The sequence below is a fragment of the Candidatus Nebulibacter yamunensis genome (genome assembly GCF_024208055.1).
Lineage (GTDB): Bacteria > Pseudomonadota > Gammaproteobacteria > Francisellales > Francisellaceae > Caedibacter > Caedibacter lacustris.
Genome location: NZ_JAMBMW010000001.1, coordinates 57,672 through 222,531, shown reverse-complemented (window position 1 = coordinate 222,531; position 164,860 = coordinate 57,672). Strand labels below are relative to the sequence as shown.

Annotated in this window: 151 protein-coding genes and 2 tRNA genes (1 of these 153 running past the window's edge); 61 read left to right on the top strand and 92 right to left on the bottom strand. The window is 36.3% G+C overall.

The window, feature by feature from the left end; translation table 11 throughout:
* Positions 1-127 precede the first annotated feature (127 nt).
* Together M1V25_RS01010 and plsY are read left to right on the top strand one after the other, a co-directional pair.
* Positions 128-781, top strand: coding sequence for a hypothetical protein (locus M1V25_RS01010; protein ID WP_498842173.1), 654 nt, complete (start codon positions 128-130; stop codon positions 779-781).
* Positions 782-891: 110 nt separating this feature from the next.
* Positions 892-1,482, top strand: a complete 591-nt coding sequence (gene plsY / locus M1V25_RS01005; RefSeq protein WP_116963650.1) for a glycerol-3-phosphate 1-O-acyltransferase PlsY — start codon at positions 892-894, stop codon at positions 1,480-1,482.
* Positions 1,483-1,639: 157 nt separating this feature from the next.
* Here plsY and nadB read toward each other — a convergent pair whose 3' ends face one another.
* Positions 1,640-3,214, bottom strand: a complete 1,575-nt coding sequence (gene nadB / locus M1V25_RS01000; RefSeq protein ID WP_116963649.1) for an L-aspartate oxidase — start codon at positions 3,212-3,214, stop codon at positions 1,640-1,642.
* A gap of 163 nt (positions 3,215-3,377) precedes the next feature.
* On the opposite strand from nadB, the gene M1V25_RS00995 reads away from it, so the two are divergent.
* Together M1V25_RS00995 and M1V25_RS00990 are read left to right on the top strand one after the other, a co-directional pair.
* Positions 3,378-3,899 (top strand): outer membrane beta-barrel protein, encoded by a 522-nt coding sequence (locus M1V25_RS00995; RefSeq protein WP_498842172.1) that lies wholly within the window; start codon positions 3,378-3,380, stop codon positions 3,897-3,899.
* A gap of 130 nt (positions 3,900-4,029) precedes the next feature.
* Positions 4,030-5,433, top strand: coding sequence for a leucyl aminopeptidase (locus M1V25_RS00990; RefSeq protein ID WP_498842171.1), 1,404 nt, complete (start codon positions 4,030-4,032; stop codon positions 5,431-5,433).
* Here M1V25_RS00990 and M1V25_RS00985 read toward each other — a convergent pair.
* The 13 genes from M1V25_RS00985 to cas3 all read right to left on the bottom strand — a co-directional run bounded on the left by M1V25_RS00985 (position 5,417) and on the right by cas3 (position 21,640).
* Positions 5,417-8,500, bottom strand: coding sequence for an efflux RND transporter permease subunit (locus M1V25_RS00985; protein WP_116963646.1), 3,084 nt, complete (start codon positions 8,498-8,500; stop codon positions 5,417-5,419). The genes M1V25_RS00990 and M1V25_RS00985 overlap by 17 nt on opposite strands.
* Before the next feature lie 3 nt (positions 8,501-8,503).
* Positions 8,504-9,637, bottom strand: coding sequence for an efflux RND transporter periplasmic adaptor subunit (locus M1V25_RS00980; RefSeq protein WP_498842170.1), 1,134 nt, complete (start codon positions 9,635-9,637; stop codon positions 8,504-8,506).
* 125 nt (positions 9,638-9,762) lie between these two features.
* Positions 9,763-10,704: an alpha-L-glutamate ligase-like protein gene (locus M1V25_RS00975; RefSeq protein ID WP_498842169.1), complete on the bottom strand. Its 942-nt coding sequence runs from the start codon at positions 10,702-10,704 to the stop codon at positions 9,763-9,765.
* The gene (locus tag M1V25_RS00970) at positions 10,705-11,841 is read right to left on the bottom strand and encodes a 7TM domain-containing protein (protein ID WP_498842168.1); all 1,137 of its coding nucleotides are present in this window, start codon (positions 11,839-11,841) and stop codon (positions 10,705-10,707) included.
* A 35-nt stretch (positions 11,842-11,876) separates the two neighbouring features.
* Positions 11,877-12,293, bottom strand: a complete 417-nt coding sequence (locus M1V25_RS00965) for a UUP1 family membrane protein (protein ID WP_498842167.1) — start codon at positions 12,291-12,293, stop codon at positions 11,877-11,879.
* A 41-nt stretch (positions 12,294-12,334) separates the two neighbouring features.
* Complete coding sequence (locus M1V25_RS00960) at positions 12,335-12,985, bottom strand: ATP-dependent zinc protease family protein (protein ID WP_116963642.1); 651 nt, start codon at positions 12,983-12,985, stop codon at positions 12,335-12,337.
* A gap of 699 nt (positions 12,986-13,684) precedes the next feature.
* Positions 13,685-13,978, bottom strand: coding sequence for a CRISPR-associated endonuclease Cas2 (cas2, locus tag M1V25_RS00955; RefSeq protein ID WP_498842166.1), 294 nt, complete (start codon positions 13,976-13,978; stop codon positions 13,685-13,687).
* Positions 13,979-13,988: 10 nt separating this feature from the next.
* A complete protein-coding gene (gene cas1c / locus M1V25_RS00950; RefSeq protein WP_498842165.1) occupies positions 13,989-15,008 on the bottom strand; it encodes a type I-C CRISPR-associated endonuclease Cas1c in 1,020 nt (339 codons plus the stop codon).
* Positions 15,009-15,011: 3 nt separating this feature from the next.
* Positions 15,012-15,626 (bottom strand): CRISPR-associated protein Cas4, encoded by a 615-nt coding sequence (cas4, locus tag M1V25_RS00945; RefSeq protein WP_498842164.1) that lies wholly within the window; start codon positions 15,624-15,626, stop codon positions 15,012-15,014.
* 7 nt (positions 15,627-15,633) lie between these two features.
* Positions 15,634-16,503: a type I-C CRISPR-associated protein Cas7/Csd2 gene (gene cas7c, locus M1V25_RS00940; RefSeq protein ID WP_116963182.1), complete on the bottom strand. Its 870-nt coding sequence runs from the start codon at positions 16,501-16,503 to the stop codon at positions 15,634-15,636.
* A complete protein-coding gene (gene cas8c / locus M1V25_RS00935; protein ID WP_116963181.1) occupies positions 16,504-18,330 on the bottom strand; it encodes a type I-C CRISPR-associated protein Cas8c/Csd1 in 1,827 nt (608 codons plus the stop codon).
* A complete protein-coding gene (cas5c, locus tag M1V25_RS00930; RefSeq protein WP_116963180.1) occupies positions 18,327-19,007 on the bottom strand; it encodes a type I-C CRISPR-associated protein Cas5c in 681 nt (226 codons plus the stop codon). Before cas5c ends, cas8c begins: the two co-directional genes overlap by 4 nt.
* Before the next feature lie 356 nt (positions 19,008-19,363).
* Positions 19,364-21,640: a CRISPR-associated helicase Cas3' gene (gene cas3 / locus M1V25_RS00925; protein WP_498842163.1), complete on the bottom strand. Its 2,277-nt coding sequence runs from the start codon at positions 21,638-21,640 to the stop codon at positions 19,364-19,366.
* Positions 21,641-21,865: 225 nt separating this feature from the next.
* On the opposite strand from cas3, the gene M1V25_RS00920 reads away from it, so the two are divergent.
* The 3 genes from M1V25_RS00920 (at position 21,866) to M1V25_RS00910 (ending at position 25,289) form a co-directional block, all read left to right on the top strand.
* Positions 21,866-22,492, top strand: a complete 627-nt coding sequence (locus tag M1V25_RS00920) for an IMPACT family protein (RefSeq protein ID WP_116963179.1) — start codon at positions 21,866-21,868, stop codon at positions 22,490-22,492.
* Between the two features lie 202 nt (positions 22,493-22,694).
* Positions 22,695-22,994, top strand: coding sequence for an ArsR/SmtB family transcription factor (locus M1V25_RS00915; RefSeq protein WP_116963178.1), 300 nt, complete (start codon positions 22,695-22,697; stop codon positions 22,992-22,994).
* A 21-nt stretch (positions 22,995-23,015) separates the two neighbouring features.
* Positions 23,016-25,289, top strand: coding sequence for a heavy metal translocating P-type ATPase (locus tag M1V25_RS00910; RefSeq protein ID WP_498842162.1), 2,274 nt, complete (start codon positions 23,016-23,018; stop codon positions 25,287-25,289).
* Positions 25,290-25,291: 2 nt separating this feature from the next.
* Here the strand turns inward: M1V25_RS00910 and M1V25_RS00905 are convergent, their stop codons facing one another.
* The 7 genes from M1V25_RS00905 to M1V25_RS00875 all read right to left on the bottom strand — a co-directional run bounded on the left by M1V25_RS00905 (position 25,292) and on the right by M1V25_RS00875 (position 34,189).
* Positions 25,292-26,239 carry an acetyl-CoA carboxylase carboxyltransferase subunit alpha gene (locus M1V25_RS00905; RefSeq protein WP_116963177.1) on the bottom strand — a complete coding sequence of 316 codons (948 nt, stop codon included), beginning with the start codon at positions 26,237-26,239 and terminating at the stop codon, positions 25,292-25,294.
* 13 nt (positions 26,240-26,252) lie between these two features.
* Positions 26,253-27,545: an MFS transporter gene (locus M1V25_RS00900; RefSeq protein WP_498842161.1), complete on the bottom strand. Its 1,293-nt coding sequence runs from the start codon at positions 27,543-27,545 to the stop codon at positions 26,253-26,255.
* An 86-nt stretch (positions 27,546-27,631) separates the two neighbouring features.
* Positions 27,632-28,288 (bottom strand): Holliday junction branch migration protein RuvA, encoded by a 657-nt coding sequence (gene ruvA / locus M1V25_RS00895; RefSeq protein ID WP_116963175.1) that lies wholly within the window; start codon positions 28,286-28,288, stop codon positions 27,632-27,634.
* Positions 28,285-28,800, bottom strand: a complete 516-nt coding sequence (gene ruvC / locus M1V25_RS00890) for a crossover junction endodeoxyribonuclease RuvC (protein WP_116963174.1) — start codon at positions 28,798-28,800, stop codon at positions 28,285-28,287. Before ruvC ends, ruvA begins: the two co-directional genes overlap by 4 nt.
* Entirely contained in the window at positions 28,797-29,549 is a 753-nt protein-coding gene (locus tag M1V25_RS00885; RefSeq protein WP_116963173.1) for a YebC/PmpR family DNA-binding transcriptional regulator, read from the bottom strand. The genes ruvC and M1V25_RS00885 overlap by 4 nt, the downstream gene beginning before the upstream one ends.
* Before the next feature lie 69 nt (positions 29,550-29,618).
* On the bottom strand, positions 29,619-33,101 hold the full coding sequence (gene dnaE / locus M1V25_RS00880) for a DNA polymerase III subunit alpha (protein WP_498842160.1): 3,483 nt from the start codon (positions 33,099-33,101) through the stop codon (positions 29,619-29,621).
* 23 nt (positions 33,102-33,124) lie between these two features.
* Positions 33,125-34,189, bottom strand: coding sequence for an aminoglycoside phosphotransferase family protein (locus M1V25_RS00875; RefSeq protein ID WP_498842159.1), 1,065 nt, complete (start codon positions 34,187-34,189; stop codon positions 33,125-33,127).
* A gap of 105 nt (positions 34,190-34,294) precedes the next feature.
* On the opposite strand from M1V25_RS00875, the gene M1V25_RS00870 reads away from it, so the two are divergent.
* The 10 genes from M1V25_RS00870 (at position 34,295) to M1V25_RS00825 (ending at position 46,103) form a co-directional block, all read left to right on the top strand.
* Complete coding sequence (locus M1V25_RS00870) at positions 34,295-36,916, top strand: LPS-assembly protein LptD (protein WP_498842158.1); 2,622 nt, start codon at positions 34,295-34,297, stop codon at positions 36,914-36,916.
* Positions 36,917-36,992: 76 nt separating this feature from the next.
* On the top strand, positions 36,993-38,381 hold the full coding sequence (locus M1V25_RS00865; RefSeq protein ID WP_116963169.1) for a peptidylprolyl isomerase: 1,389 nt from the start codon (positions 36,993-36,995) through the stop codon (positions 38,379-38,381).
* 2 nt (positions 38,382-38,383) lie between these two features.
* Positions 38,384-39,175, top strand: a complete 792-nt coding sequence (rsmA, locus tag M1V25_RS00860; protein WP_116963168.1) for a 16S rRNA (adenine(1518)-N(6)/adenine(1519)-N(6))-dimethyltransferase RsmA — start codon at positions 38,384-38,386, stop codon at positions 39,173-39,175.
* Positions 39,160-39,990, top strand: a complete 831-nt coding sequence (locus M1V25_RS00855; RefSeq protein ID WP_498842157.1) for a symmetrical bis(5'-nucleosyl)-tetraphosphatase — start codon at positions 39,160-39,162, stop codon at positions 39,988-39,990. Before rsmA ends, M1V25_RS00855 begins: the two co-directional genes overlap by 16 nt.
* A gap of 1 nt (position 39,991) precedes the next feature.
* On the top strand, positions 39,992-40,438 hold the full coding sequence (gene aroQ / locus M1V25_RS00850; protein WP_498842156.1) for a type II 3-dehydroquinate dehydratase: 447 nt from the start codon (positions 39,992-39,994) through the stop codon (positions 40,436-40,438).
* Positions 40,439-40,582: 144 nt separating this feature from the next.
* Positions 40,583-41,059 carry an acetyl-CoA carboxylase biotin carboxyl carrier protein gene (accB, locus tag M1V25_RS00845; protein WP_116963165.1) on the top strand — a complete coding sequence of 159 codons (477 nt, stop codon included), beginning with the start codon at positions 40,583-40,585 and terminating at the stop codon, positions 41,057-41,059.
* 110 nt (positions 41,060-41,169) lie between these two features.
* Positions 41,170-42,519 carry an acetyl-CoA carboxylase biotin carboxylase subunit gene (gene accC, locus M1V25_RS00840; protein ID WP_116963164.1) on the top strand — a complete coding sequence of 450 codons (1,350 nt, stop codon included), beginning with the start codon at positions 41,170-41,172 and terminating at the stop codon, positions 42,517-42,519.
* 5 nt (positions 42,520-42,524) lie between these two features.
* Positions 42,525-43,415, top strand: coding sequence for a 50S ribosomal protein L11 methyltransferase (gene prmA, locus M1V25_RS00835; RefSeq protein ID WP_116963163.1), 891 nt, complete (start codon positions 42,525-42,527; stop codon positions 43,413-43,415).
* 258 nt (positions 43,416-43,673) lie between these two features.
* On the top strand, positions 43,674-45,155 hold the full coding sequence (locus M1V25_RS00830) for an oligopeptide:H+ symporter (protein ID WP_420810598.1): 1,482 nt from the start codon (positions 43,674-43,676) through the stop codon (positions 45,153-45,155).
* 90 nt (positions 45,156-45,245) lie between these two features.
* Entirely contained in the window at positions 45,246-46,103 is an 858-nt protein-coding gene (locus tag M1V25_RS00825) for a mechanosensitive ion channel family protein (protein WP_116963161.1), read from the top strand.
* 32 nt (positions 46,104-46,135) lie between these two features.
* On the opposite strand, the gene M1V25_RS00820 is transcribed toward M1V25_RS00825, so the two are convergent.
* Positions 46,136-46,576 (bottom strand): ferritin-like domain-containing protein, encoded by a 441-nt coding sequence (locus tag M1V25_RS00820; RefSeq protein WP_116963160.1) that lies wholly within the window; start codon positions 46,574-46,576, stop codon positions 46,136-46,138.
* A gap of 802 nt (positions 46,577-47,378) precedes the next feature.
* Here M1V25_RS00820 and M1V25_RS00815 point away from each other — a divergent pair.
* Complete coding sequence (locus M1V25_RS00815; protein WP_116963159.1) at positions 47,379-48,254, top strand: LysR family transcriptional regulator; 876 nt, start codon at positions 47,379-47,381, stop codon at positions 48,252-48,254.
* A 90-nt stretch (positions 48,255-48,344) separates the two neighbouring features.
* Here M1V25_RS00815 and mutT read toward each other — a convergent pair whose 3' ends face one another.
* Positions 48,345-48,758, bottom strand: coding sequence for an 8-oxo-dGTP diphosphatase MutT (mutT, locus tag M1V25_RS00810; protein ID WP_116963158.1), 414 nt, complete (start codon positions 48,756-48,758; stop codon positions 48,345-48,347).
* 31 nt (positions 48,759-48,789) lie between these two features.
* On the opposite strand from mutT, the gene M1V25_RS00805 reads away from it, so the two are divergent.
* The 5 genes from M1V25_RS00805 (at position 48,790) to hslR (ending at position 54,238) form a co-directional block, all read left to right on the top strand.
* Positions 48,790-49,362: a YqgE/AlgH family protein gene (locus tag M1V25_RS00805; protein WP_498842155.1), complete on the top strand. Its 573-nt coding sequence runs from the start codon at positions 48,790-48,792 to the stop codon at positions 49,360-49,362.
* A complete protein-coding gene (ruvX, locus tag M1V25_RS00800; RefSeq protein WP_239986705.1) occupies positions 49,355-49,762 on the top strand; it encodes a Holliday junction resolvase RuvX in 408 nt (135 codons plus the stop codon). The genes M1V25_RS00805 and ruvX overlap by 8 nt, the downstream gene beginning before the upstream one ends.
* A 619-nt stretch (positions 49,763-50,381) precedes the next feature.
* Complete coding sequence (gene purH / locus M1V25_RS00795; RefSeq protein WP_498842154.1) at positions 50,382-51,953, top strand: bifunctional phosphoribosylaminoimidazolecarboxamide formyltransferase/IMP cyclohydrolase; 1,572 nt, start codon at positions 50,382-50,384, stop codon at positions 51,951-51,953.
* Positions 51,954-52,392: 439 nt separating this feature from the next.
* Positions 52,393-53,751: a glutathione-disulfide reductase gene (gene gorA, locus M1V25_RS00790; RefSeq protein ID WP_498842153.1), complete on the top strand. Its 1,359-nt coding sequence runs from the start codon at positions 52,393-52,395 to the stop codon at positions 53,749-53,751.
* Between the two features lie 103 nt (positions 53,752-53,854).
* Positions 53,855-54,238, top strand: a complete 384-nt coding sequence (hslR, locus tag M1V25_RS00785; RefSeq protein WP_116963152.1) for a ribosome-associated heat shock protein Hsp15 — start codon at positions 53,855-53,857, stop codon at positions 54,236-54,238.
* 60 nt (positions 54,239-54,298) lie between these two features.
* Here hslR and M1V25_RS00780 read toward each other — a convergent pair whose 3' ends face one another.
* From M1V25_RS00780 to tyrS, 8 genes are all read right to left on the bottom strand, one after another.
* The gene (locus tag M1V25_RS00780; protein ID WP_498842152.1) at positions 54,299-55,987 is read right to left on the bottom strand and encodes a peptidoglycan D,D-transpeptidase FtsI family protein; all 1,689 of its coding nucleotides are present in this window, start codon (positions 55,985-55,987) and stop codon (positions 54,299-54,301) included.
* Positions 55,980-56,306 carry a cell division protein FtsL gene (gene ftsL, locus M1V25_RS00775; RefSeq protein ID WP_498842151.1) on the bottom strand — a complete coding sequence of 109 codons (327 nt, stop codon included), beginning with the start codon at positions 56,304-56,306 and terminating at the stop codon, positions 55,980-55,982. Before ftsL ends, M1V25_RS00780 begins: the two co-directional genes overlap by 8 nt.
* A gap of 1 nt (position 56,307) precedes the next feature.
* On the bottom strand, positions 56,308-57,243 hold the full coding sequence (rsmH, locus tag M1V25_RS00770) for a 16S rRNA (cytosine(1402)-N(4))-methyltransferase RsmH (protein WP_498842150.1): 936 nt from the start codon (positions 57,241-57,243) through the stop codon (positions 56,308-56,310).
* Positions 57,221-58,024: a tryptophan synthase subunit alpha gene (gene trpA, locus M1V25_RS00765; RefSeq protein ID WP_116963149.1), complete on the bottom strand. Its 804-nt coding sequence runs from the start codon at positions 58,022-58,024 to the stop codon at positions 57,221-57,223. Before trpA ends, rsmH begins: the two co-directional genes overlap by 23 nt.
* Positions 58,017-59,198, bottom strand: a complete 1,182-nt coding sequence (gene trpB, locus M1V25_RS00760; protein WP_498842149.1) for a tryptophan synthase subunit beta — start codon at positions 59,196-59,198, stop codon at positions 58,017-58,019. Before trpB ends, trpA begins: the two co-directional genes overlap by 8 nt.
* Before the next feature lie 123 nt (positions 59,199-59,321).
* On the bottom strand, positions 59,322-59,894 hold the full coding sequence (locus M1V25_RS00755) for a hypothetical protein (RefSeq protein ID WP_157966533.1): 573 nt from the start codon (positions 59,892-59,894) through the stop codon (positions 59,322-59,324).
* 78 nt (positions 59,895-59,972) lie between these two features.
* Entirely contained in the window at positions 59,973-60,170 is a 198-nt protein-coding gene (locus M1V25_RS00750) for a hypothetical protein (protein ID WP_116963146.1), read from the bottom strand.
* Between the two features lie 19 nt (positions 60,171-60,189).
* Positions 60,190-61,392 carry a tyrosine--tRNA ligase gene (gene tyrS, locus M1V25_RS00745; protein ID WP_498842177.1) on the bottom strand — a complete coding sequence of 401 codons (1,203 nt, stop codon included), beginning with the start codon at positions 61,390-61,392 and terminating at the stop codon, positions 60,190-60,192.
* A gap of 208 nt (positions 61,393-61,600) precedes the next feature.
* Here tyrS and M1V25_RS00740 point away from each other — a divergent pair, with 208 nt between their 5' ends.
* Both M1V25_RS00740 and mutS read left to right on the top strand, forming a co-directional pair.
* Positions 61,601-61,861, top strand: coding sequence for a hypothetical protein (locus tag M1V25_RS00740; RefSeq protein ID WP_116963145.1), 261 nt, complete (start codon positions 61,601-61,603; stop codon positions 61,859-61,861).
* A gap of 131 nt (positions 61,862-61,992) precedes the next feature.
* A complete protein-coding gene (gene mutS, locus M1V25_RS00735; RefSeq protein ID WP_498842148.1) occupies positions 61,993-64,605 on the top strand; it encodes a DNA mismatch repair protein MutS in 2,613 nt (870 codons plus the stop codon).
* Between the two features lie 85 nt (positions 64,606-64,690).
* On the opposite strand, the gene mdh is transcribed toward mutS, so the two are convergent.
* Complete coding sequence (mdh, locus tag M1V25_RS00730) at positions 64,691-65,644, bottom strand: malate dehydrogenase (protein WP_116963143.1); 954 nt, start codon at positions 65,642-65,644, stop codon at positions 64,691-64,693.
* 648 nt (positions 65,645-66,292) lie between these two features.
* On the opposite strand from mdh, the gene M1V25_RS00725 reads away from it, so the two are divergent.
* From M1V25_RS00725 to M1V25_RS00715, 3 genes are all read left to right on the top strand, one after another.
* Positions 66,293-66,586, top strand: coding sequence for a helix-turn-helix domain-containing protein (locus M1V25_RS00725; RefSeq protein WP_498842147.1), 294 nt, complete (start codon positions 66,293-66,295; stop codon positions 66,584-66,586).
* 281 nt (positions 66,587-66,867) lie between these two features.
* A complete protein-coding gene (locus M1V25_RS00720) occupies positions 66,868-67,458 on the top strand; it encodes a TetR/AcrR family transcriptional regulator (protein ID WP_116963141.1) in 591 nt (196 codons plus the stop codon).
* A gap of 228 nt (positions 67,459-67,686) precedes the next feature.
* The gene (locus M1V25_RS00715; RefSeq protein WP_157966532.1) at positions 67,687-68,622 is read left to right on the top strand and encodes an NmrA family NAD(P)-binding protein; all 936 of its coding nucleotides are present in this window, start codon (positions 67,687-67,689) and stop codon (positions 68,620-68,622) included.
* 386 nt (positions 68,623-69,008) lie between these two features.
* On the opposite strand, the gene ppa is transcribed toward M1V25_RS00715, so the two are convergent.
* On the bottom strand, positions 69,009-69,536 hold the full coding sequence (gene ppa, locus M1V25_RS00710; protein WP_116963139.1) for an inorganic diphosphatase: 528 nt from the start codon (positions 69,534-69,536) through the stop codon (positions 69,009-69,011).
* A gap of 91 nt (positions 69,537-69,627) precedes the next feature.
* Here ppa and M1V25_RS00705 point away from each other — a divergent pair, with 91 nt between their 5' ends.
* The 3 genes from M1V25_RS00705 to M1V25_RS00695 all read left to right on the top strand — a co-directional run bounded on the left by M1V25_RS00705 (position 69,628) and on the right by M1V25_RS00695 (position 71,773).
* A complete protein-coding gene (locus M1V25_RS00705) occupies positions 69,628-70,440 on the top strand; it encodes a sulfite exporter TauE/SafE family protein (RefSeq protein WP_498842146.1) in 813 nt (270 codons plus the stop codon).
* Between the two features lie 124 nt (positions 70,441-70,564).
* Complete coding sequence (locus M1V25_RS00700; RefSeq protein ID WP_498842145.1) at positions 70,565-70,930, top strand: phosphomannose isomerase type II C-terminal cupin domain; 366 nt, start codon at positions 70,565-70,567, stop codon at positions 70,928-70,930.
* Between the two features lie 87 nt (positions 70,931-71,017).
* Positions 71,018-71,773, top strand: coding sequence for a CDP-alcohol phosphatidyltransferase family protein (locus M1V25_RS00695; RefSeq protein ID WP_498842144.1), 756 nt, complete (start codon positions 71,018-71,020; stop codon positions 71,771-71,773).
* A gap of 57 nt (positions 71,774-71,830) precedes the next feature.
* On the opposite strand, the gene argS is transcribed toward M1V25_RS00695, so the two are convergent.
* Positions 71,831-73,576, bottom strand: a complete 1,746-nt coding sequence (gene argS / locus M1V25_RS00690) for an arginine--tRNA ligase (RefSeq protein ID WP_498842176.1) — start codon at positions 73,574-73,576, stop codon at positions 71,831-71,833.
* A 246-nt stretch (positions 73,577-73,822) separates the two neighbouring features.
* Here argS and M1V25_RS00685 point away from each other — a divergent pair, with 246 nt between their 5' ends.
* Positions 73,823-74,554 carry a tRNA threonylcarbamoyladenosine dehydratase gene (locus M1V25_RS00685; protein WP_116963134.1) on the top strand — a complete coding sequence of 244 codons (732 nt, stop codon included), beginning with the start codon at positions 73,823-73,825 and terminating at the stop codon, positions 74,552-74,554.
* 50 nt (positions 74,555-74,604) lie between these two features.
* On the opposite strand, the gene M1V25_RS00680 is transcribed toward M1V25_RS00685, so the two are convergent.
* Positions 74,605-76,080: a peptide MFS transporter gene (locus M1V25_RS00680; RefSeq protein ID WP_498842143.1), complete on the bottom strand. Its 1,476-nt coding sequence runs from the start codon at positions 76,078-76,080 to the stop codon at positions 74,605-74,607.
* Between the two features lie 236 nt (positions 76,081-76,316).
* Between M1V25_RS00680 and M1V25_RS00675 the strand changes: the two genes are divergently transcribed.
* Positions 76,317-76,490, top strand: coding sequence for a hypothetical protein (locus M1V25_RS00675; protein ID WP_157966531.1), 174 nt, complete (start codon positions 76,317-76,319; stop codon positions 76,488-76,490).
* A 637-nt stretch (positions 76,491-77,127) separates the two neighbouring features.
* The gene (locus M1V25_RS00670) at positions 77,128-81,513 is read left to right on the top strand and encodes a ligand-binding sensor domain-containing protein (RefSeq protein ID WP_498842142.1); all 4,386 of its coding nucleotides are present in this window, start codon (positions 77,128-77,130) and stop codon (positions 81,511-81,513) included.
* Positions 81,514-81,584: 71 nt separating this feature from the next.
* Here the strand turns inward: M1V25_RS00670 and orn are convergent, their stop codons facing one another.
* Both orn and efp read right to left on the bottom strand, forming a co-directional pair.
* A complete protein-coding gene (gene orn / locus M1V25_RS00665; RefSeq protein ID WP_275667738.1) occupies positions 81,585-82,154 on the bottom strand; it encodes an oligoribonuclease in 570 nt (189 codons plus the stop codon).
* A 2-nt stretch (positions 82,155-82,156) separates the two neighbouring features.
* Positions 82,157-82,726 (bottom strand): elongation factor P, encoded by a 570-nt coding sequence (gene efp, locus M1V25_RS00660; RefSeq protein WP_498842141.1) that lies wholly within the window; start codon positions 82,724-82,726, stop codon positions 82,157-82,159.
* 50 nt (positions 82,727-82,776) lie between these two features.
* Here efp and epmB point away from each other — a divergent pair, with 50 nt between their 5' ends.
* On the top strand, positions 82,777-83,799 hold the full coding sequence (gene epmB / locus M1V25_RS00655; RefSeq protein ID WP_239986702.1) for an EF-P beta-lysylation protein EpmB: 1,023 nt from the start codon (positions 82,777-82,779) through the stop codon (positions 83,797-83,799).
* A gap of 92 nt (positions 83,800-83,891) precedes the next feature.
* Entirely contained in the window at positions 83,892-84,431 is a 540-nt protein-coding gene (locus tag M1V25_RS00650) for a chorismate mutase (RefSeq protein WP_498842140.1), read from the top strand.
* Here the strand turns inward: M1V25_RS00650 and waaF are convergent.
* From waaF to rfaD, 5 genes are all read right to left on the bottom strand, one after another.
* Positions 84,388-85,419 (bottom strand): lipopolysaccharide heptosyltransferase II, encoded by a 1,032-nt coding sequence (waaF, locus tag M1V25_RS00645; RefSeq protein ID WP_498842139.1) that lies wholly within the window; start codon positions 85,417-85,419, stop codon positions 84,388-84,390. The genes M1V25_RS00650 and waaF overlap by 44 nt on opposite strands.
* Positions 85,412-85,606, bottom strand: coding sequence for a zinc-finger domain-containing protein (locus tag M1V25_RS00640; protein WP_498842138.1), 195 nt, complete (start codon positions 85,604-85,606; stop codon positions 85,412-85,414). Before M1V25_RS00640 ends, waaF begins: the two co-directional genes overlap by 8 nt.
* Positions 85,607-85,704: 98 nt before the next feature.
* Positions 85,705-86,589: a polyprenyl synthetase family protein gene (locus tag M1V25_RS00635; protein WP_498842137.1), complete on the bottom strand. Its 885-nt coding sequence runs from the start codon at positions 86,587-86,589 to the stop codon at positions 85,705-85,707.
* Entirely contained in the window at positions 86,583-87,860 is a 1,278-nt protein-coding gene (gene waaA / locus M1V25_RS00630) for a lipid IV(A) 3-deoxy-D-manno-octulosonic acid transferase (protein WP_116963125.1), read from the bottom strand. The genes M1V25_RS00635 and waaA overlap by 7 nt, the downstream gene beginning before the upstream one ends.
* Complete coding sequence (gene rfaD / locus M1V25_RS00625; RefSeq protein ID WP_498842136.1) at positions 87,857-88,843, bottom strand: ADP-glyceromanno-heptose 6-epimerase; 987 nt, start codon at positions 88,841-88,843, stop codon at positions 87,857-87,859. The genes waaA and rfaD overlap by 4 nt, the downstream gene beginning before the upstream one ends.
* A gap of 180 nt (positions 88,844-89,023) precedes the next feature.
* Between rfaD and ppk2 the strand changes: the two genes are divergently transcribed.
* Positions 89,024-89,842, top strand: a complete 819-nt coding sequence (gene ppk2 / locus M1V25_RS00620; RefSeq protein WP_116963192.1) for a polyphosphate kinase 2 — start codon at positions 89,024-89,026, stop codon at positions 89,840-89,842.
* Positions 89,843-89,898: 56 nt separating this feature from the next.
* Positions 89,899-89,975: transfer RNA gene (locus M1V25_RS00615), tRNA-Ile, on the top strand.
* 141 nt (positions 89,976-90,116) lie between these two features.
* On the opposite strand, the gene hemB is transcribed toward M1V25_RS00615, so the two are convergent.
* Genes hemB through M1V25_RS00590 form a run of 5 tightly spaced genes read right to left on the bottom strand, consistent with a single transcriptional unit; the run spans position 90,117 to position 93,951 of the window.
* Entirely contained in the window at positions 90,117-91,085 is a 969-nt protein-coding gene (gene hemB / locus M1V25_RS00610; RefSeq protein WP_498842135.1) for a porphobilinogen synthase, read from the bottom strand.
* 12 nt (positions 91,086-91,097) lie between these two features.
* Positions 91,098-91,376: a ribosome assembly RNA-binding protein YhbY gene (yhbY, locus tag M1V25_RS00605; RefSeq protein WP_498842134.1), complete on the bottom strand. Its 279-nt coding sequence runs from the start codon at positions 91,374-91,376 to the stop codon at positions 91,098-91,100.
* Positions 91,377-91,397: 21 nt separating this feature from the next.
* Positions 91,398-92,324, bottom strand: coding sequence for a DNA polymerase III delta subunit-related protein (locus M1V25_RS00600; protein WP_498842133.1), 927 nt, complete (start codon positions 92,322-92,324; stop codon positions 91,398-91,400).
* A 6-nt stretch (positions 92,325-92,330) separates the two neighbouring features.
* Positions 92,331-93,329 carry a protease SohB gene (gene sohB, locus M1V25_RS00595; protein WP_498842132.1) on the bottom strand — a complete coding sequence of 333 codons (999 nt, stop codon included), beginning with the start codon at positions 93,327-93,329 and terminating at the stop codon, positions 92,331-92,333.
* 10 nt (positions 93,330-93,339) lie between these two features.
* Positions 93,340-93,951, bottom strand: a complete 612-nt coding sequence (locus M1V25_RS00590) for a glutathione S-transferase N-terminal domain-containing protein (RefSeq protein WP_116963119.1) — start codon at positions 93,949-93,951, stop codon at positions 93,340-93,342.
* Positions 93,952-94,129: 178 nt separating this feature from the next.
* On the opposite strand from M1V25_RS00590, the gene M1V25_RS00585 reads away from it, so the two are divergent.
* The 3 genes from M1V25_RS00585 (at position 94,130) to topA (ending at position 101,301) form a co-directional block, all read left to right on the top strand.
* The gene (locus tag M1V25_RS00585; RefSeq protein ID WP_116963118.1) at positions 94,130-95,320 is read left to right on the top strand and encodes a NupC/NupG family nucleoside CNT transporter; all 1,191 of its coding nucleotides are present in this window, start codon (positions 94,130-94,132) and stop codon (positions 95,318-95,320) included.
* A gap of 172 nt (positions 95,321-95,492) precedes the next feature.
* Positions 95,493-98,828: a beta-ketoacyl-ACP synthase 3 gene (locus tag M1V25_RS00580; RefSeq protein WP_498842131.1), complete on the top strand. Its 3,336-nt coding sequence runs from the start codon at positions 95,493-95,495 to the stop codon at positions 98,826-98,828.
* Between the two features lie 154 nt (positions 98,829-98,982).
* Positions 98,983-101,301: a type I DNA topoisomerase gene (gene topA, locus M1V25_RS00575; protein ID WP_498842130.1), complete on the top strand. Its 2,319-nt coding sequence runs from the start codon at positions 98,983-98,985 to the stop codon at positions 101,299-101,301.
* Here topA and M1V25_RS00570 read toward each other — a convergent pair.
* Positions 101,264-101,419: a DNA cytosine methyltransferase gene (locus M1V25_RS00570; RefSeq protein WP_116963115.1), complete on the bottom strand. Its 156-nt coding sequence runs from the start codon at positions 101,417-101,419 to the stop codon at positions 101,264-101,266. The two genes, topA and M1V25_RS00570, sit on opposite strands and share 38 nt — an antisense overlap.
* Entirely contained in the window at positions 101,406-101,543 is a 138-nt protein-coding gene (locus M1V25_RS00565; protein WP_204723350.1) for a HaeIII family restriction endonuclease, read from the bottom strand. The genes M1V25_RS00570 and M1V25_RS00565 overlap by 14 nt, the downstream gene beginning before the upstream one ends.
* 314 nt (positions 101,544-101,857) lie before the next feature.
* Here M1V25_RS00565 and trxA point away from each other — a divergent pair, with 314 nt between their 5' ends.
* The 6 genes from trxA to M1V25_RS00535 all read left to right on the top strand — a co-directional run bounded on the left by trxA (position 101,858) and on the right by M1V25_RS00535 (position 107,318).
* Positions 101,858-102,181 carry a thioredoxin gene (gene trxA / locus M1V25_RS00560; protein WP_116963114.1) on the top strand — a complete coding sequence of 108 codons (324 nt, stop codon included), beginning with the start codon at positions 101,858-101,860 and terminating at the stop codon, positions 102,179-102,181.
* A gap of 64 nt (positions 102,182-102,245) precedes the next feature.
* Positions 102,246-103,505 (top strand): transcription termination factor Rho, encoded by a 1,260-nt coding sequence (gene rho, locus M1V25_RS00555; protein WP_116963113.1) that lies wholly within the window; start codon positions 102,246-102,248, stop codon positions 103,503-103,505.
* A gap of 151 nt (positions 103,506-103,656) precedes the next feature.
* On the top strand, positions 103,657-105,528 hold the full coding sequence (locus M1V25_RS00550) for an APC family permease (protein ID WP_498842129.1): 1,872 nt from the start codon (positions 103,657-103,659) through the stop codon (positions 105,526-105,528).
* Between the two features lie 86 nt (positions 105,529-105,614).
* Entirely contained in the window at positions 105,615-106,238 is a 624-nt protein-coding gene (locus tag M1V25_RS00545; protein ID WP_116963111.1) for an RnfABCDGE type electron transport complex subunit B, read from the top strand.
* A gap of 10 nt (positions 106,239-106,248) precedes the next feature.
* Entirely contained in the window at positions 106,249-106,887 is a 639-nt protein-coding gene (nth, locus tag M1V25_RS00540; RefSeq protein ID WP_498842128.1) for an endonuclease III, read from the top strand.
* Positions 106,884-107,318: a DUF1841 family protein gene (locus M1V25_RS00535; protein ID WP_498842127.1), complete on the top strand. Its 435-nt coding sequence runs from the start codon at positions 106,884-106,886 to the stop codon at positions 107,316-107,318. Before nth ends, M1V25_RS00535 begins: the two co-directional genes overlap by 4 nt.
* Positions 107,319-107,328: 10 nt before the next feature.
* Here the strand turns inward: M1V25_RS00535 and M1V25_RS00530 are convergent.
* The 4 genes from M1V25_RS00530 to grpE all read right to left on the bottom strand — a co-directional run bounded on the left by M1V25_RS00530 (position 107,329) and on the right by grpE (position 111,311).
* A tRNA-Arg gene (locus M1V25_RS00530) sits at positions 107,329-107,405 on the bottom strand.
* 93 nt (positions 107,406-107,498) lie between these two features.
* Positions 107,499-108,614, bottom strand: coding sequence for a molecular chaperone DnaJ (gene dnaJ, locus M1V25_RS00525; protein ID WP_116963052.1), 1,116 nt, complete (start codon positions 108,612-108,614; stop codon positions 107,499-107,501).
* An 89-nt stretch (positions 108,615-108,703) separates the two neighbouring features.
* On the bottom strand, positions 108,704-110,647 hold the full coding sequence (dnaK, locus tag M1V25_RS00520) for a molecular chaperone DnaK (RefSeq protein ID WP_116963051.1): 1,944 nt from the start codon (positions 110,645-110,647) through the stop codon (positions 108,704-108,706).
* 85 nt (positions 110,648-110,732) lie between these two features.
* Entirely contained in the window at positions 110,733-111,311 is a 579-nt protein-coding gene (gene grpE, locus M1V25_RS00515) for a nucleotide exchange factor GrpE (protein WP_498842126.1), read from the bottom strand.
* A gap of 325 nt (positions 111,312-111,636) precedes the next feature.
* Here grpE and mltA point away from each other — a divergent pair, with 325 nt between their 5' ends.
* Positions 111,637-112,677: a murein transglycosylase A gene (gene mltA / locus M1V25_RS00510; RefSeq protein ID WP_239986701.1), complete on the top strand. Its 1,041-nt coding sequence runs from the start codon at positions 111,637-111,639 to the stop codon at positions 112,675-112,677.
* Positions 112,678-112,731: 54 nt separating this feature from the next.
* On the opposite strand, the gene M1V25_RS00505 is transcribed toward mltA, so the two are convergent.
* Together M1V25_RS00505 and M1V25_RS00500 are read right to left on the bottom strand one after the other, a co-directional pair.
* Entirely contained in the window at positions 112,732-113,025 is a 294-nt protein-coding gene (locus M1V25_RS00505) for a hypothetical protein (protein WP_116963048.1), read from the bottom strand.
* Positions 113,026-113,186: 161 nt separating this feature from the next.
* Entirely contained in the window at positions 113,187-113,930 is a 744-nt protein-coding gene (locus tag M1V25_RS00500; RefSeq protein ID WP_498842125.1) for a helix-turn-helix transcriptional regulator, read from the bottom strand.
* A 246-nt stretch (positions 113,931-114,176) separates the two neighbouring features.
* Between M1V25_RS00500 and M1V25_RS00495 the strand changes: the two genes are divergently transcribed.
* Together M1V25_RS00495 and M1V25_RS00490 are read left to right on the top strand one after the other, a co-directional pair.
* A complete protein-coding gene (locus tag M1V25_RS00495) occupies positions 114,177-115,445 on the top strand; it encodes an ATP-grasp domain-containing protein (RefSeq protein ID WP_498842124.1) in 1,269 nt (422 codons plus the stop codon).
* On the top strand, positions 115,435-116,307 hold the full coding sequence (locus tag M1V25_RS00490) for an EamA family transporter (RefSeq protein ID WP_498842123.1): 873 nt from the start codon (positions 115,435-115,437) through the stop codon (positions 116,305-116,307). The genes M1V25_RS00495 and M1V25_RS00490 overlap by 11 nt, the downstream gene beginning before the upstream one ends.
* 3 nt (positions 116,308-116,310) lie before the next feature.
* On the opposite strand, the gene M1V25_RS00485 is transcribed toward M1V25_RS00490, so the two are convergent.
* Positions 116,311-116,439, bottom strand: a complete 129-nt coding sequence (locus M1V25_RS00485) for a hypothetical protein (RefSeq protein WP_275667736.1) — start codon at positions 116,437-116,439, stop codon at positions 116,311-116,313.
* 115 nt (positions 116,440-116,554) lie between these two features.
* On the opposite strand from M1V25_RS00485, the gene gcvT reads away from it, so the two are divergent.
* From gcvT to gcvPB, 4 genes are all read left to right on the top strand, one after another.
* Positions 116,555-117,661, top strand: coding sequence for a glycine cleavage system aminomethyltransferase GcvT (gcvT, locus tag M1V25_RS00480; RefSeq protein WP_116963043.1), 1,107 nt, complete (start codon positions 116,555-116,557; stop codon positions 117,659-117,661).
* A gap of 24 nt (positions 117,662-117,685) precedes the next feature.
* Positions 117,686-118,069, top strand: a complete 384-nt coding sequence (gene gcvH / locus M1V25_RS00475; RefSeq protein ID WP_116963042.1) for a glycine cleavage system protein GcvH — start codon at positions 117,686-117,688, stop codon at positions 118,067-118,069.
* Between the two features lie 86 nt (positions 118,070-118,155).
* Complete coding sequence (gene gcvPA, locus M1V25_RS00470; protein WP_498842122.1) at positions 118,156-119,514, top strand: aminomethyl-transferring glycine dehydrogenase subunit GcvPA; 1,359 nt, start codon at positions 118,156-118,158, stop codon at positions 119,512-119,514.
* A 19-nt stretch (positions 119,515-119,533) separates the two neighbouring features.
* Positions 119,534-120,988 (top strand): aminomethyl-transferring glycine dehydrogenase subunit GcvPB, encoded by a 1,455-nt coding sequence (gcvPB, locus tag M1V25_RS00465; RefSeq protein WP_498842121.1) that lies wholly within the window; start codon positions 119,534-119,536, stop codon positions 120,986-120,988.
* On the opposite strand, the gene M1V25_RS00460 is transcribed toward gcvPB, so the two are convergent.
* Complete coding sequence (locus tag M1V25_RS00460; RefSeq protein ID WP_116963039.1) at positions 120,985-121,872, bottom strand: NAD(+) kinase; 888 nt, start codon at positions 121,870-121,872, stop codon at positions 120,985-120,987. The two genes, gcvPB and M1V25_RS00460, sit on opposite strands and share 4 nt — an antisense overlap.
* A 241-nt stretch (positions 121,873-122,113) precedes the next feature.
* On the opposite strand from M1V25_RS00460, the gene glmU reads away from it, so the two are divergent.
* From glmU to M1V25_RS00440, 4 genes are all read left to right on the top strand, one after another.
* Positions 122,114-123,481 (top strand): bifunctional UDP-N-acetylglucosamine diphosphorylase/glucosamine-1-phosphate N-acetyltransferase GlmU, encoded by a 1,368-nt coding sequence (gene glmU / locus M1V25_RS00455; RefSeq protein WP_498842120.1) that lies wholly within the window; start codon positions 122,114-122,116, stop codon positions 123,479-123,481.
* A 32-nt stretch (positions 123,482-123,513) separates the two neighbouring features.
* Positions 123,514-125,361 (top strand): glutamine--fructose-6-phosphate transaminase (isomerizing), encoded by a 1,848-nt coding sequence (gene glmS / locus M1V25_RS00450; protein WP_116963037.1) that lies wholly within the window; start codon positions 123,514-123,516, stop codon positions 125,359-125,361.
* Positions 125,361-126,029, top strand: coding sequence for a tRNA (adenosine(37)-N6)-threonylcarbamoyltransferase complex dimerization subunit type 1 TsaB (gene tsaB / locus M1V25_RS00445; protein WP_116963036.1), 669 nt, complete (start codon positions 125,361-125,363; stop codon positions 126,027-126,029). The genes glmS and tsaB overlap by 1 nt, the downstream gene beginning before the upstream one ends.
* Before the next feature lie 65 nt (positions 126,030-126,094).
* Positions 126,095-127,513: an exonuclease domain-containing protein gene (locus tag M1V25_RS00440; RefSeq protein WP_498842119.1), complete on the top strand. Its 1,419-nt coding sequence runs from the start codon at positions 126,095-126,097 to the stop codon at positions 127,511-127,513.
* 345 nt (positions 127,514-127,858) lie between these two features.
* Here the strand turns inward: M1V25_RS00440 and M1V25_RS00435 are convergent, their stop codons facing one another.
* The 5 genes from M1V25_RS00435 to grxD all read right to left on the bottom strand — a co-directional run bounded on the left by M1V25_RS00435 (position 127,859) and on the right by grxD (position 132,427).
* On the bottom strand, positions 127,859-129,130 hold the full coding sequence (locus M1V25_RS00435) for a cation:dicarboxylate symporter family transporter (protein WP_498842118.1): 1,272 nt from the start codon (positions 129,128-129,130) through the stop codon (positions 127,859-127,861).
* Positions 129,131-129,312: 182 nt separating this feature from the next.
* Positions 129,313-129,603: a 50S ribosomal protein L25 gene (gene rplY, locus M1V25_RS00430; RefSeq protein WP_116963033.1), complete on the bottom strand. Its 291-nt coding sequence runs from the start codon at positions 129,601-129,603 to the stop codon at positions 129,313-129,315.
* 113 nt (positions 129,604-129,716) lie between these two features.
* Positions 129,717-130,667 carry a ribose-phosphate pyrophosphokinase gene (locus M1V25_RS00425; RefSeq protein ID WP_116963032.1) on the bottom strand — a complete coding sequence of 317 codons (951 nt, stop codon included), beginning with the start codon at positions 130,665-130,667 and terminating at the stop codon, positions 129,717-129,719.
* A gap of 349 nt (positions 130,668-131,016) precedes the next feature.
* Positions 131,017-131,985, bottom strand: a complete 969-nt coding sequence (locus tag M1V25_RS00420) for a lipoyl protein ligase domain-containing protein (protein WP_498842117.1) — start codon at positions 131,983-131,985, stop codon at positions 131,017-131,019.
* Positions 131,986-132,088: 103 nt separating this feature from the next.
* A complete protein-coding gene (gene grxD, locus M1V25_RS00415) occupies positions 132,089-132,427 on the bottom strand; it encodes a Grx4 family monothiol glutaredoxin (RefSeq protein WP_116963030.1) in 339 nt (112 codons plus the stop codon).
* A 109-nt stretch (positions 132,428-132,536) separates the two neighbouring features.
* Between grxD and M1V25_RS00410 the strand changes: the two genes are divergently transcribed.
* Positions 132,537-133,133, top strand: a complete 597-nt coding sequence (locus M1V25_RS00410) for a superoxide dismutase (protein WP_116963029.1) — start codon at positions 132,537-132,539, stop codon at positions 133,131-133,133.
* Here M1V25_RS00410 and M1V25_RS00405 read toward each other — a convergent pair.
* The 4 genes from M1V25_RS00405 to betA all read right to left on the bottom strand — a co-directional run bounded on the left by M1V25_RS00405 (position 133,126) and on the right by betA (position 137,911).
* Positions 133,126-134,355 carry a linear amide C-N hydrolase gene (locus tag M1V25_RS00405; protein ID WP_498842116.1) on the bottom strand — a complete coding sequence of 410 codons (1,230 nt, stop codon included), beginning with the start codon at positions 134,353-134,355 and terminating at the stop codon, positions 133,126-133,128. The genes M1V25_RS00410 and M1V25_RS00405 overlap by 8 nt on opposite strands.
* Positions 134,356-134,452: 97 nt before the next feature.
* On the bottom strand, positions 134,453-135,286 hold the full coding sequence (ubiA, locus tag M1V25_RS00400; protein ID WP_498842115.1) for a 4-hydroxybenzoate octaprenyltransferase: 834 nt from the start codon (positions 135,284-135,286) through the stop codon (positions 134,453-134,455).
* A 9-nt stretch (positions 135,287-135,295) separates the two neighbouring features.
* Positions 135,296-135,823 carry a chorismate--pyruvate lyase family protein gene (locus M1V25_RS00395; protein WP_116963026.1) on the bottom strand — a complete coding sequence of 176 codons (528 nt, stop codon included), beginning with the start codon at positions 135,821-135,823 and terminating at the stop codon, positions 135,296-135,298.
* 384 nt (positions 135,824-136,207) lie between these two features.
* Positions 136,208-137,911, bottom strand: a complete 1,704-nt coding sequence (gene betA, locus M1V25_RS00390) for a choline dehydrogenase (protein ID WP_498842114.1) — start codon at positions 137,909-137,911, stop codon at positions 136,208-136,210.
* Between the two features lie 356 nt (positions 137,912-138,267).
* Here betA and dtd point away from each other — a divergent pair, with 356 nt between their 5' ends.
* Both dtd and tyrA read left to right on the top strand, forming a co-directional pair.
* Positions 138,268-138,705, top strand: coding sequence for a D-aminoacyl-tRNA deacylase (dtd, locus tag M1V25_RS00385; protein WP_116963024.1), 438 nt, complete (start codon positions 138,268-138,270; stop codon positions 138,703-138,705).
* Between the two features lie 20 nt (positions 138,706-138,725).
* Positions 138,726-139,583 (top strand): bifunctional chorismate mutase/prephenate dehydrogenase, encoded by an 858-nt coding sequence (tyrA, locus tag M1V25_RS00380; RefSeq protein WP_498842113.1) that lies wholly within the window; start codon positions 138,726-138,728, stop codon positions 139,581-139,583.
* Between the two features lie 88 nt (positions 139,584-139,671).
* Here the strand turns inward: tyrA and lptB are convergent, their stop codons facing one another.
* The 26 genes from lptB to rfbA form a co-directional block, all read right to left on the bottom strand.
* Entirely contained in the window at positions 139,672-140,412 is a 741-nt protein-coding gene (gene lptB, locus M1V25_RS00375) for an LPS export ABC transporter ATP-binding protein (RefSeq protein WP_116963023.1), read from the bottom strand.
* A gap of 9 nt (positions 140,413-140,421) precedes the next feature.
* Positions 140,422-141,159, bottom strand: a complete 738-nt coding sequence (locus M1V25_RS00370) for an LptA/OstA family protein (RefSeq protein WP_157966525.1) — start codon at positions 141,157-141,159, stop codon at positions 140,422-140,424.
* Positions 141,146-141,739, bottom strand: coding sequence for an LPS export ABC transporter periplasmic protein LptC (lptC, locus tag M1V25_RS00365; protein ID WP_116963021.1), 594 nt, complete (start codon positions 141,737-141,739; stop codon positions 141,146-141,148). Before lptC ends, M1V25_RS00370 begins: the two co-directional genes overlap by 14 nt.
* Positions 141,739-142,287 carry a KdsC family phosphatase gene (locus M1V25_RS00360; protein WP_498842112.1) on the bottom strand — a complete coding sequence of 183 codons (549 nt, stop codon included), beginning with the start codon at positions 142,285-142,287 and terminating at the stop codon, positions 141,739-141,741. The genes lptC and M1V25_RS00360 overlap by 1 nt, the downstream gene beginning before the upstream one ends.
* A 107-nt stretch (positions 142,288-142,394) precedes the next feature.
* On the bottom strand, positions 142,395-143,813 hold the full coding sequence (locus M1V25_RS00355; protein ID WP_498842111.1) for a coniferyl aldehyde dehydrogenase: 1,419 nt from the start codon (positions 143,811-143,813) through the stop codon (positions 142,395-142,397).
* A gap of 221 nt (positions 143,814-144,034) precedes the next feature.
* Positions 144,035-145,861, bottom strand: coding sequence for a polysaccharide biosynthesis protein (locus tag M1V25_RS00350; RefSeq protein WP_116963018.1), 1,827 nt, complete (start codon positions 145,859-145,861; stop codon positions 144,035-144,037).
* A gap of 184 nt (positions 145,862-146,045) precedes the next feature.
* The gene (locus M1V25_RS00345) at positions 146,046-146,603 is read right to left on the bottom strand and encodes a sugar transferase (RefSeq protein WP_498842110.1); all 558 of its coding nucleotides are present in this window, start codon (positions 146,601-146,603) and stop codon (positions 146,046-146,048) included.
* On the bottom strand, positions 146,590-147,519 hold the full coding sequence (locus M1V25_RS00340; RefSeq protein WP_498842109.1) for an NAD-dependent epimerase/dehydratase family protein: 930 nt from the start codon (positions 147,517-147,519) through the stop codon (positions 146,590-146,592). Before M1V25_RS00340 ends, M1V25_RS00345 begins: the two co-directional genes overlap by 14 nt.
* 25 nt (positions 147,520-147,544) lie before the next feature.
* A complete protein-coding gene (locus M1V25_RS00335) occupies positions 147,545-147,691 on the bottom strand; it encodes a hypothetical protein (RefSeq protein ID WP_498842108.1) in 147 nt (48 codons plus the stop codon).
* 69 nt (positions 147,692-147,760) lie between these two features.
* Positions 147,761-148,294, bottom strand: a complete 534-nt coding sequence (locus M1V25_RS00330; protein WP_498842107.1) for a hypothetical protein — start codon at positions 148,292-148,294, stop codon at positions 147,761-147,763.
* A 111-nt stretch (positions 148,295-148,405) separates the two neighbouring features.
* Positions 148,406-148,663: a hypothetical protein gene (locus M1V25_RS00325; protein WP_498842106.1), complete on the bottom strand. Its 258-nt coding sequence runs from the start codon at positions 148,661-148,663 to the stop codon at positions 148,406-148,408.
* 9 nt (positions 148,664-148,672) lie between these two features.
* Positions 148,673-150,235 (bottom strand): ATP-binding protein, encoded by a 1,563-nt coding sequence (locus M1V25_RS00320; RefSeq protein WP_498842105.1) that lies wholly within the window; start codon positions 150,233-150,235, stop codon positions 148,673-148,675.
* A 59-nt stretch (positions 150,236-150,294) separates the two neighbouring features.
* Entirely contained in the window at positions 150,295-150,510 is a 216-nt protein-coding gene (locus M1V25_RS00315) for a DUF4143 domain-containing protein (protein ID WP_498842175.1), read from the bottom strand.
* 95 nt (positions 150,511-150,605) lie between these two features.
* The gene (locus tag M1V25_RS00310) at positions 150,606-150,836 is read right to left on the bottom strand and encodes a nucleotidyltransferase domain-containing protein (RefSeq protein ID WP_498842104.1); all 231 of its coding nucleotides are present in this window, start codon (positions 150,834-150,836) and stop codon (positions 150,606-150,608) included.
* 80 nt (positions 150,837-150,916) lie between these two features.
* A complete protein-coding gene (locus M1V25_RS00305; protein WP_498842103.1) occupies positions 150,917-152,245 on the bottom strand; it encodes an ATP-binding protein in 1,329 nt (442 codons plus the stop codon).
* Between the two features lie 111 nt (positions 152,246-152,356).
* Complete coding sequence (locus M1V25_RS00300; RefSeq protein WP_498842102.1) at positions 152,357-153,496, bottom strand: glycosyltransferase family 4 protein; 1,140 nt, start codon at positions 153,494-153,496, stop codon at positions 152,357-152,359.
* A 1-nt stretch (position 153,497) separates the two neighbouring features.
* Positions 153,498-155,399, bottom strand: coding sequence for an asparagine synthase (glutamine-hydrolyzing) (asnB, locus tag M1V25_RS00295; RefSeq protein WP_498842174.1), 1,902 nt, complete (start codon positions 155,397-155,399; stop codon positions 153,498-153,500).
* Positions 155,400-155,417: 18 nt separating this feature from the next.
* Entirely contained in the window at positions 155,418-156,539 is a 1,122-nt protein-coding gene (locus M1V25_RS00290) for a glycosyltransferase (protein ID WP_498842101.1), read from the bottom strand.
* Positions 156,532-157,719, bottom strand: a complete 1,188-nt coding sequence (locus M1V25_RS00285) for a hypothetical protein (protein ID WP_498842100.1) — start codon at positions 157,717-157,719, stop codon at positions 156,532-156,534. The genes M1V25_RS00290 and M1V25_RS00285 overlap by 8 nt, the downstream gene beginning before the upstream one ends.
* 237 nt (positions 157,720-157,956) lie before the next feature.
* Positions 157,957-158,862: a glycosyltransferase family A protein gene (locus M1V25_RS00280; protein ID WP_498842099.1), complete on the bottom strand. Its 906-nt coding sequence runs from the start codon at positions 158,860-158,862 to the stop codon at positions 157,957-157,959.
* Positions 158,863-158,876: 14 nt separating this feature from the next.
* Positions 158,877-159,779: a glycosyltransferase family 2 protein gene (locus tag M1V25_RS00275; RefSeq protein ID WP_498842098.1), complete on the bottom strand. Its 903-nt coding sequence runs from the start codon at positions 159,777-159,779 to the stop codon at positions 158,877-158,879.
* Positions 159,780-159,782: 3 nt separating this feature from the next.
* The gene (locus M1V25_RS00270) at positions 159,783-161,267 is read right to left on the bottom strand and encodes a lipopolysaccharide biosynthesis protein (protein ID WP_498842097.1); all 1,485 of its coding nucleotides are present in this window, start codon (positions 161,265-161,267) and stop codon (positions 159,783-159,785) included.
* Between the two features lie 3 nt (positions 161,268-161,270).
* On the bottom strand, positions 161,271-161,996 hold the full coding sequence (locus M1V25_RS00265) for a dTDP-4-amino-4,6-dideoxyglucose formyltransferase (RefSeq protein ID WP_498842096.1): 726 nt from the start codon (positions 161,994-161,996) through the stop codon (positions 161,271-161,273).
* Positions 161,989-163,062 carry a DegT/DnrJ/EryC1/StrS family aminotransferase gene (locus M1V25_RS00260; RefSeq protein WP_498842095.1) on the bottom strand — a complete coding sequence of 358 codons (1,074 nt, stop codon included), beginning with the start codon at positions 163,060-163,062 and terminating at the stop codon, positions 161,989-161,991. The genes M1V25_RS00265 and M1V25_RS00260 overlap by 8 nt, the downstream gene beginning before the upstream one ends.
* Entirely contained in the window at positions 163,052-164,059 is a 1,008-nt protein-coding gene (gene rfbB, locus M1V25_RS00255) for a dTDP-glucose 4,6-dehydratase (RefSeq protein ID WP_498842094.1), read from the bottom strand. The genes M1V25_RS00260 and rfbB overlap by 11 nt, the downstream gene beginning before the upstream one ends.
* Positions 164,059-164,860 carry the 3' portion of a glucose-1-phosphate thymidylyltransferase RfbA gene (rfbA, locus tag M1V25_RS00250; RefSeq protein ID WP_498842093.1) on the bottom strand. 74 nt of this gene lie beyond the right edge of the window, so 802 of the gene's 876 nt are visible here — the last part of the coding sequence; its start codon lies off the right edge, out of view — the gene reads right to left on this strand; its stop codon occupies positions 164,059-164,061. The genes rfbB and rfbA overlap by 1 nt, the downstream gene beginning before the upstream one ends.

Below are 164,860 nucleotides of genomic sequence, written 5' to 3'. Positions count from 1 at the left end.
CACCTGTTAAACGACGAAACTCATCTGCTGCTAACTTGTTTATCGTTTCCCATCTCATTGATCATATCCACCTTTAATTTTTAAATAGCTATTTTGCTAGATTAAATACGGTTTGGAAGGAACTCTATTGCAACCAGATATTCGAGGGCAGATAAAGGAAGCATTAACGACATATGTTAAGGGTGGTTCTGCGCAAGAATTTGCTCTTGCAATACATAAGATTAATGATCAATGTAATGCGTATAATGCAGGAATGATTCCTTCGTGTATGGATACAGGAACTCCAAAATGTAATACTGCTCCAGGACAAGGTTTGGCTGTTGGAGGTATTAACACTAATTACTTCGTTGCGAACGAATATCATAACATCTCGCAATCTAAGGCAAGTGCAGTTCAGGCTCATAGTGGTAAAATAGCGAGTCGTTTAGATAAATTGCAAACAATAACTGAAGAAAGGTTAGCACGTTATAAGCGAAATTATACTCAATTAAACCCTGCTAAACTTGCACAAGCAGTGATAGGTGATTATGTAACAGGTTCTTGGCGTTGGGGTTCTCATTTTAAGCAAACTGGACGAGATTTTTTGCAAAATACCAACAATAATTTTCTTAATAAAAATGAACTGACGAATGAGGATAAAAAGGATCTTTTAAACGCAATACGAGATTTGCAAACACAAATCCAAATGTCGAGTGATTTTGGTAAAACTAGCTCATTTAACACGAGACTGATCTTTCTAGAAAGTAAAATAAATGAACCGTATATTGAGCCCACGCTTTAGGGTTTGGAGCTAGTTAAGTTTTAATAAGACAACCCTGATTTAAACTTGACTTCATTATAAAAAGCTTAGACACTCCCTATACTTAAAACTCTCTGATATTGGCTTAAATTATGTTTATCGTCATGCTTATTATTGGCTATCTTCTTGGTTCTATAAATAGTGCCATTCTCACCTGCAAACTATTAGGTCTTCCGTCCCCTAGAACAATTGGTTCTGGTAATCCAGGAACGACAAATGTTTTGCGTTTAGGCGGTAAGAAAGCGGCAATAATTACCCTTTTAGGAGATGCAATTAAAGGCTTTGTTCCAGTTATAATTGCCCATGTTATTGTGTTAAGCAACACTGAAATTGGATACGTTGCCTTAGCCTCTGTAATCGGTCATATATTCCCGATTTTCTTTAGCTTTAAAGGTGGCAAAGGTGTTGCCACTTTAATCGGTGTAATGCTTGGTTTTTATTGGATAATTGGGATAATTTTCTTAGCTGCTTGGCTATTATGTGCGCTTATTACCAAATACTCCTCACTTTCTGCTTTACTTGCCACAATCATCTCATCGATTTGCATCATCTTTATGATGAACTTTAACAGTGCATTACCTTTTTTAATGATTACGATTATCGTATTTGTGCGCCATCATGAAAATATTAAACGTCTGATAGATGGTACAGAAAGTAAAATAGGTCAAACGAAAAAGCAATAATGTTTTTGTTGTCATGTCTAACTTTATTTGACTCTTAACTCTTTGTTTTTCTCATACTAAATGCGTACAAATAACACATGTAACACGCAATAAAAAACGCCAAATAGTGAGGCATGGCACTTGATTCAAAAGCACAATTTTGAAATAAATTTCTATCCTAACTTTTGGCGGGATGCAAAATAGTTGGCTTTAAGAACCTTGGGTCTTTTTGTTTATAATCTAAGGTGTAGTGTAGACCTCTACTTTCTTTTCTACGCATTGCTGACTCAATCATAAGCTCAGCAACCAGCACAAGATTTCTAAGCTCTAACAAATCAGCAGTAACCGTAAAGTCTGAGTAATAATCGTAGACTTCCTGACGTAATAGCTTAATCCGGTTCATTGCTCGCTGTAGGCGCTTATTACTACGCACAATTCCAACATAGTCCCACATACAACGACGCACTTCTTTCCAATTGTGACGAATAAAGATTGCTTCATCTGAATCTTGAACAAGTGCATCATCCCAAGCAGGTAAGTTAATGATTTTATCAAATTCTAAAAGCTTACGTTTAATATCTTTTGCTGCTGCAAAGGCATACACTAAGCATTCAAGAAGTGAATTACTCGCCATGCGATTAGCACCATGAAGCCCAGTATAAGTCACCTCACCTGCTGCATATAGACCTACAATGTCAGTTCGCGCCTTACTATCAACCATTATCCCACCACAAGTATAGTGTGCTGCAGGTACAACAGGAATTTGATCTTTAGTTAAATCAAAACCATATTTTAAAAGCTCTTCATAAATCATTGGGAAGTGAGTCTGGATAAACTCTGGTGATTTATGTGTAATGTCTAAATAAACACATTCTAAACCATATTTTTTCATCTGTAAGTCTATTGCTCTAGCAACAATATCTCTTGGTGCAAGCTCAGCCCGCTCATCGATTTGAGGCATAAATCGTTTACCATTAGGTAAGCGTAAATATGCCCCCTCACCTCTTAATGCCTCACTTAATAAAAAAGATCCTGCTTTGGGATGATAAAGACAAGTGGGGTGGAATTGGTTGAACTCTAAATTAGCAACTCTACATCCTGCTCGATAAGCAATTGCAATACCATCACCACTTGATACCACAGGATTAGTGGAATATTGATAAACGCGTGAAGCACCACCTGAGGCAAGCACAATCGCGCGCGCTGAAAAAGTTTCTATTTTATTTGTCTTTAAATTAAGTGCATAGGCACCAACACAACGCTGCTGCTGTAATATCAAATCAACAACATTATAGTATTCAAAGACTTGGATATTTTTATTGTTTTTGATCAAAGTTGTTAGGGTTGTTTGCACTTCTTTTCCAGTTGCATCTGCTGCATGTAAAATGCGTCGATAAGAATGCCCCCCCTCCATTGTTAAATGGTAATAATTCTCATGTTTACTATCTAAGGTAAAGTTAACCCCTTGATTAATTAACCACTCAACACAGCTTTTGGCATTTTCAACCGTAAAACGTACAGCTTCTTTATCGCACAAACTATCACCTGCAATAAGCGTATCTTGAATATGAGACTCTAGCGAATCACCTTTGTCCATTACAGCTGCAATTCCACCTTGCGCGTATAGGCTTGAACCATCACCTAGTGCGGATTTACACAAAATAGCGACTTTACAGCTATCTGCCAAATTAAGAGCAGCAGTAAGTCCAGCAGTTCCAGCGCCTATCACTATTACATCTATTTCATCAAGCATCTTTATTTAATTTTATTAAACTCATGGAGTGAGGAGATTATACTTTAATTTCATGTTTGTGAGTTAGTATCTCTTTATTTTTAGGTTTCACACACTATTTTTACACCTAAAACCACTTTATAATACAAAAATACTCCTTCCTAATTGTTTAAAAGAGCTAAAAATGTTTAAAAAAATAATACTAATAAGTGCGATTTCTGGAGTTTTACTCACAAGCGCACATGCGGGGCTTTATGTTGGAGCGCAAGTTGGTATAAGTCATTCATCTAGTGAACTTAAGGCAGATAATAATGCTACAACAGGTGTTTTATTGGGTTATCAATTTCCTATTTTCCCATTGTTAAAATTAGGAATTGAAACCGAATTTAACTACCTCAACAGCATGGTTAAACAAAACGGTCAAACCGGCAATTTAATGACAATCCCATTTTATGCAACTGCTAACCTAAACCTACCACTAGGACTAAACTTGACTGCTAAATTAGGTTATGCATATAACCGCATTAATGGTGTTAATGAAAGCGCCTTTCCTAATACATTATGGCGCCCTGCTGTTGCTATTGGTATCGGATACCAAATACTTGGATTTAATGTCTTCTTTCAAAGCAGTCGCTATTTTCTTTACAATCGCGGAGAACAACCTTTTGCTGATGCCTATACCTTTGGTGTAACTTATGAATTTTAATGATTTTAGTGCATCTGTGTGAATTTGAAAACTTTGCATAAAATATGCGAAACTTATACCACTTGAACAACTTAGAGTTTGCCTAAAATCACTTTAACAAAATTTAAAACAAATCAATTAAGGGAAATCTATGCACATTTATGCAGTTACTAGCAGCAACTTAACAACAGAAGCTGTATTTATATTTGAAGATACACAAAGCAACATTGATGCTATTCAAAAAGCACAAGAGAAGGGGCTTTTCAAGGCAAAAAATGCAAGCAGTTATTTTGTGTTAAGTAATGGAAAAGCTTACATTGCGATTGGTTTAGGCAAAAAAGACAAGCTCAATATAAGCACGATTCGCAAAGCTATCGGTGCGCTTTACACTCAACTTAAATCGCTGAATATTGATTCCTTTTCTATTGATAGTACACTTTTGGGAGATCATCATAGTCGCCTATTTGTTGAGTCATTTTTAAATACAGCTTATGTTTTTGATCAGTTAAAGTCGGAAAAAGAAACTTTTAAACTGAAACAAATTGATATTACAACTTATGCGATTGAAGAAACCAAACATGATATTAAAATTGCGCAAGCCATTGCCAATGGTCAAAACTATGCCAAAGACTTAAAAAACTTGCCTGCTAATATCTGCACCACAGACTACTTACTCAATGAGGCAAAAAAACTCACCGATGCACACAACAAATGTAGCCTTCATTACATTGGTGAAGATCAAATGCTTAAGCTTGGCATGGGCTGTATTACCGCAGTAGGTCAAGGCTCAAAGATGCCAACTTATATTGCTTGTATGGAGTATTATGGTGGTAATAAAGATGATAAGCCCATTGTACTTGTTGGTAAAGGACTAGTCTTTGACACAGGTGGGATATGTCTTAAGCCATGGCAAGGCATGGGTAGTATGAAAATGGACATGGGTGGAGCGGCCTCTGTATTTGGCACAATGAAAACCATTACTGAGCTAAATCTACCAATTAATGTTATTGGTGTTGTGGCATTAGTTGAAAATTCAATTGATGGTAAATCATATCGTCCAGGTGATGTCTTAACCAGTATGAAAGGCATTACAATTGAAATTGGTAACACTGATGCTGAAGGTCGTTTAGCGCTATGTGACGCTTTGACTTATATTGAACGTTACAATCCAAAAGTCGTCATTGACATTGCTACTTTAACTGGAGCGATGATTGTATCATTAGGCGGTGATTTAACAGGCTTATTTGGTAATAATGATGCTTTAGTCAATGATCTTAAAATTGCTTCACAAGAAAGCTATGATCCAGCTTGGCATTTACCCTTGTATGAACCTTACCATGAACATTTGAAAAGTGATGTGGCAGATATGAATAATATTGGGGGAGCAGCCGCTGGCAGTATTACTGCTGCCTTATTCTTGTCTCGCTTTACCGAAAATTATACATGGGCACATTTAGATGTCGCCGGCAGTGCGATGAAAGGTTTTGAAAAAGCAACTGCAACTGGTCGTCCAGTACCATTATTAACACAATACATTATCAATCAAACAAAATAGCATTTTTTCTATTCGCTAATAATATCTTTTTCTTCTTGTGATCTAGTGGAGATAAAATCACATAGGCAACAGGAACGATTAACAACGAAAAAACCGTTCCAAAACAAAGCCCACCAACGATCACCCAACCAATCATATTGTTCGAAATATTTCCTGCTCCTGTTGCTAGTGCTAATGGAAGAGAACCTAACACCATTGCAGATGTTGTCATTAAAATAGGACGCAAGCGTGTAATGGCCCCGACTTTAACTGCTTCAACAAGACTGACTCCCTCTTTGAAGTTTTCGTTTGCAAACTGAGTAATTAAAATTCCATGTTTACTAATCAAGCCAACCAGCGTAATTAAACCAATATTTGTAAAGAGGTTCAAATTTCCACCTGTTAATAATGTTGTAATCAAAGCGCCAACTGTAGATAAAGGCACAGTCAACAAAATAATAAAAGGATCGACGAAACTCTCAAACTGGGCAGCCAATACCAAATAAATAAAGATCAATGCCAAAGCAAATAATCCGAACATAGTTCCATTTGAAGATAAAAATGCAGCCATACGTCCACCATAGTCAATACTCGCCCCATTGAGTTGAGTTTGACTAGCAATTTTATTCACCGCATTATAAACCTCACTCATGCTATAACCATCGTTAATATTGGCCGTAATCTGAGCCGTGTTAACCCGATTATATCTAAAAAAACTACTTTGTCTGACTTCTGGTTTGATCTTGATTAAATTTGATAATGGAATCATTAGACCTGATTTACTTGGTACATAGATTTTATCTAAACTACCAAAACTTGAAAGGTCTTGTAAATTCATTTGCACTAATACTTGATAGCTTTTTTCATCAGTCTTGACATCGGTAATATGTTTCCCACTCATTAAAATACTAAAAGTATCTGCAATATTCTGTGGATCCACCCCAACACTTGCAGCCAAATTGCGTTGAAACGTTACATTATAAGCAACGTTATCAAACTTAAGACCATTATTAACGTTATTTAAACCTAGATACTGCATAAGTTTACTAGTAAGCACATCTGCTGCCTTGACTAAATTCTCAACAGGTCCGACATTATGAAGATAAATAATTAAATCTGAACTATCTGCATCTGGTCCAAAGCTCACAGGATCGGGAATATTCATACTCACCTTTATACCTGGAATTTGTTGAGCTTCTTTGAGAAGATTTGGAATGATTTCTTGTGTTGGCACCTTCCGCTTCTCTCCCCAAGGTTGCATCGTCACAAAATTATTACCTGAGCCTGAAAAAATATATTCGGCATTGTTTAAAATGTAGGGACTATCAGCATAAACACGCTTGCTCAATATGTTCATGTAGTAGTTTGTATAATCAAGTGCAGCACTTGGCGGTGAATTAATATTGGCCTCAAAATAACCAATATCCTCTTTTGGAATAAAGGATTGTGGCATAATTCTAAATAATAGATAACATAATCCAGCTAATAAAATTAGTAATCCTACCACCCAATATTTTGCTTTTAATACAATATTAAGTACTTCTCCATAACCAGCATTGAGCTTATCAAATGCATGGTTGAGCCAAATTTCAATTCTTGTTTCTTTTTCTCGTGCTCTAAGAATATAAGCACACATCATCGGTGAAAGAGTAAGTGCCACAAACCCAGAAATAAGTACGGAACCTGCCAATGTAAAAGCAAATTCTCTAAAAATAGTTGCACTAAATCCAGATAAAAAGCCAATTGGTGCATAAACAGCTGCTAAGGTTAAAGTCATTGCAATCACTGAGAAGCCAATCTCAGCTGAGCCTTCTATAGCTGCATTAAATGGTTTTTTGCCCATTTCGATATGTCTATGGATATTTTCTAGTACAACAATTGCATCATCAACGACAAGACCAATTGCAAGAATAATCGCCAATAATGTGACAACGTTGATGCTAAATCCACACAACAGCATGACACCAAAAGCACCAATCACGCATACAGGAATAGTTAAAATAGGGATAAGTGACGCACGAATACTGCCTAAGAAAATAAAGACAACAATCATCACCAAAATAATTGCTTCAATTAAAGTATCATACCCATCTGTTATAGATTTTTGTAAAAAAGTAGATTGATCATATACAATTTTAACTTCCATACCGTGTGGCAGATTGCCTTCAACTTTTTTTAGCTCTTTTTTAGCAAGAGCTGCTACCATAATTGGATTAGCATTATCTGTCGGTCTTAGCTGCACACTAATCGCATTTTGACCATTAATGAGCATTGGAGAATCGCTTAAGCTTGCATTGCCTAAGTCAATTTTTGCAATGTCTTTCAAATAAACAGGGGCATTAGGATCGTCTCTTACTACCAGATTTCTAAATTGCTGAGCAGTTTTTAAATCAGTATCTGAACTAATTGAAAAGTTACGATATTTTCCTCTAATACTACCCCCTGAAAAACTAATATTATTACTATTTAGTGTCTTTTGAACATCACTTATCGTAATGCCTAAAGCAGCCATTTTTTGCGGATTTAGCCAAATACGCATTGCATAATCACTAGCACCATATACCCAAACAGCGCCCATACCAGGGACAGATTGAAAAATAGGCATGATATTTCTTTGTACATAATCTCGAATTTGAGCTGAAGTCAAATCTTTATCCATCACACCTAAATTCAGTACGGGTCGCTCAACCCCGCCTTGGCTAATATTAGGGGAATTAATATCAGCAGGAAGCCTTTGTGACATAATACTAGAAATGTTGTCGCGTACTTGCCCCATCATATCAGTCATATCAGCGTCATCAGCAAAGGTTAAATTAATTGTGCTACTACCATATGAGCTTGTTGATGTAATTTTTACAAGTCCATCAATATTATATAGGGCATCTTCAACAGGAATAGTAACGTCATTTTTAATAAGTGTTGGCGAAGCACCTGAATAGGAAATAGATACCGTAGCAGTTTTTTGCTGAATTTTAGGAAAGTAGCGTATTTCCAAATAGCTAAAACCCACAATCCCTAACACGATGATCATAAGATTTAGTACAACCGCAAATACGGGTCTTTGAATACAAATTTTTGATAGTTTCATGCTTTAATTCACTGTTTTAGTAGTTGAAATATTAGCATTTTCAAATGACGGAACTGGAACATCTGAAAAGGTTATTTTTGCACCATTTATCAATTTATTACCGCCAATGGTAACCACCTCTTGCCCTTCTGCTAAACCCTTTGTAATCTGCGTCCACCCTTTGCGAATAAGCCCTGTTTCAATCTGAGTTGCCCTGACAGTATGGTCAGGATTAACAACATAAACAAAACTCCCTTGCTGATTTATTTGTATAGCCATATCTGGCAAAACTAGCATAGGTCGTTTTTCTTGTAAAACTTGTAATACAGACATAAACATACCTGGCGATAATAAATAATCATCATTCTTTACCTCGGCTTCTATTTCAAGCGTACCAGTATTGGTGTTAACTGTAGGAGAAATATAATTCACTATTCCCTTAAAGGTTTTTTCTGGATAAGTTTCTGTTGTTAGCTCAACTTCATTCCCAATTGCAATCTTTGGTTTCATTTCTGATGGAATGGCAAATCGAATTTTAAGTGGGCTTTCTTGCGTTAACTGCACAACGACAGTTCCTGCTGCAATATAAGCCCCTACGTCAAACTGATAGGTTCCTAATACACCTGTAAAAGGGGCTTGTAATTTATCCTGATTGACTACAACTTTTTGTTGATCAACATCTGCTTGTGCCTGTTGTAAACCTGCATATTTCTGGTCGATATCCTCTTTTGAAATTGCACCTGATTGCTCTAATAATTTGACCCTAGAGTAAGTTTGTTTTGCTAAATTAAGCTTTGCCTGTAAAGCCTGTAGATTCGCCACATTTTGTTGATCGTCAAGAGACGCCACCGTTTCACCTTTAAGTACTCGATCACCATTTTTAAAGTACTTATCTTCTAACTTACCACTATTATCAAAGCTTAAATTGACTTGTTTCACTGCAAGCATATGTCCTACTGCTGTAATTGTTTCAGGCACATTGATTTTCTCTACCTTTCCAACGTTCACTGCGACCGTTGGAACACTTTGTGCTTTATCTTGGGCATAAGATAAATTGAGTAAGAAACTTATTACGCTCACCAGCATTAGGTTCAGAAATACTTTTCTTAGACTTCTTACCATTAATTCATATTTATTTTTTAATACAATAGCGTTCATTGCTTTATACTTCATTGTTTTAATATAGATTACATTTCTTTATAAGTTAATTTGATTATAGCTTTTACGTTACAATAATGTCTAATAAACGATAGCTTGTAGTTCTAAATTTCCAAACGTTTGTTTTATAAACGATCAAGCACATATTTAATTCGCTCTTCTTTTGTCATATCTCCATTTATCACAGGCTTAATCAATTTATAACGCTCGATCAATCCAACTTGGTTTGCAATTTGGATATTAAGTCCAGGACGAGCATTTAATTCCAACATAAGTGGTCCATAAACCTTATCCAGTACCAAGTCTACCCCCAAATAACCAAGCTTAGTCATATCATAGCAAGCACTTGCAATATCTAAGCATTTCTGCCAATAAGGTATGGTAATACCTTCCACCTCATGCAAAGTATCTGAATGGTGAGTAACGATCTCATTGTGCCAAACACCATGCAAAGTTATACCTGTTTTTAAATCAACACCCGCTCCAATTGCACCTTGGTGTAAGTTTGCTTTACCATTGGATACTTGAGTAGGTAAGCGCACCATTGCCATCACCGGGAAGCCTTTGACTAAGATAATCCGAATATCAGGCACACCCTGAAAAGCAACTTTAGCAAAAATTGGATCAAATTGAATAAGATATTCAATCATTGCCTTATCTGGCCGACCACCTAGCGAATACGCACCACTTAATGTTGTTGAAGTATGATATTTTAACTGGTCCAAAGTCATAAGCCTACCATTGGATAATCTATAACGATTATTGATAAAATGAGTAATAACCAAAATGCCTTCACCACCTGCTCCTTGAGCAGGTTTAATTACAAATTGACTTCTACCTGTAAGCATCTTGTCTAAATTTTTATTATCGTGCTCTGAATGAATCACGCCATATAATTCAGGCACATTAATACCATGCTCTAATGCAAGTTTTTTACTCTTTAATTTATCATCAACAAGCGGATAAAATTTGCGATTATTAAATTTTTTAATATAAGATAGGTTACGCTCATTAATACCTAAAACACCAGACTTGCGTAATGCTAGCCATTTGCTTATCCACCACATTTAGACCCCTTTTCCTTTTTCTTTGCTACTTGCTTTTAATGCTAGCGCTTCAAAACGATATAGCTCAGTCAAACGATACCCTCGATAACGCCCTATTAACAACATAACAGCCATCACAAGAAGCAATAAGCCCGGGAAAGTAAAAAACCAATACTCCAGGTAGTTATTAAAAATGAAAACATAACAAACCGTTGCTGCAAGCAAACTACCAAGCGCAATTTTAATTGTTTCTGTGCTACCACGCTCATCCCAAGTTATTGACAAACGTTCAATTGACATTGTCAGAATCACCATTGGAAAGAGTGTAATTGATAAGCCTTGAGATAGTTCCATTTTATGCATCACAATACTAATCAAAGCCATCGTTAATACTACAACTGTCAAGATCATTCCAAGTCTTGGCACTACAAGAAGTTGTAGTTTTTCAAAATATGTTCTAAAACTTAATCCCAAAATAACAACCAAAGAAAAAAGCACAATTCCCCAAATTAAAGTTGTATCTTTAAATGCCAAAGCAATTAGTACAGGCATAAATGTCCCTAAGGTTGGCACGCCAATAATAATACGCAAAACTAAAAGTATTAACACACCAAAGGGTACCACTAATATGATTTTATAAATCTCTTGTGTCTGCGCAGGAAGGTTTAGCAACGAAAATTCATAGACATTTTGCTTCATTACATTATTTCTTAAATCTAAATAACGCTCCATTGGAATACTTTGCTTTGTTGCAGTAAATGAGACAATTTTTACCGTACCACCTTCAACATCCACAAAATTGCCATTGCCCATCCACCATACCATTGCTTGCATATTTGGATCATCAATGGGGGCACCTGATTTTACGTCAAATACATGCCATGCATTGTCATAATAAACATTGACCCATACTGGCAAGTTTTTTAAGTTCAACTTACCTTCATATTGATAAGGTACAACGTGTAATAACACGTTAGGTAAATGCAGCTGTGTTAACAGGTAATTGAGCAATTGCGCTCGACCTTTTGCTGTTGGTTTACCATTAGTCATTTCCTGCCAAAAATATAAATTACCATCATCGTTAACAAAATTAATGGTTTGAGTAACTAAAGTTGTCGAATCAGCCGATTTTTCTGCAATGTCTTTTGCTGTTGTCAAAAGCGTAATAAGCTTTTTAGGTTCAAGAGCGTTCTTTATTTTTTTTTCTCCTTTCCTAAATCAGGAATAGGGGGCTCAATAAAGCTTGAATTACTTGCAACAGTTACATCATAAATAATTGTCTGCTTTGAACTAACTTCACTTTTTGACAAAACTGCCACTCTATTATTCTTATTTTCTGAACGTAAAATAATCTTACCAAAACCAGAGGCATTAATATTTTCATCTAATACATCTGATTTTTGCAAATTTGGTACAACCAGGTTCACCTTTAAAGATGAATTTGTCGTATCAGGTAAGATTTGTAATTCAGTATTAAATTTCCAAGTCATATTTTCATCATTTGGCCACCAGGATAACCCCAGCTTATAATGCTGATATAAAGTAAAACCAATCCCTGCTAGCAATAAAATAATTAATAGGGTAAAAAATTGTTTATTAACTTTACTCATAATATATCTATCCAAGTATCAATTGATTTGCTTACTTTATACTAATTTGTTTCTTCTTCTTTTAATTTTTCACTATCAATCGTCGTTTCTATCTTTTGCACTTTATTTGTTGATGCGTCTTTAGATTTTTGCTTTATTTTTTCGTTCTCTTTTTCCAAAAGCTTAATACAATCATCTAGATTTATCGTGAATTTTTGACCAGGATCAACTACAGCATTTAATTTAATTAACGCCTTTCGACCTAATAACACAGGATATTTAAACCTTGATCTATCCGTTAGATTCATCTCAATATTATAAATTTTTCCATCAAAACAAATAGGCATGTCAACAACAGGTCGCTCATCATATCGTTCTTCTATATTCTCACTTAGACGATTTTTAATTTTCATGTCACGCTTTAATGGTAAATCATAGGATTTTTTTCTAGACTTATCCGTTTTTTCATCATCTTTAATCATCTCGTGCATTACATCAAAGCGGATATAATTTTGACCATCTTTATCATAAATATAAATATTAGTTACTGAAATAGATGATATACCTGCACCCGTGTCAAGTTTTGCCTCAAGGATAGTCTGACTTGGTAAAAGCAAAATCTGTTCAACATAACCATAACCTGTTTTAATATTTGCCATCACACTTCCTGCTGCTAAAATGATACCCATTGCAGTTAAACATTTTTTTATCATATTATCCTATCTTAAACTTAATTCTTTTGGTTCTTTTACTGTTTATTCAACCTAACCATTCCAATGCAGGCTAGTATAATTATAAAGTCTTTATCGTGCTAGTCGAAGTACTAGCAAACCAAGCGTTTAATAAAAACATAGATTTATTAGAAATTAAGGAGTAATTCAATTAAATTTCATAGAAACAATCAGCAACACTTAGTAAAAAACAATTTATCACCCAATATCGGAGTTGAGTTATGATGTCTTAATCCACGCACCCATGCGGGGTGCGACTCACAAAAGCCACAAAAGATTTGTGGTCGCGTCTAGTTTCAATCCACGCACCCATGCGGGGTGCGACTGCTCGACCTATGTAAAAAAAGCGAGATGACATTGGTTTCAATCCACGCACCCATGCGGGGTGCGACCCAAGAGATCCGTGGTTTAATGCACTTTTAACAAGTTTCAATCCACGCACCCATGCGGGGTGCGACTGCATAGATAATCAACCTTGATTTTATTAGCTGTACACAAGCTTATTCGCTAACCTCTAAAACCAAACTATCTACACAAGTATTAATGTAACATATAAACGCTTAAGGGCAAGCAGAAACTTAATCGCTAAAGGTATAGAAAAATTATGAGTACAGCACATTAGCGAATGATATATTTTTCAATTGTTAAACATCAAATTACAGCTTAGGAAGCTAAGCATTTTTATAGTATCAAGACAGATTTAAATACATCTGGCGCTTTTTTAGCACCGAAATGCTCAACCTTATTATGCCCATTTTTACCAAGCTTATAAAAACGTAAACTGTCTACATCTGCATCATAGATATCCAAAAGCTTTGCTTTTAATATACACCATTGATCTGAACTGACATCACACTCAAATACCGAATTCTGTACTCTTATACCATAGTCCAAACAGACTTCAGCAATTTTTCTTAATCGTTTACTACCTGTCTCATCTTTTAACGATACATCATAGGTTATTAGAATAAGCATGTTTATTTCCTTAGCGTGGCACAAATGGTGGATATTCTTGCAAGTCCCCCCTTAAATGCCTTGCTAAAAGCAGAGCTTGAATATGTGGTAAAAGACCAATTTGTACTTCTTCACCTAAAAACGGATGCTGAATTTTTTCCTGCTTACGAGTCTGTAACGTAGTCAGTAAAAGCTTTCTGGTATCGTCTTTTAGCTTTACTGCTCCACTTACTTCTACTTCAAAATCCTGTGGTTTAATCTGACGACGATTAATTAAACTTAATACCATACGATCAATAAACCAAGACCGAAATTCTTCTAGAATATCCTGAGCCAAACTATCTCTACCTGAACGCACTTGATGTAAAAACCCCATTTGTGGATCAAGTCCTACACCCTGCAAAGCTGCACTAATATCATTTCCAACGACACTATATAAAAATGATAGCATAGCATTAACAGGATCCAACGGAGGTCTGCGACTACGTATATCGAAAGTAAAATCAGGTTGTACAGCAGATAAAATCAATTCATTAAAAACACTAAAATACACGGAGGCAGCCTCACCTTCTAAACCTAAAATTGCCTCCAAAGTTTCTGTCTTTTGCAAGCGCCTGATAGTATAACTTATTTGCTCAACTGCATTTTCAACCGCTTTATTTTCCCCATGATTGCGTAACCTGCGATATAATACCGCTCGTGAAGAATTAAGCTTTGCCGCAATTATATTTCTGGCAATAGGTACAGGATCAGTTTCTGCAATTTTATATTGTGCTTTCCTTAACAAGATATTACCACTTTGTGTGCCATGTAAACGCCCAAGAAAACGACCATATTCAGTAAAAAATGCCAAATGGACATTATTCTCACCACAAAATCCCAGCAAAAAAGGTGATACCATAACATTACCAAAGCAATAAATCGCCTGAATTGCATGAATAGGCAACTGCATTGCTGTTTCCTTTTCAACTTCAATGACCAGTGTCTCACGTTCCTTGTGCAAATAAGCGCCTTGTTTGGTGATATAGAGTGTGTTTTGTAATTTTTTCAATGCCTATCCCTCCTGAAAAAGCATGTTCACATATACTTTGCTTTTGTCTTTAAACATAAGTTTTGGGTTACACAAATCGTATAATGAACAGGCATCACACTTTTTCTCATATTTGGCTTTAGGAGTCATCCCACTTTCCAGTAACATCCTTGTTTTTTCAATTATAGTCAGCGTTTCATCACGCAAGCTTTGCGTTAATACAACCTCAATGCGATGCTTTGTCTGCCAATACCACATTGCAGCATGATTAATGCTCAGTTTAAGCATCTCCTCAAGGCACAATACTTGCGCACATAACTGAATAAGATCGATATGATCTTGTTTTGGCTTGCCACGTTTATATTCCACTGGAAAACAAATACCTGTTTTAATATCCACTTCAATAAGATCAAGCTTACCAACTAAGCCCAGTTTAGGTGCTGAAACACGCACAGCTCGCTCATAACGAATCCCTTTGCGTGTTTCAGGCACGCCACTATCAACACGCTGATGTAATTGCTGCCCTTGAGCGGTCAACCAATTCTCTGACCACACTTGCTCATTGTGAATAAGCGCACATTGCCTAGGACAAAAGGCATAGTGCTGGAGGGCGGAAAGGGAGATTAATATATCCGACATAACACAGTTAAAAAAGCTCTCTCGCTTCAACTCCTAAAGTCTCTAAGCCTGACGTATCCAAATGAATTACATAATCATCAAATGCACTGGCTGGCGTACCTAATTCACCTTTCACACGCTCAACAGTAACACGATTAAATAACTTGTACGCTGGAGCATTCCCTAGCATATCCTGATGTTTAAATACAATCAACTTACGTGCTGACATCTCACCACGAGCAGCAGAATGATCGTGTTCAAACATCATTTCTAAGGCTTTCCACAATTTACTTAAATCACTTTCAGAAAACCCTGTTTTTTCTGCTAGTTTTGCTGAAATAAAACCATGTACACGATATAAACCATAAGGCACAATATGTTTGCGTCCAATCGTACGTTCTTTTTCTAAATCTTTCTCATTCGTCACCGCCATTCGCGTAATAGAGATCTCCAAAGGAATAATTGGATCAATTGATTTTGCAAATGCTAACTGAAATGGTCCGCGCACCTGACCTGAATTCACTTCCGTTGTCATGACTGCACCAAAAGCGCGAACGTCAAAGAAATTAGCACACATCCAATCAGTAATAGCTTTAGCTTTTTCCTGATCTTTTGGTAACTTTTTAGGTTCTGCTTTAATTTCTAAAGCATCATAAGCTTTCTGATTCTGCTGATTTAATATACTTTTTTCTTGCACATAAATGTCATAGCCAGGCTTATTTTCATTACTAAACTGAATGTAGTTACGGATTTTACGTTTTAAACTGACATCCGTCACTAATCCTTTGCTAGATTCAGGATCAAGACGAGGCATATTTCCTGCATCAGGATCGCCATTTGGATTACCATTAGTGACATCAAAAAAATAAACAAATTCATAACGATGTTGGATAGTCATTTATTCTACTCCTTGTGTTTCATCAATAGACTTAGTTGGATCTTCTTTGTCTTTTGGATCTTCTTTTTCTTTAGAGGGGGTGAACTTTTGCTGATAATAGCCAATCGAAAAACGCCCTTGATTTTCGATAGAAAAATGGCGTGGGAATTCTGTTGGTAATTGTGTCATAATTTGACCAAGCCTATTTTCCAAATAGACTGCTAACTTTGGTTTATCTTTGCGAACTTTAGACAAGTGATGTTTGCTTCCTGATAGTAATCGCGGATAAACTGAATATGGCACAGTTGAGGCTGAAGCATAGTATTTATCAGCAATCGTAGCATTCAACTTATCACCCAAAGCTCTTTCCTGTATATTCTCTAACACGGCAAAAAGCCTGCCAAGCAAATACGCTTGATTGGTATTTGACTCATCTAAACTCATAGGGATCTCCTCTGTTATCAAATTTTTCCTAAATTCTCTTTGCAAAACAGCTTTTACCATAGCAATTCTTAAACCCCCAATATCTCCATCAGCTCTAAATCTAGATAAAATTTGTGCAATAATAGATCTTGGATAACGCTGCCCCGTCAAAATAGAACGCATTAACTCTCCAGCCAAATGTACTGGGACATCATCTATCTTACTTTTCTGCCCTTCACGATGAGGACTTAGCTGTAATAAAAGACGCCAAATAGATGGTGGTGTTTTCCAAGGTAAAGGAGCTAAGGCTAAATCTTGAAAATGCTCAGCAAGTCTTTGCTGAATCTGACCAAAACTAGTTTGTAACCAAAAACGAATCGAAAGACGCGCTGCATTAGGCGTCAATCCCAAAATAAAGAACTGGGTGTCAGGATCAAGCTCAGGATCAATCTCTGCCAAGGGTCGACCTTTAGTAAACTTCTCTAACTCAGCATTCAATTGAACTGTTTCACTGTCATCGGTAGGTGATGGCGGATTAAACCCCATCATAAAGAAAGATTCTACTTTTTTTGCCTGTTCTTCTTTTTTAGCTAATGCCCAGAAAACAACGCTAGTATCACCCAAGCTGATAACTTGATTATTTTCGTCGCGTAATAGGTAGTTTAAGGCAGTCGTATAGGCAAAAGCAGCTTGTACAGAAACTGGTGCATTATCACCTTGTTTCTTGCCAAAAGATTCAAATGATTCTTTATTAAAGGAAACAATCGACACTCCGGAGCTTTGTCCACCAGAGACACCTTTAATTGCTGGGTGCAATCTTGAAATAGGCGTTTGAGTACCTGTTATCAGACACATAGCATCATCAGATGCATCATCTGATTTCAGTTGATTCGCCCAAATTGCCTTAGCCAATTGGGACTCGTGAATGTATTGCCTAACACCATCCAATTGAAATATCACGTTGGCATCCAAAATTTCAGGTGTACACAATGAACTTTCAAATTCTTCTGGTTGCCAATTTTGTAAAAAATTGGACAATGCCTTTAGACCTTTCTCTTCTTGATTTTTTAATAATTTGAGATGATAGCTCTTAAAAGCCTCGAAATTAGGTAGCGATAGCTCAAACGTTGATTCACTTTTTTTGTCTTTTGGCAGTGAGACACCTAAAACATATGCCGTTTTATCCCACAAAAAGTTAGGCTTAATACCTGATGTTCTTTTTTCTGGGCATGGTACGCTCATTAATTTTGCTTTGGGCTTTTTTTCATCGGTGAAATTAGGCACAACATCCACTAACTCCCCTGACTCAGACAGCACTAAAATATAGCCGATTTTTTCTTCACTAAATCCATAAGCAGGTACTTTTGCACCTTTTTCCGTATTCGCCAGTCGATTATAATATTGGGTTAAAGCGGTTAGAATCATTGCACCACCCCCAAAGTTCTAAAAGGCGGAACATCAATCACTCCATTTATTAATTTGGCGCGAAAGAATTTTGGGGTCGCGGCATTGGCAAAATCAATATCATGCAACATCCAACCTAAATCTTTAGTCTCTTGACTTAACTCAGAAAGAGGAAAATCCTCATCCGACTCAATCAACGAAAAATAAGCAGGGAATTCACGATTTCCCAAGCAAGGCTGATGAAAATATTGTCCTTTGCGCGCTCTGCGATTAAATATATCAAGATGCTTGCCAACTGAATCTTCATTACCTACTTTATTAGTTAACTCAAAATGTGCTTCAACCACATAACCAACATCACGCAAAAGTGTCGTTGCTCTTTGTTGACGATTATCTCCATCATCAATCAAAAAATATAAATCTTGAGTACTTTTACGCTTCATTGCACCACTGACTTTAGAGGTAGAAATTTTGCAATTCCCTAACTCGTTTCGCCTAATCGTTTCAAAACGCACAGGTTTTAACACATGAATGCGATCAATCACCCAACAAATCGCGGGTTTCCAGTGAATTGCCTCCAAAATCCCTCTGGCCGCAGATGGCGTAATTACATCATAAGATACGCGCTCCACCTTCATTTCGGGTCTGGTAAAACAAGCATACTCTCCCCACACATGCAGCTTAATACCATAAGCCATCTCTGCCTCCTTATCCACGCACCCGCATGGGGTGCGATCTCATCATTTGATAACAAACAAAAGTTTCAATCCACGCATCCACATGAGATGCGACTACAATCGCAATGAATAGGTGAAAATTCAAAAAAAGAACTTTCCCACCACTACAACTAAAAGTGCAGCAAAACTCCATCCTACAGTTTTTACTGGAAAATGCAGCTGTCCACCAAATTTTAATATCAGCTTCCCACTCTCATTTTTTTCAATATGGATCGCCCAACAATTTTTCATGTTTCACTTCCAGCTGCTTAAACTCCTTAAGAAGGATTCTAAATTCAAACATAAGTTAAGTCAAATATTTTTTCTTTTGATTGTTCTCAAAAGATAGAACTCTCAGCCTTCATAAAAGTTGGATTATCCCAACTGATACCACATTCATCATCATATATATCACGATTGATCAGCACCCAAAACTGTTCTTGAAATCGATAAGGCGCCACCGTTTGTACGGCATTAGTAGCTACCAAACTATCAAACCCTTGCTTTGGAATCTGCACTATATAAGGTTGTAGTTTACGTAATATGCGGCTTACATCATCCGTTACCTCCAACTCTTTCAATAAATGCTCCGCTTCATTATCAAACTGGATAAATACTGGCTGCATACAACTTTCAATCATAAGAAAATCTCTTGCAATATTTTGAAATGGAAAACTCAGTTTTTTTGCATGATTGCTACAGTCTTTTAAAAGCTGTTTTTGATCTAACTCAGCACCTTTGCGCCAGTAGACTTCCGAAAAATAAGTCTTAATTGCTTCCTGCCCCAGCAGATTGTCAAAATTTTGACGCAAAGTTGATCGCATACCAGCCGCTAAACTTTTTAGCTCTGGTGGAACTTGCCAATCTGGTGATTTAAAAATCCAAACGTGGCTGTCTTCTTTTGCCCTTTTACGTTCACGATTACAGCGTCCTGCAGCTTGAGCTATGGAGTCTAAACCTGCCTCAGCACGCATTACATAAGGAAAATCAACATCGACCCCTGCTTCAATTAATGAACTTGAGACAACGCGACAGGTTTTTTTCTCTTTAAGTCTTTTACGAATGATTTCTAACTTTTTTGTGCGATGTATCGCGCACATGAGTGTAGTCAAATGAAAAATACCTTCTACTTGACGCTCTTTCAATGATTGGAACAACGATTGAGCATGACGACGATTATTGACGATTGTTAAAATTTGCTCATTATCTATCATACGAGCTAAAATTTCATCGTCTGTCAATTCACCTAAATGGCTTATACTAACCAAGCTTAAATCGTCAAATAACTTACTTGGATTAGGGGCAATTTCTCTGACATTAACAAATCCCTTGTCAAAATCTGGTTGACATAAAGCAGGTTGTGTTGCCGTACAAAGAACAACTGAACAATGATAATTTCGAGCTAACTCATCAATTACCGCCATCACAGGGCGCAAAAATTTTAGTGGTAGCGTTTGTGCTTCATCCAAGATAATCACACTTCCTGTAATATTATGCAATTTTCGGCAGCGTGAAGGACGATCCGCAAACAGCGATTCAAAAAATTGAACCGCAGTTGTTACTATCACAGGCATATCCCAATTTTCCATCGCCAATTTAAGCTTATCTTGAGTTTCTTCATTTTTAATTGTGCGATCATTAAAATTGCTATGGTGTTCCAAAACGGCAGACTCTCCCAAATCACCAAAAACTTCTCTAAAAACTTTTGCATTCTGTTCGATAATACTGGTAAAAGGAATAACATAGATCACTCGGCGCATGTTATGTGCCAAAGCATGGTCTAAAGCAAACGCCATCGATGTCAGTGTTTTACCACCACCTGTTGGCACGGTTAGACTAAATAATCCTGGAGATAATTGTGCTTTTTTTCTAGCGTTTAAAAGAATTTCATGACGCAATTGATTAACAAAAGTATCTTCACACCCCTCCTGTTTTCTTACCAAATAATCATCCAGTTGAATTTTAAGTTCGTTTAAGTGTGGATATTCACCTCTTAACCAAGGTTTATTTTTAAGTTTTTTGTAAAATCTATCTGTATCGATAAAATCAGCATCGACCAAACAAGAAAAAATCATGCGAATCAAAAAAGCATATTGAAAGCCATGAAAGTCAGTATCTGGATGTAGTTTAATCTTTAGTGTAAGAGATTCTCTTGATGGTAGTTGCAATGCACTTTTCCATGCTAACTCATCCAATACACATAATTCTTTGCCAAAGTTTTGACTTAAGCGATCCTTTAAACAGCTTCTACCATCACCCTCATCTATGCCATTAGCAAGCCCTGCATGGTGTCCCGCGATTGCATAGGCAATTAACTTAAAGAAAGGGAAACCGTTCAACAACTTATCTGGCAAAATTTCTGCTGCAATTTTTGCTCCCGCAGTTGCATGATCAACTTTTCTGCTTGAACCTTCCAAACGTGCTTGAAACTCTTTGGTATATTTTCCTAAGTCATGGAGCAAACCAGCCAAAGCAGCAAGTCCTTCGCAACCAGTATAGCGTGCATTATGCCAAGCTATATCAGCCACCGTTTGCAAATGATCAGATAATAGCTGCCAATCTGATTTGTCCATCAAGTTTCCTGAGTGAGCATAATAATTTCTAATATTTTCCATAATAATCGTTCTACCTATCCTTCTTTAATAAATTGTGACAAATAAACCTTTTCATCACAAATACTTATAAATTTTCCCAATTCAGAAAATACCCTATCTCAAAAAAAATGTAAACTTAATTACAAATAACAACATGAAAAAACAAAATAAAATATTTAGGAATACTTTTAAATTAAGCTAAGATAACCCCTAAAATAACCTACCTTAAATCTTAAAGAAAAAACGTTGGCTTACTCCACCATAGCAGAACCCTTTCAATACGAGATTGAACCAATTAAAAAATCGCGATTTATCGCTTCTTTGCATCCGCTTGACAAAACTCATAAATTGCAGGCTTATTTACAACAAGCACAACAACAGTATCCAAATGCCAATCATCACTGTTGGGCTTATCAGATATTGGATAATAATCTTACTCGTTTTAGTGACGATGGCGAACCTTCTGGTTCTGCTGGCAAACCAATCTTAAATCATATTCAAGGCAAAGCTTTATTTAATGTCGTTATTATTGTTAGTCGTATTTTTGGTGGCACAAAGTTAGGCGTTGGGGGCTTGGTACGAGCTTATGGTCAAGCGGCAAGTGAAGTAATTGCTCATGCACAACTCATTCCGCTTATCGTTACAAAAATCTTTAGTATTAACTATCAATATCACGATACGGCAATGATACAACAAGCACTACATACACTTAAACTCACCCCCATAAAAGAATTTTTCAGCGATAGGGTTAGTGCTGTTTTTGAAGTTGCCGTTGATCAATATAAAATCACATGCCAAACACTAACTAAATTGTGTCACAATCGGATTGACATCGTGACAATTGACAATAAGCCTGATAACAACGCACCATAGTAGTTAAGAATACTTAAACATAATAACAAACAAGCTTTACCACTAAAAAAAATAATTATCATATCAACGATAATTGAATAATTGCTGCTAATACAATTTCGATACTGCCAAATGTCATCTTAATTAAACTCTTCTTTACATCACCTAGTTTTTAACTTAAATTATATAAAAAAAATTTTATATAAAAAATAATGGATTGATCATGTCAGCGATAAAAGATAATGTTTTAACTAAAATTTCTGCTGTTTGCCAACTAATGGGAGATGGCAATAGAATGCGCATTTTATTTATGTGTGCTCAAGAACCAACTGCTGTGAAAACATTTGTAGAAATACTTAACTTATCACAACCTTTAATAAGTCATCATTTACGCTTATTAAAAGAGCAACGTTTAATCAAAGGTGAACGCCAAGGGAAGCAAATATTCTACTCGTTATATGACGATCATGTGCACTGTATTTTAAAAGACATGTATCAACATTGGGCAGAGGAAAATCATTAAAGCAGGGGCAAGGTAATTAAAATGAAGGTCAATAAAATGTTTGAATATAAAATTTATGGTATGGACTGTGCAGATGAAATTGCTGTTATTAAGCGTGAGCTTTTACCATACGTACAAGATGAGTCCCTGCTACAATTTAACCTATTAAAAGGTAAGCTTATCATTTATAACCAAGACAACCGCTTTACTAAAAGCGACATAGAAAAAAAACTCAAAGCTACTGGTTATCGTTTTTCGTGCTGGCTGCAATATCAACAAAGTCACAAAAATAACCACCAAGGGTTTTGGCAAAAACAGCAAAAGACAATATTAACCCTCATATGCGCGATATTTCTAGCAATAGGCTATATCATTCATGGCAGTGAACATGGTTTTTTACACGCGCTTCTAGACAACCATTCTTCTCGTTTTGGGCAACCTATTAGCGCTTTAATATTTTATGCCTTAGCACTTATCATTGGTGGGGTTTATATTTACCCCAAAGCTCTTACCTCCTTAAAACGCATGCGTCCTGACATTAACCTATTAATGACTATCGCAGTCATTGGTGCAATTTTATTAGGACAATGGCTGGAAGCTACAATGATTGTATTTTTATTTTCTATTGCAACTTTACTTGAGTCATGGAGTGTTGATAAAGCGCGTAAAGCTATTCAAGCATTATTAGAAATTAGCCCTGATATCGCCAATGTTTATTGCTCACATCATAAAGACATCGACATTAAACCAGTAGAAGAAGTCAATATTGGTGCCACAATCGTTATTAAACCAGGTGAGCGGATCCCCTTAGATGGGATCATCAAAGAAGGGCAAAGCTTTATTAATCAAGCACCTGTTACAGGAGAGTCACTCCTTGTTTTAAAAAAACCAGGAGATTCGGTATTTGCAGGTAGTTTAAATGAAGACGGTGTACTTTATGTCAAAGTCACCAAGCTTGCTACAGATTCAATGCTTGCCAATATCATTCGCCAAGTTGAATTGGCTCAAGTCAACAAGGCGAAATCTGAAATGTGGGTAGAACGATTTGCCAAATATTACACCCCCATTATGATGCTCTTTGCGGTATTAGTTGCATTTGTTCCACCTTTGTTCTTTTCTGGTAGCTGGTATAACTGGATTTACGAGGCTCTAGTGATTCTCGTCATTGCGTGCCCTTGTGCTTTGGTTATCTCAACTCCAGTTACTATTGTTTCTGGTTTAAGTGCTGCTGCAAGTCACGGTATTTTAGTAAAAGGAGGAAGTTTTTTAGAAATCCCAGCAAAACTCAAAGCTATTGCCTTTGATAAAACAGGGACCATCACAAAAGGTAAACCTGTTATTCAGTCTATTATTAATATTTCCAAAGAGCATTCAGATAATGAACTTTTACAATTAGCCGCAGCTTTAGAAAAAGGGAATAATCACCCATTAGCACATGCAATCTTTACTAAACTTGATGTACTTAAACTTAATCAACCATATACAGCCAACAATGTTCAAATCGTAAAAGGCAAAGCTATTTGTGGAAATATTAACGGACATCAATACTGGATTGGAAGCCATCAGTATTTACACGAAAAAACAGAAATCACCGAAGATCTAAATGACTTTCATGATCAGATTTTACAACTTGAAAAATCTGGTCATTCACTTTTGGTTTTTGCCAATAAGAATCATATTTTGGGTTTATTTGCGGTTGCTGACAGCCTCAAAGAAAATGCTAAATCAACTTTAGCTGAACTTAACCAACTAGGAATTAAAACCGTGCTTTTAACAGGTGATAATAAGGGAGCTGCCGCATTTATTGCCCAAAAAGTACAACTAGATGAGGTATATGCTGAGCTGTTACCACAAGATAAGGTCGATAAAATCAAAGTTTTAAAAGCAAAATATCAAACCGTAGCCATGGTTGGAGATGGTATTAATGATGCTCCAGCATTAGCAAGTGCTGATTTAAGTCTGGCAATGGGTAAAGCAGGAAGTGACGTTGCTATTGAAACCGCCGATATTGCACTTATGTCGGATGATTTAGCAAAGCTACCGTGGCTTATCAAGCATGCCAAAGGCGTTAAAAGCATTATTCAACAAAACATCATTTTCTCCCTAGGACTTAAAGTGATGTTTATGATATTAGCCTTGCTAGAATTAGCTAATATTTGGATGGCAATTGGCGCCGATATGGGGGCATCTTTATTGGTTGTCTTTAACAGTCTAAGATTGTTAAAGTCTAAAAACGATAAACAAGAAGATCAAGGCTATCCTGATTATCTGTATTTATCTACTCAACAACAGAATAAGAGATATTTATGGAAATAAAATTAGCCTTCAAATGCACCAAAAGACATAAGTTTTTGATAACGTCTTTGATAACGCTCTTCATTACTTAAAGCAGTAAGCTCAAATAATAGACGCTGTAAAGTTTCTTTGATTTCACTTGCAGCTGCATCAATATTGCGATGCGCACCACCTAACGGTTCTTTAATGACTTCATCGACAATATTGTGCTCTTTTAAGCGCTTAGCGGTAATACCCATAATCTCAGCAGCATCGGCTGCTTTGTCAGCTGTTTTCCATAAAATCGAAGCACATCCTTCTGGTGAAATCGTTGCAAAATAACTGTATTCAAGCATGACAAGCTTATCACCAACGCCAATTCCTAATGCACCACCCGAACAGCCTTCACCAATTACAACGCAGATAATAGGCACATTGAGTTTAGACATCTCAAGTAAATTACGAGCAATGGCTTCACTTTGACCACGCTCTTCTGCTTTAACACCAGGGTAAGCACCAGGCGTATCAATAAAGGTCACTACCGGCATATTAAACTTTTCAGCAAGTTTCATTAGGCGCAAAGCCTTACGGTATCCCTCAGGGTGCATCATTCCAAAGTTATGTCTAAGTTTATCCTTAGTTTTACGCCCTTTTTCTTGACCGATAACCATAACAGGTCTATCTCCAAGCTTAGCCATACCACCAATCACTGCTTTATCATCAGCAAAAGCACGATCTCCATGCAGCTCTTGAAAGTCGGTAAAAATTTTAGCTAACAAATCTAAAAAATAAGGACGTTCAGGATGGCGTGCCAATTGAATAATTTGCCAATCGGTTAATCCACTATAAATTTTTTTCATTAAGTCTGAAGTTTTGGATTGAAGCTTCTCAATCTCCTGCTGAACATCTTGATTATGTGCACTGGATTTTGCTAAAGCCTCAATTTTTGCTTCAAGCTCTGCAATTGGTTTTTCAAATTCAAGAAACTGCATATTTTCCCTTCTTCTAATCGACTTGACGCTTACAATACGTCTCTTTCACTAACAATGCAAATATAATACTAATGATAAAGCCAATTAGCAAAATCCCCATACCAAAATTAAGTCCAGGGGCTGCCATCGCGTCTAAACCTTTTATTGTATTGAAGTGTGTAGTAAGCATACCAAACAATGGCATGGCAATTACCCCACCCCAAAGCAATGAATTGATCGATACTATGCTTGTCGCAATTGCGTTATTTTTCATTGGGTTTGTCTCACCTACCACAGGATAGGCAACCATTTGTGCACTGGTAACAAAACCAAGTAAGAAAAACAATATAGACAACTGGGTTACGCTTACTGTACAAAACATAATAATGAGAATAATCACCACAGAAAGCATACCTCCTATGATAAGGGGTTGTTTACGACGATTCATACTCTCAGTTAACCATCCCCAAAATGGGTAAGCAAAAATCATGCCTAAGAAGATATAGCCAGTAATAGAACGCGCCTCACTCATATCTACACCATGCGTTTTTATTAAATATTCATTCGACCACATTCCACCCAACATCCAAGTGCCAACGTTGATTGAGCCAACATAAAGCCCACAATACCAATTTTGTGGCTTTGCCAGCACTGTTTTGAGTGTATGCACAATAGATTCGGTTTTGACTGCTATTGTTTGTGCATAACGTTCTGATTGTAATGAAGCTGGTGCATCACGCACAATAGTAAAGATCAATACTGCCAAAAACAATCCAAAAAAACCAATAATGTACAAAGTACCATTTAACCCAAAAGCATCTAATAAATAACCAATTGGCGCTTGTGCTGTATAACCACCTAACATCCCAATTGCAATGATAATACCAATCACAAAACCAAGTCGATTTGCTGGAAACCAATTCGTTGCAATACGCACACATCCAATTAGGCAAAAGCTCGCACCTGCTCCTATCAATAACCGTGAGGCACCCATTACATAAACATTATTAGTCAAAGTCATTATAAAAATACTCATTGCACAAACCAATAAAGCAATAGTAATGGCCAGGCGAGGTGAAAAACGATCTAATACATAAGCTGCGGGGATAAGACCAATAATATTGGTATAAAAATATAAACTTGCAATAAAACTCACACTCACTGGTGTCAACTCAGGATAAGCATCTAGAATTGCCGGTGTTAGAGTATTAAAAGCATTACCTAAACCAAACTCAAAAAAGAAAAAGAACGAAATAATAATCACCTCAAACCAAGATCGTGTTAGTGGTAATTGTGAAAGTTTATCTTGATAAGATAAAGCACCCATAGACCCTCCCGATTGAATCAATCTCTATTACTATTACTGAGGGCGACAAATATATCAAAAAAATAGAGTTTTTACTGCCAGTATTTTTATTTTTGAGTTGCCTGTAATGCCAAACGAATAAGTGCCTCTACCGTATCTGCTTGAGATTTTACTTTATGCACATATTTTTCTGCTTCTTTGCGCTTATAACCTAATGCTTCTAGTGCATCTAGCGCTTGATGAATAATTGCACTTTGTTGGTACATCGTTTCGGTTTGGTTACTGACTCCACTTTGCTGCACATTTACCTTCTTATTTAAGTTTAAGTTTCCTGTTGTTAAAGCATCTAATTCCAAGGCAAGTTTATTAATTTTATCTTTTATTTCAATTATTATGCGCTCTGCGGTTTTTTTGCCTATACCTGGAACAGTACATAATAAGTCGTGATCTTGCGATTCTATACATTTTACTAAAGTCGAACCATCCATTCCTGATAAAATAGCCAATGCCATTTTTGCACCAATTCCATTGACCTTTATTAATTCCTGAAAGAGTCTTCGATCTGATTTTGTTGCAAAACCATAAAGTTGTTGTATATCTTCTCTTACCACAAAATGGGTATATAAAATGACTTCTTGACCTATATCACTCAATTGATAAATTGAGCTCATCGGCACCCATACTTCATAACCCACACCACAAGCTTCAACCAGAACCATAGGTGGTTGCTTTTCTAACAACTCGCCTCTTATGCGACCAATCACCTTAAGCGTCCTCTTACAATTTTTGTGGCACCAGGAATATAGGTAAGACTGTTGTAACTATGAAAATGACAAATCGCAATAGCTAAAGCATCTGCTGCATCTGCTTGCGGTTTGCTACTTAGCTGCAAAAACGTTTGCACCATATGCTGTACTTGATATTTTGAAGCATTGCCATTTCCCACAACTGCTTGCTTGACTTGCTTTGCGGAATACTCATTGATCGGCAAATTATTATTTGCTAATGTGCACATTGCCACCCCTCGAGCTTGTCCAAGCTTTAAGGCTGCACCTGGATTCTGAAACATAAAAATCTGCTCAATTGCCGCTTCTGTTGGTCGATATGCACTAATGATCTCATGAATGCTGTCTTGAATTTGTTTTAAACGCTCACCTGTATTTTCCTTAGTGATCCGAATACAACCACTGGTAAGGTATAAGCAATCTTTTGCCTGTATTTTTAAAACACCAAAGCCTGTGATCCTTGATCCAGGATCAATACCTAAAATAATCACGAACCCAAGACATCCATAACACTATCAGCAAACTCAGCATTCGTATAAACGCTTTGTACATCATCTAAATCTTCTAAACGATCAATCATGCTTAAAACCTTTTGAGCAATTTCTAGGTCATCTATATTTGACTTCATATCAGCATCCATAGTCACTTCTGCTGAAACTGCTTTTAATCCTTTAACCTGTAATGCCTCGTTAACTTCGAAAAAATCATTTGGATCAGTAATAACATCGATTGAGCCATCATCATAAGTAATGATGTCCAGTGCGCCAGACTCCAATGCCACTTCCATAACGAGATCTTCATTGTAATCTGATTCAAAACTGATGATACCTTTTTTATTAAACATATATGATACTGAACCGTCTGTACCTAAATTCCCCCCTGATTTGCTAAACGCATGACGCACTTCTGCAACCGTTCGATTTCGATTGTCTGTCATACAATCTACAATAACAGCAACTCCAGCAGGTCCATAGCCTTCATAACGAATTTCCTCTAGATTTCCACCCTCTTCCCCACCAGCACCTTTTTTAATTGCGCGATCAATAGTGTCTTTAGTCATGTTATTGCTAAACGCTGTTGCCATAGCTGCACGCAAACGTGGATTGGAGTCTTTATCAGCCCCCCCCATGCGTGCCGCAACTGTAATTTCGCGAATGAGTTTAGTGAAAATTTTGCCACGTTTAGCATCCTCTTTTGCTTTTCTATGCTTTATGTTTGCCCATTTACTATGACCAGCCATATCAACCTCTATATTTTATTACTTAGCTTATTTTGTTGTAAAACTTTTGTATTGTAACACAAAGCTCATTTAAGCGAACAGCGTTAGCTCAATTTGATGTTGTGATAACATGTTTATTTTACCTGTTAGAACATAGGCACTGATTGCTAACTTATCTACCATAGTCATAAGCTGATAATCACTACCTGTAATTGTCAATTTTACTTTTTTCGTCGCTAAGTTTGATTCGCCTTTACCATTACTTGCCAACAACAATATATCATATAGCACTTTTAGCTTATCTATTGGCAGATTGAAATTTAATGTATTGATAGTCAAATCGACATATTGTTCAATCGGTTGAATATCAAGAGCATTAATCCTTAACTGATCATTGTAACCATCAATACTCACTTCTCCCTCAACAATAACTGTTTGATCGACGCTAATCATGTGTTTCACACTATCGTAAAGGTCACTAAATATGACTAACTCTAAACGCTCATAACCATCATCAATCTGCAACGCTCCCATAAGTTTACCTGACTTTGTTTTACGTTGTGCTATCGAAACAACTACACCAGCAAGTAAAATAGATTCTTTACGTGTTGTTGGAGTAATCCTATTTAATGGTGTCACTTTAAAGTAGTTAAGCCAAAAGCGATCTTCATCGATTAAGTGTCCTGACAAAAACATACCAAGCACAGATTTCTCATAGATAAGCTTATCTTTTATCGTCCAATTAGGAATTTCAACCTTACTTAGATCTTTATTAGATTGAAGATCCTCTATCCCAACCTCATCAAAACCAAATAGATCCAACTGTCCACTACTTTGCATTTGCATTTTTTGGTCAGCTGATTTCATTGCATCTTCTAGAGTTGCAATAAGCGTTTGCCTATTATTCGCAAATCCATCCATTGCGCCAGCATAAATAAGTGCTTCACATACGCGCTTATTAAGCTTACGTAAGTCTACTCTCAAACACAAGTCATATAAATTTTTATATACACCATTTTTAACACGCTCTGTTAAAATCCCGTCAATGGCAGCAAAACCAACACCTTTAACCGCACCTAGCCCATATACCAACTGCTCCTTGTTATCTACGGTGAAGTAATAATCGCTAATATTGATATGAGGTAAGACAAGACTTAATTTCATCTTCTGACATTCATTAATAAAGTTGACCACCTTTTCGGTATTATCCATATCAGATGACAAAACTGCCGCCATAAACGCCTGCGGATAATGTGCTTTTAAATATGCCGTTTGATATGATACAAGCGCGTAAGCTGCAGAATGGGACTTGTTAAAACCATATTTAGCAAACTCTTCCATTAAATCAAAAATGGAACTAGCGAGCTTGCGATCAATACCATTTTCAAAGGCCCCTTTTTCAAAAGTTTCACGCTGCTTTGCCATTTCCTCTGGATTTTTTTTACCCATTGCTCGACGCAATAAATCCGCTCCACCTAAAGAATAATTTGCCAAAATTTGCGCAATTTGCATGACCTGTTCTTGGTATAAAATCGTTCCATAAGTCTCTTTTAAAACCTCTTCCAAAGCTGGATGTGGGTAACTTACTCGTTGGCGACCATGCTTACGATTAACAAAGTCATCTACCATCCCAGAACCAAGTGGACCGGGTCGATATAAAGCAACCAATGCAATAATATCTTCAAAACAATCTGGTTTAAGACGCTTAATTAGCTCTTTCATTCCTCGAGATTCAAGCTGGAACACACCCGTTGTTTCGCCATTTTGCAATAATTGAAACGTCTTTTTATCGTTCATTGGAATAAGTACGATGTTTAAATCAGCTTCACCTTGCAAACGTCTTTGTTTATTAGCAATTTTTAACGCATTATCAATAATAGTTAAATTTCTAAGTCCTAAAAAATCGAACTTCACGAGTCCGACATCTTCTACATCTTTTTTATCAAACTGAGTTACAAGCTGTTTTGAACCTTCTTCACAGTAAATCGGTGAAAAATCCGTTACCTTTGATGGGGAGATTACAACTCCTGCTGCATGCTTCCCCACACTTCTGGTAAGCCCTTCTAGTTTAAGTGCAATTTTGATAATTTCATCTGCGGTTTCATCTTGCTGACATAGCTCATATAATGGCGTATCTGGCGCACAAGCATCTTTAAGCTTAATCCCTAAATCATTTGGAATAAGCTTCGCGATTTTATCCACAAAACCATAAGGCTGCGCTAATACACGTCCTACATCACGCACTACTGCTTTTGCTGCCATTGAGCCATAAGTAATAATTTGGGACACGCTCTCACTTCCATACTTTTGTGCTACATATTCAATGACGCTATCGCGACCATCCATACAAAAATCAATATCAAAATCTGGCATTGACACACGTTCAGGGTTTAAAAAACGCTCAAACAGCAACCCATATGGAATAGGGTCAATATCAGTAATTTTAAGTGCATAAGCAACTAGCGATCCTGCACCTGATCCTCGTCCTGGTCCCACAGGGATACCATTATCTTTGGACCATTGAATAAAATCAGCAACAATTAAAAAATAACCTGGAAAACCCATCTGACAAATAACATCAACCTCTAATTGCAAACGTGCTTGATACTTTTTTTTAAGCATTTGTTTTTGTTGTTCACTTTTATCGTGCAAAATAAAATCAAAACGCTCTTCTAATCCTTCATAAGAAACTTTGGCAAAATATTCTGCCTCGGTCATGTTTTGTGGGATTTCAAAACGTGGTAAAACCGCACCACCCAATTTAAACGTCACATTTGCATTCTCAGCAATATAAACAGTATTGGATAAACTCTGTGGAATGTCAGCAAAAAGCTCACACATCTCATCGCTAGAGCGCAAATATTGCTTAGTCGTATATTGGCTCTTACGGTTTTGATCCAAGAGTGTATAACCCTGGTAAATCCCCACACGTATCTCATGATCAGAATAATTCTCTTCATCTAAGAAGCGTACATCATTAGTTGCGACAACTGCAATATGTTGGTCTTTTGCCAACTCAATTACACTTTGGATATATCGCTCTTCACCGTCAACTCCTAAGCGTTGCAGTTCAATAAAGAAATTATTTCTAGGGAAGATTTGCATATAAGTATCAAGCAAAGCTAGGACTTCTTTATAATCTTGAGTCATAAGTGCATAACCTAGCTCACCTTTTTGTCCACCGCTTAATACAAAAACTTGAGAGAAATTAAAGCTTGCTAGCTCATTTTTGGGTAATATTGGAATGCCATCTTTACGTGTAGCATTTAAATAAGCATATGAAATAAGTTCAACAATCGTTTGATACCCTGCATTGTCTTTTGCGATGAGAGTTAATGGATGAATCCGTTCATCCACCTGAATATAAATCTCACTACCAAATATTGGTTTAATGCCTTGATCTAATGCTGCTTTATAGAATTTTACAGCAGCGAACAGGTTACACATATCTGTTAATGCAATTGCTGGAAGCTTACGCTGCACGCATTCTGACAACATCGGCTTAATGCGAATGATGCTATCCATAAGCGAATATTCGCTGTGCACTTTTAAATGAACAAAACGCACTGACATAATTATATACTCTACCTTTTAACTTAATATGTTAATATGCTATTTGTATCATCAAATTTAATCGGGTTTATTACTCTATTACTGAGTGCCACAACTTTTTCATAATACACAGGTAAAACGTAACGCTGCCAATCTTCATAAAAAAAGTTAAGCTCTGGGTATTTTACTAAAACCTCATTCACATAAAGTATTACTCGCGGCAGATAAATCAGATAATTTTCCCTCTTATGCTGCAAATCTTGACGTGTAAAAATGCCCAAGCACTTCAAATGCCTCTGCAACCCCATCCAATCAAACCACTTAATAAATGTTGCATAAGAAACTTCCTCTGCTAATCTTTTATCACGCTTTGCTTGATAATAAAAACTCGCTAGCGCTTCATCAATAAAACTCTGTGGCAAACTAACGTAGCAGTCTTTTAATATTGAAACCAAATCATAGGTTATCGGACCATTTACGGCATCTTGAAAATCAATCAAACCTAATTTTTTATCCATATACATAATATTTTTACTGTGAAAATCACGATAAACAAAGACTGTTGGTTGTATTATGGCATAATCAACTAACATTTTTTGTAATTTTTCATAAGGACGTTCTAGTTGCTTTAGCGTTTGCTCATCCAAAGCCAGCCACTGCCAAAACCAAATTTTCATGACATCTAACTCGCTCTTGAATTTCGTTTTCTCATAGTTAGGAAACAAGCTTTTCTCGATTTGCCAGAATTTAGGAATAAGCGTCAATACATCTTGGTAAAATGACAGTGAATGTGAAGGCACTTTGTAAAGTACATCATAAAACTGAATATCTCCAAAATCGTCTAATAGTAAAAAACCACCTTCTTGATGATAGGCATAACATTGCGGTGCATTCAAATTGAAATATCTTAAAAGACGTGCCACTCGAAAAAAAGCATCCGGTTTTTCTCGATCAAGAGGGGCATCCATGACAACATAGCTTTTAGCTTGAATCTCAACCCGATAATACTGGCGAAAGCTTGCGTCACCAATAATAGGAATTAAAGTTGGTTCCTCTTTTGGGAAAAGTACTTCTAACCACTCTTTGATCTGTAAAAATCTCGATTGCACGACTTTTTCCTAGAAAAATATCAACAACGCGATAGAATAGCAGTAGTTTTGGCTCAAAGAAACCTAGAAATCCTGACAAATGAGCAAAAGGATAATATTTAATCAATGAAAAAAACAATAAAGTTACATAAAAAGGTTTTACCCTTAGCGATAATTTGCACGCTCCCTACTATGGGTAGCAGCAAGATCACCATTGAAAACCCACTACAAAAATCATGGCAATGTACAGCAAATGGAGATACTTGGAAATGTGTCCAAACCAACAATAACAATGCTGATTTATTTAAAAAAAATATCTTACCTAAAGAAAAAAAGCAGATTATTGCTGATGCTTTAGGCTGGTTACCGTCAACGGACCTAAATAATATTTGTGGGGGTTATTATTATCAAGATCCGATTATCAAAGGTCCTTCTAATGAAGCAAAGATCAACGCTCAACAATATCAATATGCCCAAAGTGGTACGATTACTGCTGAAGGCGCGGTTGAAGTTAGAAAAGGAAACCAATATCTTTCAGCAGATAAAGCCGTTTTAACACAAAATGAAGATAAAAAAATCAGTAATGTCAGCCTTACTGGTAATGTTAATTTAAGTCAACCTGGACAGCTTGCCATCGGCTCTCAAGGTAATGCAAATATTACCAATAACACAGCAACCTTAGATGATACTTATTACCTTATTCGTGTACGCCAAAAACCAAGTGGCTCAATGGCAAATTTAGCTTCTGATGAGGTAATAGAAAAAGAAAATAACTTCACAGGTTTTGCTCACGGTCATGCTGATAAGATCATTCAAAATAGCAAAACAAATTATACTTTAAAAAATGCTACTTATACCACTGATAGCCCTTATGGCAATGATTGGATACTCAGTGCAACAACACTTGATTTAGACCGAGAATCAGGACTAGGGACTGCATATAACACTTTATTTTACGCCAAAGACATACCAATTTTATACTGGCCTTATATGACCTTTCCAATTGATAATCGCCGACGCAGCGGATTTTTATATCCTACTGCTGGCTATAACAGCAACTCAGGTTATTACCTTTCTACGCCCTTTTACTGGAACACGGCACCTAATTATGATCTGTTATTAACACCCACCATCTATAATCATAGAGGCGTTTTAATCGGTAGCAACTTTCGTTATTTAACTCAAACGCACAATGGTAGTTTAGATATGCAATACATGCCACATGATCGCATTGCTAACACTGATCGTAAAGCGCTTTCTATTACAGATAATGGTCAGTATGGTAGGAATTGGTCAAGCTATTTTAATTATCAATATGTGGGTGATAAAGATTTTTATAATGATTTTGATAGTGACAATATGGGTTTATCAACACAAACTTTATTGAATAGACAAGCACAACTAAACTATAACAATGAAAACTGGAATATCAATGCAATCGTTCAATCTTATGATGTGATTGATGATACCATATATCTTGCCAACCGACCTTATTGGATGATGCCGCAAATCAATGTTAATGTGAATTACCCAAGCTTATTACCTCATATGAACTTTGAGTGGAATAACCAATTTACTTATTTTTATAAACCGGGTTTAAATAATGTATCCCAAGTTCAAGGACAACGTTACTATAGTGCACCAAAACTCAGCTTTCCTTTTCAAAAAAACTGGGGATTTTTTATCCCATCTATAACCCTATCTGAAACTGCTTATAGCTTACACAGCAGAAATGCTGCAACTGCGCCTAATTTTAGCCAAAACCAATATCCTGATCAAAACATCATTCGCAGCCTTCCGATTATTAATATTGATACAGGATTATACTTTGATCGTAATTTTAGTTTTAATCAGCACAACTACACTCAAACCTTAGAGCCTAGACTCTTTTACACCTATATCCCCTATCAAAACCAAAGTAACATTCCACTGTTTGACACTTCTTTAAATAACTTCTCTTATACTTCATTGTTTCAGACAAATGTTTTTACTGGTATTGACCGAATTAATAATGCTAACCAACTCGCATACGCTTTAGAAACATCTGTCAATCACCAAGAAACTGGTGTAAATGTTTTAAGAGCTGGAATTGGACAAATTATTTATTTTGCGAATCGTGAAGTATCATTATGCTCAGGTACAAATGCTAATTGTGCCAACCCAAGCTTAAAAATCCCATTTTATAACACAAACACCTCTGATATAGCTGCATTTTTTAATTATCGGTTTCTGCCACATTGGCAACTCATGACCAATGCAACTTATAATCCACAAAACAACAATATAGACTTACAAACCTATCAAATACAATATATACCAAACGAAAGTCATATTTTTAACATTGGTTACCAAAATATTAAAAATAACTATGCAGCACTCACACCAGAGCAAATTCAAGCCGGTAGTTTACCTGACTCACTATCACAAATTACTTTTTCCACTATCTGGAAACTCAATCCTCATTGGTCAATCACAGGATTGTGGAGTTATGCGTTTAATTCACGTCATACGACTAACATGTTTGCTGGCATTCAATATGATGCCTGCAGTTGGGCAATTCGCTTCTTAGCACAAAGATATGTCAATTCATCTAGTGATCCAAACAATCCCTCTCAAATTACAGGACCTTTAACCAATGCTTTCATTATTCAATTTGAGCTAAAAGGGTTAGGTGGTAATAGCGAAAGTTCACTTGATCAAAGGCTCACTATGATTCCAGGCTATACACCAAAAGCTGGATTTAACTAAAGGCTAGAAAAGCTATTCAATACCTTAGTGAGTAGTATATAATGCCCTCACTAATTAACTTGAGCTAATCTATTTCATGCACTTACGTTCCACATTAAAGTTAGTTTTATGTACAAGTAGCTTAGTTTTAAGCACGTACACATTTGCAGACACACCACCTACTTTATTACAAAAAACTAATTTACAAACAGACCCAGCTACAAAACACCCCATAAAAGGCAAGCATTTAATCAACAAAATCGTTGCGATTGTTAATGATCAAGCAATCACACTTGACCAACTAAACATCGAAGTTGCAAAAACGAAGGCACAATTAGAGGGCAACCCAAATGTGCAGATCCCAGATCAATTAAACTTACAAAGGCAGGTTCTGCAACAGCTTATTAACCAAACCATTGCCTTACAAATGGCAAAAAGGCAAGGCATTATGGTAACGGACGATGAAGTTAACACATCAATTGCCGAAGTTACGATGCAAAATGGCATTACAATGGAACAATTAAAACAAAAGTTAAAAGATGCACACCTTGCCTTTAGCGACTATTATCAAACCGTAAAAGATCAATTGATCATTAATAAACTCCAACAACGAGCTATTGCAAACAAGCTCTACATTTCACCAACTGAAATAGATAAATATATCAAAAAGCATTTTAATAACCACCAAACAGAATATGACGTGCAAAATATTGTCTTGTCCTCGCTTGATAATCGAACCTCACAAGATGAAGATCATATTATTATTCAAGCCAACAAAATCGTTCAATCTATTATTGAAGGGAAAATGAGCTTTAGTGAAGCAGCTAAAAAATATTCACAAGCAGGGAATGCAAACAGCGGTGGTGAACTTGGCTGGAAAACGCTAAACGAATTACCTGTGATTTATAGAGATAAAGTAGAAACACTTCAAAAGGGAGAAATTAGTCAACCATTTATTGCCAATGGTAGTGTGCAAATTATAAAGCTTATTGACAGTAGAGTACCTGACAATGCTAAGCATTTTATCGAAAAATATCACGTCAAACAAATCGTGATCAATCTATCACCTGTTGTCAATGACAATGAGGCCAAAGCAAAGCTTATACGTATACTAAATGCTATAGACAATGGTCAATCTTTTGCTGATCTAGCAAAAGCAAACTCAGATGCAACTAATAATATAGAACAAGGCGGTGATATGGGCTGGATAAGCTTAAGTACTCAAGCACCTGCTTTTGCACAAGCCGTCAAAAATGCCACAGTCAATAAAGTATCCCAGCCTTTTAAGGTCAATAATAGCTGGCAAATTATTGAAGTTTTAGGTGAACGTAAAGAGGATGACACTGAAGCCTATCGAAAAGAACAAGCCATGATGGCGCTTTTTAACGAAAATGCACAACAAGCGCTTAAAACTTGGATACTGTCCTTGCGCGATAGTGCTTATGTTGAAATCGTAGAGCATAATCTAAATCTCCCTGAGGAGTAAGCATGCACAAGGCAAAAAAATCATTGGGTCAAAATTTCTTACAGGATGAACAGATTATTGCCAACATTATTCACCAAGCACATATTACAGAAAAGGATCAAGTTATTGAAATTGGTCCGGGTCTTGGTGCACTAACAAGACATATTTTAGCTATTACCAAAGAAATTCAAGTCATAGAGTTTGATACGGATGTAGTATTACCATTAAAAGCAGCGTGTGCAGCCTATGGTAAATTAAACATTCGCCAACAAGATGTTTTAACCGTTAACTTTAATGATTTTTACCAAGGACAAAAAATCAAACTCATTGGCAACTTGCCTTACAACATCTCCTCCCCACTCCTTTTTCACTTGATTGATTATGCGCAATTTTTCAAAGATATGCACTTTATGCTACAAAAAGAAGTTGTTGATCGTATCGTTGCCTATCCATCTGAAAAAAACTACGGTCGCTTGAGCGTCATGCTACAGTACCATTTTAAATGTGAAGGATTATTTGATGTACCTGCACACGCATTTCATCCAAAGCCAAAAGTTGAATCACGTATTTTACGCCTTACTCCTTATGTTAAACCACCCATCATTGCAAAGAATTATCAACTGTTTTCAGAAATCGTAAAACAAACTTTTCAAATGCGCCGCAAAACACTACGCAATACTTTAAAGGTTCTTGTATGCCGTGAAAAAATGCAAAGCTTACCAATTGATGTGAGCCTGCGCCCTGAAAACCTCAGTGTCAGTGATTTTGTCATGCTAAGTAATTATATCGGAGCACACTCATGCCAAGTTATCTAATTGGAGACGTTCAAGGTTGTTACGATGAGCTTTGTGCACTGTTGCAAAAGATTAAATTTAATCCTAAACAAGATAAACTGATTTTCGCTGGCGATTTAGTTAATCGTGGTCCTAAGTCTTTAGAAGTGCTGCGTCTTGTGAAATCCTTTGCTAAATCCGCCAAAGTTATACTTGGCAATCATGACCTTTACCTTCTAGCTGTAGCTTTTGGTTATTTACCACTAGGCAAAAAAGATACTTTACAGCAAATATTAAATGCTCCTGACAAAGACGAATTAATGAAATGGCTACGTCATCAACGTTTTTTATACTCACATAAAAAACATGTTGTTACCCATGCTGGGATTCCACCCATCTGGTCGTTGAAAAAAGCCAAACACTTAGCGCTAGAGCTTGAATTTGTACTACAAACTGACATGTGCTTTCAGCACTTTATGAGTAACTTATTTGGTAATGAACCTAATCAGTGGAACAATGAGCTGGAGGGAATTAATCGCTGGCGTTGTATTGCAAATTATTTTACTCGCATGCGTTTATGTAATGCTGAGGGTCGCTTAGATTTAAATTTTAAGGATGAGCTTATGCAAAAGCCAAATGGTTTTGATGCTTGGTTTAATTTTCCTAACCCTAAAATCGATAGTGAATATATACTGATTTTTGGTCACTGGGCAGCACTTAACGGTAAAACTAATAATCCCAGATGTATTAACCTTGATACTGGCTGTGTTTGGGGTGGACAGTTGAGTGCTTATTGTATAGATAACAAAGAGTTTTATCGCGTCGATGCAATGAACTTAATTAAGGAAAATCATTAAAATGGCAAAAATTCTTGTAATTCATGGACCAAACCTAAATTTACTTGGTCAACGTGAAACGGATGTATATGGCACTGCAACATTAAATAGTATTAATCAAAAACTTAGCTCTTTAACAGAAGAGAAAAAAATGAATTGTATTTGTTTTCAATCCAATCATGAAGGTGAAATCGTTGATCAACTCCAACAAGCTCAAGGTAACGTTCATTTTATCATCATCAATCCAGCTGCTTATACACATACCAGTGTTGCTATTCGAGATGCACTGTTAGCGATTCATATCCCATTTATTGAAATACATTTATCAAATCTTCATAAACGCGAACTTTTTCGCCATCATTCTTATCTCTCAGACATTGCTTATGGTGTCATATCAGGGATGGGTGCTCAAAGTTATGAGCTAGCCATGATTGCTGCCATCGACTACTGTCAACATAATTGCATTTAGAAGTTAACTCAAGTAAGGTCATCCTGGTATGTGATAATCTCATCTAAAAAGCAAAACAAACGCGTGACATTTTATGCTTTTATCGTAACAATACTGGGCTGGAAAAGTTTAATTATCATTAAAAGAAAAGGTTAATTAACACAAATGGATATTAAAAAAATAGAACAGCTAATCGCACTTATTGAAAAATCAAACGTGAACGAAATTGAAATTAAAGAGGGTGAAACTTCGATCCGTATCACTGGCATTCAGCCACATCATCATATTGCTATGCACACAATGTCTCCACAAATTATTCATCAAACTCCAACGGTGCAAACTACTCCAACTACTTTAGAAGAAAAAGTGGCTAAACAATCCACTCAAACAGCACCAAGCATACCACAAGGACATCAAGTTAAATCACCGATGGTGGGAACTTTCTATCAATCCCCTTCGCCAGGTGCTGCGCCATTTGTCACCGAAGGACAAACAGTTAAAAAAGGGGATACCCTTTGTATCATTGAAGCGATGAAAATTATGAATCAAATTGAAGCGGAAATAACTGGCACGGTACTTAAGATTTTCGTGAGTGATGGCACACCGGTTGAATACGACCAACCATTGTTTGTTATTGGCTAAGTAAACTTATTTTTTATTATTAAAACCTTGAAGCTTAAAGCTCAATAAAAATTAAGAAACTTATAAATTACTTCATATCGATAAGATAAATAGAAATAAATAGGTCTCATATGATTAAAAAACTCCTTATCGCCAATCGCGGCGAAATTGCACTTAGAATTTTACGCGCTTGTCGAGAGCTTGGGATTAGAACCGTTGCGGTTCATTCGACAACTGATCGGGATTTAATGCACGTTAAACTTGCAGATGAAACAATCTGTATTGGTCCTGCAAACCCTACACAAAGTTATTTAAACATTCCAGCAATCATCGCAGCAGCTGAATTATCAGGTGCTGATGCCATACATCCAGGTTATGGCTTTTTGTCTGAAAATGCCGAATTTGCTGAGTCTGTTGAAAAAAGCGGCTTCATTTTTATAGGTCCACGTGCCGAAAGCATTCGCATCATGGGAGACAAGGTTGCTGCAATTCAAAACATGAAAAAAGCGGGAGTTCCATGCGTTCCAGGCTCAAATGGTCCGATTAGTAAAGACCCTCAAAAAAACCTTGCCATGGCAGATGAAATTGGTTATCCCATTATGATCAAAGCAGCTGGAGGCGGTGGCGGTCGTGGTATGCGAGTTGTGCGTAAAAAAGAAGACTTGCTTAAATTTATCGAAATGACACAAGCCGAAGCCAAAATGGCTTTTAATAACGATATGGTCTATATGGAAAAGTTCTTAGAAAATCCACGACATATTGAAATTCAAGTATTTGGTGATGGGCAGGGTAATGCTATTCACTTATTTGAGCGTGATTGTTCAACTCAACGCCGACATCAAAAAGTCATTGAAGAAGCACCAGCACTCGGTTTGACTGATGAACAACGCAAAAAAATTGGTCAACGCTGCGTGGAAGCATGCACAATACTTAAATATCGTGGAGCAGGTACTTTTGAGTTTCTATATGAAAATGGTGAGTTTTACTTCATTGAAATGAACACTCGTATCCAGGTAGAACATCCTGTCACTGAATCTATTACTAATATTGATTTGATTAAAGAGCAAATTCGCATTGCCTCAGGTGGAACATTAAGCTTCAATCAAGAAGACATTAAAATTACAGGGCATGCAATAGAATGCCGTATTAATGCTGAAGACCCTGAGAAAATGCTACCTTGTCCTGGAAAAATTGAAATTTATCATGCCCCTGGTGGTCCTGGAGTTCGAGTCGACTCACATATCTACTCACAATACTTCGTGCCACCTAACTATGACTCGATGATTGCAAAGGTAATCGTTCATGCACGCACTCGTGATATTGCCATTCAGCGCATGCAAAGTGCGTTAGAAGAGATGATTATCAGCGGAATCAAAACTAATATTCCACTTCACCATAAAATTCTTGCTAATCGTGACTTCCAAAATGGTGGAACCAATATTCATTTTCTCGAAAAAATGCTTGAAAAAGAGAAAGCGTAATTATTATGCTTTGGAAAGAACTCTCACTAACTTGTTTACAAGTTCACCTTTCTACATTAGAAAATTTTTTAATAGAAGAAGGTGCTTGCTCTATTAGCTATCAAGATGCTAAAGATCAACCTATCCTTGAGCCAAAAGTAGGTGAAAACCCACTATGGGATGAAGTAGTGTTAGTTGCACTTTTTACTGAAAAGTATGATCATAATAAAGTTACTATCAAACTCAATCAAAGTCGACTGAAACTGTTTATCATTGGTGAAATCAAAGTACGTGAATTTGCTGACCAAGACTGGACACGTGCTTGGATGAACGATTTTCAACCGATGCAATTTGGTCAAAAACTTTGGATTTATCCTAGTTGGTTTGTACCGCCAAGCCACGACCCTAATCAAATAAATGTTTTACTGGACCCAGGTCTAGCATTTGGTACAGGAACACACCAAACAACTGCCTTGTGCTTAAACTGGTTGGATCGCGAAATAAAAGGTGGTGAAAGCGTTATAGACTTTGGCACAGGCTCAGGAATTTTGGGTATTGCAGCAAGAAAACTAGGTGCTAAATCGGTTATTGCGATTGACAATGATCCACAAGCTATCATCGCAAGCAAAGCAAACGCTGATAAAAATACTATCGTTGTTGGTTTTTCACCTTGCTTGCCACAGGATGTACCAATGCCACTTGCAGCTGATATACTTATTGCTAATATTTTAGCTGGCATTTTGATTGAGCTAGCAGCTACCATCGCAAGTTATGTCAAAATGGGTGGCAAGCTTGCACTATCCGGCATTTTGCAAGAGCAAGTTGATGAAGTAAGTGAAATTTTCAGTCAATATTTTACATTGTCAAAGCCAGTGTTTAAAGATGAATGGGCGCTTATCTGTGGTATTCGTAAATGACGTGAGCACCTGTAATAAATTACAACTAAACAGTTGCTTTCACTTTCAAAACAATTTATAACTATTCCAGGATAGGAGGTTTGAAGTTAGTACCTCTAACAGGGAACTGCGCTGACCAATAAAGCAAACTGAGAATACACAATAAGCTTTAGTATTTCCAGCCAAACATACCTATTACCCATCGTGCTTCAAAAAATACTGCGGAATGATGGGCAATGGAAGTTTATATTTTGTTCAACTTTATAATGTTTTAAGGGGATGAATATGTCTAATGAGGTCCTTGCCTCACGTGGCTTGCCTAAACCATTTTGGGTAATCTGGGGAATTGAATTATGGGAACGTTTTGGTTATTATGCCACGCAAGCAATTCTAGCACTTTATTTTGTTAGCTACTTAGGCTTTAGCCAAGAGCTCAGTATTTATACCTTTGGTTCCTTTTCGGCTTTTGTGTATGGCTTTGTTTGGGTGGGGGGCTACGTTGGTGACAAATACTTAGGAGCAAAACGCACGGTTGCTTTAGGTGCAATTATATTACTTATTTCTTATATTGCCTTAGCTTTATCCAATCAAGATACCATTTTTTATGCACTTGGTGGTATCATCGTTGGTAATGCTCTTTTTAAAGCAAATCCCTCTTCATTAATCTCTAAACTTTATGAAAAAGGAGATCCTGCATTAGATGGTGCAATGACTTTATATTACATGGCAATTAACTTAGGTTCGTTTGTTTCTATTCTTATTGCCCCTATTGCCGCTCAACAGTTCGGCTGGGAAGCAGCCTTTTGGATCAGTTCTTTTGGCTTACTGCTTGGACTATTAAATTATTTCGTGTTTTACAAAGTACTTGGTTCAATCTCTACGGAAGCAGGCGCCAAGCCAATGGTTTTTGGACGTTTAATCACTGTAATTGTTACTTCAATTGTTGCCGTTATTGTGTTTGGCAAGTTGTTACCACACACCACAATTTGCTATACCATTGTATACATCGTTGTAGCTGGTGGCTTTTTATACTTCCTAAAAACTGCACTGTCACTTAAAGGCTCTGACCGTACTAGAATGCTGATTGCTTTCTTACTAATCCTAGAAGGAATTGTGTTCTTTGTTTTATACAACCAAATGCCAACTTCACTGACCTTCTTTGCACTTCATAATATTGATAATAATGTTTTTGGCTGGGTAATCCCCGCTGCATCTTATCAAGTTCTAAATCCTCTTGTCATCGTTATTGTTTCACCCATTTTAGCAGTGCTCTATAAAAAAATTCCAGGTACACATGTAACTAAATTCTGTTTTGGTATGACTTTATGTGGTCTTGCTTTCTTAGTTTTATATCTACCACGCTTCACAGCAGCAGAAACAGGTTTAGCCTCTCCTTGGTGGATGGTTTTAACTTATACATTACAATCTATTGGTGAGCTATTGGTATCCGGTCTTGGTATTGCAATGGTTGCGGAACTTTGCCCACGTGCTATGTCAGGATTTGTAATGGGAATATGGTTTCTAACAAGTATGCTTGCAGGACCTTTGGGTGCTTATGTAGGAAACCTAACCTCTCCGCCAACAGGTATAGAATTAACCACACTTGAAAGCTTGCACGTTTATACAAGTGTCTTTGCACAAATTGGAATTGTAACTCTTGTTATTGCATTATTAATGTGGTTATCGCGCCCATTCTTAAATAAATATATACATAGCGCCAGTAAAACAGATAGTCACCAAATCAATGAAGTGATTGATTAAAATAAGCAATTTTCAACTTGCACTATTTCCTACTTCTTGTATCTTTATAAGCCACTACAAAACATAAAATCTTAAATTAGGAATGCATTTATGGAGATGAGCATCCAAAACTTTAATCAATATTTTCAGTGGCTATTAAACTTAATCCTTGAATACTTACCACAAATAGTCATTGCAATTATTATTCTGGTAGTTGGCTTAATTGCTGCCAAAATCATCAAAAATAATACTCAAAAAGTATTGTTTAAGACTCGATTAGATAAAGCTGTAACCATGTTTTTGATGCAAATCATGCACGTCTTTTTGGTTATCTTTGTCATCCTGATTGCCTTAAATACGCTTGGTATTTCTACGACACCTTTCACCGCAGGCATTGCTGCTGTACTTGTTGGTATTGGTATGTCGCTTAGAACATCTGCTAATATTGTCGTCTCTGGTATTATGATCGTTTCTACTCGTCCTTTTAAGATTGGAGAATTTGTTGATCTAGGTGGTACATCTGGCACTGTAGAAAGCATTAGTTTTGTTTTTTGTACACTTAGGACAACAGATGGGAGAGAAATAAAAGTCCCTAATAGCCTTGTCACTTCTCGCATTATTACTAATTTTTCAAACAATGAATTTCGCCGCAATGATTTTATCATTGGTATTGGTTATAGTAGTGATCTATTACTTGCCAAAAAGCTATTGCAACAATTAGTTGATCAAAATGAAAAAATCATTAAAATCGATGATAAACAACCTATCGTACGTGTTGACGCGCTTGGAGATAATAGTGTCAACTTAATTGTTCGCTATTGGACAAACAGAGCTGATTACTTTGAAACAAAATGGCATCTAAATGAGTCTGTTAAACTTTGTTTTGATGAAAACAATATTGAAATTCCTTTTCCACAGCGCACAGTGCATATTGCAAATACCGTAACAACGATGACCACTCAATCATAATTAAAAACTAACCAAAAACCTAATCAGTAAAGCTATACTGGCTTTTTCAGCATCTTCTCTACTTCGCCTATATGTGTTTCCTCTTCAACAATTAAGCCTCTTGCATATTCCTCCAAGAGGATTGACTGACCTTCTGAAAGTTTTAATAACTCACGATAAAGCTTTAAGGCTAGATGTTCATGTTCCAAGCTTTCTTTTAAAATCTCATCAATATTATGCTTATGGGTTTCAGTTAAGGTTGCAATTTTTAACGATGGATGTTGACCAAAATGTGTGATCATTTCCCCTGCCTGTGTCGCATGATTGAGACTTTCTTGTGCTTGTGAACGCATCCAACTCACGATCGGAATTCGACCATGACCAATGATCATTAAAGAATAATGAGTATATCTGACAACGCCAGCCATCTCTAATTCTAGGATACGATTAAGTACATCAAAAATTTGAATCTTATTATCTGAATATAATTCCATGTCTATATTTACTCAATAATTTGTCATCATCTTAAAACCGTAGTCTGAACAAAACTACTCCATATTGCAAGTAAATTTATAAATTCTTATCATTACATGTTTAGTCTTACTTAGATTTGGAGGCTCTTACTAGAATCCCAGTGATCACACTTAGTAATAGAAGAGATGCAGTTAATATAAACAGTAAATTTGACATGTCTACCGTAACATAAGAAATAAGTGCTATAGATAAGTAGTGCATGAAGGAATTCTAGCGAAGTAAATATGATGGTTTGATCTGTAAGTGATAAGGTAGCAACCATATCAGTAGTTGCCACTCGCATTAGTGCCATTATCTATATTTTGATAGATCAAGTTTGGAAATTACAATTTGGTATGCCCTAATTAATATACTGATTAATGTATCTTGATATATCCAAAAATCGCCTTGTAGAGTCAAACAAAATATGTCTTTAGCTACTACTTAAACTCATAACGTCAGTCCTTATTATTATGCGTAGATGGGTAAATATAACTGAACTTTAGAGTTCAAGCTTCCAGTCTGTGAGTTTTAAAATAAGCAATTTGGGCAACACTTTTGCTAAAAAGCTAATAAACTCGCTTACAAATTTTGTTGGTTTATCGTTATAATCTTCAATGTGATTGGTTGTGTTGTTTTGTTTGCACTTATAACCTGCCAATCACCAAGCTATTTGGTTCACAGAACATAGTTTAAAATATAATCAAAAATAGCATTTACAAAAACTTCTGCTATGGTTTATATAAAATATAAACTCTAAATAATAGTTCATTGGAGTCATTTATGGATAGTAGTGATTTGATCATTTTACGACATTTACTTATTGAGAAGAACATCAGTGTTACCGCAAAGCTTATGAACGTTTCACAACCAGCTATTACCATGCGCTTAGGCAAACTTAGAATAATGTTTAAAGATGAGCTTTTGGTACGTGATGGTAATAAAATGAGGCTTACACCTAAAGCAAGTGATATGCTGAATCCAATTATCCGCATTACAGATGAAATGCTGGTCTTAATGTCAGATCATGATTTCAACCCCTACACCACACAGACTGTTGTAACAATCCAAATGACTGAAGCATTAACTGAAATTTGCGCTAAAGCGATTATTGAAAAGTTTTTAAACTATAACAATAAGCATAAAATTAATCTCACAACGCTTTCGTATACCGGTCTACAACCCTATGATCACGATTTTAAAAATACTGATGTCATCATAGGTATTCCAACCCATATTGAAGGTTATAACGATGAAGTCTATAGCTATGAGCAAAGTGTGCTCATGCATGATCGCTATTTTGATGATAGCAAAAAATCAATTACCTACGAAGAATATATTAAATTACCACATATCGTCTTTGCAAGTGACAATCTGCTTTTAGACATTATTGGTCGCCCTGAACCACGTAATATCTGCTTAAAAATCAGTAGTTTAAGAACAGCAGTAGAAATGCTACAAGACAGATACGTCATGACAACATCAACGATAATTACTCAAATTTTCAACAAAAAGTACCTTCCCTTACCTTTTGAGATACCTCAGTTCCCATTTAAACTATCTTATCCTGAACGTTTAAAGCATGATAAGAAAAACCGCTGGATTCGCAATGTTTGCAATATCGTCATGCAAGATTTACTTAAACAATATAAGCATTAAAAAACGCTCAAAAATAAATTAATTGGCATTGACAGCTTTTCTGCGATTAAACAGCACAACATCATTCTTAATCGGAATATTGCACGATAATCATATATTACCGCTAGAGTTTAATTGTTGTAATAGCGCTTCAATAATTTCATGATTAGCGCGAGGAACCTTAAGTCTACTTAGCATCTCAATAAGAATCCACTTGCCTTGTTGATTCTCTTTTGGCATAGGGAGATCACTATAGGAGTTTACAATATAACAATTAAGCTCCACTACTTTATCGCCATAGTTATGGGTTTTAACCATAAGAAGTCTAATATTCTTAGCATAGATTCCTACTTCTTCCTTTAATTCACGTATTAATGCAGCTTCGGGACTTTCATTAGGCTTAATTTTTCCACCCGGAAATTCCCATAAACCTGCTAAATGTTGACTTTCTTTGCGTTTTGTTAAAAAAACTTGGTTTTTTTGGTCATTTAATATGACTCCTATCGCAACTTTGATTAAAATCATTAGTCTGAATAACTTAAGTAACTTTAAACATATGTTCTATAGCTTAACAAATCAATTTTTAATTGCCATGCCTAATTTGCAGGATCGTACATTTGAACGTTCTGTTATTGTTATGTATCAAGATGATAAACACAGTGTAGTGGGACTCATGGTTAATAAACCACTTAAACATAAACTAAAAGATTTATTTAAAGAATTACAGATTGATTATAGTCATACCAACCATGATGTGTTAACCAAGTCCATTCATGTTGGTGGACCTGTGAATATTAAAAATGTCTTTGTTTTATATCGCACACCATACTCGCATAGCTATGACTCAAGCATTCAAATTACCGATGAGCTCATTGTTACCACAAGCCCTAATATTTTACTTGACCTTGCGCAGAATATTACACCTAAACAATACCTTATTATTGCAGGTTACAGCAATTGGGCGCATGATCAATTATTAAATGAAATTAAGCAAAATAGCTGGCTTAACACACAGATTAATCATGATATTCTTTTTGCTAAAGAAGATCATTTTAAGTGGGAACAAACTTTTAACCTTGCTGGTTTAAAGGGTCCTGCACAGCTTTACCATGGCTTTGGTCATGCATAAACTTATCGGATTTGATTTTGGTAATTCACGCATTGGCGTTGCAAGTGGTCAAATGATCACCAAAACTGCCACTCCTATTGCCACAATATCTGCTAAAAAAGGTGAGCCTCAATGGAAGGAATTAGATAAAATCATTAAACAATGGCGCCCCACTGACATTGTGATTGGTTTACCAATTGATGCCAAAGATCAAGAAACCAAAATCACAGAACAAACCCGCGCGTTTGCAGAGAAAATTAAACAACGTTATCAAAAACCTGTTCATTTAATTCCAGAAACATTTTCAACACGCGAAGCACGTTGGCGTTTAGAAGAAGTACAAAATAAATCTAACCGCCACTTAAAAGTCGACGCTTTGGCTGCTTGTGTTATACTTGAAACATGGATGAATGAGCATTGAATCTACCATAAATGCCTTCAATAGCAAAATTATATTAATTAATGGCCAGTTATAGTTGCAAGATCTTTGAAAAATTGACGTGAACGCCTGTATTTATAAAACTTTAAATAGAAAAATTAGAATCATGGTTTACTACTTGAGATTGCTGCTGAAGCATTCTTTCTGAGGAGAAAATCTGTTCAAAATCATCTTTTTCGACTAAGTCGCCCAAAGCAGAATTTTTTATTATTGGCTTATATGCCCCATAACCTTTTTAATGAATGGATCAAAATATTTGCTAAGCAAGCTATCGTAATTTCTTATGCTTTTGGGGTTCACACCATTTAATATGGCAGCTGTCCAAATCGCAACGTGTCTAGTACAATCGCCTTGAAAAGGCGCTTGGCTGGAGAGATAACAGGATTTAATCACAAAATAAAATTATTTTTAACATTACCTTAAGATAAAAAGACAAAACGATAAAAAGTAGAAGTTAATTATGTCTTAAATTCATTAACTTGACATATAAATTGTACAAATACCATTCTCTTGGTAAAAACTATAAATTATAACCGCTTAAAGTATAAATCCATGTTACAATTCAAACGCTTTTAACTCTCACTTTTGGAGAATCAAACCAATGAGATCGATTAAACGCGCTTTGATCAGCGTTTCTGATAAAACCAATATCATTGAATTTGCCCATCAATTACATAAGCTTAATATCGAAATTCTATCCACTGGAGGTACGGCAAAACTATTAAGTGATGCAAACATTCCCGTTATCGAAGTGTCTGATTATACAGGATTTCCTGAAATGATGGATGGTCGAGTGAAAACACTTCATCCGAAAATACACGGAGGATTATTAGGACGACGTAGTATAGATGATCAAGTAATGCAACAACACGATATTCGTTCAATTGATCTTGTTATTGTTAATCTCTATCCTTTCAAACAAACGATTGAGAAACCTAACGTCACTTTTGAAGACACGATTGAAAACATCGACATTGGCGGTCCTACAATGCTTCGCTCTGCTGCTAAAAATCACCAAGATGTAGCTGTTATTTGTGACCCTAACGATTATAGTGAGGTTGCAAATAAACTTGCTACGAACAATGGTGCACTTGATTTTCAGACACGCTTTAAACTTGCGTGCAAGACCTTTGAACATACTGCACAATACGATGGTATGATAGCTAACCATCTTGGTAAATTCAATCCACAAACAGGTAAAAAAGAACAGAATTTTCCAACTACCATTAATCTTCAATATCAAAAAATCGAAGACATGCGTTATGGCGAAAATCCACATCAAAAAGCAGCACTTTACATTGAAAAAGGCTATCTAAATGCTTGTGTTGCTCATGCTAAACAATTACAAGGAAAAGTATTATCTTATAACAACATTGCCGATAGTGACGCTGCTCTTCAATGCGTTAAAAGTTTTGATTTACCCAGCTGCGTTATTGTCAAACATGCCAACCCATGTGGCGTAGCGACAGCCAGCAACTCAACTGAAGCTTATCAAAAAGCATTTCAGTGTGATCCAACCTCAGCCTTTGGCGGAATTATTGCCTTTAATATAATGCTTGATGCTCAAACAGCAACAGCTATTATTGAGCAGCAATTTGTTGAAGTTATTATCGCACCTGAAGTTAGTCACGAAGCACTGATCGTACTTGCTAAAAAGCCTAATGTACGTGTACTTGCCTGTGGTTATAATCAAAGTGTAACATCAAATAAACTTGAGTTTAAAAAAATTGATGGTGGCTTATTGGTGCAGGATAAAGATATACGAACAGTCAGCGCTAATGAGCTAACAATTGTCACCAATAAAAAACCAACACAAGCACAGTTGCAAGATTTATTATTTGCGTGGAAAGTAGTGAAATTTGTTAAATCTAATGCCATCGTTTACGCCAAAGACAATATGACAATTGGCATTGGTGCAGGACAAATGAGCCGGGTATTTAGTTCTAAAATTGCTATTGAAAAAGCTCAAAATGCTAAACTCAACGTTAAAGATTCAGTTATGGCATCAGATGCTTTTTTCCCATTTAGAGATGGTGTTGATGCCGCAGCTCAATCTGGAATTAGTGCCATCATTCAGCCTGGTGGCTCCATGCGTGACCAAGAGGTTATTGATGCTGCCAATCAACACAATATCACAATGGTGTTCACAGGAATAAGACATTTTAGACACTAAGAGTTCGTTGCAAAATTGAAGTTCCGTGAACCCCTTTTTTATACCGTAACGCTATCAAATTTCCTGCAATATATAAAAAACCACTAAAACTGATCGTTGTTTTAAGTACCTTGTTAAAAATTTAGGTCAAAAAATTTATTCGTACCTTTTTGCAATACTATAGTTATTCCAATAAGTGCCAATATTTCTTAATGAGTTCATCAATGGATGCACGTACGCTCCGTATATTTTTCATTTCTTCGTTATAGTAAAACCCTGCTTATTTATCCTCATTTTCTTGTTTTCAATGGAACTTTACTATTACAATTTAAGCATACTTTGGAAATACCTTAAATACTTGTAACAAAAGGTTTTGTCTTGGTTTCAGTTAACTAATGACAACTTTATACTTGATCAGTATACTGAGCCTAATTTTATTAACTCAAACGTTATTTAAATTATGCAACACTTCGATTTAATTTGTATTGGTGGTGGCAGTGGTGGCATTGCCGCAGGTTTACAAGCCGCGCGTCTAGGTAAAAAAGTCGCAATTATTGAAGCCAAAGAACTCGGTGGCACTTGTGTAAACCGGGGTTGTGTACCCAAAAAAGCAATGTGGTATGCCTCTAATCTTGCATCACATTTAAAGCATGACTATCCAGGTTATGGTTTTAATATAGATGTTAAGGGTTTTGACTGGCAATTGCTTAAGCAAAAACGCCACACTTATATCGACAATATCCATAGATTTTATGACAAACTGTTAGATATTCAAAAAATAACCTACTTTAAAGGCTGGGGAAAATTCAAAGATGACCACACTATTATCATTGATGGCAATATTGAAATCAGTGCGGATTACATCTATGTTTGCCCAGGCGCATCTCCGCTTACCCCTAGTAATATTTCAGGTGCTCAGTATGGTATTACCTCAGATGATTTCTTTGAGCTTGATACTCAACCTAAAAAAGCCGTTGTCGTAGGTGGTGGCTATATTGGTGTCGAAATTGCAGGGGCTTTTCATGAACTTGGTACAGAAACCCATTTTTTAATACGACGTGACAAGCCACTCAAAGACTTCGATGAAATGCTAAGTGATCAATTGCTTGAAAGCATGCACATGCTTAAGCTCGATGTACGTACTATGACAAATGTCAGTAAAGTAATAAAAAAAGACAATGGGTTATTAGATATTTACACTAATAATAAGCAAATTTTTGTCGATGTAGATTGCCTGGTTTGGGCAACAGGACGCGCACCATTTACCAAAAACCTAGGTTTTGAAAACACGACTGTACAATTAAGAAACGATGGCACCATTGTGGTTGATGAGTACCAAAAGACAACTGTTGACCATATTTTTGCTATTGGAGATGCTACGGGTTCAGCACAATTAACACCTGTTGCAATTGCTGCAGGCAGAAGGCTCTCTAGAAGGCTATTCAATAATGAATATGATTTGAAACTAGATACTAAGCTTATTCCAACAGTTGTTTTCTCACATCCTGCTATTGGCACGATTGGGCTGACTGAAAAGGAAGCCATTGAGCAATATGGCAAAGAAAATATAAAAATTTACACCAGTAAATTCACGCCATTATATTCAGCAATCTCTGGCTTTAGGCTGCAAACTGCCATGAAACTTATCGTCACTGGCGAGCAAGAAAGTGTCATTGGCTGTCATTTAATTGGTTTAGACGTCGATGAAATATTACAAGGCTTCGCCGTTGCAATTCAAATGGGAGCAACCAAAAAAGACTTAGATAATACGATCGCTATTCATCCAACAAGCGCTGAAGAACTTGTTACCATGCGTTAAGGGATATTTTATGATCATAAAATATCAGACCGTTGATCAGTATAGCATTCCAAAACAAACTCAATAAGTATAAAAATATGACATATTGGATTCGGTAAGCATAATGAGTAATGACGTACGATTAGATAAATGGTTATGGGCAGCACGCTTTTTTAAAACAAGGCAACTAGCAAAAGAAGCAATTGACGGTGGTAAGGTACATTACAATGGTGCTCGCAGCAAAGTCAGTAAAAAAGTTGAAATTGGAGCCACATTAGATATTCGTCAAGGTTTTTATAACAAAACAGTTATTGTAGAAGCTTTATCCAACATACGTGAATCAGCTAGCATTGCTCAAAAGCTTTATATCGAAACACAAGAAAGTATGAATAAGCGTAGCTATGAAGAAGAATTGCGTAAACTCAATCAAGCTAGCATTCCTAATCCAACAAAACCAACAAAAAAAGAACGAAGAAAAATCATCTCATTCAAACATAAAATGGAGTAAGTGAAAGTCATTCAAAAAAAGTAATCTTTTGAATGATTCTTAGATTGATGCTATTCATTATTATTTTTCTTTATCCGCTGGAACCCCCATCACGATTAACACATGTTCTGCAATTTGTGCAAATATAGGTGCCGCCGCTGAACCACCGCCATAAGCTTCCCCTTTTGGATCATCGACAACAACAACTATAACGATCCTAGGGTTGGATGATGGTGTAATGCCAACGAAAGTAACTGTATAACTATCTAAAGCATAACCACCTGCTATTGCCTTACGCACAGTACCAGTTTTACCTGCAACATGATACTGTAAGATTCTTGCTTTTGATGACGTACCACCGACACCTTCGACAACAGAGGTCAACATATCAACCATTTTCTTGGCAATTTCGCTGTTAATTACTTGAAAACCTAAAGCGTCTTCATTCTCATTGCGTTTTAATAAAGTGGGGGAAATAAGTTTGCCACCATTAGCAATTGCACTATACGCATGAGCAATTTGTAATGCTGTTGCATTCATTCCATAACCAAATGACAAGGTTGCTAAAGGGAAATCTCCCCATTTACGTGGACTAGGTACATAACCACTACGTTCTCCAGGAAAACCAATTTTGGTCATTTGCCCAAAACCAAACTTACGTAAGGTATCCGCTAAAGCATTGGCATCAATTGATAGCACAATCCTAGAAATACCGACATTAGAAGATTTCATTAAAATATGACGCAAATCCATTTCTCCATAGTTACGAAAATCTCTTACTGGACTACCATTGAGTTTATAGTAACCAGGAGAAGTATCAACGATGGTATTGACGTCATATTTTCCTGACTCCATGCCTGCAATTGCTGTAAATGGTTTTATTACCGACCCTGGTTCATAAACGTCCGTTAACACTCTGTTTCTACGCTTTTCAGGCGTTGCATCATACATGTTATTAGGATTATAAGAAGGGTAATTGACCATAGCCAAAACCTCACCTGTCTTAACATCAATAATTACCGCTGAACCAGCAACAGCATTATTATTTATCACCCCTTCTTTTAAATACTTATAGGTTATATATTGAATCTTGCGATCAATACTTAAAGTAATGTCATTGCCATGTTCAATAGCAATATCATCATCGTTTTTGCGGGCAACCCCACCTTTTAAATCTCGATGAATCGAGTACTTCCCATCTTTTCCGGTTAAATAGCTGTCATATTGTAGTTCAATCCCTTCTTGTCCCTTGTCATCAATGTTAGTGAACCCAACAACATGAGCCATAACCTCTGCATCTGGATAAAAACGCTTGAACTCACGTTCAACCTTGACCCCTTTAACATCCATCATTTTAACTTGTTGAGCTAAATAAGGTGAAATTTGACGCTTTAGGTAAATAAAACCACTTTTACCCTCTCGTGCTTTAACACGTTCAGTAATAGATGTTCTCTTATCCTGAGATAAGTCTAGTAAGTCAAGGATTTTTAAAAACTTGGGATCGTCAGCCTTAACAAAAAAAGGATCTACCCAAATAGAATCAACAGGTGTACTAATTGCTAAAGGTTTTCCGTTTCTATCGCTGATCATACCACGATAGGCTTTACTAACGACTGTGCGTTCAGAACGATTATCACCTTCTTTTTTAAGCTTATCATATTCGACTGTCTGCATGTGAATTAGTTTGTAAATTAAAAGACTAATCACCGCAACAATGACAAATGTAATAAAATAATAACGCCAACTTTTACTTATAGTTAACTTAGCCATTAACCTGTATCACCCTTGTTTCCTTAACTGTTGGTAAGTGCATATTATTTTCTTTTGCTACTTCTTCCACATGCGAAGGTGAGGCAAGTGTACTATGCTCAATCAGAATTTGTGTCCATTGATCACGCAAGTTTTCTCGTTGACAAAACAGTCTTTGCTCTTCATCCAAAGCAGTTTTATATTGATATTTCACAATTACAACCATAAAAGCAGATAAAACAAGCAACACGCATAATACAAATGCCAGCACAACTTTAAAGTTAAACGTGCTCTTAATAAAAGATTGAAAAAGCTTAGCACGTACTTCTGCTCTTGTCATATCAAACCTTTTTTATTTTTTCTATCACTCTTAAGATTGCACTTCTTGAGCGCACATTTTTACTTAGCTCATCTTCATTTGATTTACCTTGTTTTATAATCCACTTGGCTTGCGGAATAAAGTTATCAAACACAGGAAAACCTCGCGGAAGGTTTTTATTTTCATGTTTAATCAAATTGGTCATAAAGTGTTTCACAATTCTATCCTCTAACGAATGAAAACTAATCACGGCTAAACGTCCTGTTGACTTTAACAACTCAAACGCATCTATCAAGGTTTTACTAATCTCATTCAACTCCTGATTGACATAGATTCTTAACGCTTGAAAACAGCGAGTAGCTGGATGTTTTTTTTCTCTCTTACCAATCGTTTTTTCAATAAGGCTTGCAAGCTTAAGTGTACGTGTTAAATCTCCACCTGATTGAAGTGCTGTTTTAATTGCTTGTGCTATACGGAAAGCGTGACGCTCTTCACCAAACTCACGGAAAATAAGACTAAGCTCCTCAACGCTGTGACTATTAAGCACGTCAAAAGCCGACACACCATTTGTTTGATCCATGCGCATATCAAGTGGACCATCTTTCATAAAACTAAACCCACGCTCAGCTTGATCTAACTGCGGTGATGACACCCCTAAATCAAGCAAAATTCCATTTATTTTCCCTGTTAATCCGTGTGCATCGATTACTGTTTTCATCGTTGAAAATGGCGCGTGGATGAGTATTAATTTACGATTCTGAATGTAATCAGAAAAGTTATCCTTACCATATTCAATAGCTTCTAAATCACGATCAAAAGCAAACAATTGACCTGTATTGAGTTTTTCTAGAATTGCTTGTGAATGACCACCACGACCAAAGGTAGCATCAATATAGATACCATCTTGTTGAATATCTAAAGCATCAAGTGACTCATTAAGTAGAACAGAATAATGCATAGTTGTGAACGTCTTGTATAAATTGTTTCATTTTATTTATTGCGTTCGTTATATTACCTAAGTTTTGCTCAATAAGAGAAGTAAAATAACTGCCGACGATAGCCGCATTACCTCCTGCTTGCCATACGGCATGGACATGAGCGGGTTTTGAAATACCAAACCCCACCACCATTGGCTTATCAATTAAGCTTCGTACTTGTTTGATTCGCACGAGCGTTTGAGGCGCTATTTCTGCTTTGACACCAGTCGTTCCAAAACCACTTAATACATAATTAAATGCACTACTATGATCAGCTAACACTCTAACACGTATATCATTTGAATTAGGTGCAATCATTTGTACTACGCCAATATTATATTTTTTAAGCAAATCCATGTGTTCTTTAGCTTCTTCTAGTGGTAAATCTGCACACACCACGGCGTCTACACCAACCTGAGATAGTTTTTGATATGCTATTTCACCGTGACTAAACAATAAGTTGTAATAAATCAAAAGTCCAATAGCCAGTTGTGGGTAGCGTATTCGGATAACGCTTAAAAGTTCAATGCAACGGTCAAATTTCATGCCTGATTTTAGTGCGCGTTCCATTGATCTTTGGTTCATAGGACCATCAGCAATTGGATCAGAAAATGGAAACCCAAGCTCAATTGCCTCAATTCCGGTACTAATGACAGCGTCAATAATTGTTAAACTTCTGTCGAAATCAGGATCCCCCAAAGTGAAAAATGGCATAAATACTTTCTTATTTTTATCCTGAAAAAGCATATTAAATCTATTCATTAATAGTACCTTTATACAAAAAATAGCTTGCTAAGTCTTTGTCCCCACGACCTGATAAGTTGACTAATATGGTTTTGGCTTTGAGTTCATTTTTAGCTAATTTCAGCGCTAAAGCCAAAGCATGTGACGATTCAAAAGCTGGAATAATGCCCTCTTTTTTAGATAGCTCTTCAAACGCATTAATAGCCTCGCTATCACTAATAACCATATATTGAGCACGCTTAATTTGTTGTAAATAAACATGCTCAGGTCCTATGCCAGGATAGTCTAACCCCGCTGAGATGGAGTATGGTTCTTTAATCTGACCATCTTCATCTTGTAAAAACAATGAGTGCATACCATGAAAAACACCAACTTTTCCTTTATTCATTGTTGCTGCATGCTCACCTGTTTCAATGCCCTTGCCTGCAGGTTCAGCACCATAAAGCATAACTCTTTCGTCTGCCAGAAAACCACTAAATATACCAATAGCATTACTACCTCCACCTATACAAGCAATCACGGCATCTGGGAGTTTATCTGTTTTAAGAAGCATTTGATTTCTTGCTTCGTGTCCTATGACTTGTTGAAAATAACGCACCAAACTTGGAAAAGGATGAGGACCAGCAGCTGTACCAAAGCAATAATAGGTATCCTCTGCATGACTGATCCAATCACGCATAGCATCATTAATAGCATCTTTCAATGTAGCACTACCCGAAGACACACTATGCACTTTTGCTCCAAAAAGCCTCATTCGCTCAACATTGGGCTTTTGCCTTGCAATATCAACCGCACCCATATAGATTTCAACATCAAGACCTAGCATCGCTCCTGTCATAGCTGTTGCTACACCATGTTGCCCAGCTCCAGTCTCGGCAATGACCCGTTTTTTGCCTAAATATTTTGCTAACAGCATCTGACCAATTGTATTATTGGTTTTATGGGCGCCACCATGCAATAAATCCTCGCGCTTTAAATACAGATGAATATTATATTCAGAAGAAAGATTACGCATAAAAGTAATGGGCGTTTCACGTCCAGCATAATCACGTAACATACGTTGAAGCTCATCTTGAAAAGTTTGATCCTTTTGAATTTCGATAAAACCTTGTTCAATCTCAGTTAACGTCGGAATTAAGCTTTCAGGAGCATAACAGCCACCAAACTGACCATATCGTGTTGCTAATTGCATAAAAGAATATTAATCCTTCAAAAAAAACAGCAAAAACTGTGCGTCTAACATAACATTCCTTTTACGGTGTGACAAAGAAAATTTGCAACTTTGTATCAATATGAAGATGCAACAATATTGATATTAGTTATAAATACTATTCACCGATACCAACACTTTAGCAATACCAATAAGTATATGAGAATCATAAATTGGCATGTAAATAGGCACTACAATTTCAGCAGCACTAGTATCATATTCAATTTCACCGTATAACAACTTGCCTTTGCCATTGTTATAGCTATTTTTCCACCAATCTTCATCTGCCTGATAAAAATCTGTGGTCATGTTTGTTTGACAAACGTTCATCCCAACTAAATTCGTTATAAAAATTTCAGCAAAGGCTGGATGCTCTGCCTGAAACTGCTTTATTTTAATCGCACAAGCATTGTAAAGAAGCAATTGAACATTATAGGTATCACGAGACTTTTGCATATCTTGATCTAAGGCTTGATAATGCACTGGGGATAAGAACCCCTCTTCTGATAAATGCTGATTTGCATATTCTAAAGTTTGAAGAATTCTCTTACTACTAAATAAAAGTTGTAACTGTTCAACTCTTACATCCAAATGCGCACGCAGCTCGTGAGCATATTCACCACTTTGCAAATCTTTTTTACTAATTTGAGGTTGCCGCTGCTCTGAACAACTGCTCATAAACATCACCAATGAAAATGCCCCAATTAGGTGTTTCAAAGAAGCCATCATTTTAAAGCACATATTCGTCTGTAATACCTACAAATCTTCGTGCTCAATCACATTATTCTTTTTAGGTAGAAACAGATTAACAATAAATTTAATAATGCGATAAACAATCGTAATAGCTATCGCAAAAAGCAATATCCAAAATAAAAAAATAAAAACGTGAAATAACACAACGATTGCCGTTATTGCAATAAAAACAACTAGCACTTCCTGAATAAACTTTTCCATATTTTCTCCTATACCCCTTTTATATCAAGTTAATCTTAGCAAACTTTCTTTTCCCAACTTGATAAATATCTGAGGTTTGTTGCTTTAATACCAACTGAGTATCATCAATTCTATCACCATTTATTTTGACAGCACCTTGCTTGATCATGCGAATGGCTTCCGATGTACTAGATACAAGACCTACAAGTTTCAGAAGGTTGGCAATTGGTATTCTGTCTTGAGCGATAGTAATGGTTTCTTCAGGAATATTATCTGGAATTTGATTTTTTTGGAAGCGGTCAATAAAGTCCTGATGCGCTCTATTGGCTTCTTCTTCACTACGGAAACGTGCAATAATTTCTTTTGCGAGCTCAATTTTAACATCACGTGGGTTTTGACCATTTTGAACAGCTTGTTTTAGTGCGTTTATTTCTGCCATTGGTTTAAAACTTAAAAGCTCGTAATAACGCCACATCAGCTCATCTGAAATTGACATGATTTTACCAAACATCTCTTGTGCAGACTCTTCAATACCAATGTAATTGTTAGAAGATTTAGACATTTTTTTAACACCATCTAAACCTTCTAACAATGGCATAGTAATAATGATTTGTGGTGGCTGATTTGCTTGCTTTTGTAATTCTCGTCCCATCAACAAATTAAATTTTTGGTCAGTTCCACCTAACTCAATGTCCGCGTGCATTGCAACAGAATCATAACCTTGAACAAGGGGATATAAAAATTCATGAATCGCAATGGTTTGACCTGATTTATAACGTTTAGAAAAATCATCGCGCTCAAGCATTCTTGCAACTGTTTGTTTAGAGGCAAGTTTGATCATATCACTCGCACTCATATTATTAAACCAATCACCATTACGCTTAACAACTGTTTTTTCCTTATCCAGGATCTTAAAAATCTGTGTCTGATAAGTTTTGGCATTTTCTTCTACTTCTTTGGCACTAAGTGGTGGTCGAGTCGTATTCTTTCCCGTTGGATCTCCGATTTGTGCCGTGAAATTGCCAATTAAAAAGTGTATTTCATGTCCTAAATCTTGTAACTGACGTAGTTTGTTGATCACAACGGTATGCCCTAGATGGATATCAGGAGCTGTTGGGTCGCAACCAAATTTTACGATAAGTGGTCTATTTTGCTTTAATTTCTCAATTAAATCTTCTTCAACCAAGACCTCATCGGCACCACGCTTAATTATTTCTAAAGTTTGTTCAATATGATTACGCATAAATCTAAAATAATGTTTCTTAAAATAAGTTAGGTTATGTATACCAATAATGGCTGCAAAAGGCAATTGCCAACCCACGCGTTTATTTATTTTACTGCTTGGATAACCAGAAATTGTTTGGTATATGATCAAAATTATAATGACACTCTTAGCCAGATTTCGCTACACTTACTACTAGTATTATAAATTTACAACTATAAAATGCCGAATGCAGCATACATCTTATAAGAAGATTTCATCTAAATCAAAAATAATCATCAACAAGACAAAAAAACGCAAGCATTTTTGGCGCTTTGTTTTTACTTTTTTATTCATTCTGATCGTGTTTTTTGTGCTCATCTACCGTTTATTTTATTTAGAAACTCATGATCGAGCCTTTCTCATTGAGTATGGTCAAAATGAAAGTAATCGCATGATTGATTTAGATAATACATGGGCATTATTTATGATCGAAATGGCGCGCCATTAGCTGAATATGCTTTACTCAACAAAAATAAAAATGGTTGATGCAAATTATCACAGATAACTAAGAACAAAGAGTATAAGCTTACAATAAAACTCGTTATAATTGCTAATAAACTCAGTCAATATTTAAGAGCTATGTCCGCACCCGCAGAATCATTACACACTCCAATGATGCAACAGTATTTGCATATTAAATCACAATATCCTAATACGCTTTTGTTTTATCGCATGGGTGATTTCTATGAATTATTTTATGAAGATGCACATAAAGCAGCAAAACTTTTAGATATTAGTCTAACCACGCGTGGGAAATCCAATGGTGAGTCCATTGCGATGGCAGGTGTGCCACATCACGCGGCTGAAAATTACTTATCGCGCTTAATCAAACAAGGTTTAAGCATTGCTATTTGTGAGCAAATAGGCGATGTCAATGGTAAAGGTCCTGTTGCACGCGAAGTTGTTCGTGTTATAACGCCAGGAACCGTTTCAGAAGAAAGCTTTATTGATAGTTATGATAATAATGTCCTTATGGCTATCTTTCAAAACAAGAGTCGTATTGGGATCGCATATCTTGAGTATACACAAGGTGAAATTCACTTGTTAGAGTTTCCTCAACAACCCACAGCAATATTAGATCAAGTATCGCGTTTAAAAGCTAAAGAAATACTTGTGATAGATGAATTTGCCAGTGATCTACGTAACTTATTTACCAATGAAGACATTTCCATTCAAGCGCGCCCACAATGGGAATTTCAATTAATGAGTGCTAAAAAACTCATCCAAGGCTATTTTGGTCAAAATACACTTACTGATGAATTAGCCAAGCTCCACCTTGCGATTTGTGCAGCTGGTGGACTTTTACACTACCTTGAGATCACACAAAAAGCTACACCCAAACATCTGCAAAGTATTTCAATTGAAGAAAATGACAAACTCTTAAACGTTGATGCGTCAACTCGCAAAAACCTTGAGCTTGATAGTTCACTCTCTGGCAAACAGTCGCATACGCTCTTTGCAACTATGAATAAATGTAGAACTGCACTGGGTAATCGTTTATTAAAGCAATGGTTTAAATCACCTACACGTGATCAAGCCTTACTCAAAATAAGGCAAGCCGCAATTAAAGATTTAATGGCAGCAAATGCTATTGAGGGCATTCAAGCTCAGTTAAGTCAAACTCAAGATATTGAGCGAATTGCCTCACGCATAGCACTTAACACTTGTAAACCAAAAGACTTAATTGCGCTGCGTCACACATTAAGCATCTTGCCAAAATTACAATCTATTATTAAATCAACACAACAAGATCCATGTCTTATAAAACTTGCTAATCAGCTAAGCTTATTACCTGAACTTGTTACACTTTTAAATGATGCACTTATCGATGATCCCCCAGTTACGATTCGCGATGGAGGTGTGATCAAAGAAGGATTTGATCCTGAACTTGATGAGCTTAGAAATATTAATAGGAATGCAGGTTCTTATCTCATGAAACTTGAGCAACAAGAACGCAAGCGCACAGGAATTAACAGTCTTAAAGTAAACTTTAATAAAGTCCATGGTTATTATATCGAAATCTCTAAAACTCATAGCATTCAGCTACCAGATGAATACACTAGGAGACAAACCTTAAAAAATGCTGAACGTTATATTACACCTGAACTTAAAGCCTTTGAAGATAAAATTCTAAGCAGTAACGAAAAAGCATTGACATATGAAAAACACCTTTATCAAATGCTATTACAAAAGATATTAGAGCAATATACACTATTACAACAAACAGCAAAGTCTATTGCACAACTTGATGTTTTAACCAATCTTGCTGAGCGTGCTATAAGCTTAAAATTAAACTGTCCTATACTTTCAAATAATCTAGGCATCAAAATCGAAGAAGGTAGACATTTGGTTATTGAACAACTTTCCAACCAACCCTTTATCGCCAATGATAGTCAATTAGATGAGCACAAGCATCTACAAATTATCACGGGGCCCAACATGGGTGGTAAATCCACTTATATGCGCCAAATTGCACACATTGTCTTTTTAGCACATATTGGTTCGTTTGTGCCTGCTAAAATGGCTCAAATTGGTGAAATTGACGCAATTTTCACACGTATAGGAGCGGCTGATGATATTAGTTCTGGACGTTCTACTTTTATGGTTGAAATGACAGAGTGTGCGCATATTTTACGCAATGCTAGTGATAAAAGCCTAGTGCTTATGGATGAAGTAGGTCGAGGTACGAGCACATTTGATGGGTTGGCATTGGCAATGGCTTGTGCAGAAAAACTTATTAAAATTAAAGCTTACACGCTATTTGCTACACATTATTTTGAATTAACGCATCTAGCAGCACAATACAGCAACGTTGAAAATATTCACTTTGAGGCAACTGAATATCGCGATAATATTGTCTTTTTACATCACGCCAAAGAAGGGGCGGCTTTAAAAAGCTATGGGATACAAGTTGCAAAACTTGCAGGAGTGCCACAAGATGTCTTAAACAATGCTAAAAGCATCCTAAAACGCCTTGAAGCGCGAGATACCGATCCTTATGCTCCAACTCAACAAAGTTTTGATTTTACAATAATACCGATACCAGAAAATCAAAATACTCAACGTGAGTCTCACTATAAAGAGCTGATTGATATACTAGAGTCAATTGATCCAAATAAAATAACGCCGATTGAAGCAATGAGCACTTTGTACAGTTTAAAAAGCTTGTTAGACAATATGACCCAAGGTTAATACGACTAGTGCTACATCGCTTAAATGACTCATATAAATGTTAACGTCAGTATCCGTTATGAATAAAATAGTTTTTTTTCGAAGCTTACATTAATTTATCAGCAGCGCCATTTAGCTCTTTGACCGCATCAATAGAGAGTTGTAGCTGTGCTCTTTCCTTAGTAGTAATTTCCACTTCTAACGCTTGAACACCTTTAGCTGTAATCTTAGTTGGTACGCCAACAAATAGCTCTTCATCTAAACCGTACATGCCTTTTTTCAATTTTGTCGCACATGGCAAAATCATGCCTTTATCGTGTAAGTAGCTCTCCGCCATTTGAATGCCAGAAGCTGCAGGAGCATAATAGGCAGAACCTGTTTTTAATAATCCCACGATTTCACCACCGCCTTTACGTGTACGATCAACAATTTCTTCTAAGCGTTTGGCTGTAATTTTGCCTTCTTGAACTAATTTTTCTAAACTCACACCTGCAATATTACTCATGCCTGTCAATGGCACCATCGTATCACCATGTCCACCCATAACGTAAGCTTGTACTTGATGCAAAGACACATTAAACTCCCAAGCTAAGAATGTTCTAAAACGAGCAGAATCTAAGACCCCTGCCATGCCTACAATTTTATGATCAGCAATACCTGAATAATGTTGCAGCATACGGACCATGATATCCAATGGGTTAGTAATGCAAATAACAAATGCTTGAGGACAATTGTTTTTAATTCCTTCACCTACTGCTTTCATCACTTTAGCATTAATACCTAATAAATCATCACGACTCATACCAGGTTTTCTGGGTACACCTGCCGTTACAATTACAACATCTGCACCTTTAATGTCCACATAATTATTTGTACCAATGATAGTTGCATCAATACCTTCTACAGGACAAGTTTGAGCCAAATCTAGTGCTTTACCTTGTGGTACTCCTTCTGCGATGTCAAATAACACCACATCCCCTAAGTTTTTAATTAAAGCCAAATGCGCTAAGGTTCCACCAATATTCCCTGCACCAATTAATGCAATTTTCTTGCGTGCCATAGATTTTCTCCAGTTCAATTCATTCGGTTGAAATAATCCAAGTAACTATACTTTGCTTGTCTTAATTGTCAAATGAAGTTGAAGCAGAATAAAAAAGTTTTACTTATAGGAGTTAATGCCATAGCTGGACTCGACACGTTAATTGAGGCAAGGACTTTTATCCAGATATTCATAAATTATCCTTCTTAATTTTTAGAAAGCTAACATTTAAACTATTAAAAAATATCATCACAGTCATGCATCTGGCATCTTAGCTTTCAGAGTTTTTAGAAAAAAACAAAATTCTCAGCTTACACGATTATTTCTCAAAGAGGACTTTTTAATTGATATGGTTTAACATAAATACAGCAAAGCTCTCCCCATACAATTCTACAGCACGAAGATCTCCTGAGTTTTCTATCCTGCATTGTTCAAACTGCGCCATAGCCCCTATGATTGCGCCAAATAGATAATAGATTAATACATTTAATGTCTCGTTGTTTAATTTTTTGGCAGCCTTAGCTATTGCTTTTGTTGTAACATATAAACTAATGTAGACAATTGTGTATCAGTCATAATAAGATCTGACAAAACTCTTATATAAAGAGAAGGTTACCCATTTAGATCTCAAACGTTAAAACAAATATAAAAAACAAGAGGCAACTTCACATGAATACTATAAATCAACGTGTTATAAAAAATAAGTTAGGGTTATTAAACTTAAAAGAGGAGATTGGAAATCTCTCCGAGGCATATAAGGTAATGAGGTTGTCTAGAGATACATTTTATCATTATCAATCCACCGTCGCAGAAGGTCATGTTGAGGCGCTATTGGATAAAAATAGACGTCAGCCCAACATCAAAAAACAGGTAGAAGAGTCCGTTGAGAAAGCGGTGGTTGCTTATGCGATAGATTATCTCACCTATGGTCAGCGAAGAGTCAGTAATGAGCTCAAAAAGTAAGGGGTATTTATATTGCTGGAAAAGGGGCGCTGTATCTGGTTGCTGAAAAAGCGTTTGAATCAATTAGAGCTCAAAGCGGTTAATGAAGACTGTGGATTGACAAAAAAACAATTGGCAGCCTTTATTTATGCGTGAAGAAGCCAGGCGTACTGGATGAGTCTATATTATCGGGTTATCTTTAAACGTTTTGAATTTCTTATACGAATGCGTTAAAAACAACTTTGAAATTGTCCCGAAACTTTCAAACTAGGGGTTGTCAATTAATAGTTAAAGAGTTATTTATGTCAAGACCAATAAAAGTTACGAATGAACAGATTATTACCACAGCTAGGCGTTGCTTTCTAGAATGCGGTGCAAACATACCAGCCATGAATATCGCGGATAAACTTGGCATTAGCCACACCACTATCTTTAATCGATTTGGTTCGAAAGAAGCACTGATGATAGCCGCCCTTGGACCAGAAGAAAATATATCGTGGCTTGATATACTTGAAACTGGACCGGATGAGCGTCCGATTCAAGAGCAACTCGTTGAACATTGCAAGGTTATATCACACTACTTTCAGGATATGGTAAGGGGGTTTTCCGTATTGGAATCAGCTGGTATTTCAACAAAAAAAATTTTTGCACGGCAAAAAGGAGAATCTCAGCCAATAAAGGCATTTCGCACGCTAGCTAGCTGGCTAAAACGCGCTCAAATCCGCGGTCTTATAACTGAATGCGATATTGATACACTATCAATAACTATTCTTGGCGCATTGCATAATCGAGCCTTTACAAAATATTTTTGTGATACAGAAAAATCGAATGATATCAATGACGAATATATCGAGCTTTTTATTGCTCTTCTATGGAATGGTATTAGGAAATGAGAAATATTTGACCTTAGTACAGATAAACGTACACCATTTTTACATAAGACAAAATTGTGATTTGACAATTAATAAATAGTTTGTTAAATTTTACTTTCTTTCTAGAAAGAAAGTAAAAGAAAGGGTGGAGAATAATATATATTATAAATGGAAGGAATTAAATACGTTCAGTCCACAACACATATATATTCTCTACATATTTTTAGCTCAAATAATTGGAGAAAACTCATGAAAAAAGTCATTGCATTAGTTGGTGGAACAGGCCATGTTGGAAAACTCATTGCAGAGTCATTGCTTGGTAATCCCAATGTGCAACTTCGTCTACTTGTACGTCCAGACAGTCGCCAGAAAGTAAAAGCGCTTGAAGAACGTGGCGCACAGATAATTGAAGGTGAAATTGGAGTGGGTAATGAGGATGCGCTGGCTTCTCTTTGCCAAGGAGCAATGACCGTCATTTCCGCAGTTCAGGGTGGACCAGACATTATTATCGATGGTCAAAAACAATTACTGATTGCCGCGCGGAAAGCAGGAGTCAAGCGTTTTATTCCATCGGATTTTTCACTGAATCTTTTCAAGGTTACACCTGGTCATATTATTACTTCAGATTGGCGTCTTACATTCTCAGACATAGCGGATAAGGAACGTGGTAATATAGAGGTAGTACATATATTGAATGGTGGGTTTCTAGATAGCGGCATAATGTTTGATTTCCTTCGCCTCATCGACGTGAAAGAAAGCGTGGCTTATGTTTGGGGCGATGGTAAGCAAAATATGGATTGGACGACCTATGTCGATGCGGCACAGTACACGGCGGAGGTTGCTATTGATGAGCGCCCTGTACCACGCGCCTTCAAGGTAGCAGGCAATGTTCTTAATTTCCATGAAATTGTCAAGTTGTATGAAGAAGCATCAGGCGACAAGCTAAAAATTGTACAACTGGGGTCAATGGCAGACTTGGACTTACGTATTGAGGAATTGCTAAAAGGAGGTCAGCAAAATTTTCTCTCCTTCTTACCGCTGATGTATTATCGCTCCCTTTTAAATGGTGAAGCTAAGCTCGATTTACTGATGAATGATCGCTACCCATCAATAAAACCTACTACAATGCGCGAGTATATACAGAAGTATGTGAACATTGAAAAGCAGACCAATGAGTCAAGGTAATCACATTTAAAAGTTATTGATTTATTTATCCTGTGTGAAAATCCATGTGAATAGAGTAAGCCAATGACAAAACCTCTGCTAACTTCATTAATTTTTCAACACCTTGAAGCTATCCTCGACCTAAGGGTTAATAGAAGAAAGAAACATCGGTTGAGAATATTCTATTTAGTTGCCTCTGAAAGCTGCATAAACGTATTTGACATCCTATCCTCTCTTCCTAAAGGAGGGGGATGTCAATGGTGTATTTTCCAAATTGCCAATTGTGGTCGTTGATACTAAAAAGAAACTATCATGCAGGCTTTATGATTCTATCTATTGTATTAACTGAACTATAGGCATGAGAACTTATAACAGAAGACGGTGTAAATATTGATCATAGCAACTAGCTAATCTTTTTTATAACGTTTAATACTAGCTTTAATATCTGCCTTTGCAGAATCAACACCTTCAAAGCCATCGACTTTTACCCATTTGTTAGGCTCTAGGTCTTTATAATGCTCAAAAAAGTGCTTAATTTGATCCAATAATAGCTTGGATAAATCCGTTACTTCTCTTACATCATCATAAATCTTAGTAAGCTTGCTGCTGGGAACAGCAATGATTTTAGCATCAACACCTGATTCATCTGCCATTTTTAATACTCCAACAGGACGACAATTAATAATGACACCTGGTCTTAGTGCCACAGGTGCTACAACAAGTACATCTACAGGATCACCATCTTCAGATAGAGTATTTGGGACAAAACCATAATTACAAGGATATTGCATAGTCGTTGACATAAAACGATCTACAATCAGCATATTTGCATCTTTGTCAAACTCATATTTTACTGGCTCGTTATAAGCAGGAATTTCAATCACAACGTTGATGTCGTTTGGTGCGTCTTTGCCAACTTTTATATTTGCAAGCATAGTGTTTCCTTTTTTAGACTTGGTTTAAACATAATTAACTGGGTTATTTTCTTTCATTTATTATAATTATTCAACCCATTTAACTGATTATATGAATATCATGCTTTATCTTTTTTTACTTCTTATACTATCTGGTTGTTTAACAGGATTTTTGGCAGGTCTTCTTGGTATTGGTGGTGGCATTATTATCGTACCGGTATTGGCATTTGTTTTTCACCAATTACCACAAACGGCAGACTCATACATGCAATTTGCGGCAGGCACATCGCTTGGAATTATGATATTTACTACGTTTTCGTCCATACCCCACAAATTACGTGTACGAGAAGTAAATCTAACTATTGTGAAAATGCTTGTTCCTTGGATTATTAGTATGAATGTATTAGGTGCAATCATCGTGCGATTTCTTAACCCTAAAACCCTCAGTATTTTATTTGCGTGTTTAATGCTATTTATGTTCTCTCAAATGCTTTTGAAATCCCATAAAGTTAATGAAACACCAAAACGTAACGGTAGGCTCAAAAGCGCATTTTGGGGTAGTTTGGTTGGTATTAAATCAGGATTTTTTGGCATAGGTGGAGGTATTGTTACTATTCCTTATATCCACTCTCTTGGTTACTCAATACGCATAGCAATTGGCACTTCTAGCTTATTTACATTGGTTATTGCAATTACAGGCAGTGTTAGTTTTATCGTTACGGGCTATACCGAAAATTTATATACTCCGTGGAGTCTGGGTTACTTATATTTACCCGCGATTATATGTGTTGTCCCTACAAGTATGATTTTCTCAAAACTTGGCGCAAAGTTTTCAAGTAAAACATCCTCTAAAACGCTTAAAATCACTTTTCTTGCAATACTTCTAATCGTATCTATTAAAATGCTATGGATAGCGCTGTTGTAAAATCAACAGCATCTAATCTCACTATTAAAAAAACTTTGAGTTATAAACTCTATAAAACACAGGAGCTTAGCGCTATAATTTCAATCTCTAAATAAACAGGTTAGATAAAAGAGTATTTTCATTAATGAGCATAAATCTAAATAAAACAGGACAAACCTATTCTAGACCTTGGGGTAGCTATAAAACCATCGAGCAAGGTAACGGCTTTCAGGCAAAATTAATTACGGTTAATCCAGGTGGTTGCTTATCGCTACAAAAGCACTCTAAACGTGCTGAACACTGGATTGTTATTCAAGGTACGGCAACGATCACTATTGATAATTCAACAAAAGATTATCAAGTTAATACACACGTTTATATTCCTACACAAGCTGTGCATAGACTGCATAATAAAACCAATGAAACTATCGCCATTATTGAAGTCCAAATAGGAAGTTATTTAGGCGAAGATGATATCATACGTCTAGATGATATTTATAACCGCAACTAAAAGCCCATTTATTGCACTTTCTCTCTTTAGTTTTTTTTGCTAACCTATGCCAAGTTTATAATTATTGAAGGTATGTGGTATTATTCAATGCTTACTTCTTTTCAGCGTCTTTACGGTTGGCTTGTTCATTTATTTACGGCCAGTGGTGCTGTTTTTTCCGTTTTGGCTTTAACCGCTTCTGCAGAAGCCTATGCTGCTAAACTTGCACACAATCATACAGACTTCATTTTTCATTTAAAACTTTCTTTTGCTTATGTCGTCATTGCTATCATTGTTGATGCTGTAGATGGCACATTAGCTCGACAAATAGATATTAAGAAACTTGCTCCACTTGATGGTAGCCTCATGGATAACATTATTGATTTTACTAATTATGCAGTTATTCCATCGGTTTGGGTGTTTATTACTGATGTCATCCCTGATAACCTAAAAATTATTTCGTTAACCTTGATCATACTTGCTTCATGCTACCAATTTTGTCAATTAGATGCCAAAACTAAAGACCATTTTTTTAAAGGCTTTCCAAGTTATTGGAACCTTACTATTTATTATTTGATTTACTTTCAATTTTCTATGACAACTAACTTTGTTATCATCGTAGCCTTAACCATTCTGACCTTTGTTCCGATTAAGTATATTTATCCATCTCGAATGAACTATTTAAGTCGACATAAGTTCATTATTACACTTATGTTTATTTATACCTTGATTTGGGGAGTCGCCACCATTGCCTCAGCTTTTTTGTGGCCTGTATCCCATGCTTTCTTAACGTGGACGATTGTAAGTTATATTCTTGTGTACTTCATTTTCAGCATTTATCGAACGTTAACCCCCTTGCACTAGCACGACTAGCCAAGTAAGAGTTACGCATTGATAAGAGAATGATTTTGCGATTGATTCCTACATTCTCTCAGGAATTTCAATACCAAGTAACTCTAATACTAAAATCAATTGTTTGAGTGTTAATTGACAAAGTGCAATTCTTGATTTTTGAGTCGTCTCATTTTCTTCAGTTGCAATCGGAGACTCTGAATAAAACTTATTAAACTGTACAGCCACTTGATAAGCATATTCACACAAATGATGTGGCTCACATTTATCATAGGTTCTTTGTAATGCTAATGGTAGTTGCGTTAAAGTAAGTTGCAGATTACGCTCAGCACCATTTGTAGCTTTACTTATTTTATATTGTAATGTACCACTAACTGAGTAGTTTAACTTTCTCAAGATCGATTTAATTCGCACGGCAGAATACAATAAATAAGGTCCTGTTTTGCCTTCATACTGCGAAAATTTGTCTAAATCAAAAATGTAGTCAGAGGTGTAAACATTAGAAAGATCAGCAAACTTTACCGTTGCTAATGCTACTTTATTAATAATATCCTCTTTTTCATTTCTACTTAGCCCTTCTTGCTCACGTAAACTAGCCCGTGTTTTTGCTTCGTCAATTAATGTGCTTAAACGCATTACTCCTCCTGAACGGGTTTTAAACGGTTTTCCGTCTTTGCCATTTAAGGTACCAAAACCAATGTGAATAAGCTCTGTATTTGGCGCAATACCAGCTTTTTTAGCCGCAGTAAAGACTTGTTTAAAATGCAGGCTCTGACGCTTGTCCACCACGTAAATGATTTTTTGTGCTTGATAGTCTTGGACACGCTCTAAAATCGTTGCTAAATCGGTTGTACCATACATAACTGCACCATCAGATTTAACTAAAATCAAAGGTGGAGTTTTATCGTCTTCAGCAACTGGAATAATAATTGCACCTTGACTCTCTTTAGCAACGCCGTTATCCAAGCAATTTTTCACCATATCATCGATAAGTGCCTGCACATCACTTTCACCTTTCCAAAGATCAAAATAAATATCTAAATCCGCATAGTCTTTTTTAAGCTCTGCAATAGATACATTAACAAAATGCTGCCATAGTGCACGATAGCCACGTCTGCCTTTTTGGAGCTCTGCTGTAGCAAGGCGCGCCTTTTCCATCTCGTTTTCATTTTCTTTACAACGAGCTGAAGAACGTGGATAAATTTCAGATAACTCATCTACAGTAACAGGGGGTTCTATAGGATACGTACCTGTAAAGTTTTCATCAAAGTAAGGCAAATCAGGATACATTTTACGAATTTCTTCAATCAGCATCCCCATCTGTGTCCCCCAATCACCTAGGTGCACATCGCTTAACACTTCATCTCCATAAAAGCGATAAACACGTTGTAAACAATCGCCAATTAATGGTGAACGAATATGTCCTATGTGCAGTGGCTTAGCAACGTTAGGACCACCAAAATCCATCATTACTTTTTGTGGAGTTTCTGTTTTAGGACAACCTAAACGTGAGTTAGCTAACATTTGATTCATCCAATCTGCCAAAAAATTGTCATTTAAAGTAATATTGATAAATCCTGGCATAACTCCAGTAACATCCTTGAAGATGAGGTTGTCTTTAACCTGATTAATAATATCATTGGCAATTTGGATAGGTGATTTTTTTAGTTGCTTTGCCAAAGGCATTGCACCATTACATTGAAACTGACCCAATTCAGGGCGTGCTGACATTTGGACCTTAGCTAGTTTTGGTTCTAAGCTTAACTTCTCAAATGCCTGAGAAAAAAGAGTAGTTAAATAGTCTTCAAGTATCAATACATCTACAGGTAACTCACTTTGCACAACAGTCATTTTTAGAAACTCATTTACCATATACTTTATGAGGTTTGGATTATATACTCATAACAACCCATTTTATAGCGTTTATGACTTTAAATTTTGTGATAGGTATATAGCTTTTGATAAAAGATCACCGTGTATAAAAATCTCATAAACAAGAATAATGAATCTATTTACAAAATATGACATACTACACAAAAAATTAAGTTTCCATTTTATTTTATGCAACACACAGGTCTATTTGAGCGCACTTCTATCTTAGTTAATAATACAGGTATTGATAAACTTAAAAATGCACATGTTCTTTTAGCAGGCATTGGTGGTGTTGGCTCTTTTGCTGCTGAAGCACTTGTGCGCAGTGGCGTTGGTGAGATTACTTTAATCGATCATGATACCGTTTCTACATCCAACCTTAATCGTCAACTCGTTGCTCTTCATTCCACTATTGGTATTAAAAAAGCATTGGTCATGAAAAATAGAATTTTGGATATTAACCCTAGCTGCCAAGTCAATATTGTCGAAGACTTTATTCGTACAGAGGATATGAATAATATTCTCAATAAACCTTATGACTTTGTTATTGATGCAATTGATAGCCTTGCTTGTAAAGTTGCGTTTGTTAGTACTGCACATAAAAAAGGCTATAAGGTTATCTCGAGTATGGGTGCTGGTGGCAAACTTGATCCTACTCAAATAAAAGTTGATGACATTTATAAAACACGTGTGTGCAAACTTGCAAAATTCATGCGCATTCGCTTACGTCGTCAACATGTTACAAAAGGAATTCTAGCGGTTTATTCAACTGAAAACTCCTTGCCGCCTTTACCACCAGAACCTGTCATTGGCTCTGGACGTGATCGCGCTGTTAATGGCACCATTAGCTATATGCCTGCTTTATTTGGACTTACCATTGCAGGCATGGTGATTAAGCAAATCGTTGATGGGGCTAAATAACTCATTATATCTAAAAGAAAGACAATTAAAGATTCAAAATCACACAAGAATCAGGACACATCTGTTTTAAACTTTCTGAAGGTAAAAAATATAAAACAAATCACAATCAATACCACACAAGAAATTGCCGAGACCTTAGTAATCATGTCAAATACATTATAGTAGTTTGTGGCGCTGGTGATTAAGAAATCCCCTGCTGTTTTAGCTGCATCGACACTCGTAAGTGTTGCAATCTCGGCTGCCAAATAGTTTGCAATCGATCCCGTAATAAGCATATAAAGTCCTGCTAAGAATCCAACTGATCCCCCTGGATTAAGACGTGTAATTTCAGCTAGTGCCACCGGATCTACAAAAAGCTCAGCAAAACCAATCATAATCAGACCAACCATTACCCACAGCATAGAAACGTGTCCATCATTTGCTGCTGCAATTTTAGCACCTAACATAATCATAAAAAAACCAAAGGTGAGAAACAATAAGCCAAAAGTAATTTTAACTAGTGCCCTAAAGTGCACACCTGCCTTTAATAACCAATACCAAACTTGCGACATAATGACTCCACCAATTAAAATCGCAAATGGGTTAATCGATTGAAAAGCTGCTGCTGGAATTATAAAGCCATCAAATTCACGTATAACATTACGCTCAACAAACAAACTAATCGAGCTACCACCTTGCTGATTAAATGCCCAGAAAATCAAACCAAAAATCATAAAGAAGCAAATAGCAAATAGCGCTTTTTTATCTTTCCGATCAAGCTTCAAAAACAAAAAGAATAAGAAATATAAACTCCCTGCCACACATAAAAATAAGATCCAACCCGCAAACAAATAATAAAGCGCAAAGCTAAAAAAAACAGCACTTAATACAATCAATATCACAATAGACGGTAACACTTTAATATTAATTAACCCTTTCTCTTTTAACGATTGCCATTGTGGATCATTGCCCGCTTTAAAATGTTTACGACCACTAATGAAAATAACAAGCCCAATTGCCATACCAATTGCAGCTAATAAAAACCCATAATGCCACCCCCATGTTTGCGCTGCCCATGCACACAAAATAGGAGAAACAAAAGCGCCAACATTGCCACCAACATACATTAAGGCAAATCCGCTGTCACGCTTTGAGTGTTCACGTGAGTAAGTGGCTCCTAATAAACAAGATATATTTGTTTTGAATAAGCCATAGCCACAGATAACAAGTGCCAAACCAAAATAAAGCCCACTACCATCTAGCCCCAAAACCAAATGACCTGCAACCATCGTTGCCGCCCCCAGTAAAGTCGCCCAATAATAACCTAAATACCGATCCGCGATCATACCCCCTACAATTGGTGTAACATATACAAGTGCGGTATACGCGCCATATAGTGCATAAGCATGGTTATCGGTAAATAACAGCTTCTGTGTTAAATACAAAACCAATAACGCACGCATACCGTAATAACTAAAATACTCCCACACATTGACCGCAATAGTGTAATATAGCGATTTAGGCTGAGACTCCTTTGTTTGATCCATCTAAAGTTCCTTTAATGAAATAAACTTGAACCCTTATCATAACGAAATATTGGCAAAAGGATATGATAAAATATATTCTAATCAATAAAAAATAGGTAAGTACAAGCAAAATCAAAGCTATATCGTACCCTGTAGCGAGATTCTAGCGATTTTATAACAAATTATATATTTAATACTTAAAACAAGTGACTAAATCGAAAATTTATACAAAGCTGGTCAAAAAAGGAGTAGACAAAATGGATGATACAAAATTACTATCACATGATTTTCTTAAAAATTCAATTTTCAAAGAATGTATCGACTTATTTTATGATGCCATTTTAGTTTTTGACGATAAACAGCATGTTGTTGAAGCAAATAAACCTGCTGAAAATTTTCTTAAGTTATTCACGACAAGAGTTGTTAGATAAAACACTAGATCAGTTTGTGTCACATGAGTATAAGAAAAAACATCAAATATTATTTACAAAGACCAGAAAAGAAAAGTATGGGACAAAGAACCGCTACTTTACAGATTACCGATAAATTTATGAATACAACACCTGTAGACATATCTCTTACACCTATTACCTATACTTTGTGCTAGTAATCGTGCGCCAATAGCTTGTTTATATAATACTCCTTATTACAATATTGCTGCTATGATCAATATCTATTCCTTTCTCTAGTACCTGTCTTACCAAATCCACAGCAATATTATAGAGTTTATCGACTGACTCTTGATTGAGAATCAAATTCAATTGCCAACTGACTTAAAACTTAAATTGGATTGCTATTATCCGGTAAGTTCACGCTGTCACCACCATCAGTGGTAAAGGTATAAGCATGTGCAATTGACTCTGTACAACATTATATAATGGCTTAACCATGATAGGAATCCTTTTTCTTTTTTTAAATCTATGGAAATAACTCTATTTCTACTGCCAAACGTATCCTATACCCAAAAATGATTCTGCTAAGTGGGAGGAAATTACTTTGAAGGTTATCTTGTTTTATGTTGAGACGATATCTATAATTCGAACAATTCAAAAGACCGGGGGAAAAGAAATGAAAAGAAACAAAATAGAAAGTGGAATGAAAAAAATTACCTTACTGTGTTTAGCAGGAATATTAACTGCTTGTGGTGGTAGCCCAACTGCAAACGATGATAAAAAAGTATCTGGGATAGTGGTATCAGATAATAAAGGAGGGACTATTTTTCCAGAATATATTGCAAAGGATAAGGAGGCATTAGGCTCTTTATCTATCGGCAGCTCAAACCTTTCAAGTACATTGAAAGTAGGTAGTAAACACGTAAGCACGTATCAAATTAAAGCTATTGACATTTTTCCTAAAAATGTTGAGATTGACCTTGATAATCTTCCTCCAATTAATAGTTGTATAAATGCAAGCCCACAATCATTTAATTCGTTTACAGAGTTTTGTATTCTTCCATTAAAGGCAAAGTTTGATACTTTAGGCTTAAAAAATATAAATATTGTGATTGACTTATCAAATGGAGAAAAAATTTCGTATAACCGCATTATTAATGTTGTAAATAAACATTCACATCTTTTGTCTCAACCAATATTGATGAATTCATTGGATGCGTTGGATAATAAAATCTATATTTCTGGCGATAAAAAGGTTAGTTTGTACAATCCTTTTAATTATGCGATTAACAATATTAATCTGTTATTGAATGGTGAAGTTATCGGTAAAATCGCTCACCTTGAAGGCAAGTCAAGTGTTGTTTTAAATGATGAAATAAGTGCAAAAATAAATGCTGTACGTAACAAAGGAGCAGCTAATCAAGCTGGCTTACTTACAGCAGCTAATATAGGTGGAGAGTTGACTATTCAATTTATTGATGATCGTCAAGCTTTAGCAGAAATTGAGAACTTATTTATTCAAGATACAGGGGAAAACACCGTTAAGTTAATTACTTATCGTCCAAATTTAAAGATCACAAAAGTTGAATTTAACAAAAATACATTAAGCGGAGTTGACTGGGGTAATGAAAATGATTTTACACAAAATCATAATTTAAATAATGAACAAATATACGAGCTTAAATTTAATGTCAATTCTAATGCTAAAGGTAAAGGCACCGTTGAGATCACACTACTAGATGAAAGTAATAAAGAACATCCACAGGAAATCGTGTTAACAAGTCATATAACGGTAGCACCTGTCACGCTCGAAATACAATCTAACAGCATTGTAAACGATGACAACTATGCTCAAGCTAATATAATTGTAATAACCAATAACTCAAAGTTTAATTGGGCTCAAGTCGATTTATCTAGCTTTTCTTTAGATGGACTATCTTTAGTTAATAACGGTCAAATAATCAACAGCACACCTTCTTGTCTTTCACTAACCAATAATATTTTAAATACAAACGCTTCTTGCTACCTTAAAGTTGACGAAAATAGCGATACAAAATCGGGCTGGCATAATTTAACCATTAAAAAAGGCGATACAAATTTACTAGAAGATATCACTGTAGCTATTAAATCTATTAAATCCAATCGATCTGCATTTGTATATGAACCAGTAAGAATAGGTGAAAACCTTTACACATTAGACGTTTATAATAATACGAATGAAGATCAAAAACTTACGTTAAGTACTGAAAATATTAAAATTGAAATGGGTCAAGATTGCCTAAACCAAAATATCAGTAGTAAAAGCTCATGTTCAATCACTTTCAGCAAAGAAGATGTAACTAAAGAAGCAAATATTCAATATGACATTAAATTTGCAAATAGTGGTCAAGGCGACACTGACCTAAAAGCCATAGAACAAGGGAGGTATAATATACTTCCATCAGAACGACTATATTATATTGATAATAATACTGAGCTTAATTTTTATGATTTAAATCAAGGTGAAAATAAAGAAGTAAAAAAATTAAATGAAACCAATAGTGATATCACAACCATAAACGCTATCGTTTATGATTATAAAGGGTATTTTTATTTTGCCACAAATGTTAAAGGTGTTATTTATCGTTATATTGTTAATCAAAATAAACTTGATACCTTTATTAATTTACCGAGTAATGACTTTATTCAACATATGGTTATTGATGGTAAAAACAGAGCTTTAATCATTGTATCATTTAATCCAATAAATAAATTAAATTCGCTTTATGAGATAAATTTAGATACTTACATTTTATCTCCAATTGGTTCTTTTGTCGGCTCGATAAATAGAATGAGAGTCATAGGTGATGAAGTTCATATTTTGGGTAGTAATTTAGCTTTGGGTAGGGAAGTCCCTACAAATATATTGATATATCAAAATCAAAAAAAATCGTTAACTCATGCACCGCTTCCATTTACTTCAAATTTTGATGAAAGTGTTTTATTTGATGCTGCATTAATAGATTCAAGCTATTATTTAGCAACCTTAACAACAGGTAATTTAGCTGGATTGTATAAACTAAGTTATCCATTCAATGAAAATGAAACCGACAAAATTACCACTCCAATTCCATTTAACCAGGACTTCTTAAAAAGAAATGGTTATGTAAATAGACTTGAAATAAGTCAAAATGGAACCTTATATGGAAGCGGGAGGCTAAACAGTGGTTTTCCTTTGGCGCGTCTAAACAACAATATATTAAATCTTCAAACAACTCCGAACTATATTCGTAGCTTTGTTGGCTCCAAAGATGCAGTGTATTACAGTTTTGAAGAACATCAGGAAAATGCCAACGATGAGAATTATATAGGACGTTGGCTTGATGCTGACAGCACACTTGATAATTTAAGGTTAAAAACAATAAATTTGGTTGATAAGCTAGGAATTCAAAATTTAGAAAATATTACAGATAATCTATTCTTTGTCAAGGTGCCTAAATCTATTGAGGTTACAGAGCATAAAACAGGAAAAATTTCCTTAGCATTATCAAGGTCAAGATTATTAAAAGAAATACCTCATTATGAGTGGAGTGGTTTAAGCGGTTATTATGATGATGAGAATGCAACATATACTTTTACAGCGCCTTATTATAATCCTACAGGGAACAATACCCATCAAATAACACTTAAAGCAACTTCAGGTGAGAGTGTTCAAACATCAATTATCTTAGTTGAAGTTGAGAAAAATGATGATTTAAAGGGAATAGTTTCAGTTCAAGCGAATGATGAAGTAATTGAGAATGAGAAGATAGCTTTAAAAGCAATATTTGACAACTCTAATGTGCCACAACGTCAGGTAAAGGCGTATAAATGGACTATTCCAGACAATTGGGAATTTGATGAGACACGTTCAGATGATAATCAAAAGCAGATTACCGTTATTGCTCCAGCATGGGCTAGTATTCCTAAGGCTGTATTTACCGTAACAGCAACAGATAATGCGGACATTACAACGCTCGCATTTGAGCATGCGGTAACACTGAAGGCTAATCCGAACTTACAAGGCACGGCAAGGATTAGTGGAGGAAATGAGGCTACAGAGAATGACACAATTCAGTTGACTGCAAACTATGATTTACCGGATGATTCGCCTAATAGAAAGGCTGAGAGCTACACATGGACGATTCCACTTGACTGGGGAGTAGTAGCACCATCAAACTTAACCTTAATAGCGAATACAAGTAACCAACAATTAATTGTACCCGCTAATGTTTCTAATACTATTACAGTAAAAGCACCGCACTGGAATTTAAATGAAGTGGGGTTATTTACCGTTAAAGTGACGGATGCTGCTGGTATTACAACGGATAACTTAGCTATACATAATGTAACGGTGAAGGCTAATACGAGCTTAGGAGGCGAGGTCAATATAGAAAGTAGTACTAATTCTGTTATTGAGAATATGGAAATTACGTTGCATGCAAACTATATTACACCGCCAAATTCGCCAAACCGTCAACCGAAAGAGGATGGATATACCTGGAATATCCCAGATGACTGGAGCATGGTGTCAAGCGAAATAAATAAAGCGACACTTACAGTAAGAGCACCAGACTGGACTACAAATAAAATAGGATCATTTACCGTAACAGCACTGGATAATGCCGATGTAATAGCGTTAGCTATTCCATATGAAATCTCTGTTAAGAAAGATATGAACGTTACTGTTATGCTACAGAATACTATAGGTGATAAAATCCACGAGTTTCATATTGATTTAAAGGATATAACAACACTACCTGCTCCCCCTCCTGACTTATATTCAAAGGATGTAAATGTTGTTAGTTTGTTGTTTAACAAAGGAGAAGCGAGTAGAAATGAGTATCAGGCGTGCTGGGAGAGAACACAAACTAACGGGGGAAATTATGCATTTGAGTGTACTCAGGACGTGTTGCCTGAAATCACTGATAACCACTATATTTGGAAAGTTGTTAGCTTTTCTCCCAACAGAGAATACAATATTTATCTTATACCTACAACAACAGGCTCACGAACTAAAATACTACACCTTCTGTCAAGCTAATCATAGTGACATGGATGTTGAGAACCACTTATTTCATCGAATTTTGTAAATCAATCTAATAGAAAAAAAGTTTATTGAGTACTGAGAAGTTGTAAAAAATGCTGCTGATAGAATTTCATTTCTTCAATCGACTCCTTAATATCATCTAATGCAAGATGTACACTTTGTTTGTTAAATTGCTTTAAGAGATCTGGTCTCCACAAAGATGCTGCAATTTTAAATGAACTGACGTCGAGTAAGCGATAATGAAAATAGTCTTCTAACGTAGGCATGTATTTGGCTAAAAACCTGCGATCTTGCCAAATGGAATTGCCACATAAAGGTGATTGCCCCTTATGTACGTGTGGCTTAATAAATTCAAGAATCTGCCACTCAGCCTCTGTAACTGAAACTTTACTGTGGCGCACACGCTCAGTTAAACCTGAGGCCTGATGAGTTTTAATACACCATGAATTCATATTTTGCAAAACTTCATCGCTTTGATGAATAGCGATTGCTGGCGATTCTGCAACGATATTGAGATTAGAGTCAGTGATAATGGTAGCAATCTCAAGAATATAACAGCTGTCTATTTCAAGACCTGTCATTTCAAGATCAAGCCAAATAAGGTTGCTCTTTGTTTCAGTGTTTTCGGTTGTCACAATTACTCCTTGGCACGAGAAACGTATTCACCTGTACGTGTATCAACTTTAATGATTTCATCAATTTGTACAAATAACGGAACACGAACCACAGCACCTGTTTCTAGTGTTGCAGGTTTCCCTCCACTACCAGCTGTATCCCCCTTTAAGCCAGGGTCAGTTTCAGTGATCCTCAATTGCACAAAGTTGGGTGGTGTAACGCTGATTGGCTCACCATTGAAAAGGGTAATAGAACATTGATCTTGTTCCTTGATCCATTTCTTACTGTCGGCTAAGGCAACCTCACTGATATTGTATTGCTCAAACGTTTCATCGTGCATAAAAACGTAGAATTCCCCATCAAAATAAGAATAGCTTGCAGAAACTTCTTGTACATCAGCAGCATCAACACTTTCACCAGATTTAAATGTTTTTTCAATCACACGACCGTTTTTCAAGTTACGGAGTTTAACGCGATTAAATGCTTGACCTTTTCCAGGTTTCACAAATTCATTTTCAACAATAACCATTGGGTTGCCATCAATTAAAAGTTTAAGACCATTTTTAAATTCGTTTGTACTAAAACTTGCCATCTTTATCCTCTTTAGTATATTAACGCTACTTTAATTGCAAAATGCTGATCATGATACACCAAAACAAAAGCACACAACAGACTGATGTAATACGAAGTTGGAAAAAATCCTTACAACAAGGTTTTTCTAATTGGCTTGAGCTTGCACAATTTTTACAGCTTAATCCAGATGAATATTCTGTTGTATCTATCAAGCATTTCCCGATGCGCGTACCACTGAGTTTTGCTCAAAAAATGGAAAAGGGGAATATCAATGACCCTTTGTTAAGACAAGTATTACCAATCAGTGAAGAACTTCAAACTGCTGATGGTTATGTTTTGGATCCTTTAAATGAGATGGCATTTAATCCTATCAAAGGTCTTTTACATAAATATCACAATCGTGCACTATTGATGCTACATCCAGCTTGTGCCATTCACTGTCGATATTGCTTTCGCCGAGAGTTTGATTACAAAGCACAAACACAAGCCAAAGAAAGCTGGCAATATGTATTTGAATATCTTAAAACACATTCTGAGTTAGATGAAGTTATCTTCAGTGGTGGCGATCCACTTATGCACAATGATGAAACTTTAGATTGGTTTATACAGCATTTGGAGGAGATTTCTCATATCAAGCGCTTACGCATTCATACACGTATTCCTGTTGTTTTACCTGATCGTATAACAGAAGGTTTGGTCAAAGTATTCAATAAAACGCGCTTACAAAAAATCATGGTCATTCATGCAAATCATCCTAATGAAATTGCACAGGATGTGACTATTGGACTTAAAAAATTACAACAGATTGGTTTTACGTTATTAAATCAATCGACCTTGTTAAAAGGTGTAAATGATCATCCAGAAACTCTAAAAGCACTTTCAGAAGCGCTTTTTGAAGCTGGCGTGATACCATATTATTTGCATCTATTGGATAAGGTTAAAGGTGCTATACATTTTGATATAGAAGAAAATAAAGCCAAAGAGATCCATGCACAATTAAAATCAATTACTTCAGGTTTTTTAGTTCCTAAGTTGGTACGTGAAATTGCACATCAAAGGTCAAAGACATGGATAGGTTCAGAAAAGTTTTGATAATAAGATGTCATTACGGCTCATAATATGTAACACTAAAAAAACTAAAAAATGGATGAATTATGCTATAAATAATAAAAAAGGTATTACTTATGACAGCAGTGTCAACGAGTACAACATTTGCCTCAGATTGTGATATTAGTACGCTTCATAAGGTATTTGATTTAATTGCAAAACGTGCACAAATCATGCAAAGTATCGCAGCAGATAAATATGTTAAAAAGTCTAGTATATACGCATCAGAACGTGAGTTAGAAGTCCTCAAACATGTAAAAGATGTGGTCCATCAGCAAGGTTTGCCAGTCTACCCTATGTTGGTTTTTACCCAAATTCAAATGGATATGTCGAAATTTATTGAACAGTATTGGCTAAATGTCTGGATAAAAACACCCGATTATTTTCAGCAACACAATCTTGATTTAGAGCTATTAAGGAATGAAATCACCAAAATTGACGATCAACTTTATCCTGCAATTAAAGAATCCCTACCTTCATTTAAACGCTGTTCGATGACAACGAGCATTACGTTGTTTAGTAAAGCAATGGAAAATGTAAAAGGAATTCCAACTGACCCTGATTATACTAGTCTCATGCTGGCAAGCTTGGTGGCAGTGTCTCAAGTGCAGCAATAACTTTTTGAGGTGTCAATTTATTCAAGCAATCCATATGGCCTAACGGACATTCGCGTTTAAAACAAGGACGACAGCTTAAATCATCAAGATAAATGCTTTTTGCACGTTGATTTAATGGCGGAGTAAATTTATCCGAGGTTGAGCCATAAATAACAAGCGTCGGGATATTTAGTGCGCAGGCAATGTGCATAAGACCTGAATCGTTACTTATAACTTTCTCACACGCTGCTAATAAATAAACCGCATCTGTTAAACTTGTTTTTCCTGCTAAATTGAATAAATAAGCGTGATGATTACAACTTTTACTGATATCTGAACAGGTATCCTGATCTTTAATACCACCTAATAACAGCACTTGATAGTTTTTGTTGAGTAAATACTGCATAAGTTCAAGGTAATAAGCTGTAGGCCATTTTTTTGCTGGACCAAATTCAGCACCTGGACACAGTGCAATAGTCGGTTTGATGAATGCTAAACGATACTTTTGTTGAGCTTGAGTAATAAGTGATTGTTCTAGAGTGAACTTAGGGTAAGGGAGTTTAGCTATTAATTTTTCTTTGTTAGCAATACCTAACGCGCAAAAGCGTTCAATCATGAGTGGGTATTTGTTTTTATCTAGGCGCCTTCTATCATTAAGTAAGAAAAATCGGGCTTCTCCATGCCACCCAATACGTGTTTTAATTTTAGCAAAATAGGGAATAAGGGCAGATTTCCATGAATTAGGCAAAACGATAGAGTGGGTATAGCCTTTGTTTAAGAATTCTTTTGCTTTTTGTTTACGTGCTTTAAGTCCAAACTCACCATGTTTAAATTCAAGTGTAAATGTCGCATTTACTTGAGGCATAAAATAAGCTAACTCACAACAATGTTTGGGTGCTGCAATATCAATCACACAATCAGGATAAAGCACTTTCAGATAGCGATAAAGTGATTGTGACATCACCATATCTCCCACCCAGCTAGGTGCAATAATTAAATATTTACGCATGTGTACTACTTTTGCTGTTAATCACAACAAAGCGCGTACTGCAATATGGGCAAATGCCTTCATCTTGATCTTTTAAGTCGATATAAACGCGAGGATGTTGATTCCATGAAGCATGTTCAGGCGTTGGACAGCAAATACGTTGACCTTTTTTTACTTCAACTGTCAGGATATTTTTTTTGACGGACATAAATCATTAACTGTAGTTAGTAATCTTGACGTTAGTTTAGCATAGAAAAGTATTGGCTTTAAGACTGATTAGCACTATATCTTTGAGTGTGATATTAACTAATACTCTCGCTTAATAATATATTCAGCCAATTGCTTTAAGTTTTCGGTATTAAATTGAGAGAGCCTGTCTAAATGTAGATACGCTTCTTTTATTAATGTATAAAGAAGCATTTTGGTTTTTTCTATTCCAAGTAAGCTCGGGTAAGTGGATTTGTTGAGTTTAAGATCACTCATATTAGATTTACCAAGAATTTTGGTATCGGATGTTGCTTCTAATAAATCGTCTTTAACTTGAAACGCAAGACCAATACATTCGCTAAATTTAATAAGGTGCTGCTCAATGTGCTTATCTAAATAATAACTTGATGCTAAAAATGGCAACACAACAGAAGCTGTTAGAAGTTTCCCTGTTTTGAGTTTATGAATTGTCTCCAACGTTTTAATTGTTTGAGTATTCCCCTCAGCATCAATATCCAACTGTTGACCAGCAACCATGCCTTTTGCTCCTGTATGTGTCGCTAAAACAAATAGAATATTTTTTAGCTGATCGATATTAATTTCTTTAAGTTCACTTAGAGCCTGAAACGCGATACTTTGCAAAGCATCAGCCGCTAAAATTGCCGTTGCCTCATTATATTGGATATGACAAGTTGGTTTGCCACGGCGAAGTGCATCATCATCCATAGCAGGTAAATCGTCGTGGATAAGCGAGTAGGCATGCATCGCTTCTAAGGCAAAGGCTATATAGTGTTTGTTATCGGTATGACAACCAAAACAATCAGCACTTAAATAAGATAAAATAGCACGAATGCGCTTGCCGCCATCTAAAAAGCTATAAGCCATAGCAGATTGTAAACGCTCGCTCGGTATCCTCTGCTGGTAAAAGTAGTCTCTAGCAAACATTTCAAATTGTTGTCTAATAGATTCAAATTTAGCTAGCATAAATAACGCTTAATTAGGGTTAGTTGTTTGTTCAGTGCACCTTGATTCTCTTTAAAGCATTTAAAGGCAGCAATTCCCATTTCATCGGCTTGATGAGGTTGTTCAATAAGCATTTTTATCTCGTAAGATAAGTCATGTGCATTAGAAACAATTTTCAAAGCACCTTTATCAATAAGCCGTTGTGCAACCACCATAAAGTTAAATACAGATGGTCCAGATAATATAGGTTTTGAAAGTGCGGCAGGTTCCAGCATATTGTGTCCACCTGTACCAGAAAAACTCCCTCCGACAAAACTAATATCACTTGCTGCATAAAAAAGCATCATCTCACCCATTGTATCAGCAAGATAGACATTAATATTCTGAAGTTTCTGATTTTGTGTTGTTCTCCGTACATACCTTAATCCTTGACCAGCAATGAGCTTGGCAACTTGATCAAAGCGCTCAGGGTGGCGTGGAATTAATATCAATAACGCATTAGGATAGGATTTTAATATGTTTTGATGAGCATTTAAAACAACCTCATCTTCCCCTTGGTGAGTGCTAGCAGCAATCCAAACAACCTTATTTTGTAGTGAAGCTCTAAATGTTTTGGCTTGATTCAAGATCCCATCATCGATCGTAAAGTCATATTTTAAATTACCATCAACGGTTATTTTATCACGTGCAACCCCCAGTTTAATAAACCGCTTATAATCATCTTGGGTTTGTGTACTGATATGAGCTATTTGGCTTAGCATTTTACGGGTGATAAAGCCAAGCTTAGCATAACCTTGAGCAGATTTTTCTGACAGACGTGCATTTATTAAAATAATTGGGATATGCCTTTTTTTACAAACAGCAAGTAAGTTTGGCCATATTTCGGTTTCCATAATAATACAAAGCTTAGGATCAATTTTGTTTATGAAGCGCTTTAAAAAAAATGCTATATCATAAGGAATATAACAATGATGAATATTGGTAAAATTTGCATATAGTTTTATAACCTGCGAACTTCCTGTTGGCGTCATCGTTGTGACGATGAAATCACGTACTGGATAATCAATCGCAAGCCTTTTAACCAAGGGGGCAATTGCAATGCTCTCACCCATTGAAACAGAATGAATCCAAATGCTATTTTTTAAAGAAAAGGGAGTGTTGCCAAAACGCTCTAACAAACGTTGACGATAGCCCTTATTATTGCGGCTTCTGATAAGTTTTTTAAGGACAATAAATGGGAGACCTAAAATAAAAAGACTATTATAAATGCACCTTATAGTCGTATAAATCATATATTGTGTTTTTCTAACCAATTCATATATTCAGTAACACCTGTTTTAACATTTTTAAAATGAACATCACAACCAATTTCGCGTAGCTGATCTAAGTTGGCTTCAGTGTAACTTTGATAATGACCTTTTAAATGTTCAGGAAATTCAATATATTGAATCTCACCTTCACCATAGTAATCTAAAATGCTATTGGCAATATTATTAAAAGGCTCAGCTTTGCCCGTCCCACAGTTAAAAATCCCAGAGATTTGAGGATGATCTAAAAACCATAAATTGACTTTGGCAGCATCTTCAACATAAACAAAATCACGCAACTGTTCACCTGGTTTAAAACCATCGTACGCACCAAAAAGCTTAACTGTTTTATGTTGTTTGAATTGTTTATAGTGATGAAAAGCAACACTAGCCATTGAGCCTTTGTGCATTTCATGTGGACCATAAACGTTAAAATATTTCAAGCCAACAATTTGACTTTGTGCTTTTGGTAATTGTTTTCTTACATATTGATCAAATAAAAACTTTGAATAACCATAAACATTAACAGGTCGCTCGTATTGACGCTCTTCGATGAAAGTGGTGTTATTACCATAAGTTGCTGCACTTGAAGCATAAATAAATGGAATTTTATGGCGTATGCAAAAATGCAGTAAAGTTTTACTATATTGATAATTATTGTTCATCATATATTGACCGTCCCACTCTGTTGTAACAGAACAAGCACCTTGATGAATAATCGCCTCAATATTTTCCACTTTAAGCTGTCCTACTCCAGAGCCAAAAGGTAAATACAATAAATCCGATTGAATGGCTTGTAAAAACTCAGCTTGATCACAGTAATCACGAATTTCATAATCAACAAGGTTAGTGAATTTATGACCATCTTTTAAGTCGTCAACAACTAAAATATCATCCCGTCCACAAATATTCAGTTGTTTGATAATATTGGCACCAATAAACCCTGCTCCACCGGTTACAACAATCATTTCTTTCTCGCTTGATTAAAAATATCAAGCGATTTTAACAAAAAAATGTGCCCTATGCTCGAATTTTCTAAATCAAACTTTAGTTTTCGCAGAATTTATATGGGCTTTGCTAAGCTTCGATTTGTCGAAAAATTAAAAATTGCTACAATAAAAAAATGGAATATACGAGTGTGGCTGAAGATGACAAAACCACCCTTAGACTTGCTAAATAGGCGTAAGTTTTTTACGGAAAATATTTATCCTTATCAGGAAAGAATGCCGCGTAAAGTCTATGAGCAGCAAAAAACACAGTTACAGATTGAACTGTTAAAAATGCAGCAATGGGTTAAATCAACAGGTCAAAAGATTTTGATCATTTTTGAAGGGCGTGATGCTGCGGGTAAAGGAGGAACAATTAAGCGCATGATGGAACATCTAAATCCACGTGGGGCAAGTGTTGTCGCCTTAGAAAAGCCTTCTGAACGAGAACAAGGACAATGGTATTTTCAGCGTTATATCCGTCATTTACCCACTGCAGGTGAAATTGTGATGTTTGATCGCTCATGGTATAACCGTGCTGGTGTTGAAAGAGTGATGGGATTTTGTACCCCTGAACAATATGAATTATTTTTAAAGCAGGCGCCTGAACTTGAAAAAATGTTAATACAAAGTGGAATACACCTTTTTAAGCTTTGGTTTTCAGTTAGTCAAAAGGAGCAAAAGATACGTTTTCAATCGCGCGCGGTTCATCCACTTAAACAGTGGAAGCTAAGTCCTATTGATAAAGCAAGTTTGGATAAATGGGATGATTATACAGAAGCTAAGGAAAATATGTTTTTACATACAGATACCGAATTTTCACCTTGGACCGTAATTAAATCTGATGATAAAAGACGAGCAAGAATCAATGCCATGCGTTTTATTTTATCAAAGCTAGATTATAAAAATAAAGATCCTAACATTGCGATCAAACCTGATCCACTTATTGTGGGGCTAGCAGGTGAGATTTATCCTGAATAAACTGCATAAACGCACTTGCAAAACCAAAATGTTTGGTTAAAATACACGAAGTTTAAGGGCTCTTAGCTCAGTTGGTTAGAGCAGCGGACTCATAATCCGTTGGTCGCAGGTTCAAGTCCTGCAGGGCCCACCATCTTCAAACCATCTATTTTCAAACATTCTCAGACGTTGTTATACCTGTTTTGTGACAATCAACTCGTAAACGATTAGGTAAAACACTTATTAAAATAAAATATAAAGTTTAATTATACGGAATGAAGCTAAAAGCGAAACGTTAGAGCCACTTACTCACATCTAATGCACTATAGGTTAAAATAACCTTGGCTCCTGCCCGCTTGATTGCAGTTAATGCTTCAAGGGTTACAGCCCTCTCGTCTAGCCAGCCTTTTTCAAAGGCGGCTTTCACCATCGCATACTCGCCACTAACATGATAGGCTGCAATAGGAAGTGTTGTTGATGATGAGACATCTTGAATAATATCAAGGTAACTCAACGCGGGTTTAACCATAAGAAAATCAGCCCCCTCTTCTTCATCCATTTTGGCTTCTTTTAAGGCTTCTTTTTTATTGCGAAAATCCATTTGATAACTCTTTCGATCCCCCTTTAGTGCACAGTCACACGCACTTCTAAAAGGTCCATAAAATGCTGAAGCATATTTAACTGCATAAGACATAATCGCAACTTGGTTAAAATCGTTTTGATCAAGTGCATAACGCATAGCTTGAATCATCCCATCCATCATCCCGCTAGGTGCGACAATATCTGCTCCTGCTTGTGCATGACAAACGACTGTTTTTTGTAAAATATCAAGCGTTTGATCATTATCAACCTCATCATTGTGTACAATCCCACAATGACCATCGTTAGTATAGGCACATAAGCATACATCTGTGGCAACAATTAATTCTGGGTGTAACATCTTAATATTACGGATTGCTTGTTGCACAATCCCATTACTATCATAGTTTTCAGTTGCATACTTGTCTTTTGTTTTAGGGATACCAAACAACATGACTGACAGGATCCCTGCTTCTTTTATGGTCTTAATAAGCTCAGGCAACCGATCAATCGACCAGTGATATTGATTGGGCATACCGTTTATTTCACGTTTGATACTTTGTCCATGCACAACAAAAATAGGATACATAAGATCAGTAATATTAAGTTTAACCTCAGCAATCTGTTCTCTTAACATTGCTGTACGACGTAACCTTCTTGGTCTTGTGACCGGAAAAAAACTCATTCTAGCTATACCCTATTGTTTTTTTGGTTTCTTACGATATAAAACCGAAATATTACCAATCATTTGTACAAGTTCACATTTAACTTTAATGCAAATTTCTTGTGTTGTGGCTTGACATGTTTCTTTTTCGATCCCCGCAATTTTGACTTTGATAAGTTCATGAGCGGCTAACGCGTGATCAACTTCAATAAGTACATTTTCAGTTAATCCTTTTTCACCAATAAACACAACTGGATTTAAGCTGTGTGCTTGGGCTTTGAATTGTTGTTTTTGTTGTGACGATAATGCCATATGTTTTCCTTAATTTATCCTTTATTTTGCAAGGGATGATAGTTCAGCAAGTAATGCTTCAATCGCCAATTGCTTATTTACATTAAAATGTTTGCCTTCATAATCTTTTAGTTTTAATAAACGTTGATAATACTTATAAATCTCAATATGAGTATGTTGGTTACAAAATAGAGCCAGTAACTCAATCTGGTCAATAAAAGATACTTTATCAATTTTAAGCTTATAATAAAAAGCATCAATCATAAAACTCGTTAGCCAATATAAAGCATCCTGATATTGTAGATTTAAATCAATTGTCATAGCTAAAACAGGCAACTGTCTTGATAACACTTTGATCAACTCGCGACGTATATTCCAAAAATCTTTATTCGCTTTAATTCTATCAATAATGGCAAGCTGTAATTGACTCATTTGCAATGCTTTCAACGCTTCGTTTTGTTTCATCTGATATTTAAGCATCAAGTATTGGCATTTCTGCTCAAAGTCCAAACCAATATTAAACACTTGAACACGTGATCGTAAGGTTGGAATCACCCATTGTAAATTGTTACTTGTCATTACAAAATAAGTATTTTGCGGAGGTTCTTCCAAACTCTTTAATAACGCATTAGCCGCTGAAGTATTAAGTGCTTCTATTGGTGCAATGATTACCACTTTTGCATGAGATTGATAGCTACTTAAATAAATTCCTTGTAACACACTTTTTACTTGTTCCAGTTTAATCTGTGTTTCATCTGGTTTTAAGTAAAAAATATCAGGAAATGCAGTTAAATCAGTAATGTGTTGTTGATTTAACAATGAGGCACACATATCAATTAATAAGCCATCTAAATCAAGCTTGTCAATATTATGCAATAATATAGCATGTGCAAGGCTTTTATTTTTCTCTAATTGCTTTATTTGATCTAAAAAACCTTGGTAATAAGTGCTGATGTTAACTTCTACCATATCGTGTTATGGACCAACGTGCTGGAATAGATTTAGAGTACTGTGACATAGTGCTGCAAATTTTGACTTTTTGATCTGGTATTCAACTTGGAATAAATTGTATTGACCTGTTTGATATTTCTCTAACAAATAAGCATCACTAGTCATAAGCGCATCAACTAAATTGAGCTCTAAAGCAGACTGACCAAACCAATACTCACCCGTTGCAACCTTTTCTATCTCTACTTTATTTCTAAAGTGTGTAATATGTTCCTTAAAGAGTCTATGCACGACTTCTAGCTCTTCTTTAAATTTTTGACGCCCTTCTTCTGTATTTTCGCCTAACATGGTTAAAGTGCGTTTATATTTGCCAGCAGTATGCAATTCAACATCAACCCCCTTATCAGACAAGAGGCGATGAATATTAGGTAATTGTGCAACCACTCCAATTGAACCAACAATCGCAAATGGTGAAGCAATAATTTGATCCGCAACAGATGCCATCATATATCCACCACTTGCTGCAACCTGATCAATAACAGCTGTTAGTTTTAAGTTAGCTTGTTTAACGCGTGCTAATTGCGCTGCGGCTAAGCCATAACCATTAACTGCTCCTCCTGGACTTTCCAGCTTAACTACTACCTCATCATCAGGCTTAGCTACTTGTAAAATTGCACTGACTTCTTCTGCCAAACTTTCTGCTTGCGAGGCCTTAATATCTCCATTAAAGTTGATAACAAAAACGTTGCTAAGTGCAGCTTTATTTTTATGTAGCAACTTTTGTGCCTGTTGGTGCTGTTTTTGTAGTTTTTTAAACTCTGTCTTATTAAATATTTCATGTGCCAATTGCTGCTGACTGTTTTGATATGCTTTATTTAGCGATTTAATGTTTAATTGCCCTTTTTTTGCGCGCTTAGCTTTTGCCGATAAGCCAACAATAAGTGCAAAAACTATTACAATAGCAAGTGCAACTGTCACCACTTCTAGTATAAAAAACAAATAATTGACGGCATGATTTACCCACATTTTTCTACTCCTAATGTCGGCGATAGATTTTTTTCATTTGCTTTGGTAAAGTGCGCTGAAACGACTCACGTGCAAAAATACGCTCTGCATACTTACTAATTTCTCCTAATGATTCATCTAGTGCAATGCCCTGCTTGGGTAAAGCATGTAACAGTGCAGCCAAAGAGCAATCTGCAAGTGTCATCGTATCAGACATAAAAAACTCATTTTCTGAAAAAATAGGTTCAATTGCACGAAAACTATCCACCAATGCTGCTTTGGCCTCTTCTACCTTTGCTTTATCTATAGCAGCTAAGATAAAGTTAAGTAACAAATACCACTCCCGATCGATACGCTTCATTGCCAAACGTGTCCGAGCACGCTCAACAGGGTAATTAGGTAACAATGAAGGTGCTGGATAACGCTCGTCAATATATAACATGACAACTTCAGGATCATAAATCACATAGTCACGTTCTTTCAAAATAGGTAGAATGCCTTCTGGATTAAGTGTAAAAATTTGTTCTTTATCTTTTTTCTCATCAAGCTCTACTACCTTGAAATTCATACGTTTTTCTTCTAATGCAATACATGCACTGTGTGAGTAAGGACAGTCTTTTTTAACATAAAGTGTGATATACATGAAATGCTTTTATCTACAAAAAAATGATCCGACAATGTTAAATGGTTTAACTGGCATGGTCAATTGCTTCGCATTTGAAAATCAAAATATAAAGTATCACATGACAATTCTAACTAAAAGTATTAAGATGCGCGCGTTTTGATTTTAAATCAACCTTTTAAACAACGAGGATCGGGGAATGTTAAAAATATTACACTTCTTGCTTGCTATTACTGTTATTGGTATTGTACTTTATCTTGCCAGCATGAATCGTAAAAATATTAAAATTCGTTTTATTATTCAACTTATCATCATTGAAATCATTGTAGCTTATTTTTTATTAGCTTCTAACGGTGGAAAAGAAATCGTTCAAGTCATATCCCTTGGATTTGATTATATTATGCAATATGCAACTGAAGGCACAAAGTTTGTATTTGGATCAGTCGTACCAAACGATAAATTTGTCTTTTTCTTCAACGTCTTAATGCCAATTGTATTGGTCTCCGCTTTAATCGGTATTTTACAATATTTCAAGATTCTACCGCTTATTATTTGTGGTGGTGGTTGGTTACTGTCCAAAATCAATGGCATGGGTAGACTAGAGTCCTTTAATGCACTTAGCTCTTTGATCCTTGGTCAATCTGAGAACTTTATTGCTTATAAAAATATCCTCTCACAAATCTCTGAGCAACGCATGTACACAATGGCTGCTACTGCAATGTCTACTGTATCTTTGGCGATTGTTGGTTCCTACATGCAAATCCTAGATGCACAATATATTATTGCTGCATTGATATTAAATATGCTTAGCACCTTCATTGTACTGCATGTCTTAAACCCCTATAACCAAGAACAAGAAAGAAGTTTTGAAGAAATGTCTCTACAAAGCCAACACAAACAATCCTTCTTTGAAATGCTAAGTGAATACATACTCGATGGTTTCAAAATTGCCATTATCGTTGGTGCAATGCTGATTGGTTTTATTGCCTTACTTGCAATGCTCAACGGCATTTTTAATGCTGTTTTTGGTATAAGCTTTCAAGCACTTTTAGGCTATATTTTTTCCCCTTTTGCATGGATTTTAGGTATCCCTGCAAGTGATATGGTACAAGCTGGTGGCATTATAGCAACTAAACTCGTCTCAAATGAGTTTGTGGCTATGCTTTATCTCAAAGATCACCTTACAGATTTTTCTTCACACAGCATAACTGTGCTTTCTGTTTTCCTTGTTTCATTTGCCAACTTTGGTTCAATTGGGATTATTGTTGGTGCCGTACAAGCGCTAGATACAGAACGTGCTAAATTCGTTTCTCGTCATGGCTGGCGCTTGGTCTTTGGTGCAACAATGGTAAGCTTTTTATCCGCTTTAATTGCAGGATTTGTTGTTTAAACGATAATTCCACTTCATGTTTTACTATCAAATTTCAACAAATTAAAAAACCAAGATTTATATAATTTGCAGGATTTACATTTGACATTAGCAATTAACTTTACCAATATTTCTCTTAATTTAAATCCTAAAGACTTTAATTGTGGGTACATTAATTAAGGAACTACCATTCATGAGCGCAACAACTGCGAAGCTTAATACACTGATCCACTGCTATCAAAAAATGTATAGCATCCGCCAAATTGATAATACTGAAGCCGAACTTGTCAATAGCGGCAAGGCTAACTTTTTAGCTTCATCCAAAGGTCATGAGGGTGCTGCGATTTTTGCTGAATACCTTAAACCCTCTGATTGGTTGCATTGCCACTATCGTGACAAGCCTTTGATGCACGCTCGTGGCGTCGAGGCAACAATGTTCTTCTATAGCTCATTGTGCAAAGCCGAAGGTGTGTCAAATGGGCGCCAAATGGTGATTGGCATCAGCGAACGCAAACTTAATATTGTGAGCATTGTTACTCCAGTTGGCAATCAGGCTTTACCTGCGGCAGGTATTGCACAAAGCATTAAAGGTCTGATAGATCAACCAATTGTTTATTGTGGAATGGGTGATGGTACTACTCAACAAGGTGAGGTAATGGAAGCATTTGCTGAGACAAAGCGTCGCAACCTTCCTGTACTATTTGTTGTTCAAGACAATGAATATGCAATTTCAACTCGCACTCAAGGTAAAACATTTTTCTCTCTACCAAATAATAAAAAACCAACTGAATTTTATGATATTCCTATTACTCACATTGATGGTAGCAGACCATTTGAATATCATGAGCAAATTGAAAGCATCATTGCTCAAATGCGTAAAGATCGTGCACCTCATATCATTATCTTTAAAGTAGAACGTCTAAAAAGTCACAGTAATGCTGATGATCAGCGTATTTATCGCGATGAAAAAGAGCTTGTTCGTATTGAGCAAAACGATCCTGTTACTTTAAGTCGCCAATATCTTTTAAATGCAGGCGTTAAAGAAAACTTCCTACAACAATTAGAGAACGATACAAAAAAAGCGGTTAAAGACGCGGTAGAACTTGCTTTACAAGGCACCACACCTAAAGCGTGTTTTAATGCTGAACGCTCCTTGCCAGCACATTTATTACCACATGCTTATGAGTATCGTGGTGATTTTTCACAACAAACTCGTATTGGAATGGGTGCTGCAATGCGTGAAGTATTTCGCCAACGTTTATTGCATGATGATCGTGTTTATCTTTTGGGTGAAGACATCGAAGATGAAAAAGGTGATGTTTTTGGTGTAACCAAAGGTTTATCCACTCAGTTTCCAGGTCGAGTTATCAACAGTCCATTAGCCGAAGCCACCATCTTGGGCGTGTCTATCGGGATGGCACTAACTGGTAAGCGCCCCGTTGCCTTTATTCAGTTTGCTGATTTTATGCCACCCGCTTACAACTTACTGTTTACTGAGCTTGCAACCATGTATTGGCGCTCAAACGGTGACTGGGAGTGTCCTGTAATTGTGTTTGCAGCTTGTGGTGGTTATCGCCCAGGTCTTGGTCCTTTTCACGCTCAAACTAATGAAGGTACATTTGCTCACATTCCTGGAGTTGATGTTTATATGCCCTCTAATGCTTCAGATGCAGCAGGCATGCTTAATGCTGCTTTTGAGTCTAATCGACCCAGTGTATTTTTATATCCTAAAAAGCTCTTAAACAATACAAGTATTGAAGATACGACTTCAACTGATGTCAATAAACAAATCGTGCCCGTTGGCAAAGCACGGATTGTTAAAGCAGGTTCAGATATTACATTTGTTGGCTGGGGAAATACAGTATCATTGTGCCAAGAAGTTGCAGACACTTTAGCAACCGTTGGTATAGATAGTGAAATTATTGATCTACGCACAATTAAACCGTATGACTTAAGCACAGTTTTAGCTTCAGCTGAGAAAACTGGATACTTAATCGTCACTCATGAAGATAATTTCACATGTGGGGTTGGTGGCGATATTATTGCCTCTGTCGTAGAACAGGCAAAAAGATTGATTAAAGTAAAACGTATCACCCGTGCCGATACTTATGTGCCTTGCAATTTTGACAATCAAATGGAAGTATTGCCCTCTTACGAACGTATTTTAACCGCTGCGACCCAATTGCTTGACCTGTCATTAGAATGGGAAGTGACAAATCATAACGATGTGGGCTTTTATAATATTGAAGTTATTGGTGCAAGTCCTTCAGATGAAAGCGTTTTGATTACCGAGCTTCACGTTAAGGTTGGTGATTATATTAAAGTCGGGGATAAACTGGTTGATTTAGAAGCCAGTAAATCTGCAGGCGAAATACTCTCTCCAAGTAATGGGGTAGTGGAGGAAATCTATGTTAATGAATCTGAACGCGCAACTGTTGGTGAGAATTTATTAAAACTTAGATTGCCTGAGGGAAGTCTAAATGATCAAAAAATTCAAAAACGCCCTATTTTAATACGTAAAATCCAAGAAGAAATAGCAAGACAGAACAAACCACATAGTATCTATCCTGTTGGAATTAGTACACCTTGTTTTAAAACAGGCTCAAGGCTTGTGACCAATGATGAGTTACTGACGAACTTTCCTGATCATCAATCTGAGGATATTATTAATCGTACCGGTATTGAATCACGCTTTTGGCTGGCGAAAGATGAGAATATTATCGATCTTGCAGCGAGCGTTGCTAAAGATGCTTTAAAACAAAGCAATTTAAGCTTAAGTGATATTGACATGGTCATTTGCTCAACCTGCACCCCAGATCAGTATCTCTCACCTTCTATGTCATGTTTGATTTTAGAGAAACTTTATCATACTTATGGCGAGCAAAACATTCCTGCTTATGATATTAATGCTGCCTGTAGCGGTTATTTGTATGCTTTACAAAGCGCACGTGATTACTTACAAACAAGACCTAATAAACGCGTCCTTTTGATTAGTGCTGAATATATGACTAAGCGTTTAGATCAAACTGACTTTGATACTGCATTTCTATTTGGTGACGCAGCGACTGCTACGATTATCAATGGTGATGCTTACAAAAATGACTCAAAAGCGATAATCGACGAAATCTCATTGACTGCAACAGCTGAAAATGGCGATATCCTAAATGTCCCAACTGCCAAAGATGCCTTTACACAATTACAAGGTAAAAAATTATTCACATTTGCGGTTAAAACCATGTCAATGATTATGCACAAATGTTGTCAACAAGCCAACATTACACTCAACAGCGTGGACTTAGTAATTCCACATCAAGCCAACCAGCGCATTTCCAATGCCGTTGAAAAACGTTTAAAAATGCTCCCGGGAACACTTTATAGTAATATCGCACGCTATGGAAACACCTCTTCATGCACGATACCAATTGCTTTAGCTGAAACGTTAAATCAGCGACCAGCAGGTAATAAAGTTGCCCTTTGTGCTTTTGGCTCAGGTTTTACCGCTGCTGCTGCGCTTTTAAGCACGAAATAGTTTGCAATTTGACTTAAAATCGTTAGATTTAGCAAATGATAATAGCTGGAAGATATAACAAATTCTTATATGACCAACAAAAAATACGCTAGCAATATAAATTGAACATTGCTTAATTAAAATGAAAGAAAAAATTAAAAACTAAGAATAAACCATGACGAAAAACCTTGTAATTGTAGAGTCTCCTGCAAAGTCTAAAACAATTAAAAAATACCTTGGCAGTGATTTTGAAATCCTTGCTTCTTATGGACACGTTCGTGATTTAGAGCCTAAAGAAGCTTCCATTGACGTTGAAGATAACTTTAAAATGAAGTATCAGCTCATTGAACGCAACAAGCGTCATATTGATGTCATTAAAAAAGCGGCAAAAACAGCAAACCATATTTATTTAGCAACAGACCCTGATCGTGAAGGTGAGGCAATTTCTTGGCATATTTATGAGCTTCTAAACGATGCAAATCTATTGAAAAATAAAATTGTGCATCGAATTGCTTTTAATGAAATAACGAAATCTGCAGTAACCGCAGCCGTTGCCAATCCACGTACACTTGCCATGGAACTTGTTAACGCTCAGCAAGCAAGACGGGCTCTTGATTTTTTGGTTGGCTTTAAGCTTTCTCCACTCTTGTGGAAAAAAGTGCGTCGCGGTCTTTCAGCTGGACGTGTGCAAAGCCCAGCTCTTAGGATGATTGTAGAGCGTGAACTTGAAATCGAAAGCTTTCAATCACAAGAGTATTGGAGCATTACTGCTGAGCTTAAAAAACGTAAAAAGTTCTTTGCTAAATTAAGCCAATTTAATTATCAAAAATGCGAGCAGTTTAGTTTTACAAATGAAACTCAAGCCATACAGGCACTTGATATTATTAAAAAAGATACCAATGATGAGCTTATCGTTCACAGCATCGACAAAAAGCAAAAACGACGCAATCCGCTGCCTCCTTTCATTACATCAACCTTGCAGCAAGATGCTGTTAGAAAATTGGGCTTTACCACTAAAAAAACGATGATGTTAGCCCAACAGTTGTATGAAGGCATAGATTTAGGTGCTCAAGGTGCCGTGGGTTTAATTACTTATATGCGTACAGATTCAACCAGTTTGTCACAAGATGCAATCAGTGAAATCAGAACCTTTATCGCTAAAGAATATGGTCAAGACCATTTGCCGAGTAAAGAACAGATCTACAAAACAAAAAGCCAAAATGCTCAAGAAGCACATGAAGCGATTCGTCCTACTTCCGTATTACATAAGCCACAAGATTTAAAGACCTTCCTAACGAATGATCAACTTAAGCTATATGATCTTATTTGGAAGCGTACAGTTGCTTGCCAAATGATCCATGCATTAATGGATACGGTTGCTATTGAGTTTATGACTGAAAACAAAGCACATGCTTTTAAGGCGACAGGTTCTGTGATTGCCAAGCCTGGCTTTTTAGCAGTTTATCAAGAAGCAAAAGATGAAGACGCATCAGTTGATAGCGACGAAGGCTTGATTTTACCTACAGTTAAAGAAGGTGAAAAAATTCCAGTCATCGACATCATTGGGAAGCAACATTTTACGGAGCCACCGCCTCGCTATAGTGAAGCTTCTCTTGTTAAAGCATTAGAAGAATACGGTATTGGTCGACCTTCTACTTATGCCACCATTATTTCTACTTTACAACAACGTGACTATGTTATTTTAGAGAAAAAACGCTTTAAACCAACGGATGTAGGGCGGATTGTTAATAGCTTTTTAACCAATTATTTCCATCACTATGTTGAATATAGTTTCACTGCAAAACTTGAGGATGAGCTAGATAATATTGCAGAAGGTAAAATTGACTGGATTCCGGTTTTAAAACAATTCTGGGAGCCTTTTATCAACCAAATTACCTCCATTGATGAAAGCATTAAAAAAAGCGATGTCACCCATGAAAAAATGGATGAAGATTGCCCCGAATGTGGTCATAAGCTTTCGATTCGCCTTGGTCGCAGTGGACGCTTTATCGGTTGCACCAATTACCCAGCATGTACTTATACACGTGCTATTGTCAAAGATAATGAGGAGTCCGTTGAAAAGGAGGCACCTGAGATTGTCCCAGATCGAAAATGTCCTGAATGCGAGTCGGATCTGTTGATCAAACAAGGTCGATATGGCAAGTTTATTGGCTGCTCGGGGTATCCTAAATGTAAACACATGGAACCATTGGAAAAGCCAAAAGACTTAGGAATTCAATGCCCGAAATGCAAAAAAAATAACTTTGTTGAAAAAAAATCACGTAAAGGCAAGGTATTTTATGCGTGTGCAGGATTTCCAAAGTGTAAGAACTCATTTTGGTATCCGCCCATTCAGGAAGAATGTCCTAAATGTCACTCCCCTATTTTGTTGCACAAGACAACAAAAAAAGACGGTGAGCAAAAAGTTTGCCCTAATACAGAATGCGATTACAGCATTAACTTAAATCAAACCGAACAACCCACAATGGAATAGCAGTATAGGTTTCCCAGATTGTCTTATCGTATTCATTCGCCCACATGCACTCAAACCCAGCTTGTTTGAAGCCCAAGTTCAGTCCCCCAGCACCAGAAAACAAGCTAACTACTTTCATTTTTACCCTTGCTTTGGATGCTTAATTTATTTTTAAATAAGGTTTTTGGTGAACTCAAAAGCTGAATGTCAAACTTTAATGATGGTTCAACTTTTGAGCTTGCATTATGGATTCTAAATGATATTTTTCAATCATGATCCATTAATAAAATCAAGGTATTTTTGCTGCCATTCTTAAATGATATATCTAAGATTTCAGTTGAAAGCTTCACCAAAGGTGTTTGAAACTTAGGTAGAACTATTCTGAAACAATTTCCAGCTTTTAGCTATAAGGACTATTTTGAGTAAGATATCAAAATAGTTAACAGCTTTATGATTTTACCGTTAATCCAAATTAAAAAATTTAACAGGGATTTGCGTTCACCTTATGCACCTTTTCTGTTAGAATCGGCGAGCAATATTTTTTAATGACAATACAAAAACTTAAAGGAACACAATAATGTCTCAATGTCTTAATATCACTGATCATCAATTTGATGCTGAAGTCATCAACAGTGAACGACCCGTCCTTGTTGATTTTTGGGCGCCTTGGTGTGGCCCATGTAAAATGATTGCGCCTGTTCTTGACCAAATTGCAGAACACTACGGTGATAAGTTAAAAGTGGTTAAAATCAATGTTGATGATAACCAAGAAGTTCCTGCCAAATTTGGTGTACGTGGCATTCCTACACTTATGGTCTTCAAAGATGGTGAAAACGTTGAAACCAAAGTAGGCGCTGTGCAAAAATCTCAGCTTATTCAAATCCTTGATAAACACATTTAAAAAAATATTCCGTTCAACTCGAAGGGGCTCCCCCTTCTTCACTTAACTAACAAAGAGTTTCCTAATGAATTTAACTGATTTAAAAAATAGATCTATTCCCGAGCTTATGGAGCTTTCACGCGCACTTGGACTCGAAGCAACAGGTCGTGCACGCAAACAAGAAATTATTTTCAACATCTTAAAAGAACATGCCGATAAAGGTGAAGATATATATGGTGAAGGTGTACTAGAAGTATTACAAGATGGTTATGGCTTTTTACGTTCATCTGACACTTCTTATTTTGCCTCGCCTGATGATATTTATGTCTCCCCTACTTTTATCCGTAAGCTAAACTTGCGTACAGGCGATAGCATTATTGGTAAAATTCGTCCCCCTAAAGATAATGAACGCTATTTTGCAGTTAAACATATCGATAGCGTTAACTTTGACTCCCCTGAATTAGCTCGTACCAAGGTGTTATTTGAAAATTTAACACCAGAATATGCAAAAGAACGTTTATCAATGGAGCTTGGAAATGGCTCAAGTGAGGATATTACCGCGCGTATTATTGATTTAGCCGCACCTTTTGGTAAAGGTCAGCGTGGTTTGATCGTTGCTCCCCCAAAAACTGGTAAGACGATCATGATGCAAAATATTGCATCCTCAATTGCTAAAAAATATCCAGAATGTTATTTGATCGTGCTCTTAATTGATGAGCGTCCAGAAGAGGTAACAGAAATGCAACGCTCAGTTCGTGGTGAAGTCGTTGCAAGCACCTTTGATGAACCTGCTGCACGCCATGTTCAATTAGCCGAAATTGTGATCGAAAAAGCAAAGCGTTTGGTTGAGCATAAACAAGATGTGGTGATTCTTTTAGATTCAATTACTCGTCTTGCACGCGCTTATAACACCGTCTCGCCTGCTTCAGGACGTGTGTTATCTGGTGGTGTTGAAGCTAATGCACTACAAAAACCAAAGCGTTTTTTTGGTGCAGCACGTAACACTGCTGAAGGTGGCAGCTTAACGATCATTGCAACTGCCCTTGTCGAAACAGGTTCTAAAATGGATGAGGTGATCTTTGAAGAGTTCAAAGGGACAGGTAACATGGAACTACATCTTGATCGTAAAATTGCAGAAAAACGTGTTTACCCTGCGATTAGCTTTGCGCGCTCTGGTACACGTCGTGAAGAACTACTCACCACCCAAGAGGAGCTACAGAAACTCTGGATTTTGCGTAAAATTCTACATGAAATGGAAGATATCCAAGCTATGGAGTTCTTGACTGAGCGCTTGAAAAAAACACAAACTAATGAAGAATTTTTCAACATTATGAAACGTGGTTAAAAAAGAAGATGCTTATATTTAAAGGGTTTGATAAATAGGTACTGATCAAGTTAGATCTAAATTTATATAGTCTGTTAAAATTGTACAAGTTGCCTAAAAAATAAAAATCGTGTAAATTCACTCAATTGATGAGAAAAAATGGACTTTAACCATGAAATTAGAGCGCATCGTTTTTGGTGATCCAATCCCTAAAACGCAAGCTGAAGAACAAGCCCTATCAAAAAAGCATGCTTTAGCAATTTTTTCCTCCGATGCACTATCATCTGTTGCCTATGCAACGGGTGAGATTTTAACCGTTTTAATCGTAGCTGGCGTTGCAGCACTTAGCATGTCTCTGCACATTGCGATATTTATTGCAATCTTAATTGTTATTGTCGGGGTCTCTTATAAGCAAGCTATTGATGCTTATCCTGAAGGTGGTGGTGCTTATATCGTTGCACGTGAAAATCTTGGCACTTTTATGGGGCTATTGGCAGCAGGAGCACTTATGCTTGACTATATCCTTACAGTTGCAGTAAGTGTATCAGCTGGGATTCTTGCCATTACCTCAGCACTTCCTTCTTTACAATCATATGCAGAGTTATTAGCTATTATTGCTATTATTGGCATTATGTGGATGAACCTTCGCGGCATGAAGGAATCAGCTACTGCATTTATGTGGCCAACTTATGCGTTTGTAGTAGTGATTCTTGTCATGATTGGAATAGGATTATATCGCTATTTTACCAATGATTTAGCACCTGTTGACTACAGTCATGCAATAGATTTAATGGAACCCATTACAGGTGTATTAACACTAACCGTTATTCTTCGCGCATTCTCTTCTGGATGTTCTGCCATGACAGGAATTGAAGCAGTAGCTAATGGTGTAATGTCTTTCAAGCAACCACGTGCAAAAAACGCATCAATTACGCTTATGATTTTAATCGTACTCCTGATATCTATGTTCTTAGGAATTTCATTTCTTGTGGCAAACTTAGAGCTACGTCCTTTAACTAATCAAAGCTTACTATCTCAAGTTGGACATAGTATTTATGGCAATGGTTTCTTTTATTATCTTTTACAAACCGTAACCTGTTTGATTTTATTATTGGCAGCAAATACATCTTTTGCAGGCTTTCCATTACTGACTTCAATGATCAGCAAAGACGGCTTTTTGCCACGCCAATTACAGAATATTGGTGATAGACTTGCATTTAGTAATGGTATTATTGCCTTAGCTATTTTTGCTTGTGTTTTGATTATCGTTTTTGCGGCCAACACAAGTGCCTTAATTCCCCTTTACTCTATCGGTGTATTTTTAGCTTTTACTTTATGCCAAGCTGGTTTGGTACGTGTCTGGTATAGTCGCCGTCGTCATGTGAAAACCTGGTGGGTTAAAGCCATTATTAATAGCTTTGGTTGCATTTGTACCTTTATTGCCGTACTTGTGGTTGTTGAATCAAAGTTCTTTGAAGGTGCTTGGATTATCATCGTCGCTTTGCCACTATTAATCCTTATGTTCTACCGTATTCACCACCATTATTGTTTAGCTGACCAAGAGCTTTCTTTAAGTGCTGATACTGGACTTATTGAAACCTTTTTACAAAAAGATTTTCATTCAAAAGTGATTGTACCCATTTCTAAATTGCATAAAGGTACAATAGCTGCCTTAAACTTTGCCCGTCAAATTTCACCTGATGTTACTCCTGTGATTATCAATATCAATCCTGATAAAACTGAAAGACTACAAAAAAAGTGGCGTGATCTCAACTTTCCTGAAGAGCTTATCGTCCTTGAATCTCAATATCAATCACTTACCAAACCACTTATCAAATTTATTCGTAGACGCGATTTAACTGAACCTGAGCGTGGCTTGTCTGTATTAGTGCTACCAAAAGCTGAAACCACTAAACTCTGGCATACCTTACTTCACAATCAAAAAACAGCCCTTTTACGCTGGGGCTTAAAGTCTGTTAGCAAAACTGAAACAAAGGGGCAGGCACGAGTCATTGTTGAAGTACCTTATCAATTGACTGTATAGATAAACAAAAGACTTCAGAGAAATTTCTTATTTCTAAAATTTACGTTACAATACCCAACCATGAAACTTAAGTTGATTTTAGTCAAATGATTATTTCAATTGATGACATTGACGCACTTTTACCACAAACTCAGTGTACAAAATGCGGCTACAAAGATTGCTATAACTATGCACAAGCCATTACCAATGGTGAAAAACATAATCGCTGCCCTCCAGGTGGACAAGAAGGCGCCGATAGATTAGCAAAACTATTGCAACGCGAAAAGCTTCCACTTGATACTAGTTGCGGCATCCATCAACCCAAAAAAGTGGCAATTATCAATGAAGATCTGTGTATTGGCTGTACCAAATGTATTTTAGCGTGTCCAGTTGATGCCATCGTTGGCGCTAAAAAGCTCATGCACACTGTTCTAAGTAATGAATGCACAGGATGTGATTTATGTGTTGTACCATGTCCAATGGACTGCATTGAAATGCAAATTTTACCAGACGAGTTACAACCTGAAAGGTTAAACTTAACTCAAAAAGAAGCTCAAAAAAATTACTATCGTTTACGCCATAATGAAAGAACAAAAAGGCTTGAAACAAAACAAAAGAAAGAAACCAAAAATCACAAGCAAAATATTGTGCTAAGCAAACTAAATATTGATAAAAAAGCTTACATTCAACAAGCACTTACCGAATTTAAAAATAGAAAAAACTTAAATTAAGCATAAACAAATGAACAAAACGAAGTGCCGACAGATTTTTGAAATTTTTGCTCACAATAATCCTCATCCAACCACTGAACTCAACTATAGTTCAACGTTTGAATTATTAATTTCAGTCATTTTATCTGCTCAGGCAACTGATATCAGCGTCAATAAAGCGACTGATAAGCTTTTCTTAATAGCAAATACACCAGAGAAAATTTTACACATCGGAGAGGAGGAACTCATTCCATATATTCAAGCCATTGGACTATATAAAACTAAGGCTAAGCATATTATTAAAACCTGCCAAATGCTTATTGAACTTTATAATGGTGAAGTTCCCAATAATCGTAAAGCACTAGAGACTTTACCTGGCGTTGGGCGTAAAACCGCAAACGTAGTGCTTAATACCGCTTTTGGTGAGCCTACGATAGCTGTAGATACACATATTTTTCGGATCGCTAACCGCATGAACCTAGCTCCTGGAAAAAGTATCAATGAAGTTGAACACAAGCTATTGTACATTATTCCAAAAAAGTTTTTAAAAGATGCACATCACTGGCTCATTTTACATGGTCGCTATATTTGTACAGCGAAAAAACCCAAATGTAGTAAATGCCCCATCTATGATTTATGTGAATTCAAACAAAAAGAAGCTTATTTATGATTTTTAACCCAACCCGACTTGAACTTAGAAAACTTTATTTTGATAGTTGGTATAAACACTTAAATAAACAACTTTTAACGGACCTAGAAATACAAATTGTACGTGTAATCGAGTATCATCCAGAATACCAAAGTTTTTTGTCTAACCTTTACAATCTTGACAAAGATTTTCCACCTGAGCTTGGTGAAACCAATCCATTTTTGCATATGAGCTTACATTTAGCACTTATTGAACAAGTTATTACTAATCGACCACAAGGAATTAGTGATATCTATCACGCCTTATGTAAAGCACACTTGAACGATGAACACACCGTTCACCATAAAATGATGAATTATCTTGCTGAATCAATCTGGAGTGCACAGAAAAATAGCACCGTTGCAGATCAAGAAGTTTATCTGTCACAGCTAAGAAACTTACTTGTGAAGTAGCTTAATCATATGGTGCACCCGAGGCGATTCGAACGCCTGACCTTTGGCTCCGGAGGCCAACGCTCTATCCAACTGAGCTACGGGTGCCTAATTCTAATCGTTTGCAGATTGTGAAAGTATCAAAAAAAAGCAATCAAAATCTCGGATTTATAATCACGTTTTTCTATAACGCCTGAAATTTTAGGAACCTGCAAAAAACTCTTTAACGTTATCAAACCAAGATTTTGACTTTGGCGAGTGCGTATGTTGTTCGCCTAAAGAGGCAGCAAACTCCTCTAATAAAGCACGCTGTTTGGTATTTAAATTAACGGGTGTTTCAACGGTTACTTTACACATTAAGTCTCCCATGCTATTACCTCGCAACGCTTTAACGCCTTTACCACGTAACCTAAATAATTTACCTGTTTGCGTTTCAGGTGGAATTTTAAGCTTCACCTTGCCATCAATAGTAGGCACATCTAACTCACCACCTAAACATGCTATGATGAAAGTAATAGGTACTTCACAATAAAGATCCGAACCATTACGCTCAAAAATAGCATGCTCTCTTACACGTACTTGCACATATAAATCTCCAGAAGAGGCACCATATTCACCAGCTTCCCCTTCACCTGCAAGCCTAATTCTATCCCCTGTATCCACACCTGCTGGGATTTTAACCGATAATGATTTGGTATCCTGTTTTCTACCTTGTCCATGACAAGATCGACACGGATCTTTAATTATTGAACCTGTTCCATGACAAGTTGGGCATGTCTGCTCAACGGAAAAAAAACCTTGTGACATTCTCACAGCTCCAGCCCCATGACACATGCTACAGGTCTGTTTACCAGTTCCCCCTGTTCCATGACAGCTACCACAGCTGACATAAGTTGGAACTTTAATTTCCTTTGTTGTACCATGAATTGCTTCTTCTAGGGTAATTTCAAGGTTATATTGTAAATCGTTACCACGACGAGCATAAGTACGAGAGCTTCTTCCGCCCCGCGCCCCACCACCGAAAATATCACTAAAAATATCACCAAAAACATCATTAAAGTTACCACCGCTAAACCCACCATGTCCTGAGCCTTGTTGGACACCAGCATGACCAAATTGGTCATATGCTGCGCGCTTTTGCGGATCGCTTAATATTTCATAAGCTTCTGAAGCTTCTTTGAATTTAGTCTCGGCATCTTTATCATTTGGGTTTCGATCAGGGTGATACTTCATCGCCATTTTACGATAAGCACGTTTGAGTTCCTGTTCTGTTGCACTCTTGGATACGCCTAATATTTCGTAATAATCTCTGGGCATGTCTTTTTACCATTATTCTCGTCTGCATTTAAAACGCTATAAAAAATGCGGGACATGCCCGCATTTTTCAAGTTAAAAGTTAGCTTTTATTATTTCTTATCGTCATCTTTCACTTCTTCAAATTCAGCGTCAACGACATTACTATCTGCTTTCTTAGCATTTGAGTCATCAGATGAAGTATGATTTTGTGTTGCATCTGCTTTACCTTGTGCATACTCATAGGCCTTTTGTGAAATCGGCGCAAATGCTTCTTCTAGTGCTTTTGTCTTCAACTCAATGTTATCTTTATCATCTGTTTTTAACACAGCCTCTAGTTCATTACATGCAGTTTCTACTTTTGTTTTTTCTTCATCAGTAATTTTATTTGCTAAGTCTTTTATTGATTTACGTGCACTGTGTAATAAATTATCACCTGCATTTCTTGCATTTACCAACCCATGGAATTTCTTATCTGTTTCTGCATTTGCTTCAGCATCTTGCACCATTTTATTAATATCATCTTCAGATAAGCCACTTGATGCTTTAATCACAATATTTTGTTCTTTACCTGTCGCCTTGTCTTTTGCTGATACGTTCAAAATACCATTGGCATCAATATCAAAAGTTACTTCGATTTGTGGCATTCCACGTGGTGCTGGAGGAATATCAGATAAGTCAAAGCGCCCTAAGGACTTATTTGCTGACGCCATCTCACGCTCTCCTTGTAGTACATGAATGGTCACAGCAGGTTGATTATCTTCTGCAGTTGAAAAGACTTGTGATTTCTTAGTTGGGATAGTGGTATTCCGCTCGATCAGCTTGGTCATTACACCTCCCATTGTTTCAATACCCAAAGATAAAGGCGTTACATCTAATAACAACACATCTTTAACGTCTCCTGCTAATACTCCACCTTGGATTGCAGCACCAATTGCTACTGCTTCATCTGGGTTAACATCACGGCGTGGTTCTTTGTTAAAAAAGCTTTTGACTTCCTCTTGTACTTTAGGCATACGCGTTTGACCACCAACTAATAATACATCGGTAATATCGGATACTTTTAAGCCTGCATCTGCTAACGCTTTTCTACAAGGTTCAATTGAACGTTTAATCAAATCTTCAACTAAAGACTCAAATTTAGCACGTGTTACTTTAATATTTAAATGCTTAGGACCTGTTGCATCTGCTGTAATATAAGGCAAATTCACATCGGTTTGCTGTGTAGACGATAGTTCAATTTTTGCTTTTTCTGCGGCTTCACGTAAGCGTTGAAGTGCTAATGTATCATTATGTAGATCAATACCACTTTCTTTTTTGAATTCATTGATCAAATAATTCATTAAAGCCACATCAAAATCTTCACCACCTAAGAAAGTATCTCCATTTGTTGCCAGTACTTCAATTTGACTGTCTCCATCAACGTTTGCAATCTCAATAATAGACACATCAAACGTACCACCTCCTAAATCATAAACAGCAATAGTTTGATCTGATTTTTGTTTATCCATACCATAGGCAAGCGCTGCCGCTGTTGGTTCGTTAATAATACGCTTAACATCCAAACCTGCAATGCGTCCTGCATCTTTAGTTGCTTGACGTTGTGCATCGTTGAAATAAGCAGGAACAGTAATAACTGCTTCTGTTACTTTCTCACCTAAAAAGTCTTCTGCTGTTTTTTTCATTTTACGCAACACTTCAGCTGAAACTTGAGGTGACGCCATTTTTTTATCTTTTAATACTTCAACCCAAGCATCACCATTATCTGCCTTAATGACTTTATATGGCACTTTTTTAACGATGTCGTGTTGCACAACTTTTTCATCAAACTTGCGACCAATTAAACGTTTAACAGCAAATAACGTATTATGCGGATTCGTCACCGCCTGGCGTTTAGCTGCTTGACCAACGAGAATCTCACCCCCTTCTGTATAAGCAACAATTGAAGGAGTTGTCCGCGCACCTTCTGCGTTTTCAATTACGCGCGCATTCTTACCATCCATAACAGCAACACATGAATTCGTTGTCCCCAAATCTATACCAATAATTTTACCCATTGTTGTTATCTCCTTTTAATTTAACGCCAAGGAATATGCCGACGCGTTTTTATTTTTCAAGTTTTATTTTCAGCTTCTTTTAAATCTAGTTTTTCACAACCAAGACACGGGCAGGTCGAATTACACGATTATTGAGCTCATAACCTTTTTGGAAAACGTTCATTACCATATTATCATCCATTTCAGGATTAGGTGACATCGCCATTGCTTCATGCTTATTTGGATCAAATACCTCACCAATTGGATCAATCTGTATCACACCAAATTTCTCTAATGTATCAACTAACATTTTCATGGTAAGTGTTACGCCTTGTGCCATTACCTTTACTTCATCTGACTCACCAGAAACTTCAACCGCCTTTTCTAGGCTATCTAGCACTGGTAATAACGCATTAGCAAATCTCTCTAGTGCAAATTTATGTGCATTTTCCACATCTTTTTGCGCACGACGACGAATATTCTCCATTTCAGCATGCGCACGCAGAACTTTATCATCCGCAGTAGCAACGGTTTCTTGCATATTTGCGATTGTAGTTTGCAATTCATCATTCTCTTTTTTAAGTACTAATACTTCATCAATCATTTGGGATACTGATTCTATCTGATCTTCACCCTGCTCAAGTTCAATTTCATTTGTGGATTCTTTATGATGTTTTTTTGACATTGATGCACCTATTTTGATTTATCTGTTTTTATTACGGCGTATCAATTGCGGGCGCTTTTTTGCATTTCAAGAAAATATCTTACTTTTTATCTCTATAGCTTAAGGCTTTAGCTATTTATCATTATTCATCATCAAACTATGTAAATATAATTTATATTCAGAACAAAAAATAGCCTTGACTTCCATCGAATCCTCGCCAAAATACCAGCATGAAAAATATATCTCTTACAATATGAGCCTTATTCCCAAAGCCCTAAAAATAAACCTTTTAAGCCTTTTTCTACCTATTAGTTCTTTTGCTAACACGAGTATTAGCTTTGAACCTGTGAGCTATCAAATTTTACCTAACTGGGACTGTGGTGATCAAATGTACGCTTATCAAGCCTTACAAATTTCATGTAAAGCCATTCTAACTAATAAAAACTATAACCAAAACTGGATAACTAGCTGCAACAACGTTCTTGCTACTTATGCCCATACAGATCGTAAAGCACGAGAGATAATAGAGCAAAACTTTTCTCCCTATCTTGTTCGTTATGATGACAAAGTCGAAGGTCTTTTTACAGGATATTATGCTCCAGCCATCTCTGGTAGCTTATACCGTAATGAGGAGTATTCTGTGCCTATTTATAAGACACCCAACAACTTAGTGCAAAAGAAAACAAAATCAGGCACACAATATGGCAGAATTGTAAAAGGTAAACTTGTACCTTATTACACACGTGAAGAAATTTCTAATAACAATTATCTCAGTAAAAAAGATGTGATTGCTTGGGTAGGCTCTCGTATTGAGCGCACATTTTTACAAATTCAAGGATCTGGCAGAATAGAACTTACAAATGGCGAGACCATTCTTGTCGGATATGACAGTCAAAACGGGCATCCTTACCGACCTATTGGTCGTTATTTATTGGAAAACAAGCTGATACCTCGTGAAGAAATTACGATGCAATCGATCAAAAAATGGTTATATGATCATCCGCAACATGCAAACAAAGTATTGAACTATGATCCTTCTTTTGTTTTTTTCAGAGTATTAAGCCACTCCAATCCGATTGGTGCTCAAGGTGTACCATTAACACCTAGTTATTCTATTGCAATCGATAATAACTATTATCAATATGGCACCCCTGTGTGGCTAAGCACCAGTTATCAAACACCCGAACAAAAATTTCAAAAACTAGATAGGCTCCTAATTGCGCAAGATACAGGCGGTGCGATTAATGGTCCCATTCGTGGTGATATTTTTTGGGGCAATGGAGAACTTGCCGAATATTACGCAGGTCATATGAAGCATCCTGGCACGATGTTTGTACTCTTGCCAAAATCAAATGAATTTAGACTTACTCAAACCAATATAACTTAGAAACCATAGCAGTTCTATTGTCAATCTAAATACATAGTGTAAATCTATCTTCCTCTAATGCAACGCCACCCATTTTCGGCTTAATATATTGTATTTATTGAGTGCTTGCTCATGAAACTTGTTCATAAACTCTCGGTTACTGTTACTCTCTATCAGTTCTTTTTGAGCAAGGCTAATACCATAGCGTCGACACCAACGTTTAACCGTCCAAACTTGATAACCCATCATCTCAGAAGCTTTCACATACGAAACCCCTTGATCATGTAAGTCACTCAACACTTGTTCGGCTGACTTACCATATTTTTTCAATACATTTAACTCAAAATTATCGCTATATTGATTAGGCATTTTAAAACTCCTGTTCAACTACTGCTGTAGACAGCGGCATTTTCACATAGAACAATTGATCAGTCTAGGTTCCGTAAAGCAATTTTTTAGCCAAGTCCTTGACTCTTCACATAGCAGCAAAAATGGATTAGCTATGGTCAATGCAAAGCTGCATTTGTGGTCTAGTCAGGTTTTAAGCCTAAAAACCACAATTCTGCAATTAACGCAGTCTTGCTTTGGCAATTGAGTTTTCTTTTCATATTCTGAATATGGGTTTCAACAGTGCGATATGAACCACCAATCTGCAAGGCTATGCACTTGGCACTTCCGCCTAGTAGCAGCTTTTTGGCAACAATTAACTCGCGTGCCGACAAAATGTCGAGTCTGAACGTCGCTCGCTGAACCGCATCCTGCTGAGGTAGAATGACTTTTTGCGATTCAGCTTGTGCGATCATATGTTCGGCCTTGCATGTAAATTGCTGTGAAAAATCGGCCACAAAACTTAAATTATTAATCACTCGATTAATCACCAAGGAGTTATCGCTTGGAGCACCCATAAAAAACAACTCCCTATAAGCTTGTCGCGGATTGATATATGTTAAACCATGGTCAATATTAAACTTAACTGCGTGCGATACTGCTTTGTGTGACTTTGCAATACTGTGCCATAGCACGAACTCTGGATGGGATTTCTTCTCTATTTCAAATTGGCTGCCAAGGTAAAGTTCATGCTGGTAGTAGTAAGCCAGCCAATCAGGACGATTAGAGACTCTTATTTCCTCTCCATTGTCATATTTCCGCTGGTAGACTAATGTGGTTAAACCAAGCTTGTCGCTAAGCGGTTGCATTAGCGTTTGCATCTGATCTTTCAACTGAGTAAAAATATGGCAATTAAGATCAATATTTTTAATATTTTGTGCTTCCATCTGAATCTATGTATTTTATGCGGATAGAACTTAATTTCCGGTCAGTCTACACTAACTCGAAACCAAAAAGTGAGCTTTTTACTACAAATTGCACATAAAAAGTGGGGCTTCCACGTTTGTATTTAAGTTACTCAAATAATGGCGATAAATTAAGGAGCATATGCGGCTATCATGGAAAATAGCTTTTCAGGTACTCAGAAAAAATACATGTTGGCATAAAGTTTAATTTTGAGAGGTAGCTTACTTATGAGTCAGAAGACAATAATTTTCATAAACTTTAGATTTGGTAGTTTCTATTCTGCTGATCTTTTATCCCGAGTAAAGCAGCTTGGTGACCATCGAATCGTGGCAGTTCTGGACGACTACTTCAAAGAAAATATTCCCCATGAGTTTGAACAGCAGTTGGATCATATTTACAACACATCAACACAACTGAAATACGACTTCTTATACGAATTTAATTATAATGAACTAAAACGTATTATCTTGAATGAGATGCAGCAGTTTGCACAAAATGAAATTGTCTTAATTTGCACAGATGAGTTCAATTTATTAGCGATTGGCAAATTACGTGATGAATTTGGCTTATGGGGTGCAAAATATGATGACCTGGTTAAGTGTCGCGATAAACTTATGATGAAAGATCTTCTACACAGTAGAGGTATTCGCGTACCTAAATGTATGCACTTCAATCAAATACGAGATCTAACATCAAAGGAAGCATATGAAGTTATCTGTCATCAAATCAGCTCCAACATCATCGTCAAACCAATCGACAGTTGCGGTAGTCAGGGAGTTTACCATATTCAAACCCTTGATGAATTTGCAGCGTTTCACCGTAAAAATGAGTGGCAAGTTACCACCTATGAAATAGAGGAATATATTCAAGGCAAACTCTATCACATAGACTCTGTTACCGAAAATGGCGAAATAGTTTTTCTTGAGGCATCAGTATATTCATGTCCAAACCATGAATTGACACAGGGGAAAGTGCTCGCAAGCAAACCTGTTATTCGTGATCAGTATTTAAAAAACAGATTGCACAAATTTGCACAAAAGACTTTAGAGGCGCTAAAGATCAGGCACTGTGTAAACCACATGGAGGTGTTTGAGCAAAATGGAGAGTTGGTGTTTTTGGAAATTGCGGCAAGACCGCCTGGCGCCATTTTAAACGAAATGCACCAGTATAACTTTGGTGTTAATCTTATGGATTGGGATTTCAAGCTTCAATCTGGTATTGATATTCCGTTGCCATCTTATGCTATTAGACCAGCATTTTGGGCGTTTTTCCCATTGCTTACAGGAAAAATCGTTGACCTAAACACACCACAAATCAAAAGTGAGTATTTAATTCAATGGAGCGTTACAAAAGGGCAGGTCATTTGTAACAATGCCACAAATATTGTTGATAAAGCCGCAGTACTTAGAGTGTTCTCAGACTCTTACAAAACTTTGGTAGAAGATTTTGACTATATTGCACAATTCCAGGCGATGGAGGTGATCCATGCAAACTAAAGCCTATATTTCGCATTTGGCAATGATACTGTTTGGTATATCCACGAGTGCAGGAATGATGCTTATACATGTCAAAGTGCAGTCCACACCACCCATGGTGCTGGCATTTTATACCTTTGTCTTTTTTGTTTTATTCTTTCTAGCATTTTCACTGCATGGCTTGACCAAGAAACACCACCATTTGAAAAAGGCATTCCCGACAATCTTCAATCTAAACTGGACCTCTCTTGTCTGTTGGAGCGCCACAACTATTGCACTCTTATATTTACCGACATCGCTTTTTTTACTGCTTTACCTTTCGAGCATGATGATAGCTGGATTATTTATCGGTAAAAAACTAAATCGATTTGATATTGCATGTATGGCAATTGTAATTACTGGATGCATTCTTGCGATGACCGATCAACACGCTGATCTTCGGCAATGGCTCATGGCTGTTTTTGCTGCCATTGGTGGTGTTACTGGTGCAATTTACTCGCGTTATTCAAAGACATTAGTCAATGAATTTAGCACCTTTGAAATCTTAGCGCTGCGCTTTCTCTTACTCGTTCTGATTACCGGAATCATCGCCTTTTATTCAGGTGGTATAAAATTTGAATCTCCCTCATTTTATAGCACTTTTATACTGATCTCATTATTAACCATTTGTTTGCCACTTTACCTATTTCAAGTTGGTTTAAAGTATATCAGTGTTTATGCTGCGCTTGCTTATATGCCGCTTGCTCCTTGCATTTGTCTAGTAACTGAAACACTTTTTATGTCAAATACCTCAATCCATGGATTGTCACTATTAGCGGTATTCTTTGTTGCCGCCACAATGCTTGCTATTTGCCTAAAGCAATCACAAGCCGCACGTGCATAATGGCTATTGAATGTCATAAATAGGTGGGTATATATTTTCTGGCAAATTGAGGTAGTGTTTTACTTTGTCATTCATATACTCCGTCCCCCATTCAATACGGTTAATGTAAATCCCGATAACGGTATCGTGCATTAACTCACATTTCTGTTGTTTTGTAATTTTCTGCCGATTTGAGATTTATTCAATATTTTGTTTTAGCTATAATGAGCGCACACTAAATAAGGATGAGTGCTTAAGAGCTTTTATTATGGGATTCAAAACACCTTTATATGAAAAACATCTACGAGAGCATGCAAGAATGGTTGATTTTGCTGGGTGGGACATGCCCATTCAGTATGTAGGTGTAATAGAAGAACATCATGCCGTTAGAAAAGATGCAGGCATGTTTGACGTTAGTCATATGTTAACGGTGGATATTATTGGTCGTGATGCAAAAGCATTTATACAATACTTATTAGCAAATGATATTAACAAACTTGCTAAAGGTAAGGCGATGTATTCTTGTATGTTGAACCAAGAAGCAGGTATTGTGGATGATTTAATTGCCTACTATTTTGAAGATGATTTTATTCGTTTAGTGATTAATGCAGGTAACAGAACCTCCGATGTCAAGTGGATAAAAAAGCATGGGATAAGCTTTGCTATTGAGATTAAATTACGAGATGATTTGGCTATTATTGCAATTCAGGGACCTCAATCGCGTGAAAAAACAAATCAAATACTTAAAGATCTAGCAACTGAAGAAGTAAAAAATTTAAAACCCTTTGCGATGTATAAAAAGGGTGAGTGGATGATTGCACGTACTGGCTACACAGGTGAAGATGGTTATGAGATTTCAATGCCGCATACTGAAGCCTTAGCGTTTTGGGATGCGTTAAAACAACAAGGCGTTCAACCTTGTGGTCTAGCTGCACGTGACACGCTTCGCCTAGAAGCAGGGATGAATTTATATTCACAGGATATGGATGAGTCGACAACACCTGTTGAATCGGCTTTAATGTGGACAGTGTCACTCTCAGGTGAACGTGATTTTATTGGTAAAAAGGCATTGTTGTCTAAAAAAGATAAGATTAATGAAAAGCTTGTTGGGTTAGTGCTTTTGGATCGTGGTGTTTTGAGACATGACCAAAAGGTGTTAATAGCAAATAGTGATAAAACAGGTATTATTACAAGTGGGACTTTCTCACCAACCTTAGGAGAAAGTATTGCTTTGGCTCGCATTCCAGCTGATGCGGAAGAAGTATTTGTAGAAATTCGAAATAAAAAAATTCCTGCCAAAATCGTGCAATTTCCATTTGTACGCAAAGGTGAAAAAGTATATAAAGAATGCCAGAAAAATCTGGTAACTCATTAGCATCAATAAACTTAGGAGTCAATTATGGCAGAGATAAGACAAGAGTGTCATTACACGAAATCACATGAATGGGTGAGGTTGGAAGGTGATATTGCGGTGTGTGGTATTGATGATTTCGCACAGTCAAGCTCAGGCGAGTTAGTATTTATTGAGTTACCTGAAGTTGATGAAGAAGTAAGGGCAGGTGATGATGTGTGTGTAGTTGAGTCAGTAAAAGCCGCATCCGATGTTTATGCACCTGTTTCGGGGGTAATCATTGAAGTAAACGAAGCACTTTTAGATAAACCATCGATCGTTAATGAATCTTGCTATGATGATGGTTGGTTGTTTAAGATCAAGATGGATGATCTATCTGAGATTGATGATTTACTTTCAGCCGAAGAGTATGCTGAAGAGTTTGATGCTTGATGCAAATTAAATGAAAAGCGCTCAATGCTTATGTGTTGGGCGCTTTTATTTGTAATAAAAAGTCAAATACTACGTGAGGAGCGTTTATGCCATTTGTTCCACATACCGACAAAGATATTAAGCTCATGTTAGATGAGATTGGTGTCAATACTATTGAAGCATTATTTGATGAGATACCTCAATCGATAAAAAGTAAAAGCCATCTAGCTTTAACCGATGGTTTAAACGAATGCCAAATGTACCGTTTATTTAGCGATAAGTGTGCTAAAAACATTCCACAAACGAACTTTATTGGTGCTGGGGCCTATCAACATTATACCCCTGCTATCGTCACAGATATTATCAGTCGTGGAGAGTTTTATACATCCTATACTCCATATCAGGCTGAAGCCTCTCAGGGTACATTACAAGTGATTTATGAATACCAAACGATGATCGCATCGCTTACTTCAATGGATGTGTCAAATGCGTCTATGTACGATGGTGCAACGGCACTTGCTGAAAGTGCTTTAATGGCTGTGCGTGCCAATAAATTAACAAAAAGTAAGAAAGTGTTAGTTGCGGATATTATTTTCCCTCATTACATTGATGTAGTAAAAACGATGACACACGCTCAAGGTATTGAAGTCGAGTTTGTATACCCTCAGCCACAAGAAGGGCGTACAAATATAAAACGCTTGCCTGAGTGTGAAGTTGGTCAATATGCTGCGGTTATTGTATCTCAAGTAAATTTTTATGGTCAGATTACTGAGTTTGAAGCATTAACAAACTGGGCACATGCTAAAAATGCAATGGTTGTAGCAGTTGTTAATCCAACGGTATTAGGTATATTAAAAGCTCCAGGTAACTGGGGCGAAAGTGGTGCGGATATCGCTTGTGGAGATGGTCAAACATTGGGCCTTCCGCTTAGCTGTGGTGGACCATACTTTGGATTTATTACAACTAAAGAAAAACTTTCACGTCAAATGCCTGGGCGTATTGTTGGTAGAACGGTTGATAAAGATGGCAAAGAAGCATTTTGTTTAACTCTTCAAGCGCGTGAGCAACATATTCGTAGAGCAAAAGCAACATCTAACATCTGCTCAAACCAAGGGTTACTTGTGACAGCAGCAACGGTTTATATGTCTTTAATGGGCGCTAAAGGCATAAAAGAAATAGCCTTGCAATCACATCAAAATGTCACAAAACTTGCTAAAAAGTTAAGCCAAATTGTAGGGGTTAACGTACGTTTTTTACATAACTATGTATACGAGATAGTTGTTGATTTACCAGTTAGTGCAAAAGAAGCAAAAAGCTTAGCAACTCAACACAACGTTCAGCTTGGTTATGATTTATCTTTATTGGACCCATCACAACAAAATAGCCTACTTGTTTGTGCCACTGAAATTCATAATGAATCAGATTTAGATAAATATGTTGAAGTGTTGGAAACCGTATTAACTTAGCTTGCTGTTGGAGCATAAGATGACAGTTATTTTTGAAAAATCAGTAGCAGGACGTAGAGCAAATTCACAAAGATGGAAACTTAATGGTGAAACCCATTTCGATACTCAATACTTGCGTGAAGACAAACCCTTGTTGCCGGAGCTAGGCGAACTTGAAGTATTACGTCACTTTACCAAGTTATCACAAAAGAACTTCTCAATTGATACTCAATTTTATCCACTTGGTTCTTGTACAATGAAATACAATCCACGCATAGCTTTAAAATGTGCGTTCAATCCATCTGTACTCAATATTCATCCCTTTCAAGATGAGTATACACAGCAAGGTTTATTGGAAATGCTGTATGAGCTTCAAGAAATCTTGATTGAAGTTACTGGAATGGATGCAGTATCTCTTGTACCTTGTGCTGGAGCCCAAGGAGAATTTGCAGGAGTACAGATGATTCGTGCCTATCACATTGCTAACAATGAACCACATAGAAATGAGATTATTGTGCCAGATGCAGCACATGGCACAAACCCTGCAACAGCTGTAATGGCAGGATGTAAAGTCATTGAAATCCCAACTTCCCTTAAAACGGGGGATATCGATATTGAAACGCTAAAGAAAGTATTAGGACCAAACACTGCGGGCATTATGCTTACAAACCCATCGACAATGGGGGTGTTTGAGCGTGATATTGAAGAAGTAGCAAAATTAGTGCATACAGCAGGTGGTTTACTCTATTATGATGGAGCCAACTTAAATGCGATTATGGGCAAAGCAAAACCTGGTAAAATGGGGTTTGATGTTATGCATATGAACGTACATAAAACTTTTGCTACACCACATGGTGGTGGGGGTCCAGGCGGCGGTCCCATTGCAGTGAATAAGCGCTTAAAGCCATTTTTACCCGTACCTACAATTACAAAAGAGAAAGGTGTCTATCATATTAGATCAAAAGGTGCTATTCCAGCAACCATTGGTGCTATGCACGCTTTTATGGGAAATGTGGGGGTATTGATTCGAGCTTATGTTTATCTGAAAACTCTAGGCGGTAATGGTTTGACAAAAGCATCAGAAATCGCGACCCTAAATGCAAACTATATGATGGCAAGGTTGAAAAAAGCAGGCTTTATCATTGCATTACCAGATCGACGTGCTTCACACGAGTTTATCGTTTCACTTGCAGCTGAGAAAAAGGCATACGGCGTTACTGCAAATGATTTTGCCAAGCAGCTATTGGATTATGATATGCACGCACCAACAATCTATTTCCCATTACTTGTCCCAGAATATTTACTGATTGAACCAACTGAAACTGAAACACGCGAGCAAATGGATACTTTTGTTGATGCAATGATTGAAATTCGTAAACTTGCAGCATCATATCCAGAAAAGGTAAAACAAGCGCCCATCGCTCAATCTGTAAAACGAGTAGATGATGTGAAAGCCGTGCGTGAGTTAGATGTAATCTTTGGGCAGTGCTGTTAAGGAAAAAGCATTTTCCCCCAATGCAACTTAGAGCGAAGTGAATGGAAATAATCATAGTCTAATGGATGTAATATGCTGACAGATTTTTTACAGCGATGTAGTTTGATAGTGTCAGCTGGGCGAAGCTGAAGCTTCATATGCCCATCAAAGCTTAAACTTGGCTCAGGGTTGTTATATTCCCCAATCGTGATTTCAATTTGGCTGTTAGCATTAAGCACAATCGGACGACTATTAAGCGAATGTGAAAACATTGGCACAAGTACGATTGCATCTAAGCCTGGGTGCATAATCGGACCTCCTGCTGATAGTGCATGAGCAGTAGAACCTGTGGGAGTGGCAATAATCATGCCATCAGCGCGCTGATCAAAAGCATAACGACCATCGATATGAACGTGCATTTGGAAAAGTCTACTATGTTGTCCAGCTGCAATAACAATATCGTTTAAAGCAACAGTTTGCTCAGTTGGGTGATGCTCACTTGTGATGGATGCTTGAAGCATAAAGCGCTGTTCTTGTTGGTAACGACCGCACAAAACATCAAATAAGCGCGTGGTAATTTGATCAGGATTAATGTCTGTTAAAAATCCCAGTTTTCCTCGGTTGATCCCCACAATCGGAATATCACTAATGAGCGACAGATTTCTGCCAGCATTAAGAAAGTTACCATCTCCACCTACAACAATGGCTATTTCACAATGTTTAGCAATCGCTTTCAAGCTGTAGCCTTCACCAAACCTATCATCTAGACTAGCAGCCGTCTCAGCTTCTAAATAAACGCGAAGTGATTGCTCGATTAAACTATGCATCAAATATTCTACTGTTTCAGCAACAGCAGGATTGTCATGTGTGCCAATAATAGCGACTTTATTAAAAATGAAGGTCATTGGTAAATGCTATCCTTATGTCATGAGTTCTCTAGTTTTAAGCAAAATCCCATTTATCATACTGTATAATCGTTTAAGTTACTATGTTTGGATAGGTTAACAGTTTATTGTTAGCAATTAATCGTTATACTATCTAAATCATTTCTAAAACAAGATATTCAATAGTGCCAAGATCAATCAGATTAACTTTAGAGAGTCTTGGGCAATATATCTTATGTGATGAGTTGACAAAGGAGTAATAATGGCTTTATCAGTAGTGATTCTTGCCGCTGGGCAAGGATCTCGTATGTGCTCAAAAAAATCAAAAGTACTGCAAACGCTAGCAGGAAAAACGCTTATTCGTCATGTTGTCGAAACTGTTGAGTCGTTGCAGGCAGATAATATTATCATTGTCCAGGGGCATTTAGGGCAGCAAGTACAATCTGCGCTGGAAGATAAAAAAATTATTTGGGTCGAGCAAAGGGACCGCTTAGGAACAGGACATGCTGTTTTACAAGCACTTCCTCACATTAGAAAGAAAGATAAGGTGCTGATTTTGTATGGTGATGTACCATTGGTGTCCTTTGACACCTTAAACCATTTGATTGATGTAACGCGTGATGATGATTTAGGTATTTTAACGGCACATGTCGAGAACCCAGGAGGACTTGGTAGAATTATACGCAACCGTTTTGGTGAAATTGAGTTGATCGTTGAAGAAAAAGATGCCAGTGACATTCAAAAGCAAATCAAGGAAATTAACACTGGAATTTACTGTGTTTCTGGTAAAAACTTGCACCACTGGATTCCAAAAATTGAAAATAAAAATGCACAAAAAGAATATTATTTGACGGATATTGTAGCTTTTGCTTGTCAAGACAGGATAAATATTCGTGCAGCACATCCTGCGTATAATTTTGAAATTTTAGGTGTTAATACGAGGTCACAGCTTGCTGAGCTTGAACGGATGTGGCAAAAGGCTGTTGCAGAGCGAGTTATGGCAAAAGGTGTCTCCCTTGCAGATCCAAATCGATTTGATGTAAGAGGTTCAGTTGAAATTGGTGCAGATACCTGGATTGATATTAACGTGCTTATCAAGGGTCATGTGATCATTGGTGAAGATTGTGTGATTGGCGCCAATTGCATTTTAAAAGATTGTGTTATTGGTAATAACGTTAAGGTCAAGCCAAACACTATTATTGATGGTGCTGATATTAAGTCAAGTGTTACTGTAGGTCCTTTTGCACGGATTCGACCAGGTACAATTTTGGAAGAAGCATCGCAAATTGGTAATTTTGTTGAAGTGAAAAAGTCAACTATTGGCAAACACTCCAAAGTGAATCATTTAAGTTATATCGGGGACAGCACAATTGGCTTTGACTCTAATATTGGTGCAGGGGTAATTACCTGTAATTATGACGGGGTGAATAAACACCAAACCATCATTGGTAATGACGTGTTTATTGGTTCAGATTGCCAATTGATTGCTCCTGTGAGTGTGGGCGATGGTGCTAACATTGCAGCTGGTTCAACCATTACTAAAAATGTACCTAGTGGTAAATTGACAATTAACCGTATGAATAAACAAGTGGTGGTCCCAGACTGGAAGCGACCCACCAAAAAAGAGTAACAATCGTAAACAAAATAAATTAGGAAAACAAAATGTGTGGAATCATTGGCGCTGTTTCTGAGCGAAATGTATTGGCTATTTTATTAGAAGGTTTAAAGCGTTTAGAGTATCGTGGCTATGACTCAGCAGGTGTAGCATTAATCGTTGCAGATGGCAAGATCAAGCGCAAAAGAGCGTTGGGAAAAGTTCAAGTCTTAGTGGATAAAACAACTCAAGATAAAAATTTAAAAGGCATAACAGGTATAGCACATACACGTTGGGCAACACACGGTGAACCATCTGAGAATAATGCACACCCACATCTGAGCGGATCCGGTAAAATTGCAATTGTGCACAACGGCATTATTGAAAATTTTATGCAGTTAAAAACTGAGCTTATTGCACAAGGTGTGCAGTTTCAATCGCAAACTGATACTGAAGTCATAGTGCATTTACTTGAAAAAAGTTGGGATAAAAATAAGGACTTTATCACAAATGTTCATGCTGTAATTAAAAAACTAAAAGGGGCATATGGACTTGCGGTGATGCACGTGGATTTTCCACATAGCCTAGTAGCTGTTCGTTCAGGTTCACCCATTGTAATTGGTTATGGCATTGGTGAAAACTTTATTTCTTCTGACACTTTATCTTTGCTTCCTGTTACTAACCGTTTTGCCTTTTTAGACGAAGGAGATATGGTACTTATTGAGCAAGGGAAAATAGAGATCTATGATCATAGTGGCGTTTCAAAGCAACTTGAAATAAAAGAACTGGATCAAATACAAGATGCTGCGTCAAAAGGAAGATACAAGCATTATATGCAAAAAGAGATTTTTGAACAGCCGCAAGTGATTGCAAATACTTTTTCAAACTGCATTAGTTTTGATAATGAGATAATTGTTGATAAGTTTGGTATTGAGTCAAATTTGCTTTTTTCCCAAGTAGAGCATGTGAAAATCGTTGCTTGTGGTACCAGTTTTCATGCAGGACTTGTTGCTAAATATTGGATCGAAGAATATGCTAAGGTAAGCGTTGACATTGAAATTGCAAGTGAGTTTAGATATCGAAATTCCGTTGTGACTAAAAATAGTTTATTTATAACTGTTTCCCAATCTGGAGAAACTGCTGATACATTAGCTGCACTTCGTCAGGCAAAGACATGTGGTTACCTTAAAACATTAGCAATTTGTAATATGCCAAATAGTTCAATGGTGCGAGAAGCGGACTTGGTGTTTATGACCCAAGCGGGTATTGAAATGGGGGTTGCTTCGACTAAGGCGTTTACCACTCAACTTGTTGCTTTTATCTTGTTTGCAGTCGCTTTAGGAAAGGCAAAACAAACACTCACAAAAACAAAAGAACAAGAGATATTAAAAGCATTAAAAAAAGTACCAGAGATTATAAAAAAAGTATTGTCACTTGATAAAGAGATTGAACAATTATCGTATAATTTTGTTGAGAAGCAGCATGCTTTATTTTTGGGTAGAGGCATGCAATATCCCGTGGCACTGGAAGGTGCATTAAAGTTAAAAGAGATCTCCTATATTCATGCTGAAGCCTATCCTGCTGGTGAGTTAAAGCATGGACCTTTAGCTTTAGTTGATAAAGAAATGCCCATTATTGCGGTAGCACCTAATGATGCGTTATTAGAGAAACTAGAAAGTAATCTACAAGAAGTGCAAGCTAGAGGCGGTGAATTGTATGTGTTTGCTGACCATGCCATTAGTCAATCATTACAGATTGACTCTAAGCATACATTTGTTATCGATTCAATACCAGAAGTCCTTGCACCTATTGTATTTACAATTCCACTTCAACTGTTTTCGTATCACGTTGCCGTACAAAAAGGTACTGATGTCGATCAGCCGCGCAATTTGGCTAAGTCAGTTACGGTGGAATAATGAATATTCTTGCAATTGATACATCAAGCTCTTTTTGTTCGGTGACATTATTTGTGAAAGATGCACTCTTTACTCAAACGAGAAATATTCCTCGTGAACATAATGAGTACCTGTTACCAATGATTAATGAGTTAATTAGTCAAGCAAAGATTCAAAAAACGGCAATTGATCTATTGGCATATGGTGTAGGGCCTGGCAGTTTTGTTGGTGTCAGATTGTCAGCAGCTGTTATGCAAGCGATGTCATTAGCACTAGATAAACCTGTTGTTGGCTTTTCTTCTATGTATGCTATAGCATTAGATGCGTATCATAAGACAAAAGCACATTTAATTTCCGTTATTTTAGATGCGCGTATGGCAGACGTATATTGTGGTCAGTATTCCTTTAATAAACTAAAAAACATTTTAGAAATTAAATCTGAAGATTGCTTTAAACAGGATGTACTTAAGGCAATGTCTACTGATAAACCGTTAAGCTTAGTGGTAGGTGATTGTATTGAAGGTTTGGGAATTAAACCCGATATTCAAGGTTACTGCCCAGATACTCAGCATTTGTATGAAGCAATACTGACTGAATATCAAAGTAAAAAAGATGAAAATCGCTTAAATCAACAGGTGATGCCTATTTATTTGCAAGGTACATCACAATGGAAGAAAATCCATGTGTAAACGCTGACATCGTTTTATAAAGCGATTACACTCTTTAGCTATCCTGAGAAGAAGTGAAAACATAAATGGCTAAAACCTACCTTTTTTATGATTTAGAAACAACAGGCATTAATAAATGCTTTGATCAAATTCTCCAATTTGCCGCTATCCGTACCGATGAATCACTTAATGAGCTAGAGCGTTATGATTTTTTTGTTAGGCTCAATCCAGATACAATCCCAACTCCAGAGGCTTCAATTACTCATCATATTTCAATTGAAAAGTCAAATAGTGGTATGTATGAGTATGAAGCTATTAAGAAAATACACTCGCTTTTTAATACGCCTGATACGATTAGTTTAGGCTATAACACTTTAACATTTGACGATGAGTTTTTACGGTTTGCATTTTTTAAAAACCTGTTTTCTGCTTATGACCATCAGTATAAAAATGGTTGTGTGCGAGTGGATTTATACCCTATTGCCACAGCTTATTATCTGTTTGCACAAAATGTATTAAGTTGGCCTTTAGATAAAGAAGGTAAGGTATCACTTAAGCTTGAGAATTTAAATACACAAAATAGCTTGTATAAAGAAGGACGTGCCCATGATGCAATTACCGATGTGATCGTAACTTTAGAATTAGCTCGAAGATTCAAATTACATCAGCCTAAGGTGTGGGAGTATTTAATTGAGCACTTTAATAAAACAGAAGATCAAAAAATTTTGTCTTTATTAGATATTGGTTTAGAAGTTGCACATGAATCATACCAGCAAGCCCTTATGGTTTCAGGGAGATTTGGTTACAATGAACGTTTTATTTTGCCAGTGTTAAACTTGGGACAACATTGGCACTACAAGAATCAGTGGTGTTTTTTGCGTTTAGATTATATTGATTTGCAAGAGGTGACCACACAAAACATACACGAACATTTTCTTACCATTAATAAGAAATGGGGTGATTTGCCGTTGATATTACCTGCTAAAAAGCGATTTTTAGCTCACCTATCGGATGAGCGTATTCAAAAAATAAAGGAAAATAAAGCATTCTTACAACAAAATCCAAGGATTTTGACTGAAATAAGAGACTACACTTTAGACTTTAAATATCCTGAAATAGAAAATGTTGACGTTGATGCTTCTTTATATCAAGCAGGTTTTATGAACTATGCAGAACAGAATTTATGTGAATATTTTCATAAATGTGATATTGAACAAAAGATCAAACTTATGCCAAAAATGAATCGCTCTTATTATGAACGCGCTTTACGAATAATTGGACGCATGAATCCAGAAAAGTTACCACTAGCAATGCAAGAAGAGTTTCAAATGTACCTTGAACGGATTGCCAGTTATGATATAGAAAATATGCCTATTGACTACAAAGGTGAACGCAAAGTGTCTATACCAGAAATCTATGAGCGTATACAAACATTGCAAGAAGAGAATTTGACTGAGGAGCAATTCAGTTTATTGGCTGAGCTAGAGTCATATTTGTCCTTGTGATAAGGAAAGCTTTAAAAAGAAACATGAACAGAGTAACAAACCAAATGCTTAGCAGAGCATTAAATAGAGTATTGCAAGGTGATGTGTTAATTTAACGTATCAAGAACCATACACAGTGAAACATAGCTGAAACTGCTTTTTATAAATGCTTAGTTATAATGTAAATTGATCGAAAGATCAAAAAGTTGAAAATAATAGGAGATACGATTATGACCAAGCAGGTAAGAAAAACAGCAGGAAAAAGATCAACGTGGCAAACGTTTAAAACAGAATATAAGAAGTTTTGCGCATTACAGGCTCAAGCTTCTTTGTACTTATAATTTAATTAACTTATAAATTTATCTTTCATGAACGCGTTGTTTTATCAGTAATAACAGCGGTTGTCATAACACCATTCACATTGGTTGCTGTCCTCCCCATATCAATAATGGGGTCAATCCCTTGAACTAAAGCTATGATATTAAAAGGTAGTCCTAATGTAGAAAAGGTCACACCTGCTGCAATAAATGCGGTACCAGGAATACCAGATACACCAAAGGATGCAATCATGTTAATTGCGCCCACTAATAGAATAACTTGCCAAGTAACGGGTTGCCCCATAATTGCTAAAGTCATCACGACAAGCATGGCAGGATAAATCCCAGCACAAGCATTCATCCCAATTGTCGCACCAATGCTGGGGGTAAAGTTTGACACGCTTTCAGAGAGTTTCAAACGATTGCCAAGTGCATCCATGGTGACCGGAAGCGTACCAAAGCTTGAGCGAGTGGTAAATGCAACAAGTAGCGCACGCCAAACGTTCTTATAGTAATGAATCGGATTGACCCCACACAAGCTGATGAGTATCGTGTGGAGGAGCATCACAATACTCATCGCGATATACATAGCAGTAATAAAGTTGAGCATTTCTACTAAAGTACTTAGACCATAATTAAGCATCATTGAACTCATAAGCGCAAATACACCGTAAGGTGTTAATGCGATAATCATACTAGCTAGTTTTTTTGCAACGAAAAATGCGGAGTGAATAAAATTGATGAAAGCTAAGGCTATTTCTTTTTCTTGTTGGTGTAATTTTAAAGTTGCAAAGCCAAGTAAAGCAGCAAAAATAACAACTGCAATCACATTATTGTTTGCCATCGCTGTAACTGGGTTGCTTGGTAACATACCTGTAATTGTACTAACTATACTGTGAGACTCAGAAGTTTCAAGTACACCTAAAAAAGCCACTCCAGAGCCTATGTGCATCAGTGAGCCAATAAAACCACCAATAACTGCACTAATGCCCGTTAAAAGTAGAATTACAACAACGGTCTTCGTAACGATCTTGATTAAATAGCTGCCTTGATGGTGGCGCAGATTAACAATCGCATTGATGATTGCCGTAAATACTAAAGGAATGATCAGCATTTTTAAGAGGCTGATATAAGTATCACTAATAAGGTCAAGCAAACTATGTAAGTTGTCACCGGAATACGAGTCATTAAATTGCTGTAACACAAGCCCAAAAATTATACCAACGATAAGAGACCCCAAGACTCGAATATTAAAGCTGACTTTATAGGTCTGTGCTAAACCCAATATACCTAAGATGGTAAAAAAAACAATAATTGACACTTAAAATATGCTCCATTGGCTGTGAATTATGAATAGACTCATTGTGAAACATAATAAAAAAATTAAACAGATAATCGTTCATTTTTTTATTATGTCTTTTTATTAGATAGTCAGAGAAATAACTTTATTCCAGTTACCAAACAATAAATAAAGATGGCATAGATCCATCACGGTATCAATAACTATACGCGTATAAAATCTGCGTGAAGAATTTTTGGTTTAAATGGATGCCTTTGTAAGGCTTGAATTTTAACGTTTTCGTTTTTACCATCGACATGTATTGTTACTATTCCATCATAAAATGCTTTGTTCTTAGCAGCATGTAAAACTTTGTCGTGTTCAAGTGTAATCAAAAGTGCTTCAGCGCCTTTCCCATAGATAATAGCAGGAATTTTATCTGCTTTACGTAGGCGGCGGCTCGCACCTGTACCTTTTTCAGTTTTTAATTCCGCTTGGAATGTAAATTCAGTCATGTTATTTTCCTTAAATAAAATAATTCGTTTAACTCAAAATACGTGCATACGTCATGCGACCCTAACGAATACAGCCGCAGCATTGTAACAGAGAAGGATATAAATGTTAACAATTAAATGAGGTCAGAGAACATTAAGCTAATCGATTCTTCATTATTTGTACGACGAATCGCTTCAGATAGCATTGGTGCTAATGATAGTGTCTTGATTTTTTTACATTTTGCAGCAGCACAATGTAGTGGAATAGAGTTGGTAACAACTAACTCCTCTAATACCGAACTCTCAATGTTCTCAATAGCGTTACCAGATAGAACGGGATGGACACAGTAAGCCGAAACTTTGTGAGCACCATGCTCAATTAAAGCGTGAGCTGCTTTACATAAGGTGCCCGCAGTATCAACGATATCATCAACTATCAAACAATGACGGTCTGTAATATCACCAATTATATTCATAACCTCAGATTCATTGGCTTTTTGGCGACGCTTGTCAATAATGGCAAGGTCGGTGTTAAGTGCCTTAGCTAATGCTCTTGCTCTTACTACCCCTCCAATATCAGGTGACACAACTATAGGATTCTCTAAACGACGTGAGCGGATATAATCGAGTAAAATAGGTGTGCCATATACGTTATCCAATGGAATATTAAAAAAACCTTGAATCTGCTCAGCATGAATATCAACTGTTAATAAACGATCAATGCCAACCCCTGTTAGCATATCAGCAACGACACGAGCCGAAATAGGGACACGTGAAGAACGTACACGTCGATCTTGCCTTGCGTAGCCAAAATATGGCAACACTGCTGTGATGCGTCCTGCTGATGAGCGACGCAGTGCATCAGTTAAAAACATAAGCTCCATGATATGGTCGTTAGTAGGTGGGCAAGTTGATTGAACAATAAAAACATCACGACCACGGACATTATCGATAATTTCAATATGACTTTCACCATCGCTAAAGGCAGAAACTGTAGCTCGTCCTACTTGTACACCTAAAAAATGAGAGATTTCTTCAGTAAGTTGTTTGCTTGCGCGACCACTAAAAAGCATCAAATCCGACATGGATAAAACCTTAAAATAAGCTTGGCTTGAGTTTGCTTAGAGCAATATACCCAATTTTTGGAAAATATAAAGATTTTTTTCAGAAATTTACCTTGGCGTTATGTTAATGCCAAACATAAATCTTTGTCATACCACCATAAGCTAAGCTCATGTAAATTTGACATACACTCCCTTCCTTATAAGGAAGGTTCTTTACGGCACATTTTGATAAAAAAACCACCATAAAGAAATGAAAGTGATAACCTTTAAAGTAAATCAAATAATGGTATAACACACTTGATAGCTTTTTGAAAAATAAGGGATAAGCACGAGAATAAATAGCCTACATCACTTATGTATATTTAATTCATTACATGCTTCCGAATACAGTCGGTATATTATCGTATAGAAACTGTAATAATAGTCTCTCTTGTGCAGTAAAGTCCATATTGGATGTTGGTTTAAAGCTTTGTTTAGTATAGGATGGCTTATCTTGACTCACCCAGGTGACGAGATTTGAATAGGACTGCATATCACTTGTTTTAATTGAGATTAATTGACCATTTTTAACCTCAAGTGTGAAGTGATTACCATTTAATGTCATACTATGATTAAAAGGAAGTGTTTTACCAAAACGCCACTCCCAAGTGTGTAATTTTTCCATTTCCTCTGCAATAAGCATCTGATTTAAGTTATTAGGCAGATATGTAATATGGGTATTAAAGCGAGTTAAGAAAGCTTCACATATACGCTTAGGACATATGTTATTATCTATCTCCTTTAAGTTAATAACCATTGAGCGTTTAGAGTATACGCCTTTTGTGATAAGCGCATCATCAATTTTGTGATGAAGATACTGATATAATTTCGAGGTGTCAGTATTGATCAATAAAGTGCCATGATGAAACGATCGATCTTTTGTTTCGCGAAAAGCACTACCCGATATTTTATAGTCATGGTTGTGATGATGGACAAAAATATCATTGCGTGGAGAGATATATGCCTTAACGTTGAAGGCTGCTAATATACTCACAATAAGCTGTAAATTTGCGTGTTTATCATAGTGATTGGCAGGTGCCATAATTGTGTAATTTAAATTGCCTAAGTCATGATAAACCGTGCCGCCACCACTTTGACGGCGAATAATTGGGATGTGATCTTCATTAAGTGCATCAATATTACACTCACGCCATGGATTTTGTGCACGACCAATCACAACACAGGGTTTATTTTGCCACAAATACAGAATAGCCGAGTCAGTTAACATTTCGCGGAAAAGCCAATTTTCAACAGCCAAGTTGTAAAAAGGGTCATAACTTGTTGCAACATATACGTTCATATAATGAGTAAGTATCTTTTATGTATTTTATAAGTTATAGATTGTAGGAAAAATGACTGAATAAAACTAATAGTTTATGATAGGTATCTTGAACACACTAACCTTATTTAGCTTGATTTAGTACTTGTTGCAATTCACCAGCTTCGTGCATTTCTAGAATGATGTCACAACCGCCAATTAATTCACCATTGACATATAATTGTGGGAAAGTTGGCCAGTTGGCATATTTTGGCAAAACAGCACGAATATCTGGATTCTCTAGTATATTGACAAAGGCAAAAGGTTTACCACAAGCTTGAATTGCAGCGACAGCGTGTGCTGAAAAGCCGCATTGCGGCATTTTAGGTGTGCCTTTCATATATAACAAAATACTGTTTTCAGTAATTTGTGATTTGATAGTTTCGATTACTTTTTGTTCATCAAAATCTTGATATGTATTCATTTGGCTATCCTTTGGTTATCTAAACTTGAAAAGGTACAAGATTAGTATTATATTGCCCGTACATCATATCATTTTCCGACTTTCGGTCAATAAACTTAAGGAGCAATAAATGTTTGAATTACCAACGTTACCTTATAAAAAAAATGCATTAGCACCTATCATTTCAGAAGAAACAATTGAATATCATTATGGTAAACACCATCAAGCATATGTAACTAATTTAAATAACTTACTTACCACAGACGAACATAAGGCATTGGTGAATAAATCATTAGAAGAGATTATAGTAAGTTCAAAAGGTGCTGTATTTAATAATGCAGCGCAGATCTGGAATCATACGTTTTATTGGAACTGTTTGACACCTAATGCTAAAGCAAAGCCAGAAGGTAAATTACTTACTGCAATTGAGAAGAAATTTGGCAGCTTTGATGGATTTAAAGAAGCATTTAACAAAACAGCAATTACTACTTTTGGCTCTGGATGGGCGTGGTTAGTTAAAACTAAAGCTGGTGAGCTTGAACTTGTAAGCACAAGTAATGCAGGTTGTCCATTAACAGAAGGTCACGTTCCAATTTTAACCTGTGATGTTTGGGAGCATGCGTATTATATTGATTATCGTAACGCACGTCCTAAGTATGTAGATGAGTTTTGGAAAATTATTAATTGGGACTTTGTTGCTAAGCAATTTGCAAAATCAGTTAATTAAATCCAAGATTTTTAGCATTATTTAAATATGGGATAGCGTTGATTGATAATACACCTAATATATCCTGCTTATCGGTAGGTGTGATCCCACTGTTTTTTTCTTCAGCAGTTTGAGCAATAAAACTCATCGATTTTAAATCGTATTCAACAAAACCGTTATTAAGTGTATTCGGTTTAATTTCATCACCTTCATAGTACAAAATATCTCGATAGTATATGAGTGTGTGATCTAGATCTTTAATAGATTGCCATAACGTTGCGGTTGCTTCGTAATAGGGAACAGTAATGGTTGCAAGGATAGCATCAGCATGATAGAGCGCGTCATTACTGTTTTTAGGTATAGGTAATTGGTTGATTAGAGTTGTAGCTCGCACAAAGCGTGAAGCAGAAGTGTAGTCTCCTGGTAAGCCGAGAAGTCCTGCATCTTCAGGTTGAGCATTTTCAAAAATAGTGCGGTATTGTGGAATGTATTGTGCAAATATATTGTTTTGCTGATCTCCTTGATCATTTAAGCTTTGATAATGTTCAAGATGTTTGAGGTGCCATTCATAGTCAGGAGCATTTGTTAGCACATTCTGGGCATGATCATAGACCATTGTTTTACCATCTAAAAACTCAATGACTGCACTGTGCCCTGTTTTATCACGAATAACCATATGTAATGGTATATCTTTAATATATAAACCATTTATGGCTAACATTGCAGACTCTACTAATTGATAGTGACGAATAAGGGTTAAAGCTTCAGCAGTTGAATCTGCCATACCTAAAACAAAGTTAGACAGATCATAAATGCCCAATGCAGGGCGTTTGTCATTCGGATTGTATTTGGGTTGTATGCTACCTGGTAAGTAAAGTGCAGAAACAGCAACACCTTGAGTATTGATACCATCTGTCAATGTATTGCCAATAAAACCAAGTCGACCAAAGTAGCCATATTTATTATACCAATAAGCTAATTTGTCCTTGGGAATATTATCGATGTTAACAATGATATTCGTCGTATTTTCAACATCAATATAACCTTTATAATAGCTAAAAGCACGGTGAATAATTTTTGTTAAATTGATATCGGTTTGAAAATTTTTTTGATACCAACTGTAAGCATTGAAATTCTTAGTATAAAGTTTAAGTGGAAAATCAAGCGTGCGTGCAGTGATGTGATAAGGTTCTTTATTAATAAAAATATCGGTGCATGTAATTGCTGGAGTACTTATAAGCATTGTAATTAATACACTGAGTTTGCACATCACATATTAACGTCCTGTTTTGGTGCCTTATTAGCTATTTAGTATAGCGTCTTAAACTGAAAAATAGGAGTTATTGGATTAGAATTGCGATAAAAATAATCATCCCAACCCAATGATTATCAGAAAAGGCTTTTATACAATTATGGATGCCACCTTTGTGCCAAGTTTGGTGTTGATAAAAAAATAATATCATCACAATTACTAATGCTAAGTAAAACAATATATTAAAGTCGTTGAAATAGCTAAATAGGCTTAGACATATGAGCATTAAAAGTTGAGCCAGAATGACAGCCATTAGATTATGTTTACCAAAGGTAATGGCTGAGGATTTTAAATTAAGTGCAAGGTCGTAAGTCTTATCAGCAAACGCATACATTGTGTCGTAAGCAATTGTCCAAAAAATAGAGGCAAAGTATAAAAGCCAAGCAGTGGGAGGAATACTATTTTGAACAGCCATATAGGTCATGATAATGCCAAAGTTAAAAGCAAATCCCAGGGCAAGTTGTGGTAAGGCAAAAAATCGTTTAAACAAGGGATAGGTTAAGGCAAGTGCAACGGCAACAAAAGAAAGTAAAATGGTTAGAAAATTAAGTTGTAAAACTAAAACAAAAGCAAAGATCAATAAAAACAAACCAAGAAAAGAAGCACGCTTAACAGAAATTAGACCTGTTGCAATTGGACGCATAGCAGTACGCTCAACTGCACCATCAAAATTGCGATCAGCAATATCATTAAAAACACAACCAGCAGTTCGCATTGTAATGGCTCCTAGTATAAAAATAACGATAAGTTTAAGCGGAGGTAACCCATGAGTAACAGAAAATAAACCCCATAAGGTGGGGTATAAAATAATCAGGATTGGAAGAGGACGATGAAATCGCATTAAATAAAAATAAGCCTTCATTTACTTACCCTAATTGAGCTTAAAAAGCTCAATAAAAAACTCTTCGATCAGAAGTTTTTGCTTATTGGGGAGCTCAAAAATTGAAGCTCGTACCCATAATGGCGTATCAATAGTATTCGTTGGCAATTGGAGCTTGTGTTTAACAATATCAGCTGGACAATACCAAGCATAGAAATCACTGCGTTTGATATTGGATTCACGAAATAAAAAATGCTCACCAATTGAGTTATTACCTAGTGTATCAAATAGGTTTTGATAACTAAGGTAGGTTTCTTTCGGTATGACGGTACGCCCAAAAACAAGAACTTCATTATTTCGATGATGTTTGATTAAGCGAATACGACAATTTTTATCGTGTTGATTCAGGAGTAAAAGCTCATCATCATCGATTTTGCCATCATATTCATTAATACAGCTTAACTCTAAGAATGGTGCATAGTGTGCCAAGGTGGATCCTAGCCTTTTAACACTAAAGAGCCAATATTCAAGATTAGGATCAAGCTCCAAGTCTTGTTTTGTTTTCCAGGTGTTTATCATTAACCTAAATATAACTAAGAAAAAATTTGTGCTAAGACTACCATATAATATTAATTATGACCAATAGCAATAAAGGAAATTTTGATCTAACCCATGAATTTGGGACACTTTTGAATTTTCGATATCTTCAAACTGTTTTGGAGTCATGTAATTTATCGTTAAATGCTTTCTTTTTGTTTTGTAATAAGCATCTATATATTTAAATATTGATGTTTTAGCTTACTCTCTTGTTTTGTAGTTTTCATTATGCATCAACTCAACTTTTTTAATATGCCAAAAAAGCTTTCACAAGCAATATTATCATAACAACAACCTTTGTCACTCATGCTTCATATTAAGTAAGCTTTGTTGAATAAGCTTTTGAAACTCATAAAAAAATATTACCTAATATATGAATGGTCTAACAGGTGTGTTCTCACGTTGTTGTAACTCCCAGTCTTGAGCATACCAAACAGCCGCATTCACTTGTCCCAACTGTTTCTTGCCAAGAATAAGGTCGGCTGCTTTCTCAGCTACCATGATCGTTGGCGCATTTAAATTGCCATTTGTTAACGTTGGAAAAATTGAAGAATCTACAACACGCAATCGCTTTATACCTATCACTTTACAATCTGGATCGACAACAGTTAGTTCATCCGTGTGTTTCCCCATTTTGCAAGTACCACATAGGTGATAGGCACTTTCCACATTTTGTTGTACCCATTGATCGATTTCTTTATTCGATGACAAATCAATACTTGGCTGTATGACATCTCCTCTATAATTGTCCATAGCTGGCTGCATCATAATTTCATGAGTTAAACGAATGCAAGCGCGCCAATCCTTAATATCATCTTCGTGCTGTAAGTAGTTAAAGAGAATTTTTGGTGGGACTTTGGGGTTACTCGATTTTATAGCAACCTGACCTCTACTTTTTGGTTTGTTTGGTCCAACATGCACTTGAAAACCGTGGTCATTAAAGGCTTTTTTTCCATCATAGCGGATAGCTGCTGGCAAAAAATGATACTGAATGTCTGGCGCTATTAGCCCTGACCGCGACCGTATAAAAGCGCAAGATTCAAAATGATTGGTTGCTCCAAGTCCACTTTTAAAAAGTAGCCATTGTGCACCAATCATTAGTTTGCTAATCCTATCTAATTTTGCATTAAGAGTAATCGACCTTAAGCATTGATATTGAAAATATACTTCTAAATGATCTTGCAAATTTTTCCCAACGCCAGGAAGTCCATGAACCAGCTTGACATTCGCAGCAGCAAGTATATTTTTGTCACCAATTCCAGATCTTTGCAAAATTGCAGGGGAATTGATCGGACCTGCGCTTAAAATGACTTCTTTTTTTGCTAAACAACAGATTATTCTGTCATAATGATAAAATTGCACACCAGTAGCGGAACCGTTTTCAATCAATACCTTATCGACGAGAGCATTTTTAATTACTGTTAAATTTTTACGTTTTATCACAGGATTTAAATAAGCTTTGGCAGTAGAGTTGCGAACCCCCTTTTTTACCGTCATTTGCATAGGAGAAAAACCTTCTTGTTTATACCCATTGTAGTCCGTGGTGTATGAATATCCAGCCTCAATTCCAGCTTGGATAAAAGCTTGATACAGAGGATTCTTCAGCATATTATTGCCCATATTAACATGTAGGGGACCTTCTTTCCCTCTATATAAATCACTTTGACCAAACCAATTCTCAGCACGACGAAAATAAGGCAAGCAGTTGGCATAACTCCAGTTGGAAGCACCTAACTGTTCCCATTCATCAAAATCACGAGCATGACCTCGAACGTAAACCATCCCATTGATAGCCGATGATCCCCCTAGACCCTTTCCCTGTGGGCAATTAATGGTTCGACCATTTAAATATGGCTCACTTACTGAGGAAAACCCCCAATTATATTTGGACATATTTGGCAGATAAAATAAAGCGGAAGGCATGTCAATCAACAAGCTTTTATTTTTACCTCCATATTCAATCAACAACACCTTTATCGATGGCTCAATGCTTAATCGCATGGCAAGAACACATCCTGCAGAACCTGCACCAACAATTATATAATCAAAATATGCACTATTTTTCACCATTTCGAAGTTTCCTAAATTTTTTAGACAAGGCTTTCAATCATCACCTGCATCTATAAATTTTACGACCTCTTGACTTGAGTTTGCGACTAAACCTTATTACAGGCTATAGTTAAAATTTTTGATTTTGTAAGTTCTATCCATAACTATAACAATTTTCTAATTTGCTTATAGTTTGATATATTGCTCTACATTACTAACATGTTCATCGATATATTTTAAGCTCTAACATGCTATAAAACCATTATTTTTCTCTTCTAAGACTATGTACATGATAATTTTTTGGTTCTGATTGCTGATGACATAAAACGATTTAATCGTTATGCTAACGTTCATAAAATAAATACACTCTCAACATTATGCTTGCACTCATCCAACGCGTGACAGATGCTCAGGTAGATATCAACAGCAACACTATTGCTCGTATTCTCACAGGGATATTAGCATTCATTTGTGTAGAAGATAAAGACAATATCACGCATTTTGAAAAAATGGCACATAAACTTTTAAAACAACGTATTTTTGAAGATGAAAATGGCAAAATGAATAAAAGCCTAATCGACATTAAAGGTGGTCTATTACTGGTACCACAGTTTACTTTAGTCGCCAATACTGATCGAGGTTTGCGCCCTAGTTTTTCAAATGCATGTCCCCCTCAACTGGCCAAACAAAAATTTGAATTTTTTTGCGCGTTTTTACAGCAACAATATGATCAAATTCAACAAGGTCAATTTGGTGCAAATATGCAAGTGACACTCATAAATGATGGTCCTGTGACATTATGGCTTAAGGTATAAACATGAACATGGTTTATCGTATGCAAAGTAAAAAACCTAACTCCACGCGAAAGATATGTATTATCGGCGGTTATGGGGCAATGGGACAATTGCTTATGCGATTCTTACAAACTTTACCACACTATGAAATTAGCTTATTTGGTGAACAGGATTGGGATAGTCCTAAACATAAGCTAAACAACCAGGATATTGTGCTAATCTCTACCCCTATTGCTGTTACATCTACCGTCATTCAAAAAGTAAGTACTTATTTAAACGAATATACTATTTTGGCAGATCTCACCAGCATTAAAGAAGAGCCCTTAAATATAATGCTTACTGCTCACAGAGGTCCAGTTGTTGGCTTACATCCAATTTTTGGTCCTACAATTAACAAAGCAGCTAAACGAGTCATCATCTATTGTCATGGTCGCCATCATGAAGCTTATCAATGGTTTATTGATGATTTAATTCATCTAGATTTCACACTTAAACAGATGAGTGCCAGGGCACATGATGATGCCATGACCTTTATTCAAGGAATTGAACATTTCTCTGTTTTTTGCATGGGTCTATTCCTTAAAAAGCATAATATCGATTTGATAGAATTACGCTCACTCTCAAGTCCTGTTTATAGAATGGAGCTTAATATTATTGGTAGGTTATTCAATCAAGATCCTCACCTTTATGCCAATATTATTGTCTCAGACAACAAACGCCTCGATATGATTGCTGAATATGCCAAATTGATTACCGAGCAAGCTAGTTACTTAAAAAACGATGATGGGAAAGAACAGTTTGTGAATCACTTTAATGAAGTAAAAAACTGGATGGGTGAATTTAGCAATAAGGCTTACCACGAAAGCGATCGCTTATTGGGTATTGTTTCACCTACATAATAAGCTGTTTTTGGATTCGTAAAAACCAAAAAGTTTGAAAACTGCCTTATAGTTTTGTAAAAAATGTAAATAAAATATGAGCTAAATCTTACATTCTAAACTGCTCACCTAGGTAAACTTTTCTAACTTGATCATTACTTAAGATCTCACTTGGCTTACCAGAGGCAATCATTTTACCAGCATTTACAATATAGGCACGTTCACAAATATCTAACGTTTCACGCACGTTATGGTCAGTAATAAGAACACCAATGCCACGATTTTTAAGGTGAGTGATAATTTTTTTAATATCAATTACTGAAATCGGATCGACACCAGCAAATGGCTCATCTAAGAGAATAAATCGCGGCGACATTGCAAGTGCTCTGGCAATTTCTACACGCCTTCTCTCCCCACCTGATAAACTCATGCCCAAATTTGCACGAATGTGCTGAATGCTAAATTCATCCAACAACGATTCTAACTCATCTTTACGCTGTTCTTTTGAAAGTTCTTTGCGCGTTTCTAAAATCGCCATAACATTATTCTCAACACTAAGCTTCCTGAAAACAGATGCTTCTTGCGGCAAATAACCAATGCCTTGACGTGCACGCCAATGAATAGGAAGCTTAGTGATATCCTGAGCATCCAATATTACCGTACCACGGTTGGGGCGAACAAGACCCACAATCATATAGAAAGAAGTCGTTTTCCCAGCACCATTTGGTCCTAAGAGTCCTACAATTTCACCACTATTGACTTCCATGGACACATCAACGACAACCCATCGGGAACGATAGGCTTTACCCAAATGTGTTGCAACAAGTTTATGTCTATTCGTATCTGTCATTTTTTCGAGCTAATTCTTTGTGTTTAAATTATTTAAAATAACCGTTGCCCTTTGTCCAGTGTCTGGCACGGTAACCAATCCACTCTTAGTGTCGTATAGCACCTTATCACCAGAAAAACGATTCCCTGCTCGATCAACGTAAGCCTCTTTTTCAATCGTTAATATACTGGTCTGTAAATTAAAATTCATCTTACGCCCTTCAGCATACATGGTTTGCTGATCGGACTGAGGTTGTGTTTTCTCACCTCCCTTAGGAAAAGGTAATGAGTAAAATTTTGCCGTATAAGGGGTATTTGTTGTCAGCAATATATCGGTTAGTTGATTGTTTTGTTGATCAAACGATATGGTTAACGTTTGACCTGTCAAGAATCTGCACCCTTTTTGCTTTTGGCAAATTTGCTTTGCCATTTCAAGTGCTTGTTTTTGGGATTGTAGATAGTCATTCACTTGTACTGGAAACTGATAAGAAGGTACATTTTGTTTATCTCCAGGGACACTATAGGCACTACATTGGATGGTGGCATCTTTTGTTTGCATTACCAGCACATTACCTTGATAAATCATTTTATGTGCAGTTTGGCTATACGATAAGCTATCACTACAAATGGTAATGGGACCATCATTTGTTGCGTCTTTACCAAACATGCTAGCTGCATCCATTGTACGTTCTTGTGCTGCGTAAGTCGTACCTAAACCTAAGAAACTCCCCATACTTAATATGATTAACAATGATTTAATTCTTAGCATTTTGTCCTGCATAATAACTTCTCACGTTTTTCAATAATGTAAAATTACCCTTTTTAGGAGCGCCACTTAAACCTAAACCTACTGTGTTATTGGGGGTCCCTGGTTCAGTAAAGGTAACTAACTTATCTGTATTTAAGTCATCTTTATTATTGTCATAATCAATCATTTCTGTTGTTATTTTAATCGCAGGTGAACTGTTACCATTTGCTTGTCTTTGCATAATGACGTTACCATATAGGCGAATATTGTTATTATTATTCGTTACATCCGCATTGTTTGCCGTAATATACCAAGGTTTATCATTTTGATCTTTAGAAAAAAACTCGGCATTAACCTCACTAAGCACTGCATCTTGATTGTAAAACCGTTTACCTTGTTTAGCATAGAGGCTGTACTGCAACCATCCTTTTTGATCATATTTTTCATAACGTAATCCTTCTGCCGTATTCTCAATAAAATGGGCAGGCAACTCACCATGACTGATTTGCTCTTGCGCTGATTTAACCACAAGCCAACCACTTGAGCCAACCACAACAGATAAACCAATCGTGCTAAAGAAGACACGTTTACTGAAAAACATTAAAATTTTGCCTCACCATGTACAATATAATCTGCTATGACTTTGTCATATTTGTCATGTGCCTGTAAGAATAAATCACATATTTCTCTTACTGCACCGTGCCCTCCTCTATGCGTACAAATGTAATCTACCTTTTCTTTTACTATATGGACTGCATCATGTGGTGCAAAAGACACACATACTTTGTCAATAATAGATAAATCAGGTAAATCGTCACCCATATAAGCTGCTTCAGCCGTGCTCAAATGATACTTTTCTAGCAAATCTGAAAATGCAGTAACCTTATTTTTTTGCCCTTGATAAACATCTTGAACACCCAACGCTGTTAAGCGATTGTGTACAATTTGCGAGCTTTTCCCAGTAATAACAGCTATTTTTATGCCCAACTTCTGCAACAACACCATACCTAAGCCATCTTTAACATCAAAACTTTTGGTCTCATTGCCATCATTACTTAAGATAATTTTACCATTGCTTAATACACCATCTACATCTAGAACAAGTAATTTCACGCTACGTATCTTTTGGTTTAAATGATCAGTTAACATCGTTAAGATTATTAATTACAAAATTTGTCGCAAAGTATAACAGCTTTTTGATTAGCTCAACAAACGCTTTTAGCTGTTTTGCATTACACCTCAAGACTAATTGTTATTTAACGACTAAATAATGACTGAAACCATCTAAACACTCTGCCATATGGTGGATAGAGCAACATAGACAAGTTTATTCTACCGCGCTCACAAATGGCTTTTTCATTAGAAAAAGTTTTAAACCCTTCGATACCATGATAACGCCCCATACCAGAGCCACCCACACCACCAAAAGGTAAGTCATGTTGAGCAATATGACTTAAAACGTCGTTAATACACATCCCACCACTTGCTACATGTGTGATAATATATTCTTGCAAAGCTTTATCATAACTAAATAAATAACTCGCTAATGGCTTATCACGATGGCTAATAGTATCCACAACCTCTTCAATAGCCGTGTAAGTAACGATGGGTAAGATAGGACCAAAAATCTCTTCTTGCATGAGATTTGAAATAAAACTAGGATTCACAACCAAAACAATGGGTAGTTTACGCACATCGTTTGCTCGACGACCATGATAATCTGAAAGGAACAAAATTTTCACTCCAGCTTCTTCTGCCTCGATTAGATATCCCTGCAATCGCTCATAGTGTTTTTGATTAATAATAGAGCTGTATTGTTGATTCTTATCCAACTCTGGATACATTTCGTTGAACGCTTTCTGCATCTTTACAATAAATTGATCAAGCATTTTTTCATGCACAAAAACGTAATCTGGTGCAATACAGGTTTGTCCTGCATTTAACCCTTTAGCAAAACAAATCATTTTTACTGCTTTCTCTAATGGAAAATCCTTATCGATAATAAGTGGTGATTTTCCTCCTAACTCTAAAGTGACAGGTGTCAAATTTGCTGATGCAGATTGCATCACTTTTTTACCTGTTTGGGTTGAGCCTGTAAAAAACAAATGATCAAATGCCAAACGACTAAAGGCTTGAGCCATATCTGCCTCTCCCGTTATCACTGCCACTTCGTCACTGTTAAAACAGGATTGGCAAATGAGTTTGATAACCTCGTTGGTGTGTGGGGTATATTCTGAAAGTTTAATACAAACTTTATTACCCGCAGCAATAGCATATATCAAAGGAGAGAAGGCTAACAAAATAGGGTAATTCCAAGGCACAATAATGCCCACTACTCCCAAAGGCTGATAATAAATATAATTTTTAGCAGGTTTAAAAATAATCGAAGTGCGACGTTTATGTTTTTTCATCCATTTTTTTAAGTTCGCAAGTACATATTTGATCGTACTGGTTGTTTGAAAAATCTCACTTAACCAAGTCTCTTCAAGACTCCTAAATCCAAAGTCTTTACTGACTGCTTCCATCAATTGCTGTTGATGAGATAAAATACGAGCATAAAGTCGCTTTAGCCTTTGCTTACGAAATGCCAACTCTGGATAGGGCTGTAATAAAAATGCTTGTTGTTGCAGTTTCAGTAACGTTTGAAGATTTTCTGATTGGTAAACACCTAGCATTTTTGATCAATCCATAGGAAAACTCAGGTAATACGCTAGTATATCCCACCTACGAATCATTTTATACCTTCCTCGCTTTGCATTTTGCGCGCTTTTGGCTTTTGATAAGTCTGTCATTAAAAATATAAAGTTATAAAATGTCTTTTACAGAACATTTATCTCTCAGCATATTAGCTGCAGTTTCCCAATTAACCAACTCATTATAGGTTTGTTGTTTATTTTTATGATTCATATAGCGTCTGCGTTGTAAGCAAATCACAACTATTCAAAGACTCAATAACTTTCAGTAACCCTTCCTTACTTTCATCTGTACAAAGCGTTTTCAGGATCCCATTTATTTTTTCACGCTCTAAATGAATAGATCGACCAATTAATAATTTATCAAAACCTGAGCTTTTCAATTCCTCTTTTGTGTAGAATAGTTCTTCATACATTTTTTCACCAGGTCGCAAACCTGTAAATTGGATATCAATGTCCACATATGGTTTTTTGCCCGATAGCTTGATCATTTGCTCAGCAAGTTCAACTATTTTCACAGGCTGCCCCATTTCCAACACGAAGGTTTCACCCCCTGTTCCAATAGCACAAGACAAAACAACCAATAAAGAAGCTTCAGGAATGGTCATAAAATAACGTTCAATATCCTTGTGCGTCACGGTAATCGGTCCCCCTTTTTTCAGCTGCTCTTTAAAGAGAGGGACAACGCTTCCAGCAGAGCCTAAAACATTGCCAAAACGTGTCACCATAAACTTAGTATGCTCATTTTTTTGTGCATTGACATATAACTCAGCAATTCGTTTTGTCGCTCCCATGACATTAGTAGGATTAACTGCCTTATCCGTTGAAACTAGAAGAAACCGTTCCACTTTGTGCTTAAGACTCAAATCAACCATATTTTTTGTTCCGATGATATTGTTTTGAATCGCTATTTTCGGTTGATCTTCCAATAATGGTACATGCTTATAGGCTGCTGCATGAAAAATAATATCAATTTTATTTGATTGAAATAGGTGAGATAGACCGCACTGATCCATAACACTAGTTAAACTAAATTTAAGCTTTGTCTGGCGGGAAATTAAGCTTAGCTCCCTCTCAATCAAATAGAGATTGTATTCGCTATGATCTAAAATAATCAATACTTTTGGAGGAGAGTTTGTTAACAGCTGCCGACAGATTTCTGAACCAATAGATCCTGCACCTCCCGTTACTAATACTGTTTTTTCTAAATAGGCTTTTGCTAATTTTTCATAATTAATAATAACTTGATCACGCCCCAAAAGATCCTCAATCTTAATTTCTTTAAGATCCGTAAATTTTGCACCATGCGTTAACTCCATTAAGGAAGGTAGTATTTTGATGGGCAAACCAAGCTTTGCTACTTTCTGGTATATCTCTTGCAGTTTAATTTTATCCAGTGAAGGAATAGCAATTAAAACTTCATCGGCTGGATACTTATACAAAAAATTTTCCTTAGCTAGAAAATCAATTGGACCGACAATCATATTATTTCGAAGCAACTTGCCATGCAATGCCTTGTTATCATCAAATATCCCTAAAATATTATATGGTCTGTTGAGTGCATCGTTTTCACGTAAAAATAAGCTTGCACCATCACCACCCCCAATGATAATCATTTTTTTTGCATTTCTTTTTCTTAAGCCCAGCAAGTATTGCCTATAAAAAAATCGTCCAGCAAGTGTAATGAGCAATGTCAAAGCAGGGTAGAAAACAGCCTCAGAACGCGCCACATAAGCCATTCTATTGGCAATAAACTCCAGCCCCAAAAGAATGATTGAGCCAAAAAGTACTGAATAAATATTTCTTTTCAAATCCTCTGCAGATACTGTTTTCCACAATGAGGCATAAGTGCGAAAGATTTTTGTTGATATAGTAAAAGCAATGGCAACGAACAAAAATTGCCTTACGCTAAAGCCACTTACTTTTCCCCAAATAAGCGCATGCACAATAGTCCACGCAAATAAGGCAGAGCCTACATCATAGGCAAATACAATCCACGCACTTTTGTTTTTTATTAGGCTTGTTTTCATGATTTGTTCCTTTGAGACCTCATTCTTAATCAAGCAATTCAGGGTGTTATCTTAATATTGGCTTTGACAAAATCTTCAGCTATTTCAAAGCATGAGTTGCCAAAGTGGGTGCGTTACTGATCACTCACACTAATACTTTGGGCAAATAGTTTACTAAACCTGATTAATTGATGAATGGTGAATATCACTTAATTGCATCCCCACTACCTTTACCAATCGCTGTTAATAAGATATATCGGAAATAGTTTTTTATTGACATGCTTTTAATCATCTGCGCATCAACCTCTGCTAATTTCTCAGGGTTAGACATATCAATATTATTAATCTGCGCCAAACCTGTCACACCAGGCAAAACCTCATATACACCATGACGCACACGCTCACTGATAAGCTCTTTTTGGTTAAATAAGTTTGGTCTTGGACCCACCAAACTCATTTCTCCTTTAATGACATTAATCAACTGCGGCAATTCGTCAATTTTCGATTTTCGTAAAAATTTACCAAATTGTGTAACTGAGCTTGCCGCAGCTAAGTGAGTTGCCACAGACTGCGTCCCAACTTTCATTGTTCTAAACTTAATAAGCGTAAATGGTTTTTGTTTTTTACCGACTCTTTCTTGCAAAAAAATTGGAGAACCATTGCTGTAAAAACAATTAATCAGCATAACTAGAAAAATAATTGGTAGAGTGATTAGTAGTACGGGAACCGATAGGCATAAGTCAAGAAACCTATATTTTAACATTACTGTATTTTTCCTTAGCAAACCCTGACAGCGTTTGCTCCATTGTTGTCTTAGGCTGCCATTCTAACAAGTTTACAGCTTTAGAACAATCAATCTCAAAGTCCCCAAATAATTGCTCAATTTGTCTTTTTCTAGCTAAAACAACTCCCAATGATTTAAAACAAGTTATAGGAATCGGTAGCTGCAACAGCTTCTTATCAAAAGCTTGAGCAATGCGATTAGTAAGGGTTTTTGTTGAAATTACCTCGTTGTCCGAGATAAGAAAAGTTTCCCCACTTGCCTTTTTATGGGCAATACACACTATTATAAAATCAACCAAATTATAGACGGAAATAAAACTACGCGAATTTTTCGCTAAACCAAATGGCAAAACAGATAGCCTTCTAACGAGTTTGATTAGAGCTGCAAAATTGGCTTTAACATTTGGACCATAAACGACAGGGGGTCTAACAATCACTATCTCCATTTCACTATTCGCCGCAACTCCCTTTAAACCTAATTCCGCCTCATACTTTGATCTAGCATAATCATTAACAGGATGAACCTCATCATCCTCGCTAAATGGTCGTCCACTCGTATGCCCACCATTGACTAAAGCTGTACTTATAAATAAAAATCGCTTAACTCCTGCATTTGCCGCTTCTTTTGCTAACTTCAAAGTTCCGTGACAATTTACTTCATCATATGCTTTTGCATCATATTCACTACTATGCGCCAATCCAGCAAGATGAACCACTGCTTCAATACCTTCAAAAGCACCTTGCCAATTGGTATTACTATTTAAATCATCAATCTCGAACACGTCTTTAAAACCATGTTTTTTGCATTTTCTCACTACACATCGAGTTTCAAATTGTGTAGTTTTAACAAACTCACTGCCAACAAAGCCTGTGGCACCAGTTATTAATATTTTCATAAATTCCCTTAAAATAATTTCACATTCAGCCAGTATGGGACAATGAAGCCGATTTAATTGCATCTAAACTCTTTTCTGCTGCAGACTCTACAGAAAAAACTGATAACTCCATACAAATTAAGATGAATACAAACGCTTCCAATATAAACGTAATAACCGATGATTTATTCATAGCAATACTGACTGAAACCTTTTCTATGGCGTAAGAGTATATACCAAGAGCACTTTACTTGCCCATCGTTTAATGAATAAAATCAAAGCGTTGCAAACAAAACGCATGAATTCCATCGTAAATATTCAGCAAGCTTGCACACGATTGGTAAATAGCATTTAAGCTTTCAACCATATCCACTACATTAAAACCGTACTCATCCACAACACTGTTTCTAATTTTTCTTAAGCACAACCAGCCATTTGCATCCAATAACCCTAAAGCCTCCAGTCGGTTAAGTATATCAATAAATGATTTGCGTTTGATGTCCTCTGCCAGTAGCATGAGCACAGTTGGGAAAAGCTTTTCTCCCATCACATCTTGCAATTTAGAAAATCGAAATAAGAACTGATCAATATGCTCATTGATAAGCATAATACCATCTGACAATATGTGCTGGTATATCTTTTTATCTTTGCACAGCTTCATATCAACAATATCGACAGAGAAAGGTAAAGCACTATTTTCAAACTGTTCAGATAAACTGATTACATCACCTTTATATTCAATGGTCAAATTAATATCTGAAGTTTGAATATAATCCCCCTCTAGCTCTCGAGCCAAATAAAATCACTTGGCTAAGACATTCTCTATTTTTATTGAGAACACTCATAAGCTCAATAAATTGCCGTGGTGATAAACCAAAGGGATTTGTATTTTTCATTCAATTTTTACTCATTGAAGTTTCAACTGTAATTGAAGATTCCTTTTTAAATTCTCAGCTGAAACAGTCTTCCGTAGGGATGCGTAGGTTCTAAATATTTTCGTTGATACGGTAAAAGCAATCGCCACAAAGATAAACTGGCTAAAACTAAAATCACTTATCCTACTCCAGATAAGCGCGTGCACGATAGCCCAGGCAAGTAAGGCAGAACAAACATCATAGGCAAATACAATCCAAGCACTTTTGTTTTTTATTAGGCTTTTTTTCATGTTGATTCCTTACTCATAATGCTCAGCCAGCAAATCAATGACATTTCGTTCTTCAGGATCAAAACTTATCCCAACCAAATAGATTGGCTTCTGAGAGCTCCTATACTTCAGCGCATAATTTTTTTCCTTAATTTGCTGAACTGCTGCCTTCACATCACCATGTTTTTTTAACTTAAACTCAATAATCAACACTTTATCTGACATAATGAGTGTCAAATCAATTTTCCCCTGATTCGTGACGTCTTCAGCAATTAAATCATAACCAAGCGCGACCATAAAACTATAAACAATACTGGCATAAAAGCCCTCATATTGATCAATATTATTCTTACGATACCAATCATTTGGAATTGCCGCAAAGTGACTGCACAGAATATCTCCCAGCCGTTTGAAATCATTTTCCTCAAGCGCATTGATCATATAACCAATTACTCGACTTTTTCTACTATCGTTGGAAGCTATCGCCGCTAAACTGTTATTTAGACTATATTTAACTTCGTAGTTTGGATAGCCTAATCTATAGGCAATCACATTACCACGAATAAACGCTTCTTTAATTGTCAAATACCCAGTTTGAAACAGCAAAGTTTCAATTGGCATATTATCAACATCAAACGTTCTTAACAGATCCTCACCAACAACAATTCCTTCTAAGTCTGGGATAAAATAGCGGTTTTTCTCTACCATTCTCACTAGAAAAGTTGGTGTAGCCGTTTCAAACCAATAGCTCTGATAACGAAAACCCGAGTCAATAAATAATAAAATGTCAAATGGATTATAAACTTTTTGGCGCTCACTACCCGTAAAATTATAACCGTTATACCAGCGCTTCAACATCGTATAGTCAACATTACCCTGTTGTAAATATACCCCAAAAGCGTTCTCCATTTCTGCTTGATTATAGCCACAAATATCGGCATATCGCTCATCTAAAGTAACGTCTTGTAAATGATTCAAATCACTAAACAAACTCACCTTGCTAAACTTAGATACTCCAGTCAATATCGTGAATTTAATATAGTTATCACTTTGCTTGATGTAAGTATAAAGTCCTCGCAGAATCTCACGCATTTCAGTCGCTAAGGCACTATTGGACACATTATCCAGAATCGGCTTGTCGTATTCATCCACCAAAATCACGACTTCCTGTCCATGCTTTTCGTACAAGACTCTGATCAGCTCACCAAATTTAACACCATAATCCGTTTGCTGTAACACAACGCCATATTTATTGGCGTGCTGATCCAACATACTATGCACCTCGGTAAAAAAACGCTCTTTGCTGTGATAACTAGAGCTTGTACCGAAATTAAGATGTATTACAGGGTATATGCTTTGCCAGTCCCAATTGTCTTCAAGATATAAGCCTTTAAATAATTTTTTGTTTCCCTCAAATGCCTGCTTGATTGTATCGATTAATAACGACTTGCCAAATCGGCGTGGACGCGACAGAAAATAGCGGCACCCTCCTGTGTTCACCAAATTAAAAACATGCTGTGTCTTATCAATATAAACATAATCTTCGCTTCTTATTTTTTCAAAACTCGAAATACCAATCGGTAGCCTTTTCATGTGTTAGCCTCGTTTTTTATCGTTGCAGCAATTTTAATTTCTAATTCAAAATTCAACACTTAAGCCAATATAATGTTCAGCCTTTCTAATACCATCTTAATCGGTAAAACTTCAATGCCATCCTCATAATACTCTCGATCCCCGCCATAAATCATATAAGCATGCACCATCGGATAATCGCTTCTAAAGAGCTTTAAACCCTTAAAGTCCTTATCCTGCAACTTTTGCTTACGTTTAATTTCAAAGGCATATAAGCCTTTGTTTCCATAGAGTATAAAGTCTCTGATGCGACACCTTCTATTTCGCTTGCACTATCTAGAGGTCCTTACTTTGGGGTAGAGATTTAGTTTAAACATAAGCTTCGACTGATTCACACGAATTTTGCATGTAAACTAACACCACTAACGATCTGTGTCAATTGGGCGGTTACATCACCTTTATATTCAATGACCAAATTAATATCTGAAGTTTGGATATAATCCCCTCTAGCTCTCGAGCCAAATAAAATCACTTGGCTAAGACATTCTCTATTTTTATTGAGAACACTCATAAGCTCAATAAATTGCCGTGGTGATAAACCAAATACGTTTGTTGTTTTCATCTAACCACGAACCTTATTTAAAAATCATACTTTTGCAACATACAAATCAGTCATATTGCGCTGTTTCTCATCAAAACTCATCACCCATACTTAAGCAGTTCATCAATATTGCTAAGTGATAATAGCTTATATTCAACATCATATCCCTCATAATAACTCACTAGCTTATGTGACTTTAATATCAACTTTTCCAAATTTAATTTTTGCTTATTTAGTTTTACTTCATAAATGGTAAGCTTCTTATCGATATCATCTAACGCTACGATATCAATTTCATTGAGATTTCCGCGCTCCCAATACGAACCTATTTTAGTGTAGGTTTGCTTGGCTTTAAGAATTTCTATAAACAATTTCTCCAAAATTTTTCCTTTAAATATTGCGATATCACGATGAATAATGTCCTTTAATCTCAGAAAATTCTCCGCCTCTATAAGCGACTGATATTTAAATATAAACCTAAACCAAAAAGCTAGAAATATGTCAACTATCTCGTATTTTTGAACTTTCGAATTAGGCTTGGCAGTGATTGGTTTAACTGACTTAATGATTGAATAATCGTACTCTAAACGATACAAGTGCCCCGAGATATTACTTTGCAAAATGGATTCTATTTCAGCTCGAGAGGTCTTTGAATCGGCGATTAAACTCAAAATCGAAAAATAGACACCATAGTCCTTGCCAAACTCCTCTATGAGTCTATTTTTACCTTCATCCAAAAAAATTGAGTTAGGCTCAACAACGGTATTTACCATTGATTCCAAATCAAAACTGTCATGCAAACTAAATAGCTCAATATATTTCGCGACCCCCCCAGTCAACGAGTAAAAATCAAGCATGTTATCAACATTGTAGCTATGATGATCTTGTAAAATTTGTTTTAAAACATCTGGTTTAAAAGGCTTAAGCTCTATTTTAAAGTCGCAACGCCCAAATAGTGGCTCATTGATATCTTCATATATTTTTTTCATTAAATGATAAATTGATCCGCAAGTTATCAAATGCACTCTTGAGGTGTTTTTATTTATATCCCATAACTTTTGCACACTCGAATATATAGAAGGATTAATTTTTAGAAACTCTTGAAATTCATCAATAATTATTGTGAAAGATAGCTTCTTGCCTAACTCTAGCAAATATCCAAGCACATCTTCAAACCTAGACAACTCACCAAACAGTTTCACGTCAAGCTTATTGGTAATTTCATAGCAAAAATCTTCGCATAACAATGACTCAGCCTTTTTAGCAACAAAAAAATACAGCACTTTATCATCGGTATAATCTTGAAGTGCCAAAGTTGTTTTGCCTATTCGCCTTCGACCAATAAGCATAGTCATTACTGACTTTTGTGCTTTTAACTTATCAGCTTTTGCCAGAAGTGATAACTCATCTTCTCGGTTATAGAACTTCATTATAATAACCCTGGTTGTGATAACTTTGGTTATTATAATACATATGACATTTTATTCCATAACCTTTTTCCAATCAAAAAGGCGGCACAGCAATAATGCAGAGGTTTCCTTTTATGAATCAACTTTACTGATTTTTTTATACAGAGAATAAATTTGTTGATTAATAACATAATCTGAAAATTGTTCCTCTACCATTTTTCTTCCATTAGCACCATATTCTGCTCTTTTTCTAGGATTATTTGCTAACTCAATGATAGCATCTGCCAAGGATCGATGACCTTTAACTGGAATTAAAATACCATTGACACCATTTTTGCAAATCTCTCGACAACCTGGAACATCTGTCGCAATGATTGCTCTACCGCATGCAGCCGCTTCTAAAAGAGATTTAGGTAAGCCTTCGCCATAAGATGGCAACACTGCAATATGAGAATTTTGATAAATCTTGACAATATTCCTTTGATACCCTAGCCATTTTATCACACCTGAATCATGCCAGGTTTGAAGTTCTTTTGTAGTTAAAGAATTAGGATTAGCCTCATGAATATCACCAACCAATTGAACGGTGATATTTTCATACCCTTGATCTTTTATCATTTTTGCCGCCTGATAAAGCTCAACCACACCTTTATCTTTAAGCATGCGTGCAACAAAGGTAACTATAACCCTTTCACCTTCTGGTTCTGCTTTAACTTGATACTTGTTGATATCAACACCTGAACCCTTAATTAAATGCAATCGCTTTTTACTAATTATCTTATTGATTAAATAGGCATAATCATCTTCATTTTGGCAGATCAAACTTACTTTGTTGCTTAAACATAAGAGCCTTAACAGACCAATAACCCCTGACTTTATCAATTTAACAGACTTTTTAGATGACAGACTCAAATATCCAAGTCCTGTAATCATCCCTATAAAATTTTTTGCCTTTGATAGTTTAAATGCAATTAGTGCAATGAAAACCATTCGCATAGAAACAGCATGAATATAATCCGCACTAAATTGATTAAAAATCTTTCTTAATCTAAATAGTACTTTTAAATCAGATTTGGAATCTATTCCCTTTGAGCGAATTGCTAAATCAAAAACCTTAATGTTATAGTTTTCAATTTCATTTTTCTTACCTTGGTTACTTACGCAAGTTGCAATAGCAATTTCATAACCTTGACTTTGCAAAAAAAGTGCCGTAGCTAGCCTGTGTGATAAAAAATAGAAATCATCTGATACAACAAAGATAACCTTTTTCAATTTAGTCACCCCATTTATCAAGCCATGCTTGAAACATTAAGATGTTCCACAATGCCGCTTGCCAATTATTCTTATTGTGTAAATGCTGCTGCCAATAGCGCTGCACAACACTTGGCTCTAAGTAACCTTGCTGTGTTAGTAGCTTAAGATTAAGCAGTGATTCTGCCCAATCTTTTAAATCACCTTTTAACCATTTTGCCAATGGCACACCAAACCCCATTTTAGGGCGATCGATTAATTCTTGAGGCACATATTGATACAACACATCCCTTAATACACATTTACCAATTCCATTTTTGATCTTATATTCCAATGGTAAACTCCATGCAAACTCAAAAATTCGATGGTCTAAGAAAGGGACTCTTGTCTCCAAGGAAACTGCCATTGCCGCACGATCAACTTTTGTTAGAATATCATCCATCATATAGGTCTGCGAGTCAGTATACATCATCCACTCCTGAAAGCTCATTTCCCTAGCACCAATCAATCTATCATGATCCAAAGTTGCTAACTCATTCCCTCCAAGGACAAAATCAGTTTGATATATTTGTGAGCAAATTTGCTGATATAGACTCTCTCCCGATCTGCCACTATTTTTAACAATCTGCTTTAATTTCATCAATTTATCACTGAAATGCACATATTTTGACGGTGCTTTTCCTAGAGCCTTTAACAGGCTATTGGGTATATTGCTAATACCAAAACGAATGAGTTCTTTATCTAGAATGCGCCGCTTAAGATTCTGCGCTAAAAAGTAGCGATTGTACCCTCCAAACAACTCATCCCCTGCATCGCCTGAAAGGCTGACGGTAACTTTTGATTTTGCAATTTTACTCACCAAATAGGTCGGGATTTGTGATGAATCTGCAAATGGCTCATCATACATCAATGAAAGTTTTGGAATAACGTCAAGCGCTTCCTTCTCTGAGACGTACATATCCGTATGATTGGTGCCAAGGTATCTTGCAACCTCACGCGCATACTCTGCCTCATTAAATTTGTCCTCGTGAAAACCAATGCTAAATGTATTAATCTTCTGAGTGGACATTGACTGCATCAACGCCACAATAGTTGTTGAATCAACACCTCCAGATAAAAACGCGCCTAGTGGGACATCAGACGCCATTTGTAACTTCAAAGTTGATTGCAGTTTTTGCTCTAATGTTTGCGCTGCCTCTTGATAAGATCCTGCAAATTTCACCTGCGACAAAGCATCTTTTGCTTGCCAATAGCTATGAATTTTAGTTTCACCATGCTCTGAAACTACCAAATAACATCCAGGCTCCATCTTATAGATGTTTTTATAAATCGAATACGGTGTAGGCACATAGCCATAACGCATGTAAGTTGCCAAAACATTACGATCCACATCAAAATTCCACGCTAAAGATTTCAGTGGCTTTAACGCTTTCAACTCAGAAGCAAATGCAAAGATATTTTTTTGTTGTCCATAATATAGGGGCTTCTCTCCAAACCTGTCTCTTGCCAAATACATTTTACTTGCTTCTCTATCAAAAGCACAAAAAGCAAACATTCCAATACATTTTTGCAGAGCTTGCTCAATTCCCCAATGCTCAATTGCATTAATTAAAACCTCAGTATCACTATCACTTTTAAAAACAAGTGAATACTCTTGAGCTAACTGCCTTCTTAACGCTTGGTAGTTATAAATTTCACCATTAAAAACTATAACCCACCTACCAGTATGTGAAAGCATGGGTTGATGACCCGCCGTCGACAAATCGTGAATAGATAAACGCACATGCCCCAAACCAATACCTTCATGACACCAAACTCCATGGCTATCAGGACCACGGTGATGCAAGGACGTGATCATATCATTTATAAGCCGCTCATTAACTGACTGTTGATTAAATTTAATAACGCCTGCTATTCCGCACATAGTTTGTTTTCTCACATATTATTGAGTTAGCCGCTTATACAACGCTTCATATTGTTGTGCAATTGATTTTATCGAATATTTCTCCTGAACATATAAAACCATGGCATCAATATCTAATTTTTTGTTTTCTATGGCAGCCAAGCAACTCTTATACAAAGCATTATAATCGCCACTTTCTGAAACATAGCCAAACTCTCCTATAATCTCACGACAATCACCCACATTAGTCACAACGGGAGTGACACCACAAAACATCGCCTCACCAACTACATTAGGAAAACCTTCTTCTAGTGAAGTCGATAAATAAATATCTAAACAAGGAAGATAATCAGCACTATTAATCTGACCTAGCAAAGTAATGTGACTAGACAAGCCATATTTATCGATTAAAGCCAACAACTCAGGATTGTTTTCATCGCAATTTTTACCTGCCAAAACAAAACACCAAGTTTGTGCACTTTCTTTAACTAGCCTACTAGCCACAATTAAAAATCCTTTGTGATTTTTTACAGGATGATATCTGGCGAACATGCCTACTATCTTAGTCTTATCATCTAACTGATATTTTTGACGGAAATCACGCTCCCTACTTGGGTCAGGATAAAAAACATCCGCATCAAAGCCATTGCCAATATAATAGTCTTTACTTTTATCAAACCCTACTGCATGGTGCTGTTGTTGAGAAAGCTTTGAGTTATTGATCACCACGTCTGCATATTTACTCAACTTGCCGTTCAAACGAATCATGAATTGGGTTGATTTTTTATTGTTTTTAATGTCAATTAGACTTTGCCTAACGTTATGAACTAGCTTATGAGGTTTAACAAATGGCTTCATTAAAGTCGCAAATACATTGGCGTGGAACATCCATGACTGCACAACATCGGGTGAATACTGTTTCACAAGTTTTTTATACTTAAAAGTTGCAGTGACTGATTGCAAATTCTTCCCCATATACAGGCAATGCACCGTTACCCCCATTACTCTCAATCTATCTGCAAAAACACCTTCACCAGTCATTGAGATTACTATATTCTCAAACTGCCTTCTATCCATATTTGCTATCAGCTTATATAACATGGTTTCTGCTCCGCCTTGACCAAGACCTGTTACAATATGTATGGTCTTCACTTTATTCATCTTCCATTACACCCTTATCCTGAGAATTTTTTTGCTCAACAAAATGTTTTGAAAGCGAGACATATAGCACAGAGTAAATAAACCAAAAAAATGGTGATGAGTTTGGATAGTTTAGCATTACTCCAAACAATAAGAACAAGCAAAAATCAAAAAAATCCATTCTCCTATAGGCTGAAGACAGCATTGGAACAATGATAATTACAGACAAAAAAATGCCAAAATTGTAAATCATACTTGTTAGAAATATTGCTGGAGGAACAATAGATTTCAAATCAGCAAATATACCGTAACCAAAGAAAAATACATTTAGATGCGAATAAAAGAAGCTAACAAAATTTAATCTAGAAGCTGCTGAAGGATCACTTTGAAAATTAATCACCCTATCAAATTGTTGATTAAATAAATTGTATAAGTCATTATTATATAGTTCAATTAATATTGATAGGAGAGCTATTACAAAAAATTTCTTCTGCTTATTTAGACTAAAAAAATACATAGTCAACGGAATAATTACCAGCACGATCCCACTTGCGCTAAAAGTTAGAAAAACTGAACAACCACTCAATATAAAAAGCCACATAGGCATGGCTTTGTGACGGATAATAATAATCATTAAAGCATTAGTAATAAAGGCATAAACAGCTGGTTCGGCAAATATTCCACTTACTCGTTGAAAATGATGGCCATAAATATTCTGAGTATAACCCAAAAGCCTTTGAGACTCACCAGTAACAGGTTTCATATAATCTATATGGGAATCAAATATAAAATAACTAAAAAATTGAATATATAAAAATATCAAACTAACTATCAAAGTGATTTTCAAAGCCAAAAGTAGTTGTTTCTGGAAATCAGCAAATTTTATGGTAGAGTTTTTAAGTATAGTATAAAAAATCAACCCTAGAAGCACACCTAAAAAAGTATTAAATGTAATACTAATATTCCTCGTTTCAATGTATATAAAGGTAAATATTATGGAGATAATTGAGACAGTGAAGTACACGACAACAAAATACCAGTCTCTGTAAGATATTCCGACTTTGAAAACATAACAATAAAAAAATGCAAGGGTGTATCCCATTAGGCTAAACAATGGAACATTATACTTCCCAAAAAGAAATGAGTTTCCCAAAAACAATAAACACATTACTGAAATATAAAAATATTTCAAAGATTTCATGATTTTACATTCCGATACAGTCTGATAACATCTTGGATATAAAAACAAGCTCCAACAGGGGATAGCAAATAAATCATAAGCTTTATGTGTAGTGGTATTTTCACTCTTAAGTTCTGCTTTATTCTAAAAATATGAAGCCAGAACCTTGATATATTCACCAAAGTTTTCATTTTTTTGATTAATGACACCCTCTTAATATTAGAAAAAAAATATAACCGAACCGTCAGAGTTATAGGACTATAACGCTTCATCTTTCTTTCCCTTATAACTTGCAAAAAGACCGAGAGGATATGTCAAGCACAAAAATATTTTAATTTTTAGACTTCTTGTTTTTGGTAAGGAGTATAAACCAGCATTTAAGCGGTTCTTAACTATGCTTGCTGAGCACCGTGCTGTATATACAATGTTATAAAATAAAAACTTCTCATAACACTCTAAACTTAACAACCTCATATCTGCTTGATTTTTAGGGTAACTAAGCCTTTGCGATTTGGTATTTGAGTAAGAAGTAGGTAACTCTGTATCATACACTCTAAAAACCTTGTTAACATATACATATTTTCCATAAGTAGAAATGTGTGACCAAACAAAGCCATTCATATAACCAGGTTTCATTTTTGAGAACCATTTTATTAATTCTTCAGTTTTAGTAAATTGAAAAAGCTCAGCTGTATTTCTTTGCTTGAACCTTATTTCAGCCTCAGTAGCTACTTGCTCATCATTCTTAAACTTTTTGCCTATGAGCTTATTACTCCTATCAATGCAGCGTCCACAAATACCCACAATATTTTCATTACTCACATGATACTTTTTCAATAATGCTTCAACAATCTGCAAACAATCCTCTGCCAATTCATCATCATGATCTAAGATACATGCATATTTCCCCGAAGCCATTTTAGCTCCCATATAAACTGACTTAGAAGCAAAGTAATTTTCATTCAAAAAATGAAATTTAACTTTAAATGGTGCTTCTTTAGCAATTTTTTTAATAAGTTTACTAGTTTTCTCTTGATCGTTTGAGCAATCATCAACAAGAATCCACTCAAAAGCACCTTCATAATTTTGCCTACACAAACTTTGAAACGTCCGGTAAAGGGTTTTACTAGAGTTATAGCACGGGGTAATAATTGTAAATAACATAATTAAACACCTTTTTATGAATCCAACTTGGGAGTCTTGAGCTTAATAGCCTGTGGAAAATGTTTTGGTAAAAGCCAAAATGTTGCTAAATTAAATGAGCAAGCTGCCAATTTCAAGTATCCAATGGCAAGCTTATACCTTCTATTTTTAAAATGCCTAACAAGATTAAAACAGGCATTAATAAAAATAGGCTTTTTATATTTTTTATCTAATTTCAAGTATTTACCAAGATATAGTAGATTACATAGCATTAAGTCTTGTCCATTAGTGGTGGTTATAGCACTATGTGCATTAACTCTATACTCGGCTAGAACGTCCTTTAGAATTTTACCTTTCCCCGAACTTAGAAATTCCAATGTATAGTAATAGTCAATAAGAGGAAACTCTTTAATTTCTTTAGTAATCCTGAATTTCCTTCTATACATAATTGAACTATGAGCAGCTACTGAACCAAACTTCAAGGCATCATCTAATGTAATTATACTATCAGGAAAAATATCACTATATTTAAAAGACTCACCACTAAGAAAGCCTCCAAAATCATTAAAAAGATTCATTCTGCACCAAACTACACTGTAATCAAGATTGTTATCTAAAAAACACACTTGTTTAGCTAGCTTATCTGCTAACCAACGATCATCTCCATCACAATGACAGACGTACTCCCCGGTAGCTAAATTATGTGCTTTAACAAAAGTTTGATATACACCTAAGTTTTCTTTGTTATATACAGGTCTTATTACATCGTATTTATTTGCAAACTCATTAATTATACTCCTTGTCCCATCAGTCGACCCGTCATCTACTACAATAATTTCATAATCGACAGTCGTTTCCTGATTAACGATACTATCTAAGCACTCTCTAATATAATTCTCTTGATTATATGCTACTACGCATACCGATACTTTCTTCATAATCTAACCAATTTTTTTTAACTTTAAAAGCAGTTGTGTAAATAGCGCTAGTAATACTAAAACAGCAAAACCTACTACAATCATTTGAATAAAAGACATAACTCTTCCTAAAGAAAAACTAATATGAAGTTCATTAATTATAAAAATTAATATAAAAGACAAAATGAAAACTAATAACACATTTTTAAACCATCTATAACTAATACCTCTTGCATATATATGGTGAACAATTGGTGTCCAAACAATCAAAATACTGAGATTCAAAACAAACCAAGTTATTGCTGTGAAATAAACCCCATACGAATACGCAACATATATTATCAGAGGGACTTTCATAATAGCTGCAATAGTATTGTACCAAACATGTAACTTTAACGAGCCATGCGCAAATTGTAAATAATATTGAAAAGCAGAGATAGACAATATGCCACTGGCTAAAACGTACCAGAATAAAGCCTTCTCTCCCCAATGTGCCGCTTCTAGACTTCCACTCCAAGCATATAACAAAGGCATAGCAAAAATCGCAATACAACCCGCTACAGAAAACATAATAACACACATGTAAATTACAGATTTACAATATAAATCTAACATTTTTTCGTTTTCACCTTTCATTAATAAATATGTCATTCTAGGTAGGATTGCTTGCGTAATCGGTGAAGCTATTTGTAATACCCCAGTTGCAATAAGAACAATAAGCGCATAATAGCCATACTGTGATAAAGGTAAAATATGTGAAAATACTAATTTATCGCTTTGAGTTACTAGCGTCCAAACAATAGATGAGTAAGATAAACCTAACGCAAACGGCATAATACTCTTTAATTGAGTCATTGAAATATAAAAACCAACTATTTTACTGCTTGGTAATTTAGCGTAGAAAAAAAATAACATAAGAAATAAGTTTATAAGTATAATGATTGTTTGGTACTCAAAAAAAGCATTTACTTTGTTACTCACAAAATGCAAAAATAACCAACCACCAATATATTGTAAAGAAATGCATATCATGTTAATCACATTATAAATGACCTGTTTTTCAAGTCCCACCAAGCCACTACCATAAAAATCTGTCATCCAACGCGCAGCGAACATAACTCCCATTAAAGTAACACAATCAGCAACAGTTGAGGTATGCATTTCTTGTACATTTAACCAACTTGAAGCTATCCAGTCTGAAGTCATATATACACAAGTAAAAACAACCATCGCTATTGCTATAAAAACAACCTCTAAACTTCTTACTAATTGTCTTAAAGAAAAATAATCTCTTGTACCCCCCCTAACACTGGCAATTTGTCTAGAAAGCGCAGGAGTCAGTCCCATATCAAGCAATCTAAGCCAAGCCTGGAACACTGAAAAAAAACCTACCAGACCAAAAGCTGATGCACCTAAATATTGCAAGTAAAAAGGGAATATAACAATTCCAATTAGAGAAATATAAATTTGCCCAATATAATTTGCAATCGTATTTTTCTTCAAAGACATTAATTAAGACTCTTCCTGAAGATTAACCGAAATATATATACGTCTTCCCTGTTTATTAATAAAATAGGCATTCTTATATGGAGAGTGACTCATAGCTCGTAAATAATCAATCGCTTCCCTCATTATTACTTTCTTTTCCATGTTAATAGCACATAGATTCTTAAAATCTTCAATCGAGTTATAATTACCTTCTCCTTTTGGCATCTCAGTCGTATATACTCCATTAATTATATTATCTATATTTTCCTCCAATAATTGCATCTCCACTGCAATTACTTTGTTATATAGTGACACAGAAGTATCATCTTCCATTTGAACAACCTCCCTTTGCGCAATAATAGCACCGTGGTCTATCTCATCGTCCATTACATGAATGGTTGCTCCAATTGGTTGTTTATTTACGATCGAAAAAACCTGAGGGAACCAACCTCTATTGTATGGGTTAAGCCCAGGGTGAATATTAATACACAATTTATTATTTACTAATTTCTCAGGAAAAATTTGCTTTGAATGACAAGAAATCCCTAAGTCATACCTAGATAATAGTTTGTCAATCACATGACCTTCCTTTAAATTAAGGATGGCTATATTACCTTCTTCTTCAAACAGCTTGCTACTGTTAGGGCTATGGTAATAATCTACTTCAATTTTTCTTCTGGTATTCAAAATTTTTCGAATAGCTTTAAACAAAACTAAATTATCCGATAGCACAAATATTTTGCTAGCCATACAGCACCTCAATAATATTGCGTTGAATTTCACTCTCCAACTCAGCATAGATTGGCAAACACAAAATCCTTCTAGATAAAGACTCTGATATAGGACATTCATTTTGAGAGACTTTATCAAGAAAGTTTAATTTATTCAAAGACGGGTAAAAATATCTTCTAGGGAAGATATTTATTTGATTAAGTTTATTCACGCTTTTTAACAGATCATCTTCAGCTTGAAACACAACTGGAAAGTAATGGTAATTTAAAGATGCTTCTACACTAAACACTTGCAACTGATAGTGTGACTGCAAATTATCATAATAAAACTGCCATAAATTTTTCCTGCAAGTCAAAATAGAATCAATGTCCTCTAGCACAGCAAGTCCCATAGCCGCTTGAAATTCATTCATCTTAAAGTTACCACCCAAGCACTCTATATTGACGCCATCTAAGCCAAAGTTAATCATACGTTTTGCTTTCTGATATAAATCATTATCCTTTATAATCAAAGCACCACCTTCAATTGTGTGAAATAGCTTAGTTGCATGAAAGCTTAAAGTAGAAATATCGCCATATTCTAAAATACTTTTTCCTTTGTACATAACCCCAAAAGCATGGGCAGCATCATATATAACCTTTAAGTTATGTTCATCAGCTATTTTTTGAATTAACTCAACCTCACAGGGATTGCCAAAAACATGGACAGGAAGTATCGCCGCAGTTTTGCTCGTTATTTTTTTTCTGATCAAACCAGGATCAATGTTAAAGCTATTTGCCTTTATATCACTGAATATAGGATTAATACCATCCCACATAAGGCTACTTGATGTTGCCACAAAAGAAAATGGTGTTGTAATAACATCACCACTTATACCTAGAAGTTTGTAAGCTAAATTTAATGCTACGGTTCCATTAGTAACTAAAAGCAGGTTCTTAACACCTAGATACTGCTCAAGAGCACGCTCAAGTTTTTGAGCCAAAGGACCATTGTTTGTCAACCATTCATTTTGATAAATTTGATCAATATAGCTTTTATACTTATCGATATTTGGCAAATAAGGTTTGGTAACATTAATTCGCATCTAAATAAAACTCAATCGTCTGTTTAAACATCTTCTCAAAATCCTGTGAGGGCTTCCAGCCTAATTCATTTTGAATCTTGCTATTATCAATTGCATAACGCCAGTCATGACCTTGACGATCTTTAACAAAACTAATCAGCTTTTCATGTGGTGTATTGTGTGGCTTATATTCATCCATTAACTTACAAATCGTTTTGACCAAGGTTAAATTATCAACCTCATTTTTACCACCAATATTATAAACCTCGCCTACTTTGCCTTTTTCAAGGATGCAATCAATTGCATCACAATGATCTTCAACATAGAGCCAATCACGAATATTGCTACCATCACCATAAACAGGAATGGCTTTTTGCTCAATACAGCTATTAATGACAACTGGAATCAACTTCTCAGGGTGCTGATAAGGACCATAGTTGTTAGAACAATTTGATATCGTAACAGGTAGCTTATAGGTATGGTAATAGCAACGCACAATATGGTCAGAGCCCGCCTTAGATGCGGAATATGGTGAGTTAGGCTTATAGGCTTTACTCTCACTAAATGCAGGCTCTTCTCTTGTTAACGCGCCATAAACTTCATCTGTTGACACATGATGAAAACGGCACTGTGTTTCATCAAAGCCTTTTTCATCCAACCAAAATAGTTTTGCTTGTTGCAGCAGGTTAAACGTACCCATTACATTGGTTTCAAAAAACACCTTGGGACCCGCGATAGAATTATCAACATGTGATTCAGCCGCAAAATGCACAATGGTATCAATATTATGTTCTCTTAGAACTTTTGCCAACTGTTGTTCATCACAAATATCACCTTGAATAAAAATGTGGCTTTCTATATTTGATAAATTCTCAAGATTTTTTAGCTCACCGGCATAAGTCAGCTTGTCATACGATATAATTTTTTGGCACTGATTTTTTGACAACAGCATGCGTACAAAGTTGCTACCAATAAACCCGGCAGCACCTGTAACTAAAACATTTTTAGCTTTATACATTAACTCACTAACCCTTTTAAGTATTGACCATACTCCGTCTTGCCAAGCAGTTCAGCTTGTGCTAGAACTTGCTCAGTCGTAATAAATTTTTTACGCCACGCAATCTCTTCCAAACAACCTATTTTAAGACCTTGACGCTTTTCAATTGCAGCAACATATTGTGAGGCATCCAAAAGTGAATCGTGAGTTCCTGCATCAAGCCAAGCAAAACCACGACCTAGCAATTGTACATTTAAATTTTTCTTTTCCAAGTAAATTTTATTTAAATCTGTGATCTCAAGCTCACCGCGCCATGACGGTTTTACTTGCTTAGCATACTCAACTACATGATTGTCATAAAAATAAAGTCCAGTGACTGCATACTTGGATTTCGGGTTTTTGGGCTTTTCTTCCAAAGAAACTACCTGATTATTTTCATCAAACTCAACAATTCCATAACGCTCAGGGTCATTAACATAATAACCAAACACACAGGCACCACCATTTTCAGCATCACATTGCGCTCTTGCAATTTTAAGAAAATCTGGCAAGCCTTGTCCATAATAAATATTATCGCCCAGGATCAAGCAGGCTGAATCCCCAGCCAGAAAATCTTCAGCAAGAATAAATGCTTGCGCTAATCCATCAGGAGACGGCTGAATTTTATAGTTCAACTTAATCCCAAATTGTGATCCATCGCCTAATAATTCTTTGATTAAAGGAATGTCGCGTTCAGTGGAAATGATTAAAATTTCTCTTAACCCAGCGAGCATCAACACCGACAAGGGATAATATAATAGCGGCTTATCATATACTGGTAAT

Excerpts from the sequence above, each read along its gene's own strand:
- M1V25_RS00815 (WP_116963159.1), top strand. The coding sequence starts at position 47,379 with ATGGATAGTAGTGATTTGATCATTTTACGACATTTACTTATTGAGAAG.
- M1V25_RS00305 (WP_498842103.1), bottom strand. The coding sequence starts at position 152,245 with ATGAAGTTCTATAACCGAGAAGATGAGTTATCACTTCTGGCAAAAGCT.
- aroQ (WP_498842156.1), top strand. The coding sequence starts at position 39,992 with ATGGCAAAAATTCTTGTAATTCATGGACCAAACCTAAATTTACTTGGT.
- trpB (WP_498842149.1), bottom strand. The coding sequence starts at position 59,198 with ATGCAATTAGCAACACGATATGGTCAGTTTGGTGGCTGTTATGCTCCT.
- cas5c (WP_116963180.1), bottom strand. The coding sequence starts at position 19,007 with ATGGCTTATGGTATTAAGCTGCATGTGTGGGGAGAGTATGCTTGTTTT.
- topA (WP_498842130.1), top strand. The coding sequence starts at position 98,983 with ATGACGAAAAACCTTGTAATTGTAGAGTCTCCTGCAAAGTCTAAAACA.
- M1V25_RS00830 (WP_420810598.1), top strand. The coding sequence starts at position 43,674 with ATGAATATGTCTAATGAGGTCCTTGCCTCACGTGGCTTGCCTAAACCA.
- rsmA (WP_116963168.1), top strand. The coding sequence starts at position 38,384 with ATGCACAAGGCAAAAAAATCATTGGGTCAAAATTTCTTACAGGATGAA.
- M1V25_RS00965 (WP_498842167.1), bottom strand. The coding sequence starts at position 12,293 with ATGAGTAAAGTTAATAAACAATTTTTTACCCTATTAATTATTTTATTG.
- M1V25_RS00335 (WP_498842108.1), bottom strand. The coding sequence starts at position 147,691 with ATGAATAAATCATCGGTTATTACGTTTATATTGGAAGCGTTTGTATTC.
- glmU (WP_498842120.1), top strand. The coding sequence starts at position 122,114 with ATGGCTTTATCAGTAGTGATTCTTGCCGCTGGGCAAGGATCTCGTATG.
- M1V25_RS00535 (WP_498842127.1), top strand. The coding sequence starts at position 106,884 with ATGATTTTTAACCCAACCCGACTTGAACTTAGAAAACTTTATTTTGAT.
- M1V25_RS00350 (WP_116963018.1), bottom strand. The coding sequence starts at position 145,861 with ATGAAAACAAGCCTAATAAAAAACAAAAGTGCGTGGATTGTATTTGCC.
- M1V25_RS00460 (WP_116963039.1), bottom strand. The coding sequence starts at position 121,872 with ATGACCTTCATTTTTAATAAAGTCGCTATTATTGGCACACATGACAAT.
- waaF (WP_498842139.1), bottom strand. The coding sequence starts at position 85,419 with ATGCGTAAATATTTAATTATTGCACCTAGCTGGGTGGGAGATATGGTG.
- M1V25_RS00340 (WP_498842109.1), bottom strand. The coding sequence starts at position 147,519 with ATGAAAATATTAATAACTGGTGCCACAGGCTTTGTTGGCAGTGAGTTT.
- M1V25_RS00705 (WP_498842146.1), top strand. The coding sequence starts at position 69,628 with ATGAATATCATGCTTTATCTTTTTTTACTTCTTATACTATCTGGTTGT.
- M1V25_RS00990 (WP_498842171.1), top strand. The coding sequence starts at position 4,030 with ATGCACATTTATGCAGTTACTAGCAGCAACTTAACAACAGAAGCTGTA.
- tyrA (WP_498842113.1), top strand. The coding sequence starts at position 138,726 with ATGCAAAGTAAAAAACCTAACTCCACGCGAAAGATATGTATTATCGGC.
- M1V25_RS00975 (WP_498842169.1), bottom strand. The coding sequence starts at position 10,704 with ATGTGGTGGATAAGCAAATGGCTAGCATTACGCAAGTCTGGTGTTTTA.
- M1V25_RS00600 (WP_498842133.1), bottom strand. The coding sequence starts at position 92,324 with ATGGTAGAAGTTAACATCAGCACTTATTACCAAGGTTTTTTAGATCAA.
- ubiA (WP_498842115.1), bottom strand. The coding sequence starts at position 135,286 with ATGAAGGCTTATTTTTATTTAATGCGATTTCATCGTCCTCTTCCAATC.
- cas3 (WP_498842163.1), bottom strand. The coding sequence starts at position 21,640 with ATGGAAAATATTAGAAATTATTATGCTCACTCAGGAAACTTGATGGAC.
- cas2 (WP_498842166.1), bottom strand. The coding sequence starts at position 13,978 with ATGCTTATTCTAATAACCTATGATGTATCGTTAAAAGATGAGACAGGT.
- trxA (WP_116963114.1), top strand. The coding sequence starts at position 101,858 with ATGTCTCAATGTCTTAATATCACTGATCATCAATTTGATGCTGAAGTC.
- M1V25_RS00640 (WP_498842138.1), bottom strand. The coding sequence starts at position 85,606 with ATGTCCGTCAAAAAAAATATCCTGACAGTTGAAGTAAAAAAAGGTCAA.
- M1V25_RS00805 (WP_498842155.1), top strand. The coding sequence starts at position 48,790 with ATGTTCTATAGCTTAACAAATCAATTTTTAATTGCCATGCCTAATTTG.
- glmS (WP_116963037.1), top strand. The coding sequence starts at position 123,514 with ATGTGTGGAATCATTGGCGCTGTTTCTGAGCGAAATGTATTGGCTATT.
- ppk2 (WP_116963192.1), top strand. The coding sequence starts at position 89,024 with ATGACAAAACCACCCTTAGACTTGCTAAATAGGCGTAAGTTTTTTACG.
- gcvPB (WP_498842121.1), top strand. The coding sequence starts at position 119,534 with ATGACAGTTATTTTTGAAAAATCAGTAGCAGGACGTAGAGCAAATTCA.
- M1V25_RS00995 (WP_498842172.1), top strand. The coding sequence starts at position 3,378 with ATGTTTAAAAAAATAATACTAATAAGTGCGATTTCTGGAGTTTTACTC.
- ftsL (WP_498842151.1), bottom strand. The coding sequence starts at position 56,306 with ATGACAAGAGCAGAAGTACGTGCTAAGCTTTTTCAATCTTTTATTAAG.
- M1V25_RS00755 (WP_157966533.1), bottom strand. The coding sequence starts at position 59,894 with ATGAGCAGTTGTTCAGAGCAGCGGCAACCTCAAATTAGTAAAAAAGAT.
- M1V25_RS00715 (WP_157966532.1), top strand. The coding sequence starts at position 67,687 with ATGAAAAAAGTCATTGCATTAGTTGGTGGAACAGGCCATGTTGGAAAA.
- trpA (WP_116963149.1), bottom strand. The coding sequence starts at position 58,024 with ATGAATAGATTTAATATGCTTTTTCAGGATAAAAATAAGAAAGTATTT.
- waaA (WP_116963125.1), bottom strand. The coding sequence starts at position 87,860 with ATGATTTATACGACTATAAGGTGCATTTATAATAGTCTTTTTATTTTA.
- purH (WP_498842154.1), top strand. The coding sequence starts at position 50,382 with ATGAGATCGATTAAACGCGCTTTGATCAGCGTTTCTGATAAAACCAAT.
- M1V25_RS00370 (WP_157966525.1), bottom strand. The coding sequence starts at position 141,159 with ATGCTAAGAATTAAATCATTGTTAATCATATTAAGTATGGGGAGTTTC.
- sohB (WP_498842132.1), bottom strand. The coding sequence starts at position 93,329 with ATGTGGGTAAATCATGCCGTCAATTATTTGTTTTTTATACTAGAAGTG.
- mdh (WP_116963143.1), bottom strand. The coding sequence starts at position 65,644 with ATGGCACGCAAGAAAATTGCATTAATTGGTGCAGGGAATATTGGTGGA.
- M1V25_RS00740 (WP_116963145.1), top strand. The coding sequence starts at position 61,601 with ATGCAGCATACATCTTATAAGAAGATTTCATCTAAATCAAAAATAATC.
- cas8c (WP_116963181.1), bottom strand. The coding sequence starts at position 18,330 with ATGATTCTAACCGCTTTAACCCAATATTATAATCGACTGGCGAATACG.
- rfbB (WP_498842094.1), bottom strand. The coding sequence starts at position 164,059 with ATGTATAAAGCTAAAAATGTTTTAGTTACAGGTGCTGCCGGGTTTATT.
- M1V25_RS00685 (WP_116963134.1), top strand. The coding sequence starts at position 73,823 with ATGCAACACACAGGTCTATTTGAGCGCACTTCTATCTTAGTTAATAAT.
- M1V25_RS00490 (WP_498842123.1), top strand. The coding sequence starts at position 115,435 with ATGCAAACTAAAGCCTATATTTCGCATTTGGCAATGATACTGTTTGGT.
- M1V25_RS00285 (WP_498842100.1), bottom strand. The coding sequence starts at position 157,719 with ATGAAATCTTTGAAATATTTTTATATTTCAGTAATGTGTTTATTGTTT.
- M1V25_RS00485 (WP_275667736.1), bottom strand. The coding sequence starts at position 116,439 with ATGCACGATACCGTTATCGGGATTTACATTAACCGTATTGAATGGGGG.
- M1V25_RS00680 (WP_498842143.1), bottom strand. The coding sequence starts at position 76,080 with ATGGATCAAACAAAGGAGTCTCAGCCTAAATCGCTATATTACACTATT.
- M1V25_RS00780 (WP_498842152.1), bottom strand. The coding sequence starts at position 55,987 with ATGGCTAAGTTAACTATAAGTAAAAGTTGGCGTTATTATTTTATTACA.
- M1V25_RS00700 (WP_498842145.1), top strand. The coding sequence starts at position 70,565 with ATGAGCATAAATCTAAATAAAACAGGACAAACCTATTCTAGACCTTGG.
- M1V25_RS00670 (WP_498842142.1), top strand. The coding sequence starts at position 77,128 with ATGAAAAGAAACAAAATAGAAAGTGGAATGAAAAAAATTACCTTACTG.
- rfaD (WP_498842136.1), bottom strand. The coding sequence starts at position 88,843 with ATGATTGTTGTAACCGGTGGAGCAGGGTTTATTGGTGCCAATATTATC.
- M1V25_RS00590 (WP_116963119.1), bottom strand. The coding sequence starts at position 93,951 with ATGTATATCACACTTTATGTTAAAAAAGACTGTCCTTACTCACACAGT.
- M1V25_RS00985 (WP_116963646.1), bottom strand. The coding sequence starts at position 8,500 with ATGAAACTATCAAAAATTTGTATTCAAAGACCCGTATTTGCGGTTGTA.
- rsmH (WP_498842150.1), bottom strand. The coding sequence starts at position 57,243 with ATGCATTATTCTGTTCTACTTAATGAGTCACTTGATGCTTTAGATATT.
- plsY (WP_116963650.1), top strand. The coding sequence starts at position 892 with ATGTTTATCGTCATGCTTATTATTGGCTATCTTCTTGGTTCTATAAAT.
- M1V25_RS00585 (WP_116963118.1), top strand. The coding sequence starts at position 94,130 with ATGTTAAAAATATTACACTTCTTGCTTGCTATTACTGTTATTGGTATT.
- M1V25_RS00750 (WP_116963146.1), bottom strand. The coding sequence starts at position 60,170 with ATGGAAAAGTTTATTCAGGAAGTGCTAGTTGTTTTTATTGCAATAACG.
- M1V25_RS00720 (WP_116963141.1), top strand. The coding sequence starts at position 66,868 with ATGTCAAGACCAATAAAAGTTACGAATGAACAGATTATTACCACAGCT.
- accB (WP_116963165.1), top strand. The coding sequence starts at position 40,583 with ATGGATATTAAAAAAATAGAACAGCTAATCGCACTTATTGAAAAATCA.
- M1V25_RS00910 (WP_498842162.1), top strand. The coding sequence starts at position 23,016 with ATGAAGGTCAATAAAATGTTTGAATATAAAATTTATGGTATGGACTGT.
- M1V25_RS00865 (WP_116963169.1), top strand. The coding sequence starts at position 36,993 with ATGCACTTACGTTCCACATTAAAGTTAGTTTTATGTACAAGTAGCTTA.
- M1V25_RS00265 (WP_498842096.1), bottom strand. The coding sequence starts at position 161,996 with ATGGCTAGCAAAATATTTGTGCTATCGGATAATTTAGTTTTGTTTAAA.
- M1V25_RS00325 (WP_498842106.1), bottom strand. The coding sequence starts at position 148,663 with ATGAAAAAAAGCCTAATAAAAAACAAAAGTGCTTGGATTGTATTTGCC.
- epmB (WP_239986702.1), top strand. The coding sequence starts at position 82,777 with ATGATACACCAAAACAAAAGCACACAACAGACTGATGTAATACGAAGT.
- M1V25_RS00280 (WP_498842099.1), bottom strand. The coding sequence starts at position 158,862 with ATGTTATTTACAATTATTACCCCGTGCTATAACTCTAGTAAAACCCTT.
- nadB (WP_116963649.1), bottom strand. The coding sequence starts at position 3,214 with ATGCTTGATGAAATAGATGTAATAGTGATAGGCGCTGGAACTGCTGGA.
- asnB (WP_498842174.1), bottom strand. The coding sequence starts at position 155,399 with ATGTGCGGAATAGCAGGCGTTATTAAATTTAATCAACAGTCAGTTAAT.
- M1V25_RS00635 (WP_498842137.1), bottom strand. The coding sequence starts at position 86,589 with ATGCTAGCTAAATTTGAATCTATTAGACAACAATTTGAAATGTTTGCT.
- grpE (WP_498842126.1), bottom strand. The coding sequence starts at position 111,311 with ATGTCAAAAAAACATCATAAAGAATCCACAAATGAAATTGAACTTGAG.
- tsaB (WP_116963036.1), top strand. The coding sequence starts at position 125,361 with ATGAATATTCTTGCAATTGATACATCAAGCTCTTTTTGTTCGGTGACA.
- nth (WP_498842128.1), top strand. The coding sequence starts at position 106,249 with ATGAACAAAACGAAGTGCCGACAGATTTTTGAAATTTTTGCTCACAAT.
- mutT (WP_116963158.1), bottom strand. The coding sequence starts at position 48,758 with ATGATTTTAATCAAAGTTGCGATAGGAGTCATATTAAATGACCAAAAA.
- ppa (WP_116963139.1), bottom strand. The coding sequence starts at position 69,536 with ATGCTTGCAAATATAAAAGTTGGCAAAGACGCACCAAACGACATCAAC.
- M1V25_RS00960 (WP_116963642.1), bottom strand. The coding sequence starts at position 12,985 with ATGATAAAAAAATGTTTAACTGCAATGGGTATCATTTTAGCAGCAGGA.
- M1V25_RS00320 (WP_498842105.1), bottom strand. The coding sequence starts at position 150,235 with ATGAAAAGGCTACCGATTGGTATTTCGAGTTTTGAAAAAATAAGAAGC.
- hemB (WP_498842135.1), bottom strand. The coding sequence starts at position 91,085 with ATGAGTTTTTTTCCGGTCACAAGACCAAGAAGGTTACGTCGTACAGCA.
- M1V25_RS00870 (WP_498842158.1), top strand. The coding sequence starts at position 34,295 with ATGAAAAAAACAATAAAGTTACATAAAAAGGTTTTACCCTTAGCGATA.
- M1V25_RS00885 (WP_116963173.1), bottom strand. The coding sequence starts at position 29,549 with ATGGCTGGTCATAGTAAATGGGCAAACATAAAGCATAGAAAAGCAAAA.
- efp (WP_498842141.1), bottom strand. The coding sequence starts at position 82,726 with ATGGCAAGTTTTAGTACAAACGAATTTAAAAATGGTCTTAAACTTTTA.
- gcvH (WP_116963042.1), top strand. The coding sequence starts at position 117,686 with ATGGCAGAGATAAGACAAGAGTGTCATTACACGAAATCACATGAATGG.
- M1V25_RS00505 (WP_116963048.1), bottom strand. The coding sequence starts at position 113,025 with ATGCCTAATCAATATAGCGATAATTTTGAGTTAAATGTATTGAAAAAA.
- M1V25_RS00570 (WP_116963115.1), bottom strand. The coding sequence starts at position 101,419 with ATGAAAGTAGTTAGCTTGTTTTCTGGTGCTGGGGGACTGAACTTGGGC.
- gcvPA (WP_498842122.1), top strand. The coding sequence starts at position 118,156 with ATGCCATTTGTTCCACATACCGACAAAGATATTAAGCTCATGTTAGAT.
- M1V25_RS00440 (WP_498842119.1), top strand. The coding sequence starts at position 126,095 with ATGGCTAAAACCTACCTTTTTTATGATTTAGAAACAACAGGCATTAAT.
- M1V25_RS00275 (WP_498842098.1), bottom strand. The coding sequence starts at position 159,779 with ATGAAGAAAGTATCGGTATGCGTAGTAGCATATAATCAAGAGAATTAT.
- hslR (WP_116963152.1), top strand. The coding sequence starts at position 53,855 with ATGAGTAATGACGTACGATTAGATAAATGGTTATGGGCAGCACGCTTT.
- M1V25_RS00410 (WP_116963029.1), top strand. The coding sequence starts at position 132,537 with ATGTTTGAATTACCAACGTTACCTTATAAAAAAAATGCATTAGCACCT.
- M1V25_RS00420 (WP_498842117.1), bottom strand. The coding sequence starts at position 131,985 with ATGAACGTATATGTTGCAACAAGTTATGACCCTTTTTACAACTTGGCT.
- dnaE (WP_498842160.1), bottom strand. The coding sequence starts at position 33,101 with ATGTCAGTGCGTTTTGTTCATTTAAAAGTGCACAGCGAATATTCGCTT.
- M1V25_RS00695 (WP_498842144.1), top strand. The coding sequence starts at position 71,018 with ATGCTTACTTCTTTTCAGCGTCTTTACGGTTGGCTTGTTCATTTATTT.
- M1V25_RS00355 (WP_498842111.1), bottom strand. The coding sequence starts at position 143,813 with ATGCTAGGTGTTTACCAATCAGAAAATCTTCAAACGTTACTGAAACTG.
- lptB (WP_116963023.1), bottom strand. The coding sequence starts at position 140,412 with ATGACAGATACGAATAGACATAAACTTGTTGCAACACATTTGGGTAAA.
- betA (WP_498842114.1), bottom strand. The coding sequence starts at position 137,911 with ATGGTGAAAAATAGTGCATATTTTGATTATATAATTGTTGGTGCAGGT.
- M1V25_RS00290 (WP_498842101.1), bottom strand. The coding sequence starts at position 156,539 with ATGAATAAAGTGAAGACCATACATATTGTAACAGGTCTTGGTCAAGGC.
- M1V25_RS00550 (WP_498842129.1), top strand. The coding sequence starts at position 103,657 with ATGAAATTAGAGCGCATCGTTTTTGGTGATCCAATCCCTAAAACGCAA.
- M1V25_RS00395 (WP_116963026.1), bottom strand. The coding sequence starts at position 135,823 with ATGATAAACACCTGGAAAACAAAACAAGACTTGGAGCTTGATCCTAAT.
- accC (WP_116963164.1), top strand. The coding sequence starts at position 41,170 with ATGATTAAAAAACTCCTTATCGCCAATCGCGGCGAAATTGCACTTAGA.
- M1V25_RS00405 (WP_498842116.1), bottom strand. The coding sequence starts at position 134,355 with ATGCTTATAAGTACTCCAGCAATTACATGCACCGATATTTTTATTAAT.
- M1V25_RS00495 (WP_498842124.1), top strand. The coding sequence starts at position 114,177 with ATGAGTCAGAAGACAATAATTTTCATAAACTTTAGATTTGGTAGTTTC.
- M1V25_RS00725 (WP_498842147.1), top strand. The coding sequence starts at position 66,293 with ATGAATACTATAAATCAACGTGTTATAAAAAATAAGTTAGGGTTATTA.
- M1V25_RS00425 (WP_116963032.1), bottom strand. The coding sequence starts at position 130,667 with ATGTCGGATTTGATGCTTTTTAGTGGTCGCGCAAGCAAACAACTTACT.
- dtd (WP_116963024.1), top strand. The coding sequence starts at position 138,268 with ATGCTTGCACTCATCCAACGCGTGACAGATGCTCAGGTAGATATCAAC.
- mutS (WP_498842148.1), top strand. The coding sequence starts at position 61,993 with ATGTCCGCACCCGCAGAATCATTACACACTCCAATGATGCAACAGTAT.
- M1V25_RS00825 (WP_116963161.1), top strand. The coding sequence starts at position 45,246 with ATGGAGATGAGCATCCAAAACTTTAATCAATATTTTCAGTGGCTATTA.
- yhbY (WP_498842134.1), bottom strand. The coding sequence starts at position 91,376 with ATGGCATTATCGTCACAACAAAAACAACAATTCAAAGCCCAAGCACAC.
- M1V25_RS00260 (WP_498842095.1), bottom strand. The coding sequence starts at position 163,062 with ATGCGAATTAATGTTACCAAACCTTATTTGCCAAATATCGATAAGTAT.
- M1V25_RS00500 (WP_498842125.1), bottom strand. The coding sequence starts at position 113,930 with ATGGAAGCACAAAATATTAAAAATATTGATCTTAATTGCCATATTTTT.
- lptC (WP_116963021.1), bottom strand. The coding sequence starts at position 141,739 with ATGTTTTTCAGTAAACGTGTCTTCTTTAGCACGATTGGTTTATCTGTT.
- M1V25_RS00650 (WP_498842140.1), top strand. The coding sequence starts at position 83,892 with ATGACAGCAGTGTCAACGAGTACAACATTTGCCTCAGATTGTGATATT.
- grxD (WP_116963030.1), bottom strand. The coding sequence starts at position 132,427 with ATGAATACATATCAAGATTTTGATGAACAAAAAGTAATCGAAACTATC.
- gorA (WP_498842153.1), top strand. The coding sequence starts at position 52,393 with ATGCAACACTTCGATTTAATTTGTATTGGTGGTGGCAGTGGTGGCATT.
- gcvT (WP_116963043.1), top strand. The coding sequence starts at position 116,555 with ATGGGATTCAAAACACCTTTATATGAAAAACATCTACGAGAGCATGCA.
- M1V25_RS00545 (WP_116963111.1), top strand. The coding sequence starts at position 105,615 with ATGATTATTTCAATTGATGACATTGACGCACTTTTACCACAAACTCAG.
- M1V25_RS00345 (WP_498842110.1), bottom strand. The coding sequence starts at position 146,603 with ATGTTAAAATATAGGTTTCTTGACTTATGCCTATCGGTTCCCGTACTA.
- tyrS (WP_498842177.1), bottom strand. The coding sequence starts at position 61,392 with ATGCGTAATCATATTGAACAAACTTTAGAAATAATTAAGCGTGGTGCC.
- rplY (WP_116963033.1), bottom strand. The coding sequence starts at position 129,603 with ATGACTGAATTTACATTCCAAGCGGAATTAAAAACTGAAAAAGGTACA.
- cas7c (WP_116963182.1), bottom strand. The coding sequence starts at position 16,503 with ATGACTATCCAACATCGTTATGAATTTGTTTATTTTTTTGATGTCACT.
- M1V25_RS00915 (WP_116963178.1), top strand. The coding sequence starts at position 22,695 with ATGTCAGCGATAAAAGATAATGTTTTAACTAAAATTTCTGCTGTTTGC.
- dnaJ (WP_116963052.1), bottom strand. The coding sequence starts at position 108,614 with ATGCCCAGAGATTATTACGAAATATTAGGCGTATCCAAGAGTGCAACA.
- M1V25_RS00310 (WP_498842104.1), bottom strand. The coding sequence starts at position 150,836 with ATGAAAACAACAAACGTATTTGGTTTATCACCACGGCAATTTATTGAG.
- ruvX (WP_239986705.1), top strand. The coding sequence starts at position 49,355 with ATGCATAAACTTATCGGATTTGATTTTGGTAATTCACGCATTGGCGTT.
- prmA (WP_116963163.1), top strand. The coding sequence starts at position 42,525 with ATGCTTTGGAAAGAACTCTCACTAACTTGTTTACAAGTTCACCTTTCT.
- M1V25_RS00980 (WP_498842170.1), bottom strand. The coding sequence starts at position 9,637 with ATGAACGCTATTGTATTAAAAAATAAATATGAATTAATGGTAAGAAGT.
- M1V25_RS00360 (WP_498842112.1), bottom strand. The coding sequence starts at position 142,287 with ATGTTAACTGATCATTTAAACCAAAAGATACGTAGCGTGAAATTACTT.
- M1V25_RS00270 (WP_498842097.1), bottom strand. The coding sequence starts at position 161,267 with ATGTCTTTGAAGAAAAATACGATTGCAAATTATATTGGGCAAATTTAT.
- cas4 (WP_498842164.1), bottom strand. The coding sequence starts at position 15,626 with ATGTCGGATATATTAATCTCCCTTTCCGCCCTCCAGCACTATGCCTTT.
- M1V25_RS00675 (WP_157966531.1), top strand. The coding sequence starts at position 76,317 with ATGGATGATACAAAATTACTATCACATGATTTTCTTAAAAATTCAATT.
- M1V25_RS00580 (WP_498842131.1), top strand. The coding sequence starts at position 95,493 with ATGAGCGCAACAACTGCGAAGCTTAATACACTGATCCACTGCTATCAA.
- M1V25_RS00820 (WP_116963160.1), bottom strand. The coding sequence starts at position 46,576 with ATGGAATTATATTCAGATAATAAGATTCAAATTTTTGATGTACTTAAT.
- M1V25_RS00855 (WP_498842157.1), top strand. The coding sequence starts at position 39,160 with ATGCCAAGTTATCTAATTGGAGACGTTCAAGGTTGTTACGATGAGCTT.
- rho (WP_116963113.1), top strand. The coding sequence starts at position 102,246 with ATGAATTTAACTGATTTAAAAAATAGATCTATTCCCGAGCTTATGGAG.
- M1V25_RS00905 (WP_116963177.1), bottom strand. The coding sequence starts at position 26,239 with ATGCAGTTTCTTGAATTTGAAAAACCAATTGCAGAGCTTGAAGCAAAA.
- M1V25_RS00900 (WP_498842161.1), bottom strand. The coding sequence starts at position 27,545 with ATGGGTGCTTTATCTTATCAAGATAAACTTTCACAATTACCACTAACA.
- dnaK (WP_116963051.1), bottom strand. The coding sequence starts at position 110,647 with ATGGGTAAAATTATTGGTATAGATTTGGGGACAACGAATTCATGTGTT.